Genomic DNA, 172471 nt, shown 5'->3' with positions numbered 1-172471 from the left:
TCCCATCCCGAACAGGACCGTGAAACGACTCTACGCCGATGATAGTGCGGATTCCCGTGTGAAAGTAGGTAATCGTCAGGCTCCCTAAGCCAAGAACCCCCGCCCGAAAGGCGGGGGTTTTTGCATTGGCGCGGCAGAAATGCGCGACGCACCTGGTATCGAGCACACCTCCTGGATGACAGAAGGGCACACCATCCTCCACATACCAACGGCACGCACGCCAGATCAATCAGCCGCCATCCTGCCGTCAATCCTTACCCCGGAACGAAACTACGCGATTTGATACGATCGACGTGTCGTCGGAGATCGCACACGTTGACGTTCATGTTCGAAATAAGGGCTTGATGGAGAGGGCGGAATGAATATCGGCGACGCGTCGCGCGAATCCGGAGTCAGCGCAAAGATGATCCGGTACTACGAACAGGTCGGCCTGCTTGCGCCAAGCAAGCGAACTGATGCCGGCTACCGGATCTACGGCGCAGACGAGATCCATATCCTGCGCTTCATCCGTCAGGCGCGACGCCTTGGCTTTCTCGTCGAGGACATCCGCAAGCTGCTGATGCTCTGGCAAGACCGTTCCCGCGCGAGCGCCGAAGTAAAGTCGATTGCCCTCGAGCATGTGGCCGAACTCGACAAGCGCATCGCCGAGCTGAGCGACATGCGCGATACACTGGCCGATCTTGCCGCGCACTGTCACGGTGACGGGCGGCCCGAATGCCCGATTTTGGCGCGTTTGTCCGACCCCGTCGGTGAACCAAATTAGTGCAATCGCTCGACGTCCAAATCACGCCTTGACTCGATTTTCATAAAAATCAACGGGTTATGTGATGTCGGTAGCCAGCCATTCCGATTGGGAATGGTTTCCATGCAAGTATTTCACTAGCATCTTGGTGCGGCATCGCTATAATTCGGGATAACCCTATACGGGAAATCCCTGAACACCGATTCACTAGGGGTCCCCCTTCCTTGGAGAATGTCATGATCGCCTACATCGTCGAAAAGCTGAGCAACTGGTTCGAATCCGCAGAACGTGAACGCCGTGAGGCCTACCTTGCCACGTCGTCGGACATCGTCCAGCTCGAGAGCCGCATCCGCTCGCTCGAAACCAACGGCTACTCGCTGTAATCGGAGTCACCGTCAGGTGCCATGTGGCACCAAGCGATAAGCAAGCCCCGTATTTGACGGGGCTTTGTTTTTTTGTGCGCCGGATCTGGCGCAATCGTCAGTGCAGCGCTATGGTATGCACCTGCTTTTCATCCTGAAGGACACGATCATGCGTTTGCGTCTCGATGTGCGTCGAAGTGCCCGCGCGCGTCTCGTTCTGGGCGCGGCGGTGCTGGTCCACGGGCTCGCGGCTGTTGCCGCGACGTCGTCCAAGCCGCTGATTCTCGATACGCAACGCGGTATCCAGGACGGCAAGGGCGGGTTGGTGCTGCAAACGGCACCGTTGTCTTCCGAGCCGATCGTCGAGCCGGCAGGGATGCGGGCTCCGGCCGGGCAGGCGCCGAACACGTCGGTTCCGCTGTTCGTCGCGCCGTATATCAATGTCCCCGCGTGGGGTGGGCAGCCGGCCAACCAGCCGAGGCTCGCGCCGAGACCTCAGCCGTAACGGCCGGTTGCCCGATCAGTTTCCGCGGTGCTCGATCTGGCAGCGGGCGCCGCTATCCTGTCCGAGCATCTCGACCAGGTAGGGCAGTGCCTCGTTCATGCTCTGGGCGAGCGTATACGGCGGATTCAGAATGAACATCCCGCTGCCGTAGAGACCCAGCCCGTCAGTCGGCGGATTCGATACCGTCAGTGTCAGGTGCAGCCAGTTGTTCGGTTGCAGGCGCTTCAGCTGCTCGGGGAAACGCTGCGATTCCGTCCGGGTCACCTGCGGGTACCAGACTGCATAGCAGCCCGTCGCGAAACGCTTCAGACACTCCGTCACGCATGCCACCGTGCGCGCGTAATCCTTCTTGTCCTCGTAGGACGGGTCGATCAGCACGAGTGCGCGTCGCGGCGGCGGCGGCAGCAACGCCTTGATGCCTTCGAAGCCGTCGCCGGCGAAAATCATCGCGCGTCGGCCCGCATCGCGGAAATTGTGGCGCAGCACGTCGATTTCTGTCGTGTGCATTTCGAACAGGCGCATGCGGTCCTGCTCGCGCATCGATCGCCATGCGATGTACGGGGAACCCGGGTAGAAGCGCAGTTCGCCGTCGTCGTTCAGCGCGCGTACTTCATCCACATAGTCGCCCAGCACCTCCGGCAGGTTCTTTTCGTTCCACAGCCGGCCGATGCCGGTGTCGAATTCCGACGTCTTCGCCGCGTAGCCGTCGCGCAGCGAGTACACCCCGGCGCCTGCATGCGTGTCGATGTACCAGTAAGACTTGTCCTTCTTGTTCAGGTAGCGCAGCAGCTGGACGACGACGGCGTGCTTGAGCACGTCCGCGTGGTTGCCTGCGTGAAAACCGTGACGATAACTGAGCATGGCGGGCTGCCTGAAACGAAAGGTGAATCGGTGAAAGCGATCGATCGTGCGCGGCCGTCAGGCCGGGCGCCGATGCGGGCCGCTATTGTACGCGAGTGGCCGCGCATCGCCTTACTCGTACGCATCGCCGACCACCTCCTCGATGCGTTGTTTCACATCCGGCGTCAGCTTCGCGGCAACGTCGAGCGCGCGCATGTTGTCACTGATCTGCTCGACCCGCGACGCGCCTGTGATGACCGAACTCACGCGCGGATTGGCGAGTACCCACGCGATCGCGAGTTGGGCAGTGCTGCAGCCGAGCTCGGCTGCAATTGTGCCGAGCCGTTCGACGATGTCGTTGGCGGCCGGATTGGTCAGGCGGTCGCGCATCCAGTCGTAACCCTGTAACTGTGCGCGGCTGCCGGGCGGCACGCCGTTACGGTACTTGCCGGTGAGCAGGCCCGATGCCAGCGGGCTCCAGGTCGTGAGGCCGAGACCGTAGTCTTCGTAGAGCCGCGCATATTCCTGTTCGACCCGCGTGCGGTGGAACAGGTTGTACTGCGGCTGCTCGACGACCGGCTTGTGCAGGTGATGCCGCTCGGCGATCTCGCATGCAGCACGGATCTCGTCGGCACTCCATTCCGACGTGCCCCAGTACAGCGCCTTGCCGCGCACGATCATGTCGCTCATCGCCCAGACGGTTTCCTCGATCGGCGTGTTCGGGTCGGGGCGATGGCAATAGACGAGGTCGACATAGTCGAGTTGCAGCCGGCGCAGCGAGCCGTCGATGGCGTTCAGCAGGTATTTCCGGTTCAGCGTGTGATACTGGTTCGGCGCTTCGGCGAGCCCCCAGAAGAATTTCGTGGACACGATGTAGCTGATGCGCGGCCAGTCGAGCGTCTTGAGCGCGTGGCCCATGATTTCCTCGGACTTGCCGCCGGCGTAGACCTCGGCGTTGTCGAAGAAATTGACGCCAGCGTCGCGCGCCGCAGCCAGGCATTCACGCGCGACCCGCTGGTCGACCTGGTTGCCGTACGTCACCCACGAACCGAGCGAAAGCTCGCTGATCTGCAGGCCGGAGCGGCCTAGCCGTCGATAGTGCATGCGGAACCTCCTGCGTGATGGAACCGACCTTAAGCTTAGACGTTCTGCGCGCGAACGGCGGGGCCGATCGTGCACAATGACGGCTGGCCCGCCAGCACGATCGCGCGACGGTAGCGGATGCGGCGGGCGCGTGTTTTATCGATCCGACAACGGGAGGAGACGGACATGGCAGCAGATCTGAGCGGCAAGACCGCAGTCGTCACGGGCGCCGCGAGCGGCATCGGCAAGGAAATCGCACTCGAGCTCGCGAAGGCGGGGGCGGCCGTCGCGATCGCCGACCTGAACCAGGACGGCGCGAACGCGGTCGCCGACGAGATCGTCAAGGCGGGCGGCAAGGCAATCGGCGTCGCGATGGACGTGACGAACGAGGAAGCCGTGAACAGCGGGATCGACAAGGTGGCCGAAACGTTCGGCTCGGTCGACATCCTCGTGTCGAACGCGGGCATCCAGATCGTCAACCCGATCGAGAACTATTCGTTCGCCGACTGGAAGAAGATGCAGGCGATCCACGTCGACGGCGCGTTCCTGACGACCAAAGCCGCGCTGAAGCACATGTACAAGGACGATCGCGGCGGTGTCGTGATCTACATGGGTTCGGTGCACTCGCACGAAGCGTCGCCGCTGAAGTCGGCGTACGTGACGGCCAAGCACGGCCTGCTCGGCCTGGCCCGCGTGCTGGCGAAGGAAGGCGCGAAGCACAACGTGCGTTCGCACGTCGTGTGTCCGGGCTTCGTGCGCACGCCGCTGGTCGACAAGCAGATTCCGGAGCAGGCGAAGGAGCTCGGGATCAGCGAAGAGGAAGTGGTGAAGAAGGTGATGCTCGGCAATACGGTCGACGGCGTGTTCACGACCGTTCAGGACGTCGCGCAGACGGTGCTGTTCCTGTCGGCCTTCCCGAGCGCCGCGCTCACGGGCCAGTCGATCGTCGTCAGCCACGGCTGGTTCATGCAGTGATGCGGGGGCGGGCAGGGTCGCTGCCCGCCGGTCAAAGGCATAAAAAAACGCGCTCCACGGAGCGCGTTTTTCATTTTGGCAGGGCGGGGCCGATGACGGCTGCCGCCTGCTCAAGCCGTGTTACTTCAGGACCGCTGCGACCGCATTGGCGACCGCGTCGAGGTTGCGCGTATTCAGTGCGGCGACGCAGATCCGGCCCGTGCCGACTGCGTAGATGCCGAACTCGTCGCGCAGGCGATCGACTTGCGCCGAGGTCAGGCCCGAATACGAGAACATCCCGCGCTGCTCGTTGATGAAGCTGAAATCGCGATCGACGCCGCTTGCCTTCAGGCGCTCGACGAGACCATTGCGCATTGCGCGGATGCGATCGCGCATTTCACCGAGTTCCTGTACCCACGAAGCGTGCAGTTCCGGCGATGCGAGCACCGCTGCGACCACGGCGCCGCCATGGGTCGGCGGGTTCGAGTAGTTCGTGCGGATCACGCGCTTCAGTTGCGACAGCACGCGCGTCGCTTCTTCCTTGCTCGACGTGATGATCGACAGTGCGCCGACGCGCTCGCCGTACAGCGAGAACGACTTCGAGAACGACGACGACACGAATGCGTTCAGGTCAGCCGCGGCAAACAGGCGCACGGCAGCGGCATCGGCCTCGATGCTTTCGCCGAAACCCTGGTAGGCCATGTCGAGGAACGGCACGAGGTTGCGTGCCTTCACGACGTCGACGACCTGTTGCCATTGCGCTTCGGTCAGGTCCACGCCGGTCGGGTTATGGCAGCACGCGTGCAGCACGACGACCGTACCTGCTGCGTAGCCGTTCAGTGCCGACAGCATGCCTTCGAAGTTCACACCGTTGGTGGCAGCGTCGTAATACGGGTACGCAACGACTTCGAAGCCGGCTGCTTCGAACAGCGCGCGGTGGTTTTCCCAGCTCGGATCGCTGATCGCGACCTTCGCGTTCGGGTTCACGGTGCGCAGGAAATCGGCGCCGATCTTCAGTGCGCCGGTGCCGCCCAGTGCCTGGGCCGTGACCACGCGACCGGCCGCGATCAGCGGCGAGTCGTTGCCGAGCAACAGCTTCTGCACGGCCGCATCGTAGGCGGCGATGCCGTCGATCGGCAGGTAGCCGCGCGGCAGGCCGGCCTCGACACGCACCTTCTCTGCTTCACGAACCGCGCGCAGCAGCGGAATCTTGCCTTCTTCGTTCGTATACACACCGACGCCGAGGTTGACCTTGGTCGGACGCGCATCGGCGTTGAAGGCTTCGTTCAGGCCCAGGATCGGGTCGCGGGGAGCAAGCTGGACAGCAGAGAAGAGCGACATGATGATTCGGCAGTAGTGAAAAGAGGGTCAGGCTTTCAACGGGCGGGGCGGGCGCGGTGGATGGACCGCGCGCAGGCAGGCACGACGCCGGAAAGCGCAGCAGCCTGACATTGTAGCGAATTCACGCAGGCGGAGGCGGCGTTTCGGCGGCGAAATTCGGCCGGAGATCGCGATTTCGGACGGCCGTCGCGCGTCAGGAGTCGACAGCAGTTCGCGAGGCCGCGAAGCGCTAGAATGCTTTCTTTGCCCTCGCTCCGGCCGCATTCCATGTCCGAACATAAAGCCGAAACCGGCGACGCGCTCGACGAATCGAAATTCGTGACCTTCGAAGGGTCGCCGTTCCAGCTGTATCAGCCGTATCCGCCCGCAGGCGACCAGCCGACTGCGATCCAGACGCTCGTCGAAGGGGTCGAGGACGGTCTCTCGTTCCAGACGCTGCTCGGCGTGACAGGCTCGGGCAAGACCTTCACGATGGCGAACACGATCGCGCGGCTCGGTCGCCCGGCGATCGTGTTCGCGCCGAACAAGACGCTCGCCGCGCAGCTCTACTCGGAATTTCGCGAGTTTTTCCCGCGGAACGCGGTCGAGTACTTCGTCTCGTACTACGACTATTACCAGCCTGAAGCGTACGTGCCGCAGCGCGACCTGTTCATCGAGAAGGACTCGTCGATCAACGAGCACATCGAGCAGATGCGGCTGTCGGCGACGAAGAGCCTGATGGAGCGCCGCGACGTGGTGATCGTCGCGACGGTGTCGGCGATCTACGGTATCGGCAACCCGTCCGAATACCACCAGATGATCCTGACGCTGCGCGCCGGCGACAAGCTCGGCCAGCGCGACGTGATCGCGCGGCTGATCGCGATGCAATACACACGCAACGAGCAGGATTTCCAGCGCGGCACGTTCCGCGTGCGCGGCGACACGATCGACATCTTCCCGGCCGAACACGCGGAACTGGCCGTGCGCGTCGAACTGTTCGACGACGAGGTGGAGACGCTGCAACTGTTCGACCCGCTGACGGGGCGCGTGCGGCAGAAGATCCCGCGCTTCACCGTGTATCCGTCGTCGCACTACGTGACGCCGCGCGACACCGTGATGCGCGCGGTCGAGACGATCAAGGACGAACTGCGCGAGCGGCTCGAGTTCTTTCACCGAGACGGCAAGCTCGTCGAGGCGCAGCGCCTCGAGCAGCGCACGCGCTTCGATCTCGAGATGCTGCAGGAGCTCGGCTTCTGCAAGGGCATCGAGAACTACTCGCGACATTTCTCGGGCGCGGCGCCCGGCGATCCCCCGCCGACCCTCGTCGACTACCTGCCGCCCGATGCACTGATGCTGCTCGACGAGTCGCACGTGCTGATCGGCCAGCTGAACGGCATGTACAACGGCGACCGCGCACGCAAGGAAAACCTCGTCAACTACGGGTTCCGGCTGCCGTCGGCGCTGGACAACCGGCCGCTGAAGTTCCCCGAGTTCGAACGCAAGATGCGCCAGGTCGTGTTCGTGTCGGCCACGCCGGCCGACTACGAGAAGCGCGTGACCGGGCAGATCGCCGAACAGGTCGTGCGGCCGACGGGCCTCGTCGATCCGGAAATCGAAGTGCGGCCGGCGAGCTCGCAGGTCGACGACGTGCTGGCCGAGATCAACGCGCGGGTGAAGGCCGAGGAGCGCGTGCTGATCACCGTGCTGACCAAGCGCATGGCCGAGCAGCTCACCGAGTTTCTCGCCGATCACGGGGTCAAGGTGCGTTACCTGCACAGCGACATCGACACGGTCGAGCGCGTCGAGATCATCCGCGACCTGCGGCTCGGCACGTTCGACGTGCTGGTCGGGATCAACCTGCTGCGGGAAGGGCTCGACATTCCCGAGGTGTCGCTCGTCGCGATCCTCGACGCGGACAAGGAAGGCTTCCTGCGCGCGGAGCGCTCGCTGATCCAGACGATCGGCCGCGCGGCGCGGAACGTGAACGGCAAGGCGATCCTCTACGCGGACAACATGACCGAGTCGATGAAGCGCGCGATCGGCGAGACCGAGCGGCGCCGGGCGAAGCAGATCGCCCACAACGAAAAGATGGGCATCACGCCGCGCGGTGTCGTGAAGCGCATCAAGGACATCATCGACGGCGTCTACAACGCGGACGAGGCACGCGCCGAGCTGAAGGAAGCGCAGCAGCGCGCGAAATTCGAGGACATGTCGGAAAAGCAGCTTGCCAAGGAAATCAAGCGCCTCGAAAAGCAGATGGCCGACTACGCGAAGAATCTCGAGTTCGAGAAGGCCGCCGCGACCCGCGACCAGCTTGCGCTGCTGCGTGAGCGCGTGTTCGGCGCGAACGTCGGCGATCACGTCAACGGCGGCCGGTAAATCTTTCCAAGCGTCACCGAAACCCTGCGGTAACGAACCTGTAAGCCTTGTCGGATCAGGGGTTTACACGGCTCTTCGTTTGTTCCGAAACAGGTTCGGTGCTAAACTTCGTGATTATTGAGAATTGTTCGCATTAACGTTCTTCGTCGCGTTAGTGTTTTCAGTGGGCCGGCCGGTGGTCGGTCCGCATGGTTCCAGATCAAATAACAAGGAGTGTCCATGTTGGGTTCTTCATTCATCCGCACGACGGTGGCGGTAGCGGCGGCGCTTGCCGCGATGTCGGCTTCGGCTGCCGAATATCCGATCGGCAAGCAGCAGATCCAGGGCGGCATGGAAATCGGCGCGGTGTACCTGCAGCCGATCACGATGGACCCGGAAGGGATGATGCGCAAGGCGTCGGATTCCGACATCCACCTCGAGGCCGACATCCATGCGGTCAAGAACAACCCGACGGGTTTCGCGGAAGGCGACTGGATGCCGTACCTGCAGGTCACGTACAAGCTGACGAAGCAGGGCGACACGAAGTGGAAGGCTGAAGGCGACCTGATGGGCATGGTCGCGAGCGACGGCCCGCACTACGGCGACAACGTGAAGCTGAACGGCCCGGGCAAGTACCACCTGACGATGGTCGTCAAGCCGCCGATGCAGACGGGCCACATGGCGTTCGGCCGTCACATCGACAAGGAAACGGGCGTGGGCGCATGGTTCAAGCCTATTACCCTCGAGTACGACTTCCCGTTCGCCGGTATCGGCAAGAAGGGCGGTTACTGATCGGTGGCATCACGAACGGCGCGCTTCGGCGCGCCGTCGGCGTAGAGAACCCAGAATGAAAATTCCCCAGAAAATCGTTGCCGCAGCCGCTGCGCTGTGGCTTGCCGGCGCAGCGTATGCTGCCGATCTGCCGACGTTCAAGCTCGAGATGGCGGACGGCAAGCTGAATCCCGCCCGCATCGAAGTGCCGGCCGGCCAGCGTTTCAAGATCGAGATCAAGAACACCGGCAAGGGCGCCGCCGAATTCGAGAGCGTGCAACTGCGCAAGGAGAAGGTACTTGCGCCGGGCGCCGATTCGTTCGTGGTCGTCGCACCGTTGTCACCGGGTGAATACAAGTTTTTCGACGATTTCCACCAGCAGGCGCAGGGCGTGATCGTCGCGAAGTAATGCGTTTTATCTGCGCGCGGGCGCGCCTGCCCGGTGTACCGCGCGTCAGGAGGTATCGATGGGTCAGATCTTGTTCATCGTCTGGCGGGAGAGCGTCGAAGCGCTGCTCGTCGTCGGCATTCTCTATGCATGGCTGAAAAACGGCGACGACGACGCGCGCCGCGGCCTGCCTTTTCTCTGGACCGGCGTCGGTGTCGGCTTGCTGATGGCCGTCGGCCTGGGTGCCGCACTGGTCGGTTTCACCGAAGTGCTGTCGGGCGACGCGCAGGACTATTTCCAGACCGCCATGGTGCTGATCGCATGCGTGCTGATCGTGCAGATGGTGCTGTGGATGCGCCGGCACGGCCGCACGCTGAAGCGCGACATGGAGCAATCGCTGCAGCAGAGCACGCGCGATTCGAACTGGTGGGGTGTCGCGGTGCTGGTCGCGCTCGCGATCGCGCGCGAAGGCAGCGAGACGGTGATCTTCCTGTACGGTCTCGGTTTCGGCCAGTCGGGGCACGTCGACGGCAGCCAGATGCTCGCGGTCGTGATCGGCCTCGGCCTCGCGTTCCTCACGTTCTATCTGCTGCAACTCGGCGGCAAGTACTTCTCGTGGCGGCATTTCTTCCGCGTCACGGAAGTGATGCTGCTGTTCCTCGGCGCAGGTTTGTTCCAGACGGGCGTCGACAAGCTGATCGACAAGGAAATCCTGCCGCTCGGCATTTCGCAGGTGTGGGACACGTCCGCGATCCTCGATGATTCGGGCACGTTCGGCTCGCTCGTCGCCACGCTGACCGGCTATCGTGCCCACCCGGCGCTGACCAACCTGGTCGCGTATGCGGTGTACTGGGCGGTGGTCTGGCTGCTGATGAAGCGCGCAAGCCGTCGTCCGGCGGTCGCGGCAGGTCGCGCGGCATGAGCGTGGTCGCCGCAGCCAAGCAGGGCTGGCTCGCGCAGGCCGGCCAATGGATGCAGCGCCACGGTGCGCTGATCCGCGGCATCCAGTGGGCCGTCGTCGCCGTCTATGCGTTCCTGATCATCGTGCCGGCGGTGTTGCCGCTGCCGGACGACACCGCACACCTGTGGAACAACCTCACGCTGATCGCGCAATTCACGTTCTGGGGCATCTGGTGGCCGTTCGTGCTGCTGTCGATGGTGATGCTCGGCCGTGTCTGGTGCGGCGTGCTGTGTCCCGAAGGTGCGCTCACCGAATTCGCGAGCAAGTTCGGCCGTGGCGGCCCGATTCCGCGCTGGATGCGGTGGGGCGGCTGGCCGTTCGTCGCGTTCGGACTCACGACGATCTACGGGCAGATGGTGAGCGTGTACCAGTACCCGCTCGCGGTGCTGTTCGTGCTCGGCGGCTCGACCGTCGGTGCGATCGTGATCGGCGTGCTGTACGGCCGCGAAAAGCGCGTGTGGTGCAAGTACCTGTGCCCGGTCAACGGCGTGTTCGGGCTGCTCGCGCGGCTCGCGCCGATGCGCTACAAGGTCGACGAGGATGCATGGCGCCGGTCGTACAAGAACGGCGAGCATGGGCATCGCGTGATCCCGATCAACTGCGCGCCGCTCGTGCCGTTGCGCAACATGAAGGGCGCGGCGGACTGCCACATGTGCGGCCGCTGCAGCGGGCACCGGGATGCGATCTCGCTGTCGTTGCGCTCGCCGTCCGACGAGGTCGTGAACCTCGGCGCGCAGCAGGCGAACCCGTGGGACACCGCGCTGATCCTGTACGGCCTGCTCGGCGTCGCGATCGGTGCGTTCCACTGGACCGTCAGCCCGTGGTTCGTGCAGATCAAGCAATGGCTCGCCGGCTGGCTGATCGACCATGACATCACGTGGCCGCTCGAGACCAATGCGCCGTGGTTCCTGCTCACGCACTATCCGGATCGCAACGACGTGTTCTCGTGGCTCGACGGCGGGCTGGTCATCAGCTATATCGTCGGCACGGGGCTCGTGTACGGTACTGCGCTGCTGGTGTTGCTGGCCGGCGCGACGCTGATGCTCGGCCGCTTCGATCGCGTGCGGCTGCATCATCTTGCGCAGGCGTTGATTCCGATTGCAGGCGCGGGTGTGTTCCTTGGCCTGTCGGCCACGACCCTGTCGTTGCTGCGTGCCGAGCATGTACCGCTCGGCTGGGCGGCCGATGTGCGCATCGCGATCCTGGTCGGCGCCAACGCATGGAGTGCGTGGCTCGCGTGGAAAGTGACGGGCCGCTATGCGGGCTGGCCGCGCCGGCTTGCGGCATTCGTGTGGTTCGCCGTCGCGCTTGCCGTCATCGACAGTGCATGGTGGTTGATGTTCTGGGGTTTCTGAAGCGGATCGCGCGCCGCTTCGGCGATCGCGCAGCGACGCGGTAACGAACCTGGGCGGCACGCTTCACGCGTTGGGCGCCCAAACAAAAAAGCGACACGTCGAAGGACGTGTCGCTTTTTTTTCTTCCTTGTGCGAGAACCAAAAAAAGTGGCTTGGCTTGCTGCAACGGCTGCTTGAGTGTGTTTGCACGAAGGGGTCTAGATCTCGCGTGCAAGCCGTTACGCTGGCTACTGCCCAACACCTCTCAGGGAGGTGGTCCCCACAATACGCTGTCTTACTTCGTCAGGATCAGTTTGCCGAGCCGTGTGGCGCGCAACTGATAGGTCTCTCCGTTATGCGCGATGCTGACGTGGCTTTGGCCTTGCAGCAGCGCATCGCTGCTGACGACCCGCGTGCCTGCTTCGCGGTTGCCGGCGGGTTTCGCCGGCGTGGTGACCGCTGCCGTCTTCTGACGGCTGCTGCCTGCGGTGCCGGTCGTGCGGCGCAAGGTCAGCGTGGTCGGGGTCTGGCGCAGGGTGTCGGTCATTCGCTTGATCGGTGACTGTCGATACGATGGAATGAATTCTAAATGATAACTATTCCCATTTACAAAAACTCTTTATCGATCGAAACGGCGAGCCCGATAGCTTGAGTCAAAGGGGCGGCCTGCAGGCCGCCACCGCGTTCAGTGCAGTGGATCGGGGTCCTTGCGGCCCTGCGCGTACTCGCGGATCAGGCGGACCGTGTCGATATCCGACGTGCGGTACGCTTCCTTGACGATCCCGTGCGTTTGACGCGCGTCTTCGCTGTCGTCCGTGACGACCAGTGTCGTGCGGTATTCGAAACGCAGGAACAGCTCGTGGTCGTCGCGTTCCTCGATCGTCATCGTCAGCGAGCCGCCGATCTCGCCGTCGGCGGCGAGGATGTCGTAGCGAACCTGCTGGTTCGGCGTGAACGTGACGTGGTCGCGCACGGTCGCATGACCGTAGTGCAGTTCGCGTTCGAGCGTCGTGTCCGTCCGTTCGTGGACGACACAGCTGTCGAGACCGAGCACGAACAGTTGCGGCTGTTCGGCGCGCAACACGAGACCTTCCCAGAGCTGGTCGCGGGTGAGGGTCGGCACGGCCGGATCGTCGGAATTGATCTGGATCAGATGTTCGAAGTTCAAGGGGACGGGTTCCTTCTGGTGGCGGGCGGCCACGTGGTTCAAGAAGTCATTGTGACGCAAAACGCGCGGTTTCGCGGCACCTGGGCGCCCGTCGGTGCGTCATGCTTCGATGCGCCCCATGCGACCGGTCTGGTAGTCGACGACCGCCTGCCGGATCTCTTCCTCGGTGTTCATCACGAACGGGCCGTAGCGGACGATCGGCTCGTTGAGCGGCACGCCGCCGATCAGCAGCAGGTCGAGCGGCGTGTCGCCGGCGGCGAACGTGACGGTGTCGCCGTCATCGCAGTACACGACCATGTGTCGTGCGTCGACCGCCTGCCTGGCGGGCCCGTAGCGGCCCGTTCCGTCGATCGGATAGGCGAACACACGATAGCCTGCCGGGACGGTCTGCGTGACCGTTGCGCCCGGTTGCAGCGTGAAATGCTGGTAGAGGATCGGTGTGCGTGTCTCGATCGCGGCGCGGACGCCAAACGCTTCGCCGGCGATCACGCGCACCCGTGCGCGGCCGTCAGGTGAGGTGGCGGTCGGGATGCGGTCGGCGGGGATCTCCTGGTAGCGCGGCGCGATCAGCTTGTCGCGACGCGGCAGGTTGACCCACAGCTGGAAACCGTGGGAGCGACCGCCCGCTTGCGCGAATTCCGGATCCGGCATTTCGCTGTGCACGACGCCGGCGCCCGCCGTCATCCATTGCACGTCGCCCGGGCCGAGCGTGCCGGCATGGCCGGACGAGTCGCGATGGCGGAAGCGCCCGTCGAGTGCATAGGTCACGGTCTCGAAGCCGCGATGCGGATGGTCGGGGGCGCCCTTGGCTTCGCCGGGCGCGTAGTCGACGGGGCCCATTTCGTCGAGCAGCAGGAACGGATCGAAATCCATCAGCAGCCGGGTCGGGAACGGGCGGTGAACCACGAAGCCGCCGCCTTCGGTCGTGCGAAGTGCGGGGTAGGTGCGGTCAAGCGAGCGAGCGGTCGTCATGCGGATACCCTCGAAATGATCGGAATAGCGTTATTTTTGAAACATAGCGCTATTATATTGGGCGTTTTACCGTTCGATTCGCGACGGTTCGCAATGGATTGTTCTGAAAATGGAACGATGAGATGAATATCGATGCACATAACCTGAACGACCTCATGTACTTTTCGCAGGTCGTCGAACATGGCGGTTTCTCGGCCGCGGAGCGCGTGCTGGGCATCTCGAAATCGCGCCTGTCGCGGCGCCTGACCGAACTCGAGGCGGCGCTCGGCGTGCGCCTGCTGCAGCGCTCCACCCGCAAGCTCGCGCTGACCGAGGCGGGGGAGCTGTTCTACCAGCATTGCCAGGCGATGCTGGCCGAAGCGCAGGCGGCGATGAACGCGGTGCAGCAGTTGCGCTCATCGCCGCGCGGATCGGTGCGCGTCAGCGTGCCCGTGACGCTGTCGCAGACGATGCTGTCGCGCATCCTGCCCGAATTCCTGCGTCGGTATCCCGAGGTGAAGGTGCACGTCCGCGTGACGAATCGCGTGATCGACCTGTTCGAGGATTCGATCGACGTCGCGCTGCGCGTGCGCTCGGAGCCGCCGCAGAACGCGAACATCGTCGTGCGGCCATTGTGGCGCACCGAGCAGATGCTGGTCGGCGCGCCGAGCCTGCTGAGCCAGAATGCGCCGCCGCTGGTACCGGACGACCTGAGCGGCTTCGAGACACTCGATACGCCGAGCGTCGACGGGCGGCACGTGTTCAACCTGATCGCGCCGGACGGAACGCGTCACGTGCACGAGCACGACCCGCGGCTCGTGACGGCCGACCTGATGACGATCCGTGAAGCCGTGCTCGATGGCCTCGGCATCGCGGCATTGCCGGAGATGATGTACGGCAACGCGCTGCGCGCGGGGCAATTGTCGCCGGTGATGCCGGGCTGGACGCTGCCGGTGCCGCAACTGTACGCGGTGTTCGTGTCGCGGCAGGGGATGCCGCCCGCGGTGCGTGCGTTCGTCGACTATCTGGTCGAGAAGCTCGATCACGGCGCCTACCAGGATCCGGGGTGCCCGGAACGCGCGAAGAAGGAAGCGGCGGCCGATGTTTCGGCGACCTGAACACGACGCGCACGGCGACGCAAATTTGTTTTGTCATTGAAGCGTCGCCTGCAATCGCAAGTTTCAATCGCGGGAACCTTGAATGCGCGTGCGCGCGGGCCTATATTGAAATCCCATTTCGTGAAGGAAGTTCTGAGCGAAATCAGGTGGCCGCATATATTGTGAGCCAGATAGGGCAGAACGCGCAGTCCGTGCAGACCACGGCAGAGTCGCATTTGCGTTGCTCGAGGCGCAACCGATACCGCCAAAGAGCCCGCCGCCCGAAGGCGCCCGCGTGCGCATGAAAAAAGGCCTTCATCTGGCGATGAAGGCCTTTTACTTTGTGCGCGGCCGGCGAGGCGTGGCCGGCGATGCGTTACCGCAAGACGTGCGTGCGTTACTTCGCTTTCGCGCCCGGCTCCGTCACGAAGCCGAGCTTCGTCAAGCCGCCTGCCTGCGCATCCGACATCACTTCCGCGACGTGTTCGTACGCGACCTTGCGATCCGCACGAAGGTGCAACTCCGGTTGCGGCGTGCGTTTTGCCGCTTCCGCGATGCGTTCCTGCAATTGTGCGCGCGTGACCGTGTGGTCGTCCCACAGGATCGTGCCGTCACCCTGGATCGCGACGTCGACCGTCTGCGGCTTTTCGTCGACGGGCTGGCTGCTGGCGTGCGGCAGGTCGATCTTCACCGCATGCTGCATCGCCGGGATCGTCACGAGGAAAATGATCAGGAGTACGAGCATGACGTCGACGAGCGGCGTCATGTTGATCTCGCTCATCACTGCATCGTCGTCATCGTCGCTGAAACCGGTGTTCATTGCCATGGTTCACCCCGCCTCAGCTGGCGCGCGTCGCGAGACGCAGGCCGTCGCGCGTCGACGACGAGGCGAGGCTCGCGCCCGTCACGAAGTACGCATGCAGACCGTGCGCGAAGCGGCGCAGCTTGCTGACGACACCCTTGTTCGCGCGGGTCAGCGCGTTGTAGCCGAGCACCGCCGGAATCGCGACGAACAGGCCGAAGGCCGTCATGATCAGCGATTCGCCGACCGGGCCCGCGACCTGGTCGATCGACGTCTGGCCGGATGCGCCGATCGCGAGCAGTGCGTGGTAGATCCCCCAGACCGTACCGAACAGGCCGACGAACGGCGCCGTGCTGCCGATCGACGCGAGGATCGCGAGACCGCTCTGCATGCGCGAGATGCCTTCGTCCATCGTGTCCTTCAGGCAGCGCGTGACCCAGTCCGACACGTCCATGCGGTCGTGCAGGTGCGGTTGCGTCTGGTGGTGGTGATCGGCGGCTTCCTTGCCCGACAGTGCGAGCGCGAGGAACGGGTTGTCGTTCGGCGTCGATGCGGCGAGGCCGAGCTTCTTGATGCCGTCGTCGAAGTTGTCCGAATGCCAGAATGCCTGTTCGGCGTTCTTCGTCAGGCGGTTCAGGCGGATCACGTTCCAGCCCTTGATGACGATCACGATCCACGACAGGATCGACATCACGAGCAGCGTGATCGCGATGGCGCGCGTGACGAAATCACCTTGCGCCCAGACGTGCGCGATACCGTAGCTTTGCATTTTCTTGTTTCCTTTGAATCTACCGAATATGACGGGTTAATCGTCAAGCGTGAAGTTGAAGGGCAGCGTATGGGCGGCGCGGATCGCCTGGCCGTTCTCGATATACGGCGGGCACGTGCTGGCGCGCGTCGCCTCGAGCGCGGCTTCGTCGAGGCGCGGGTAGCCGCTGCTCTTCTGCAGCTGGACGCTTTCGATCTTGCCCGTCACGCCGATGATGAAGTGAACATAGGCCGTGCCCGTTTCGCCGCGACGGCGCGACATCGACGGATAGGTCGGCTTGACGAAATTGCAGGTGAGTGCCGACACGTTCTTCGGTGCGCTGACCTGCATCGTCTCGCGCGCGGGGCCGGGTGCTGCAGCCGGGGCAGCAGGCGCCGGCGCGGCGGGAGCCGGTGTCGGATCGGCCACTGCCGGCGCGGGCGTGGGCGACGGTGCCTGCGAGACGGGCTGAGGCGTCGGGACCGCCTTCTGCACCGGCTTCGGCTCGACCTTCGGCTTCACGCGCGGCGTGGGCTTGGGCGGCGTAGGCTGCTGCGCGGCCGACTGGACCGCGACCGGCTGGGCAGGAGGGGCAGGCGGAATGAGCTGCGCGGTGATCGACTGAACCTCGATCTCCTTCGGCGGCGGCGGCGCGTTGCGATGGAGCCAGGCGGCCGTCAGCATGATCGCATGTGCGGCAAGCACACCGACCGCGACGACGATCACTCGGGGATTCATACGTGGTGCAGCCGGCACGGCGCCGGCAGGAGCGAGATGCGAAGCCTGCATGTTAGCTTGAAAGAACGATGTCGCACCCGGGGCGCGGCGGGTGAATCGGCATCACTTGCGGAAGATCAGCAGCGAGATGCAAACGGTGGTCACAAATCCGATCAGCAATTCCATGACAGGCTCCTTGGCAGGTAAGCCGCTGGCTCGCGCAGACGGTGGCTTGCTGACGGTCAAAACAAAAAATGCGGCCTGGGCCGCATGCGCACACTCGGCGCCGGTCAGGCGGCCTTGCGTTCGTAGAACGTGACCGGGATCGGGTGAGCATGATGCTCGACACCGCACCGGCTCGCGCAGACGCCTTGTTCGGCCATGAGGTCGCGTACGGACTCCTCGCACTTGCCGCAGCACGTGGCCACGCCAAGCTCGAACTGGAGTTCATCGAAAGAGTTCACGCCCTCTGCGAGGGACGCGCGAATCTTGCGATCGGAAACGGACTTGCACACGCAGACGATCATGATGAGTTGCGATAGCTAACGGTAATGCGAATTATTATCATTAAATTTGTGGACGTTGACAAGCCTGGGGCAGGCTTTTTTTAAGGGCATCGGACCCTTGAAACGTCGGAAGGGGGGAGCGGCACGCGGAAGAGGGCGTGCCGGCCGGTATCAGGCGGTCGCGCAGGCGCGCGCGTTCGGCGAGGAAATGGTGACGGATTCGACCGGTGCGGCGAGGCCGAGCAGCGTCGAGGCCAGCACCTGCAACTGGCGGCCGTCGCTGGTCGAGCAGAAGCGGGGCGCTGCCGCGCGCGTGCCGGCCGGTGCGCGCAGGTTGCGTTCGTCGAGCACCCGCACGAGCTGGCGCGCGATCGCGTCGCTGGTGTCGACGAGCGTCAGGCGGTCGCCCACAAGGTCACGAATCGTTTCGGTGAAGAACGGGTAATGCGTGCAGCCGAGTACCAGCGTATCGGCGCCGTCGTCGAGCATCGGTTGCAGGTAGCTGTCGAGTAATGCGCGCAACGCGGGCGAATTCGTATCGCCGCGCTCGATGGCTTCGACGAGCCCGTGGCCGGGCTGGCAGATGAAGCGACGGCCGGCGCCGTAGCGGTCGAGCAGCGCCTGGAAGCGCGGGCTGTTCAGCGTCGACTGCGTGGCGAGGACACCCGCGACGCCGCTCGCGGACACGGCGGCGGCCGGCTTGATGCCCGGCTCGACGCCGACGAGCGGCATCGACAGATGTTCGCGGACCGTGGCGATCGCACGTGCGGTCGCCGTGTTGCACGCAATGACGAGCGCTTTCGCCCCTTCGCGTGCCAGCCACTCGCCGATTGCCAGCGTGCGTTCCGTAATGAACGCCTCGTCGCGCGGACCATACGGCGCATGGTGCGAATCGGCGACGTAGATGAACGATTCGTCGGGCAGCTGCGCGCGCACGGCGCGCAGCACCGACAGGCCGCCCAGCCCTGAATCGAAGATGCCGATGGGGGCGACGGTCGTGGCCGTCGCAGGAATAACGGAAGGTGTCGACATGAACGGGCTGGGGGCGGTAACGGGAAGCGTGGAGCGAGTTTACTCCGGCGACCCCATCATCGTTTGCTGGTAGTTCTGCAGGCCGACCTTGCCGATCAGGTCGATCTGCGTTTCCAGCCAGTCGATGTGCTCTTCGGTGTCGTCGAGGATCTTTTCGAAGATCTCGCGCGACACGTAGTCACGCACCGATTCGCAGTAGGCGATCGCTTCCTTGCAGGTGGACTGCGAGATCTGTTCGAGCTTCAGGTCGCACTTCAGGATCTCTTCGGTTTCCTCGCCGACGAGCAGCTTGTGCAGATCCTGCAGGTTCGGCAGGCCGTCGAGCATGAAGACGCGCTCGATCAGCCAGTCGGCGTGCTTCATTTCGCCGATCGACTCGTCGTACTCGTGCTTGCCGAGCTTCTCGAGGCCCCAGTGCTTGTACATGCGCGCATGCAGGAAGTACTGGTTGATCGCCGTGAGTTCATTCTTCAACTGGGCGTTCAGATATTCGATGACTTTCTTGTCGCCTTGCATGGCTTGTTCCTTGTTCAGTGGGGCTTCAGAAACCGAACGATAATCGCTCGAACGAGAAAAGCCAAGCCTCGAAGCCTTGCCGGGCCTGCCTTTTGCGTGTAATGAGAATCAGCCTCGAATATCCGGCCACGCACAATAATGAGAATGAGAAGTAAAAAGGCCGGACTCGCGTCCGGCCTTTCGTTCGATCGCGCTTAAGCGGTTGCGACCGGGATCTTGCCGATCTTCGCTTGCCACTCCTTCGGACCGGTCTGGTGCACCGACGTGCCCGACGAATCGACGGCAACCGTCACCGGCATGTCCTGTACGTCGAACTCGTAGATCGCTTCCATGCCGAGGTCTTCGAACGCGAGCACCTTCGCACCGCGGATCGCCTTCGACACGAGGTAAGCCGCGCCGCCGACGGCCATCAGGTAGGCCGCCTTGTGCTTCTTGATCGCGTCGATCGCGACCGGGCCGCGCTCGGCCTTGCCGACCATCGAGATCAGGCCGGTTTGCGCGAGCATCGTCTCGGTGAACTTGTCCATGCGCGTGGCCGTCGTCGGGCCTGCCGGGCCGACCACTTCGTCGCGGACCGGATCGACCGGGCCGACGTAGTAGATCACGCGGTTCGTGAAGTCGACCGGCAGCTTCTCGCCCTTCGCGAGCATGTCGGCGATGCGCTTGTGCGCCGCGTCGCGGCCGGTGAGCATCTTGCCCGACAGCAGCAGCGTCTGGCCCGGCGTCCAGCTCGCGACTTCTTCCGGCGTCAGCGTGTTCAGGTCGACGCGCTTGCTGGTTTCCGTGTTCGGTTCCCAGTTGACCTTCGGCCACGCGTCGAGCGACGGTGCTTCAAGCTTGGCCGGGCCCGAGCCGTCGAGCACGAAGTGCGCGTGGCGCGTCGCCGCGCAGTTCGGGATCAGCGCGACCGGCTTCGATGCCGCGTGCGTCGGTGCGGCCATGATCTTCACGTCGAGCACCGTTGCCAGGCCGCCGAGGCCCTGGGCGCCGATGCCGAGCGCGTTGACCTTCTCGTGCAGCTCGACGCGCAGTTCCTCGACCCAGTCCTTCGGGCCGCGCGCGATGATTTCCTGGATGTCGATCGGCTCCATCAGCGATTCCTTCGCCATCAGCATCGCCTTTTCGGCGGTGCCGCCGATGCCGATCCCCAGCATGCCGGGCGGGCACCAGCCCGCGCCCATCGTCGGGACCGTCTTCAGCACCCAGTCGACGATCGAGTCGGACGGGTTAAGCATCACGAACTTCGACTTGTTCTCCGAGCCGCCGCCCTTCGCCGCGACCTGCACGTCGACCTTGTCGCCCGGCACGATCTCGTAGTGGATCACGGCCGGCGTGTTGTCCTTCGTGTTCTTGCGGGCGCCTTCCGGCGGATTGACGATCGACGCGCGCAGCACGTTGTCCGGATGCGTGTAACCGCGACGCACGCCTTCGTTGATCATGTCGGTGAGGCCCATCGTCGCGCCGTCCCAGCGCACGTCCATGCCGACCTTCACGAAGATCGTGACGATGCCGGTGTCCTGGCAGATCGGGCGGCGGCCTTCCGCGCACATGCGGCTGTTCGTGAGGATCTGCGCGATCGCATCCTTCGCGGCCGGGCTTTCTTCCAGCTCGTACGCGCGGCCGAGGGCCTGGATGTAGTCGAGCGGATGGTAGTAGCTGATGTACTGCAGCGAATCCGCGATGCTCTGGATCAGGTCTTCCTGTTTGATGACGGTCATGGCTGAGACTCTGTGGGGACAGTGGGGAATGCGTTTATGCGTTGACGGCTGCGTCGGCCGGCTTGCGGGGCTCGTTCGCCGCGGGCGCGTGCGCGCCGTGGGCGTGCGGCTCGTGGAAATGGGCCGGGTGCGTGTGCGTCGTCAGGCGGTCGACCCACGCCATCACGAGCGCCGACACCAGGAACGACACGTGGATGATCACCTGCCACATGATCGCGTGCATCGTGTGCTGGTCGGGGTTGATGAACGTCTTCAGCAGGTGGATCGACGAAATGCTGATCAGCGCCATCGACAGCTTGACCTTCAGCACGCCCGCGTTCACGTGGTCGAGCCACTCGGGCTCGTCGGGGTGCCCCTCGATACCGAGGCGCGACACGAACGTCTCGTAACCGCCGACGATCACCATGATCAGCAGGTTCGAGATCATCACCACGTCGATCAGGCCGAGCACCGCGAGCATCACGCTGATTTCGTCGAGGCTCGTCGCATGCGATAGCAGGTGCCAGACTTCCTTCAGGAACAGGAACACGTAGACGGCTTGCGCAACGATCAGGCCGAGGTAGAGCGGAACCTGGAGCCAGCGGCTCATGAAAATCAGCGCGGGAAGCGGGCGAAGCGGGCGACGCGCGGGGCGGCCGGGCGAATGCGGGGCGGACATGGTGGACAGTCGGGCGCGGTGCGCAGGTATCGGGGGTAATCTTGAAAAGGCGCGCTATTGTAACGCGTCGGCCGGCGCGACTGCAGTGACGCGCCGGCGCTGCCGGGGACGGATCAGGAGGCGGCGGCCGGCACGCGTTTCACGCGCAGGCTGGCGAGCACGATGCCGGTGACGACGCACGCGAGCGCGATGCCGTGGGCGAGCGTCGGGCGCTCGCCGAGGAACGCGATGCCATACGCGGCGGCCGCGACCGGCAGCACCGCGCTGAACACGCCGGCGAGGCTGCCCGGCACGTGCCGGATGCCTTTCATCCACAGCCAGAACGAGAAGATGCTGGCCGACAGGCCATACCAGACGACGAGCGCCCAGGTGCCGGCCGGCACGCTCGCGTAATCGAAATGCCACATCGCCGTCGCACCCAGCGGCAACATCAGGCACAGGCCGAACAGGTGCGTATACGCGCAGATGTCGATCGGCGCGAGCGTCTGCGTGAGGCGGCGCGACAGGATCACGTAGATCGATTCGCAGCACACCGCGCCGAGGATCAGCAGGTTGCCGGTCAGCGACGACGTGCCGTGCCCGGCCGCGCTGCCGTTCGCGAGGTTGATCGTCACGACGCCGGCGATCGCGAGTGCGATCGATACCAGCGCCCGACCGTTCGGTTTTTCACGCAGGATCAGCCACGCGAACAACGCGACGATCGCCGGGATCGTGCTGGTGATCACGCCGGCCGCGACCGCGCTCGTGCGCTGCACGCCGTTCAGCATCAGCAGCGTGAACATGAAGGTGCCGAAGAACGCCTGCAGGAACAGGTTCAGCCATTCGCCGCGCTTGACCGTGCGCATTTTCACCGGACTGAACAGCGGCCACAGCACGGCGATCGCGATCACGAAGCGCAGCGTGGCGAGGATGGCGACGGGAACGAAGACGACGATCGATTTACCGATACCGACATTGCTGCCGACGAACAGCATCGACAGCACGAGAAAGAAAGCGTAGCGATTCAAGCTGGAATCCGGAAGGCGAGTTCAGTTAGGATTGTAGGGTCGCGCTCGTTACAGCGTAAAGCTGCACGCGGGCGCCGCCCGAAGGGCGAAACGGCCGTGCCGCGTAAGTGACGGGTAAGTTCGAGCGCTTATCGTGGAAACTGTCGGGTCGCCCGGTCGCCATCGTGCGACGTGGTGCGGCGCAGCATCGCGCGGCGGCCTTCGGGCCGTGCGCGGGTGGTGGGTAGGAGACAGTGGCGCGTTTGCGCCGGCCAAGACGCGCGGCGCGCACGATCGCGCCGCCATGCAGAGGATTCATGTTCACCAAGGGGTAGTCGATGTCTGCGATTGAATCGGTTCTTCACGAAACCCGTCAGTTTGCGCCGCCCGCGGCGCTCGAACAGGCGGCGACCATTTCCGGCATGCCGGCCTATCGTGCGCTCGCCGCCGAAGCCGAAAACGATTACGAAGGATTCTGGGCGCGGCTCGCGCGCGAGGGTCTGGCGTGGCACAAGCCGTTCACGAAAGTGCTCGACGAGTCCAACGCGCCGTTCTACAAGTGGTTCGACGACGGCGAGCTGAACGCGTCGTACAACTGCCTCGACCGCCACGTCGAAGCCGGTAACGGCGAGCGCGTCGCGGTGATCTTCGAAGCCGACGACGGCACCGTCACGCGCGTCACCTATGCGGATCTCCTCGCGCGCGTATCGCGGTTCGCGAATGCGCTGAAGAAGCGCGGGATCGGCAAGGGCGACCGCGTCGTCATCTATATCCCGATGTCGATCGAAGGCATCGTCGCGATGCAGGCGTGCGCGCGCATCGGCGCGACGCACTCGGTCGTGTTCGGCGGCTTCTCCGCGAAGTCGCTGAACGAGCGGCTCGTCGACGTCGGCGCGACGGCGCTCGTCACGGCCGACGAGCAGGCGCGCGGCGGCAAGACGCTGCCGCTGAAGAGCATCGCGGACGAAGCGATCGCGCTGGGCGGCTGCGAGGCCGTGAAGAGCGTGATCGTCTATCGCCGCACCGGCGGCAAGATCGACTGGCACGCCGGGCGCGACCTGTGGATGCACGAACTGACGGCCGGCGAATCCGACCAGTGCGAGCCGGAATGGGTCGGCGCCGAGCACCCGCTGTTCATCCTGTATACGTCGGGTTCGACCGGCAAGCCGAAGGGTGTGCAGCACAGCACGGGCGGCTACCTGCTGTGGGCCGCGCAGACGATGAAGTGGACCTTCGACTGGAAGCCCACCGACGTGTTCTGGTGCACGGCCGACATCGGCTGGGTCACCGGCCACACGTACATCACGTACGGCCCGCTCGCCTGCGGCGGCACGCAGGTCGTGTTCGAAGGCGTGCCGACCTATCCGGACGCCGGGCGTTTCTGGAAGATGATCGGCGACCACAAGGTCACCGTGTTCTACACCGCGCCGACCGCGATCCGCTCGCTGATCAAGGCGGCCGAGGCCGACGACAAGGTGCATCCGAAGAGCTACGACCTGTCGAGCCTGCGCATCATCGGCACCGTCGGCGAGCCGATCAATCCGGAAGCATGGATGTGGTATCACAAGCACGTCGGCCAGGAGCGTTGCCCGATCGTCGACACGTGGTGGCAGACCGAGACGGGCGGCCACATGATCACGCCGCTGCCGGGCGCGACGCCGACCGTGCCCGGTTCGTGCACGCTGCCGCTGCCGGGCATCATGGCCGCGGTGGTCGACGAAACCGGCCAGGACGTGCCGAACGGGCAGGGCGGCATCCTCGTCGTCAAGCGCCCGTGGCCCGCGATGATCCGCACGATCTGGGGCGACCCGGAGCGTTTCAAGAAGAGCTACTACCCCGAGGAACTCGGCGGGCGCCTGTATCTGGCCGGCGACGGCACCGTGCGCGACAAGGACACCGGCTACTTCACGATCATGGGCCGGATCGACGACGTGCTGAACGTGTCGGGCCACCGCCTCGGCACGATGGAAATCGAATCGGCGCTGGTCTCGCACGAACTCGTGGCCGAGGCAGCCGTGGTCGGCCGTCCGGACGATACGACGGGCGAGGCGGTGGTCGCGTTCGTGGTGCTGAAGCGTTCGCGTCCGGAAGGCGAGGAAGCGGCAGCGCTGGCGAAGACGCTGCGTGACTGGGTCGGCAAGCAGATCGGGCCGATCGCGAAGCCGAAGGACATCCGCTTCGGCGACAACCTGCCGAAGACGCGCTCGGGCAAGATCATGCGGCGCCTGCTGCGTTCGCTCGCGAAGGGCGAGGCGATCACGCAGGACACGTCCACGCTCGAGAATCCGGCCATCCTCGAGCAGCTCGCCGAAGTGCGCTGATCGGTACCGGTTGCGCATCGCGCGCACGAGCCCCTGCGCGGCAATCCCGATTGCCCGCGCATGGGCTTTTTGTTACATAACGGCATGACCGTTCCAACCCGTCCCGCGCCTGCCGCGCCGCCCCCCGTTCCCGAGCCGCTCGCGCGCGCCCACGCACGCTACTGGCGCTTCAACGTCGCGCTGATCGCGGTGCTGATGGTGATCGGCTTTGCCGTATCGTTCATCGTGCCGTTCTTCGGGCCCGCGCTCGCCGGGATCCGTTTCGCCGGGTTCAGCCTGCCGTTCTACGTCGGCGCGCAGGGCGCGATTCTCGTGTACCTCGTGCTGATCGTCGTCTACATCGGGCTGATGCAACGCGCGGACCGCACGCTGCGCCGTGCGTACGACGATCATGCGGCACACGCCGGCCACGCGAACGGTGGACGCTGATCCATGCTGACGCATCGACTGATCCGCGCCTACGCGCTCTACACGCTGGGGTTTCTCGGGTTCGTGCTGCTGATGTGGCGGATCGAGCGGGCCACCGGCTCCGGCGTCTGGATCGGCTACGTGTTCCTGTTCGTGCCGATTGCCGTATATGCGGTGATCGGGCTGCTGTCGCGCACGTCCGATCTCGTCGAATACTACGTGGCCGGGCGGCGCGTGCCGTCTGCCTTCAACGGGATGGCGACCGCGGCCGACTGGCTGTCGGCCGCATCGTTCATCGGCCTGGCCGGATCGCTCTACGCGACCGGCTACGATGCGCTCGCCTACGTGATGGGCTGGACGGGCGGGTTCTGCCTCGTCGCGTTCCTGCTCGCGCCGTATGTGCGCAAGCTCGCGCGCTACACGATTCCCGATTTCCTCGGTACGCGCTTTTCGAGCACGGCCGTGCGCGCGCTGGCGGCCGGTGCGGCGATCCTGTGTTCGTTCGTGTATCTGGTCGCGCAGATCCAGGGGATCGGCCTGATCGCGACGCGCTTCATCGGCGTCGATTTCGCGATCGGGATTTTTTGCGGGCTCGCGGGCATCCTCGTGTGCTCGTTTCTCGGCGGGATGCGCGCGGTCACGTGGACGCAGGTCGCGCAGTACATCATCCTGATCAGCGCGATCCTGATTCCGGTGTCGCTGATCGCGATGAAGAACGGGCTCGGCCCCGTGCCGCAGTTCAATTACGGCAAACTGATGGAGCGCGTCGCGGCGCGCGAGGCGCAGGTGCGCGATGCGTTCGACGAGCAGCGGGTGCGCGACGCGTACCGCCGGCAAGCCGCGGATATCCAGACGCGCCTCGACCGGCTGCCGGCATCCTATGCGGACGCGCGGCGGCATCTCGCCGACCAACTGGCCGACCTTCGGCGTCACAACGGGCCGCTGCGCGAGATCAGCCTGCGCGAGCGGGAACTGGCCGACTTCCCGCGCGATCCGGCGGCGGCGCGCGTCGCGTGGACGCAGGCGCGCGACGACCTGCTGGCCCGTGCCGAGCCGCCCGTGCCGATGCACGAGCCGTTTCCCGCCGCGAGCGAAGACGAACGCAAGCCGCGCGAGCGGAATTTCCTTGCACTGCTGCTGTGCCTGTCGCTCGGCACCGCGAGCCTGCCGCATATCCTGACGCGCTACAACACGACCACGTCGGTCGCGTCCGCACGGCGCTCGGTCGGGTGGACGTTGTTCTTCATCGCGCTGTTCTACCTGAGCGTGCCGGTGCTCGCGGTCCTGATCAAGTACGAGATCCTTGCGAACCTCGTCGGGCGGCCGTTCGCCGAATTGCCGGCGTGGGTCACGCAATGGCATCACTTCGAGCCCGACCTGATCAGTGTCGTCGAAGTGATTCGCGACGGCATCGTGCACTGGTCGGAAATCCAGATGCAGCCGGACATGGTCGTGCTGGCCGCGCCGGAGATCGCCGGGCTGCCGTATGTCGTGTCGGGGCTGATCGCGGCCGGTGCGCTGGCCGCGGCGTTGTCGACCGCGGACGGGCTGCTGCTGACGATCGCGAACGCGCTGTCGCACGACGTCTATTACTGCATGGTCGCGCCCGACGCGTCGAGCCAGCGGCGCGTGACGATCTCGAAGGTGCTGCTGCTCGGCGTCGCGCTGTTCGCGTCGTATGTCGCGTCGCTCAATACCGGGAAGATCCTGTTTCTCGTCGGTGCCGCGTTTTCGCTGGCGGCCTCGAGCTTTTTTCCGGTGCTCGTGCTCGGCGTGTTCTGGAAGCGCACGACGACGCGTGGCGCGATCGCCGGGATGGTGACCGGGCTCGCCGTGTGCGTGTATTACATCGTGTCGACCTATCCGTACTTCACGCAACTGACGGGGTTCGCGGGGAGCACGTGGTTCGGGATCGAGCCGATCAGCTCGGGGGTGTTCGGGGTGCCGGCGGGTTTTGCCGTGGCGATCGTGGTGAGTTTGTGCGATCGAAAGCCGGATGAATATACGCGGGCGCTGGTGGATTACATCCGGCATCCGTGACGCAAGTGTCGTTCGGCATTGCTCAAATGCCGGGCCGCGTCCGTATTGGCGCCGTGACTCGCGGATCAGAGCGCTGAAATGCCGAGCTCGGCTCCCTTGGTCGTCTGCACCCGGCTGAAATCACAGCTTCCATCCGTCACGCCTTTCGCGTTCGGGATGGCGACGCAGATATAGGCACGGATGCCATGCGGCAAGGCCACATGGCGGAACTCGCCAACCTTGATCGTCGCGACCCGATCGACGGCAAATCGATCGTTGATCGGTGTCGCGCCGGACGGGATCGACATGGTCACTTCCGACGTGGCGTTCCCGGTTTGCGATGTCAGCGTCTGGCTGCTGCCGATTTCTCCGTTGACCGAGAAGCGTATCGCTGCCTGTCCTTCCGACACGCGCTGGACCGTGACGGCGAGCGTCGGCTTGGCAATCCCCGCCGCGCATTTGCCGGCGGCGCATTCGCGAACGGAAAGAAGCGTGCGAAATGGGGAGGCGGGCTGACCGATGACCGACAGGTCGGTCGACGAGCCGCCGTCTCGCAGGGATTTCTCGAGCGGCGGGGGAGCGGTCACCGCGATGGTGGTGCTGATCGACGCGGGCGAAAATGCCGTCGCGCAAGCTGACAGCATCGTCGCAGCAATAGCCATCGTGGCGAACCGTGGACTCAATCGCATGGAGCTGACTCGCGGTGATGAAACCCTGGATATCGTCAGGAGAATACACATCTTTAGCGTGGGGTGTTCGGGAGTTGCGGTGCGCCGCACGCTCAGATCAAGCAGGGAAGCGGGCCGGCTGCGCACGGCCCGAGCCGCTTCCTGGTGATCAGTTTGAACCGAATTTGTCGATCGGCAGATTAACTGCGCTCAGCTTCCAGGACCAGAGGCCGTCACGCTTGAGGATGAATGTCACCTCGTCGTCCGTTCCTTTTCGCGCAGTTGCGGTGACGGTCGACCAGTTCTTGTAGCCGGCCGAATAGTCGGCTTTCGGCTTGCTGCTCGTTGTTTGCGGCGCGGTGCCGCCGTCGGACCTCGGTTGGGCCGTTTCCGATGGTTCGGGAGAGGAGGCCTGCACGCTGGAGCGTGCAGGCTTGGCTGCGCCCTGGGCCATCATGGTCATGACGCCCGCCGGCGTAACCATCGTGTCGATGGCCTGATTCACGAAACCCATCGCCATCACCATTCCCAGATCGGCGAATGGATTGCCGTTCATCTCGGGGGAATTCGCCATTTTCGCCTGCATCATGGTTATGAGTTGCGCACGCAGGCTTTCTCGCATCGATGGAAAATCGACATAGGAAGAAAACGAGTCGGCATCGTTGTCGGCCAGGGCCGATCGCATCTGATACAGGGTGATATACGGGCTCGCGTAACTGGACGCCACGCCCGCGGCTATTGCGATTCCGGCGATTACCAGCAGTTTCTTATTTTTCATGGTCTCTACACGCGTTCATATTGTTTATCGGGACGTTATTTTAACGGTCACATACCAGGAACTTGAGTGGCCGACAATCCGCGATGCGAATTTACGATCGTTATTCAATTTCGAATGGCGGACTGAATGGGCGTCGTCTGGTCGAAAAAAGGCAATGCGGCGACGAGAAGCGCGTTGAATTGCCTGGCCGTCGCCCGCGCTTGATGCCTGATGACGAAATCGAGGTGAAGCGCCTGATGGCGAGCGTGTCTGCGTAGCGCGCATCGGGGGCGCGGCCAATGGTCGCCGCACTGACGATCGGCGGGCGCTTCAGCGTGCAGAAATGGAAAACGGGCCGAGCGGCCCGTTTTTGCGGATGTCCGGGGGGATGCGCCCACACGAGCGCGGGCCGCGGATTCGCTTGCAGGCGAATCCCTTCGAATCCCCCGTGCCAGCCGACCTGTCGGCTGGCTTCTCTCCGGAAACGAAAATGCCCGCTGGCGCGGGCATTTTTGAATTCTGGCGGAGAGAGGGGGATTCGAACCCCCGATAGGCGATTAACCTATACACGCTTTCCAGGCGTGCGACTTAAACCACTCATCCATCTCTCCGGAAGACCGAGAGTATAGCAAACTCTGGGGGCAGTCCGCCACTCCGTCCGACGATCCATGCAAATCGGACGGGGCGCGAGGTCGGCGGCCCGCCAGACAACGGTCGAGCGGGCGGTCGCGCCATCATGCGATCATGCTCCGTCCGCCTGCATTTTCCAGCCCTTCGTTCAACAGGAGCGCTCCGCCATGTCGCTGTCCGCCTTGCTCGCTTTTGCCCTGATCCTGTCCGTTGGCGTCGCGACGCCCGGACCGACGGTGTTGCTCGCGATGAGCAACGGTTCGCGGTACGGGTTGCGTCACGCGATGGTCGGCATGCTGGGCGCTGTCACGGCCGATGTCGTGCTCGTTGCGCTGGTCGGGTGCGGTCTCGGGATGCTGCTCGACGCGTCGGAAACGGCCTTCGTCACGCTGAAGCTGGCCGGTGCGGCGTGGCTCGCCTATGTCGGCGTGCGGATGCTGCTGTCATCCGGCGGTTCCGCCGCTGTACAGGCGCTCGATCGCGCGACGCCCGATCGCCGGACCGCGTTCCTGAAGAGCTTTTTCGTCGCGATGAGCAACCCAAAATACTACCTGTTCATGTCCGCGCTGCTGCCGCAGTTCGTCGACCGGTCGCACGCGATCGCGCCGCAGTACGCGATCCTCGCGGCGACGATCGTCGCGATCGACGTTATCGGGATGACCGGCTACGCACTGCTCGGCGCGCATTCGGTGCGCGTGTGGAAGGCCGCGGGGGCGAAGTGGCTGAACCGCGTCAGCGGGTCGCTGCTGCTGATGCTCGCGGGCTACGTCGCGCTGTATCGCAAGGCCGCGAACTGACGCGGCGATGCTTCGGGAACATATCTCTCGCCAACTGGCCCGGCGATGAAGCCGATCGAGCGCTTCACGCTCGAAACGCACGACGGCTTGTATGAAACGTGGCCGTCGCGCACGCATGTGCTCGTGAACGGCGAACGTTGCGGCCTCACCGTTTCCGGCTATGTGCTGCTTCGCCAGTTCGAGACGCCGGACGCCTATCTGCTCGTCACCGACTACGACTGCCTGTTCGAGGAGGCCGTCACGTTCACGCTCGTGTCGAAGGATCCGTTGAAGGAACTCGCGCGGCGCACGGTCGGCGCAATGTACGCGTCGTGCCATCTGGACGGCATGACGTGGGCCGACGACCGGCATTTCAGCGCGACGTTCGCGGACATCGAAGGGCGGTGGGATTTCACGATTCGTGACCGATCGGTGCCGTTCTTCCTGCCCCGGCTCGGGATGAATCGCGTGCAGGATCGGTAGCGCGCGATCGGCGCTCGCGCGCGTCTCGTCCACGTAGGCGCGTCGTCTGAAACCTGCCGGAACAGGCGGTTTCATTTCTCTTTCACATTGATCTGACGTGTAAGTTTCGACGCGCTCGAATCTTGCGTGGCCGGCATGCATGACGGCAGAAGCAGCGACGATCGGGCTTCGCGTCTACCCGTCACATTACAAAATGAATGGAAATTGAAAGAATTCCTTCCCTTGACGCAAGGCGCTCGAGCCATTTATTGTCCGTCTGCCGCACGTGAGAGAGCACGGCGGCAATCGCGGATGCGCGCCTTGCGCGCATGACAACACGCAGCAGAAAGCAGAAAAGGAAACGTGGTAGCCACATGAAGCCGCTCTTCGACGACAAGAACTCCGATGCGGTCAGCGATCGTCCTTCCACCCCGTCTTCGTCACCCGTCGCAGCGCCCGTCGCCGTGCCTGCCGCCGCCGTTGCCGTGCCGGCTGCACGCCCGGCGGAGAACGTCCGCCTGATCACCGTCGACGAGATCGACCAGCTCGGCGCGACGCAGGGCACGCGGATCGCGGCCTTCTCCCAGCAGATTCTCGCCAGCGTCCGCGCGTCGGATGCCGACCAGTTCGGCGACAAGCTCAACGAACTGATCGCGACCGCGAAGGGGCTCGACCCGCGCGGCGCCGACAAGGGCGGGCTGCTCACGCAGGTCACGCGGCTGTTCCGCTCGACCAAGGAGAAGCTGCTGTCGCAATACGAGTCGGTGAGCAAGCGGATGGACACGCTCGTCGTCGAGCTCGAGAACCATGCGCAGCGCCAGAAGGCCGGCATCGACGAGCTCGAGCGGATGTACAACGACAACTACGCGCTGCACCAGGAGCTCGCGCAGTCGAAGGCGCACGGCGAAACGGCGCTCGCGGCGTTGCGTGCGCATCTCGCGGCCGGCCAGCAGCCGGTGGACGACGCGTTCGCCGCACAGCGCCTGCTCGACGTGAAGCGCAAGGTCGACGCGCTCGAAAGCAAGCTCGACGACCTCGACCGCGCGATGCTGATGTCGAAGCAGCTCGCACCGCAGATCCGGATGGAGCAGGACCAGAAACGCACGCTGACGTCGAAGTTCATGACGATCAAGACCGTGCTGATCCCCGCGTGGACCAACGCGTTCGCGCTTTACCTCGAGCAGCTCAGCACGAAGCGCGCGGCGGCGCTCGCCAATGCGACGTACGACGCGGCCGACGAGGCGATCCGCGCGCAGGCCGACCTGAACCGCCAGAACGCGCAGGAAGTCGCGAAGCTGAGCCAGCGCCCCGTGATCTCGACCGACACGTTCGAATACGCGCAGCAGCAGTTGTTCGGCGCGTTCGACGACATCACGCAGATCATCGCCGACGGCCGTCGCCAGCGTGAGCAGGACGCACCGCGCCTGCGCCAGCTCGAACAGGACCTGATCACCCGATTCGCTCCGAAGCACAACTGATAGAACCGAGAGAACACCGCATGATTACGCTTGAGAAACGCGCGGCGAAGGTCGCGATCGTCCTCGAAAAACGCCAGATCCTGAAGCCGCCCGTCGTGCGCGTCGGGGCGGCGCTCGACATCTCCGGCTCCGCGAAGCCGCTGTACCAGTCGGGCGTGATCCAGGACACGCACGACCGGATCCTCGGCATCGCATTGAAGTTCGACGACAACGGCGAAGTCGATACGTGGACCTTCACCGAAGGCTACGACCGCCTGCCGACCGCGACGCCGGACAACTACGGCTCGTATATCTCCGACCACGTGCTCAACGCGCGGATCGACAAGTGGGGCGGCACGCAGTACGCGCCGGTGATGAACGACATCGTCGACTTCTTCTTCCGTGCGCCGGAGCCGTCGCCGAAGCGCGAAGAGAAGCGCGGCTTCCTGAGCCGGCTGTTCGGCGCAGCGGACGAGACGCCCGCGCCGGCCGCCACCGCGCCGGTGAACGGCCACCTGCCCGCATGGGTGCTGTTCGTCACCGACGGCCAGAACCCGAAGAACGACCGCAAGCGCGTGCGCCAGCTGCTCGCCGAGTCGCAGCACTACCCGCTGTACTGGTCGCTCGTCGGCGTCGGCGATCCGAGCGAATTCGGCTTCCTCGCGGAAGTCGCGGACGAGATGCCGAACGTCGGCTTCCTGCATCTCGAATCGCTCGACGTCAGCGACGAACAGATCTACGACCAGCTGATCACGCAGGAATTCTGCGACTGGGTGCGCGCGAAGTAAGCGCAGCCCGCCCGCCTTTTATCCCGAACTCGATTACCCCATCATGTTGAAAGACTTCAAGATCCCGTTGTCGCTCACGGTGCTCGCGCTGATCGCGGCCTATCTCCTCGGCGGCGTGAAGGACATGCTGATCGTCGCGGTCCTGTCGGTGCTCGAAATCTCGTTGTCGCTCGACAACGCGGTCGTCAACGCCTCGGTGCTCAAGAACTGGTCGGAGAAGTGGCGCAACCGCTTCATGGTGTTCGGCCTGCCGGTCGCGGTGTTCGGCATGCGGCTCGTATTCCCGCTGCTGATCGTCGCGGTGATCGGCCACATCGGCATGTGGGACGCGCTGAAGCTCGCGATCGAGTCGCCGGAGCAGTACGCATCGATCCTCACGTCCGCGCATCACCAGGTCTCCGCATTCGGCGGCGCGTTCCTGCTGATGGTGTTCTTCAAGTTCATGCTCGACACCGAGAAGGACGAACACTGGATCGGCTTCCTGGAAGGCCCGATGAGTCACCTCGGCCGCATCACGGCGCTGGAAGTGGCGCTGACGCTCGCCATCATCATCGTCGCGTCGCTCTACGTGCCGGCAGCCGAGCAGGTGGCCTTCCTGCTCGCGGGGGCGTTCGGCGTGATCAGCTTCGTGATCGCGCACGGCATTGGCGACCTGATCGGCGGCGAGGAGACGGGCACGCGCGTGGTGCGCGAAGGCGTCGCGGGTTTCATGTATCTCGAAGTGCTCGATTCGTCGTTCAGCTTCGACGGCGTGATCGGCGCATTCGCGCTGTCGAACAACATCTTCCTGATCGCGCTCGGCCTTGGCGTCGGTGCGGCCTATATCCGGGAAATGACGCTCGTGCTGCTGAAGAAGGGCACGCTCGCGCAATACCGTTACCTCGAACACGGCGCCTTCTGGGCAATTGGTGCGCTCGCAACGATCATGTTCCTCGGCGTGAAGTTCGAGGTGCCCGAGGTCATCACCGGCCTGGTCGGCGCGGCAATGATCGCCGCGGCCGTGTGGTCGTCGATCGTCGTGCAACGCAAGGAAGACCGGACTGCCGTGGCGGGCGAGTGACGCCGCGTCACGTGCGGGTCTAACACCATCAACGAGGGGCCGCGCAGGGCGGCCCGGCATTGCCGCCGGCACAACGGCGGTTCCAGTAGAAGAGGTTCAGATGATCAATTTGTCGAAAGGCGGTCGCGTCAACCTGTCGAAGGAAGCGCCCGGCACGCAGAAGTTCCGCATCGGTCTCGGTTGGGACGCGAACGCGACGGACACGGGTACGGATTTCGATCTCGACGTGTCGGTGTTCCTGTGCAAGTACGACGCGCAGAGCAATCCGAAGCTGATTTCGGATCAGCACTTCGTGTTCTACAACAGCGAAGTGCGCACGATGGAGCGCAAGGACACCTTCATCCAGCCGGGCGACGATTTCCCGAAGCGCGGGATGCCCGCGTCGAAGTGCCTGGGCGTCGTGCATAGCGGCGACAACCGCACGGGCAGCGGCGACGGCGACGACGAGGTGATCTTCATCGACATGACGAAGCTCGCGGCCGACGTCGAGGAAATCTCGGTGGTCGTGACGATCGACCAGGCCGAAGCGCGTCGCCAGAATTTCGGCCAGGTGCGCAACAGCTACATCCAGATCGCCGACGAAGTGTCGGGCGCGGTGATCGCGAAGTACGCGCTCGAGGAAGACTTCTCGATGGAGACGTCGGTGCAGGTCGGCAGCTTCTATCGCCGTGACGGCCACTTCATGTTCAAGGCGGTCGGCGCCGGCTACAACCGCGGCCTGGGCGACTTCGTGCGCGCGTACGGCGGCGCGGTCTGACTGGCGGCAGCCCGGCCGGCGGGATACCGCCGAGCCGGGCAGGAAGCAGCGATGACGAATCCGTCCGACGAGCCGAAGCGGCTCGAGTTCGATACGACGCCCGAGCGCACGCCCGGGCGTCTTGCGTTCGACGCGCCGCCCGCGGCCGCGGCGCCGGTTGCGCGCGGGCCCGAGCGGCCGGCGCCGCAGGCGCTCGACTTCGGCCCGGCACCCGCGCCCGCGTCCGGCGAGGCCATGCGCACGGCGCCGGCCGGGGCGGTCGGCCGCGCGGTGTTCGGCGAATCGAACCATCCGCAACTCGAAGCGTGCTTCCGCGCCGCGCAGGCCAGCTTCCCGAATCTCTATCCCGACTACGCGCCGCGCATCGAGCGGCACATCCGGCAACTGGTGCCGCTCAAGCTCGCGACGATCGCGACGATCGGTGACGGCGCGCTGGAGACGGCGGGCAACCTCGTCGAAGCCGTGGCGGCCACGACGCGCGAATTCAACGAACTCGGCGCGGCCGACATGATGGCCGGCATGCTCGCGCAGGCGACGCGCAAGGCCGGCATGTTCGAACGCTGGTTCGGCTCGGCGACGGGGCATGTCGATTACCGCGCGGCGATCGGGGCGCTCAAGCAGTCGCTCGGCTTCTTCCCGCGCCGCACCGAAGCACTCGCCGCGAAGGTCCGCCATGCGGAAGAAGACCTCGTGGTCGTGCTCGCGGCGCTGAGCGCGGTGTCGGACGTCGTGCGCGCGCCGGACGATGCCGGTGTCGAGCGCACGCTGTTCGACCGCCGCAACATCGTCGGGCAGGCGGTGCAGCAGATCCGCATGCAACCTGCGCAATTGCGCGGGCTCGACGAGCGCGTGACCGATCTGCTGTCGCGCGCCGATCATCTGATGAACGTCGTGCTGCCGGCGGCGCTGGCGGCGCGGCCGCAGCGCTAAGGGCGCGGCACGAAGGGAACGAAGCGCATGAACCCGCGCGCTGGCAGTGCCGCATCACGCCATTTCACGTGCACCGGCGCGAGTCTGCTATCTTCCCGGGCATCTCATCGCTTTCCCGCCGATTCTCCATGACTGACCGCATCGTTGCCGCATTCGATTTCGACGGCACCATCACGACGACCGACAGCTTTCGCCATTTCGTCCGCTATGCGGTCGGCACGCCGCGCTTCGCCTGGGCCGGATTGCGTGCGTTGCCGTGGATCATTGCGATGAAGGCCGGGCTGTTGTCGCGTGGCGATGCGAAAGCGAAATTCGCGTCGTTCGCGTTCGGGCCGGTGCGCGAGGAGGCGCTCGATGCGCAGGCGCGCACGTTCGTCGATACCTATTTGCCGAGCCTCGTGCGCCCGGAAATGCTCGAACGCATCCGCGAGCATCGGGCACGCGGGCACGAAGTCGTGCTGGTGAGCGCGTCGCCGTCGCTGTATCTGGAGAAGTGGGCGAAGACGGCCGGCTTCGATGCGGTGCTCGCGACGCGGCTGGCGTTCGAGCGTGGCGCCTTCGCCGGTCGGCTCGACGGCGAAAACTGTTGGGGGCCGCAGAAGGTCGTGCGGCTGCGCGGGTGGTGGGGCGACCGGCCGCCGAAACAGTTGTTCGCGTACGGCGACAGCCGTGGCGACAAGGAAATGGCCGAACTCGCGAACTGGTCGTGGATCCGCGGGCAAGGGCCGATGCCGCCGATCGGCGGTTGAGGCGGTGCGTTACGCGTCGGCCTGAGCGTGGCGCGTCGCGCGCGCCGGACGATAACCGCCCCAGCGATTCGCCCGCGCGAACGTGCCGACGTCGTTGAAGCGCACGCCGACTTCACGCAGCGCCGCATGCGCGGTGCGTGCGGTCAGCTGGCGGATGTAGAACGGGTCGCGCACCACGAAGTGATGGATCGCGTGCGTGCTGCCGAAGTTGAAGCAGAACAGCTGGAACGGCAGCATCCACCACGGGTTGAGCACCTGCGTCTGCTGGATCACGTTGCGCGAGTCGATGTCGCCGAAGTAATGCATGTTCGAGCTGACGAAGTTGATGCAGAAGCTGCGCACGAAGTTCGGGCCGAGCCACACCACGGCCAGGAAATCGACGACGCTCATCGTGCGCTCGACGACAGCCGGCACCGCCACCGCGTAGCCGAACGCATGCAGCGCGAACAGGCCGACGTGATAGACGATGAACGCGTGCCACAGCACGTAATACACGTGACCGACCGGCATGTAGGACGACACCTGCTCGACGCGCAACTGCAGGCGCTCGGACGGATCCTGCACCGGCTGCGCGGCCACATACTGCTTCACCTTGCGGCGCATCGCGGTGGGCCGCAGCACGACGGCGAGCATGCCGTCCGCGATCATCAGCAGCCGCTTCACTCCCCAGCGTTCGCCATTGGTGATGCCGAATTCCTCGAGATCCGATTCGCCGCCCGACACCTTGTGGTGATGCAGGTGCATGCGCCGCCGCGTCCACGGGTTGATCGTGCCGGGCCGCGTGAGCCAGCACAGCGCCATCATCAGGTGATAGGCCCACGGCGTCTTCTTGAAGTACATCAGGTGGATCAGGTCGTGCTCGAGCTCGTGGATCAGCGACGTGACGAACGCGGCGAGCGGCAGCGCGACGTACCACGCGATCGATCCGCGCGCATACAGCCACGCGATCGCGAGCATCGCGCTCACCGAGACGGCCATCACGGTCGCGCCGACGAGGTTCTGGTTGTCGAGCAGGGGAAAGCGCGCGCGGATCGCGTCGCTCGCGGCGTTGACCTCGCGGCGGACGTACGCGACCTTGTCCGCGTCGTGGCGAAAGGCGGTTCGTGCGGGTTGGCTCATCGACCGGGATTCCTGCGGAAAGAGTGGGGCGCAATGCCGATGTGACAAGCATAGGCGCGCACCGGACCGCGCGCGAGGGCCGCGGGTGCCAATGGTGGTGTCATTTCGGGCCACGATGGCCGGCCGGCGCGGCTAGAGTCACGCCCCGGTGTCATTGCGGGCCAGCGACGCTACAATCCGCCGAAACCGCTCCGGAGTCCGCCGCATGGTCCTGTCCGTCCCGGATGCCGCGCGCCAGCTGAACAAGGCGACGGTGTCGTCCGCGTATGCGCTGTTCATGCTGATGCTGGCCGAGGAGCGCGGCATCGACGGCGCTCGCGTGCTGGCCGGCTCGGGCGTCGAGCGCGACCGGCTCGCGCAGCCCGATGCGCGCATCACGCCGCTGCAGCAGGCGGCGATCGTGTTCAACCTGCTCGACGCGACGGACGACCCGTCGATCGCGATCGAGATCGGCCTGCGCAGCAGCCTGACGAAAGCGGGGCTGATCGGCTTCGGACTGATGAGCTGCGCGACGCTCGGCGAGGCGATCTCGCTCGGCATCCGCTACCTGCCGACGCGCGTGCCGTTCTTCTCGGTGCGGCTCGCGCAACTCGACGGAATCGTCGACATCGACGTGCTCGAGGCGTTTCCGCTTGGCCGGCTGCGCCAGTTCGCGGTCGAGAACTTCCTGGTCGAGACGGCGATCCTGTTCAACTCGCTGCTGCATCCGGTGCCGGGGCGCACGCTGCAGTCGCGTGCCGAACTCCATTTCGAATGGCCGGAGCCGCCGTGGTTCGAGCGTTATCGCGCGCGGCTGCCGCGCTGTCATTTCGACGCGAGCGCGAACCGCATCCGCTGCGACGCCGCGTTGCTCGACGAGCCGATCGGCACTGCGAACGCGCACACCGCGCAGATGATCGTGCAGCAGTGCGAGGCCGAGCTCGCGCGGCTTGGCTATGCGGAAAGCATCGTCGAGCGCGTGCGCAACCTGTTGATTTGCGGCGAGGGCGGCTATCCGTCGGTCGATGATGTCGCGCGCGAGCTGCATGTATCGGCGCGCACGCTCAAGCGCAAGCTCGCCGAGTATGGCGCGACCTATTCGACGCTGCTCGACGAGATCCGGTTGCGCGACGCGCTGCGGTTGCTCGAAGGCACGCGGCTGCCGGTCGACGAGATCGCCGCGCGCGTCGGCTACACGGATCGCGCCAATTTCACGCGGGCGTTCAAGCGCTGGACGGGCGTCGCACCGAGCGAGCGGCGCTGAACGCGGTTACGCGCCGGCCTGCGTGGCGGGCCTGCCGCGTCATGCGCCGCGTGTCCCTGTTTCAGACGATCTCGACCCAGTTCGCGCCGCGTCCGCCCGGCACGCGCGTGTGCGGCGACAGTGCGCCGTCGTCCGGCGCGATCGCATACACCGATACATATTCCGACTGTTCGCCGCAGGCGATGAGCCAGCGTCCCGACGGGTCGATTGCGAACCCGCGCGGCTGCGTTTCGGTGGCGGTCGCGTGCGCGGGTTCGAACGTGCCGTCTTCGCTGCGGCGATAGCAGAGCAGGCGGCTCGACGTGCGTTCGCTCACATAGGCGAAACGCTCGTCGGGCGTCAGGTGCAGGTCGGCGGCCCAGACGGACGGTTCGGTGGGGGCGGGCGGCCGCGCATGGCCTTGCGCGAGATCGGCGATGGCCGGATGGCGCGCACTCACATGCGCATCGCCGAGCCGGCCGGTTTCAGGGTCGCGCGCGAACGTCGCGAGCGTGGCCTGGAATTCGCTGACGACGACGAGCGTGCGGCCGTCATCCGCGAATTGCAGGTGACGCGGGCCGAACCCGGCCGGCACGCGCGTTTCGCCGTGTTCGCGTGCACGCAGGCCGGCCGCGTCCTCGACGAGCGCGAAGCTGAACACGCGATCCGAGCCGAGCGAGCTGACGTACGCGAAACGGTTGTCCGGCGACACGATCACCGCGTGCGCGTTCGCGATCCCACCCGTGACCTGTAGCGGCGTGCCGTCGCCGTCGCGCACGCGCGCGGCGTCGTAGAGGCTCAGCGAATTCCCGCCGTACGACGCGCCGAGCAGCCAGCGGCCGCTGCGGTCGAGCGACAGGTACGCTTGGCTGGCATCGATCGCAGTGGTGCCGATGCGCACGAGCGCGCCGGTGGCCGGCACGACGCGGAACGCGACGATCGTCGGTTGTTCGCCGCGCGTCGCGACGTAGAGCCGCGCGCGGTCGGCCGGCACGGCGATCGGCATCGCGACGTCGGCCGCGGGATAACGGGTGAGCGGCGCAAGCGTGCCGTCGGCCGCGAGCGAGAAGGTGGCGAGGTCGCCGTCGACGGCATTCGAGACGACGACGGTCAGGCGGTCAGTGTTCGGCATGGCGGAGCATCGAGGCGTTCGTGAAGGACGCGTCGGCCGGCAGGCCGCGCGGCGGATCGCTGCGCCGGTGGGTGCGCGCGAACAGCGCGGCGACCGCGGCGACGAGCGAAGCGATCGCGAGCGCATACAGCCCGCCCGTGATCGAACCCGTATGTTGCTTCAGATAGCCGAAGGCCGTCGGTGCGACGAAGCCACCGAGGTTGCCGACCGAGTTGATCAGCGCGATCACGGCCGCGGCCACCCGCGTGTCGAGATAGCCCTGCGGGATCGGCCAGAACAGCGACGACGCGGCCTTGAAGCCGAGCGCGGCGAAGCAGATCGACGCGAACGACCATACCGGATCGTGCGACGTCGACGCGAACAGCCCGCATGCGGCGAGCACCAGCGCGACCGCGAGCCAGCGCTGCGGATGCTTCCATTTCGACGACAGCACCGCGAAGCCGTACATCGCGCCGATCGCGATCATCCACGGAATCGTGTTGTACAGGCCGACCTGGAAATCGCTGAGTCCGCCCATCTTGCGGATGATCGTCGGCAGCCAGAACGTGGCCGCGTAGATCGTCAGCTGGATCGAGAAATACAGGAAGCAGAACAGCATGATCTGCGGGTCGCGCAGCAGCGCGGTGGCGCGCACCGGCACGTTCGAGCGGACGTCGCGCGTCGCGCGCTCTTCATCGAGCGCGTTCTGCAGCGCCGTGCGTTCTTCGGCCGTGAGCCACGTCGCGTCGCGGATGTGCGATTTCAGCAGCAGCCAGCTCGCGCCGCACAGCGCGACCGAGAACAGCCCTTCGATCAGGAACATCCATTGCCAGCCTTCGAGGCCGAAGCCGCGGATCGACAGCAGCGCGCCGGTGACGGGCCCGGACAGCACGGACGCGAACGCGGAACCGCCGAGGAAGATCGCCATCGCCTTGCCGCGCTCCTGCGGCGGCAGCCATTGCGACAGGTACAGCACGACGCCGGGGAAGAAGCCGGCCTCGGCCGCGCCGAGCAGGAAGCGCAGCGCGTAGAACGACGTGTCGTTCCACACGAACGCCATCGCGGCCGCGACGATGCCCCACGTCGCCATGATCCGGGCCAGCCAGATGCGTGCGCCGTAGCGCTGCATCAGCAGGTTCGACGGCACCTCGAACAGCGCGTAGCCGACGAAGAACAACCCGGCGCCGAGGCCGTACGCGGCCGCGCCGATGCCGATCGACGCCTCGAGGTGGCGATCGACGAAGCCGACGTTCACGCGGTCGATGTAGTTCGCGATGAACATGATCAGCACGAGCGGCAGCACGTGCCACTTCACTTTCGAGACGGCGGACGCGAGCGGGTCGCGTCCGGGCAGGGCGGGCGAGGGCGGGTTCAAGCGTGTCTCCGGTCGGGCGGCGGCGGACGGGGCGGTGGCCCGCGTCGGCATCCGGGTGGCGGTTTGTGTAGTATGTCGTCGTATGACATGGTACGCCTGTGCGCCGATGAAGACGTCGCGGGTTTACCCGAAAATTACTCAGATATCGGGGAATTTCATGACGCGTGTTGGCTATCTACTCATGTCTGATGACGTATGACATGAAGCGAACAGGTGCCGATTGCTGCGTCTTCCGTCGCGGCCCGCACTGCGCGCGCGGGGGCATCGGTCGGGCAGCCCGTCCGGGAGCTGCCGGCGCCGCGACTACGCCATCGACACGACGCTGTTGAGCAGCGTCTTCACGAGCACGGCCTGCCGCGTCGCACCCGTCTTCGCGAAGATGCCGCGCAGGTGCGCACGCGCGGTGTTCTTCGTGATGCCGGTCGCGGCGGCTGCTTCGTCGAGCGTCAGCCCGTCGACGAGCAGCAGTGCGATTTCGGTTTCCATCGGCGTGAGCCGGAACAACCGGTGCAGCATGTCGCGCGACGTCTGCGGCGACGACGCCGGATCGCGGACGAACACGGCGACGGCCGGCCGGTGCCGGCGGTCCTCGGCGCCGCGGTAGGGCGCGAGCGGGCGCAGCAGCACGCTCAGCGGCATCGCGCCGCCGGGGCGCGACAGCGTGGTGGCTTCGATGCGCGCGAGCGCGCCCGCGCGAAAATGCTCGAGCGCGGCCTGCAGCGCTTTCTGCAGCCGGCGCTCGTCGAGCGGGCACGATGCGTGGAGCCGCTCCTGGCGCACGCACAGCCCGTCCTGCTGTTCGATCAGCCGCTCGGCGATGCGGTTGCGCTTGATCACGCGGCCGTCCTCGTCGACGATCGCGGTGCCGACGTCGAGCCGGTCGACGGTGCCCGCATACAGCGCGCGCTCGGCATCGAGCACGTCGAACGCCGCGTGCAGCTCGACCGCTCGCTGCAGGTGCGGCAGCAGCGTCGCGACCTGCGCGCGCTCGGCCGCGTCGAAATCGTGGCCGCCATGCGCGCGGCTCACGAAGAACGCGCATTCGACGCCACGTTCGCCGCGCAGGTTCGCGCCGAGGATGTAGCGCAGGTCGAGCGGCTGCAGGTACTGCCGGTAGAAATCGTGCGCGCGCCACGCGTTTTCGCCGAACAGCCGGTCGGCCGTGAAGACCTGGCCGGGCGGCTGGTCGAGAAACGGGCACAGCGCGTAGAACTGCTCGCTGTACGACGGTTCGCCGGGCAGCAGCGGGCCGTGTGCCGACGCGTTGATGATGAGCCCGTGCCGTGCGCCGCCCGGGTTGCGCAGCACCAGCGTCGTGAAGCGCGCGTCGAGCCGCGCGCGAGCCGCTTCGAGGAAGCCGGCCCACGGGGTGGGTTCAGACGGGCCCTGATACACGAGCCCGAGCCACGCGCTGAGTTCGCGCGCCGTCCACGCCGCGTCGTCGAAACCGTCTTGCGCGGCCGGGTCGCCGGGCGCCAGCGCGATGGGCATGCTCGTGTTCTCCTGGTCGGGATGAAGGATTCCCGGACCAGCATACCGGCCGCCCGGCGGCCCGCGTCATCCGAACGGAGTAGGTGACGCGGGCAGTGGGTCAGCCGGGCTGCCCGCTTGCGGCGCTTATGCCGCGCGCTCGCGCAGCAGGTACGCGACGATGCGATCGGCCGCTTCTTCCGGCGACTCGGCGACCGTGTCGACGCGCAGTTCGGGCTGGGCGGGCGGTTCGTATGGCGAATCGATGCCCGTGAAGTGCTTCAGCTCGCCGCGCCGCGCCTTCTTGTACAGCCCCTTCGGATCGCGCTCCTCGGCCACCGCGAGCGGCGTGTCGACGAATACCTCGACGAACTCGTCGGGGCCGGCCATCGCGCGCGCCATGTCGCGCTCCGCGCGGAACGGCGAGATGAACGACACGAGCGTGATGAGCCCCGCGTCGAGCATCAGCCGCGCGACTTCGGCGACGCGCCGGATGTTCTCCACGCGATCGGCCTCGGTGAAGCCGAGATCGCGATTGAGCCCGTGCCGCACGTTGTCGCCGTCGAGCAGGTACGTGTGCTTGCCGAGTGCATGCAGCCGCTTCTCGACGAGATTCGCGATCGTCGACTTGCCGGCGCCCGACAGGCCCGTCAGCCACACGATGCGCGGCGTCTGCGCTTTCTGCGCGGCACGCGCGGCGCGGTCGACGTCGACGGCCTGCCAGTGCACGTTGTGCGCGCGGCGCAACGCGAAGTGCAGCATCCCGGCGCCGACCGTGTCGTGGGTGACGCGGTCGATCACGATGAAGCCGCCCGTGTGGCGGTTGCGGTCGTATGGGTCGAACGCGACCGGCCGGTCGAAGCTCAGGTTGCACACGCCGATCTCGTTGAGCGCAAGCGTGCGCGCCGCGAGATGCTCGCGCGTGTTCACGTCGATCTTGTACTTCGGCGTCGCGCAGGTCGCGCCGACTGTCTGCGTGCCGAGCTTCACGAGATACGGGCGGCCGGGCAGAAGCGGCGCGTCGTGCATCCACACGAGCGTCGCCTCGAACTGGTCGGCCACCTCGGGCGGCGCATCGGCGCGCGCGATCATGTCGCCGCGGCTGATGTCGATCTCGTCGGCGAGCGTGAGCGTCACCGCGTCGCCAGCGCGCGCGATGTCGCTTTCGCCGCGTTGCGTGATCACCGACGCGACGCGGCTTTCCTTGCCGGACGGCAGCACGCGCACGCGCTCGCCGATGCGGATCTCGCCCGATGCGATGCTGCCCGCGTAACCGCGGAAGTTCAGGTGCGGGCGGTTGACCCACTGCACCGGCAGGCGGAACGGCTCGTCGCGCGTCATGCGCACGGCGAGCGGCAGCGTGTCGAGATGCCGCATCAGCGTCGGGCCCGCGTACCACGGCATCCGTGCGCTCGGCGCGATCACGTTGTCGCCGCGCAGCGCCGACATCGGGATGCTGACGATCTCCGCCAGCCCGAGCTCGGCGGCGAACGCGCGATAGTCGGCGTCGATGCGCTCGAACACGGCGCGGTCGTAGTCGACGAGATCCATCTTGTTGATCGCGAGCACCACGCGCTTGATGCCGATCAGCGCGACGAGGTGGCTATGGCGGCGCGTCTGCGTGAGCACGCCCTTGCGCGCATCGATCAGGATCACGGCGAGATCGGCGGTCGACGCGCCGGTGATCATGTTGCGCGTGTACTGCTCGTGGCCGGGCGTGTCGGCGACGATGAACTTGCGTCGCGCGGTCGCGAAGAAGCGGTACGCGACGTCGATCGTGATCCCTTGCTCGCGCTCGGCCGACAGGCCGTCGACGAGCAGCGCGAAATCGAGTTCGCCGCCTTGCGTGCCGACCTTTTTCGAATCGGCCTCGAGCTGCGTGAGCTGGTCGTCGAACAGCAGGTTCGATTCGTAGAGCAGGCGGCCGATCAGCGTGCTCTTGCCGTCGTCGACGCTGCCGCACGTGATGAAGCGCAGCAGGTCCTGGGTTTGCGTATGCGCTTCGCCGGAAGCGCGTGCATCGGGTGCGTGGCGCGCGAGCGTGTCGGGCGCGGTGAGAACGTGTGCCATCAGAAATAGCCCTCCTGTTTCTTCTTTTCCATCGAACCGGCCGAATCGCTGTCGATCAGTCGTCCTTGCCGTTCGGACGTGCGCGTCTCGCGCATCTCCCGCAGGATGTCGTCGAGCGACGTCGCATCGCTGTCGATCGCGCCCGTCAGCGGATAGCAGCCGAGCGTGCGAAAGCGCACCTTGCGCATCTGCGGCACTTCGCCTTCGCGCAGCGGCAGGCGTTCGTCGTCGACCATGATCAGCGCGCCGTCGCGTTCGACCACGGGCCGCTCCTTCGCGAAGTAGAGCGGCACGATCGGGATGTCGTGAAGCTGGATGTACTGCCAGATGTCGAGCTCGGTCCAGTTCGAGATCGGGAACACGCGCAGGCTTTCGCCCTTGCGCTTGCGCGCGTTGTACAGCGACCAGAGCTCGGGGCGCTGGCGTTTCGGGTCCCAGCGGTGCTGTTCCGAGCGCAGCGACACGATGCGCTCCTTCGCGCGCGATTTCTCCTCGTCGCGGCGGGCGCCACCGAACGCGGCGTCGAAGCCGTAGTGATCGAGCGCCTGCTTGAGCCCCTGCGTCTTCCACACGTCGGTGTGCACGGCCGAGCCGTGCGTGAACGGATCGATGCCGTTCGCGACGCCGTCTGGGTTGATGTGCACGCGCAGGTCGAGGCCGAGGCGCGCGGCCGTCTCGTCGCGAAACGCGATCATCTCGCGGAATTTCCAGGTCGTATCGACGTGCAGCAGCGGAAAGGGCGGCTTCGCCGGGTAGAACGCCTTCATCGCGAGATGCAGCATGACCGAGCTGTCCTTGCCGATCGAATACAGCATCACCGGGTTCTCGCTCTCGGCGACCACCTCGCGCATGATGTGGATGCTTTCGGCCTCCAGCCGCTCCAAGTGGGTCAACATCGTTCGTCTCCTTGTTTCATGCCGGCGCCGCGCGACATGTGCGGCGTTTCGTGCATGACACCGACGGTATCGAGCGAGCGGCATGCCGCTCTTCGTCCGGGTGGACTAAATCGCGGCACGGCGGTGGCGCGGATCTTTCCTTAGTCCACCCGGACGAAGTGGCGCGCGACGGCGACGCTTAAGGTGAGCGCTCGACCATCGGCGGAGACGACACATGACGGACGACACACGTGCCACGCAATTGCTTTCGGGCCAGACCTGGGCCGATTTCTGCGACACCCTGAAACGCAGCGGAGAACAGATCCTGCGCGCCGAGGCGCCGGACGATCCGCTGACGCGCGCGGAGGGATTCCGCTACCTGAGCCGGCTGATGCGCATCGCGCTCGAGATGCACGTCGAGTTCGCGGACGGTGCATGGCCCGGCTTCTTCTCGCCGTCGCACGAGACCGCGAAGATCGGCGCCGACAATCCCGACAACCTGTACCAGTACGCACGGCTCGACGGCCGCTGCGCATACCGCGTGACGGGGCGGCGCGGCACGGTGGCCTACCTGAGCTTCGGCACGCAGAAGGGCGGCTACGAGACCGACGGCAAGATGCTGCAGACGGGCTTTCTCGACGCGAAACAGCTCGAGATCGCGCCGGACGGCAGCTTCGAGATCGTGCTGAGCGAAACGCCGCGCGCGGGTAACTGGGTACGCATGGAGCCGGGCACCAACGCGTTGCTGGTGCGCCAGACCTTCCTCGACCGGCGCGCGGAAACGCCGGCACAACTGAGGATCGAGCGCATCGGCGCCGACGATCGCCCGGCGCCGCTCGACCCGCTCGTGCTGCAGGGCGGCCTCACGCGCGCCGCGCAGTTCGTCGAGCAGACGTCGAAGCTGTTCGCGGACTGGGCCGCGAGCTACCGGCCGCACGTGAATGCGCTGCCGCCTGCCGACCAGGCGCTGTGCCAGTCGGTCGGCGGCGATCCGAACATCTACTACTACCACTCGTGCTGGTCGCTGGCTGATGATGAAGCACTCGTGATCGACGTTGATACGGTGCCCGACTGCGATTTCTGGAACGTGCAGCTCAACAACTACTGGATGGAATCGCTCGATTACCGGCACTTCGATATCTGCGTGAACAAGCACAGTGCGCGGCTGAATGCGGCCGGCGGCGTGACGGTGGTCGTCGCGGCCGCGCGGCCGGGCGATGCGAACTGGCTCGATACGGCCGGGCATCGCACCGGCACGATCTGCTGGCGCTGGGTCGGCGCCGCGCAGCCGGTGCATCCGCGCACGCGGGTGGTGAAGCTCGCGACGCTGAAGGAGGCCGCATGAACGCGCCGCTGGATCGAACCCGCACGCTGCTTGCGCCCGACGGATTGATCGCCGAAGCCGTGTCGCGCACGGGGGGGCTCACCGCGTTCGGTGACGGGCCGTATCGCGAAGCCCTCGACGTGATGTGCGCGTCGCTGATCGACGAAGCGGAGCTGTCCGCACGCGGCGCGGCGATGATGCGCGAGAAGCTCGTCGGCCAGCTCGCGAACCGGCTCGTCATCGAGGACTACTTCCGGCGTCATCCGGAAATCGCGGAGATCGCGATCGACGATCCGCTCGTGATCGTCGGCCTGCCGCGCACCGGAACGACGCTGTTGCAGCGCCTGCTGGCCGTCGACCCGCGCTTCCATGCGGCAGCGTGGTGGGAAACCCGCTACCCGGCGCCGCTCGCAGGCGAGACGCTCGCCGAGCCGACGGTGCGCATTGCGCATGCGCAGGCCGAGGTCGCGACGATGATCGATTGCATTCCGCAGATCCTGACGATCCACCCGCTCGATGCGATGCTCGCCGACGAGGAGTTCATGCTGATGGAGCATGCGTTCGTGTGCGCGATGGATTCGTATGCGAACGTGCCGCGCTACACCGCGTGGCTCGCGCGGCAGGATCTCACGCCGGTCTATACGTACCTGAAGCGGATGCTGCAGTTCCTGCAATGGCAGAAGTCGCAGCGCGGCGTCGCGCCGGCCGCGCGCTGGCTGCTGAAGACGCCGCAGCACCTGCATGCGCTCGACGTGCTGTGCCACGTGTTTCCGCGCGCGCAGGTCGTGCTCACGCACCGCGATCCGGCGCAGACGATTCCATCGATGGCGAGCATGGCGCACACGTTGTGGCAGATGTATGCGGACGATCCCGATCCGCTCGCCGTCGGCGCGCAGTGGAACGCGGGGATGGCGCGCGCGATCGGCGCGGCGATGGCCGCGCGCGATGCGCTGCCGGCCGACCGCTTCCTCGACGTGCGCTTCGAGGACACCGTGTCGAATCCGCTCGGTGTGGCCGAAGCCGTGTACGCGTTCGCCGGGATGCCGCTCGATGCGCGGCAGCGTGCGGCGATGACGGACTGGCTGGCGCGCAACGGCCGCGACAAGCGTGCCCCGCACGACTATTCGATCGCGCGCTTCGGCTTTACCGATGCGCAGCTCGCGCGCGACTTCGCCGCGTATCGCGCGCGGCACCTGCGGGCGGCCGGCTGACGCCCGTTGCTCGAGAGATCCACGACAACCAGGAGACAACCATGTTGCTGAAGGACAAGATCGTCGTGATTTCCGGAATCGGGCCGGGGCTCGGTGTGAAGCTCGCCGTCGAGGCCGCACGCGAGGGCGCGCGCGGCGTGGTCGTCGCCGCGCGCACGATCGAAAAGCTCGACGCTGCCGAAGCGCGAATCCACGCACTCGGCGTCGATTGCGACGTACTGAAGGTGCAGACCGACATCACCGACCGTGCACAATGCCGGCAGCTCGCGACGCAGGCCGTCGAGCGCTTCGGCCGGATCGACGCGCTCGTGAACAGCGCATTCGTGCACGGCACGTTTCCGGAACCGGTGGAGGCAGCCGACCTCGACGGCTGGCGTGCGGTGTTCGACACCAACGTGTTCGGCACGATGGCGCTCACGCAGGAAGTCGTGCCGCACATGAAGCGGCGGCAGCGCGGCGCGATCGTGATGATCAACACGCAGGCGACCCGCAAGCCGTTTGCAGGGGAAGGCGGCTACGCTGTATCGAAGGGGGCGCTCGCGGTTGCGGCAAAATACCTGGCGCGCGAACTCGGCGTGCACGGCATTCGCGCGAACAGCATCCACATGGGGTGGATGTGGGGCGTGCCGACCCAGACGTATTTCCGGCAGGCGGCTGCCGAGTACGGGATGACGGAAGAGCAGGTCATCGCGCCGATCGCGTCGAGCATCGCGCTCGCGAAGCTGCCGACCGACGACGACTGTGCGCGCGCGGCGCTGTTCCTCGCGTCGGACTATGCGAATGCGGTGACGGGCGCGACGCTCGACGCGAATGGCGGCGATTTCATGCCCTGACGATGGAGCAAAGGATCATGCAGGACAACCACGACACACGACACTTCTTTGCATTCAACGGCGACGCGGACGGGCTGTGCGCGCTTCAGCAACTGCGGCTCGCGGAGGGCGTGCACGGCACGCTCGTGACCGGCGTGAAACGCGACATCAAGCTGCTCGAGCGGATCGACGCGCGGGCGGGCGACATCGTCACCGTGCTCGACGTGTCGCACGACCAGAATCGCGACGCGTGTGCGCGGCTGCTGCGCGACGGCGCGACGGTCCGCTATTTCGATCATCACTTCGCGGGCGAATTGCCCGACGATCCGGGCTTCGACGCGCATATCGACACGGCGGCCGACGTCTGCACGAGCGCGATCGTGAACCGCTATCTCGACGGCCGGCACGTGCGCTGGGCGATCGTCGCGGCGTTCGGCGACGAATTGCCGGCGCTCGGGAACGCGCTGGCGAGTGAGCACGGGATTGGCGACGCCGAGCGCGAGACGCTCGCCGAACTCGGGCTCTACCTGAACTACAACGCATACGGCGAGTGTGTCGGCGATCTGCATTTCGACCCGGCCGCGCTCGCCGATGCGATGCTGCCGTGCGTCGACCCGCTCGATTTCGTGCGCGAGACGGCCGTATTCGCCGCGCTGCGCGACGGCTACCGCGACGACATGGCGCGCGCATGCGCACTCGCGCCGCTGCGCGAGGTGCCCGGTGCGACGCTGGTCCGGATGCCTGATCATCCGTGGGCGCGGCGCGCGACCGGCATGCTCGCGAACGAACGGATGCGCAACGCGCCGCATGCGGCGCTCGCGGTGCTGTCGCCACGTGCGGACGGCGGGCTCGTCGTCAGCGTGCGCGTGCCCGATGGCCGACCGCTCGGCGCCGACGAGTTCTGTCGCGGCTTTCCGACCGGCGGCGGGCGCAAGCGCGCGGGCGGCATCAACCATCTGCCGGAAACGGAATTCGACGCATTCGCCGAGCGATTCGAGGCCGCGTTCCGGCTCGATTGATTCAAACGGCGATCCGAACTGCGTGCGCCGTGCAACCCTCGCACGGCGCGCGCATCGCGATGGATCAACCGGTCGCGCCCGCCAGCACGGCCGGCACGTTGTGACCGTAGCAGCGCTCCTCCACGCGCTCGGCGATGCGCCAACCCTGCGCGGTGCGCACGAACCGGTCGACGTACCACAGCCCGAGAAACATCACCTGCGTGCCGCCGTTAGGCAGCGCGACTTCCATCGGATTGAAGCAGATCGTGCGGCTGCGCGCGGCGTCACCGTCGAGCCGGATCGACAGGTTGCCGACCATGTGCTGGTACTGCGGAAACTGCGGCAGCACGGTGCGCAGCCACGCCTTCACCTCCGGATAGCGGCCGGCGATGCCGCCCATCGCGCGATAGTCGATCGCGGCATCGGGTGTGAACACCGCGTCGAGCGCGTCGAAGTCGCGCGTGTCGATCGCAGTCGAATACGCGACGATCAACTCGCGGATGTCGTGATGGTCGGACAGCGTTTGCAGGTCGGGCATCGGCGGTTCCCGGTCACGCGCCGTGGCGCCGGCGAGCCGCGTGGAGCGTCTCGGCGCGCTGCTTCACGTCGCGCGCGCACTGGTCGAAACCCTGTTTCACCCAAGCGCCGTGGTGCTGCATGATCGTGTCCGCGTTGACGCCGAGGAACTGGTCGGTCGTGAAATAGCGGCAGCGCTCCGTGCCGATCGCGTCGATGTACTGGTCGCGGCGCGCGGCGTCCTTGTTTTCGTCGGTCGGGCGCTGCTCCCACGACAGCAGGCGTTCGGGTTCGTACGCGACGAGGATCTCGTTGACGGGAATCACGGTCTGCGTGCCCGGGATGCGCACCTGCATGTGCACGAAATCGCCGATCCTGCCGGTCGTTTCGAAGCCGACGCAGAACGTGTTCCATTCGCCGTAGCGCGGGAAGTCGGTCAGCACTTCCCAGACGACGGAGGCCGGTGCGTCGATGTCGACGGTGATCGAGGTGACGAGATTCGAGGGTTTGGTCATGGCGATGTATCGGATCGGATGAAACCGCGCCTACCCCGGGTGGCAGGACGCTTCGCGGCGGTCGGAAGGAGCCGCGCCGGTATCGGTCGGCGCGCGTGACGGGTGGGGCTCGGGACGTGCTGGGCGTTTTCGCCGGCACGTGCCGCGCAGCGCACCCGACATCGAGCGTAGGCCGGCGCACGCGGCGAAGAATCGTCGGAATGGACTAAGGCGTTTCACCGGGGCGGCGGGGTGGTGCGATTGTCGCGACGGTCGGCGGCAGGGGCGCGCCGGCGCATCATGCGCGCAGACCGTCGACACCACGCAGCGCAGCCGCGACAATACGCGTCTCTTTCCGCTTTCGTCATCGAGGTGCCTGTGTCCGCCAAGCCGTCCGTTGCTCCCGCGATCGTCTGGTTCCGCGACGATCTCCGCGTGACCGACCAGCCCGCGCTCACACGCGCGGCGGAATCGGGCCGGCCGCTCATCTGCGTATTCGTCGACGACACGGGCGACGGCGCCGGGCGGGCGCTCGGCGGCGCGGCGCGCTGGTGGCTGCACGGGTCGCTGGCCGGGCTCGACGCGGCGCTCGCGCGTCATGGCGGGCGCCTGCTGCTGTTGCGCGGCGACGCGCCGCGCGAGATCGACCGCATCGTGCACGACACGGGCGCGCAAGCCGTGTACTGGAACCGCCGCTACGCGCAACCGCAGCGCGACGCCGACGCGGCGCTGAAGGCGTCGCTCAAGGCGCGCGGTGTCACGGTCGAGAGCAGCAACGGCAGCCTGCTGAACGAGCCGTGGGAGGTACTCACGGGCGGCGGCACCCCGTATCAGGTGTTCACTGCGTACTGGCGTGCGGCGCGACGGGATCGCACGGTCGCCGCGCCGCTGCCGGAACCCGAGCGGATCGCGTTTCATCCGTGGTCGACAGCCGTGCGCGACCGCGCGCTGGCGCTCGACGCGCTTGCGTTGCGGCCGCATTCGCCGGATTGGGCCGGCGGCCTGCGCGATGCGTGGCCCATGCCCGACGAAGCCGGCGCGCACGCGCAGCTCGACGCGTTCCTGACGACTTCGCTCGCCGGCTATGCGGACGCGCGCGATCTGCCCGACCGGCCCGCGACGAGCCGCCTTTCGCCGTTCCTGCGCTTTGGCAACGTGTCGCCGCGACAGGTGTGGCACGCGGTGCAGGGGGCCGCGAGCGCAGGCGGCGCGGCGCTTGCCGCGGACGCCGACAAATTCCTGAGCGAACTCGGCTGGCGCGAATTCAGCTACACGCTGCTGTACCACTTCCCGGCGCTCGCGACCGACAACTTCCGCGCGCAGTTCGACGCGATGCCGTGGCGTGACGATCCCGCCGCGCTGCGCGCATGGCAGCGCGGGCTGACGGGCTATCCGCTCGTCGATGCGGGCCTGCGCGAACTGTGGACGACCGGCTGGATGCACAACCGCGTGCGGATGGTCGTCGCGTCGTTCCTGATCAAGCATCTGCTGATCGACTGGCGTGCGGGCGAAGCGTGGTTCTGGGACACGCTGGTCGACGCCGATCCCGCGAACAACGCGGCGAGCTGGCAGTGGGTGGCCGGGTGCGGTGCCGACGCCGCGCCGTATTTCCGCATCTTCAATCCGGTCGCGCAGGGGCAGAAGTTCGATCCGGACGGCGCGTACGTGCGGCGCTGGGTGCCTGAGCTTGCCGGTCTCGACAACGCCTCGATCCACGCGCCGTGGGAAGCGTCGCCGCTGGAGCTCGACGCGGCCGGTGTGCGGCTCGGTGTCGACTATCCGGCGCCGCTCGTCGAGCATGCGGCCGCGCGTGCCCGCGCGCTCGATGCGCTGGCGGCATTGCCGAAGCGCCGCTGACCGCACGCTCCGGATGGCCGCCTCAATTGCAGAACGCGACGTGTTCGAGCAGCGCATACGCGACGCCCGAACTGAAATAGGCCGCGCCGCACCACGCGACGAACGCGAGCGTGCCGGCGGCCAGCGCCGCGCGGATCATGCCCATGCCGCGTTGCCCGATGCCGGGCGTGCGACGCGCGCGTCGTTGATCGGCAGGTGCAGCAACGCCGCGAGTACGCCGAGCGCGATCGAGCCCACCCACAGCGGCAGGTACGAATGCGTCGCGTCGTACACCACCGCGCCGAGCCAGACGCCGAAGAAGCTGCCGAGCTGGTGTCCGAAGAACACGAAGCCGAACAGCGTCGCGATGTAGCGCACGCCGAACATCTGCGAGATCACACCGTTCGTCAGCGGCACGGTGCCGAGCCACGTGAATCCCATTACGGCCGCGAACACGTAGACGCTCGCGGGCGACAGCGGCGCCGCGACGAACACGGCCATCGTGAGGGCACGCACGAGGTACAGCACCGACAGCACGTACTTGCGCCGCAGCAGCCCGCCGAGATGGCCGCACGCATAGGTGCCGGCCACGTTGGTCAGCGCGATCAGCGCAAGCGCGACGCTCGCGTGGCGTGCCGGCAGCCCGTGGTCGAGCAGGTACGCGGGAAGATGCGTCGCGACGAACGCGAGCTGGAAGCCGCATGCGAAGAAACCCGCGTTCAGCAGCCAGAAGCCGCGATGCGCGAACGCCTCGCGCACGGCTTCGCCGATCGACTGGTCGGGGCCGGCGGCGGCAGCCTGCGCGGGGCGGTCGCGTAGCAGCAGCGCGAGCGGTGCAAGCAGCGCCGCGACGAGCGCCAGTGCGATGAACGCGTGCCGCCAGCCGATGCCGCCGATCAGCGTCTGCGCGACGGGCACCATGCAGAACTGGCCGAGCCCGCCGATCGCGCCCGCAACGCCGAGCGCCCAGCCGCGCCGGTCCGGCGGAAACAGGCGGCTCAGCGCGCCATAGATCGACGCGAACGCCGAGCCCGACAGCGCGATGCCGATCACGAGCCCGGCGCCGACCGTGAACATGCCGGTTGACGCCGCATGCGCCATCGTGACGAGCCCGGCCGCATACAGCAGCATCCCGGCGATGATCACGCGCAGCGACCCGAAGCGATCGGCGACCATCCCCGTGAACGGCTGCGCGACGCCCCAGATCAGGTTCTGCAGCGCGAGGGCGAGCCCGAACGCTTCGCGCGACCAGCCGTGGTCGAGCGACACCGGCGCGAGGAACAGGCCCTGCACGTGGCGGATGCCGAGCGCGGCGCCCATGATCAGGCCGCCGGCCAGGACGGGCAGCCAGCGGCGGCGGACTTCCTGCTCGATCGGGGTCATGCGTGTCTCCGGATGAAGGCGCGCGGCAAGACGGCCGCGCTCGATCCGATTAGACGATCGGGCCCGTCGTCGCTCAAGCGATCATTCGGTCAGGTTGGCATGCTTGGCAGGAATGCGATGAGGGGCGCGCGGAGTGGAGCGGGGCGCAGGCGCTCGGGAGCGGTCGGGTTTGTTCGCAGAGGCCGGGTCAGCTCACACCGACGCCGTGCCGTGCGCACGCATCGCGGTATCGCATTCGGCCGCTTCGGCGAGCATCCAGTCGCGCACGTCGGCGACTTCGCGGCGCGGGGCCGGATCGTGCTGGAACAGCCAGTAGCCGTAAGCATCCGACAGCGCCTGCGTGTGCGGCCCGAGCACCGCGAGCCGCCCGTCCGCGAGCATCGGCGCGACGAGCGCGAGCCGGCCGAGCGCGACGCCCTGGCCCGCGATCGCCGCCTGGATCACCTGGTCGTACTGGTTGAAGCGCAGCACGCCTTTCGGGCGCGCGTCGCCGAGCCCGGCCGCGTGCAGGTGCGTGCGCCACTGCAATTGCGGCTGCGGCGGCCCGTCGAATTCGAGCAGCACGTGGTCGGCGATCGCCGCCGCGTTCGTGACCGGCCGCGCGGCGAGCGCCGGATGGGCGACCGGCACGACGATCTCGTCGAACAGGCGCAGCGCGCCGGCCGGCGCGCGGTCGCGCGGACAATAGCGGATGCCGAGGTCGATGCCTTCGGCGCGCAAATCGAGTACCTTGTCGTTCGCGGCCACGCGCAGGTCGATCTCCGGCAGGCGCGCCTGCAGCCGCCCGAGCCGCGGCAGCAGCCACAGCGCGGTGACGCCGATGCTGGCGGTGATCGTGACGGGCTGGCGCTCGCGCGTGGCCGCGAGCGACGCGACGGTGTCCTGCAGCCCGTGCAGCGCCGCATCCGCGACGCGAAACAGCCGCTCGCCTTCCGGCGTGAACGCGATCTTCCGGTAGCCGCGCTGCAGCAATGCGACGCCGAGGTGCGCTTCGAGTGCGTGTACCTGGCGGCTGACCGCCGATTGCGTGACGCACAGGTCCTGCGCGGCGAGCGTGATGCTCATGCGGCGGCCGACGGCGACGAAACCGCGGACGAGGTCGAGCGACGGGAGGCGGACGAGCGGCGTTGACATGCGCGTGACTCATGCGAACGGAGCAGCAAGATTGGTTGAGAACGCGGGGCGCGTCAAGTTCAATGGAGGCTGGTGCGGGCGGTGAAGGAGGGGGCGGGCGACGCCCCGGCCGGCTGCGAAGCATGGGCGTGGGCAGGCACTGACGCGCTCACCCGGACGGACCGCGAAGCATGGGACCGGAGACACGATGACGATTTCGAACGAAGGCAGCGAAATGACGCAGGGCACCCGCGCGGCGGACGCATTGCCGCCCGAGCCGGTGACGCTGCGCGCGGCCGACGGTTATGCATTGCGCGGCCATGTATGGCGCCATCGCGGCGGCAGTGTCGTGCGGCCGGTGACGGTCATCAATTGCGCGACGTCGGTGCGTTGCGACTACTACTTCCGTTTCGCGGCCTGGCTGTTCGCCCAGGGGCGCGACGTGCTCGTCTACGACTATCGCGGCATCGGCGGGTCGCGCCCGGCGCAGCTCGCGAAGCTGCGCGCGAACTGGCTCGACTGGGGGCGGCTCGATTGCGAAGGCGCGCTGCACTACGCACGCGACGCGTTTCCGGGCCAGCCGATCGACGTCGTCGCGCACAGCATCGGCGGGTTCGCGCTTGGGCTCGCCGCATCGAACGTTCATGTGCGGCATGCGGTGACGGTCGGCGCGCAGTATGCGTACTGGCGCGATTACCGGCCGGCCGAACGGCGGCGCATGTGGTGGAAGTGGCACGTCGCGATGCCGGTGCTCGCGGCCGTGTTCGGCTACGTGCCCGCGAAGCGGCTCGGCTGGATGGAGGACACGCCGCGCGGCGTCGCGTTGTCGTGGGTGCGTTCGCAGGCACGCTTCGAGGACGGCTATACGAGCGGCCCGCTCGCCGAACCCGCCGCGAGCCGCGCCGCGTTGCCCGCCCGCTTCGCGGGGCTGTCGGCGCCGATGCTCGCGATTGGCCTCGACGACGACGGGTTCGGCACGGTCGCGGCGATCGAGCGGCTGGTCGGCTACTACACGGGCAGCGACGTCACGCATCTGCGGATCGCGCCGGCCGACATCGGTGTCGACGCGATCGGCCATTTCGCGTTTTTCCACAGCCGCTTCACCGAAACGCTGTGGCCGCTCGCGCTCTACTGGCTGCAGCACGGCGCGCTGCCGGCCGATGCGCCGGGCAACGTGCATGCGATTCACCCGGCATCGCGCGGGCGTGGGCCCGGCAGCGGCGTGCCGGGCGTGGCCGCGAACGGGTGATTGGGCGGCCTCGTCATGCATCGCGCATGCCGAGAGAGGACGAGCGCCGGCGCTCGGCATCGACGCCGACGGGCCGCAACGGTTTGCCATACCGCTTGATCGATTAACATCGGACGTTTCCTTCCACAGGCCGCCGCACGTCGATGCTCGTCCCGCCCGATTCCGTTTCTCCGTCAGAATGCCCCCGCGCCTGGCGCATGCAGCGGCTCGACGCGCCGCCCGCCGCGACCCGCGCCGGCGTGCAGATCGCGCGCGTCGATTTCGACTGGCGCGTGCCGCTTGTGTCGCCCGCGTATGCGGCACTGAGCGACGGCGAGCGCGCGCGAGCCGCCCGCTTCATGCGGCATGAGGATGCGGTGCGCAGCGCCGCGACGCGCGCCGCGCTGCGCGACGTGCTGGGCACGGCCCTCGGCATCGCGCCGCACGCGGTGGCCATCGTCGTCGACGCATCGGGGCGGCCGTCGCTGGACGGCGCGCATCGCGCATCGCTCGACTTCAACGTGTCGCATGCGGGCGACCATGCGTTGATTGCGTGGGCTCCTGCGGGGCGCGTCGGCGTCGATATCGAGTCCTGCAATCGCACGGCCGACTGGCGGGCGCTGACGCGCGAGGTGTGCGCGCCCGCCGAAGCCGCCTATCTCGACAGCCTGCCGCCGGCCGAACGGGCCGGCGCATTCATGCGCGTCTGGAGTGCGAAGGAGGCGCTGCTCAAGGCGCTCGGCACGGGCATCGTCGGCGGGCTGGGCGCGTTCGCGGTCATGCCGCCGCGCGATGTCGCGACCCCCGCGACGACGATCGTCGAGCCGGCCGCGCCCGCCGCCGGCGTCGCGGCGTTCGATGCGGCGTGGCTCGACGCGGCGCCCGGCTATGCGGCATGCGTCGCGTGGACGCGTGCGTGAGCCGCGCTCAGCGCGCGGCGCTCATTCGAGCGGCGCGTCGTTCGGCGCCGCATAGCGCGCCTTGATCACGTCGCTCATCGCGAAGTCGAACGACAGCCCCTTCGGCGGCACCGGCTTCATGAACCACTTGTCGTAAAGCGCGTCGATCTCGCCGCGCTTCATCAATTGCACGAGCACGCCGTCGACGAGCGCCTTGAACTGCGGATCGTCCTTGCGCAGCATGAACCCGTAGGCTTCCGACGATTGCGGCGTGCCGACGATCTGCCAGTCGGCCGGCTTCGCGGCGAGCTGGCGCACGCCCGCGAGCAGCACGTCGTCCATCATGTACGCGGCCGCGCGGCCCGATTCGAGCGTGAGGCGCCCTTCGCCGTAATCCTTCGCGCTGATGATCCGCATGTTCATCTTCCTGTCCTCGTTCATCTTGCGCAGCAGGCGCTCGGACGTCGTGCCCTGGTTCGTCACGACCGTCTTGCCGGCGAGGTCGGGGAAGTCGCGGATGCCCGAACTCGTGCGCGTGAGCAGGCGCGTCGTCGCGACGAAGAAGGTGGTCGAGAACGCGACCTGCGCGTGACGCGCGGCGAGGTTCGTCGTCACGCCGCATTCGAGATCGACGGTGCCGTTCTGCACGAGCGGAATGCGGTTCTGCGACGTGACGGGGATGAAGCGCACCTGCAGGTCGGGCTTGCCGGTGCGCGCCTTCACCGCGGCGATCACGCGGTCGCACAGGTCCTGCGAGAAGCCGATGACCTTGCCGTTCGCGTCGACGTAGGAAAACGGCACCGACGTTTCGCGGTGGCCGATCGAGATCAGGTTGCTCTGCCGGATCTTCTCGAGCGTGCCCGACAGCGGCTGCGCGGCGAGCGACGCGCCGCACGCCAGTGCGCACGCGGCGAACAGCAGGGGGCGGCCGATCCGGGCGGCGAGTCGTGACGGGAAGGGCATGGCGGTCTCCGTGGCGAATGGTGATCCGTATGTTGCTAAATAAAAAATAATTGCAACAATTGTTAAGCGTCGGATCCCACGGGCCGGTGCGGCGGGCCGCGCCGGGCATCAGGGAAACTCCCGAGTCGAAATCGGTGAAAAACGGGTTGTCTAGACAAGTTGGCGTGGCTACACTTCAATCCATTCCGAACTTGTCTAGACAGGATTGCTCACATGATTACGTTGACCCCCGGCCATCTGACCCTCCCGCAACTGCGCCAGATCGCACGCGAATCCGTCCAGCTGACGCTCGACCCGGCCAGCTTCGCGAAGATCGACGCCGGCGCGAAGGCCGTCGCCGACATCGCCGCGAAGGGCGAGCCGGCCTACGGCATCAACACGGGCTTCGGCCGCCTGGCCAGCACGCACATCCCGCACGACCAGCTCGAACTGCTGCAGAAGAACCTCGTGCTGTCGCACGCGGTCGGCGTGGGCGAGCCGATGGCACGCTCGTCGGTGCGCCTGCTGATGGCGCTGAAGCTGTCGAGCCTCGGCCGCGGCCACTCGGGCATCCGTCGCGAAGTGATGGACGCGCTGATCAAGCTGTTCAACGCGGACGTGCTGCCGCTGATCCCGGTGAAGGGCTCGGTCGGCGCATCGGGCGACCTCGCGCCGCTCGCGCACATGTCGGCCGTGCTGCTGGGCGTCGGCGAAGTGTTCATCCGCGGCGAGCGTGCAAGCGCGCTCGACGGTCTGCGCGTCGCGGGCCTCGCACCGCTGACGCTGCAGGCGAAGGAAGGCCTGGCGCTGCTGAACGGCACGCAGGCATCGACCGCGCTGGCGCTCGACAACATGTTCGCGATCGAAGACCTGTACCGCACCGCGCTCGTCGCGGGTGCGCTATCGGTCGACGCGGCTGCCGGCTCGGTGAAGCCGTTCGACGCACGCATTCATGAGCTGCGCGGCCACCAAGGCCAGATCGATGCGGCCGCATCGTATCGCGACCTGCTCGAAGGCTCGCCGATCAACCAGTCGCACCGCGACTGCGACAAGGTGCAGGACCCGTACAGCCTGCGCTGCCAGCCGCAGGTGATGGGCGCGTGCCTGGACCAGATGCGCCATGCGGCCGACGTGCTGCTGGTCGAAGCGAACGCCGTGTCGGACAACCCGCTGATCTTCCCGGATACCGGCGAAGTGCTGTCGGGCGGCAACTTCCACGCGGAACCCGTCGCATTCGCGGCCGACAACCTCGCGCTCGCCGCAGCGGAAATCGGCGCGCTGGCCGAACGCCGCATCGCGCTGCTGATCGACGCGACGCTGTCGGGCCTGCCCCCGTTCCTCGTGCGGGACGGCGGCGTGAACTCGGGCTTCATGATCGCGCACGTGACGGCGGCCGCCCTCGCGTCGGAAAACAAGACGCTTGCGCACCCGGCGTCGGTCGACTCGCTGCCGACCTCGGCGAACCAGGAAGACCACGTGTCGATGGCGACGTTCGCCGCGCGCAAGCTCGCCGACATCGCGGACAACACGAAGCACATCCTCGCAATCGAACTGCTGGCCGCCGCGCAAGGCGTCGACCTTCGCGCGCCGTACCACACGAGCCCGAAGCTGGCGCCGGTGATGGAAACGATCCGCAGCAAGGTCGCGCACTACGAGCTCGACCACTACTTCGCACCGGACATCGCCGTGATCGCCAAGCTGGTCGGCGAGCGCGCGTTCGCGAAGGTCGCGCCGTTCTCGTTCGCGTCGGAACAGTAAGCCGATGAGCGCGCCGGTCTACCAGGAGATCAAGGATTTCATCCTGGCCCGCATCCACGCAGGCGAGTGGGAGGAGGGCGATCAGGTGCCGTCCGAGAACGAGCTGGCGCGCGAATTCAAGGTGGCGCGCATGACCGTCAACCGCGCGCTGCGCGAGTTGACGGCCGAGCAGGTGCTCACGCGCATGAAGGGGGCGGGCACCTACGTCGCGCGGCCGAAGTACGAGTCGACGCTGGTGGCGATCCGCAGCATCTCGGAGGAAGTCGGTGCGCGCGGGCACGCGTATCACGCGAGCGTGCTCGGCCTCGACACGATCCGCGCCGACGACGCGCTCGCCGACGAGATGCAGGTCGCCGTGCGCACGAAGCTGTTTCATTCGCAGGTGCTGCACTTCGAGAATGACGAGCCCGTGCAGCTCGAAGAACGATGGGTGAATCCGGCGGTCGCGCCGGATTACGCCGAGCAGGATTTCACGAACACGACGCCGAACCTGTACCTGATGCGCGCGGCTCCGCTGCAGCGCGTCGAGTACCGGATCGAAGCGGCGGCCCCGGCGCCGGAGCGGCGCGAGCAGCTGCGGATGGACGACGTCGAGCCGTGTCTGGTTTTACATCGACGCACCTGGTCGCAGGGCGTCGTCGCCTCGGTGGCGAATCTGTGGCATCCCGGCAGCCGTTATCGCTTCACCGGGCATTTCTGATTCCTATTTGATAGTCATTTTCCTTCGGGAGCAGTCGTCATGAACCATCCGAAACACATCGATCCCCGTCTCGATCCGACGCGCACGATCCGCGCGCCGCGCGGCAGCGAGAAAGTCTGCAAGACCTGGCTGGCCGAAGCGGCCTACCGGATGATCCAGAACAACCTCGACCCGGAAGTCGCCGAGCACCCGCACGCGCTCGTCGTGTACGGCGGCATCGGCCGTGCGGCACGCAACTGGGAATGCTACGACCAGATCCTCGCATCGCTGAAGGATCTCGAAGAGAACGAGACGCTGCTGATCCAGTCGGGCAAGCCGGTCGGTGTGTTCCGCACGCACAAGGATGCGCCGCGCGTGCTGCTCGCGAACTCGAACCTCGTGCCGCACTGGGCGAACTGGGATCACTTCCACGAGCTCGACCGCAAGGGCCTGATGATGTACGGCCAGATGACGGCCGGCAGCTGGATCTACATCGGCAGCCAGGGCATCGTTCAGGGCACCTATGAAACGTTCTTCTCGGTCGCGAACCAGCACTTCAACGGAGATCCGTCGGGCCGCTGGATCCTGACGGGCGGCCTGGGCGGCATGGGCGGCGCGCAGCCGCTGGCCGCGACGATGGCCGGCTTCTCGATGATCGCGGTCGAATGCGACGAGACCCGCATCGACTTCCGCCTGAAGACGCGCTACGTCGACAAGAAGGCGACGACGCTCGACGAGGCGCTCGGCATGATCGAGGAAGCGAAGCGCACCGGCAAGCCGGTGTCGATCGGCCTGCTCGGCAACGCGGCCGACGTGTTCGCCGAACTCGTCACGCGCGGCATCACGCCGGATTGCGTGACCGACCAGACGAGCGCGCACGACCCGATCAACGGCTACCTGCCGCAAGGCTGGACCGTCGCGCAATGGCGCGAGGCGCAGAAGGTCGATCCGCAGAGCATCGTGAAGGTCGCGAAGCAGTCGATGGCCGTCCAGGTGCGCGCGATGCTCGCGCTGCAGGAACGCGGCGCGGCGACGCTGGACTACGGCAACAACATCCGCCAGATGGCGCTGGAAATGGGCGTCGAGAACGCGTTCGACTTCCCGGGCTTCGTGCCGGCCTACATCCGCCCGCTGTTCTGCGAAGGCAAGGGCCCGTTCCGCTGGGTCGCGCTGTCCGGCGATCCGGAAGACATCTACAAGACCGACCAGAAGGTGAAGGAGCTGATCCCCGACGATCCGCACCTGCACAACTGGCTCGACATGGCGCGTGAGCGCATTGCGTTCCAGGGCCTGCCGGCACGGATCTGCTGGGTCGGCGTGAAGGACCGCTATCGCCTCGGCCAGGCGTTCAACGAGATGGTCAAGAACGGCGAGCTGAAGGCGCCGATCGTGATCGGCCGCGACCACCTCGATACGGGTTCGGTCGCCAGCCCGAACCGCGAGACGGAATCGATGAAGGACGGTTCGGACGCCGTGAGCGACTGGCCGCTGCTGAACGCCCTGCTGAACACCGCAGGCGGCGCATCGTGGGTGTCGCTGCACCATGGCGGCGGCGTGGGCATGGGCTTCTCGCAGCACTCGGGCGTCGTGATCGTCGCCGACGGTACCGCCGAAGCGCACGAGCGTCTCGGCCGCGTGCTGCTGAACGACCCGGCGACGGGCGTGATGCGCCATGCGGATGCCGGCTACGAACTCGCGCAGCAGACGGCCCGCGAAGCCGGCCTGAAGCTGCCGATGCTCGGCCGCTGAGCATGACGGCGCTCCACCCGGCGCCGGTGAACGCGACGATGATCCGCGCCGCGGATCTCGTCGCGTCGCCCTGGAAGAACGGCGGTGGCGTGACGCGCGAGATCGGCGCGTTTCCGCCGGGCGCCGCGCTCGACGCGTTCGCGTGGCGCGTGAGCGTCGCCGACGTCGGCACGGCCGGGCCGTTCTCGCGTTTCGACGGGATCGACCGCACGCTGGTGCTGCTGTCCGGCGCGGGCATGACGCTCGCCGAGGCAGGCGGCGCCCGCCACGTGCTCGACGCACCGCTGGCCCGCGCGGATTTCGCGGGGGAAGCGGCGATCGACGCGACGCTGCACGACGGCGCGACGCGCGACTTCAACCTGATGACGCGCCGTTCGGCCGCGCGCGGCGTGCTCGACGTATGGCGCGCAGGCGCGCACCGCATCGAGCATGCCGATACCGTGCTGCTGTATTGCGCGGCCGGCGACGCCGCGGTCGAAATCGACGGCACACGCTACACCCTGGAAGAAATGGACACGCTGCGGCTCGACGGGCCGCGGCGTGCGTTTGACGTCGTCGTGAGCGGTAGCGGCGCGTTGCTCGCCGTGTCGCTCGCCATCGGCGAACGAGACTGAACGCATGAAACCGACTGTCTGGCATCACCTGAGGCTGTGTCCGCACGGCCATCCTGACGAGACGATCGACGACGCGGCGATCGCCGTCGACGAAACCGGCACGATCGTCTGGCTCGGCGCGATGTCCGCGCTGCCGCACGGTTACGCCCACTGGCGGCGCGAGGATCTGCACGGCGCGTGGGTGACGCCGGGCCTCGTCGACTGCCATACGCACCTCGTGTACGGCGGCACGCGTGCCGACGAATTCGCGCAGCGCCTCGCGGGCGTGAGCTACGAGGAAATCGCGCGGCAGGGCGGCGGGATCGTGTCGACGGTGCGCGCGACGCGCGCGGCCGACGAGACGACGCTGTTCGTGCAGGCCGCGGCCCGCCTGCAGCCGCTGCTCGCCGAAGGCGTGACCGCGATCGAGATCAAGTCGGGCTACGGGCTCGACCTCGCGAGCGAACGCAAGATGCTGCGCGTTGCACGCCAGCTCGGCGAACGCTTTCCGGTCACCGTCTACACGACCTTCCTCGGCGCGCACGCGCTGCCGCCCGAATATGCGGGCCGTGCGGATGCGTACATCGACGAAGTGTGCGACCGGATGCTGCCGGCGCTGGCCGACGAAGGGCTCGTCGACGCGGTCGACGTGTTCTGCGAACGCATCGGCTTTTCGCTCGCGCAGACCGAGCGCGTGTTCGAGGCCGCGACGCGGCGCGGGCTGCCCGTGAAGCTGCATGCGGAGCAACTGTCGAATGCCGGCGGCACGGCGCTTGCCGCGCGTTATCGCGCGCTGTCCGCCGATCACCTCGAATTTCTCGACGAAGCCGGCATCGAGGCGATGAAGGCAGCCGGCACGGTTGCCGTGCTGCTACCCGGTGCGTACTACTTCATCCGCGAGACGCAACTGCCGCCGATCGAGCTGCTGCGCAAGCACGGCGTGCCGATCGCGCTCGCGACCGATCACAACCCCGGCACGTCGCCGCTCGAATCGCTGCTGCTGACGTTGAACCTGGGCTGCACGCTGTTCCGCATGACGGTGCCCGAAGTGCTGCAGGGCGTCACGCGCCATGCGGCGGCGGCGCTCGGCCGCGCGGATCGCCACGGCGCGCTCGAGGTTGGTCGCCAGGCCGACTTCGCCGCGTGGTCGGTCGGCTCGCTGGCGGAACTCGCCTACTGGATCGGCCGGCCGCTGTGCGAGCAGGTCGTACGCGGCGGCACGACCGTGTTTCGCCGGATGAATGGATAGCCTCATGACCGACACCACGTTGTTCGCAGACCATGCGTACCTGCCCGATGGCTGGCGCCGTAACGTCCTGCTGCGCTGGGACGCGGCCGGCACGCTGACCGGCGTGACGCCCGACACCGACGCACCCGCGGGCGTCGCACGCGCGGCCGGGCCGGTGCTGCCCGGCATGCCGAACCTGCACTCGCACGCGTTCCAGCGCGCGATGGCGGGGCTCACCGAATATCGCGCGAATCCGTCCGACAGCTTCTGGAGCTGGCGCGACCTGATGTACCGCTTCGCGCTGAAGATCACGCCCGACGCGCTCGCCGCGATCGCGCGCTGGCTGTATGTCGAGATGCTCAAGTGCGGCTACACGTCGGTGTGCGAATTCCACTACGTGCATCACACGCAGGACGGCTCACGCTATCCGCAGATCGCCGAGCTCGGCACGCGCGTGATCGACGCCGCGCGTGCCGCCGGCATCGGCATCACGATGCTGCCGGTGTCGTACCAGTTCGCGGGTTTCGGCGACAAGCCGCCGCGTGACGACCAGCGCCGCTTCATCAACACGCCCGACGGCCTGCTCGAGCTGCTCGACGCGATGCGCCGCGTCGCGCCTGAGCACGGCGGGCTGCGCTACGGCGTTGCACCGCACTCGCTGCGGGCGGTATCCGAAAACGGTTTGCGCGTGCTGCTCGCAGGGCTGCCCGGCGATGCGCCCGTGCATATCCACATCGCCGAGCAGACGGCCGAAGTCGACGACTGCGTGCGTGCGTACGGCGCGCGCCCCGTGCAATGGCTGCTCGATCGCTTCGACGTCGATGCACGCTGGTGTCTCGTGCACGCGACGCACGTCGACGCGGCCGAAACGGCGGCGCTCGCAAAGCGTCGCGCGGTTGCCGGCCTGTGCCTGACGACCGAAGCGAACCTCGGCGACGGCGTGTTCCCGGCCGTCGACTATCTCGCGCAGGGCGGCGTGATCGGCGTCGGCTCGGACAGCCACGCGTCGGTCGACTGGCGCTCCGAGCTGCGCCTGCTCGAATACGGCCAACGGCTCGTGCACCGTGCACGCAACGTGCTGGCGAGCGACACGCAGGCGCATGTCGCCGATCGCCTGTTCGACGCGTCGCTCGCGGGGGGCGCGCAGGCCAGCGGGCGGCGCGTCGGTGCGCTGCGCGAAGGGTGCCGCGCCGACTGGCTTGTGCTCGATCCCGATCATCCGGCAATCGCCGAACACGACAGCACATCGTGGTTGTCGGGTATCGTGTTCGCGGAGCACGGCGACACGCCGGTGCTCGACGTCTACACGGGCGGCGAGCGCGTCGTGAGCGGCCGCCGTCATCGCGACGAAGCCGTCGCGTATGCCGACTACCGCGCCGCGCTGGCGCAACTGCTGCGCTGATGCGCGCAACCGGCGCACGCCGCAAGCGTGCGCTGGCAGACCTCCAACGGTGATGCGACATGACTGAACAACCGGCTGTATTCACGCTGAAGCAGGGCACGCTGCCGCTGCTGATCTCGATTCCGCACGCAGGCACGCACATTCCCGACGACATCGCCGCGACGATGACGGCCGACGCGCGCTTCGTCGACGATTGCGACTGGCATCTCGAACGGCTGTATGGATTCGCGGCCGACCTCGGCGCATCGATCCTCGTACCGTCGCATGCGCGTTACGTCGTCGACCTGAACCGGCCGCCCGACAACGAGAACCTGTACCCGGGGCAGGACACGACGGGGCTCGTGCCGGTCGATACGTTCGACAAGGCGCCGCTGTATCCGGCGAACGCGCTGCCGGGCAACGACGAGATCATGCGTCGCCGCGACCGCTACTGGCTGCCGTATCACGAGGCGCTGCAAGGCGAGGTCGCGCGCCTGAAGCGCGAGCACGGCCGCGTGCTCGTGTGGGAAGCGCATTCGATCCGCTCGCACGTGCCGCGTTTCTTCGACGGCCGCCTGCCGGACTTCAATTTCGGCACGTCGAGCGGCGCGAGTGCCGCGCCGGGCCTGGCCGAGGCGCTGGCCGCGCGCGTGCTCGAACATGGCGGCTATACGGCCGTCGCGAACGGGCGCTTCAAGGGCGGCTACATCACGCGTCACTACGGCGTGCCCGCTACCGGCGTCGAGGCCGTGCAGCTCGAGCTCTCGCAGATCACCTACATGGAAGAGACGCGTCCTTACGCGTATGACGAGGCGCGTGCGGCGCGGATCGTGCCGCTATTGCAGACGCTCGTCGAAACCGCGCTCGCGCATCGTTGAACGCGGGCCGCACCGATGCGGCAGCGCGGCGGAGCAGGCACGTCACGGCCCGCCGGCACGCAGCAGGCCGCACCGATGCAGTGCACAACACGGCATCGATCCACGGGATCGATGCCGTTTTTTTTCGTAGGGCTTTCGTCTGTTCGATGTCGTCATCGGCACCTGAAAATTTGACGCAATTTTTAGGTGATATAAGCTGAATGTCAGGAAGTCGTCACGCGCGCACCGGCGGCGCGGCCATCGATCGTGGCCGCACCGCGCCGGCATGCGCGGCGAGACACCTTGCCGACGTGTCGCCGCGCGGCATTGCCGCATGCGCTTGATCGCGACACGTGTCCTGCCTTCATCAGTCAGTCGAGTACGATCGTGAAAGCCGCCAGCCCTTCGATACGCCGGACGCGAAGTCCGTCGGCGGGCGCGCCGCCTCAGGCCGGGCCGTCCCGGCATGCTGATCGCGGCACGCGTGCCGCCTTTTTACGCGAGCCTCGTTTCTTCGCCGTTTCCCATCGCGGCCTGCGCCGCTTCAATCTCGTGTCCGCGCACGTGTTCAGCGCGGTGCAGTGCGACGGCAGCGCGTCGTTGTTGCCCTAGCGTCGTTTTCCGCTTCCGTTCCGGGTCGCCCCGCCTGTTGCCGCATCGTCCGCGCGGCAGGAGCGCGCATGGGCATGCGCCGCGTCCTGGTGCGCACGTGCGGCGCCGGCGTGAACCTTCAACATCCCGCGTGCAGACGCATCGCGCGCGATTACCGGAGAGCCGCCCATGCGTGCGCGCCCGATCGTAGCCGTCACCGCCGACCGCATCCTGCGCGGTGCGCATCCGAACCATACGGCGGGGGAGAAGTACCTGGCCGCGCTCGTCGACGGCGCCGGTGCGCTTGCGTTCGTGCTGCCCGCGCTCGGCGCGCGCCAGCCGGCCGATGCGACCGTCGCGGCAGTCGACGGGTTGCTGTTCACCGGCAGCTATTCGAACGTCGAGCCGCATCATTACGGCGGCGCCGCGAGCGCGCCCGACACGCTGCATGACCCCGCGCGCGATGCGACCGCGCTGCCGCTGATCCGCGCGGCGATCGACGCGGGCGTGCCCGTGCTGGCGATCTGTCGCGGCATGCAGGAGCTGAACGTCGCTTACGGCGGCACGCTGCATCAGCGGCTGCACGCGACGACCGGCTTCGACGATCACCGAGAGCGGCCCGCCGATCCGCTCGAACGGCAGTACGGTCCCGCGCACGTCGTGCAGTTCGCGCCGGGCGGCTTGCTGCAGCGGGTCACGCGTGGCGCGCAGGAAGCGACGGTCAATTCGCTGCACGACCAGGGCATCGCGCAGCTCGGCGCCGGGCTCGTCGTCGAAGCCAGTGCGCCCGACGGCCTGGTCGAGGCCGTCAGCGTGCGCGACGCGCGCGCGTTCGCGCTCGGCGTGCAGTGGCATCCCGAATGGCGCTACGCGGAACAGCCGCTGTCGCGCGATATCTTCGCGGCGTTCGGCGCGGCGTGCCGCGCGCGCATGACGCATCGCATTCAGGCGGCCGGCGGCGCGATGCCGTCGCCAGCCGCATCCGACGTCGACTGATAGAGGCCGATCATGCAACCCGAACTGAGCGAATTCCTGCGACAGCACCGCATCACCGAGGTCGAGGCGATCATTCCCGACATGGCCGGCATCGCGCGCGGCAAGATCATTCCGCGCAACAAGTTCGAATCCGGCGAATCGATGCGCCTCCCGCAGGCCGTGATGGTGCAGACCGTCACCGGCGACTATCCGGAGGACGGCACGCTGACCGGCGTGACCGACCCCGACATGGTGTGCGTGCCCGATCCGTCGACGATCTGCCTGATTCCGTGGGCCGTCGACCCGACCGCGCAGGTGATCCACGACTGCGTGCATTTCGACGGCTCGCCGGTCGAGATCTCGCCGCGCTACGTGTTGCGACGCGTGCTCGACCTGTACAAGGCGAAGGGCTGGCAGCCGGTCGTGGCACCCGAGCTCGAGTTCTATCTCGTCGACATGAACGCCGATCCCGACTTGCCGCTGCGTCCGCCCGTCGGCCGCACCGGGCGCGCGGAGACCGGCCGGCAGTCGTATTCGATCGAAGCCGTGAACGAGTTCGATTCGCTGTTCGAGGATATCTACGAATACTGCGAGATGCAGGGGCTCGATATCGAGACGCTGATCCACGAGGTCGGCGCCGCGCAGATGGAGATCAACTTCGTGCATGGCGATGCGCTGTCGCTGGCCGACCAGGTGTTCCTGTTCAAGCGCACCGTGCGCGAGGCGGCGCTGCGCCACAACATGTACGCGACCTTCATGGCGAAGCCGATGCAGGACGAGCCGGGCTCGGCGATGCACATCCACCAGAGCCTGGCCGACGCGCGCACGGGGCGCAACCTGTTCTCCAACGAGGACGGTACGGTGTCGCCGATGTTCCACAGCTATCTCGCGGGGCTGCAGAAGTACACGCCGGCGCTGATGCCGATCTTCGCGCCGTACATCAACTCGTATCGCCGCCTGTCGCGCTTCATGGCCGCGCCGATCAACGTGCAGTGGGGCTACGACAACCGCACGGTCGGTTTCCGCATTCCGCAGTCAGGCGCGTCGGCGCGCCGTATCGAGAACCGGATCCCGGGCGTCGACTGCAATCCGTACCTCGCGTTCGCCGCGACGCTCGCGGCCGGCTATCTCGGCTTGATCCAGCAGCTCGCACCGACCGAGCCGATCGCGTCGGACGGCTACAACCTGCCATACCAGCTGCCGCGCAATCTCGAGGAGGGCATCTCGCTGATGGCGGCCTGCACGCCGCTGGCCGGCATTCTCGGCGACAAGTTCGTGAAGGCCTATCTGGCGCTGAAGGACACCGAATACGAAGCGTTCTTCCGCGTGATCAGCTCGTGGGAGCGCAGGCATTTGCTGCTGCACGTCTGAGCGTGCGGCACGGTTATCCGGAGGAAACATGACCGATAGAAATGACGCTGTATCGCCGCAATCGACCGCGGATTATCGCGCGCTCGACGCCGCGCACCACATCCACCCGTTCTCGGACATGGGCGCGCTGAACCGTGCGGGCAGCCGCGTGATCGTGAAGGCCGACGGCGTCTACCTGTGGGATTCGGACGGCAACAAGGTGATCGACGGGATGGCCGGCCTCTGGTGCGTAAACGTCGGCTACGGCCGCAAGGAACTCGCCGACGCCGCGTATCGCCAGATCCAGGAACTGCCGTTCTACAACACGTTCTTCAAGACCACGCACCCGCCGGTGATCGAACTCTCTGCGATGCTCGCGGAAGTCACGCCGAAGGGCTTCAATCACTTCTTCTATTGCAACAGCGGCTCGGAAGGCAACGACACCGTGCTGCGCCTCGTGCACCAGTACTGGCGCGTGCAGGGCCAGCCGCAGAAGAAGTACGTGATCTCGCGCAAGAACGGCTATCACGGCTCGACGATCGCGGGCGGCACGCTCGGCGGGATGGGCTACATGCACGAGCAGATGCCGTCGAAGGTCGAGCACATCGTGCACATCGACCAGCCGTATTTCTTCGTCGAAGCGGCGGCCGGCGAAACGCCGGAAGCGTTCGGCCTGGCGCGCGCACGGCAGCTCGAAGCGAAGATCCTCGAACTCGGCGCGGAGAACGTTGCCGCGTTCATCGGCGAGCCATTCCAGGGCGCGGGCGGCGTGATCTTCCCGCCGTCGACGTACTGGCCGGAAATCCAGCGGATCTGCCGCAAGTACGACATCCTGCGGGTAGCCGACGAAGTGATCGGCGGCTTCGGCCGCACCGGCGAATGGTTCGCCCACCAGCACTTCGGTTTCGAACCCGATCTCATCACGATGGCCAAGGGCCTCACGTCGGGCTATGTGCCGATGGGGGCGGTCGGCATTCACGAGCGCGTGGCGCGGCCGATCATCGACAACGGCGAATTCAACCACGGCCTCACGTACTCGGGCCACCCGGTCGCGGCGGCCGTCGCGGTCGCGAACCTGAAGCTGCTGCGCGACGAAGGGATCGTCGAGCGCGTGAAGAACGATATCGGGCCGTATTTCCAGCGCCGGCTGCGCGATGCGCTGGGCGACCATCCGATCGTCGGGGAGATTGCGGGAGCGGGGCTGGTCGCGGGCGTTCAGCTGGCGCGCGACCGGGAGCGGCGCGAGCGGTTCGGTGCGAACGTCGATATCGGCACGATCTGCCGCGACTTCTGCTTCAACGGCAACCTGATCATGCGCGCGACCGGCGACCGCATGCTGCTGTCGCCGCCGCTCGTGATTCGCGAGGCGGAGGTCGACGAGATCGTCGACAAGGCGAAGCGCGCGTTCGATGCGACGGCGGAGCGGGTGGGGCGCGCGGAGTAAGCCGGTGTTGCGCGGCGCGCGCCGCGCAACAAACTCGCGGCCAAAACGAAAAGGCCCTGCGTCGTGAGACGCAGGGCCTTGAATTCTTTGGTGGGCGGTACTGGGATCGAACCAGTGACCCCTGCCGTGTGAAGGCAGTGCTCTACCGCTGAGCTAACCGCCCAAAGAAGCTGAAATTATGTCAGGGCTTTGAGGGTCTGTAAAGTACTTTCTGCAAATATCTTTCAGATACCCGCGCATACCTGCCAGCCGGCCGTTCACTCAACCCGCGAGCGCGGGCAGTGCGTCGATCGATTCGCGCACGTAACCCGCGAAGCGCAGCGCAACCGGTTCAGCGGTGCCGCTGCGCTTCAGCGCGAGCGTGCGCGATTCGAGCGACGCATCCTTCAGCGGCCGGAACGCGAGCCGCTCGCTCTTCACCTGCTGCAGCACGCGCGGCACGAGCGCGATACCCATCCCGAACTCGATCATCGACAGGATCGTCTGCCACAGCCGTGCCTCATGGCGGATCAGCGGGCTGAAGCCGGCATTCACGCACTGCGCGATGATCAGGTCGTGATAGTGCGGCGCCGCTTCGCGCGGGAACAGGATGAACGGTTCCGCGGCCAGCGCGGCGAGCGCGACCTGCCTGCGCTGCGCGAGCGGATGCGCGGCCGGCAGGCAGCACACGAACGGTTCCGCATAGACGGGCGTCGATTCGACCTCGGGCGGGAAGTGGCCCCAGTGCGCGTAGCCGAGATCGATCTGGCCGCGCTGGATCGCCTGCACCTGCGCCTGCGTGTTCATTTCGCTCAGCACGACTTCGACGCCCGGATAGTCGGCTTCGAAGCGCCGCACCGCATCGGGCAGCCCGCGATACAGCATCGAATGGACGAAGCCGATCCGCAGCCGGCCCGCGAGCCCCGACGCGGAGCGCACCGTCAGGCGTTCGGCCTCGGCCGCCTGCAGCAGCAGCCGGCGTGCTTCGCCGAGCAGCACCTCGCCCGCGTTGGTCAGCGCGACGGTCTTGTTGGTGCGCGAGAACAACTGCACGCCGAGCGCGTCCTCGAACTTGCGGATGTCGAAGCTCAGCGCCGGCTGCGAGATGAACAGGCGTTTCGCCGCGCGCCCGAAATGCAGCTCCTCGGCGACCGCCACGAAGTAGCGCAACTGCCTCAGTTCCATCGTGTCTCCTCGCGGCGTCGGCATCGATAAGCGATATCTATCGTACCGGATAAATCCTGTATTGGACGCTTATCGATCGCACGCCTACGCTCTGCGGAAGGCTTTGCACGGGACTGGCCGGGCGCCGCGGCGCCCCGTCCAGCCGACGTGCAGGCAATCCAGGAGACGCACGCATGAACGACACAGCTCGCACGCCGGACACCGGCGCAGCCAATATCCCCGACAGCCGGGGCATCAATTTCTTCACCGTCGATCCCGATCTCGGCGCGTTGCTGAAGCTGCATCTCGGCGATGCCCGCTATGCCGAGCTCGAGCCGCAACTGCGCGCGCTCGGCGCACGCGTGTCGGGCGAACTCGACGAATGGGCGTCGCGTGCAGACAAGCACCCGCCCGTGCTCGAGCATCGCAACCGGCGCGGCGAGGCCGTGCAGCGGATCGACAAGGATCCCGCGTATGTCGCGCTCGAACGCGTCGCATATGCCGAGCTCGGGCTCGCGTCGCTGAGCCACGGGGCCGAATCGGTGCCGCCGCTCGTCAAGTACGCGCTGACGTTCCTGTTCGTGCAGGCGGAATTCGGGCTGTGCTGCCCGGTCAGCATGACCGATTCGCTGACGCGCACGCTGCGCCGTTTCGGCGATCCGGCGCTCATCGCGCGTTACCTGCCGATGCTTGCGTCACGCGATTTCGACACGCTGTACCAGGGCGCGATGTTCATGACCGAACAGGCGGCGGGTTCCGACGTCGGCCGGATCGCGACGCGGGCGACGCGCGAGACCGGCGCGCACGGCGAGACCCTCTGGCGCCTGACCGGCGACAAGTGGTTCTGCTCGAACGCGGATGCCGAGCTCGCGATGGTGCTTGCGCGGCCCGACGGCGCGCCGGACGGCATCAAGGGCCTTGCGCTGTTCCTGCTGCCGAAGACGCTGCCGGACGGCACGCGCAACCGCTACCGGATCGTGCGCCTGAAGGACAAGCTCGGCAGCCGTTCGATGGCGAGCGGCGAGATCGCGCTCGAAGGCGCGCAGGCGTACCTGATCGGCGAGATCGGCCGCGGCTTTCACCAGATGGCCGACATGATCAACATGTCGCGGCTGTCGAACGGCGTGCGCGCGGCGGGGCTGATGCGGCGCGCGCTGAACGAGGCGCTGCACGTTGCCGCGCACCGCGAGGCCTTCGGCCGCAAGCTGATCGAGATGCCGCTGATGCAGCGCCAGTTGCTGAAGATGCTGCTGCCGGCCGAGGCCGCGCGCGCGATGTTCATGCAGATCGCGCTGCTGCTGCCGCAGGCCGATGCGGGCGACGAGCAGGCCGCGCGCTGCGTGCGGATCCTGACGCCGCTGATCAAGTTCCGCGCGTGCCGCGATGCGCGGCGCGTGACGGGCGATGCGATGGAAGTGCGCGGCGGCACCGGCTACATCGAGGAGTGGAGCGACGCGCGCATCGTGCGCGATGCGCATCTCGGCTCGATCTGGGAGGGCACGAGCAACATCGTCGCGCTCGACGTCGCGCGGGCCGCGCAGCGCGAGCACGCGCTCGATGCGCTGCGCGCGTTCCTCGGCGACCGCCTCGGCGCGACGCCGCTGCCCGATGCGAGCCGCGCGGCGCTGCGGCGCGTTCTCGCGCGTGCCTGCGACGCGCTCGCGCGGGTCGCTGACGAAGGTGACGACGCGCGCGTGCGGCAGGCCGCGTCCGCGCTGTACTACGCGAGCGCGGCCGTGCTGATGGCGTGCGAGGGCGTGCGGCTCGCGCCGGATTTCCGGCGGCTCGCGCTCGCGCATCTGGTCGTGCGCCACAAGCTGCTGCCGGTCGATCCGCTCGCGCCGGCGTCACGCGACGACGAATCGCCCGCGTACGACGCACTGCTGCGCGGCACGCCGATCGCGCTCGATACCGCGCTCGACCTGCTGCCGGAGGTCGAAAGATGAGCACGACGCGTGGTGCACTGGACGGCCTGAAGGTCGTCGACCTGAGCCGCGTGCTCGGCGGCCCGTACTGCACGCAGGCGCTTGCCGACCACGGCGCGACGGTGGTCAAGATCGAGCCGCCGGACGGCGACGAGACGCGCGGCTGGGGGCCGCCGTTCCTCGGCGATACCGCGTGGTATTTCATGGGCGTGAACCGCAACAAGGAAGGGCTCGCGCTCGATCTGTCGCGCGACGAGGGGCGCGCGATCCTGTGGCGGCTGCTTGAAGAGGCCGACGTGCTTGTCGAGAACTTCAAGCCCGGCACGCTCGCGCGCTGGGGGATGGACTACGCGCGCGACCTGCAGCCGCGCTTCCCGCGCCTGATCCACTGCGCGGTGACGGGCTTCGGCGAAGGCGGCCCGCTCGGCGGGCTGCCCGGCTACGACGCGGTGATCCAGGCGATGGCGGGGCTGATGAGCGTCAACGGCGAGCGCGACGGCGACGCCACGCGCATCGGTCTGCCGATCGTCGACATGGTCACGGGCCTCAACGCACTGGCCGGCATCCTGCTGGCGCTCGCCGAGCGCGAGAAGAGCGGGCAAGGGCAGTCGATCGACATCGCGCTGTACGACTGCGGCGTGTCGCTGCTGCATCCGCACCTGCCGAACTTCTTCGGTTCCGGGCGCGTGCCGGCGCGCAGCGGCAACGCGCATCCGAACATCGCGCCGTACGACAGCTATCGCACCGCGACCGTGCCGATCTTCCTCGCGATCGGCAACGATCGGCAATTCGCGCGGCTCGTCGCGCATCTCGGCGTGCCGGCGCTCGCGGGCGATCCGCGTTTCGTCGACAACCGCAGCCGCTGCGCGCACCGGCCCGAGCTGAAGGCCGAACTGGAAGCACGGCTTGCCGCGCATGCCTGCGAGCCGCTCGTGCGCGACCTGATGGCGGCCGGCGTGCCGTGCGGGCCGGTGCGCACGGTGGCCGACGTCGCGCACGATCCGCATGCGCTGCACCGGAACCTGTTCGTCGAGATCGGCGCGTATCGCGGCACGGCGTCGCCGGTGAAGCTGTCGCGCACGCCGGCCACCTATCGTTCGCCGCCGCCCGCACTCGGCGGCGATACGCGCGCGGTGCTCGAGCGCCTTGGCGTCGATCCCGCGCTCCAGCAGCAACTGCTCGACGCCGGCGTGCTGAAGATCGCACCCGACCGGACGTGACCGACCGATGCGCGCGCCGGTGAGCATGGCCGGCCGACGAAACGGAACGTCAAGCAACGCAACGTCAAGCAACGCCGCCGGCCGGCGGCGCAATGCCGGCCACCCGGGAAAGGCGCGCGACAGTCGCGCCCCCGACACACCAACATGGAGACATCGATGAGCCGTCAGCCATCCCCGACCGCCGCGCCGCAACTGCGGCCCGGCCGCGCCGCCTTCGCGGCATTCGTCGGCACCACGATCGAGTGGTACGACTTCTACATCTACGGCACGGCCGCTGCGCTCGTGTTCGGCAAGGTGTTCTTTGCGAGCACGATGGATCCCGGCGTCGCGACGCTGCTGGCGTTCGTCACGTTCTGGGCCGGTTTCGCCGCGCGGCCGCTCGGCGGCATCGTGTTCGGGCATCTCGGCGACCGCGTCGGCCGCAAGACCGCGCTCGTGATCACGCTGGTGATGATGGGGCTGGCGACGACCGGCATCGGCCTGTTGCCCGGCTATGCGCAGATCGGCGTCTGGGCGCCGGCCGGCCTCGTCGTGCTGCGCGTGCTGCAGGGCATCGCGGTCGGCGGCGAGTGGGGCGGCGCGGTGCTGATCGCGAGCGAGAACGCGCCGAAGCATCGCAGCATCCTGTATGCGGCGTTCGCGCAGCAGGGCTCGCCCACCGGCAACCTGCTGGCCACGGCCGCGTTCTTCACGCTGAGCGCGCTGCCCACCCCGTCGTTCCTGATGTGGGGCTGGCGCATTCCGTTCCTGCTGTCGGCCGTGCTCGTGATCATCGGCATGGTGATCCGGCTGAAGCTCGAGGAGTCGGCCGACATGCAGCGCGTGCTCGCGCGCAAGCGCACCGTGAAGCTGCCGCTGCGCGACGTCGTGCGCGATCACTGGGTCGTCGTGCTGCTCGCGGCCGGCACGCTGCCGGTGATCAACGTCACGTACTTCCGCAGCACGTTCGCGCTGTCGTGGGCGACCAAGGAACTCGGTTACGCGCAGGGCACGTTCCTCGGCATCCTGTCGATCTCGCTCGTCGTGCAGTTCCTGATGCAGCCGGTCGGCGCGTGGTTCGTGTCGAAGGTCGACATGCGCCGCGCGATGTGCTGGATCCTGATTCCGGAAATCGTGCTGATGCCCGTGATGTTCCATGCGCTCGCAACGCGCTCGTACTGGGTGGCCGTCGCGGGCATGTGCATCTCGACGATTCCGTCGGCGATGTTTTATGGCGCGGTCGGCGGCGTGCTCGCGCGCGTGTTTCCGGCGAACATCCGCTATACGGGCCTGTCGCTCGCGTACCAGTTGAGCGCGCTCGTCGTCGGCGGCGGCACGCCGGTGCTCGCGCAGGCGATCCTCAATGCGACCGGCAGCATCGTCGGCGTCGCGGTGGCATCGGGGCTTTACGCGCTCGTGTCGCTCGTGTGCATGCTGGCGTTGCTGAATCGCACCGGGTATCGCGCGGACGAACTGTCGACGGCCGAACGCAGCGACGCGGCCGAATGGGGCACGGAAGGTGCCGCCGCCGACACCCCGGCCGGTGCGGTTCCGCCGCCGGACGATCGCGGCACGCTGAAGCCGGTGGGTTGAATCGGGCGGTGCGATCGGGCGGCCCGGCGGTTTCGAATGCACCGGCCGTGTCGCATCGCATCGGTTCGGATGCGCCAAAAGCAAACGGCACCGTGCGATGACACGGTGCCGTTTGTCGTTCCCGGCGAGGCGACCAGCGCGGCCGGCCGTCGCGAATGATGGCGGTCAGCCTTCGGTCGGCGGCACGTAGCCGGACGCCTGGTCCGCGCCGTCGCCGAAGAAGTACTTCTCGGTCTGCTTCATCAGGTACTGGCGCGCACGCGGGTCGGCCATGTTCAGGCGGTTTTCGTTGATCAGCATCGTCTGCTGCTTCAGCCAGCCTTGCCACGCTTCCTTTGAGACGCTCTCGTAAATGCGCTTGCCGAGTTCGCCCGGCAGCGGCGGGAAATCGAGGCCTTCGGCTTCCTTGCCGAGCTTCGCGCATTGGATCATTCGAGCCATCGTGTACTTCTCCTGTAATCGGACTGGGGGAGGGCAGTCGTGCCTGCGCTCAGAGCTGTTTCATCAGCACGAGCGACTTGCGCTGCCAGTTATAGAGTTTGCGGCGGTCTTCCGGCAGGTCGTCGACGCTGACCTTGACGAAGCCGCGCTTGAGGAACCAGTGCTCGGTGCGCGTCGTGAGCACGAAGATATGCGTGAGGCCGCGCGCGCGGGCGCGCTGCTCGATGCGCTTGAGCAGGCGTTCGCCGTCGCCCGAGCCCTGCGCTTCCGGCGCGACCGTCAGGCACGCCATCTCGCCGATCTTCTCCTGCTGGTACGGATACAGCGCCGCGCAGCCGAACAGCACGCCATCGTGCTCGATCACCGAGAAGTGGTCGATATCGCGTTCGATCTGGTGGCGGCCGCGCCGCACCAGCGTGCCGTCCGACTCGAGCGGCTCGATCAGCGACAGGATGCCGCCGACGTCGTCCGGCGTCGCTTCGCGCAGGCTCTCGAGGTTCTCGTACGAGATCATCGTGCCGACGCCGTCGTGCAGGAACAGTTCGAGCAGCATGCTGCCGTCGAGCGATTGCGGGATCAGGTGCGCCCGGGTCACACCGCCGCGGCACGCGCGGATCGAATGCTTCAGGAAGAATGCGTCGTCGCCCTGGACGTTGCCGGAATCGAGCAGCTCGGCCGCCGCGTCGAGCGACATTTCACGCACCAGCTCGCCTTCGTCGTCGACGATGCCGGGCGCTTCGGTCAGGAAGATGATCTTGTCGGCGCGCAGCGCGATCGCGGCGGCCGACGCGACATCTTCCATCGACAGGTTGAACGCTTCGCCGGTCGGCGAGAAGCCGAGCGGCGACAGCAGCACGAGCTTGCGGCTCGCGAGCGAATGACGGATCGATTCGGCGTCGATCTTGCGCACGATGCCCGTGTGCGCGAAATCGACCCCGTCGAGAATCCCCACCGGCCGCGCGGTCACGAAGTTGCCCGACACGACGCTGATGTGCGCGTGCGCCATCGGCGAGTTCGGCAGCCCCTGGCTGATCGCGGCCTCGATGTCGAGACGCACTTCCCCGGCCGCTTCCTTCGCGGATTCGAGCGCGCGCGCATCGGTGATGCGCAGCCCGTGCGAAAACTCGGATTCGACACCGTGCAGGCTCAGCTGCTCCTCGACCTGCGGGCGCGAGCCGTGCACCAGCACGATCTGGATACCCATCGCCTGCAGCAGCGCGATGTCGGACACGAGCGCGTTCAGCAGCCCCTGCTGCACCACCTCGCCGCCGAACCCCACGACGAACGTGCTGTTGCGGAACTTGTGGATATAGGGCGCGACGGAGCGCATCCAGTCGACGAACTGCGCGTGACTGGCGGCCGAGTCGTCGGCAACCGGCGGCGTCATGGCGCCGGTCTGGGCGGGAGGGAGGTCGGTTTGGGAATTCATGGGCGGGATTATAATGCGCCCCCATGTCGAATGTACCTAAAAGTCCCGCGCCGACGCGGGCCAAAGCGCCGTCGGCCCGGCACCCGGATGGTGCGGCCGATGCACGCCAGCAGCAGGGCCAGCCGCCGCGCCGGCCGCAGGAACAGCAGGCGGGCAAACCGGCACACGCGCCGCGCGGGCCGCGTGGCGACGCATCGCGCGACGCGCGCCAGCCGGCCGCGAAGGATGCGTCCGCTGTGACGGGCGAGCGCACGCCGCGCCGCGAGCGTCCGCCGCGCGCGGTCGTCGCGCCGAATCCCGTTCCGCCGATCACCTACCCCGAAAGCCTGCCCGTGTCGGGCAAGCGCGACGAAATCGCGCGCGCGATCGCCGGTCATCAGGTTGTCATCGTCTGCGGCGAAACCGGCTCGGGCAAGACCACGCAGCTGCCGAAGATCTGTCTCGATCTCGGCCGCGGCCTCGGCGCCGGCGGCACGGGCCTGATCGGCCATACGCAGCCGCGCCGCCTCGCCGCGTCGTCCACCGGCCGCCGGATCGCCGAGGAACTCGGCACGCCGTTCGGCGAAGTGGTCGGCTACAAGGTGCGCTTTACCGACAATCTCGCGCCGGGCGCGTCCGTGAAGCTGATGACGGACGGGATCCTGCTCGCCGAGACGCAGACCGATCCGTTGCTGAAGGCGTACGACACGCTGATCATCGACGAGGCGCACGAGCGCAGCCTGAACATCGACTTCCTGCTCGGCTACCTGAAGGAAATGCTGCCGAGGCGGCCGGACCTGAAGCTGATCGTCACGTCCGCGACGATCGATGCCGATCGCTTCGCGCGCCATTTCGGCACCGACGCGCATCCCGCGCCCGTGATCGAGGTGAGCGGGCGGCTGTATCCGGTCGAGATGCGCTACCGGCCGGTGGCCGAGGATCGCCCGGCCGTGAAGCACGCCGAAGGCACGGGCGGCCGCGATCGCGTGAAGACCGCGCGCGAAGCCGAGCGCGACCTGATGGACGCGATCGTCGACGCGGTCGACGAGCTGTGCCGCGAAGGCCCCGGCGACGTGCTGGTGTTCCTGCCCGGCGAGCGCGAGATCCGCGAAGCGGCCGAGGCGCTGCGCAAGCACCATCCGCCGCACACCGAGATCCTGCCGCTGTTCGCGCGGCTCTCGGCGGCCGACCAGGACAAGGTGTTCAAGGCGTCGAACGCGCGCCGGATCGTGCTCGCGACCAACGTGGCCGAAACCTCGCTGACGGTGCCGGGCATCCGCTACGTCGTCGACACCGGCCTTGCGCGCGTGAAGCGCTATTCGTACCGGAACAAGGTCGAGCAGTTGCAGGTCGAGTCGATCTCGCAAGCGGCCGCGAACCAGCGCGCGGGCCGTTGCGGCCGCGTGGCCGACGGTGTCTGCATCCGCTTGTACGAGGAAAGCGATTACCAGGCGCGCGCGCGCTTCACCGACCCGGAAATCCTGCGCTCGTCGCTCGCGTCGGTGATCCTGCGGATGAAGTCGCTGCATCTCACCGCGATCGAATCGTTCCCGTTCCTCGAGCCGCCGCCCGGCCGCGCGATCGCGGACGGTTACCAGTTGCTCAACGAACTCGGCGCGGTCGACGACGACAACGCGCTGACGCCGCTCGGCCGCGAACTCGCGCGGCTGCCGCTCGACCCGCGCGTCGGCCGGATGATTCTTGCCGCGCGCGACCAGCAGTCGCTGCGTGAAGTGCTGATCATCGCGAGCGCGCTGTCCGTGCAGGACCCGCGCGACCGCCCGATCGAGGCGCAGGAGCAGGCCGACCAGGCGCACCGCCGGTTCGCCGACGAGCGTTCCGAGTTCCTGCAGTGGCTGAAGATCTGGGCGTGGTTCGAAGAGGCCGTCGCGCACAAGAAGTCGAACCGCCAACTGATCGACGCGTGCCGGCAGAATTTCCTGTCGCACCTGCGGCTGCGCGAGTGGCGCGACGTCCATTCGCAGCTGCTGACCGTCGTGCGCGAGCACGGCTGGCGGCTGAACGAAGTCGAGGCCACGTATGAACAGGTCCATCTGGCCCTGTTGACGGGCCTGCTCGGCAACCTCGGCCTGAAGGCCGACGACGATCCGCACTATCTCGGCGCGCGCGGGATCAAGTTCTACCTGTGGCCGGGCTCCGCGCTCGCGAAGAAGGCCGGCCGCTGGGTGATGGCGGCCGAGCTCGTCGAGACGAGCCGGCTGTACGCGCGCTGCCTCGCGAAGATCGAGCCCGAATGGGTCGAGAAGATCGGCGCGCACCTGCTGAAGAAATCGCTGTCGGAGCCGCACTGGGAAAAGCGTCCGGCGCAGGTCAGTGCGTACGAGCGCGCGACGCTGTACGGGCTGCCGATCTACCACCGCCGGCGCGTCGCGTTCGGCAAGCAGGATCCGGCACGCGCACGCGAGTTGTTCATCCGCGGCGCGCTGGTCGAGGGCGAATTCGACACGAAGCTCGCGTTCTTCGCGCACAACCGCAAGCTGCTCGCCGACATCGAGCAGCTCGAGCACAAGTCGCGACGGCAGGACGTGCTGGTCGACGACGAGCTGATCTACGCGTACTACGACCAGGCGATTCCGGAAGGGATTCACACGGGCGCCGCATTCGAGCGCTGGTATCGCGACGAGGTGAAGAAGAGCGGCCAGCCCGAGGACAAGCTGCGGCTGCTGTACCTGTCGCGCGACGACCTGATGCGCCACGAGGCGGCCGGCGTGACGACCGAGCTGTTCCCGAAGCGCGCGACGATGGCCGGCGTCGAGATGGCCCTCACGTATCACTTCGAGCCCGGCACGCCGCGCGACGGCGTGACGCTCGCGGTGCCGCTGTATGCGCTGAACCAGGTCGACGCGCGCCGCTGCGAGTGGCTCGTGCCCGGGATGCTGAAGGAAAAGGTGCAGTTGCTGCTGAAGTCGCTGCCGCAGAAGCTGCGCCGGCATTGCGTGCCGCTGCCCGAGTACGCGGCCGGTTTCGTCGAACGGATGGGCCGCGAGCGCTTCGGCGCGGGTGGGCTCGTCGAGGCGCTGATCGCCGACGTGCGGGGTGAAACTCAAATCGCGATGAAGACGGCCGACTTCAAGCTGGAAACGCTGCCCGCGCACCTGTTCATGAACTTCAAGGTGATCGACGAGCACGGCCGCCAGCTCGCGATGGGGCGCAATCTCGCGCAGCTTCGCCAGGAGCTGGGCGCGCAGGCGCAGCAGCAGTTCCAGAAGATCGCGGCGGCGTCGACGATCGCCGCGGGCGGCGATGCCGACGGCGGCGAGCCGATCGGCCAGGCGCCGGCCACGGCAGCGACGACGGGTGCCGCCGGCCGCCACGCGAAGGCCGGCAAGGGCGCGGCGCCGCAGACGGCCGCCCCGGCGGAAGCCGGTGCGACCGCGCTGTACGAGAACCTGACGACGTGGAATTTCGGCAAGCTGCCCGAGCTGCTGGAGATTCGCCGGCGAGGCCAGACGCTGTACGGCTACCCGGCACTCGTCGATCGCGGCACGCATTGCGACGTCGAGGTGTTCGATTCGCCGGAGGAGGCCGCGCGCATCCACCGGGCCGGCCTGCGGCGGCTGTTCGCGCTGCAACTGAAGGAGCCGATCAAGTTCCTCGAGAAGAACCTGCCGGGCCTGCGCGAGATGGCGATGCAGTACATGTCGCTCGGCACGCAGGACGAGCTGCGCGACCAGTTGATCGACACGGCGCTCGACCGCGCGTGCCTGCAGGATCCGCTGCCCGACGACGACGCGAGCTTCCACGCACGCCGCGACGAGGGGCGGAGCCGCCTGAACCTGCTCGCGCAGGAAATCGCGCGGCTGGTCGGGCAGATCCTGGCCGAATACGCGGGGCTCGTGAAGAAGCTCGCCCAGGCGAAGCCGTTCGCGCAGGCGCATGCGGACCTGCAGCAGCAGCTCGGCGCGCTGGTCGGCAAGCGTTTCGTGATCGATACGCCGTACGCGCAACTGGCGCACTTCCCGCGCTACCTGAAGGGCATCGCGCTGCGGATCGACAAGCTGAAAGCCGATCCGGCGCGCGACGCGAAGCAGTCGGCCGACCTGCTGCCGCTCGCCCAGCAGTACCAGCGCGCGGTGTCGCAGCGCGGCGGCGTCGCCGATGCGCGGCTCGCGGAATTCCGCTGGCTGCTCGAGGAACTGCGGATTTCGCTGTTCGCGCAGGAACTGCGCACGCCGATGCCTGTCTCTGTCAAGCGTCTGCACAAGGTCTGGGAGTCGATGCAGCGCTAGCGCAACATCGGTTTCCCGGGCCTGCACCGGCGGCCGGCCCCGGCCGGCCGCGCGGCGCCTGCCGCGCGGGCCGACCGGGCCGACCGGGCCGCCGCCGCGTGCGTCGAAGTGGCGCAATGCCGGCTTCGGTCAACCGGCCGGCCCGGTTGAACGTTTTACAATGACGGTTGTTCCACGACGTGAGTCTTCATGCGCACTTTCCTTTCCCTCGGCCGCACGCTCGCGCTGGCCGCCGCCGTGCTGGCGCCCGCCGCCCACGCGAATAACGTGATCATCCTCAATTCGGCCGAAGCGACGCTGTCCCTGATTGACCAGCAGACCCGCCAGGTCGTCGCCACGATGCCGACCGGCAAGGAACCGCACCACCTGATGGCGACGCCCGACAATTCGTCGCTGATCGTTGCAAATTCGGTCTCGAACAGCCTGATGTTTCTCGATCCGAAGACGGGCAAGCTGCAGCGCACCGTCGAAGGGATCGACGATCCTTACCAGCTCGGCTTCTCGCCCGACCGCAAGTGGTTCGCGGCCGCCGGCCTGCGCCTCGACCGCGTCGACATCTACGGCTACGACGGTCGCGACCTGAAGCTCGTGAAGCGCGTGCCGCTCGAGGTGATGCCGAGCCACCTCGCGTTCACGAAGGACAGCAAGACGCTGCTCGTGTCGCTGCAGGTTTCCGGCGAGATCGCGGCGATCGACCTGCCGACGCAGACGGTCAAGTGGAAGATGAAGGTCGGCAAGGTGCCGGCCGGCCTGTGGCTCACGCCGGACGACAAGTACCTGCTCGTCGGGATGACCGGCGCGGATTACGTCGCGGTGGTCGACTGGCGCATCCAGAAGGTCGTCAAGCAGATCTACACCGGCAAGGGCGCACACAACTTCCGCTCGCTCGCCGACGGCACGCACGTCGCGGTCACGAACCGGGTCGCGAACACGATCAGCATCATCGACGAGAACACGCTCACCAACGTCGGCGACATCACCGGCCTGCTGCCGGGCCCGGACGACATGGAGCTGTCCGCCGACAAGAAGACGCTGTGGGTGACGTTCCGCTTCGCGAAGAAGGTCGGGATCATCGACCTGGCGTCGCGCAAGCTGGTGCAGACGATCGCCGTCGGCCGCTCGCCGCACGGCATCTATTTCTACGATCGCGCGCCGTGGCGCGCCGCGAACGGCGCGTGACGGGCAGGGGAGAACGATGCTGCACCTGATCGATGCATTCGTCTCGGACATCCAGACCTGGCTGTACGTCGACGTCGTGCAGCCGCTCCTCTTCAAGTTCAACCTGATGGACTATGACGAGGACACCTACGACGCGCTGTACTGGGTGATCGTCGGGGCGCTGCAGATGGTGCTGATGTTCGTGCTGCTGCGCCCGCTCGAGGCGCTGCTGCCCGTCGAGCGCTGGACGAACCGCCGGGCCGTGCGGGTCGACGTGATCTACACGGCGATCGCGAAGCTCGGCATCTACTCGCTGTTCTTCTTCTTCGCGCTGCAGCCGCTGTTCGACAACTTCCAGGCGTGGCTGCGCCTGCACGGCGTGGCGAACCTGAACCTCGACTACCTGTGGCCGGGCGTGACCTCGAAGCCGATCGTCACGTTCGCGATCTATCTCGTCGTGCTCGATTTCGCCGGCTACTGGTATCACCGCTGGCAGCACAAGTTCGGCATCTGGTGGGAGCTGCACGCCGTGCATCACAGCCAGCGCCAGATGTCGCTGTGGTGCGACGACCGCAACCACGTGCTCGACGACGTGATCCAGTCGTGCTTCTTCGCGGCGATCGCGCTCGTGATCGGCGTGACGCCGTCGCAGTTCGTCGTGCTGACCGCGTTCACGAACTTCATGCAGAGCATTCAGCACACGAATGCGCGGCTGTCGTTCGGCTGGCTCGGCGAGCGCCTGTTCGTGAGCCCGATCTTCCATCGCCGCCACCACGCGGTCGGCTACGGCCACGAAGGCACGAAGTACGGCTGCAACTTCGGCGTGCTGTTCCCGTGGTGGGACATGATGTTCGGCACCGCGTCGTGGAACCGCACGGTCGAGCCGACCGGCATCCGCGACCAGGTCGAGGGCGTGTCCTACGGCGAAGGCTTCTGGGCGCAGCACGGCCTCGCGTTCGTGCGGATCTTCCGGCGCCTGTTCCCCGCCAAGCGCGGCGCGGCATCGGCCTGACCCGGCCATTCCCACGTTGAGCAGCTCTCCCACGCGGCCCGCATGTGCTTTGGCGCATGCGGGCCGCGTGGTTTATCCTTTCCCCGTTTTTCTCCGTCGATACAGGCTCGCATGAACGACTTGCTGCGTTCCTTCGTCCGCGCATTGGCGAGCGCACTGCATCCGCGCATGCTGTGGCTCACCCTGATGCCGTTTCTCGTCTCGGCCGTCCTGTGGGGCGTCGCGCTGTGGTTCTCGTGGCAGTCGCTGCTGGACCTCGCACGCGGCGCGCTCGACGGCTTCGTGCTGACGGCCATGCTGTACCGTGCGTTCGACGCGATCGGCATGTCGCAGCTGCATGCGGTCGTCGCGCCGTTCGTGGTCGTGTCGCTCGCGATTCCGCTGATCGTGCTGACCGTGCTGCTGCTGATCGCGACGATTTCGATGCCGGTCGTGATCAAGCACCTCGCGAACCGGCAGTTCGCGGCGCTCGAGGCGAAGCGGGGCGGCACCTTCTTCGGCAGCGTGTTCAATTCGCTGGGGGCGGCACTGGCCGGCGTCGTCGTGCTGGTCGTCACGATCCCGCTGTGGCTGATTCCGCCGTTCTTCGCGCTGCTGCCGCCGGTGATCTGGGGCTGGCTCACCTACCGCGTGATGACCTACGACGCGCTCGCGCTGCACGCGAGCCGCGACGAGCGCCGGGCGCTCGTGCGGCGGCACCGCTGGCCGCTGATCGGCATCGGCGTCGCGACCGGGCTGCTCGGCACCGTGCCGACCTTCGTGTGGGTATCGTCGGTCTGGATGATGGTGCTGTTCCCGTTCGTCGCGGCGGCCATGATCTGGGTTTACGCTTTCATCCTCGTCTTCTCGGCGCTGTGGTTCGGGCACTATTGCCTGCGCGCGCTGGAGGACTTGCGTGCGAGTTCGCGCGCCACCGCAATCGACATGGGGCAGGCATGAGCATCGGCATCATCATCATCGGCGACGAAATCCTTTCGGGCCGCCGGCAGGACAAGCATCTGGCGAAGGTCATCGAGCTGCTCGGCGCGCGCGGCCTCACGCTCGACTGGGCCGAATACGTCGGCGACGATCCGGCGCGCATCACGGCGACCCTCGCCCGCGCGATCGCATCGGGCGACATCGTGTTCTCGACGGGCGGCATCGGCGCGACGCCGGACGACCACACGCGCCAGTGCGCGGCCGCCGCGCTCGGCGTGCCGCTCGAGTTGCATCCGGAAGCGAAGGTGCTGATTTCCGAGCGGATCCGCGAAACGCATACCGATCCGGCCACGCCGGTCGATTTCGAGTCGCCGGAGAACCAGCACCGCTTCAACATGGGCGTGTTCCCGGTGGGCGCGACGATCATCCCGAACGGCTACAACCGGATTCCCGGCTTCTCGGTCGGCGACCTGCACTTCGTGCCGGGCTTCCCGGTGATGGCGTGGCCGATGATCGAATGGGTGCTCGACACGAAGTACGCGCACCTGCATCACGCGACGCCGCACGCGGAGCGCTCGCTGTACGTGTTCGAACTGCCGGAATCGACACTCACGCCGCTGATGGAGCGCATCGAGCGCGATTTCCAGGGCGTGCGCGTGTTCAGCCTGCCGAGCGTCGGCGATGCGGAGCGTGGCGGGATCTACGCGCGCCGTCACATCGACCTCGGCGTGAAGGGCGAGCCGGAAGCGGTCGCGGCTGCGTACGTGAAGCTGCGTGAGGGCGTGCACCTGCTCGGCGGCGACGTCGTCGAACCCGACACGCCGCGCGCCTGAGCGGCCTCTCGACCCGGCACATAAAAACCACGGGCCGCGCAACGCGGCCCGTCATCGGCATGTCATCGCCCGGCTCGACGATGGGGTCGTCGCAACCGGCGGGAGCGGCGTGCCGTCAGGCGCCGATCCACGGCAGTTTGCGGAAGCACCAGCCTTCGACCGTCTTGCGGTGGCCCTCGGCGTCCTTCGCGCCCTCGAAGCCTTCGAGCAGGTCGAAGGCCTTCGTGAAGCCGGCCTGCGTGGAGGCGATCGCGGCGAGCTTCGAGCGCGCGGCGCTGCGGCACAGGAACAGGATGGGCGTATCGGCCGGGAGGGCCGCCTTCAGCTCGTTGATGAATTCGGCGTTCGGCACGCCGCCCGGGTAGCGCGTCCATTCGAGGTGCAGGTACTGGCCGTCGCCGACGAGCGGGCGGCCGATCCAGTCGAGTTCGGCGCGGGTGCGCACGTCGACGAGGCGCGCCGACGGATCGAGCTGCAGCAGTTCGAAGGCCTCGGCCGGCAGCAGCGCCCCGGCGTAGTTGAGCGCGGCTTGTGCGCGGCGTTCGTCGGCCTTCGCGTAAAGCTGGTCGAGCGTACTCATGGCAGGGAGTCTCCTATCGGTCAAACGAACATTCTAGCGCGGCGTCGCGGCACGGATGTCCGCGTAGGGGACAGTGCGCACCCCCACACGCGCTCACCAAAAGAGTGCAAAATGACGCGCATGCACCAAGATGATTTGGCGAGTAGGGCGCACTGCGATGATTGCACCATGTCGGTGCTTCCGGTTTGGGGGCGGTGCGCGGCGGAGCCCCGGAATTGCGCAGCACAGCCCCGTCGCGACGAGCGCCGGCGCGATTCGCGCCCCTCTCGCGCATAGGTGGCACGGAAGCTGCTTTATAGAATTCGGTCGAATCGGGGCGCGCTGCGCCAAAGCAAGACCCCGGTCAGCTCGATAAACGAGGCGGTTCCCAGTCCGCCGGAATTGTTCAATCAGGAGAAGAGGTTATGAGTAAAACCGTCGCCGACGTCATGCAGCTCGTGAAGGACGAGGACGTCAAGTTTGTCGATTTCCGCTTCACGGATACGCGCGGCAAGGAACAGCACGTGTCGGTGCCGGTTTCGGCGTTTGACGAAGACAAGTTCGAAAGCGGCCATGCATTCGACGGCTCGTCGATCGCGGGCTGGAAGGGCATCGAGGCGTCGGACATGCTGCTCATGCCGGACCCGACCGCTGCCTTCATCGACCCGTTCTATGAAGAGTCGACCCTGGTGCTGACCTGCGACGTGGTCGAGCCGGCCGACGGCAAGGGCTACGAGCGCGATCCGCGTTCGCTCGCGAAGCGCGCGGAAGCGTACCTGAAGAGCACGGGCATCGGCGACACGGCCTACTTCGGTCCGGAACCGGAATTCTTCATTTTCGACTCGGTCCAGTGGAACACGGACATGTCGGGCTGCTTCGTGAAGATCAACTCGGAAGAAGCACCGTGGTCGGCCGGCAAGGAGTTCGAAGGCGGCAACACGGGCCACCGTCCGGGCACGAAGGGCGGCTACTTCCCGGTCGCGCCGGTCGACACGTTCCAGGACATGCGTTCGGAAATGTGCCTGCTGCTCGAACAGCTCGGCATCCCGGTCGAAGTGCATCACCACGAAGTGGCGGGCCAGGGCCAGAACGAAATCGGCACGAAGTTCTCGACGCTGGTTCAGCGCGCCGACTGGACGCAATGGTCGAAGTACATCATCCATAACGTCGCGCACTCGTACGGCAAGACGGCAACCTTCATGCCGAAGCCGGTCGTCGGCGACAACGGTTCGGGCATGCACGTTCACCAGTCGATCTGGAAGGACGGCCAGAACCTGTTCGCGGGCAACGGCTACGCCGGCCTGTCGGAACTGGCGCTGTTCTACATCGGCGGCATCATCAAGCACGCCCGTGCACTGAACGCGATCACGAACCCGACGACGAACTCGTACAAGCGTCTGGTCCCGCACTTCGAAGCACCGGTCAAGCTCGCCTACTCGGCACGCAACCGTTCGGCATCGATCCGCATTCCGCACGTGTCGAACCCGAAGGGCCGCCGTATCGAAACGCGCTTCCCGGATCCGATGGCGAACCCGTACCTGCTGTTCTCGGCACTGATGATGGCCGGCCTCGACGGGATCCAGAACAAGATCCATCCGGGCGAAGCCGCGGACAAGAACCTGTACGACCTGCCGCCAGAAGAGGATGCAAAGATCCCGACCGTCTGCGCGGGCCTCGACCAGGCAATCGAAGCGCTCGACAAGGATCGCGAGTTCCTGACCCGTGGCGGCGTGTTCACGGACGGCATGCTCGACGCGTACCTCGCGCTGAAGGAGCAGGAGCTGGCGAAGTTCCGCATGACGACGCACCCGATCGAGTTCGAGATGTACTACTCGCTCTAATCGGCGATGGCGCTTCGATTCAGCGCCGTCATGCCGGTTCGTTCCCGTCGCGCGGCCTGCGGCGGGAACGGCGGAGTCTGAAAGGGGCGGCGTCGAGCCGTCCCTTTTTTGTTCCGGTGATTTTTCCTTTTCTGGCCCGTTGAGGCGCGACAAGCACGCAGATGGTTCTGAAGAATCTGATCAAGGCGAAAACGGGGCAGCCCGAGCGACTGACGGACGACGAGCGGCTCGCACGCTCGGGCCTGCTGGCGGGGCTGGAAGCGCTGCCGACGGTCGTGATCGTGCTCGACCGCAAGACGCTGCGGATCACGTTCGCGAATCCGTCTGCGGAGGCGATGCTCGACATCTCGCGCCGGCAGCTCGCGCAGCGGCCGTGGGGCGAGATTTTTCCGAATGCGAACGAGCTTGCATCGACGATCACCGCGATCGGCGAGGAACGCTTTCACGCGACGCACCTCGATACCGTGCTCGACCGGCCCGGCCGCGAACCGCTGCATGTGCATGCGATCGTCGGCTTTCTCGAGACCGCGCCCGATTTCGTGCTCGTCGAGCTGTTCGAGAACGAGCGGCAGTCGCGCACCGATCGCGAGGAACGCATCCACGACCTGACCGCGGTCAACAAGCAACTGATCCGCAACCTCGCGCACGAGATCAAGAACCCGCTCGGCGGCATTCGCGGCGCAGCCCAGCTGCTCGAATTCGAGCTCGGCGAGCGCGAGCGCGGCGAGTTGCGCGAATACACGCAGGTGATCATCAAGGAGTCCGACCGCCTGCAGACGCTCGTCGACCGGTTGCTGGAGCCGCATCGGCACCCGCACATCGTCGGCGACGTGAACATTCATGAAGTATGCGAACGCGTGCGCGCGGTGATGCTCGCGGAATTCCCGCGCGGGCTCACGATCGAGCGCGACTACGACGTGAGCGTGCCGGACCTGCGCGGCGACAAGGAGCAACTGATCCAGGCGCTGCTCAACATCGTGCGCAACGCCGCGCAGGCGCTGCGCGAACGCATCGCGCAGGGCGACGCGAAGATCGAGCTGCGCACGCGCATCGCGCGCAAGGTGACGATCGCGAAGCGCCTGTACCGGCTGGCACTGGACTTGCACGTGATCGACAACGGGCCCGGCATTCCGGAGGAAATCCGCGACCGGATCTTCTACCCGCTCGTGTCCGGGCGCGACGACGGCAGCGGCCTCGGCCTCACGCTCGCGCAGACGTTCGTGCAGCAGCATGACGGGATGATCGAGGTCGAAAGCCGGCCCGGACGTACCGAATTTCAGATCCTGCTGCCGCTCGACCATTGAGCGGCGGCATGGCGATTCACCGGATTTACCCATATCTGACCGACCTATGAAGCCGATCTGGATAGTAGACGACGACCAATCGATCCGCTGGGTGCTCGAAAAGGCGCTCGCCCGGGACAGCTTCGCGACGAAGAGCTTCGCGAACGTGCGAGACGCGCTGGCCGCGCTCGACCACGAGACCCCGCAGGTGCTCGTATCCGACATCCGGATGCCGGGCGGCTCGGGCCTCGAGTTGCTGCAGGCGATGCACGAGCGCCTGCCGGGCCTGCCCGTCATCATCATGACGGCGTTCTCCGATCTCGACAGCGCCGTCGCGGCGTTCCAGGGCGGCGCGTTCGAATATCTCGCGAAGCCGTTCGACGTCGACAAGGCGGTCGAGCTGATCCGTCGCGCGGTGGAGGAAAGCCTGCGCGGCGGCGCGCCGCAGGACGAGCGCGTGGCCGAGGCGCCCGAGATGCTCGGCCAGGCGCCCGCGATGCAGGACATGTTCCGCGCGATCGGCCGCCTGTCGCACTCGGCCGCGACCGTGCTGATCACCGGCGAATCGGGCACCGGCAAGGAGCTCGTCGCGCGTGCGCTGCACCGCCACAGCCCGCGTGCGAACGGGCCGTTCATCGCGCTGAACACCGCGGCGATTCCGAAAGACCTGCTCGAATCCGAGCTGTTCGGCCACGAGCGCGGCGCGTTCACCGGCGCGCAGACGACGCGGCAGGGCCGCTTCGAGCAGGCCGAGAACGGCACGCTGTTCCTCGACGAAATCGGCGATATGCCGTTCGACCTGCAGACGCGCCTGTTGCGCGTGCTGTCGGACGGGCAGTTCTATCGGGTCGGCGGCCACAACCCGCTGCGCGCGAACGTGCGCGTGATCGCCGCCACGCACCAGAATCTCGAATCGCGCGTGCGGCAGGGGCTGTTCCGCGAGGACCTTTACCACCGGCTCAACGTGATCCGGCTGCGCCTGCCGCCGCTGCGCGAGCGCAGCGAGGATATCGCGCTGCTCACGCGCCACTTCCTGCAGAAGAGTGCGCGCGATCTCGGCGTCGAGCCGAAGCGCGTGTCCGACGAAGCGCTGGCTTACCTGACGTCGCTGGCGTTTCCCGGCAACGTGCGCCAGCTCGAGAACCTCGCGAACTGGCTGACCGTGATGGCGCCCGCGCAGACGGTCGAGATCAAGGACCTGCCGCCCGACCTCGTGCCGGCCGGTGCGCCGGTCGCTGCGGCGGGCGACGGTGCGGATGCGCACGGCAACGGTGGCGAGGCTGCGCTCGCGCAACCGGCGATCGGTGCGCTGCCGGCGGTGTCCGCGCCCGTCGCGGCCGCGCCGAACGGGGGCGCGCCGGCTGGCTATCCGGTCTGGGAGCATGGCTTGCGTACCGAAGTCGCACGGCTGTTGCGCGAGAACTCGGCCGACGTGATGGACGAACTCGCACGCCGCTTCGAGGCGGCCGTGATCCGCGAGGCGCTCGACTTCACGCGCGGCCGCAAGGTCGAGGCCGCAGAGCGGCTCGGCATCGGCCGCAACACGATCACGCGCAAGATCCAGGAACTCCATCTGGAGCCCTGAGCACGATTCGCGGCATGCGCGGGCATCGCGCATGCCGCGATCGGACATAATCGCGGTTTGCATGCCGTTTGCCATTCCGCCCATTCTCAATGTCCGATTCCTTCCGCTGGCCCGCCGGGGCCGACCCGTTCCGTTTCCTCGAAGCGCTCGACAGCAAGCGCGCCCGCACGTGGGTCGACGAGCAGAATGCGCGCACGCGCGCCGCGCTGCGTGACGACGACGCGTATCGCGCGCTGACCGCGCGCCTCGCCAAAGCGTACCTGCCGCGCGAGCGCCCGGTGATTCCGACCCGCTGGCGCGACTGGGCCTACGACCTGTGGCAGGACGACCTTCATCCGAAGGGGCTGTGGCGCCGCACGCGCTGGGACGACTGGCGCGCGGGAAAACCGGTGTGGGAAACGCTGCTCGACGTCGACGCGCTCGGTGTGGAGGAGGGCGAGTCGTGGGTGTTCGAGCAGGACGCGATCCTGTACCCGGACGGCGATCGTGCGCTGCTGTCGCTATCGCCGGGCGGTGCCGACGCGGTCGTCGTGCGCGAATTCGATCTCGTCGAACGCCGTTTCGTCGACGGCGGTTTCACGATCGACGAGCCGGGGCATCACACGGTCGGCTGGATCGATCGCGATACCGTCTACGTGAGCTGGGATCGCGGCGAAGCGCATGCGACCGCGGCCGGCTATCCGTATGAAGCGCGGCGCTGGGTGCGTGGCACGGCGCTGGCCGATGCGCCCGTCGTCTTCCGCGGCGAACCCGACGACATCAGCGTGGGGGCGGGATTCGATCCGATCGACAACCGTCACGTCGCGTGGCGCAGCGTCGATTTCTTCGACGCACATGCGTACCGCTTGACGGAGGCGGGCGAGTGGGTGCGCTACGACGTGCCGACCCATGTCGAGGTCGGGTTCTGGGAAGGCTGGCTCATGCTGGAGCCGCGCCTCGACTGGGAGTGTGACGGCGTACGCCATGCGGGCGGTTCGCTGCTCGCGATCCGCGAGCAGGCGTTCCTCGCCGGGTCGCGCGAATTCACGACGCTGTTCGCGCCGCAACCGTCGACGTCCGCGTGCACGTGGACGCACACGCGCACGACGCTGATCGCCTGCTGGCTCGACGACGTGCACAACCGCACGATGCTGTGGCAGCCGAGCCAGGCCGACGACGGTACGTGGACGTGGGATGCGCGGCCGTTCGAGTGGCCGGGGCCGGGCGATGCGCAGATCGACGTCGAGCCCGTCGAGTCGACGCTGAACGACGAGATTTACGTGGATGTCGACACCTGTCTCGATCCGCCCGAATGCTGGCTGGCCGATCTTGCGGATCGCGCGGACGATGCGCCGTCGCGCCGCGTGCTGCTCGACCGGCCGCCGGTGCAGTTCGATGCGGCCGGGCTTGTCGTGCGCCGCGCGAGCGCACGCTCGCAAGACGGCACGATCGTGCCGTACACGCTGATCGGGCCGCGCGATGCACTCGACGTGGCCGACGGCGCCACGCGTGTCGCGCGGCCGTGCCTGCTGTCGGGCTATGGCGGCTTCGCGATTCCGAACCTGCCGGGCTACAGCGATGCGTTCGGTATCGGGTGGCTCGAGCGCGGCGGCGTGATGGCGTTCGCGCACATCCGCGGCGGCGGCGAGTTCGGGCCTCGCTGGCACGTCGATGCGCAGCGCGAACACCGCCAGCGTTCGTTCGACGATTTCATCGCGGTGGCCGAGGATCTGGCCGCGACCGGCGTGACGACCGCCGCGCAGCTCGGCATCGAAGGCGGCAGCAACGGCGGGTTGCTGGTCGCCGCGTGCATGGTGCAGCGGCCGGAGTTGTTCGGCGCGGTGCTCTGCCGTGTGCCGCTGCTCGACATGCGGCGCTATCCGAAGCTGCACGCAGGTGCCGCATGGCTCGACGAATACGGCGACCCGGACGATCCGCACGAAGGTGCGGCGCTGGCCGCGTACTCGCCGTATCACCGCGTGCGCGAAAGCGTCGCGTATCCGCCGCTGCTGCTGACGACGTCGACGCGCGACGACCGCGTGCATCCCGCGCATGCGCGCAAGATGGCTGCGCGCATGCACGCGCTCGGTCATGAACGGGTGTGGTACTGGGAGAACACCGACGGCGGCCACGGCAGCGCCGACGATCTGGAACGCGCGGAGGCCGATGCGGCCGAATTCGGGTTCCTGTGGGCCCATCTCGGGCCGGCGCCCGCGCGGCGCTGAACGCGCGCGGGCTGCGCGGGAGATCAGCCGACGACCGCGACGACGGGCGTGTGGTCGGACGGCTGCTCCCACGTGCGCGGCGTGCGATCGACTTCGCACGACGTGCAGGTTTCGGCCAGCGCCGGCGACAGCAGCACGTGGTCGATGCGCAGCCCCGCGTTGCGGCGGAACGCCATCATCCGGTAGTCCCACCACGTGAAGGTTTTCTCCGGCTGTTCGAAGCGGCGGAACGCATCGACGAAGCCGAGCTCGATCAGTTGCGCGAAGTGGGCGCGCTCCTGCGGCGACACGAGGTTCTGGCCTTCCCATTTCGCCGGGTCGTGCACGTCGCGGTCTTCCGGCGCAATGTTGTAGTCGCCGAGCAGCGCGAGCTTCGGGTAGCGCTGCAGTTCGGTGCGCAGCCATGCCTGCAGCGCGTCGAGCCATTGCATCTTGTAGACGAACTTGTCGGAGTCGGGCGCCTGGCCGTTCGGGAAATACGCGGACACGATGCGGATGCCGTCGACCGTCGCGGCGACCACGCGCTGCTGCGGATCGTCAAAGCCCGGGATGTTGCGCACGATGTCCGATTCGTCGACGACGAGCGTGTCGCGCACGAGGATCGCGACGCCGTTGTAGGTCTTCTGGCCGGTGAACCAGCTGCGGTAGCCGACCGCCTCGAGATCGGCGCGCGGGAATTTCTCGTCCGGCAGCTTCAGTTCCTGCAGGCACAGCACGTCGGTTCCGCTTTGCGCGAGCCAGTCGAGCACGTGCTGCTTGCGGACGTTGAGCGAGTTGACGTTCCAGGTGGCGATTTTCATGAACGGGAGTGTGCGTGCGGGGTGAATTCGAAGGCCGCCATCTTACCGCGAGCACGCGGCGCGAACGCGCGCTTCGTGCGGGGCGGGGAAGGCGCCGCGCGCGGCCGTTTCGATGAACCGGGAAGAAATTGTGACAAAAGTATTGACGTGAGTACTTCCTCACCCTATAATTTATTTCTCTGACGCGGGGTGGAGCAGTCTGGCAGCTCGTCGGGCTCATAACCCGAAGGTCGTAGGTTCAAATCCTACCCCCGCAACCAAGCACACCAGACGATGTGCAGCGCAAGTGACCGATGCGCGCTTCGTCGACAGGAACCCGGCCCCCGTGCCGGGTTTTTTGTTTTCCGCGCGGCAGCGATCAGCGCGCCGCCCACTCGACCGCCGCCTTCGCATGGAGCGCGGTCGTATCGAACACCGGCAGCGGCGAATCGTTCGCGCCGATCAGCAGCGTGATTTCCGTGCAGCCGAGGATCACGGCCTGCGCACCGCGCCGGGCCAGTTCCTCGATGATCGCCACGTACGTCGCACGCGATTCCGGCGAGACGATGCCGTGGCACAGCTCGTCGTAGATGATCCGGTGCACGTCGCCGCGCCCGCGTTCGTCCGGCACGAGCACCTCCATCCCGAACTTCCCGCGCAGCCGCTCCGCGTAGAACGGCAGCTCCATCGTGTAGCGCGTGCCGAGCAGCGCGACGCGCTCGACGCCGGCATCGCGCAGTGCAGTGCCGGTCGGATCGGCGATATGCAGGAACGGCAACTTCACCGCGGCTTCGATCGCATCGCAGACGCGATGCATCGTATTGGTGGTCAGCACGACCAGATCGGCGCCGGCCGCCTCGAGCCGTCGTGCGGCGTCGGCCATCCGTTCGCCGAGCGCGGCCCAGTCGTGCGTGCGCTGCAGCGCTTCGATCTCCGCGAAATCGACCGTGACCAGCACGCTCTTCGCGTTGTGATGGCCGCCGTGCAGCGCCTTCGAATGGCGATTGATCATCCGGTAGTACTCGGCCGACGATTCCCAGCTCATCCCGCCGATCAGTCCGATCGTCTTCATCCGTCACCTTGGCGTTTCGTGTCTTGTGGCAGACGAGTATAGGCGCGGCTGTCCGTGCCCGGCCGGTACGATCCGCGCAAAGCGGGCCGGTACGGCGCCGCCGGGCGCGGCCGCACGCGACAGTTGAAACCGGCACTGTGTTTTTGTACAGTATCGGCACCGTGAACCCGACCATCATTCCGCCTGCCGATCCGCCCGCGCCGCCGCCGGGCGATGCGCAGCCGCGCATGCGCAAGATCATTCACTGCGACTGCGACTGCTTCTACGCGTCGGTCGAGATGCGCGACGACCCGTCGCTGCGCAACCGGCCGCTCGCGGTCGGCGGCCGGCCCGACCAGCGTGGCGTGATCGCGACCTGCAACTACGAGGCGCGGCGCTATGGCGTGCATTCGGCGATGTCGTCGGCGCTGGCGATGCGCAAGTGCCCGGACCTGCTGATCCTGCCCACTGCAATGGACAAGTACCGCGCGGCATCGCGGCAGATCATGGCGATCTATCGCGACTACACGCCCGACGTCGAGCCGCTGTCGCTCGACGAGGCGTACCTCGACGTCAGCGGGTCGGAGCGCTGCCAGGGGAGTGCCACGCTGATTGCGCGGGAGATCCGCCAGCGCGTGTTCGACACGGTCGGCGTGACCGTGTCGGCCGGCGTCGCGCCGAACAAGTTCATCGCGAAGATCGCGTCCGACTGGAACAAGCCCGACGGGCTGTTCGTCGTGCGGCCGCACGAGATCGACGCGTTCGTCGCGGCGCTGCCGGTGCGCAAGCTGCACGGCGTCGGCAAGGTGACGGCCACGCGGCTCGACCGGCTCGGCATCCAGACCTGCGCGCAGTTGCGCGACTGGCCGCTGATCGACCTGCACCGCGAATTCGGCGCGTTCGGGCGGCGCTTGTACGAACTGTCGCGCGGGATCGACGAGCGGCGCGTGCAGGCCGACCAGGAGCGCAAGTCGGTCAGCGTCGAGACGACCTACGTGACCGACCTGACGACGCTCGAGCAGTGCGCGGAGGAAATCCGCCGCCTCGTCGTGCAACTCGACGCGCGGATCGAACGGGCGGGCGCCGCGCGCTCGATCCGCAAGCTGTACGTGAAGATCCGCTTCGCTGATTTCCAGCGCACGACGGTCGAGTGCGTGGCCGATGCGACGAATGCGGACACGGCCGTCACGCTGCTCGCGAAGGGGCTGCAACGGCGGGCGCAGGCGGTGCGGCTGCTCGGCGTCGGCGTGCGCATCGACGAAGATACCGCCGAGCGCCACGGACAGTTCTCGCTGTTCGACGACGAGTCGCCCGCGCCATGAAAAAAGGCACCGCCGAAGCGGTGCCTTTGCCCACATGCAGCAGAACGCGCTGGCGGGCCGCTCAGTGCGCGGGTGCCGCCATCCCGTTGTGGCGCAGCAGCGCATCGATCTGCGGCTCGCGGCCGCGGAACGCCTTGAACGAATCCATCGCCGGGCGACTGCCGCCGACCTCGAGGATTTCGCGGCGATAGCGCGTGCCGGTCGCCGCATCGAGCACGCTGCCGCTTGCGGCGGCCGCTTCCTCGAACGCCGCGTACGCATCGGCCGACAGCACCTCGGCCCACTTGTAGCTGTAGTAGCCGGCCGCGTAGCCGCCCGCGAAGATATGGCTGAACGTGTTCGGCCAGCGCGAGAACGCGGCTTGCGGGATCACGTGATAGCGCTCGTTGATCTCGCGCGCGAATGCGGTCACGCCGGTGGCGCCCGCCGGGTCGAAGTCGACGTGCAGCAGCATGTCGAACATCGAGAACACGATCTGGCGCAGCGTGCCGAGCCCGCTCTGGAAGTTCTTCGCCGCGATCATCTTGTCGAACAGCTCGCGCGGCAGCGTGGCGCCCGTGTCGACGTGCGACGACATCGACGACAGCACGTCCCATTCCCAGCAGAAGTTTTCCATGAACTGCGACGGCAGCTCGACGGCATCCCATTCGACACCGTTGATGCCCGACACGCCGAGTTCGTCGACGCGCGTGAGCATGTGGTGCAGCCCGTGGCCGAATTCATGGAACAGCGTGATGACTTCGTCGTGCGTGAAGCACGCGGGCTTGCCGCCGACCGGCGCCGAGAAGTTGCAGGTGAGATAGGCGACCGGCGTCTGCACGCTGCTGCCGCGCTTCGCACGCGAACGCGCGTCGTCCATCCATGCGCCGCCGCGCTTGCCTTCGCGCGCGTACAGGTCGAGATAGAACTGTGCGACGAGCGAGCCGTCGCGGTTCTCGACGCGGAAGAAACGCACGTCCTTGTGCCACACCGGCGCGTCGTCCGGCTTGATCTGCACGCCGAACAGCGTCTCGGTGACGGTGAACAGGCCCTTCAGCGCGGCCGGTTCCGGGAAGTACTGCTTGACCTCGTTTTCCGAGAACGCGTAGCGTTGCTGGCGCAGTTTTTCGGCCGCGAACGCGACGTCCCACGGCGCGAGTTCGGCGAGGCCGAGTTCCTTCGCGGCGAACGTGCGCAGTTCGTCCCAGTCCTTCTCCGCGTGCGGGCGCGCGCGCGTGGCGAGATCCTCGAGGAACGCGATCACCTGCTGCGGCGATTCGGCCATCTTCGGAGCGAGCGACACTTCGGCGAAGTTGCGGAAGCCGAGCATCAGCGCCTCTTCGCGGCGCAGCTTCAGCGCATCGGCGACGATCGCCGTGTTGTCCCATTCGGCCTTGCCGTCACCGTACTGCGGCCCGAGTTCCGACGCGCGCGTTGCATAGGCGCGGTAGAGCGTCTCGCGCAGTGCGCGGTTGTCCGCGTATTGCAGCACCGGGAAGTACGACGGGAAGTGCAGCGTGAATTTCCAGCCTTCCTTGGCATCCTTTTGCGCGGCTTCGCGGGCGGCCTCGATCGCGTCGCCGGGCAGGCCGGCGAGGTCGGCCTCCTCCTGCACGAAATACGCGTACGCGTTGGTCGCGTCGAGCACGTGATCGGAGAAGGCCTTCGACAGCGCGGCCTGCTGCTCCTGCAGTTCGGCGAAGCGCGGCTTCTGGTCCTCGGGCAGCTCGGCGCCCGACAGGCGGAAATCGCGCAGCGCGTTGTCGAGGATCTTCTTGCGTTCGGTGGACAGCGTCGCGTATTCGGCGCTTGCGGCGATCGCCTTGTACTTCTCGTACAGCGCGAGGTTCTGGCCGACGCTCGACCAGAATTCGGTCACGCGCGGCAGGTTCTCGCCATAGGCGGCCCGCAGTTCGGGCGTATCGGCCACCGCGTTCAGGTGGCCGACGATGCCCCACGCGCGACCGAGCGGCTCCGTCGCGTGCTCGACCGTCTCGACGACGGCTGCCCAGGTTGCCGGCGTCGCGGCCGCGCTGGCCGTCTCGACCGCGCGATTGGCGTCATCGAGCAGCGTGTCGAGCGCGGGCGTCACGTGTTCCGGGCGGATCTCGCCGAAGCGGGGCAGGCCCGAGAAATCGAGCAGCGGGTTGGTGTTGGCGCTGGCGGACATAAGACTCCCTGTCTGTTGCCGGATGAACCGGAGTGAAAAAGGGTAGGGCGCGCAAGGCAATGCGGCACCCGATATCGACATTATTGGGGCGCATCGTGCGCTTTCCAATCGTTAGTTTCTAACGATGCGATTGACGCGGGGTCGAATGCAGGGTGGAGGCGTTTGACGGCGCGGCGGACGCGGTGCGGCCGGCGAGGCGCCGGCGCGCGGAACCGCACGCCGGCTGAACGGGGCAGGGGCTCAGGCGGCCGCGTCGGCGGCGCGCTCGGCGGCTTCGATCGTGTTGATCAGCAGCATCGTGATGGTCATCGGGCCGACGCCGCCCGGCACCGGCGTGATGTGGCCGGCCACTTCCTTCACGCCCGCGAAGTCGACGTCGCCGCACAGCTTGCCCGCGTCGTCGCGGTTCATGCCGACGTCGATCACCGTCGCGCCGGGCTTCACCATGTCGGCGGTCAGGATGTTGCGCTTGCCGACCGCGGCGACCACGATGTCGGCCTGCCGCGTGTGCGCGGCGAGGTCGCGCGTCTTGCTGTGGCAGATCGTCACGGTCGCGCCGGCGTCGAGCAGCATCATCGCCATCGGCTTGCCGACGATGTTCGAGCGGCCGATCACGACCGCGTTCGCGCCCTGCAGCGGGATGTCGTGCGCTTCGAACATCTTCATCACGCCGTACGGCGTGCACGGGCGGAACAGCGGCTTGCCGGTCATCAGCGCGCCGGCGTTCGCGACGTGGAAGCCGTCGACGTCCTTTTCCGGTGCGATCGCCTCGATCACCTTGTGGCTGTCGATGTGCTTGGGCAGCGGCAGCTGGACGAGGATGCCGTGGATCTTCGGATCGCGGTTCAGCGCGTCGATGTGCGCGAGCAGGTCGGCTTCCGACAGCGTGTCCGGGTACGCGTCCTTCAGCGAGAAGAAACCGTTGTCCTCGCACGCCTTGATCTTGTTGCGCACGTAGACTTCGCTGGCCGGGTTGGTGCCGACGAGGATCACCGCGAGACCGGGCTGGTGGCCGCGTGCGGTCAGGGCGGCGGCGCGTTCGGCGGCCTGTGCGCGCAGGGTCTTCGAAAGGGCGTTGCCGTCGATGAGGAGGGCTGTCATGGTGGTGGTCCTGCCGGGAAGTTGGAATGCGGGCGTGCGGCGCCCGAGGGGCACCGCAGCAAAGCACGGAATTATACCGTCCGCCTGCCGCCGTCCGACATCGAATGCACGGGAAGCGTCATGGCTGCGGCGCTTGCGCGCCGGGAAGAACGCCGCCGCGCGAGTAGGCCGCATCGCGCGACGGCGGTGGCGCGGCCCGCCGGGCAGGGCTGCCCGGGCCGCGCGGCAACCCCGTTCAGGCCTGCTTCTTCGACAGCGCGAGGCGCAGCAGGTCGGCCACCGTGTTGACGTTGAGCTTTTCCATGATGTTCGCGCGGTGCGCTTCGACCGTCTTGATGCTGATGCCGAGATCGTCGGCGATCTGCTTGTTCAGGCGGCCCGCGATGATCCGTTCGAGCACCTGCTGCTCGCGCGCGGTCAGCTTCGACAGGCGTTCGCTCGCGGCGCGCTGTTCCTGGACGCTCTTGCTTTCGCTTCGGGCCTTGTCGAGCATCCGCTCGACGAGCTTGCGCAGCTCGGCTTCGTCGAACGGTTTCTCGATAAAGTCCATCGCACCCTTTTTCATCGTCGAGACGGCCATCGGCACGTCGCCGTGACCCGTGACGAAGATGATCGGCAGCGCGGCATTGTCGGCAATCAGGCGCTCCTGCAGTTCGAGGCCGCTCATGCCCGACATCCGGACGTCGAGGATCAGGCACGCGATCTGGCCGGCCTGCTGCGCAGGCTGGTAGGCATCGAGGAACTGCTCGGCGCTCGAGAAGCATTGCACGCGATAGCCGTTCGCCTCCAGCAGCCAGCGCAGCGAGTCCCGTACGGCCTCGTCGTCGTCGACGACAAAGACGGTTTCCTGAGTGGTGGTGACAGGGCTATTCATAGTTCTCCCGTAACGGTATGTGATGCCGATGCCTCGCGCCCCCCTTGGCCGAGATCAGCGGGTTCCCCAATGGGCAGGCTGCAGTGGAACGTCGCGCCGGAAATGCGGCCATCCGGCTCGACGTTGTTGACCACCCACAGACGCCCCCGATGCGATTCGATGATCGAACGGCAGATATTCAGCCCCATGCCCATGCCATCGGACTTGGTGCTGTAAAACGGTTCAAACAGGCGCTCGGCGGTCGCTTCGTCGACGCCCGGGCCCTGGTCGATCACGCGGATGTCGACGAAGCCCGCCTCGATGTCGGCGACGACGCGGATCACGCCGTCCGCCGACGCCGGCTTCACGTCGGCCATCGCCTCGGCCGCGTTCTTCATCAGGTTCACGAGCACCTGCTCGATCAGCACGGGGTCGACATAAATAATAGGCATTCTTGCGAGGATTTCCGTGACGATCCGGATCCTGCGCTTCCTGGCCTCGATTTCGGCGAGCCCGACCGCATCGGCGACGATGTCCGCGACCCGAGCCGGCTGGCGCTTCGGCTCGCTGCGCTTCACGAATTCGCGGATCCGCTTGACGATCATCCCCGCGCGCAGCGCCTGCTGCGCGGTCTTTTCCAGCGCGGGCTGCAGCGTCTCCGGCGTGCCGCGGCCGCTCTTCACGAGCGCGAGCGTGCCCGAGCAATAGTTGTTGATCGCGGCGAGCGGCTGGTTCAATTCGTGAGCAATCGACGACGCCATTTCACCCATCGTCATCAATCGGCTCGTGAACTGCAGCTTCTCTTCCTGCTGGTGCGCGAGTTCCTGCGCCTTCTTGCGGGTCGTGATGTCGGTCGCGATCTGCATCTGCGCGAGGTGGCCGTCCACCCACTGGATGTACTGGCGGCGCACCTCGAACCACTTCTGGATGCTCTCGACGTACACCTCCTGCGCGTCCGCCGTGCTGCTCGTCAGCGCGGCGGCCGGCAGGCCCGCGAACGCGTCGACCATGTCGATCGAGTCGGACGAGGCCTGCGCGCGGTCGAAGCCGCCGCCCGACAGCTCGAGATGGCCGTCCGGGCGAATGCCGAACAGGTGGCGGTAGTAGCGGTTCGCGAACAGCAGCTCGGCTTCGTCGGCGGCCAGCACCGACACCGCGGCGTCGAGGCTTTCGAGCACCGTCGTGAAGCGCTCGTGCGCGGCCGCGAGTTCCTCGCGCGCGCGCTTCGGCTCGGTGATGTCGGTCATCGACGACATCCAGCCGGTCTGGCGGCCCGAGCTGTCGATCAGCGGCGACACGTACAGGCGCGCATGGAACAGCGTGCCGTTCTTGCGCCGCACGCGCAGCTCGAAGCCCGAGCTCGGCGCCTTGCCGCGCAGCGTCATGTCGAGCTGGCGCTGCATTTCCGGGTACGCGTCGCGCGGCCAGTACGGGAACGGCGCGACCTTGCCGACGAGGTCGGTTTCGTCCCAGCCCGTCATCCGGCAGAACGCGGGGTTCACGTGCGTGATGCGGCCGTGCATGTCGAGCACGCGCATGCCGATCAGCACCGAGTTTTCCATCGCGCGGCGGAAGAACGCTTCCGCGTACAGCGCCTGCTGCGCCTCGAAGCGCTGGCGCGTGTGCTTCCACAGGCTCCAGAGGCTCCACAGCACGAAGCACGACAGGCCTGCGACGAGCCACACGAGCGTGTTGTTGGTCAGGTTCGTGAGCTGCGGGAATGCGTACACGCGCACGGTCAGCCCCTGGCCGGGCGGGTCGAGCGGCAGGTCGTAGTGCGAGTCGCGCGGCAGGCGTGGGCGCGTCGACGTGGACGACAGCTCGCGGTTGTTCGCGTCGGTGATCGAGATCTTGTACTTCGACGACAACTCCTGCGGGATGTCGTGCTTCAGGATGCCTTCGACCGAGAACACCGCGGCGATCGAGCCGAGGTACTCGCGGTCGCCGCGCATCACGGGGGTCTGCAGCGTGATGAAGCCGTTGCCGAAGTCGTCGTAGATCAGCGGCGAATAGGCCTGGCGGCGCGTGCTGCGCGCTTCGTCGTACGCGCCGCGCACGGCGTCCTGCATCTGCGCGTCGCCGGGCTTCGCGAGCCGCTGGCCGAGCAGCGGCGGATGCACGGTCGGCCAGCGCTGCACGCCGGGCGACGTGTACCAGTTCAGATAGAGGATTTCCGGATGCGTTTGCATCACGTCCGCGACCGCCATCTGGAACGCGTTCTGATCGAGGCGGCCGGAGGCGAGATCGCGCGACAGTGCCTGGAGCTGTTCCTGCGCGCCCGTCATCGACAGGCGGATTTGCTGCTGCGCCCACGCGACGTTACGGAAGAGGGTGTCTTCCTGCTGCTGCTGTTCGCGGCGGTTGAGGCTCCACAGGATGAGGCTCATCACCACCAGGAACACCAGGATCGACAGCAGGGGCGTCAGCAAATAGGAATTGGACCACCACGGTCCGTGGTGCCAACGGGACGGCTGCGACTCCGCCGGCGGGCCCGACGGTCGCGCCGAGCGTGCGAAAAGCCGATCGGTCAACATGGCAGGATTGTAGCGCAGCGCAATACATGGAAAACCTATACCGGATATGTTGAACGGAAACGGATTTGTTCAGCCGCGGCGCGCCCGAGAGCCCCGAAATATGGGTGCAGCGCAGCAATATTTCGCATTGCGAGAAAAGATCTCACAATTCGAAAATTTTGTTGCGCAGGCCCGCGCACGCTCATTACAATCCGTCGGAGCTTGCCCGCAGCCGGTCGCGTCGCGTCGTCTGCATGAGAGCGATCCTCACATTCCAGGACCCAGGAGACGAGAATGTCCGCTGTACCGAACGAAGTGATGAAATATGTCGCCGCCGAACATGACGACGACCCGCAGGAAACCGTCGAATGGCTCGAGTCGCTCGACGGCGTAATCTCCTCCGTGGGCACTGGCCGCGCGCACTACCTGATCGAAAAGCAGATCGAATTCGCCCGCATGCACGGCGAACACCTGCCGTTTTCCGCGAATACCCCGTACATCAACACGATCCCGGTCTCCGCGCAGGCGAAGATCCCGGGCGACCAGGACATCGAGCACCGCATCCGTTCGTACACGCGCTGGAACGCGCTGGCGATGGTGCTGCGCGCAGGCAAGGACACGAACGTCGGCGGCCACATCGCATCGTTCGCATCGGCCGCGACGCTCTATGACGTCGGCTACAACCACTTCTGGCACGCAGCGTCCGAGCAGCACGGCGGCGATCTCGTGTTCGTGCAGGGCCACTCGTCGCCGGGCGTCTACTCACGCGCGTTCCTGCTCGGCCGCCTGAAGGAAGAGCAGCTCGACAACTTCCGCCAGGAAGTCGACGGCAACGGCATTTCGTCGTACCCGCACCCGTGGCTGATGCCGGACTTCTGGCAGTTCCCGACCGTGTCGATGGGCCTCGGCCCGATCATGGCGATCTACCAGGCCCGCTTCATGAAGTACCTGGAAGCGCGCGGCATCACGAAGACGGAAGGCCGCAAGGTGTGGGCATTCCTCGGCGACGGCGAGACGGACGAACCGGAATCGCTCGGCGCGATCGGGATGGCGAGCCGCGAGAAGCTCGACAACCTCGTGTTCGTGATCAACTGCAACCTGCAGCGTCTCGACGGCCCGGTGCGCGGCAACGGCAAGATCATCCAGGAACTCGAATCGGAATTCCGCGGTGCCGGCTGGAACGTGATCAAGGTCATCTGGGGCAGCCGCTGGGATGCGCTGTTCGCACGCGACAAGTCCGGCGCGCTGATGCGCCGCATGATGGAAGTCGTCGACGGCGAGTACCAGACGTACAAGTCGGAATCCGGCGCGTTCGTCCGCGAGCACTTCTTCAACACGCCTGAACTGAAGGCGCTCGTCGCCGACTGGTCGGACGACGACATCTGGGCGCTGAACCGCGGCGGCCACGATCCGCACAAGATCTACGCGGCTTTCCACGAAGCCACGCACACGAAGGGCGCGCCGACCGTCATCCTCGCGAAGACCATCAAGGGCTACGGGATGGGCGAGTCGGGCCAGGCAATGAACATCACGCACCAGCAGAAGAAGCTGCCGGTCGAGCAACTGAAGAAGTTCCGTGACCAGTTCCGCCTGCCGATCACCGACGAGCAGATCGCCGACGTGCCGTACCTGAAGTTCGAGGAAGGCTCGAAGGAACTCGAATACATGCGCAAGCAGCGCATGGACCTCGGCGGCTACCTGCCGCATCGCCGCGAGAAGGCGACGTCGCTGCCGGTGCCGGCGCTCGACGCGTTCGAGCCGCTGCTGAAGGGCACGGGCGAAGGCCGCGAGATCTCGACGACCATGGCGTTCGTGCGGATCCTGAACATCCTGCTGAAGGACAAGGCGCTCGGCAAGCGCGTCGTGCCGATCGTCCCGGACGAATCGCGTACGTTCGGCATGGAAGGCCTGTTCCGCCAGATCGGCATCTGGAACCAGCAGGGCCAGAAGTACGTGCCGGAAGATTCCGACCAGCTGATGTTCTACAAGGAATCGGAAACCGGCCAGATTCTGCAGGAAGGCATCAACGAAGCGGGCGGCATGTGCGACTGGATCGCGGCGGCGACGTCGTACTCGACGCACGGCGAGATCATGGTGCCGTTCTACATCTTCTACTCGATGTTCGGCTTCCAGCGGATCGGCGACCTGGCATGGGCCGCGGGCGACATGCGTTCGCGCGGCTTCCTGCTCGGCGGTACCGCGGGCCGCACGACGCTGAACGGCGAAGGCCTGCAGCACGAAGACGGTCACTCGCTCCTGTGGGCGGCATCGGTGCCGAACTGCGTGAGCTACGACCCGACCTTCGGCTATGAGCTCGCCGTGATCGTCCAGGACGGCCTGCGCCGCATGGTGGCGGACCAGGAAGACGTGTACTACTACATCACGGTGATGAACGAGAACTACGAGCACCCGGCGATTCCGCAGGGCGAGCACGTGGCGGCCGACATCATCAAGGGCATGTACGCGTTCAAGAAGGCCGACGCCGACGCGAAGGCGCCGCGCGTCCAGCTGCTCGGCGCGGGCACGATCTTCAACGAAGTGATCGCTGCCGCCGACCTGCTGAAGAACGACTGGGGCGTCGCCGCCGACCTGTGGAGCGTGCCGAGCTTCACGGAGCTGGCGCGTGAAGGCCACCAGGTCGAACGCTGGAACCTGCTCCATCCGACCGAAGAGCGTCGTCTGTCGCACGTGCAGAAGTGCCTGAAGGACACGCAGGGCCCGGTCATCGCATCGACCGACTACGTCCGCGCGCTGGTCGACCAGATCCGCGGCCAGATCGATCGCCGCTTCGTCGTGCTGGGCACGGACGGCTTCGGCCGCTCGGATACCCGCGAGAAGCTGCGTCACTTCTTCGAAGTCGACCGTCACTGGGTCACCGTCGCCGCGCTCAACGCGCTGGCCGACGAGGGCACGATCGAGCGCAAAGTGGTCGCCGATGCGATCGCCAAGTACAACCTCGATCCGTCGAAGCCCAACCCGATGACCGTTTAACACACACGCCGTGTGATGCCGCGCGCCGCCTCCGTGAGGGGCGCGCGCGGCCATGGAGACAGAAACAGATGAGTCAAGCGATCGAAGTGAAGGTGCCGGATATCGGCGATTACAAGGATGTGCCGGTGATCGAGATCGGCGTGAAGGTCGGCGATACCGTCGAACCGGAGCAGTCGCTCGTCACGCTCGAGTCGGACAAGGCGACGATGGACGTGCCGAGCCCGGTCGGCGGCGTCGTGAAGGAAATCAAGGTCAAGGTGGGCGATTCCGTGTCGGAAGGCTCGCTGATCATCCTGCTCGAAGGCGGCGCCGCGGCGCAGGCGAACGGCGCGGCCGCGCCCGCGGCTGCTCCGGCTCCGGCGGCAGCGCCGGCTGCTGCAGCACCGGCGGCCGCACCGGCAGCTGCCGGCGGCACGCTCGAAGTGAAGGTCCCCGACATCGGTGACTACAAGGATGTGCCGGTGATCGAGATCGGCGTGAAGGTCGGCGACACGGTCGAGAAGGAGCAGTCGCTCGTCACGCTCGAATCGGACAAGGCGACGATGGACGTGCCGAGCCCGGCCGCCGGCGTCGTGAAGGAAATCAAGGTGAAGGTGGGCGATTCGGTGTCGGAAGGCACGCTGATTGTGCTGCTCGAAGCCGCAGGCGCCGCTGCTGCCGCACCGCAGGCGAGCGCACCGGCGCCGGCCGCTGCCGCTCCGGCGCCGGCACCTGCCGCCGCACCCGCGAAGGCCGCCCCGGCACCGGCTGCTGCAGCGCCGGCACCGGCCGCTGCACCGTCGGGCGAATACCGCGCGAGCCACGCGTCGCCGTCGGTGCGCAAGTTCGCACGTGAGCTCGGCGTCGAAGTCGCACGCGTGCAGGGTTCGGGTCCGAAGGGCCGCATTACGAAGGAAGACGTCACGAGCTTCGTGAAGGGCGTGATGACCGGCCAGCGCGCAGCACCGAGCGCGGCAGCCGCGCCGGCAGGCGGCGGCGAGCTGAACCTGCTGCCGTGGCCGAAGGTCGACTTCTCGAAGTTCGGCCCGTTCGAAGCGAAGCCGCTGTCGCGCATCAAGAAGATCTCGGGCGCGAACCTGCATCGCAACTGGGTGATGATCCCGCACGTCACGAACAACGACGAAGCGGACATCACCGAGCTCGAAGCGCTGCGCGTGCAACTGAACAAGGAACACGAGAAGGCAGGCGTGAAGTTCACGATGCTCGCGTTCGTGATCAAGGCGGTCGTCGCTGCGCTGAAGAAATTCCCGACGTTCAACGCGAGCCTCGACGGCGACAACCTGGTGTTCAAGCAGTACTACCACATCGGTTTTGCCGCGGACACGCCGAACGGTCTCGTCGTGCCGGTGATCCGCGATGCGGACAAGAAGGGTCTCGTCGACATCGCGAAGGAAATGGCCGAGCTGTCGAAGGCCGCACGCGACGGCAAGCTGAAGCCGGACCAGATGCAGGGCGGTTGCTTCTCGATCTCGTCGCTCGGCGGGATCGGCGGCACGAACTTCACGCCGATCATCAACGCGCCGGAAGTGGCGATCCTCGGGTTGTCGCGCGGGCAGATGAAGCCGGTGTGGGACGGCAAGCAATTCGTGCCGCGGCTCACGCTGCCGCTGTCGCTGTCGTATGACCATCGTGTGATCGATGGCGCCGAAGCCGCGCGGTTCAATGCGTATCTCGGTGCGTTGCTCGCCGATTTCCGTCGCATCATTCTTTGATGAGCGGGGGGGCTCGCGGGGGCGTGGGGTTTTTGTTCGTTATCCACGCCCGGTCGTTGAACCTGTTTTGCTAACGGTCTATTAGCGTCGCCCCTGCGCGGGGCGGCGGTCACTTTTCTTTGTCTTCCAAAGAAAAGTAACCAAAAGAAAGGCGCGTCCTTGGGCGGACGGCAAAGGTGGTCCTGCCCAGGTTCGCGTTTTCTTGTCAGGCCGTAGTCTTGGGTTCTTGCGCGGGTTTCTCCCCCTCTGTCTGCAGCTAATCAAGAAGGGGACAGTAATGAGTCTCATCGAAGTCAAGGTTCCGGATATCGGCGATTTCAGCGGCGTCGATGTCATCGAAGTCAACGTCAAACCCGGCGACGTGATCGAAAAAGAGCAAACGCTCATCACGCTCGAATCCGATAAAGCCTCCATGGAAGTGCCCAGCGACGTCGCCGGCACCGTCAAGGAAATCAAGGTCAAAGCCGGCGAGAAAGTCTCGCAAGGCACCGTCATCGCCATCGTCGAAGCATCGGCTGGCGCCGCTGCACCCGCGAAAGCGCCCGAAGCGGCCAAGCCCGCAGCAGCTGCGCCGGCATCGGCCGCCGCCGCTCCGGCACCCGCGCCGCAAGCCGGCAGCTACGCAGGTGCCGCCGACATCGAGTGCGACATGCTCGTGCTCGGCGCCGGCCCCGGCGGCTACTCGGCCGCGTTCCGCGCCGCCGACCTCGGCATGAAGACGGTGCTCGTCGAACGCTATTCGACACTCGGCGGCGTGTGCCTGAACGTCGGCTGCATCCCGTCGAAAGCACTGCTGCATACGTCGCTCGTCGTCGAAGAAGCCGCGGCGCTCGCGTCGCACGGCATCACGTTCGGCAAGCCGGAAGTCGATCTCGACAAGCTGCGCGACTTCAAGGGCGGCGTCGTCAAGAAGCTGACGACGGGCCTCGCCGGCATGGCCAAGGCACGCAAGGTCGAAGTGGTCACGGGCGTCGGCGCATTCGTCGATCCGTTCCACATGGAAGTGCAGGGCGAAAACGGCAAGAAGGTCGTGAAGTTCAAGCAGGCGATCATCGCCGCGGGCTCGCAGGCCGTGAAGCTGCCGTTCATGCCGGAAGACCCGCGCGTCGTCGATTCGACCGGCGCACTCGAACTGCGCCAGCTGCCCAAGCGCATGCTCGTGATCGGCGGCGGCATCATCGGCCTCGAAATGGCCACGGTGTACTCGACGCTCGGCGCCGAGATCGACGTCGTCGAAATGATGGACGGCCTGATGATGGGCGCGGACCGAGATCTGGTGAAGGTCTGGGAAAAGTACAACGCGAAGCGCTTCGGCAACGTGATGCTGAAGACCAAGACGGTCGGCGCGGAAGCGAAGGAAGACGGCATCTACGTGAAGTTCGAGGGCGAGAAGGCGCCGGCGGAGCCGCAGCGCTACGATCTCGTGCTCGTCGCGGTGGGCCGTAGCCCGAACGGCAAGAAGATCGGCGCCGACAAGGCTGGCGTCGCCGTCACGGATCGCGGCTTCATCGACGTCGACAAGCAGATGCGCACGAACGTGACGCACATCTTCGCGATCGGCGATATCGTCGGCCAGCCGATGCTCGCGCACAAGGCCGTGCACGAAGGCCACGTCGCAGCGGAAGCCGCGCACGGCGAGAAGTCGTACTTCGACGCACTGCAGATCCCGTCGGTGGCGTACACCGATCCGGAAGTGGCCTGGGCCGGCAAGACGGAAGACCAGTGCAAGGCCGAAGGCATCAAGTACGGCAAGGCCGTGTTCCCGTGGGCCGCTTCGGGCCGCGCGATCGCGAACGGCCGCGACGAAGGCTTCACGAAGCTGATCTTCGACGAGGAAACCCATCGCGTGATCGGCGGCGGCATCGTCGGTCTGAACGCAGGTGACCTGATCAGCGAAGTGTGCCTCGCCGTCGAGATGGGCGCGGACGCCGAAGACATCGGCAAGACGATCCATCCGCACCCGACGCTCGGCGAATCGGTCGGCATGGCCGCCGAGCTGTACGAAGGCGTCTGTACCGACCTGCCGCCGCAACGCAAGAAGTAACGCGATCGGCTCTTCGGTCGGCAATTTGCCGGCCACGAAAAAACGCCGCCGCCCGGGCCATCCGGGCGGCGGCGTTTTCTTTTATTCGCGGCCGATGCTCAAACGACCGTTCGAGCATGGTCGGCAGCCTGCCGGTTCCGGCATGTTCCGGCGCCAGAAACGAAAAAGCCGCGCTGGGCGCGGCTCTTTCAGGAGCAGGGGACGCTTACGCGGCCGGCTTGCTCGTACGACGTGCAGCAGCGGCGGTAGCAGCCTTCGTTGCGACGGCAGCAGCAGCGTTGAAGTTCGTTTCAGCGATTTCGACGGCTTGCTTCGTGGCCTTCTGAACCGTTTCGTACGTGGTGTTCGCAGCGTTCAGTGCCGACTTCAGTGCAGCGACAGCCGTTTCCGAACCGGCCGGGGCGTTCTTCGCGACGTTGTCGACGAGTGCCTGGACCTTCTTGTTCTGCTCTTCGAACTGCGCTTCGGCGACCTTCGCGAACTCGGCTTGCGTCGACGATGCGATTTCATACAGGTGACGGCCGTACGACAGGACCTTTTCCGCGACCGGCTGCGACAGGCTGGCTTGCAGCGCGATCAGTTCCTGTGCGTCCTTCACCGACAGCAGACGCTGTGCGTTTTCCTGGCCTTCGGCCAGCGTCGACTTCACGACCTGCAGGTTGAGTTCGATCAGCTTTTCGACGCCTTCGAATGCCTTGGTCGTCAGACCGAACAGGCTTTCGAGGTTGGCTTTCTGGGCGGCGGCGATTTGCTCGGGGGTCAGCAAGGACATGTCAAGCTCCTGAAAAGCGATCGCGTCGATCGCAGGGGAAAGGGCACTACGCTGGGGAACCTCGGATGCGCGCGCTTTGTGCAACGCAGCAATGAGGCTTATTTTAGGGCAGAGAAATCCAATGTCAAGTATTTTTTGTGCGTTGCACAATCGCGACAAATTATCGATAAAACAACGAGTTATCGTGCCTGTTCGGAATCGGTTTCATGCCGCGATCCCAGATGGTGCGCACGGCTGAGGGGCAGGCGCGGCGCACCATGATCATGCACAGGTAAACCTGACAGGCCTGTGGAACGTTATCCTTTTGTTCCTGTCGAAATCGCGCCGTTTCGATGCGCGTCCCGTGGCGACGTGCCGCCGCCACGGCCGAGACCGGCGCCCTTGGCACCCCGAGCGCCGGATACGTAGTTTCCCCGCTTTAAATCGCCTCCGAAGTGACGTTATCTCAATTAACCGTGTGTAATCGGGAGACGGGTACTGTCGGGCAGCGCGTCCCATCGATTTTTTCGATGGGAGCGGGAGGGTTCATTGGTCAGAGGTTGGCCGACCCTTACATTCCGGTTTAACGACGATCGGTAAGTGCCTAATATTGCTCTTTTTTTCAGCTTTAACTACACTTGCGGAAACCTCCCGCCCGCTTTGTCCAGACCCCAATGAAAGCCGAATCGTTTTCACCGCGCAGATTGTTGCAGAGCATGACGCTCGGCACGGCTGTGTCGGTCGCAGTCGCCTTGCTGGCGACCACCGCGTCCGTCGCGCCGGCTGACGCCTTTGCCGCCACTGCGAAGACTCAACAAGCCGCCAAGAAAAAGGCTGTCGCTCCTGCTTCGTCCGCGAAGAAGAAGTCGGCCAAGGCCAGCTCCGACAAATCCGCGAAGGTGGCGGCCGCCGACGCGCCGCGCGCGAAGGCGTCGCGCAAGCGCGTGACGCTCGCGTCGAACGTGCATGGCGGCCATCACGGCGCAGTCCGCAAGGTCGCGTTCCAGCCGCGCCGGCCGACCGTCGGCCAGGCGTTCGGCCTGCACGACACGCCGGACGCGCTCGCGCTGCGTTCGAGCGTCGCGTACGTCGTCGACCAGAATTCGGGCGAGCCGCTGTTCGACAAGAATTCGCACGCCGTCGTGCCGATCGCGTCGATCTCGAAGCTGATGACGGCCATGGTCGTGCTCGACTCGAAGACGCCGATGACCGACCAGCTCGAAGTCACGGACGAAGACCGCGACTACGAGAAGGGCACGGGCTCGCGCCTGTCGGTCGGATCGGTGCTGTCGCGTGAAGACATGCTGCACATCGCGCTGATGGCGTCGGAAAACCGCGCGGCCGCCGCGCTGTCGCGTTATTACCCGGGTGGTCGTCCGGCGTTCATCGCCGCGATGAACGCGAAGGCGAAGTCGCTCGGCATGACCGACACGCACTTCGAGAATTCGACGGGTCTGTCGAGCTCGAACGTGTCGAGCGCACGCGACCTCGTGAAGATGGTCAATGCGGCGTACCAGTACCCGATGATTCGTCAGTTCTCGACCGATCGCACCTACGAGGTGTACACGGGCAAGCGCAACCTGGTCTACAACAGCACGAACGCGCTGATCCGCGGCAATGGCTCGTGGGACATCGGTCTGCAGAAGACGGGTTTCATCAACGAAGCGGGCGAGTGCCTCGTGATGCAGGCGACGATCCACGGCAAGCCGATGGTGATGGTGCTGCTCGATTCGTTCGGCAAGTATTCGCGCTTCGCCGATGCGGCGCGCCTGCGCAACTGGCTCGATGCCGGCGGCGGCGAGCGCTTGACGGCGGCCAACACGCCGAGCGGCGGGACCTGATCGCACGATGGCGCGGCGGTTCGCGGCCGCGCCGATGGCTGAAAAAAAGCCCCGCAATCGCGGGGCTTTTTCATTGGGCGAGCGGGAGCGGCTTATGCCTGCCGCTGCAGCCCGTCCGCATCCTTCGCGGGCGCCGGCCGGTAGCCGAGCGATTCCGAAATGGTGAGGGCCGTGCGGCTCAACTGGCCGAGCCACGCATCCTGGAGGCGATCGGCCGGCGCCGACAGCGACAGGCCCGCGACGAGCTTGCCCGAATCGTCGTAGATGCCGGCCGCGATACAGCGCACACCGAGCTCCAGTTCCTCGTTGTCGCGCGCGCACGATTGCTGGCGCACGATCGTCAGTTCGCGCTCGAGCTTCGCGATGTCGGTGATGCTGTTCTGCGTATGGCCGGACAGCCCCGTACGCGTCGCATACGCGCGCACGCGTGACGTTTCGTCGGCCGCGAGGAACAGCTTGCCGACCGACGTGAGGTGCAGCGGCGCGCGGCCACCGATTGCGCGGACCACCTGCATCCCCGAGCGTTCCGAATACGCACGCTCGATGTAGACGATCTCGTCGCCCTGGCGCACCGACAGGTTCACGGTCTGCCCGGTGAGGCGGTGCAGTTCGCGCATCGGCATCAGCGCCGCGTCGCGTACCGACAGGCGCGCCTTCACGAGGTTGCCGAGCTCCAGCAGCCGCATGCCGAGGCGGTACGTGCCGGGATCGGAGCGGTCGACGAGACGGCAGGTCACCATGTCGTTGAGGATGCGGTGCGCGGTCGACGGGTGCAGCTCCGTCCGCTGCGCAAGCTCCTTCAGGCTGACAGGGTCACTGTGCGCGGCGAGCGCGTCCAGCAACCGCATCATGCGTTCGATCACCTGGATCGACGTTTTTGAATCCGGGGTGGGTTGGCTCATGTCGGGGGGAGAAATCGGTTGACGCGTCAAGCGGTGTTGGGACGATTGTATCTCGTATTGTGAAAAAAGCGAACGCCGTTCGAGGAAATCCTCGCTTCGCGCCGTGCGGGCTTGCATGAGCGGCCGGCGTTGGTCTTGCCGGCCAAACGGCGGATAATGAGAGCCGTTTTCTCGAAGGAGCACGTATGCGAGTCGGTTTGTTCGTGACCTGCCTGGTCGATCTGATGCGCCCCGAAATCGGTTTTTCGGCGCTCAAGCTGATTCGCGACGCCGGCTACGAGGTGATCGCGCCGCCCGCGCAGACTTGCTGCGGCCAGCCCGCCTACAACTCGGGCGACCGTGCGCTCGCGCGCGATCTCGCGGAAAAGACGCTGCGCGAGTTCGAGCAGTTCGATTACGTCGTCGCGCCGTCAGGTTCGTGCGGCGGGATGATTCGCGCGCACTACGGCGACCTGTTTCGCGACGACCCCGAACTGATGGGGCGCTACACGCGGTTTCAGCAGAAAGTCTACGAACTGACCGATTTCCTGGCGAACGTCGCGAAGGTGTCGCTCGCGCCGGGCGAATTCACGGGGCCCGTCACCTACCACGATTCGTGCTCGGGCCTGCGCGAGCTCGGCGTGAAGGCGCAGCCGCGCGCGCTGCTCGCGCAGCGCGGCATCGCCGTCACCGAAATGAAGGACTGCGAGCACTGCTGCGGCTTCGGCGGCACGTTCGCGGTCAAGTACGGCGACATTTCGGCCGCCATCGCGGACGAGAAATGCGCGAACGTGCGCGCGTCCGGCACGGGCGCCGTCGTGCTCGGCGATCTCGGCTGCATGCTGAACATCGAAGGGCGGTTGCGCCGCACCGGCGACCGCGACACGCGCGTGCTGCACGTCGCGCAGGTGCTGGCGGGCGACGTCTGACGCCCGGTTCCGCTCACATTTCCCCGATACCGCGATGCAAGTCCAATCGATGCATTTCAAGGCGCGCGCCGGCCAGAAGCTGGCCGACCAGCGCCTGCAGCAGAACCTGAAGAAGCTGTCGACGAAGTTCGTGTCCGCACGCGCCGACGCGATGACCGCGATCGACTTCCCGGCCACGCGCGCCGCGCTGAAAGCCCGCCGCAACCGCGCGCTGGAGAACCTCGACGTGTGGCTCGAGGCGTTCGAGCGCGAGGCGACGCGGCGCGGCACGACGGTGCTGTTCGCCGAAACGACCGAGGATGCCGCGCGGCTCGTGGCCGACATCGCGCGCCGCCACGACGTGAAGAAGGTCATCAAGACCAAGTCGATGGTGTCGGAGGAAATGCGCCTGAACGCGGTGCTCGCGGAAATGGGCGTGCAGTCGATCGAGACGGATCTCGGCGAATACATCCTGCAGATCAACGACAACGAGCCGCCGAGCCACATCATCGCGCCCGTCGTGCACAAGGACAAGGACGAGATCGCCGACCTGTTCGCGCGCACGCACCATCGCGAGCGGCTCACCGAGATTCCGGACATGACGCGCGAGGCGCGCGAGGTGCTGCGCCCGCATTTCATGTCGGCCGACATGGGCGTGACGGGCGGTAACTTCGTGATCGCCGAGACCGGATCGGTCGCGATCGTGACGAACGAAGGGAACGAGGGGATGTGCACGGTGATGCCCCGCGTGCACGTGGCGGTAACGGGTATCGAGAAGGTGCTGCCGACGCTCGAGGATCTCGCGACCGCGATGCGCCTGCTGCCGCGCTCCGCGACCGGACAGAAGACGTCGAACTATTTCTCGCTGCTGACCGGGCCGCGCGGGCCGGGCGACGAGGATGGCCCCGAGCACAACTATGTCGTGCTCGTCGACGGCGGCCGCACGGGGCTGATCGGCGGCGAATTCCAGGAGATGCTGCGCTGCATCCGTTGCGGTGCCTGCATGAACCATTGCCCGGTGTACCAGAAGGTCGGCGGCCACGCGTACGGCTGGGTGTACCCGGGGCCGATGGGATCCGTACTGACGCCGAGCTACGTCGGGCTCGACCGCTCACTCGACCTGCCGCAGGCCGCAACACTTTGCGGGGAATGCGACAGCGTGTGCCCGGCCGGGATCCCGTTGTCGCACCTGTTGCGCACGCTGCGCGAGAAGCAGGTCGAGCGACACCTGCGGCCGTGGCGCGAGCGGGCGGCGCTCGCCGCATGGGGTTTCTTCGCGCGCCGGCCGATGCTGTACGCGCTCACGACCAAGCTCGCGGTGCGCATCCTCGAGCGGCTGGGCGGCAGCGGCGGCACGCTGCGGCGCCTGCCGATGATGGGCGGCTGGATGGATACGCGCGATATGCCGACGCCGACCGGACGCACGTTCCGCGAGCTGTACGCGGCGTCGCAAAGCCACCTCGGCTGACGACTGTTCATTCGGCGACAACAGTGCGTTCGCTATTTGCATATTTATCTCGATAGATGCGGTCTATAGAATCCTGTCTGTAGTCCCCGGAATTGGGTTTCGGGGTACGAGGTCAAGGAGGTCCGCATCATGAAAAAGACAATATCGATGTACTGGCCGCTGGCAATCGTCGTTCCGCTGGCCGCGGCTGCCTATCTGCATGCGATGGCCGACGCGCCGTCGCGCGGCCCGCTTGCCGTTCACCAGGCATCCGCCGAGCTGGCGCGTGCGGTGTCGTTCGGGCTGGTCGACGATACGGCGAAGCCGCTGCCGGCGGCGTCCGGCGACGTCGTGCTCGCCGTACCGAAGGCGCTGTAAGGCAGGGCGCCGTCGCTTTGCGCGGCGGCGCGATTTCGGCCGCCTTTGTATAATGGCGTGTTGTTCTCCCACGCGGCTCGCCGCGGCTTTCCAATAGTGCGATGACCCGCGTTTCGATCTGTTTCGTCTGTCTCGGCAACATCTGCCGTTCGCCCACCGCGGAAGGCGTGATGCGTCATCAGGTCGACGCGGCCGCGCTGGCGGACCGGATCGCGATCGATTCGGCCGGCACCGGCGACTGGCATGTCGGCGAGCCGCCCGATACGCGTGCGCAGGCGGCCGCTCGCAGCCGCGGCTACGACCTGTCGGCGCTGCGCGCACGACAGATGAGCGCGGCCGATTTCGAGCGCTTCGACCTGTTGCTCGCGATGGACGAGGCGAATCTCGCGGAGCTGCGCCGCCGCTGCCCGCCGCAGCATCGCGACAAGGTGCGCCTGCTGATGGAATTCGCGCCGGATTCGGCCGAAACCGAGGTGGCCGACCCCTATTTCGGCGGTACGCAGGGCTTCGAGCAAGTGCTCGATCAGGTCGAACGCGCGTGCGCGGGCCTGCTGGAGGCGCTCCGGGCCCGTACGGAGCGCTGATCGCGCGGTATTCAGCGATCTGCGAATACCCTTTCAAAGACATGGATACTTGACTAAAAACGTCAAATATTTATACTTGACCAAAATCGTCAAGATTGCAGTCCCCTAGACACCATGAGACTCACCACCAAAGGCCGTTTCGCCGTCACGGCGATGATTGACTTGGCACTGCGCCAGGAGCAGGGCCCGGTGACGCTTGCAGGCATCAGCCAGCGCCAGCGGATTTCGCTCTCGTATCTCGAACAGCTGTTCGGCAAGCTGCGCAGGCATGAAATCGTCGAATCCGTGCGCGGCCCGGGCGGCGGCTACAACCTCGCGCGTCGCGCGCAGGACGTCACCGTTGCCGACATCATCATCGCGGTCGATGAACCGCTCGACGCCACGCAGTGCGGCGGCAAAGGCACGTGCGACGGCTCGAAACAGCCCGACGGCCATTGCATGACGCACGAGCTGTGGTCGACGCTGAACCAGAAGATGGTCGAATACCTCGATTCGGTGTCGCTGCAGGATCTCGTCGATCAGCAGCGCGCTCGCGAGGGCGCACCCGCGGTGCTGCGCGACCGGCGCACGCCGGAGCCCGTTGCGGCACCGGCCGAGCCGGTTCGCACGATGCCGCTCGGCCCCAATTCGGTGTTCAACATCGCGAGTTCGTGAGCGCGAAGGCGCCGCCACACCCCATAACGCACATAGTCCCTGCACAGAATTCCCGGAGCGACAGATGACCCAAGACACTCTCCACCTGCCCATCTATATGGATTACAGCGCGACGACGCCGGTCGACCCGCGCGTGGTCGACAAGATGGTGCCGTACCTGCGCGAGCAGTTCGGCAACCCGGCGTCGCGCAGCCACGCGTATGGCTGGGACGCGGAGCGTGCGGTCGAGGAAGCGCGCGAGAACGTGGCCGCGCTCGTGAACGCGGATCCGCGCGAGATCATCTGGACGTCCGGCGCAACGGAATCGGACAACCTCGCGATCAAGGGTGCCGCGAACTTCTACAAGGGCAAGGGCAAGCACATCATCACGGTGAAGACCGAGCACAAGGCCGTGCTCGACACCTGCCGCGAGCTCGAGCGCGACGGGTTCGAAGTCACCTACCTCGACGTGAAGGATGACGGCCTGATCGACCTCGACGTGTTCAAGGCCGCACTGCGCCCGGACACGATCCTCGTGTCGGTGATGCACGTGAACAACGAGATCGGCGTGATTCAGGACATCGAGACGATCGGTGAAATCTGCCGCGAGAAGGGCATCGTGTTCCACGTCGACGCCGCACAGTCGACCGGCAAGGTCGCGATCGACCTCGCGAAGCTGAAGGTCGACCTGATGTCGTTCTCGGCGCACAAGACCTACGGCCCGAAGGGCATCGGCGCGCTGTACGTGCGTCGTAAGCCGCGTGTGCGCATCGAAGCGCAGATGCACGGCGGCGGCCACGAGCGCGGCATGCGTTCGGGCACGCTGGCGACGCACCAGATCGTCGGCATGGGCGAAGCGTTCCGTATCGCGCGTGAAGAAATGGCGACGGAAAACGAGCGCATCCGCATGCTGCGCGACAAGCTGCTGCGCGGCCTGTCGCAAATCGAGGAAACGTACGTGAACGGCGACATGGAGCGCCGTGTCCCGCACAACCTCAACATCAGTTTCAACTTCGTCGAAGGCGAGTCGCTGATCATGGCGATCAAGGACGTCGCGGTGTCGTCGGGTTCCGCTTGCACGTCGGCGTCGCTGGAGCCGTCGTACGTGCTGCGTGCGCTCGGCCGCAACGACGAGCTGGCCCACAGCTCGATCCGCTTCACGGTCGGCCGCTTCACGACGGAGCAGGAAGTCGACTTCGTGATCAACCTGCTGAACAGCAAGATCGCGAAACTGCGCGAACTCTCGCCGCTCTGGGAAATGCACCAGGAAGGCATCGATCTGTCGACGATCGAATGGGCCGCACACTGAGCGCCGGATTGAACATACCCGCGGGCGGATTCGCGCACGCAGACGTAACGAGTCAAGGAGTCTGAGTCATGTCTTACAGCAACAAGGTTCTGGATCACTACGAAAACCCACGCAACGTCGGTTCGTTCGCGAAGGACGACGACGCAGTCGGCACGGGCATGGTCGGCGCGCCGGCCTGCGGCGACGTGATGAAGCTGCAGATCCGCGTCGGCGCGGACGGCGTGATCGAAGACGCGAAGTTCAAGACCTACGGTTGCGGTTCGGCGATCGCATCGAGCTCGCTCGTCACCGAATGGGTGAAGGGCAAGACGCTCGACGAAGCACTGTCGATCAAGAACACGCAGATCGCAGAAGAACTCGCGCTGCCGCCGGTGAAGATTCACTGCTCGATCCTCGCGGAAGACGCGATCAAGGCAGCCGTGGCCGACTACAAGAAGCGTCACGACACCACGGAAGGCGATCAGGCAGCAGCCTGAGCGGCATCGAGCGGCTTCAGGAGGAACGCGGCGGGCCCCGGTGGCGCGCCGCGGCAAGGACATCATGGCAATTACACTGACCGAAAAAGCAGCACAGCACGTGCAGAAATACCTCGTCCGTCGCGGCAAGGGTATGGGCCTGCGGCTTGGCGTTCGTACGACCGGGTGCTCGGGGCTCGCGTACAAGCTCGAGTATGTCGACGAGCTGGCTCCCGAGGATCAGGTGTTCGAGAGCCATGGCGTGAAGGTGATCGTCGATCCGAAGAGCCTGGCCTACATCGACGGCACCGAGCTCGACTTCGCACGCGAAGGCCTGAACGAAGGGTTCAAGTTCAATAACCCGAACGTGAAGGACGAATGCGGCTGCGGCGAATCGTTCCGCGTGTGACCACGCGGATCTCCGCGCGATGCGGGCAAGAGGCGGCACGGGCCGCCTTTTTAATGGGCGGCGTTTGCCGCGCGACGAAACGGAATTGAACGCGACGATGGTCTCGCTGAAAGACAGCCATTTCGACCTGTTTCACCTGCCGGCGCAATTCGCGCTCGACGAGACGGCGCTCGACGCCGCGTATCGGACGGTGCAGACGCAGGTGCACCCGGATCGCTTCGCGGCGGCCGGTGACGCGCAGAAGCGCATCGCGATGCAATGGGCAACCCGCGCGAACGAGGCGTACCGCACGCTGCGCGATCCGCTGAAGCGCGCGTCGTATCTGTTGTCGCTGCGCGGTGTCGACATCGGCGCGGAAAACAACACCGCGATGGAGCCTGCGTTCCTGATGCAGCAGATGGAGTGGCGCGAGGGCATCGAGGATGCCGCGGCCGCCCGCAACGTCGACGCGCTCGATGCGCTGCTCGCCGAGTTGCGCGAAGAGCGGCGCGTGCGGGTGGAGCGCCTCGGCACGTTGCTCGACAGCGGCGCCGATCAGGCGGCCGCCGAGGCGGTGCGCCAGCTGATGTTCATCGAACGGGTCGCGTCGGAAGTGGGCGCGCAGATCGAGCGCCTCGAAACTTAACCGCGTGCCTTGCGGCACGCGCAGCAAACGGGCCGAGCGCCCGAACGAACCAAGATGGCTTTACTGCAAATTTCCGAACCGGGCATGGCGCCGGCGCCGCATCAGCGGCGACTCGCCGTCGGGATCGATCTCGGTACGACGAATTCGCTCGTCGCGGCCGTGCGCAACAGCGTACCTGAAGTCCTGCCGGACGAAACGGGCCGCGTGCTGCTGCCGTCGGTGGTCCGCTACCTCGAGAAGGGTGGCCGCCGCATCGGCCACGAGGCGAAGGAGCAGGCCGCCACCGATCCGCGCAACACGATCGTGTCGGTCAAGCGCTTCATGGGCCGCGGCAAGGCCGAGGTCGAAGGCGCGGCGAACGCGCCGTACGAATTCGTCGATGCGCCGGGCATGGTGCAGATCCGCACGATCGACGGCGTGAAGAGCCCGGTCGAAGTGTCGGCCGAGATTCTCGCGACGCTGCGCTATCGCGCGGAAGATTCGCTTGGCGACGACCTGGTGGGCGCGGTGATCACGGTGCCCGCGTATTTCGACGAAGCGCAACGCCAGGCGACCAAGGATGCAGCGCGCCTCGCGGGCCTCAACGTGCTGCGCCTGCTGAACGAACCGACCGCCGCGGCGATCGCCTACGGTCTCGACAACGGGGCCGAAGGCCTCTATGCGGTGTATGACCTCGGTGGCGGCACGTTCGACCTGTCGATCCTGAAGCTGACGAAGGGCGTGTTCGAAGTGCTGGCCGCGGGCGGCGATTCCGCGCTCGGCGGCGACGATTTCGACCATGCGCTGTTCGATCACGTGCTCGCGCAGGCCGGCATCGACGCGAAGACGCTCGCGCCCGAGGACGTGCGCCTGCTGCTCGACCGTGTGCGCGTGCTGAAGGAAGCGCTGTCGTCCGCACCGGAGGCGTCGCTCGACGTCACGCTGTCGGGTGGCGCGCACCTCGCGCAGACGATCTCGCACGACACGTTCGCGTCGCTCGTCGAGCCGCTCGTGCAGCGCACGCTCGCGCCGACCCGCAAGGCGCTGCGCGATGCGCAGGTCACGCCGGCCGACATCAAGGGTGTCGTGCTCGTCGGCGGCGCGACGCGCATGCCGGTGATCCGCGACGCGGTCGCGAAGTATTTCGGCCAGCCACCGCTCGTGAACCTCGATCCGGATCAGGTCGTCGCGCTCGGCGCGGCGATCCAGGCCGACCTGCTTGCAGGCAATCGCGGCACCGGCGACGACTGGCTGCTGCTCGACGTGATTCCGCTGTCGCTCGGCGTCGAGACGATGGGCGGCCTCGTCGAGAAGATCATTCCGCGCAACTCGACGATTCCGATCGCGCGCGCGCAGGAATTCACGACCTTCAAGGACGGCCAGACCGCGATGGCGATCCACGTCGTGCAGGGCGAGCGCGAGCTCGTCGCCGACTGCCGGTCGCTCGCGCGCTTCGAGCTGCGCGGCATTCCGCCGATGACGGCCGGCGCCGCGCGCATTCGCGTGACCTACCAGGTCGACGCGGACGGCCTGCTGTCGGTGTTTGCCCGCGAGCAGCTGTCGGGCGTCGAGGCGTCGGTCGTCGTGAAGCCGTCGTACGGTCTTGCCGACGACGACATCGCGAAGATGCTCGAGGACAGCTTCAAGACCGCCGAGATCGACATGCGCGCCCGCGCGCTGCGCGAAGCGCAGGTCGAGGCCGAGCGGATGCTCGAGGCGACGCAGGCCGCGCTGGCGGCCGACGGCGAACTGCTCGACGCGAGCGAGCGCGCGCAAGTCGACACGCTGGCCGCGGCGCTGCGTGCGGTCGCGCAAGGCGACGATACGGACGCGATCGAAGCGGCGACCAAGGCGCTGGCCGACGGCACCGACGAATTCGCGGCGCGCCGGATGGACAAGAGCATCAAGCGCGCGCTGTCGGGCCGCCGGCTCGACGAGATCTGAACGCAAGAACTGCGCATCGGCCGGCAACGGCCCGCGCGACAATGAACCGTGCGGCGCCTGGCGCCGCACCCTGACTGACGGAACGGACATGCCTCAACTGGTAGTGCTGCCTCACGTCGAACTGTGCCCGGATGGCGCGGTGATCGACGCGACGCCCGGCAAGAGTATCTGCGACAACCTGCTCGAACACGGGATCGAGATCGAGCATGCATGCGAGAAGTCGTGCGCGTGCACGACGTGCCACGTGGTGATCCGCGAAGGCTTCAACGATCTGACGCCGTCCGAGGAGGACGAGGACGATCTGCTGGACAAGGCGTGGGGCCTCGAGCCGACGTCGCGCCTGTCGTGCCAGGCGATCGTGAAGGAAGATTCGGACCTGGTGGTCGAGATTCCGAAGTACTCGATCAACCACGCGAAGGAAAACCACTGACCGGAACCGGAGGCAGGCGATGAAATGGACCGATTCGCGTGAAATAGCCATTGCGCTGGCGGACAAGCACCCGGACATCGACCCGCAGCGGATCAACTTCGTCGACTTGCGCCAATGGGTGCTCGAGCTCGACGGCTTCAACGACGATCCGGCGCATTCCGGCGAGAAGATCCTCGAAGCGATCCAGGCCCACTGGATCGACGAATCGGACTTCGACGACGAAGACTGAACCTGGCGGGCGCTCTGACGGCGCAGACGGCCGGCAACAAAAAAACGGCTCGTGAGCAATCGCTCGCGAGCCGTTTTCGTTTTCAGGCCGCCTGCCCACGGACGACATGCGGGCAGGGCGAGCCGATGCGGTCAGCCAATTACGCGCCGACCAGCGTGCCGTTCTCGATCCGTACGCGCTGGCCCTGGCCGAACGGCGGCGGATTGTGGTACGTGAACGTGCGCGTCGCGCCGTTCTCCATCTGCACTTGCACCTGATAGTCGGTTTCCGCGCGCACCTGCTTTTCGACCTGGTTGCCGGCGAGGCCGCCACCCAGCGCGCCGATGATCGTCATCGCGGTGCGGCCGTTGCCGTGACCGAACTGGTTGCCGAGCAGGCCGCCGGCTGCAGCGCCGCCCACGGCGCCGATCCCCGAGCTCTGGCCCGGCGTGCGCGTCTGCGAGATCGCGACGACCGTGCCGCAGCTCTGGCAGTAGCTCTGGGCCGGCGCCGACGGCTGCTGCGCGTATTGCGGCGGCTGCGGTGCCGTCGTATGACGGCGATGCGGTGCGGCCGGGCGCGGCGCGGGCTTCGGTTCAGCCTGCGCGACGGCGGCCTTCTGCTCGGCAGCCTTTTGCTGCGCGGCGGCCTGTTCGGCCGCCTGCTGCTGGGCTTGCGCGGCCAGCGCGGCGCTGGCGGCCGCGGCCGTATCGACGGCCGGCTGCGATGCGATCAGCGCGGCCTGGGTCTGACCGTTCTGTGCATTGTTGCTGTTGGCCTTCGGGAAGATGCCCGTGATCGCTGCCGTCGCCGCGAGGCTGGCGACGATGACGGCGCCCGCGGCGGTGGCGATGAGCGGGTGGAGGCGTTGCTTTTGCGGCGTGGTCTGATTCTGGTTGTCCATTTTGTTCTCCAATGTCGATCCGGATCGGCGTGCTGCGCCGGAGCAGGATCCCACGCTCGGGAGCGAGCAGACTCGGCGTTCCGGCGCCTCGTTCTGGTCCCGTGGTCATGCGTGGTGACGCAACAGGAGTGTCGTCCACGGCCCAGCGGCGTGCCGTATCAAGGTGTAACGAATTGCAGCGGGGCGCCGGAAGCCATGACAGGGAAAACCCGGAGCAGGCCGTCGCGACGAGGGGATAAAACGGGGGAGGATCGAAAGCCGGCGGACGCCGGCTGGCGGGATTTACGCGTCGTTACAAAGCTGACGCGTGCGCGCCGCGGGGCGCGGCGCACACGCGGGCGCGGCGATCAGTCTTCGCGGCGCAGGTGCGGGAACAGCAGCACGTCGCGGATCGTCGGGCTGTCGGTCAGCAGCATCACGAGACGGTCGATGCCAATCCCGCAGCCGCCGGTCGGAGGCATCCCGTATTCGAGCGCGCGGATGTAGTCGGCGTCGAAGAACATCGCTTCCTCGTCGCCCGCATCCTTCTGCTCGACCTGCTTCTTGAAGCGCGCGGCCTGGTCTTCCGGATCGTTCAGCTCCGAGAAGCCGTTCGCGATTTCGCGGCCGGTCATGAACAGCTCGAAACGCTCGGTGATGCCCGGCACGGTATCCGATGCGCGTGCGAGCGGCGACACCTCGACCGGGTAGTCGATGATGAAGGTCGGCTCCCACAGCTGCGCTTCGGCCGTTTCCTCGAACAGCGCGAGCTGCAGCGCGCCGATGCCGGCGTTCAGGAACGCCGGCTGCGACACGTCGACGCCGAAGCGCTTCAGTTCGGTGCGCAGGAACGCGTCGTCCGACAGCTGGCCGTCGGTGTAGTCCGGTGCGTACTTCTGGATCGCCTGCGTGATCGTCAGGCGGTGGAACGGCTTCGCCAGGTCGAGCTCGCGGCCCTGGTACTGGATCGTCGCGGTGCCGAGCGCATCGATCGCCGCCTGGCGGATCAGCTGCTCGGTGAAGTCCATCAGCCAGCGGTAGTCGGTGTACGCGGCGTAGAACTCCATCATCGTGAATTCCGGGTTGTGACGCGGCGACACGCCTTCGTTCCGGAAGTTACGGTTGATTTCGAACACGCGCTCGAAGCCGCCGACGATCAGGCGCTTCAGGTACAGCTCCGGCGCGATACGCAGGAACATTTGCATGTCGAGCGCGTTGTGATGCGTGACGAACGGCTTCGCGGCCGCGCCGCCCGGGATCGGGTGCAGCATCGGCGTCTCGACTTCCATGAAGTCGGCGTTGTCCATGAACTTGCGGATCGACGCGATCGTCTTGGTGCGGGCGCGGAACGTGTCGCGCGTTTCCGGCGTGACGATCAGGTCGACGTAGCGCTGGCGGTAGCGCATTTCCTGGTCCGACAGGCCGTGGAACTTGTCCGGCAGCGGGCGCAGCGCCTTCGACAGCAGGCGCAGCTCCTTGCACTGGACCGACAGCTCGCCCTTGTTGGTGCGGAACAGCACGCCGCGCGCGGCGACGATGTCGCCGCGGTCCCACTTCTTGAATGCGTCGTAGGTGTCGGCGCCGACGTCGTTCGGCGTCACGAAGAACTGGATCTGGCCCGATCCGTCCTGCACCGTCGCGAAGCTCGCCTTGCCCATCACGCGCTTGAGCATCAGGCGGCCGGCCACCGAGACCTCGACCGGGTTCGCTTCGAGCGCGGCCTTGTCCGAATCGGCGAATTTCGTCTGCAGATCGGCTGCGTGATGTTCCGGGCGGAAATCGTTCGGGTAGGCGACGCCTTGTTCGCGCAGGGCGCGCAGCTTTTCGCGGCGCTCGGCGATGAGCTGGTTTTCGTCCGCGACGACGGCGGGCTGCGTTTGGGTCGGTTCGGTCATGATGGTCGGAATTCGGAGTGGGTGCGGCAACGCAAACGGGAAGGGCAAGGGGGCGCGACCCGGCAGGGTCGCGCCGCGGCGCTTACACGCCCTGTTTGAGGCTCGCGCTGATGAAGTCGTCGAGGTCGCCGTCGAGGACGGCGCGCGTGTTGCTCATTTCGACGTTCGTGCGCAGGTCCTTCACGCGGCTCTGGTCGAGCACGTACGAACGGATCTGGTGGCCCCAGCCCACATCGGTCTTGCTCGATTCGAGCTTGTCCTGTTCGGCCTGGCGCTTGCGCATTTCAACTTCGTACAGGCGCGATTTCAGCATCGCCATCGCTTCGGCGCGGTTGCGGTGCTGCGAGCGGTCGTTCTGGCACTGCACGACGATACCGGTCGGCATGTGCGTGATCCGCACCGCGGAGTCGGTCTTGTTGATGTGCTGACCGCCCGCGCCCGATGCGCGGTACGTGTCGATGCGCAGGTCGGCCGGGTTGATCTCGACTTCGATCGAATCGTCGATTTCCGGGTAGACGAACACCGACGAGAACGACGTGTGGCGCCCGCCCGACGAGTCGAACGGCGACTTGCGCACGAGGCGGTGAATGCCCGTTTCGGTGCGCAGGAAGCCGTACGCGTATTCGCCCGAGACCTTGACCGTCGCGTTCTTGATGCCGGCGACGTCGCCGTCGGACTCTTCGAGCACTTCGGCCTTGAAGCCCTTGCGTTCGCAGTAGCGCAGGTACTGGCGCAGCAGCATCGATGCCCAGTCGCACGCCTCGGTGCCGCCGGCGCCGGCCTGAATGTCGATGAAGCAGTTGTTCGGGTCGGCCGGGTTCGAGAACATCCGGCGGAACTCGATGTCGCCCACGCGTGCCTCGAGCTTCGCGGCGTCTTCTTCCGACGCGACGAGCGTGTCCTCGTCACCTTCCTCGCGGGCCAGCTCGAACAGGTCGAGCGCGTCGCGCAGGTCGCTATCGAGCGCGGTGAGCGTCATGACGACGCCCTCGAGCAGCTTCTTCTCGCGACCGAGCGCCTGGGCGTTCTTCGAATCGTTCCAGACGTTCGGGTCTTCGAGTTCCTTGTTGACTTCGGTCAGACGCGCAGCTTTGGCGTCGTAGTCAAAGATACCCCCGGAGCTCGCCCGCGCGGTTGCGCAGGTCGAGCAGGGAGCTTTCGATCGCGTTGAGACGTTCCGCTTCCATGATCGTTCGCTATTCTTGCTTCGTAAAAAAGCGGAATTATAGCCGATCGGCGGGGTTGCCCGGTGACGCAAACGGTGCTCGCACGCGCGCCGCGGCCCCGTCCGGCGCGGCGTGCATGCATCGGCGGGCATGGCGGGCCGGGCGGCCCGCGCTCAGCCGGCCGCGTGTTCGACGATCAGCTGGACGCGCGTGACGCCGTTCCACGTGTCGGCGACGAGGCGGTAGGCGACCAGCGCGCGCTCCGGCAGCGGCTCCGTGTGGTTGAACCAGATCGCGTTGAAGCGCTGCCGGCCGCGTGCCAGTTGCAGCTTCAGATGCTTTTCCTTCACGAGCGACTGCGATACCACGTCGAATTCGCCCGAGAAAAGCGGGGCCGGAAAACCTTGCCCCCAGACGGCCTCGTCGAGCAGCCCGACGAACTGCGGCGTGAAGTACGCATCCTCGAGTTCGCCGTCGGTCTCGATCACGCGGGCCAGCGCGTCGTCGGACAGCCATTCGCGCGCGACGGCCTCGAACGCGGCCGCGAAGCGCGGCACGTTCTCGGTGTCGAGCGTGAGGCCGGCCGCCATTGCGTGGCCGCCGAACGCGACGATCAGGTCCGGTTCGCGTTTCGACACGAGGTCGAGCGCGTCGCGCAGGTGGAAGCCGGGAATCGAGCGGCCCGAGCCCTTGACCCGCTTGCCTTCGTCGTCCGCGTGCGCAAACGTGAACGATGGGCGGTGGAATTTTTCCTTGAGCCGGCCGGCGACGATGCCGATCACGCCCTGGTGCCACTCGGGGTTGAAGAGGGTGATCGTGCACGCGTCGGCCGGATCGACGTCGGCGAGATCGGCGAGCGCCTGCTGCTGCATGCCGGCCTCGATCTCGCGGCGTTCGCGGTTCATCACGTCGAGCTGCTGCGCGAGATCCCACGCGCGGCCGATGTCGTCGGTGATCAGGCATTCGATGCCGAGCGACATGTCGGACAGCCGTCCGGCGGCGTTCAGGCGCGGGCCGAGGCCGAAGCCGAGGTCGAAGCCCGAGGCCGTACGCGCTTCGCGCGCGGCGGCGCGGAACAGCGCGGCGACGCCCGGCTGCATGCGGCCGTTGCGGATGCGTTGCAGCCCCTGTGCGACCAGCACGCGATTGTTGCCGTCGAGTCGCACGACGTCGGCGACGGTGCCGAGCGCGACGAGGTCGAGCAGGCCGTCGAGGCGCGGCTCGGCTTCCTTGCTCGCGAACGCGCCGCGGCGGCGCAGCTCGGCGCGCAACGCGAGCAGCACGTAGAACATCACGCCGACGCCGGCGAGGTGCTTGCTCGGGAACGCGCAGCCGGGCTGGTTCGGGTTGACGATCGCGCGCGCGGCGGGCAGCGCGTCGCCGGGCAGGTGGTGGTCGGTCACGAGCACGTCGATGCCGCGCGCGTTCGCGGCCTCGACGCCCGTGACGCTCGCGATGCCGTTGTCGACGGTGATCAGCAGGTCGGGCTTGCGCGCGGCGGCGAGTTCGACGATCTCCGGCGTGAGGCCGTAGCCGTATTCGAATCGGTTCGGCACCAGGTAGTCGATCTGCGCGCCGAACATCCGCAGGCCGCGCACCGCGACCGCGCACGCGGTTGCGCCGTCACAGTCGTAGTCGGCGACGACGAGCAGGCGCCGCTTGTCGGCGATCGCGTCGGCGAGCAGCGAGGCAGCGTCGGCGCAGCCTTTCAGCTCGGTGGGCGGAACGAGTCGCGCCAGCGCGGTCTCGATGTCGGCGGGGGACTGCACGCCGCGCGACGCGTACAGGCGTGCAAGGACGGGATGCAGGCCATGGCGCGCGAGCACTTCGGCGTCGGCGGGCGCGACGGGACGGGTAACGATCCGGGTCATACGGGGTCTGCTTTGTTATTCGAACAGGGAGGTCAGCGCGCGGCGGCGCCAGAACTTGCGCAGGTCGCCACGCGTCGCGTGCAGCGTCACGGAACTCGTGTCGCCGCACAGCGTGAAATCGACGCTCGCGAGCTCGCCGTTCTGCAGCGCGGCAAGGGCCGGCGCGAACCAGTCGCGCTCGAGCGCGGCGAGTCCGTCGTGCCAGCGCGCCCAGTCCTGCTCGATGAACGGGGTGGTCAGTGCAGGCAGTTCGACGAGCGTCGCGCCATCGGCGGCGGGCAGCGTGCCGAACGCGGCCGGCGGCGCGCCGGCGTCGGCTTGCGCGGCGCGCGCGAGGCCGAGCGCCGCGGGCGACGCGGACAGCACGCGCGCGAACGGCTTGCCGACCGGCTTCAGCGTGCCCTGCGCATGGAACCAGATCGAATTGACGGCCGGCAGGCCACGCGCCTCGCGGGTCTCGTTGACCGGATGCTGGAACCAGGCCATCTGCACCTCGTTCTGCAGCTTCATCCACATCCGCGAGCGTTCGCCCGTATGGGCCTCGTGCGGCAGCCAGATCTCGATGTTGCGGCCGCTCGCGCGCAGCGGCGCGGCGCCGGCGAGGCGGGCGAGCTGCTCGCTCGACAGGTACCAGCGTGACGGGTTCGGCGCCTCGAGCCGGACGCCGAGCTCCTCGATCAGCGGCCGCGCGACTGCGAGCAGCGCGGCGGCGTCGCCTTCGTCGAGCGCGAGGGCCGCCGGATCGACGAGCACCAGGTGATCGTGCGCGATTTCGACGTGGACGGGCTCGACGCAGGCCCACGCGTGCGCGCCGGGGTCGCCGCCGTCCGCCAGCAGCATGTAGGGCGCGAGCGGCGCCTCGTCCGCGGCGTTGCCCTGGGTGGCGCCGAACTGGCGGGCCAGCCAGCGTTCGTGCGGCAGCGTGCGCTGGAAGTCCTCGCCGGCCACGCGCTCGACGAGGCTGGCGCGGGCGAGCAACTTTTCGAGCGCGGGGCTGTCCAGCGTGTGCAGGGACGAGGCCGCATCGGCCGCCGACGGCAGCGCGAACGGAACGAGAAAATGGAGGCGTCGGTCGTGCATGATGGTGCGCATTGTATGGCAAACTGCGCGCGTGATCGGGCCGGCTGACGGCCCGTTCGCGTCCGGCGGCCGTTTTTCGACCGTGCCCGGGCCGGTGGCCGCCACCGGGCGGCGGTCCGGCCGCGGGGCGCCTCCCCGCCGTAACCAGCAGAAAGGATTCGCTTGAAACTTCCGTACGAATGGCAGATCGGCTGGCGCTACACGCGCGCCGGCAAACGCACGACCGGTAACGGCTTCATTTCCTTCATCGCGCTCGTGTCGATGCTCGGGATCGCGCTCGGCGTCGCGGCGCTGATCGTCGTGCTGTCGGTGATGAACGGCTTCCAGAAGGAAGTGCGCGACCGGATGCTGTCGGTGCTCGCGCACGTCGAGGTGTTCTCGCCGACGGGCTCGATGCCCGACTGGCAGCTGACCGCGCAGGAAGCGCGCCGCAATCCGTCGGTGATCGGCGCGGCGCCGTACGTCGACGCGCAGGCGCTGCTCACCCGCCAGGACGCGGTGAGCGGCGTGATGCTGCGCGGCGTCGAGCCGACGCTCGAGCCACAGGTGTCGGACATCGGCAAGGACATGAAGGCGGGCCAGCTCGGCGCGCTGGTGCCGGGCCAGTTCGGCATCGTGCTCGGCGATGCGCTCGCGGGCAACCTCGGCGTGACGGTCGGCGACAAGGTCACGCTGGTCGCGCCGGAAGGATCGATCACGCCGGCCGGCATGATGCCGCGGCTCAAGCAGTTCACGGTCGTCGGCGTGTTCGAGTCGGGGCACTACGAATACGACAGCACGCTCGCGATGATCAACATTCGCGACGCCGAGGCGCTGTTCCGGATGGCCGCGCCGACCGGCGTGCGGCTGCGGCTGAAGGACATGCAGAAGGCGCCGGACGTGGCGGTCGAGCTGTCGCATACGCTGTCGGGCAGCCTGTACATTCGCGACTGGACCCAGCAGAACAAGACGTGGTTCTCGGCCGTGCAGATCGAGAAGCGGATGATGTTCATCATCCTCACGCTGATCATCGCGGTGGCCGCGTTCAACCTCGTGTCGTCGCTCGTGATGACGGTGACCAACAAGCAGGCCGACATCGCGATCCTGCGCACGCTCGGCGCGCAGCCGGGGTCGATCATGAAGATCTTCGTCGTCCAGGGCGTGACGATCGGCTTCGTCGGCACGGCGTCGGGCGTCGCGCTCGGCTGCCTGATCGCGTGGAGCATCCCGTGGCTGATCCCGATGATCGAGCACCTGTTCGGCGTGCAGTTCCTGCCGCCGTCCGTGTACTTCATCAGCGAGCTGCCGTCCGAACTCGTCGCGAGCGACGTGATCCGGATCGGGCTGATCGCGTTCGCGCTGTCGGCGGTCGCGACGCTCTATCCGAGCTGGCGCGGGGCGAAGGTGAAGCCGGCGGAGGCGCTCCGCTATGAATGATCGCGCGACCGCATTCGCGGATGCAAAACAACACAACAGACAGGATTCGGCCGGTATGCAGGAATACGTGCTTCAGGCGCGCGGGATCACGAAGGCGTTCGTGCAGGGCGGCTTCAACGTGCAGGTGCTCAACAATACCGAGCTGACGGTGCGGCGCGGCGAGAAGCTCGCCGTCGTCGGCGCGTCGGGTTCCGGCAAGAGCACGCTGCTGCACGTGCTGGGCGGGCTCGACGAGCCGAGCGCGGGCGAGGTGTCGCTGCTCGGCAAGCCGTTCACGCAACTCGCCGAGCGCGAGCGCAACGAACTGCGCAACCGTGCGCTCGGCTTCGTCTACCAGTTCCATCACCTGCTGCCCGAGTTCACCGCGCTCGACAACGTCGCGATGCCGCTGCGCATTCGCCGGATGACGACCGAGGACGCGCGCGAGCAGGCACAGGCGATGCTCGAACGTGTCGGTCTCGGCCCGCGTGCGAAGCACCGGCCGGGCGAGCTGTCGGGCGGCGAGCGGCAGCGCGTCGCGATCGCGCGCGCGCTGGTCACGAAGCCCGCGTGCGTGCTCGCCGACGAGCCGACCGGCAACCTCGACGGCACGACGGCCGATACGGTGTTCAACCTGATGCTCGAGCTGTCCGAGACGCTCGAGACGAGCTTCGTGATCGTCACGCACGATCCCGATCTCGCCGCGCGCTGCGACCGCATCATGCGGTTGCGCGACGGCGTGCTGCACGAGGAGCCGGCACTGCCGGTGTAAGAAGCGAACGCGCTTGGCCTGCTGCCGGGGTGGTCCCGGTGCGGCGCCGGCGCGCAGGACTGCCGCCATGTGGATCGACACGCACTGCCATCTCGATGCCGCCGAGTTCGACGCCGACCGCGACGCGGTCGCGCACGCGGCGCGCGCGGCCGGCGTGTCGCGCATCGTGATCCCGAGCGTCGGGCGCGACAATTTCACGACGGTGCGCGAACTCGCGCAACGCACGCCGGGCGCGGTCTACGCGCTCGGCATCCATCCGATGTATACGCCACGCGCACGCGACGAGGATCTCGACCTGCTGCGCATGGAGATCGAGGCGAGCCTCGACGATCCGCGCTTCGTCGCGATCGGCGAGATCGGGCTCGACTATTTCGTGCCGGGGCTCGACGAAGACCGGCAGCAGTTCTTCTACCAGGGGCAACTCAAGCTCGCGCGCGAATTCGACCTGCCCGTGCTGTGCCACGTGCGCAAGTCGCAGGATCGCGTGCTCGCCGGGCTGCGCCGTTTCGGCGTGCGGCGCGGTATCGCGCATGCGTTCAACGGCAGTTTCCAGCAGGCCGAGGCGTATCTCGCGCACGGGCTGCACCTCGGTTTCGGCGGCAACGTGACCTTTACGCGCGCACTGCAGATCCGCCGGCTCGCGGCGCAGTTGCCGCTCGAGGCGATCGTCGTCGAGACGGACGCCCCCGACATCGCGCCCGAATGGGCGTACAAATCCCGCAACACGCCCGACCAGGTGCCGCGCATCGGCGACGTGCTCGCCGAACTGCGCGGGATCGACGCCGGCGCGGTGTCCCTATGCACTTCGGCTAACGCGCTCGCCGCGCTGCCGCGACTCGCACTTTCATCCGCATAATCGTTGCCCTGAGGTGCCGCATTCTCGATGGCGGTGCCGGGTCGACGAGGAGGGGCGATGCGCGTGTGGTGGATCGCGTTCGCGCTCGGCGTGGCCGTACTGCAGCGGCAGGCGGCGCTGCCGGGTGCGCTCGCATGGACGATCGGTGGGGCCGTGCTCGCGGGCTGCGCGGTGCTGAGCGTGTGGTGCATGCGTCGCCAGCGTACGCGCACGACCGCCATGTTCGGATGGATGCTGTGTGCGCTCGCGGCCTGCGATGCAGGGTTCGGCTATGCGGCCGCGCGGGCCGAATGGCGGCTGCGCGACAGTCTGCCCGTCGAGTGGGAAGGGCGCGACATCGTCGTCACCGGCGTGATCCGAGGGCTGCCCGTGGTCGACGAGACAGGTGCGCGGCTGCTGTTCGCGGTCGAGTCGAACGATGCGGGGCTGGCTCGTTTTCCGCCGTTGATCCGGCTGTCGTGGCGCGCGTATGGCGCATCGGCGGCACGCGATCCACTTCCCGACCTGCGCGCCGCACAGCGCTGGCGTTTCGTCGTACGCCTGAAGCGCCCGCATGCCGAGGCCAATCCCGGTGTGCGCGACAGCGAGGCGGCGTGGCTGGCCGCAGGCATTCGCGCGATCGGTTATGTCAGCGCGCCCCGGCGGGCGGAATTGCTCGATGCGCGCGCAGCGGGATGGCGTGCGTCGATCGATCGGCTGCGCGATGCGCTGCGCGCGCGTATCGACGAGTCGCTCGGCAGCGACGCGGGCCATCGCGGCATCGTCGCCGCGCTCGCGATCGGCGACCAGTCGGGCATCGGCGACGACGACTGGCACGTGCTGCGCAGCACGGGTACGAGCCACCTCGTTGCGATTTCGGGCCTGCATGTCGGACTCGTCGGCGCGATCGCGGGCGGGCTCGTGTCGATGGTCTGGCGCCGCCTGCGCTGGCGCACACGGGCCGCAACGCTCGTGTTTCCGGCGCCGTACGCGGCCGCGCTCGCCGCGCTGGCAGCTGCGGCCGGCTATGCGGCGCTTGCGGGCTTCAACGTGCCGGCGCAGCGCGCGTGGTGGATGATCGCGGCCGGCGGCATTGCGTACCTGGCCGGGCGCAGCGTGCCGACTTCCGCGGTGCTGTGCGCGGCGCTCGGCGGCGTGCTGCTTGCCGACCCGTGGGCCGTGCTGTCGGCCGGATTCTGGCTGTCGTTCGGGGCGGTCGCCGTGATCCTGCTGGCCGTCGCCGGCTGGCGTGGCGTGCGTGAGGTTGATATGGAAAACGAGGAGGGCGACGGCACGGCCGGCTTGTCGAGCCGGTTGCGCGCGTGGGGTGCCCGCGCCGGGCGCCGGATCGCCGAGGCCACGCGCGTGCAGTACGCGGTGACGATCGGTCTCGCACCGCTCACGGCCGCCTGGTTCGCGCAGATATCCCTGTCGGGTCCGCTTGGCAATGCGTTCGCGATTCCGTGGGTCAGTTCGGTCGTGACGCCGGTCGTGCTGGCGGGAATCGCGCTACCCGCGCCGCTCGATGCGTACGCGTTCCGGCTTGCGCACGCGGCGCTCGAACCGATGATGACGCTGCTCGGATACCTCGCCGGCTGGCCGGCCGGCGTGTTCTGGCTGCGCATGCCCGACTGGCCGGTGCTGGTGCTGGCCTGCGTGGGCGTCGCATGGGCGCTGATGCCGCGCGGCTGGCCGTTGCGCTGGGCGGCCCCGCTCACGTGGCTGCCGCTCGTCGCGCCGGCATCTGATGCGCCGCCGCCGGGCGGCTTCCGACTGACCGTGCTCGACGTCGGGCAGGGCGCGTCGGTGCTGGTGGAGACCGCGCGACGCACCTTGCTGTTCGATGCGGGGCCGGGCGCCGAGTCGACCCACGCCGGCGCGCGGATCGTCGCGCCGGCGTTGCGTGCACGCGGCATCGCGGTGATCGATTCGCTCGTGCTCAGTCACGCGGATGCCGATCACGCGGGCGGTGCACCGGCCGTCTATGCGGCAGCCGACGTGCGCCAGCTGCTGGCCGGCATCGTGCCGAACAGCCGGCTGTGGCGCGATGCGGCCGCCGCCGGCGTCGCCGACCGGCTGCCGTGCGCGGCCGGGCAGCGCTGGACCTGGGACGGCGTCGCGTTCACGATGCTGTGGCCGCAAGGCGGCCCGGGCGCGGGCTCGTCGAACGGACGGTCGTGCGTGCTGCGCATCGACGCGGGCGAGACGTCCGCGCTGCTGACGGGTGATGTGGATGCGCGCGGCGAACGCCGGCTCGTGGACGCTGCGCCCGACGCGCTGGCCGCACAGATCCTGGTCGTTCCGCACCACGGCAGCCGCACGTCGTCGGTCGAGCCTTTCCTCGATTCGGTCGGGCCGCGCGTCGCGGTATTTCCTGTAGGCTATCGCAATCGTTTCGGTCATCCGCACCGGACGGTGCTCGCCCGTTACGAGGCGCGCGGGATCCCGCTGCCGCGCACCGATCGCGACGGCGCCGTGCGGTTCGACGTCGCGCCGGCCGACGGCGGGTTTGCCTTCGAGCGTCATCGCGACGTTTGGCGACGGTACTGGATGGATCGGTGAGTGCGGCGAAAGCCGGTGTATCAATAAAGATGGCCCGGATCCGCGCTCAATGCCGAAGCGTGGGCCCGGCAGAACGCGAAGCAAGGGGCGAGAGCAAGCGCTAAAGCACTCACTCTCGTCGACCGCGAAGCATGGGACCGGAGTAAGCGCTGAAGCGCCAACTCCGGTCGACAAAGGAGACATCGGCGTTTGAAGGACATCCTCCACTTCTCGCATGCGAACGGCTTTCCGGCATCGACGTACCGCACGATCTTCGCCGAACTGGCCGACGACTACGAGCTGCGCTACATCGAACGGATCGGCCACGACCGCCGCTACCCGGTGACGCGCGACTGGCCGCATCTCGTCGAGCAACTGCTCGACGACATCGGCAGCCGCTACGAGCGTCCCGTCTGGCTTGTCGGCCATTCGCTCGGCGGCTACCTGTCGCTGATGGCCGCGCTGAAGAAGCCGCAGTGGGTGCGCGGCGTCGTGATGATCGATTCGCCGATCATCGCGGGCTGGCGCGCCGGCGCATTGCGCGCGAGCCAGTGGGCGGGGCTCGACGAGCGGCTGTCGCCGGCCGCCGCGACGCGCAACCGGCGTACGCACTGGGTAAGCCGTGACGAAGTCTGGCGGCACTTCCGCGAAAAGCCGGCGTTCGCCCGCTGGGACGAACGGATGCTGGCCGACTACATCGACTACGGGATTCCGCAGGTCGGCGCCGACGGCGAGCGCTCGCTCGCGTTCGACCGGCAGGTCGAATACCTGATCTACCGGACGCTGCCGCACACGCTCGGCCCGCGGCTCGCGCATGGCGCGCCGGTGCCGCTCGGTTTTCTCGCCGGCACGCGTTCGCGCGAGGTGCGTCAGGTCGGGCTCGATGCGACACGCCGCGCGGCGCGTGGCCGCGTCGAATGGCTGGAAGGCAGCCACCTGTTTCCGATGGAGCGGCCGCTCGAGACCGCCCGCGCATTGCAGCGGATGCTGAATTCGCTGAAGGCGGCGGAGGGCGATGTGTCGCAGGGCATCACCCCGCTCGCGAAGCGCGCCTGACGCAGGCTCTGGCGGCCGGGGCGCCGCCTCCGGCACGCGCGGTTGCACCCGCCGGCGGGCGGCTTCGCCCCGGCGCGCACGGCTGGTGCGGGGCGACGCGAAAGGGCGCGATCATCACGCCAATTGCTGAGAGAAGGGCGGGCTTTACGGTATAATCCGTTTTTCCCGCGAGCATCCAGCGATGACCAAATATGTTTTCGTCACCGGCGGCGTAGTTTCTTCCCTTGGCAAGGGTATTGCCGCCGCTTCCCTCGCCGCGATCCTTGAATCGCGCGGTCTGAAAGTCACCCTCCTCAAACTCGATCCGTACATCAACGTCGACCCCGGCACGATGAGCCCGTTCCAGCACGGCGAAGTGTTCGTGACGGAAGACGGCGCGGAGACCGACCTCGACCTCGGCCACTACGAGCGCTTCATCAGCACGAAGATGCGCAAGGCCAACAACTTCACGACCGGCCAGATCTACGAATCGGTGATCCGCAAGGAACGCCGCGGCGACTATCTCGGCAAGACCGTGCAGGTCATCCCGCATATCACGAACGAAATCCAGGCGTTCATCGAGCGCGGGGCCGCGTCGGCCACCTGCGGTGAGCCGGATGTCGCGATCGTCGAGATCGGCGGCACGGTCGGCGACATCGAATCGCTGCCGTTCCTCGAAGCCGCGCGCCAGATGAGCCTGCGCCTCGGCCGCAACAGCGCGTGCTTCGTGCACCTGACGCTGGTGCCGTACGTCGCGACCGCCGGCGAACTGAAGACGAAACCGACCCAGCACAGCGTACAGAAGCTGCGCGAGATCGGCATCCTGCCGCACGTGCTGCTGTGCCGTGCGGACCGCCGCATTCCGGACGACGAATCGAAGAAGATCTCGATGTTCTCGAACGTGCCGGAAGACGCCGTGATCTCGGTGTGGGACGCCGACAGCATCTACAAGATTCCGCAGATGCTGCACGACCAGGGCCTCGACCGCATCATCTGCGAGGAACTGAAGCTGTCGCCGAAGGACGCGGATCTGACCATGTGGTCGGAGCTGGTCGAAAAGCTCGAGAACCCGAAGCACGAAGTGACGATCGGCATGGTCGGCAAGTATGTCGACCTGACCGAGTCGTACAAGTCACTGATCGAGGCGCTGCGCCACGCATCGCTGCACACGTCGACCAAGGTCAACATCGAATACATCGACTCGGAAGAGATCGAGACGAACGGTGTCGACAGCCTGAAGCATCTCGACGCCGTGCTGGTGCCGGGCGGTTTCGGCCGTCGCGGCACGGAAGGCAAGATCGCGGCGATCCGCTATGCGCGTGAAGCCAAGGTGCCGTATCTCGGCATCTGCCTCGGCATGCAGCTCGCGGTGATCGAGTTCGCGCGCGACGTCGTCGGCCTGAAGCAGGCGAACAGCACGGAATTCGAGCCGGACACGCCGGAACGCGTGGTCGCGCTGATCACCGAGTGGTACGACCGCGACGGCAAGGTCGAGACGCGTACCGAGGAATCCGATCTCGGCGGCACGATGCGCCTGGGTTCGCAGCGCTGCCCGATCAAGCCGGGCACGATGGCGGAAGAGATCTATGGCAAGGACGTGAACGAGCGCCATCGCCACCGTTATGAAGTCAATAACCGCTTCGTGCCCCAGCTCGAAGCCGGCGGCCTTATCATCAGCGCCCGTACCCCGAGCGAGGATCTGCCGGAAATGATGGAACTGCCGCGTTCGATGCACCCGTGGTTCGTCGGCGTCCAGTTCCACCCGGAATTCACGTCCACGCCGCGTGACGGTCACCCCCTCTTCAAGTCGTTCGTCGAAGCTGCGCTTGCCAACAAGCAAGCGCGCGGAGTGTAAGCATGAAGCTGTGCGATTTCGAGGTCGGTCTCGACAAGCCTTTCTTCCTGATCGCGGGTACCTGCGTCGTCGAATCGGAGCAAATGACGATCGACACGGCCGGCCGCCTGAAGGAGATCTGCGCGAAGCTGAACATTCCGTTCATCTACAAGTCGTCCTACGACAAGGCGAACCGCAGCTCGGGCAAGTCGTTCCGTGGCCTCGGAATGGACGAGGGCCTGCGGATCCTGTCCGAGGTGAAGCGTCAGCTCGGCCTGCCGGTGCTGACCGACGTGCATTCGATCGAAGAGATCGAGCAGGTCGCGTCGGTCGTCGACGTGCTGCAGACGCCGGCGTTCCTGTGCCGCCAGACCGATTTCATCCATGCGTGCGCGCGCTCGGGCAAGCCCGTCAACATCAAGAAGGGCCAGTTCCTTGCGCCGCACGACATGAAGAACGTGATCGACAAGGCGCGCGAAGCGGCCCGTGAAGCGGGGCTGTCGGAAGACCGCTTCATGGCATGCGAGCGCGGTGTCTCGTTCGGCTACAACAATCTGGTGTCGGACATGCGTTCGCTCGCGATCATGCGCGAGACGAGCGCCCCGGTCGTGTTCGACGCGACCCACTCGGTGCAGCTGCCGGGCGGGCAGGGCACGAGCTCGGGCGGCCAGCGCGAATTCGTGCCGGTGCTCGCGCGTGCGGCGGTCGCGACGGGCGTCGCGGGCCTGTTCATGGAGACGCACCCGAATCCGGCAGAAGCCAAGTCGGACGGCCCGAACGCCGTGCCGCTGAACCGGATGAGTGCGCTGCTGGAGACCCTCGTCACGCTCGACCAGGCGGTGAAGCGCAATCCGTTCCTGGAAAACGATTTCAATTAAAGATCGAATGAACCTTGCGACGGCTTCGCGCGTCAGTAGCGAAAGCGGTTCGGGCGCGCGCGCCGTCGCAGTTTGAAGAATCCATCGTCATTCTCAGAGGAAACCCATGAGTGCAATCGTAGATATCATCGGCCGCGAGATTCTGGATTCGCGCGGCAACCCCACCGTCGAATGCGACGTGCTGCTCGAATCGGGCACGATGGGCCGCGCGGCGGTGCCGTCGGGCGCGTCCACCGGCTCGCGTGAAGCGATCGAACTGCGCGACGGCGAAGCCGGCCGCTACAACGGCAAGGGCGTGCTGAAGGCAGTCGAGCATATCAACACCGAAATCTCCGAAGCCATCATGGGCCTCGACGCGTCGGAACAGGCGTTCCTCGACAAGACGCTGCTCGAGCTGGACGGCACCGACAACAAGTCGCGCCTCGGCGCGAACGCGATGCTGGCCGTGTCGATGGCCGTCGCGAAGGCAGCCGCCGAAGAGGCCGGCCTGCCGCTGTACCGCTACTTCGGCGGTTCGGGTGCGATGCAACTGCCGGTGCCGATGATGAACATCGTCAACGGCGGCGCGCACGCGAACAACAGCCTCGACATCCAGGAATTCATGATCGTCCCGGTGAGCCAGCCGACGTTCCGTGAAGCCCTGCGTTGCGGCGCGGAAGTGTTCCACGCACTGAAGAAGATCCTGAGCGACCGCGGCATGAGCACGGCAGTCGGCGACGAAGGCGGCTTCGCGCCGAACTTCGGCAGCAACGACGAGTGCCTGTCGACGATCCTGCAGGCGATCGAGAAGGCCGGCTACCGTGCCGGTGAAGACGTGCTGCTCGCGCTCGACTGCGCGGCATCCGAGTTCTACCACGACGGCAAGTACCAGCTCGCGGGCGAAGGCCTGCAACTGTCGTCGGCCGAATTCACCGACTACCTCGCGACGCTCGCCGACAAGTTCCCGATCGTATCGATCGAGGACGGCATGCACGAAAGCGACTGGGAAGGCTGGAAGCTGCTGACCGATCGCCTCGGCAAGAAGGTGCAGCTGGTCGGCGACGACCTGTTCGTCACGAACACGCGCATCCTGAAGGAAGGCATCGAGAAGGGCATCGCGAACTCGATCCTCATCAAGATCAACCAGATCGGTACGCTGACCGAAACGTTCGCGGCAATCGAAATGGCGAAGCGCGCCGGCTACACGGCCGTGATCTCGCACCGCTCGGGCGAAACGGAAGATTCGACGATCGCGGACATCGCGGTCGGCCTGAACGCCGGTCAGATCAAGACGGGTTCGCTGTCGCGCAGCGACCGTATCTCGAAGTACAACCAGCTGCTGCGCATCGAGGAAGATCTCGGCGACATCGCAAGCTACCCGGGTAAATCGGCTTTCTATAACCTGCGCTAACGCGCTACTATCGGGTTCGTCATATCGACGCCGCTCTGTGCATGTGCGCGGAGCGGCGCTTCTTATATCTGCGGTTCTTACATGCGGCTTGTCACTGTCGTCCTGATTGCCTTGCTGGCGCTCATTCAGTACCCCCTATGGTGGGGACACGGCGGCTGGCTGCGGGTGCATGAATTGCGTCAGCAGCTCGACGACCAGCTCCAGAAGAACGCGGACGAGAAGCTGCGCAACGAGCGCACCGCAGGCGAAGTACAGGATCTGCAGGGCGGCACCGCGGCCATCGAGGAGCGCGCGCGCTACGAGATGGGCATGGTGAAGGACGGTGAGGTATTCGTGCAGTTCGTGTCGCCGAATGCGCCTGCCGCACCGCTGAACAACACGCCGTCGAATACGTCGACGCGCGGCGCCGTATCCGCGGCGCCAGTGCGTGTCGTGCCGAATCCGCAGTCGATCGCGAAGCCGTCGCGGCATCATGGCGGCGACAAGGGCAAGGCCGCGCATCACTGATGCACGATTGCTCGAACCCATTGAAAAAGCGCGGGAAATGCCGCGCTTTTTTATTTCCTGCCGGTAGTCAATCGGCTGAGCGCTGCACGCTCACCACCACCATCCCGGGTAGCCGTAGCTGATGCCCGAGCCCCAGCGATTGCCCCATCCACCGTAATACCCGCCGTAGACCGTCACCGGCGGCGGCGAGTAATAGGCCCATGCGCGCGCGGCGGCCTCGGCGGCGATCGCGCTGTTCTGTTCGCGCAGCACCTGCTGGTCGATCTCGTCGTAGCGCTTGCGTTCGGCGCTCGAGAGCGCGGGCGGCTGGCCGCCCGATGCACCGGGTTCGGGCAGGCGGCTCAGGATCGTGGAAGTCGGCGGCGGCATTGCACAGCCGGCCAGTGCGAGCGTGCCGGCGGCAACGCTCGTCAGGACGATGGTGCGGAACGGACGATGAAGCGGGCTCATGTGTTTCTCCTGCAGCGCGCCGACGACGGGAAGCGGCTTGCGCCGAAGTGCGTGACTTCGGCGCCGGAGCCTTGCGTGCGACGCTCGTGCGTCATTATGCGCCCGCGCCGGACGGCGGGCATCGGGCCACTGATCAGTGACGCTGCTCGGTCGCGGGCGCGATACCCGTCTCGACGCCGGGTGCCGCGAACAGCTGCGCGACGTCGACCGGATCGAATTCATAGCGCTGGTTGCAGAACTCGCAATGAATCTCGACATGGCCGCGCTCGACGATCACGCTGTCGACTTCCTCACGGCCGAGCATGCGCAGCATCGCGCCGACCTTCTCGCGCGAGCACGAGCACTGGAAACGCGTGCCGGCCGGTTCGAAGTGCTGCACGTTTTCCTGCCAGAACAGCCGGCGGAACACGACTTCCGGTTCGACCTCGAGCAGTTCCTGGGCGGACAGCGTGCCGCCGAGCGTGCAGACGCGCTCCCACGTATCGGTATCGGTTTCGGCGTTACGCGGCACGATGCCGCCGTCGCCCGGCAGCTTCTGCAGCAGCATGCCGACCGCACGGTCGCGATCGGCCGCGAGCCACATCCGCGTGTCGAGCTGCTCCGAGTGATGCATGTAATGCTCGAGCACCTGCGAGACGGATTCAAGCGGGCCGTCGACGCCGTTCAGCGGCACGATACCCTGGTACGGCTGCTGGCCCGGCAGCTTGTCGGCCGGGTCGAGCGTGATCACGCAGCGGCCGTGGCCGCTCGCGTTGACGAGCGACGCGAAGCGCGTGTCGTCGCCGATCGTCTGGGCGGAGTCGCCGGCGAACTTCGCGGTGGCCCGCATCGACAGATCCGAACCGCACTGGACGACCAGCATCTGGACCGGCCCGTCGCCGAAGATCTGCATGATCAGGGTGCCGTTGAATTTCAGGTTCGCGGACAGCAGCGCGCACGCGGCCATCATCTCGCCGAGGATCGTGCGCACCGGGGCAGGGTAGTCGCGGCGGGCGAGCACTTCCTGCCACGTATTGCGCAGCGAAACGATCTCGCCGCGCACGGGCGCCGCATTGAACATGAATTTCTGTAACTGGTCGCTCACTCTTCTTCCTTGAAATCCGTGCGAATCACCCGATCCGCACGAGTTGCTCCTTGAAATGCGCACGCCGCTCGACGTACGTCTTCGCGTTCGTGCGCAGCCGCGCAATGTCTTCCGCCGACAGTTCGCGCACGACTTTCGCCGGTGCGCCGAGAATCAGCGAGTTGTCCGGGAACGTCTTGCCTTCCGTCACGACCGCGCCGGCACCAACCAGACAGTTGCGGCCGATTACCGCTCCATTCAAGACCACCGCCTGGATACCGACCAGTGAACCCTCGCCGATCGCGCAGCCGTGCAGCATGGCCTGGTGCCCGATCGTCACGTTTTCGGCAATCGTCAGCGGAAAGCCGGGGTCCGTGTGCAGGACCGCGCCTTCCTGGACGTTGCTGCCAGCGCCGACGGTGATCGTCTCGTTGTCGCCGCGAATCGTCGCGCCGAACCAGACGCTCGCGTTCTCCTCGAGCACGACCTTGCCGATGATGGCCGCCGTATCGGCGACGAATACGCTTTCGTGGATCGTCGGGGCCGTATCGCCCAGCTTGTAGATCGTCACGGAGTCTCCTTGTCTCTTCGATGATGGGCGCCGGTAGAATGGCGCGTCTGGTTTGCCCGGCGCATGCGCATTGCGCCTCGGAACAATCGCCTATTGTAAACCGTCGCGTGCGTGTGCTCCCGCGATGCGCACGCAGGGTGTCCCCGTTTATGAGCATGGAGTCTTCTTCTTTCGGCAATGCGTCTGCCTGCGTGCGCCGCGCCGCGCTTGCCGCGCTGCGTGACGCCGAACCCGCGGCCAAGGCCGCCCAGGTGCGTGCGCTCCACGATGCGCTGCGGGCCGGGCAGGCGGCGATCGCGCCGTCGCTCGAATTGCCCGAGCCGGCCGATCTGCCGGGCCGGCCGGCGCGCCCGCCGCTCGTCGAGCCGCGCCAGCTCGAGCGACGCAGCATGCGTTCGCCCGAAGGGCGCGCCGTGCTGCTGCACGCGCTTGCCCATATCGAGTTCAATGCGATCAACCTGGCGCTCGATGCGGTCTGGCGCTTCGCGGGCCTGCCGGCCCCGTTCTATGCGGACTGGCTGAAGGTGGCGGCCGAGGAGGCCTATCACTTCACGCTGCTGTCCGAGCGCCTGGCGGCGTTCGGGCATGCGTACGGCGATTTTCCCGCGCACAACGGCCTGTGGGAGATGTGCGAGCGGACCAAGGGCGACGTGCTGGCGCGCATGGCGCTCGTGCCGCGCACGCTCGAGGCCCGCGGGCTCGACGCATCGCCGCCGATCCGCGCGCGGCTCCTGCAGGCGGGCGACGATGCGTCGGCTGCGATCCTCGATGTGATCCTGCGCGACGAAATCGGCCATGTCGCGATCGGCAACCGCTGGTTCCGGCATCTGTGCGACGAAGCCGTCCGTGATCCCGTGCCCACCTACCGGCAGCTCGCCGAGCAATACCATGCGCCGCGGCTGCGGGGCCCGTTCAATTTCGATGCGCGCCGCGATGCCGGATTCGAGCAGGCCGAACTCGACGAACTGGCTGCGCAGGACGTGGCGGAGGGCGGCGCACCGCGCTAGCGGGCTCGCGTTCGGCCGCGCTTCGACGAGCCGCCTGCAGTCCCGGGTGCCAGGACATGGCGCTTCCCCGCGGCCCCTGGCGTACGCGCACCGCTAGAGCGGCACCTCGATTGCCGGACGCCGGAAAGAGGGCGTCGCCGCTATAATCGAACGATCATTCTTTTTTCTGGCGGCTGCAATGAGTGCCTCGAGTTCTGTTTCCGATTTCGTCACGGTGCGCGGCGTCCAGCTGCATGTCCGGCGCTGGGGCCGGCCCGATGCGCCGACGCTGTTCATGCTGCATGGCTGGATGGACGTCTCGGCATCGTTCCAGTTCGTCGTCGACGCGCTCGCGGGCGACTGGCAGGTGATCGCGCCCGATGCGCGCGGTTTCGGGCTGTCCGACTGGCCGGTCGCGCGCCAGGGCGGCGGGCACTACTGGTTCCACGAGTACCTGAGCGACCTCGATGCACTCGTCGACCACTATGCGCCGACCGGCGAAGTCAACCTGGTCGGGCACAGCATGGGCGCGAACGTCGTGTGCCTGTATGCCGGCGCGCGGCCGGAGCGCGTGCGGCGCGTGGTCGATCTCGAGGGTTTCGGGCTGGCGCCCGCGCGGGCCGAGCAGGCGCCGCGCCGGTTGCGCGGCTGGCTGGACGAGTTGCGTGAGCCGCCCGTGCTGCGCCCTTATGCGTCGCTCGACGACGTGGCGGCGCGCCTGATCAAGACCAATCCGCGGCTCGACCCGCGCCGTGCGGCGTTCCTCGCCGCACACTGGTCGAAGCGTGGCGACGACGGCCAGTACCACCTGCTGGCCGACCCCGCGCACAAGATGCCGGGCCCGCAGCTGTACCGGCTCGACGAAGTGATGGCCACCTGGGCGCACGTGCGCGCGAAGGTGCTGCACGTCGAAGCCGTCAATTCGCCGACGCTCGCCCACATCGCGGGCGACATCCCGCTGCCGGAGTTCAAGGCGCGCTTCAACGCGTTCCCCGACTGGCGCGAGAAGCTCGTGGAGGATGCCGGCCACATGGTGCATCACGACCAGCCCGAGCAGATCGCGGCGCTGATCGAGGCGTTCTGCGCGTAAGCGCGCGGCGGCAGCGGCGGGGCACGCGGGCGGCGTCTTGCCGCGTTGCAGTAGAATGAAGCCTTACCTGCCATGCCGACAATGAACGCCGATCTCCACTGCCATTCGAATGTTTCCGACGGGTTGCTGCCGCCTGCCGACGTCGCGCGCCGCGCTCATGCCGGCGGCGTGACCCTGTGGGCGCTGACCGACCACGACGAGATCGGCGGCCAGGCAGCGGCGCGCAGCGAAGCGGAAGCGCTCGGCATGCGCTACCTGAGCGGCGTCGAGATTTCGGTCACGTGGGCGTCGCGCACCGTGCACATCGTCGGCCTGAATGTCGATCCCGCGAACCAGGTGCTGGTCGACGGCCTGTACCGCACGCGGCACGGCCGCGCGGCGCGCGCGGTGGCGATCGGCGAGCAGCTCGCCACGCTCGGCATTCCCGGTGCGTACGAAGGTGCGTTGAAGTACGTGTCGAATCCCGACCTGATCTCGCGCACGCACTTCGCCCGCTTCCTCGTTGAAAACGGTCATGCCACGTCGACATCCGATGTGTTCGATCGGCTGCTCGGCGACGACAAGCCCGGGTTCGTCCCGCACCGCTGGGCGACGCTGCCCGACGCCGTCGCGTGGATTCGGGCGGCGGGTGGCGAAGCCATCGTCGCGCATCCGGGCCGCTATCGCTACACGCCCGTCGAATTCGACGCGTTCTTCGGCGAGTTCATCGATCTGGGCGGCCGCGCGATCGAGGTCGTCACGGGCAGCCACACCCCCGACCAGTACCGCGAATACGCGGACGTCGCACGCCGCTTCGGCTTCGAAGCGTCGCGCGGCTCGGATTTCCATGCGCCAGGCGAGGGCCGTGTCGAGCTCGGCAGCCTGCCGCCGTTGCCGCCCGACCTGACCCCGGTCTGGGAACGCTGGCTCTGACACCGGGCGGCGGCCTGCCACCTGCGTTGCTGTTGGCCGCGCGCATCCGACTTTTCCCCCTTTACGACCCCCATGTCCCAGTTCTTCAGGATTCACCCGGATAATCCGCAGCCGCGCCTGATCAAGCAGGCCGTGGAAATCGTCAGCAAGGGCGGCGTGATCGCGATGCCGACCGATTCGAGCTATGCGCTCGCGTGCCATCTCGACGACAAGGACGCGGTCGAGCGCGTGCGCCGGATTCGCGGCCTCGACGAGAAGCAGCACCTGTCGCTGCTCGTGCGCGACCTGTCGGAGCTCGCCAACTTCGCGATGGTCGACAACCGCCAGTACCGGCAGATCAAGTCGGTGACGCCGGGCCCGTACGTCTTCATCCTGCAGGCGACGAAGGAAGTGCCGCGCCGGCTGTCGCACCCGTCGCGCAAGACGATCGGGCTGCGCGTGCCCGATCACGCGATCACGCTCGCGTTGCTCGAATCGCTCGGCCAGCCGCTGCTCGGCACGACGCTGATCCTGCCGCCGGACGACGAGCCGCTCAACGATCCCGAAGAAATCCGCGAGCGGCTCGAGAAGCAGGTCGACCTCGTGATCGACGGTGGCGCGTGCCCGCGCGAGCCGTCGACGGTGATCGACCTGACCGGCGACGAGCCCGAGCTCGTGCGCGCGGGGCGCGGCGCGCTCGAACCGTTCGGACTCTCGGCCGCGTAAGCGCGCCGTTCCATTTTTTGCGCGAGTGCGCTTGTTACAATAACGCGATATGGATGCTTCCCTGATACAGACCATCGCCGTCTACGCGCTGCCCGTGATCTTCGCGATCACGCTGCACGAGGCCGCGCATGGCTACGCCGCCCGCCTGCTCGGCGACAACACCGCCTACATGATGGGGCGCGTGTCGTTCAACCCGATGCGTCACATCGATCCGCTCGGCACGATCGCGATCCCGCTCGCGATGTATTTCCTGACGGGCGGCGCGTTCCTGTTCGGCTATGCGAAGCCGGTGCCGGTGTCGTTCGGCAACCTGCGCGATCCGCGCTGGGGCAGCCTGTGGGTATCGCTCGCGGGCCCCGCCTGCAACTTCGTGCAGGCGCTGATCTGGGGCGTGCTGACCCTCGTGCTGCCCGCCGTCGGCATCGACGAGCCGTTCTTCACGCGGATGGCGTTTGCCGGCGTCAGCGCGAACCTCGTGCTCGGCGTGCTGAACCTGTTTCCGCTGCCGCCGCTCGACGGCGGCCGCATCCTGGCGGCGCTGCTGCCGACGAAACAATCGATCGCGCTGTCGCGCATCGAGCCGTACGGTTTCATCATCGTCCTCGCGCTGGTCGCGACGGGCGTGCTGACGAATTTCTGGCTGCGCCCGCTCGTCAACGTCGGCTACGCCGTCCTGAGCGCCATCCTGTCCCCATTCGCCTCGCTTCTCTAACGACAATCATGTTCCCTGAACGTATTTTCTCCGGCATGCGACCCACCGGGTCGCTGCACCTCGGTCACTACCACGGCGTGCTGAAAAACTGGGTGAAGCTGCAGTCCGAGTACCCGTGCTTCTTCTGCGTCGTCGACTGGCATGCGCTGACGACGCACTACGAGACTCCCGAGGTCATCGAGAAGAACGTGTGGGACGTGCTGATCGACTGGCTCGCATCCGGCATCGATCCGGCGCAGGCCACGCTGTTCATCCAGAGCAAGGTGCCGGAGCACGCCGAACTCGCGCTGCTGCTCGGCATGAGCACGCCGCTCGGCTGGCTCGAGCGCGTGCCGACCTACAAGGAGCAGATGGAGAAGCTGAAGGACAAGGATCTGTCGACCTACGGCTTCCTCGGTTATCCGGTGCTGATGGCGGCCGACATCCTGCTGTATCGCGGCTCGCTCGTGCCGGTCGGTGAAGACCAGGTGCCGCACGTCGAGATGACGCGCGAGATCGCGCGCCGCTTCAACTACCTGTACGGCCGCGAGCCGGGTTTCGAGGAGAAGGCGCTCGATGCCGCGAAGAAGCTCGGCGGCAAGCGCGCGAAGCTCTATCACGAGCTGCGCAACGCGTATCAGCAGGAGGGCGACGACGAGGCGCTCGAACAGGCGCGCGCGATGCTGCAGGAATCGCAGAGCCTGTCGATGAGCGACCGCGAGCGCCTGTTCGGCTATCTCGAAGGCGCGCGCAAGATCATCCTGGTCGAGCCGCAGGCGCTGCTCACCGAAGCATCGCGGATGCCGGGCCTCGACGGGCAGAAGATGTCCAAGTCGTACGGCAACACGATCGGCCTGCGTGAAGACGCCGAGACGATCACGAAGAAGGTCCGCACGATGCCGACCGACCCCGCGCGCGTGCGCCGCACCGATCCGGGCGATCCCGACAAGTGCCCGGTGTGGCAGCTGCACCAGGTCTATACCGACGAAGCGACGCACGACTGGGTGCAGAAGGGCTGCCGCTCGGCGGGCATCGGCTGCCTCGACTGCAAGCAGCCGGTCGTCGAAGGCATCCTGCGCGAACAGCAGCCGATGCTCGAGCGCGCGCAGAAGTACATGGACGACCCGTCGCTGCTGCGCGCGATCGTCGCGGACGGTTGCGACAAGGCGCGCAAGTACGCGACGGAAACGATGCGCGACGTGCGTGACGCGATGGGCCTGTCGTACAACTGATCGACTGCATGAGCGCATCCGTCATCGCCGCCGCGGGCGGCCACGTCGCCCAGGCCGAGCCGTCGCGCTGGGTCGCGCAATGGTCGCGGCTCGTGTCGCCGGGCGGCGCTGTGCTGGATGTGGCCGCGGGCGGCGGCCGCCATGCGTGCTGGTTCGCGTCGCACGGCCATCCGGTCGTCGCACTCGACCGCGACCCGGCCGCACTGGCCGCATTGCGTTCGAATCCGGGCGTCGATGCCCGTGACGCCGATCTCGAAGGCGCGCCGTGGCCGTTGCCGGCCGACGAGCAGTTTGCGGCGGTGGTGGTCACGAATTATCTGCACCGTCCGCTCTGGCCCCATCTGCTCGATGCGGTGGCGCCGGGCGGCGTGCTGATCTACGAAACCTTCGCGCAAGGAAACGAAACGGTCGGGAAACCGTCCAACCCCGCGTTCCTGCTCGCCCCGGGCGAGCTGCTGGACGCCGTGCGCGGCCGCCTGCGGGTGGTCGCGTACGAGGACGGGTTCGTCGCCGCGCCGCGCGAGGCATTCGTCCAGCGTCTCTGCGCAGTGCGCGAGGGCGCGACCCCGAAGGCGGGGGCGGGAATTCCACGTTACGAACTGCCCGGCTAATCCGCTACAATCTCAATGTTTACCGGTACATAATCTCATTCGCGTTTCATGGCTAACGGCACCCAAGACGGCATTCAAATCCGCGGCAGCATCCCCGCGATCGTCACCCCGATGCTCGAAGACGGCAGTCTCGACCTGCCGGCGTTTCGCAAACTGATCGACTGGCACATCGCGGAAGGCACCGATGCGCTGGTCGTGGTCGGTACGAGCGGCGAGTCGGCAACGCTCAACGTCGAAGAGCACATCCTGATGATCCGCACGGCGGTCGAGCATGCGGCGAAACGCATCCCGATCATCGCGGGCGCGGGCGGCAACTCGACCGCCGAGGCGATCGAGCTGACGAAGCACGCGAAGGCTGTCGGCGCGGACGCGACGCTGCAGGTCGTGCCGTACTACAACAAGCCGACGCAGGAAGGCATGTACCGGCACTTCAAGACGATCGCCGAAGCGGTCGACCTGCCGGTGATCCTGTACAACGTGCCGGGCCGCACGGTCGCCGACATGGCGAACGAGACGACGCTGCGCCTCGCGGAAGTCCCGGGCATCATCGGCGTGAAGGAAGCGACCGGCAACATCGATCGCGCCGCGCACCTGATCAAGGCCGCCCCGAAGCATTTCGCGATCTACAGCGGCGATGATCCGACCGCGATCGCGCTGATGCTGCTCGGCGGCCACGGCAACATCTCGGTCACGGCGAACGTCGCACCGCGCGCGATGAGCGACCTGTGCCGCGCGGCGCTGGCCGGTGACGTACAGACGGCTCGCGCGCTGCACATGAAGCTGCTGTCGCTGCACAAGAACCTGTTCATCGAGGCGAACCCGATTCCGGTGAAGTGGGCGCTGCAGGCGATGGGCAAGATGCAGGGCGGCATCCGCTTGCCGCTCACGGCGCTCGACGAGCGCTGCCACGAAGCCGTGCGTTCGGCCCTCGTCGAGGCCGGCGTCCTCGCCTGATGCCGAGGCGGCCGCGTCCTGCGGCCGCCGGCTCGAACCCTGATCAACCCGCACCGGCCGGCTCCGTCCGGCGCCGCTCCTGACGAGCGTTCTAGCAAGACGAAGGATTTCATGAAACGTTTCGCCTTTTCCTCTCGCGCCATCCAGATGTCGGTGGTGGCGCTGGCGCTGGGCGCGCTCGCCGGCTGCGATACGCTGAACGACTACCTGGCCCCTGACCGGGTCAACTACAAGAACACCGGTTCGGCGCCGCCGCTCGCGGTGCCGAGCGACCTGAAGCCGGTGCCGACGACGCAGCAGTTCGTCGCGCCGCCGAGCAACGCCGGCCTCGGCACGCTGCCGCCGCGGGTCACGACGCAGGCGGGCAACGCGACCGACGGCATCCCGAGCGCGCAGGATCCGCTCGGCATGCACATCGAGCGCGACGGCGACCGCCGCTGGCTCGTCGTCGATGGCCGTACGCCCGAGCAGCTGTGGCCGATCCTGAAGGAGTTCTGGCAGGAGAACGGCTTCTCGCTGAAGACCGATGCGCCGTCGACGGGCATCATGGCCACCGACTGGGCTGAAAACCGCGCGAACATCCCCGACGACTGGTTCCGCCGTACGATCGGCAAGGTCATCGATTTCGCGTACTCGTCCGGCACGCGCGACCGCTTCCGTACGCTCGTGAACCGCACGTCGGACGGCAACACCGATATCTCGATCACGCACAGTGCGATGGAAGAAATGATGGTCGGCCCGCAGGGCGGCACGTCGTCGCGCTGGGAAGAGCGTCCGCGCAACCCGGTGCTCGAAGCCGTATTCCTGTCGAAGCTGATGCAGAAGTTCGGCCTGACCGATGCGCAGGCGAAGCAGCTGCTGACCGATGCCCGCCCTGCGACGGCGCCGGCGCAAGTCAGCGACACGAGCAGCGGCGGGGCGACGCTGCAACTGGCCGAGTCGTTCGACCGCGCATGGCTACGCGTGGGCCTGGCGCTCGACCGCACCAACTTCGCGGTCGACAATCGTGATCGCGAGAAGGGCGTGTACACCGTGCGCTATGCGAACACGATGGAAGAGCTCAAGCGCGACGGCCTGTTCGGCAAGCTGTTCTATGGCGGTCCGTCGGCCGCGAAGCCGGGCAAGGAGTACCTCGTCAACGTGCGTGCACAGGGCAACGGCAGCACGCAGGTTGCGGTGGTCGGCGCGAACGGCCAGGTCGACAACTCGTCGGACGCACAGCGGATCATTTCGCTGCTCCACGCGCAGCTGAACTAAGCGCGTGCGATTCTCCAGCCTCGGAAGCGGCAGCGAAGGCAACGCGCTGGTCGTCGAGGCCTCGAGCGGCACGACGACCACCCGCGTGCTGCTCGACTGCGGCTTTTCCGCCAAGGAGGTCGAGCGCCGGCTCGGCCGACTGAATCTCTGCATCGGCGATCTCGATGCGATCCTCATTACCCACGAACACAGCGACCACGTTGGCAGCGCTTTGACGCTCGCCCGCCGCGGATCGCTGCCGCTCTACATGAGCTGGGGCACCGCGCGCGCGGTTGGCGCGGACGAGGCCGATGTCGATCTCCACGTGCTGTGGGGCGACGAGACGGCCGCGATCCGCGATCTGGCCGTGATGCCCTATACCGTCCCTCACGACGCGCGTGAGCCGCTCCAGTTCGTCTTTATGGACGGCGCCAGCCGGCTCGGCGTGCTGACCGACGTCGGAATGGCCACGCCGCACATCACGGCCGTCCTGAGCGGCTGTGACGCGCTGGTGCTCGAATCCAACCACGATACCGCGATGCTGGCCTCAAGCCGCTATCCGCAGTCGCTGAAGGCACGTATCGGCGGCAACCACGGCCACCTGAGCAATGACGCCGCAGCGGATATTCTCGCGTCGCTGGAGCGCAGCCGCCTCAAGCACCTGGTCGCGGCGCACCTGAGCCAGCAGAACAACCTGCCGGAACTGGTCCGCCACGCGTTTGGCGGTGTACTGGGGACGAGCGGGGATGACGTCGTCGTGGCCACGCAGGACGCGGGCTTCGACTGGCTGGCGCTCGGATGAGCGGGGCGGCGCTGCTGCGGCGGCCCGTGCGACTGCCGTGCGATAGACACTGAAGCGACAGACGTAAAAAAACCGGCCCTCGGGCCGGTTTTTTTTCAGCTGACGCTGAGGCTTACTGGCTTGCGCCCGAAGCCGGAGCAGCCGTCGCTGCCGAAGCAGCCGACGCCACTGCAGCAGCAGCGTCGCTCGCAGCAGCCGTTGCCGACGAAGCAGCAGCCGAAGCGTCGCTCGCAGCACCAGCAACTGCCGAAGCAGCCGACGAAGCAGCAGCAGCCGCGTCGCTTGCAGCCGACGAAGCAGCTTGATCAGCGCTCTTGTTGCAAGCAGCCAGTGCAACAGCAGCCAACAGGGAAGCTACGAGGAGGGATTTCTTCATGATCACGTCCTTTTATGGTTAAAGGTAAGCAACAGCGCGAAACAATACCGGTAATGTGCTCCAACACCGACCTGGGCCGCTGGTGGAGATGCACTTCTTAGAGCGTGAATCTTCCCTACGGCTTGGGCGGAAATTATATGCACTTTCCTATCGACCGTCGACAAATGCGGGGTCAATACGTTGTCTTTCCCATACAGAATTTGATCCGTACGGGCATACGGGGCGACTCACACTAAATCCGGTTTCCGACCCGTATCCAGCCCGCACGATACCACTCGTGCAACAAGGCTGTCATCGAGGGAACCCGGGATAGTGTTACAAACCGTTTCGCCTCCATCTGGCGTTGATTGGCCAGTTCGGGCAGCCATTCGCCGGCTTGCTCGAGCGGTCCTTCTTCACCATTAATGAAGTACGAGCGCGCGTTATACATCAATGCGGCCCTTCTGTCGAGACACACGCCACGGCGTGACGCTTGCGTGACGAACGCGGCCTCGGACAGCGGGCGCGCGGGCGGGTCGAAAACGACGTTCGGCTTGGGCTCGCTCAGGTAGCAGCCGAGGAATTCGGCGACGTCCCGCTTGCGCCAGCGGATCGCGTCCACGATCTCGGCCACGCGCTCGACCATCGCCGGAGGCAGCTGGGCGGGCGTGTCGACGGCCGGCTGCTTCGGATCGCGGTAAAGATCGTCGCCGCCACCGTCGCGCAGGCCGCCACGCTCCGCGAGATAGTACAGGAACTGGGCGCCCAGCTCGCCAGCGGACGGGGCCCGGAAGCCGATCGAGCAGGTCATGCATTCGCCTTCGGCGACGCCATCGTGCGCGATGTGCGGCGGCAGGTAGAGCATGTCGCCGGGTTCCAGCACCCATTCGTCGCTCGGCTCGAAATTTTCGAGGATCTTCAGCGGCACGTCCGGTTGCAGCGACAGATCCTTCTGCGCACCGACACGCCAGCGGCGCCGGCCTTCGACCTGCAGCAGGAATACGTCATACGAATCGAAGTGGGGACCGACGCCGCCGCCATCCGTCGCATAGGAGATCATCAGGTCGTCCAGGCGCGCGTCGGGGATGAAGCGGAAGCGGTCGAGCAGTGCGCGCGCGGCATCGACGTGCAGGTCGAGACCCTGCACGAGCAGGGTCCAGGCCTTGCGCGTGACGGCCGGCAGCGAGCCGGGCTCGAACGGGCCGTGCTCAAGTTGCCACTTGTTACGAAAATGGGTGATCAGTCGCGATTCCGCGTCATAGTCTGCTGCGAGCTCGAACAGCGCGTCGCGCGAGACCGGCGACGCGACGCCGGGGATCGCCTGGCGGATCAGGAGCGGCTTCTTCTGCCAGTAGCCGCGCATGAATTGCGCCGGCGTAAGACCGCCGAGCAGCGGTGTGGGAAGATCGGAAGGCGGCGCGCCGAGCGGGGCGGCAGCGGCATCCCGCGGTTCGGCTTGAGACCGGTTGCGCATCGTATAATGAGACTTGTATTTGGGAGAATTGGATGAAAATCGCAAAAAACACCGTCGTGTCGGTCACTTACAAGCTGTCGGACGCACAGGGCAATCTGATCGAGGAAAGCGACGAGCCGATGGTCTATCTGCACGGCGGCTATGATGGCACGTTCCCCAAGATCGAGGAACAGCTCGACGGCCATGAGCCGGGCTACGAGGCGCAGGTTCAGCTCGAGCCGCAGGACGCGTTCGGCGACTACGATCCCGAACTCGTGAAGATCGAGCCGCGCGATCGTTTTCCCGAGCCGCTCGAAGTGGGCATGCAGTTCGAAGGCACGCCGGAAGACGGCGACGAGGAAGTCGATTCGCTGATCTACACGGTCACCGACGTCGCCGAAGACAAGGTCGTGCTCGACGGCAATCACCCGCTGGCAGGCATGGCGCTGCGTTTTGCGCTCACCGTGAAGGACGTTCGCGAAGCCACCGAAGACGAAATCGAGCATGAGCACGCACATGGTGCGGAAGGGCTCGAGATCGTCGACGAGGACGAAGACGACGACGGCGAAGCGCCGTCAGGGCGTACCCTGCACTGAGCTCGCAGGCAGGCCGGGTGCCGGCCCCGACGCGCCGCCCGGTGCGGCGCCGTCACCCTGTAATGGCGGCGCGACCGACGACGAGTCGGGCAGCGCCGGCAACGCGGGGATTTCCGGCATCTGCGGCAGCGGCACGTCGTCACGCGGCACGAGCGGCAGCGCGGGCGGCACGGGCAGGTTCTTCGGCACCTCCTGCAGGCTCACGTTGAAGATCGTCTGCCGTGCCGGCGACACGCTCACCTTGACCCACTGATTCGTGGGATGGCGCGGTCCGATCGCGACGCGCGTCACATTACCCACCAGTTCACCGTCATCTGCACGCAGCGGGCGGTCGATCAGAAAACCGTTTGCAAGCGGCTCGCCGCTCGCATGCATCACGAGTATCGGGCCGCGGAACGTCGCCGCCGCCTTCACCAGCGTTCGTTTCAGCTCACGGAAGCCGTCGCGCACGCGCGGCCGGTTGAAACGCAGCCATGCGAAGCGTTCCGCGCGCTCGTAGCGTTCAAATTGCGGATCGCCTTCGAACATCACCACCATCGCGCGTGCCTCGCGCCGCTTCGCGTATTCGGCCGCGTGGTCGATCCAGAAACCGTTCGCGATGATGCGGTCCTCGAATTCGCCGTTGCGGCCGCCGGCCGTCAGGTAGTGGTTGTTCGGCGCCGGCGCGTTGAGCGCGACGTAGACGATGTCGTCGCGCATCCAGCGGGCGTTTTCCCGATACGGCCGGAACCGGGCGACTTCGCTTTCCCGCGTGATCTGCAGTGCGCCGGGGTCGGGCAATGCGGAATCGGCGAGCAGCGTCTGCCGCAGGAAGTCGAGCCGCTCGACCGGATCGTAGCCGCCGCCGGCCGCGGTGTTGCACGTCGCCCAGTCGTCGTGGCCGGGAATGAACACGAGCGGCACGCGCGCCGCATCCAGGATCGCCCCCCGCTGCGAATACAGGGCATCGCGGCACGCTTCCTTCGAACCCTTGAGATCGCCCGCATAGACGACGAACGCGAGGTTGCGCTCGCGCGCGATCGCATCGAGCAGCCGCTGGGCGGCCGGTTCGTCCGCAGGAGCGTTCATCACGCCCGACACGACCGCGAACGAGTAGGGCGTGGTGCCGCGCTTCGGCGGCGCGGCCAGCGCGGTGGCCTGCGCGAGCGCGAGCCCGGCCGCGACGAGCGCGGCGGCCGTGCGAGCCGGCAGGCCGCGCGTGATGCGCTTACGCGTGTCCGTCGACATCGTGCGACCGGACCAGCGTGCGCAGTTCGTACAGCAGGTCGAGCGCCTCGCGCGGCTTGAGATCGTCGGGATCGATGTCGCGCAGTTTTTCGAGCGCCGGATGCGGTGTGTCGGGCAGCGCCGGCGCGTCCGCGCATTCGAGATCGTCGGCGGGTGCCGGCGGCGCGCTGAACAGGTCGAGCTGCGGCGTGTGCTGCGACGCCGACTGCTGTTCGAGATACGCGAGGTGCTTGCGCGCGGCGCGGATCACGGGCGCCGGAACGCCTGCGAGCTGCGCGACCTGCAGGCCGTAGCTCTGGTTGGCCGGGCCTTCGTTGACCGCGTGCAGGAACACGATGCCGTGGCCGTGCTCGACGGCCGACAGGTGGACGTTGGCCGCTTGCGGGAATTCGGCCGGCAGTTGCGTCAGCTCGAAGTAGTGCGTCGCGAACAGCGTGTAGCACGCGTTGTGCGCCAGCAGGTGGCGCGCGATCGCCCACGCGAGCGCGAGGCCGTCGAACGTCGACGTGCCGCGGCCGATCTCGTCCATCAGCACGAGGCTTTGCGGCGTCGCGTCGTTGAGAATCGCAGCGGCTTCGGTCATCTCGACCATGAACGTCGAGCGGCCGCCCGCGAGATCGTCCGCCGCGCCGATCCGCGTGAAGATCCGGTCGATCGGGCCGAAGCATGCCGACTTGGCCGGTACGTAGCTGCCGACGTACGCCATCAGCGCGATCAACGCGGTCTGCCGCATGAACGTCGACTTACCGCCCATGTTCGGGCCGGTGATCAGCAGCAGCTTGCGCTCGGTGCCGAAGCGGCAATCGTTCGCGATGAACTGTTCGACCTGCGCTTCGACGACCGGGTGGCGGCCCTGTTCGATTTCGATGCCGATTTCGTCGGTGAAGGTCGGTGCGACCCAGTCGAGCGCGCGGGCGCGTTCGGCGAATGCGGCGAGCAGGTCGAGCTCGGCGAGCGCCGATGCGACGCGCTGGCACTCCGGGATGAACGGCAGCAGCGCCTGCAGCACCGCGTCGTACAGCGCGCGCTCGCGGGCCAGTGCGCGTTCCTGCGCGGACAACGCCTTGTCCTCGAAGGTCTTCAGCTCGGGCGTGATGTAGCGCTCGGCGTTCTTCAGCGTCTGGCGCCGGCGGTAGTCGTCGGGCACCTTGTCGGTCTGGCCGCGCGTGACCTCGATGTAGAAGCCGTGCACCTTGTTGTATTCGACGCGCAGGTTCGCGATGCCGGTGCGCGTGCGCTCGCGCGCTTCGAGATCGATCAGGAACTGTCCGCAGTTCTCCGAGATGTCGCGGAGTTCATCGAGCTCGGCGTCGTAGCCGCGCGCGATGACACCACCGTCGCGCACCATCGCGGCAGGCTCGGGCGCAATCGCGCTCGTCAGCAGGTCGAGACATTCGGCGGGCGGTGCGAGTGCTGCGTCGACGCGGGTGAGTGCGTCCGCGTTCGCGACGATCGCGCTGATGCGCTCGCGCAGTGCCGGCAGCGCGGCGAACGTGTCGCGCAGGCTCGACAGGTCGCGCGGGCGGGCGGACAGCAGCGCGAGACGCCCGGTGATCCGTTCGACGTCGGCGATCTGGCGCAGCGCGCTGCGCAGCGCATCGAGGCTGGCGTTGGCCGGTGCATCGAGCAGTGCGCCGATCGCCTGCTGGCGCGATTGCGCGGCGACCGACGCGCGCGGCGGGTGATGCAGCCAGTGACGCAGCAGGCGGCTGCCCATCGTCGTGCAGCAGGTGTCGAGCAGCGAATACAGCGTCGGCGACTCGGTGCCGCGCAACGTTTCGGTCAGTTCGAGGTTGCGGCGCGTGGACGGATCGAGACCGATGTACTCCGTTTCGTTCTCGACCTTCAGGCTGCGCACGTGCCGCAGTTGCTGGCCCTGCGTGGCGGCCGCATAGAGCAGCAGCGCGCCGGCCGCGCCGCACGCGCTCGTGAGGGAATGCGCACCGAAGCCATCGAGGCTCGCGACATCGAGCTGGTCGCACAGCCGCTGCGTGCCCGACGCGATGTCGAAGTGCCAGGCCGGCACGCGCTTGCTTGCGCCGGCGCCGGCCGGCACGACATCGGTCGCGCCGTCCGGTGTCAGGATCTCGGCCGGCCGGATGCGCTCGAGCGCGGCCGCGAGCTGGTCGGGTTCGATTTCGGCGAGCCGCAGCGCGCCGCTGGCGAGGTTCAGCCACGCAAGGCCGATGTTCACCGCGACGCCGCGCTTGTTGTGGCCCGTGCACATCGCGAGCAGGTAGACGTCGTTCTTGTCGGACAGCAGCGCGGCATCGGTCAGCGTGCCGGGCGTGACGACGCGCACGACCTTGCGCTCGACCGGGCCCTTCGACGTGGCGGGATCGCCGATTTGCTCGCAGATCGCGACCGATTCGCCCATCTTCACGAGCTTCGCAAGATACTGCTCGACCGCGTGATGCGGCACGCCGGCCATCTTGATCGGCGTGCCGGCCGATGCGCCGCGTTGCGTGAGGGTCAGGTCGAGCAGGCGTGCGGCTTTCTCCGCGTCTTCGAAGAACAGCTCGTAGAAGTCGCCCATCCGGTAGAAGACAAGCGTGTCGGGATGGTCGGCCTTGATGCGCAGGTACTGCTGCATCATCGGGGTATGGCCGGCGAAGGCTTCGGGCGACAGCGTGGTCATAAGTCAGGCGTGAAGTTGTTGCTTTGGTTGCCCGAGTTTACCAGTGGCTTCGGCATGCACGCGCGAAGTTCGCCATTCGGCCAGGTTGCCGGAGATTGCGCGACCGGCGGCGGTCGTTCTCACGCCGCCGTCCGACCGCGCTCATGGTCGGCCATGCGAAAGTCGGCGCCGCTCAGGTCGAGAACCTTCGCGCGCCGACTCGTTTCATACATCAGGCCGTTTGCCCCGACGTCATGCTGAGCGCCACCGCCTGCGCGACTTCGATCCCGTCGATCGCTGCCGAATAGATGCCGCCTGCGTACCCCGCACCTTCGCCCGCCGGATACAGCCCCTCGACGTTCATGCTCTGGTAATCGTCCTTGCGTCGAATCCGGATCGGCGACGAAGTGCGCGTCTCGACACCGGTGAGGACCGCATCGTGCATCGCGAAGCCGGCGATCTTCTTGTCGATCTCGGGGAGCGCTTCGCGGATCGCTTCGATCACGTAGTCCGGCAGCGCGGTGCTGAGATCGGTCGGGTTCACGCCCGGCTTGTACGACGGCTCCACGGAGCCGAGCGACGTCGACGGCCGGCCGGCGATGAAATCGCCGACCAGCTGGCCCGGCGCACGGTAATCGCCGCCGCCGAGTTCGAACGCGCGCTCTTCCCATTTGCGCTGGAACGCAATGCCCGCCAGCGGGCCGCCGGGATAGTCGTCCGGCGTGATGCCGACGACGATGCCCGCATTCGCGTTGCGCTCGGCGCGCGAATACTGGCTCATGCCGTTGGTGACCACGCGGCCCGGCTCGGAGGTCGCCGCGACCACCGTGCCGCCTGGGCACATGCAGAAGCTGTAGACGGCGCGGCCATTGCTGCAGTGATGCACCACCTTGTAGTCGGCCGCGCCGAGCTGCTTGTGGCCCGCGAACTTGCCGAAGCGGCTGCGATCGATCAGCCCCTGCGGATGCTCGATGCGAAAACCCAGCGAGAACGGCTTGGCTTCGATAAAGACGCCGCGATCGTGCAGCATCTGGAAGGTGTCGCGCGCGCTGTGGCCCACGGCCAGCACCACGTGGTCGCACCGCAGCGTTTCGCCGTTCGAGAGCTTCAGCGAGCGCACCTTGCCCTGATCGATCTCGATATCGTCGACCCGCGTTTCGAAACGCACTTCACCACCGAGTTCGTGGATGGACGCGCGCATCTTTTCCACCATGCTGACGAGGCGGAACGTGCCGATGTGCGGCCGGCTCAGATACAGGATGTCGTCCGGCGCACCGGCCTTGACGAATTCGTCCAGCACCTTGCGGCCATAGTGGTTCGGATCCTTGATCTGGCTGTACAGCTTGCCGTCGGAAAACGTCCCGGCGCCGCCTTCGCCGAACTGCACGTTGGATTCGGGGTTGAGCACGCTCTTGCGCCACAGGCCGAAGGTGTCCTTGGTGCGCTCGCGCACGGCCTTGCCGCGTTCGAGGATGATGGGGCGAAAACCCATCTGCGCGAGGATCAGCCCCGCGAACAGGCCGCACGGCCCCATGCCGATCACGACCGGGCGCAGGAAATTGCCGTGCTCGGGCGCCTTCGTGACGAAGTGGTACGCCATGTCGGGCGTCACGCCGCAATGCGGCTTGCCGGCGAGGCGCTTGATCGCGGCTGCCTCATCCGCGACTTCGACATCGACGATATACGTGAGCTTGATGTCCGCGCGCTTGCGCGCATCGTGCGCACGGCGGAACACGGTGTAACGGAGGAGCCCGTCCGCGGCCACGCCAAGCTCCGCGAGGCGCGCGCGAATCGCGGCCTCGAGCGCGCTCTCGGGGTGGTCGAGGGGGAGTTTAATTTCGCTTAGCCGTAACATGGGGACTCGGATGCGATTGCCACGGCGTCGTGGCGGTGTTGATACGGTCGGGGGCCGGCTGGCCGGCGGGGTTGTCCGCCGTGCGGGCATGCCGGACGCAAACCCATCATTGTCATTGCGGGAAGGACCGTGCAAGCGGGAAGTCCGCTGACCGGCCCGTACAACTCGGGCAACTTCAGGATAGGCGCCCGAAGCGACCCTTGTGCGGGAAGTTTGTCCCGCCTCCCGGTAACCGGGAGGCGAACGGCGCGCCGTCATGACGATGCCCGCGCGCGGTATGCGCGCAAGCCGCGCCATGCAGGCGCGGCCGGGGCTTATTCCGCCGCCGGATGCACGTGGGTGTAACCTTTCAGGATCGGGATCATCTGCGCGTAGATCTTCGGGTTCGCGGCGACGATTTCATGGCGATGCAGGAAGTCGGCGTCGCCCGTGTAGTTGCCGACGAGGCCGCCGGCCTCGGTAATCAGCAGGCTGCCCGCTGCCATGTCCCACACGTTGATGCCCTGTTCGAAGAACGCGTCGAGGCGGCCGGCCGCGACGTTCGCGAGATCGAGTGCGGCCGCGCCCGGACGGCGCAGGCCCGTGCAGGCCTGCGTCATTTCGGTGAAGAGGCGCGCGTAGGCATCGAGGCCGTCCTTTTCGCGGAACGGGAAGCCCGTGCCGACGAGTGCGTCCGACAGGCGGTCGCGGCGGCCGACGCGGATGCGGCGGTCGTTCAGGTACGCGCCGCGTCCACGGGTGGCCGTGAACAGGTCGTTCTTGTTCGGATCGTAGACGACAGCCTGCGTGACGACGCCCTTGTGCTCGAGCGCGATCGATACGCAGTAGTACGGGAAGCCGTGGATGAAGTTGGTCGTGCCGTCGAGCGGATCGATGATCCACTTGAATTCGGATTCGTTCTCCGATTCGCCCGATTCTTCCGCGAGGATCGCGTGGTCGGGGTAGGCGGTCTTCAGCGTCTCGATGATCGCGTCTTCGGCGGCCTTGTCCACTTCGGTGACGAAGTCGTTCTGCTGTTTCTTGCGGATCTCGATCAGGTCGAGATCGAGGGACGCGCGATTGATGATCTGTCCGGCGCGGCGCGCAGCCTTGACAGCAATGTTGAGCATGGGATGCATGAGCCTGGATCCTGTAGCTGGCGGCACGGGCCGCCACGAAGTGGAACAACCGCCCGGCACGGCGCAAGCGTGGCAGGCGAGATGAGACGCGAATTGACAAAGAGCGGGGTACGACCCGCGTCGCACGGAGTGCGGCGCGTAAAGGCATGATTTTACCCGATTTTTGGCGGTTTCAGGCGACCGGTGTACGGGGAAACCCCCACTATCCGTCCGGACGAGTGGGTTTGCCGCGGCGATGGCGATACCATACTGCCATTCTGATGAACCGAGTCGTATCGTAGTGGAAACCCCGCAGATCACCGCCGCGCCGTCCGAGCCGGGCGCGGCCTCGTCCCAGTCGCCGTCCGGCGGCTTCACGTCCACCCGTTTCGTGCTCGTCGAGCCGAGCCATCCCGGCAATGTCGGGGCGGCCGCCCGCGCGCTGAAGACGATGGGCTTCTCGCGTCTCGTGCTGGTCGCGCCCCGCGTGCCGCACGTGCAGAGCGATCCCGAGGCGATCGCGATGGCCAGCGGTGCGGACGACGTCCTCGCGTCCGCGCATGTCGTGCCGACGCTCGGCGACGCGCTGTCCGGCGTTTACTGGTCGATCGCGCTGACTGCACGCACGCGCGAATACGGGCCGCCGCGCCTGGCGCCGCGTGCCGCCGCCACGCAGGCGTGCGCGCAGGTCGGCACGGGCGACATCGCGCTCGTGTTCGGCAACGAGCGCACGGGCCTCGCGAACGAGCATGTCGAGCAGTGCAGCGCGCTGGCGCACATTCCGGCGAACCCGGCCTACAGTTCGCTGAATCTCGCACAGGCCGTGCAGGTGCTTGCGTACGAGTTGCGTGTCGCGTTTCTCGAGCAGGCGAGCGAGCCGTCGGCGCAACCGTCGACCGAAGCCGGCACGCTTGCGCAGAGCGACGAGATCGAGCGGATGTACGTGCACCTCGAGAACGCACTGATCGCGCTCGATTTCCTCGATCCACGCAACCCGAAGAAGCTGATGCCACGGCTGCGGCGCCTGTTCGCGCGCACGGGCCTCGAGCGCGAGGAGGTCAACATCCTGCGCGGTGTCGCGAAGCACATCCTGCTGAAATCGGGCAAACCCGACGGCGACGCGTAAGCGGTCGGCGCACGGGGCGGCGGATGTCCCGGCGCGCGGGGAACCACCCCGGCGGCAGGTGCCGGTCCGGCCGCCGAAAGCGCCGGGGCCGATCACTTCATTTGGCCGACCACCCCGCAAACCCAGTAACAGCAAGCGTTCCGCCCGAATACCCGCGCCGGCGGCGGGGTGAACTGGCGAGCGCGTGCGGCCGTTCGTGACTCGCCCTACAATCGCCGAACGTCATAAGTAAATTACCGGGCGCGATAACGGCCGGTCATTGCCGGCGATGCGCGCCGGCCTTTTCCCAGACCACATCATGTTCACGAGACTGCGCGAAGACGTTGCAACGATTCGCGAGCGGGATCCCGCCGCTCGCAGTGCATGGGAAGTGCTGACCTGTTATCCGGGGCTGCATGCGCTCGTGCTGCATCGTTTCGCGCACGCATGCTGGCGCGCGAAGCGCTACTGGCTCGCGCGTTTCGCGTCGCAGGCCGGCCGGTTCCTGACGGGGATCGAGATTCACCCCGGCGCGACGATCGGCCGGCGCGTGTTCATCGATCACGGGATGGGTGTCGTGATCGGCGAGACGGCGATCGTCGGCGACGACTGCACGATCTATCAGGGCGTGACGCTGGGCGGCACGTCGCTCACGCGCGGCGCCAAGCGCCACCCGACGCTCGAGGCCGGCGTGATCGTCGGCGCGGGCGCGAAGGTGCTCGGCGGCTTCACGGTCGGAGCGGGCGCGAAGATCGGTTCGAACGCGGTCGTCGTGAAGCCGGTGCCGGCAGGCGGCACCGCGGTCGGCAATCCGGCGCGCGTCGTGATGCCGGCGCAGCCGAAGCCGCAGCCCGAGCGTGCGGCGTTTTGCGCATACGGGATCACGCCCAATGCCGATGATCCGATGTCGCTCGCGGTCCACGGGCTGATCGATCACGCGGCGAAGGAAAGCCGCCGCGTCGACGAGATCGTCGCGGCGCTCGAGCGGCTCGGCACGCATCTGGAAACATTGCAGGGCGCCGACGCGGCGCGCCTCGATCTGCGCCGGCTGTCGGCCGTGCTGGAAGGGAAGTCGGTCGAGCGTCAGGCGTAATTCAATGGATGCCCGCTGCTGCCGGTTGGTGCGACGGCAGCGGCGGTGTCAGTCGAGCGGCATCGCGTGGATGCCTTCCGCGTCGACGCGCAGGTAGCCGCCGCGCGGCTTGCCGTGGTCGAGATCCCAGTCGGGCAGCACCCAACGGATGCCACCCGGTTCCATGTGCCGGGCGGGGCGGTGCGTATGGCCGTGAATGATCACGCTCGCGCGGCTTTTCCGGAACAGCGCGGCCACGCCTTCACGCGTGACATCGTAGATCGCCGAAACAGGGCGCATCCGGCCCGCTTCGCTGTTCGAGCGCATGCGCTGCGCGAGCGCGCGGCGCCAACGGAACGGCCAGGCGAGAAACAGCCATTGCGCGGCGCGGTTGCGCGCGAAGCGGCGGAATACCTGGTAGCCGCGGTCGGCCGTGCACTGCGCGTCGCCATGCGCGAGCACGATGCGCTGGCCGAACGCCATGATCAGCGAAGGATCGGGCAGCAGCATCGCGCCGGCTGCCTTCATGAAGCGCCGGCCGAGCAGGAAATCGCGGTTGCCGTGCATCACGTAGAGCGCAATGCCGCGCTCCGAGAACGTGTGCATCAGCGCGGCCATGCGGGCCGCGAACGGATCGTCGTCGAGGATGTCGTCGCCGATCCAGTATTCGAACAGGTCGCCGAGGATGAACACCGAGTCGGCGCTGTCAGCGGTGTATTTCACGAAATGCTCGAACGCGGCGACCGTCTTCGGAATCGCTTCGCTCAGGTGCAGATCGGAGAGAAACAGGAACGGGCGTGCGGCTTGCGCGTATTCGCGCTCGCCCGGCACGCCCGCGGAGACGCTTCGCGGCGGACTCTCCTGCAACATCGAAGTGCCTCCGTAACTGCGCGTCAGACCACGACGGCCTTTTCGATCACGACGTCGTCAGTCGGCACGTCCTGGTGGAAACCGGCGTTGCCCGTCTTGACGCCCTTGATCTTGTCGACCACGTCCTGGCCTTCGACGACCTTGCCGAACACCGCGTAGCCCCAGCCTTGCGGCGTCGGCGACGAGTGGTTCAGGAAGTCGTTGTCGTTCACGTTGATGAAGAACTGGGCGGTCGCCGAGTGCGGATCGTTGGTGCGCGCCATCGCGACCGTGTAGTTGTCGTTCTTCAGGCCGTTGTTCGCCTCGTTGTCGATCGGCGCATCGGTCGGCTTCTGCTTCAGGCCCGGCTCGAAGCCGCCGCCCTGGATCATGAAGCCGTTGATCACGCGATGGAACACGGTGCCGTCGTAGTGGCCCTTCTTCACGTAGTTCAGGAAGTTCTCGACCGTCTTCGGTGCCTTCGCGGCGTCGAGCTCGAGCTTGATCACGCCGTGGTTCGTATGCAGTTCAACCATGATGAATTCCTTCGGTGAGGCGGTTTAAATGGCACGCGGCCGGTCGTGCGACGCGGCCGCGTGTGGCGCCGGACGTGCCGGCAGGTTCTTACTTCGAGACGATGCTGGCCGATTCGATCACGATCGGTTGCGCGGGCACGTCCTGCATCGGGCCGCGCGAGGTCGTCGCGACGCCTTCGATCTTCTTCACGACGTCGAGACCCGACACGACCTTGCCGAACACCGCATAGCCGTTGCCGTCCGGGTTCGGGTAGTCGAGGCCGCTGTTGTCGACCGTGTTGATGAAGAACTGCGCGGTGGCCGAGTTCGGATCGCTCGTGCGAGCCATCGCGATCGTGCCCGTCAGGTTCTTCAGACCATTGCGGCTCTCCAGCGGGATCGGCGCGCGGGTCGGCTTCTCCTCGAAGTTGGTCTTGTAGCCGCCGCCCTGGATCATGAAGCCCTTGATCACGCGATGGAAGATCGTGCCGTTGTACTGGCCGGCCTTCACGTAATCGAGGAAGTTGGTGACGGACTTCGGCGCCTTCTCCGGGTAGAGCTCGACGCGGATGTCGCCCTGCGAGGTCTTCAGCTGCACGACGGGGTGCGCGGTAGCCGATTGCGCGAACGCAGGTGCGGTCGCGGTCGCGAGAAGGGCGGCGCCGCCAAGCGCCAGCAACAGACGTTTCATTGCGATCCTCAGGTTGGGAGGGAAAGAAGGCCGCGCCGCTTATTGCGACGGCGCGACGTACGGCGCCGCCAGTGCGCCCGACGGACCGCTGAACTGGAACGTCGGCGACATCGGCAGCGTGGTGGTGCTCACGTTCGCGGCTGCGCGGTCGGAGTAGTCGCGCGTGGCCGGTGCGGCTGCGCGGGCATTCGGCGCGGCCTTCGGCGGCGACACGATCTTCTGGAGATCGGCGAGGCGCTGCGCGGTCGCGCCGCTCGTGCGGCCGAGCGACTGCGCGCGCTTGTACGACTCGGCCGCGAGGCGCAGGTAGAGATCGCCGAGGTTCTCGTACGCGAGCGAGTAGCTGGGGTTCGATTGCGTCGCCGTGACGAGCGCGGTGCGCGCTTCGTCGTAGCGGCCATGCTTCGCGTAAAGCGCCGCAAGGTTGTTGTACGGCTCGGGCAGTTCGGGGTACGCCTGCGTGATCGCGACGAACTGCTGGATCGCATCGTCATCGCGGTTCAGGCGGGCCAGCACGGTGCCGCGCTTGAACTGCGCCTGCACGTCGCGCGGGTTCGACGCGATGCGCGCGTCGAGCTGCGCGAGCGCCTGCTTCCACTGCTTGCCGGCGATCGACGCGTCGATTTCGGGCGTGCCGTCGGCGGTGGCCGGGGCCTTCTGCGCATGCGCCGCGGGAGCCGCGAAAAGCGTCAGCGCGACGCCCATGACGGTGGTCGCAACGAGGGTCGCAGCGCTCTGCGCGCGGCCGCGATGAGGTTTCATAGGCGTAAATCGGAATGTTATACTCCGAGCCATTCTAACAAAACGTCTGCGCGTTCCGGCGAGCGTCAGACAGTCTTTCTTTGCCTCTCGTGGCCGTCACCGCTGTGCTTGCAGCCTGACCGCCCCATGTGATATCGAGGACGCTCGGCCTGGTGCCGCAGCAGATGGTCCGTCCGTTTCGCATGCTGGGCGAGCTTCGCCAGGGCGGTTTCCTTCGGCTCACGGTTCATCTCTATGGAATCACTGCGCATCTACAACACGCTCGCGCGTGACAAGCAAGTCTTCGTGCCGCGCCAGGCTGGCGAAGTGCGGATGTACGTATGCGGAATCACCGTATACGACTATTGTCACGTGGGCCACGCGCGCATGCTGGTCGTGTTCGACCTCGTCCAGCGCTGGTTGCGTGCGATCGGTTACCGGGTCACGTATGTGCGCAACATTACCGACATCGACGACAAGATCATCCGCCGCGCGGTCGAGAACGGCGAGACGATCAAGTCGCTGACCGACCGGTTCATCGGCGCGATGCACGACGATGAAAGCGCGCTCGGCATCCAGCGGCCCGACATCGAGCCGCGCGCGACCGAGTTCATCCCGCAGATGCTCGGCATGATCGAGACGCTCGAGACGAACGGCTACGCGTACCAGGCGACCGACGGCGACGTCAATTACTCGGTGCGCAAGTTCGCGAACTACGGGAAGCTGTCGGGCAAGTCGCTCGACGACCTGCGCGCGGGCGAGCGCGTCGCCGCAAACGACGCGAAGGAGGATCCGCTCGATTTCGTGCTGTGGAAACGCGCGAAGCCGGAGGATCCGGAAGGCACGTCGTGGGCGTCGAAGTACGGGATGGGGCGCCCGGGCTGGCACATCGAGTGCTCGGCGATGGGCTGCACGCTGCTCGGCGAGCATTTCGACATCCACGGTGGCGGGCAGGATCTGCAATTCCCGCACCACGAGAACGAGATCGCGCAGAGCGAAGGCGCGACCGGCCAGACGTTCGTCAATTACTGGATGCACAACGGCTTCGTGCAGGTCGACAACGAGAAGATGTCGAAATCGCTCGGCAACTTCTTCACGATCCGCGAAGTGCTCGAACGCTACGATGCGGAAGTCATGCGCTTTTTCATCGTGCGCACGCACTACCGTTCGCCGCTCAATTACAGCGACGTGCATCTCGACGATGCGCGCGCGTCGCTCACGCGTCTCTATACCGCGCTGAAAGATGTTGAAGCCGACACGCTCGCGCTCGACTGGAACGAGCCGCACGCGCAGCGTTTCGCCGCCGCGATGAACGACGACTTCAACACGCCGGTCGCGGTGGCGACGCTGTTCGAGCTGGCGGGCGAGGTGAATCGCACGGGCGACGCATCGCTCGCGCGGCAACTGAAACAGCTGGCGGGCCTGCTCGGCCTGCTGGGCCGCGAACCGCGCGCGTTCTTGCAGCAGGCGTCCGGCGCCGCGCAGGCGGGCGGGCTCGCCGCCGACGAGATCGAAGCGAAGATCGCCGCGCGCGTCGCGGCGAAGCAAGCGAAGGACTATGCCGAAGCGGACCGGATCCGGGCGGAACTGCTCGAGACCGGTATCGCACTTGAAGACAAACCGGGCGGATCGACCGAATGGCGTCGCGTATGAGCGCGGTGCGTTCCACTGACCGATCCGTCAGGTAGGAGGCAAGATGGCAACGGCCAGAAAAGCGCCGGTCAGGCGCGCGACCACGGTCGCCGCGCGTCCGGCAGCCAAGCGCGTGCCGCCGGCGAAGACGGACGCGACGCGCGCCGTGCCGAACGGCGCGCTCAACGGTCATGCGCAGCCGGCGGCGGTGCCGCCGCCCGCCGACGCGGCCCGCAAGGCCCGTGCGTCCGAAGCGGACGGCGAGGAGGTGATCGTGCGTCCTGCATACTGGGACAAGGCATGCGCCGACCTCGTCAAGCGCGACCGGATCCTGAAGAAACTGATTCCGAAGTTCGGTCCCGCGCATCTCGTGAAGCGCGGCGACCCGTTCGTCACGCTCGCGCGCTCGGTCGTCGGCCAGCAGATTTCGGTGCCGTCCGCGCAGTCGCTGTGGGCGCGCATCGGCGATGCCTGTCCGAAGCTCGCGCCGCAGCCGGTGATCCGGCTCGGCGCGGACAAGCTGATCGCGTGCGGGCTGTCGAAGCGCAAGACGGAATACATCCTCGATCTCGCGCAGCATTTCGTGTCGGGCGCGCTGCACGTCGACAAATGGACGTCGATGGACGACGAGGACGTGATCGCGGAACTCACGCAGATCCGCGGCATCAGCCGCTGGACGGCCGAGATGTTCCTGATCTTCAACCTGTCGCGGCCGGACGTCCTGCCGCTCGACGACCCGGGCCTGATCCGGGCGATCAGCGTCAATTACTTCAGCGGGGAACCCGTCACGCGCAGCGAGGCGCGCGAGGTTGCCGCCAACTGGGAACCGTGGCGCACCGTCGCGACCTGGTATATGTGGCGCAGCCTCGATGCGCCCGACGCCGACGCCTGAGCGGCGGCTATCGAGTTTTAAACATCAATAGTTGAGAGCCGGTTTTGAGCGTCGCCCGCGCGGGTAGAATACGCGCTGCCGCAAGACCCAAGGATTCGAACACATGAAGACCACGTTTCTGGATTTCGAACAGCCGATCGCCGAACTCGAGGCCAAGATCGAAGAGCTGCGATTCGTGCAGGACGACTCGGCTGTCGACATTTCGGAAGAAATCGAGCGGTTGTCGAAGAAAAGCCAGCAACTGACGAAAGACCTCTACGCGAACCTGTCGCCGTGGCAGGTCTCGCAGATCGCGCGGCATCCGCAGCGTCCGTACACGCTCGATTACGTTGCTGAACTGTTTACCGATTTTCACGAGCTGCACGGCGACCGCGCATTCGCGGACGACGTGTCGATCGTCGGCGGGCTCGCGCGCTTCGGCGGCCATCCGTGCATGGTGATCGGTCACCAGAAGGGCCGTGACACGAAGGAGCGCGCCGCGCGCAACTTCGGGATGCCGCGTCCGGAAGGCTATCGCAAGGCCGAGCGCCTGATGCGTCTCGCCGAGAAGTTCGGTCTGCCGATCTTCACGTTCGTCGACACGCCGGGCGCATACCCGGGCATCGGCGCGGAAGAGCGCGGCCAGTCGGAGGCGATCGGCCGCAACCTTTACGTGATGGCCGAACTGAAGACGCCGATCATCACGACGGTGATCGGCGAGGGCGGTTCGGGCGGCGCGCTCGCGATCGCGGTGGCCGACACGGTGATGATGCTGCAATTCTCGACCTACTCGGTGATCTCGCCGGAAGGCTGCGCGTCGATCCTGTGGAAGAGCGCCGCGAAGGCGCCGGAAGCCGCCGAAGCGCTGGGCCTGACCGCGCACCGCCTGAAGGCGCTCGGCCTGATCGACAAGATCATCAACGAGCCGCTCGGCGGCGCGCATCGCGATCCGAAGGGCATGGCCGCGCTGCTGCGCCGTGCGCTGGCCGATTCGCTGCGCCAGTTCCAGGGGATGAGCATCGATGCGCTGCGCGAGCGTCGCTTCGAGCGCCTGATGGCCTACGGCAAGTTCAAGGAAACCACGCCGGGCGCATGACCGGCTGCGTCCTCCCATCGCGCGCCGCTGCGCGCGCGTTCCTCTCGTGATTCCGCCCACCGAATTCTCCGCCGACCGCGTCGTTCTCGACGCGGTCGGCGTTGCGCTTTCCGGCATGCCGGCGGATGCACGCATCGCGATCGCGTACAGCGGCGGCCTCGACTCGACGGTGCTGCTCGACGCGGCCGTGCGCGTCGCGGGCGCGTCGCGCTGTGTCGCGCTGCACGTGCATCACGGGCTCAGTGCGAATGCCGACGCGTGGGTGGCGCATGCCGAGGCCAGCGCCGCAGGGCTCGGTGTCGCGTTCGAATCGATGCGCGTCGACGTGCCGCGCGACAGCGGCCTCGGTGTCGAGGCAACGGCGCGCGAGCGGCGCTATGCGGCGCTCGACGAGCTATGCGAGCGCCACGGCGCGGCCGCGCTGTGGCTCGCGCAGCATGCGGACGACCAGGCCGAGACGGTGTTGCTGCAGTTGTTGCGCGGCGCGGGGATCGCGGGGCTGGCCGCCATGGCGCCGCGTTACCGCCCTGACGGCGTGAGCGTCGAGCGCGTGCGCCCGCTGCTGCGACTGTTGCGTGCGCAACTCGAGCGCTATGCGACGCAGCGCGACCTGGTGTGGATCGACGACGAATCGAACAACGACACGCGATACGCGCGCAATGCGTTGCGCATCGACGTGCTGCCGGCGCTGGCCGTGCATTTCCCGGGCTTTCGCGACGCGCTCGGCCGCGCGGCCCAGCATGCGGCGGCCGCGCAGCGACTGCTCGACGATCTGGCCGAGCTCGACTTCGCTGTTGCCGCGCGCGATGACGGGCAGGCACTGTCGCGCGACGCGTTGGTCGCGTTCGACGATACGCGCGGCGCGAACCTGCTGCGCTTCTGGATGCGTCGGCTCGGCCTGCCGAGTGCGTCGGCTGCCCGGCTCGCCAACATGATGCGGCAGTTGCGTGCCACGCATGTCGCCCATGCGCTGCGTGTCGATCACGCGGGGCAATGCCTGCGCCTGTATCGCGATGTCGTCTACTGGGAAGCGGGCGACAGCAGCGAACCGGCCGATGACGGCACCGGGAGCCCGCACCCGGAAGCAATGCTCGCGTGGGACGGGCAGGAAGTCTGGCACCTGCCGGGATGGCGCGGCACGTTCGTGTTCGCGCCCGCCGAGGCGGGAAGCGCCGACGCGGTGCCGGAGGCGCTGCTGCGCGGCGCGCGGCTGGCGGCGCGTGCCCGCGCGGGCGGCGAGCGGATGCGCACGTCGCCGGGCGGCCCGGGCCGTACGCTGAAGAACCTGTTCCAGGAGCGTGGCGTGCCGGCCTGGCAGCGCGACGTGCCGCTGCTGTTCGCTGGCGACTTGCTGATCTACGTGCCGCGCCTCGGCGTGAATCGCGATGCCGGCTTGTCCGGCGGCGGGGCGCCCGGTGATGGCGCGTGGCGCCGGATCGAGTGGCGTCCCGACATGCTGATCGCATAGCGGCGGCGGCCCCTGACGGCGCGATGGCACGCGCATTTTCACCATTTGGTAAACAGCGCCGGAACGGCCCCGGACGCCGCGCGCGGCTTGTCAAGCGGGCCTCTATCGGGTACGCTCGGTCGTTTGCTCGGCTCGATTTTTGAGCGATTTGTGCAGGTTTTCCGCGTGACGTACCCGGTTTGCGCGGCCTGATCGGCCTTCCGGGCAAAATCCGTCACGCTTGCGTGTTGCGTCCCAGCCGTCCCCCTCGTCGTCCGTCCACAGCCACAAGCCGCGTGACCGAACGGCTACGCGG

Annotated in this window: 153 protein-coding genes, 3 tRNA genes and 2 pseudogenes; 97 read left to right on the top strand and 61 right to left on the bottom strand. The window is 66.8% G+C overall.

From position 1 onward, the window contains the following. The first annotated feature begins 358 nt into the window (after positions 1 to 358). From cueR to CFB41_RS11755, 3 genes are all read left to right on the top strand, one after another. A complete protein-coding gene (cueR, locus tag CFB41_RS11765) occupies positions 359 to 763 on the top strand; it encodes a Cu(I)-responsive transcriptional regulator (RefSeq protein WP_041493104.1) in 405 nt (134 codons plus the stop codon). A 215-nt stretch (positions 764 to 978) separates the two neighbouring features. Beyond that, a complete protein-coding gene (locus CFB41_RS11760) occupies positions 979 to 1125 on the top strand; it encodes a DUF3563 family protein (protein WP_006478295.1) in 147 nt (48 codons plus the stop codon). A gap of 148 nt (positions 1126 to 1273) precedes the next feature. Next, a complete protein-coding gene (locus CFB41_RS11755) occupies positions 1274 to 1609 on the top strand; it encodes a hypothetical protein (protein WP_039339200.1) in 336 nt (111 codons plus the stop codon). A 15-nt stretch (positions 1610 to 1624) separates the two neighbouring features. Here CFB41_RS11755 and CFB41_RS11750 read toward each other — a convergent pair whose 3' ends face one another. Next, positions 1625 to 2470 (bottom strand): 23S rRNA (adenine(2030)-N(6))-methyltransferase RlmJ, encoded by an 846-nt coding sequence (locus CFB41_RS11750; RefSeq protein WP_089456535.1) that lies wholly within the window; start codon positions 2468 to 2470, stop codon positions 1625 to 1627. Positions 2471 to 2581: 111 nt separating this feature from the next. Next, entirely contained in the window at positions 2582 to 3553 is a 972-nt protein-coding gene (locus CFB41_RS11745) for an aldo/keto reductase (RefSeq protein ID WP_089456534.1), read from the bottom strand. 165 nt (positions 3554 to 3718) lie between these two features. Here CFB41_RS11745 and CFB41_RS11740 point away from each other — a divergent pair, with 165 nt between their 5' ends. After that, positions 3719 to 4507 carry a 3-hydroxybutyrate dehydrogenase gene (locus tag CFB41_RS11740; RefSeq protein ID WP_089440632.1) on the top strand — a complete coding sequence of 263 codons (789 nt, stop codon included), beginning with the start codon at positions 3719 to 3721 and terminating at the stop codon, positions 4505 to 4507. 120 nt (positions 4508 to 4627) lie between these two features. Here the strand turns inward: CFB41_RS11740 and CFB41_RS11735 are convergent, their stop codons facing one another. Beyond that, entirely contained in the window at positions 4628 to 5827 is a 1200-nt protein-coding gene (locus CFB41_RS11735) for an amino acid aminotransferase (protein WP_089456533.1), read from the bottom strand. 267 nt (positions 5828 to 6094) lie between these two features. Between CFB41_RS11735 and uvrB the strand changes: the two genes are divergently transcribed. The 5 genes from uvrB to CFB41_RS11710 all read left to right on the top strand — a co-directional run bounded on the left by uvrB (position 6095) and on the right by CFB41_RS11710 (position 11639). After that, the gene (uvrB, locus tag CFB41_RS11730) at positions 6095 to 8185 is read left to right on the top strand and encodes an excinuclease ABC subunit UvrB (RefSeq protein WP_089440630.1); all 2091 of its coding nucleotides are present in this window, start codon (positions 6095 to 6097) and stop codon (positions 8183 to 8185) included. Between the two features lie 219 nt (positions 8186 to 8404). Next, the gene (locus tag CFB41_RS11725) at positions 8405 to 8956 is read left to right on the top strand and encodes an iron transporter (RefSeq protein WP_021163417.1); all 552 of its coding nucleotides are present in this window, start codon (positions 8405 to 8407) and stop codon (positions 8954 to 8956) included. Positions 8957 to 9011: 55 nt separating this feature from the next. Continuing rightward, positions 9012 to 9344, top strand: coding sequence for a cupredoxin domain-containing protein (locus CFB41_RS11720; RefSeq protein WP_047898577.1), 333 nt, complete (start codon positions 9012 to 9014; stop codon positions 9342 to 9344). Positions 9345 to 9402: 58 nt separating this feature from the next. After that, complete coding sequence (locus tag CFB41_RS11715; protein ID WP_089440629.1) at positions 9403 to 10245, top strand: FTR1 family protein; 843 nt, start codon at positions 9403 to 9405, stop codon at positions 10243 to 10245. Continuing rightward, complete coding sequence (locus CFB41_RS11710; RefSeq protein ID WP_089456532.1) at positions 10242 to 11639, top strand: 4Fe-4S binding protein; 1398 nt, start codon at positions 10242 to 10244, stop codon at positions 11637 to 11639. The genes CFB41_RS11715 and CFB41_RS11710 overlap by 4 nt, the downstream gene beginning before the upstream one ends. Positions 11640 to 11913: 274 nt before the next feature. Here the strand turns inward: CFB41_RS11710 and hemP are convergent, their stop codons facing one another. The 3 genes from hemP to CFB41_RS11695 form a co-directional block, all read right to left on the bottom strand. Beyond that, positions 11914 to 12165: a hemin uptake protein HemP gene (gene hemP, locus CFB41_RS11705; protein ID WP_089440628.1), complete on the bottom strand. Its 252-nt coding sequence runs from the start codon at positions 12163 to 12165 to the stop codon at positions 11914 to 11916. A 138-nt stretch (positions 12166 to 12303) separates the two neighbouring features. Next, positions 12304 to 12786, bottom strand: a complete 483-nt coding sequence (locus tag CFB41_RS11700; protein ID WP_039370078.1) for an SRPBCC family protein — start codon at positions 12784 to 12786, stop codon at positions 12304 to 12306. Positions 12787 to 12885: 99 nt separating this feature from the next. Continuing rightward, on the bottom strand, positions 12886 to 13758 hold the full coding sequence (locus CFB41_RS11695) for a pirin family protein (protein ID WP_089456531.1): 873 nt from the start codon (positions 13756 to 13758) through the stop codon (positions 12886 to 12888). Between the two features lie 122 nt (positions 13759 to 13880). On the opposite strand from CFB41_RS11695, the gene CFB41_RS11690 reads away from it, so the two are divergent. After that, the gene (locus tag CFB41_RS11690; protein WP_069248441.1) at positions 13881 to 14855 is read left to right on the top strand and encodes a LysR family transcriptional regulator; all 975 of its coding nucleotides are present in this window, start codon (positions 13881 to 13883) and stop codon (positions 14853 to 14855) included. Between the two features lie 376 nt (positions 14856 to 15231). Here the strand turns inward: CFB41_RS11690 and CFB41_RS11685 are convergent, their stop codons facing one another. The 9 genes from CFB41_RS11685 to CFB41_RS11645 form a co-directional block, all read right to left on the bottom strand. Then, positions 15232 to 15660: a biopolymer transporter ExbD gene (locus CFB41_RS11685; protein WP_039370086.1), complete on the bottom strand. Its 429-nt coding sequence runs from the start codon at positions 15658 to 15660 to the stop codon at positions 15232 to 15234. 13 nt (positions 15661 to 15673) lie between these two features. Beyond that, positions 15674 to 16405 carry a MotA/TolQ/ExbB proton channel family protein gene (locus CFB41_RS11680; protein ID WP_089456530.1) on the bottom strand — a complete coding sequence of 244 codons (732 nt, stop codon included), beginning with the start codon at positions 16403 to 16405 and terminating at the stop codon, positions 15674 to 15676. A 36-nt stretch (positions 16406 to 16441) separates the two neighbouring features. Next, positions 16442 to 17173 (bottom strand): energy transducer TonB, encoded by a 732-nt coding sequence (locus CFB41_RS11675; protein ID WP_089456529.1) that lies wholly within the window; start codon positions 17171 to 17173, stop codon positions 16442 to 16444. A gap of 218 nt (positions 17174 to 17391) precedes the next feature. Further along, on the bottom strand, positions 17392 to 17628 hold the full coding sequence (locus CFB41_RS11670) for a bacterioferritin-associated ferredoxin (protein ID WP_039370093.1): 237 nt from the start codon (positions 17626 to 17628) through the stop codon (positions 17392 to 17394). Positions 17629 to 17778: 150 nt separating this feature from the next. After that, positions 17779 to 18639: a glutamate racemase gene (gene murI, locus CFB41_RS11665; protein WP_089456528.1), complete on the bottom strand. Its 861-nt coding sequence runs from the start codon at positions 18637 to 18639 to the stop codon at positions 17779 to 17781. Between the two features lie 39 nt (positions 18640 to 18678). Continuing rightward, on the bottom strand, positions 18679 to 19155 hold the full coding sequence (bfr, locus tag CFB41_RS11660) for a bacterioferritin (protein ID WP_011352652.1): 477 nt from the start codon (positions 19153 to 19155) through the stop codon (positions 18679 to 18681). Between the two features lie 194 nt (positions 19156 to 19349). Continuing rightward, a complete protein-coding gene (locus CFB41_RS11655) occupies positions 19350 to 20873 on the bottom strand; it encodes a fumarate hydratase (RefSeq protein WP_089440623.1) in 1524 nt (507 codons plus the stop codon). 34 nt (positions 20874 to 20907) lie between these two features. Then, entirely contained in the window at positions 20908 to 21531 is a 624-nt protein-coding gene (locus CFB41_RS11650) for a TIGR00645 family protein (RefSeq protein ID WP_039370107.1), read from the bottom strand. Positions 21532 to 21644: 113 nt separating this feature from the next. Next, positions 21645 to 22538, bottom strand: a complete 894-nt coding sequence (locus CFB41_RS11645; protein ID WP_071333524.1) for a DMT family transporter — start codon at positions 22536 to 22538, stop codon at positions 21645 to 21647. Between the two features lie 317 nt (positions 22539 to 22855). On the opposite strand from CFB41_RS11645, the gene acs reads away from it, so the two are divergent. The 3 genes from acs to CFB41_RS11625 all read left to right on the top strand — a co-directional run bounded on the left by acs (position 22856) and on the right by CFB41_RS11625 (position 27286). Continuing rightward, on the top strand, positions 22856 to 24838 hold the full coding sequence (gene acs / locus CFB41_RS11635) for an acetate--CoA ligase (RefSeq protein WP_089440622.1): 1983 nt from the start codon (positions 22856 to 22858) through the stop codon (positions 24836 to 24838). An 84-nt stretch (positions 24839 to 24922) separates the two neighbouring features. Next, positions 24923 to 25267 carry a DUF4212 domain-containing protein gene (locus tag CFB41_RS11630; protein ID WP_089456527.1) on the top strand — a complete coding sequence of 115 codons (345 nt, stop codon included), beginning with the start codon at positions 24923 to 24925 and terminating at the stop codon, positions 25265 to 25267. A 3-nt stretch (positions 25268 to 25270) separates the two neighbouring features. Then, complete coding sequence (locus tag CFB41_RS11625) at positions 25271 to 27286, top strand: sodium:solute symporter family protein (RefSeq protein WP_089456526.1); 2016 nt, start codon at positions 25271 to 25273, stop codon at positions 27284 to 27286. A 65-nt stretch (positions 27287 to 27351) separates the two neighbouring features. Here CFB41_RS11625 and CFB41_RS11620 read toward each other — a convergent pair whose 3' ends face one another. Further along, positions 27352 to 27927 carry a hypothetical protein gene (locus tag CFB41_RS11620; RefSeq protein WP_256940964.1) on the bottom strand — a complete coding sequence of 192 codons (576 nt, stop codon included), beginning with the start codon at positions 27925 to 27927 and terminating at the stop codon, positions 27352 to 27354. 175 nt (positions 27928 to 28102) lie between these two features. After that, a complete protein-coding gene (locus CFB41_RS11615; protein WP_089456524.1) occupies positions 28103 to 28711 on the bottom strand; it encodes a DUF2939 domain-containing protein in 609 nt (202 codons plus the stop codon). A gap of 83 nt (positions 28712 to 28794) precedes the next feature. Between CFB41_RS11615 and CFB41_RS38090 the strand changes: the two genes are divergently transcribed. Beyond that, the gene (locus CFB41_RS38090) at positions 28795 to 28968 is read left to right on the top strand and encodes a hypothetical protein (protein WP_179250006.1); all 174 of its coding nucleotides are present in this window, start codon (positions 28795 to 28797) and stop codon (positions 28966 to 28968) included. Between the two features lie 242 nt (positions 28969 to 29210). Here the strand turns inward: CFB41_RS38090 and CFB41_RS11610 are convergent. Continuing rightward, a tRNA-Ser gene (locus tag CFB41_RS11610) sits at positions 29211 to 29301 on the bottom strand. 186 nt (positions 29302 to 29487) lie between these two features. Here CFB41_RS11610 and CFB41_RS11605 point away from each other — a divergent pair. The 8 genes from CFB41_RS11605 to CFB41_RS11570 all read left to right on the top strand — a co-directional run bounded on the left by CFB41_RS11605 (position 29488) and on the right by CFB41_RS11570 (position 36299). Continuing rightward, a complete protein-coding gene (locus CFB41_RS11605; RefSeq protein ID WP_089456523.1) occupies positions 29488 to 30117 on the top strand; it encodes a LysE family translocator in 630 nt (209 codons plus the stop codon). 45 nt (positions 30118 to 30162) lie between these two features. After that, positions 30163 to 30579, top strand: coding sequence for a hypothetical protein (locus CFB41_RS11600; protein WP_089456522.1), 417 nt, complete (start codon positions 30163 to 30165; stop codon positions 30577 to 30579). A gap of 353 nt (positions 30580 to 30932) precedes the next feature. Continuing rightward, the gene (locus CFB41_RS11595) at positions 30933 to 32036 is read left to right on the top strand and encodes a toxic anion resistance protein (RefSeq protein ID WP_089456521.1); all 1104 of its coding nucleotides are present in this window, start codon (positions 30933 to 30935) and stop codon (positions 32034 to 32036) included. 20 nt (positions 32037 to 32056) lie between these two features. Beyond that, positions 32057 to 32803, top strand: coding sequence for a VWA domain-containing protein (locus tag CFB41_RS11590; RefSeq protein WP_089440600.1), 747 nt, complete (start codon positions 32057 to 32059; stop codon positions 32801 to 32803). A gap of 43 nt (positions 32804 to 32846) precedes the next feature. Further along, positions 32847 to 33863: a DUF475 domain-containing protein gene (locus CFB41_RS11585; protein ID WP_089456520.1), complete on the top strand. Its 1017-nt coding sequence runs from the start codon at positions 32847 to 32849 to the stop codon at positions 33861 to 33863. Positions 33864 to 33963: 100 nt separating this feature from the next. After that, on the top strand, positions 33964 to 34620 hold the full coding sequence (locus CFB41_RS11580; protein ID WP_039369378.1) for a TerD family protein: 657 nt from the start codon (positions 33964 to 33966) through the stop codon (positions 34618 to 34620). A 51-nt stretch (positions 34621 to 34671) separates the two neighbouring features. Next, a complete protein-coding gene (locus CFB41_RS11575; protein ID WP_089456519.1) occupies positions 34672 to 35550 on the top strand; it encodes a hypothetical protein in 879 nt (292 codons plus the stop codon). Between the two features lie 128 nt (positions 35551 to 35678). Further along, on the top strand, positions 35679 to 36299 hold the full coding sequence (locus CFB41_RS11570; RefSeq protein ID WP_089456518.1) for an HAD family hydrolase: 621 nt from the start codon (positions 35679 to 35681) through the stop codon (positions 36297 to 36299). Positions 36300 to 36308: 9 nt separating this feature from the next. On the opposite strand, the gene CFB41_RS11565 is transcribed toward CFB41_RS11570, so the two are convergent. Then, entirely contained in the window at positions 36309 to 37418 is a 1110-nt protein-coding gene (locus CFB41_RS11565) for a fatty acid desaturase (RefSeq protein WP_089456517.1), read from the bottom strand. Between the two features lie 205 nt (positions 37419 to 37623). Between CFB41_RS11565 and CFB41_RS11560 the strand changes: the two genes are divergently transcribed. Continuing rightward, complete coding sequence (locus CFB41_RS11560) at positions 37624 to 38661, top strand: AraC family transcriptional regulator (RefSeq protein WP_089440595.1); 1038 nt, start codon at positions 37624 to 37626, stop codon at positions 38659 to 38661. A gap of 61 nt (positions 38662 to 38722) precedes the next feature. On the opposite strand, the gene CFB41_RS11555 is transcribed toward CFB41_RS11560, so the two are convergent. From CFB41_RS11555 to cysD, 5 genes are all read right to left on the bottom strand, one after another. Beyond that, on the bottom strand, positions 38723 to 39772 hold the full coding sequence (locus tag CFB41_RS11555) for a beta-propeller fold lactonase family protein (protein ID WP_089456516.1): 1050 nt from the start codon (positions 39770 to 39772) through the stop codon (positions 38723 to 38725). Beyond that, complete coding sequence (locus tag CFB41_RS11550; RefSeq protein WP_089456515.1) at positions 39759 to 41126, bottom strand: MFS transporter; 1368 nt, start codon at positions 41124 to 41126, stop codon at positions 39759 to 39761. The genes CFB41_RS11555 and CFB41_RS11550 overlap by 14 nt, the downstream gene beginning before the upstream one ends. A 303-nt stretch (positions 41127 to 41429) precedes the next feature. Beyond that, positions 41430 to 42617: a helix-turn-helix transcriptional regulator gene (locus CFB41_RS11540; RefSeq protein ID WP_089456513.1), complete on the bottom strand. Its 1188-nt coding sequence runs from the start codon at positions 42615 to 42617 to the stop codon at positions 41430 to 41432. 126 nt (positions 42618 to 42743) lie between these two features. After that, the gene (gene cysN / locus CFB41_RS11535) at positions 42744 to 44666 is read right to left on the bottom strand and encodes a sulfate adenylyltransferase subunit CysN (RefSeq protein ID WP_089456512.1); all 1923 of its coding nucleotides are present in this window, start codon (positions 44664 to 44666) and stop codon (positions 42744 to 42746) included. Continuing rightward, positions 44666 to 45646, bottom strand: a complete 981-nt coding sequence (gene cysD / locus CFB41_RS11530) for a sulfate adenylyltransferase subunit CysD (protein WP_306427067.1) — start codon at positions 45644 to 45646, stop codon at positions 44666 to 44668. Before cysD ends, cysN begins: the two co-directional genes overlap by 1 nt. A gap of 130 nt (positions 45647 to 45776) precedes the next feature. On the opposite strand from cysD, the gene CFB41_RS11525 reads away from it, so the two are divergent. The 4 genes from CFB41_RS11525 to CFB41_RS11510 are packed head-to-tail and all read left to right on the top strand — an operon-like array spanning position 45777 to position 49907. Further along, the gene (locus CFB41_RS11525; protein ID WP_089456510.1) at positions 45777 to 46886 is read left to right on the top strand and encodes a DUF1214 domain-containing protein; all 1110 of its coding nucleotides are present in this window, start codon (positions 45777 to 45779) and stop codon (positions 46884 to 46886) included. Beyond that, complete coding sequence (locus CFB41_RS11520) at positions 46883 to 48076, top strand: sulfotransferase (RefSeq protein WP_089456509.1); 1194 nt, start codon at positions 46883 to 46885, stop codon at positions 48074 to 48076. Before CFB41_RS11525 ends, CFB41_RS11520 begins: the two co-directional genes overlap by 4 nt. Before the next feature lie 41 nt (positions 48077 to 48117). Then, positions 48118 to 48909 (top strand): SDR family oxidoreductase, encoded by a 792-nt coding sequence (locus CFB41_RS11515; RefSeq protein ID WP_089456508.1) that lies wholly within the window; start codon positions 48118 to 48120, stop codon positions 48907 to 48909. Positions 48910 to 48926: 17 nt separating this feature from the next. Beyond that, a complete protein-coding gene (locus CFB41_RS11510; protein ID WP_089456630.1) occupies positions 48927 to 49907 on the top strand; it encodes an acetyltransferase in 981 nt (326 codons plus the stop codon). Between the two features lie 64 nt (positions 49908 to 49971). Here CFB41_RS11510 and CFB41_RS11505 read toward each other — a convergent pair whose 3' ends face one another. Both CFB41_RS11505 and CFB41_RS11500 read right to left on the bottom strand, forming a co-directional pair. Beyond that, a complete protein-coding gene (locus CFB41_RS11505; protein WP_089456507.1) occupies positions 49972 to 50424 on the bottom strand; it encodes a nuclear transport factor 2 family protein in 453 nt (150 codons plus the stop codon). Positions 50425 to 50437: 13 nt separating this feature from the next. Further along, complete coding sequence (locus CFB41_RS11500) at positions 50438 to 50917, bottom strand: SRPBCC domain-containing protein (protein WP_089456506.1); 480 nt, start codon at positions 50915 to 50917, stop codon at positions 50438 to 50440. Positions 50918 to 51274: 357 nt separating this feature from the next. Here CFB41_RS11500 and CFB41_RS11495 point away from each other — a divergent pair, with 357 nt between their 5' ends. Continuing rightward, positions 51275 to 52753 carry a deoxyribodipyrimidine photo-lyase gene (locus CFB41_RS11495; protein WP_089456505.1) on the top strand — a complete coding sequence of 493 codons (1479 nt, stop codon included), beginning with the start codon at positions 51275 to 51277 and terminating at the stop codon, positions 52751 to 52753. Positions 52754 to 52775: 22 nt separating this feature from the next. On the opposite strand, the gene CFB41_RS38570 is transcribed toward CFB41_RS11495, so the two are convergent. The 3 genes from CFB41_RS38570 to CFB41_RS11485 form a co-directional block, all read right to left on the bottom strand. Beyond that, entirely contained in the window at positions 52776 to 52898 is a 123-nt protein-coding gene (locus CFB41_RS38570) for a hypothetical protein (RefSeq protein WP_041492896.1), read from the bottom strand. Then, positions 52889 to 54115 (bottom strand): MFS transporter, encoded by a 1227-nt coding sequence (locus tag CFB41_RS11490; protein ID WP_089456504.1) that lies wholly within the window; start codon positions 54113 to 54115, stop codon positions 52889 to 52891. The genes CFB41_RS38570 and CFB41_RS11490 overlap by 10 nt, the downstream gene beginning before the upstream one ends. Positions 54116 to 54307: 192 nt before the next feature. After that, positions 54308 to 55249 carry a LysR substrate-binding domain-containing protein gene (locus CFB41_RS11485; protein WP_089456503.1) on the bottom strand — a complete coding sequence of 314 codons (942 nt, stop codon included), beginning with the start codon at positions 55247 to 55249 and terminating at the stop codon, positions 54308 to 54310. Between the two features lie 187 nt (positions 55250 to 55436). Between CFB41_RS11485 and CFB41_RS11480 the strand changes: the two genes are divergently transcribed. Continuing rightward, on the top strand, positions 55437 to 56477 hold the full coding sequence (locus CFB41_RS11480) for an alpha/beta fold hydrolase (protein ID WP_089456502.1): 1041 nt from the start codon (positions 55437 to 55439) through the stop codon (positions 56475 to 56477). Between the two features lie 143 nt (positions 56478 to 56620). Next, positions 56621 to 57376, top strand: a complete 756-nt coding sequence (locus CFB41_RS11475; RefSeq protein ID WP_089456501.1) for a 4'-phosphopantetheinyl transferase superfamily protein — start codon at positions 56621 to 56623, stop codon at positions 57374 to 57376. Positions 57377 to 57397: 21 nt separating this feature from the next. Here CFB41_RS11475 and CFB41_RS11470 read toward each other — a convergent pair whose 3' ends face one another. Beyond that, a complete protein-coding gene (locus CFB41_RS11470; protein WP_089456500.1) occupies positions 57398 to 58318 on the bottom strand; it encodes a glutamate/aspartate ABC transporter substrate-binding protein in 921 nt (306 codons plus the stop codon). Between the two features lie 213 nt (positions 58319 to 58531). On the opposite strand from CFB41_RS11470, the gene hutH reads away from it, so the two are divergent. From hutH to CFB41_RS11415, 10 genes are all read left to right on the top strand, one after another. Beyond that, on the top strand, positions 58532 to 60055 hold the full coding sequence (hutH, locus tag CFB41_RS11465) for a histidine ammonia-lyase (RefSeq protein WP_089456499.1): 1524 nt from the start codon (positions 58532 to 58534) through the stop codon (positions 60053 to 60055). A 4-nt stretch (positions 60056 to 60059) separates the two neighbouring features. Next, on the top strand, positions 60060 to 60755 hold the full coding sequence (gene hutC / locus CFB41_RS11460; protein WP_069248398.1) for a histidine utilization repressor: 696 nt from the start codon (positions 60060 to 60062) through the stop codon (positions 60753 to 60755). 39 nt (positions 60756 to 60794) lie between these two features. Continuing rightward, positions 60795 to 62483 (top strand): urocanate hydratase, encoded by a 1689-nt coding sequence (hutU, locus tag CFB41_RS11455; protein ID WP_089425798.1) that lies wholly within the window; start codon positions 60795 to 60797, stop codon positions 62481 to 62483. Positions 62484 to 62485: 2 nt separating this feature from the next. Then, the gene (locus CFB41_RS11450) at positions 62486 to 63097 is read left to right on the top strand and encodes a HutD family protein (RefSeq protein ID WP_089456498.1); all 612 of its coding nucleotides are present in this window, start codon (positions 62486 to 62488) and stop codon (positions 63095 to 63097) included. A 4-nt stretch (positions 63098 to 63101) separates the two neighbouring features. Next, the gene (gene hutI / locus CFB41_RS11445) at positions 63102 to 64325 is read left to right on the top strand and encodes an imidazolonepropionase (protein WP_089456497.1); all 1224 of its coding nucleotides are present in this window, start codon (positions 63102 to 63104) and stop codon (positions 64323 to 64325) included. A 4-nt stretch (positions 64326 to 64329) separates the two neighbouring features. Next, a complete protein-coding gene (locus CFB41_RS11440; protein ID WP_089456496.1) occupies positions 64330 to 65706 on the top strand; it encodes a formimidoylglutamate deiminase in 1377 nt (458 codons plus the stop codon). 59 nt (positions 65707 to 65765) lie between these two features. Continuing rightward, the gene (gene hutG, locus CFB41_RS11435) at positions 65766 to 66563 is read left to right on the top strand and encodes an N-formylglutamate deformylase (RefSeq protein WP_069248393.1); all 798 of its coding nucleotides are present in this window, start codon (positions 65766 to 65768) and stop codon (positions 66561 to 66563) included. 759 nt (positions 66564 to 67322) lie between these two features. Then, on the top strand, positions 67323 to 68129 hold the full coding sequence (locus tag CFB41_RS11425) for a gamma-glutamyl-gamma-aminobutyrate hydrolase family protein (RefSeq protein ID WP_089456495.1): 807 nt from the start codon (positions 67323 to 67325) through the stop codon (positions 68127 to 68129). A 12-nt stretch (positions 68130 to 68141) separates the two neighbouring features. Continuing rightward, on the top strand, positions 68142 to 69479 hold the full coding sequence (locus CFB41_RS11420) for a glutamine synthetase family protein (protein ID WP_089456494.1): 1338 nt from the start codon (positions 68142 to 68144) through the stop codon (positions 69477 to 69479). Between the two features lie 28 nt (positions 69480 to 69507). After that, positions 69508 to 70902: an aspartate aminotransferase family protein gene (locus CFB41_RS11415; RefSeq protein ID WP_089456493.1), complete on the top strand. Its 1395-nt coding sequence runs from the start codon at positions 69508 to 69510 to the stop codon at positions 70900 to 70902. An 88-nt stretch (positions 70903 to 70990) separates the two neighbouring features. Here the strand turns inward: CFB41_RS11415 and CFB41_RS11410 are convergent. Beyond that, positions 70991 to 71065, bottom strand: a tRNA-Val gene (locus tag CFB41_RS11410). 98 nt (positions 71066 to 71163) lie between these two features. Beyond that, the gene (locus CFB41_RS11405; protein WP_089456492.1) at positions 71164 to 72066 is read right to left on the bottom strand and encodes a LysR family transcriptional regulator; all 903 of its coding nucleotides are present in this window, start codon (positions 72064 to 72066) and stop codon (positions 71164 to 71166) included. Positions 72067 to 72239: 173 nt separating this feature from the next. Between CFB41_RS11405 and CFB41_RS11400 the strand changes: the two genes are divergently transcribed. From CFB41_RS11400 to CFB41_RS11390, 3 genes are all read left to right on the top strand, one after another. Further along, positions 72240 to 73991, top strand: a complete 1752-nt coding sequence (locus CFB41_RS11400; protein WP_089456491.1) for an acyl-CoA dehydrogenase family protein — start codon at positions 72240 to 72242, stop codon at positions 73989 to 73991. Then, complete coding sequence (locus CFB41_RS11395; RefSeq protein WP_089456490.1) at positions 73988 to 75190, top strand: CaiB/BaiF CoA-transferase family protein; 1203 nt, start codon at positions 73988 to 73990, stop codon at positions 75188 to 75190. The genes CFB41_RS11400 and CFB41_RS11395 overlap by 4 nt, the downstream gene beginning before the upstream one ends. Positions 75191 to 75346: 156 nt before the next feature. Beyond that, positions 75347 to 76762: an MFS transporter gene (locus CFB41_RS11390; RefSeq protein ID WP_089456489.1), complete on the top strand. Its 1416-nt coding sequence runs from the start codon at positions 75347 to 75349 to the stop codon at positions 76760 to 76762. A gap of 165 nt (positions 76763 to 76927) precedes the next feature. Here the strand turns inward: CFB41_RS11390 and CFB41_RS11385 are convergent, their stop codons facing one another. Together CFB41_RS11385 and argA are read right to left on the bottom strand one after the other, a co-directional pair. Then, positions 76928 to 77203, bottom strand: a complete 276-nt coding sequence (locus tag CFB41_RS11385; protein ID WP_006478357.1) for an oxidative damage protection protein — start codon at positions 77201 to 77203, stop codon at positions 76928 to 76930. Between the two features lie 49 nt (positions 77204 to 77252). Further along, positions 77253 to 78632, bottom strand: coding sequence for an amino-acid N-acetyltransferase (gene argA / locus CFB41_RS11380; protein WP_089456488.1), 1380 nt, complete (start codon positions 78630 to 78632; stop codon positions 77253 to 77255). A 23-nt stretch (positions 78633 to 78655) separates the two neighbouring features. Here argA and hrpA point away from each other — a divergent pair, with 23 nt between their 5' ends. The 5 genes from hrpA to CFB41_RS11355 all read left to right on the top strand — a co-directional run bounded on the left by hrpA (position 78656) and on the right by CFB41_RS11355 (position 86782). Then, the gene (hrpA, locus tag CFB41_RS11375; protein ID WP_089456487.1) at positions 78656 to 82861 is read left to right on the top strand and encodes an ATP-dependent RNA helicase HrpA; all 4206 of its coding nucleotides are present in this window, start codon (positions 78656 to 78658) and stop codon (positions 82859 to 82861) included. 189 nt (positions 82862 to 83050) lie between these two features. Then, positions 83051 to 84040, top strand: coding sequence for a beta-propeller fold lactonase family protein (locus tag CFB41_RS11370; protein ID WP_089456486.1), 990 nt, complete (start codon positions 83051 to 83053; stop codon positions 84038 to 84040). 16 nt (positions 84041 to 84056) lie between these two features. Then, the gene (locus CFB41_RS11365; RefSeq protein WP_047852133.1) at positions 84057 to 85031 is read left to right on the top strand and encodes a sterol desaturase family protein; all 975 of its coding nucleotides are present in this window, start codon (positions 84057 to 84059) and stop codon (positions 85029 to 85031) included. A gap of 111 nt (positions 85032 to 85142) precedes the next feature. Next, on the top strand, positions 85143 to 85970 hold the full coding sequence (locus CFB41_RS11360) for an EI24 domain-containing protein (protein ID WP_089456485.1): 828 nt from the start codon (positions 85143 to 85145) through the stop codon (positions 85968 to 85970). Next, complete coding sequence (locus CFB41_RS11355) at positions 85967 to 86782, top strand: molybdopterin-binding protein (RefSeq protein WP_089456484.1); 816 nt, start codon at positions 85967 to 85969, stop codon at positions 86780 to 86782. Before CFB41_RS11360 ends, CFB41_RS11355 begins: the two co-directional genes overlap by 4 nt. A 115-nt stretch (positions 86783 to 86897) precedes the next feature. Here the strand turns inward: CFB41_RS11355 and CFB41_RS11350 are convergent, their stop codons facing one another. Beyond that, on the bottom strand, positions 86898 to 87362 hold the full coding sequence (locus CFB41_RS11350) for a rhodanese-like domain-containing protein (RefSeq protein WP_089440560.1): 465 nt from the start codon (positions 87360 to 87362) through the stop codon (positions 86898 to 86900). Between the two features lie 404 nt (positions 87363 to 87766). On the opposite strand from CFB41_RS11350, the gene glnA reads away from it, so the two are divergent. The 4 genes from glnA (at position 87767) to CFB41_RS11330 (ending at position 94254) form a co-directional block, all read left to right on the top strand. Beyond that, positions 87767 to 89182 carry a type I glutamate--ammonia ligase gene (glnA, locus tag CFB41_RS11345; RefSeq protein WP_039364811.1) on the top strand — a complete coding sequence of 472 codons (1416 nt, stop codon included), beginning with the start codon at positions 87767 to 87769 and terminating at the stop codon, positions 89180 to 89182. Positions 89183 to 89343: 161 nt separating this feature from the next. Then, positions 89344 to 90486 (top strand): nitrogen regulation protein NR(II), encoded by a 1143-nt coding sequence (glnL, locus tag CFB41_RS11340; protein ID WP_179250004.1) that lies wholly within the window; start codon positions 89344 to 89346, stop codon positions 90484 to 90486. A 46-nt stretch (positions 90487 to 90532) separates the two neighbouring features. Further along, positions 90533 to 92050: a nitrogen regulation protein NR(I) gene (gene ntrC, locus CFB41_RS11335; RefSeq protein ID WP_089456483.1), complete on the top strand. Its 1518-nt coding sequence runs from the start codon at positions 90533 to 90535 to the stop codon at positions 92048 to 92050. 89 nt (positions 92051 to 92139) lie between these two features. Next, the gene (locus tag CFB41_RS11330; protein ID WP_089456482.1) at positions 92140 to 94254 is read left to right on the top strand and encodes a prolyl oligopeptidase family protein; all 2115 of its coding nucleotides are present in this window, start codon (positions 92140 to 92142) and stop codon (positions 94252 to 94254) included. A gap of 23 nt (positions 94255 to 94277) precedes the next feature. Here the strand turns inward: CFB41_RS11330 and xth are convergent, their stop codons facing one another. Next, positions 94278 to 95054 carry an exodeoxyribonuclease III gene (xth, locus tag CFB41_RS11325; RefSeq protein WP_089456481.1) on the bottom strand — a complete coding sequence of 259 codons (777 nt, stop codon included), beginning with the start codon at positions 95052 to 95054 and terminating at the stop codon, positions 94278 to 94280. Between the two features lie 183 nt (positions 95055 to 95237). Here xth and CFB41_RS11320 point away from each other — a divergent pair. Next, a tRNA-Met gene (locus tag CFB41_RS11320) sits at positions 95238 to 95314 on the top strand. Between the two features lie 98 nt (positions 95315 to 95412). Here the strand turns inward: CFB41_RS11320 and CFB41_RS11315 are convergent. After that, positions 95413 to 96105 carry an aspartate/glutamate racemase family protein gene (locus CFB41_RS11315; RefSeq protein ID WP_089456480.1) on the bottom strand — a complete coding sequence of 231 codons (693 nt, stop codon included), beginning with the start codon at positions 96103 to 96105 and terminating at the stop codon, positions 95413 to 95415. 137 nt (positions 96106 to 96242) lie between these two features. On the opposite strand from CFB41_RS11315, the gene dinB reads away from it, so the two are divergent. Then, positions 96243 to 97406, top strand: coding sequence for a DNA polymerase IV (dinB, locus tag CFB41_RS11310; RefSeq protein WP_089456479.1), 1164 nt, complete (start codon positions 96243 to 96245; stop codon positions 97404 to 97406). Positions 97407 to 97467: 61 nt separating this feature from the next. On the opposite strand, the gene CFB41_RS11305 is transcribed toward dinB, so the two are convergent. The 4 genes from CFB41_RS11305 to fixL form a co-directional block, all read right to left on the bottom strand. After that, positions 97468 to 99555, bottom strand: coding sequence for a M3 family metallopeptidase (locus tag CFB41_RS11305; RefSeq protein WP_089456478.1), 2088 nt, complete (start codon positions 99553 to 99555; stop codon positions 97468 to 97470). Between the two features lie 240 nt (positions 99556 to 99795). After that, positions 99796 to 100656: a bifunctional methylenetetrahydrofolate dehydrogenase/methenyltetrahydrofolate cyclohydrolase FolD gene (gene folD / locus CFB41_RS11300; RefSeq protein WP_089456477.1), complete on the bottom strand. Its 861-nt coding sequence runs from the start codon at positions 100654 to 100656 to the stop codon at positions 99796 to 99798. Positions 100657 to 100891: 235 nt separating this feature from the next. Further along, the gene (gene fixJ / locus CFB41_RS11295; RefSeq protein WP_006493245.1) at positions 100892 to 101530 is read right to left on the bottom strand and encodes an oxygen response regulator transcription factor FixJ; all 639 of its coding nucleotides are present in this window, start codon (positions 101528 to 101530) and stop codon (positions 100892 to 100894) included. After that, positions 101527 to 104043 (bottom strand): oxygen sensor histidine kinase FixL, encoded by a 2517-nt coding sequence (gene fixL, locus CFB41_RS11290; protein ID WP_089440514.1) that lies wholly within the window; start codon positions 104041 to 104043, stop codon positions 101527 to 101529. The genes fixJ and fixL overlap by 4 nt, the downstream gene beginning before the upstream one ends. Here fixL and CFB41_RS38925 point away from each other — a divergent pair. The 4 genes and pseudogenes from CFB41_RS38925 to lpdA form a co-directional block, all read left to right on the top strand. Continuing rightward, positions 103963 to 104180: pseudogene (locus CFB41_RS38925) on the top strand (hypothetical protein); the annotation flags it as partial. The gene fixL and the pseudogene CFB41_RS38925 sit on opposite strands and share 81 nt — an antisense overlap. A 136-nt stretch (positions 104181 to 104316) precedes the next feature. Beyond that, positions 104317 to 107013, top strand: coding sequence for a pyruvate dehydrogenase (acetyl-transferring), homodimeric type (aceE, locus tag CFB41_RS11280; RefSeq protein WP_089456476.1), 2697 nt, complete (start codon positions 104317 to 104319; stop codon positions 107011 to 107013). Between the two features lie 68 nt (positions 107014 to 107081). Further along, positions 107082 to 108725 (top strand): dihydrolipoyllysine-residue acetyltransferase, encoded by a 1644-nt coding sequence (gene aceF, locus CFB41_RS11275; RefSeq protein WP_089456475.1) that lies wholly within the window; start codon positions 107082 to 107084, stop codon positions 108723 to 108725. 277 nt (positions 108726 to 109002) lie between these two features. Next, positions 109003 to 110769 carry a dihydrolipoyl dehydrogenase gene (lpdA, locus tag CFB41_RS11270; protein ID WP_089456474.1) on the top strand — a complete coding sequence of 589 codons (1767 nt, stop codon included), beginning with the start codon at positions 109003 to 109005 and terminating at the stop codon, positions 110767 to 110769. Between the two features lie 205 nt (positions 110770 to 110974). On the opposite strand, the gene CFB41_RS11265 is transcribed toward lpdA, so the two are convergent. Further along, complete coding sequence (locus tag CFB41_RS11265) at positions 110975 to 111541, bottom strand: phasin family protein (protein ID WP_039364780.1); 567 nt, start codon at positions 111539 to 111541, stop codon at positions 110975 to 110977. A gap of 653 nt (positions 111542 to 112194) precedes the next feature. Here CFB41_RS11265 and pbpG point away from each other — a divergent pair. After that, the gene (pbpG, locus tag CFB41_RS11260) at positions 112195 to 113361 is read left to right on the top strand and encodes a D-alanyl-D-alanine endopeptidase (protein WP_089440510.1); all 1167 of its coding nucleotides are present in this window, start codon (positions 112195 to 112197) and stop codon (positions 113359 to 113361) included. A 92-nt stretch (positions 113362 to 113453) separates the two neighbouring features. Here the strand turns inward: pbpG and CFB41_RS11255 are convergent, their stop codons facing one another. Continuing rightward, the gene (locus CFB41_RS11255; protein WP_034183553.1) at positions 113454 to 114263 is read right to left on the bottom strand and encodes an IclR family transcriptional regulator; all 810 of its coding nucleotides are present in this window, start codon (positions 114261 to 114263) and stop codon (positions 113454 to 113456) included. Positions 114264 to 114448: 185 nt separating this feature from the next. Here CFB41_RS11255 and CFB41_RS11250 point away from each other — a divergent pair, with 185 nt between their 5' ends. The 12 genes from CFB41_RS11250 to iscX all read left to right on the top strand — a co-directional run bounded on the left by CFB41_RS11250 (position 114449) and on the right by iscX (position 123572). Beyond that, complete coding sequence (locus tag CFB41_RS11250) at positions 114449 to 115171, top strand: (Fe-S)-binding protein (RefSeq protein ID WP_089456473.1); 723 nt, start codon at positions 114449 to 114451, stop codon at positions 115169 to 115171. 34 nt (positions 115172 to 115205) lie between these two features. Next, entirely contained in the window at positions 115206 to 116618 is a 1413-nt protein-coding gene (locus CFB41_RS11245; protein ID WP_089440509.1) for a lactate utilization protein B, read from the top strand. A gap of 129 nt (positions 116619 to 116747) precedes the next feature. Beyond that, on the top strand, positions 116748 to 116975 hold the full coding sequence (locus CFB41_RS11240; RefSeq protein ID WP_089440508.1) for a hypothetical protein: 228 nt from the start codon (positions 116748 to 116750) through the stop codon (positions 116973 to 116975). Positions 116976 to 117076: 101 nt separating this feature from the next. Then, the gene (locus CFB41_RS11235; RefSeq protein WP_089456472.1) at positions 117077 to 117559 is read left to right on the top strand and encodes a low molecular weight protein-tyrosine-phosphatase; all 483 of its coding nucleotides are present in this window, start codon (positions 117077 to 117079) and stop codon (positions 117557 to 117559) included. Positions 117560 to 117673: 114 nt separating this feature from the next. Then, positions 117674 to 118213: a Fe-S cluster assembly transcriptional regulator IscR gene (iscR, locus tag CFB41_RS11230; protein WP_009691731.1), complete on the top strand. Its 540-nt coding sequence runs from the start codon at positions 117674 to 117676 to the stop codon at positions 118211 to 118213. A gap of 64 nt (positions 118214 to 118277) precedes the next feature. Next, complete coding sequence (locus tag CFB41_RS11225) at positions 118278 to 119501, top strand: IscS subfamily cysteine desulfurase (RefSeq protein WP_046546057.1); 1224 nt, start codon at positions 118278 to 118280, stop codon at positions 119499 to 119501. 68 nt (positions 119502 to 119569) lie between these two features. Then, a complete protein-coding gene (iscU, locus tag CFB41_RS11220; RefSeq protein WP_006754131.1) occupies positions 119570 to 119977 on the top strand; it encodes a Fe-S cluster assembly scaffold IscU in 408 nt (135 codons plus the stop codon). Between the two features lie 64 nt (positions 119978 to 120041). Beyond that, on the top strand, positions 120042 to 120365 hold the full coding sequence (gene iscA, locus CFB41_RS11215) for an iron-sulfur cluster assembly protein IscA (protein ID WP_012492710.1): 324 nt from the start codon (positions 120042 to 120044) through the stop codon (positions 120363 to 120365). Positions 120366 to 120462: 97 nt separating this feature from the next. Beyond that, on the top strand, positions 120463 to 120990 hold the full coding sequence (gene hscB, locus CFB41_RS11210) for a Fe-S protein assembly co-chaperone HscB (protein WP_042973645.1): 528 nt from the start codon (positions 120463 to 120465) through the stop codon (positions 120988 to 120990). 54 nt (positions 120991 to 121044) lie between these two features. After that, on the top strand, positions 121045 to 122913 hold the full coding sequence (gene hscA, locus CFB41_RS11205; protein WP_089456471.1) for a Fe-S protein assembly chaperone HscA: 1869 nt from the start codon (positions 121045 to 121047) through the stop codon (positions 122911 to 122913). 88 nt (positions 122914 to 123001) lie between these two features. Beyond that, positions 123002 to 123343, top strand: a complete 342-nt coding sequence (gene fdx, locus CFB41_RS11200) for an ISC system 2Fe-2S type ferredoxin (RefSeq protein ID WP_011352558.1) — start codon at positions 123002 to 123004, stop codon at positions 123341 to 123343. A gap of 19 nt (positions 123344 to 123362) precedes the next feature. Beyond that, complete coding sequence (gene iscX, locus CFB41_RS11195) at positions 123363 to 123572, top strand: Fe-S cluster assembly protein IscX (RefSeq protein ID WP_069621826.1); 210 nt, start codon at positions 123363 to 123365, stop codon at positions 123570 to 123572. 139 nt (positions 123573 to 123711) lie between these two features. Here the strand turns inward: iscX and CFB41_RS11190 are convergent, their stop codons facing one another. The 5 genes from CFB41_RS11190 to CFB41_RS11170 form a co-directional block, all read right to left on the bottom strand. Beyond that, positions 123712 to 124455, bottom strand: coding sequence for a glycine zipper 2TM domain-containing protein (locus tag CFB41_RS11190; protein WP_089440505.1), 744 nt, complete (start codon positions 124453 to 124455; stop codon positions 123712 to 123714). A 347-nt stretch (positions 124456 to 124802) separates the two neighbouring features. Further along, positions 124803 to 126329 carry a lysine--tRNA ligase gene (gene lysS / locus CFB41_RS11185; protein WP_089440504.1) on the bottom strand — a complete coding sequence of 509 codons (1527 nt, stop codon included), beginning with the start codon at positions 126327 to 126329 and terminating at the stop codon, positions 124803 to 124805. 82 nt (positions 126330 to 126411) lie between these two features. Beyond that, positions 126412 to 127516 (bottom strand): peptide chain release factor 2 gene (prfB, locus tag CFB41_RS11180; protein WP_105749870.1). Its coding sequence is split into 2 segments (ribosomal slippage): positions 126412 to 127434 and positions 127436 to 127516, totalling 1104 coding nucleotides; the frame shifts between segments, so codons are not numbered across the junction. 152 nt (positions 127517 to 127668) lie between these two features. Then, positions 127669 to 129366, bottom strand: coding sequence for a single-stranded-DNA-specific exonuclease RecJ (recJ, locus tag CFB41_RS11175; protein ID WP_089425753.1), 1698 nt, complete (start codon positions 129364 to 129366; stop codon positions 127669 to 127671). A gap of 15 nt (positions 129367 to 129381) precedes the next feature. Then, complete coding sequence (locus CFB41_RS11170) at positions 129382 to 130446, bottom strand: regulator (RefSeq protein WP_089456628.1); 1065 nt, start codon at positions 130444 to 130446, stop codon at positions 129382 to 129384. 162 nt (positions 130447 to 130608) lie between these two features. On the opposite strand from CFB41_RS11170, the gene CFB41_RS11165 reads away from it, so the two are divergent. From CFB41_RS11165 to ftsB, 9 genes are all read left to right on the top strand, one after another. Further along, positions 130609 to 131862 (top strand): lipoprotein-releasing ABC transporter permease subunit, encoded by a 1254-nt coding sequence (locus tag CFB41_RS11165; protein WP_043190315.1) that lies wholly within the window; start codon positions 130609 to 130611, stop codon positions 131860 to 131862. Further along, on the top strand, positions 131855 to 132613 hold the full coding sequence (gene lolD / locus CFB41_RS11160; RefSeq protein WP_372684011.1) for a lipoprotein-releasing ABC transporter ATP-binding protein LolD: 759 nt from the start codon (positions 131855 to 131857) through the stop codon (positions 132611 to 132613). Before CFB41_RS11165 ends, lolD begins: the two co-directional genes overlap by 8 nt. Before the next feature lie 67 nt (positions 132614 to 132680). Next, complete coding sequence (locus CFB41_RS11155; RefSeq protein ID WP_089445935.1) at positions 132681 to 133469, top strand: TatD family hydrolase; 789 nt, start codon at positions 132681 to 132683, stop codon at positions 133467 to 133469. A 57-nt stretch (positions 133470 to 133526) separates the two neighbouring features. Beyond that, complete coding sequence (locus tag CFB41_RS11150) at positions 133527 to 136010, top strand: DNA internalization-related competence protein ComEC/Rec2 (RefSeq protein WP_089456470.1); 2484 nt, start codon at positions 133527 to 133529, stop codon at positions 136008 to 136010. Between the two features lie 189 nt (positions 136011 to 136199). Next, the gene (locus CFB41_RS11145; protein WP_089456469.1) at positions 136200 to 137045 is read left to right on the top strand and encodes an alpha/beta fold hydrolase; all 846 of its coding nucleotides are present in this window, start codon (positions 136200 to 136202) and stop codon (positions 137043 to 137045) included. A 181-nt stretch (positions 137046 to 137226) separates the two neighbouring features. Beyond that, positions 137227 to 138879, top strand: coding sequence for a CTP synthase (locus CFB41_RS11140; RefSeq protein WP_089431257.1), 1653 nt, complete (start codon positions 137227 to 137229; stop codon positions 138877 to 138879). 2 nt (positions 138880 to 138881) lie between these two features. Beyond that, on the top strand, positions 138882 to 139736 hold the full coding sequence (gene kdsA / locus CFB41_RS11135) for a 3-deoxy-8-phosphooctulonate synthase (RefSeq protein ID WP_046546045.1): 855 nt from the start codon (positions 138882 to 138884) through the stop codon (positions 139734 to 139736). 106 nt (positions 139737 to 139842) lie between these two features. Next, positions 139843 to 141126, top strand: a complete 1284-nt coding sequence (eno, locus tag CFB41_RS11130) for a phosphopyruvate hydratase (protein ID WP_011352544.1) — start codon at positions 139843 to 139845, stop codon at positions 141124 to 141126. A gap of 81 nt (positions 141127 to 141207) precedes the next feature. Next, positions 141208 to 141633 (top strand): cell division protein FtsB, encoded by a 426-nt coding sequence (gene ftsB / locus CFB41_RS11125; protein WP_089440499.1) that lies wholly within the window; start codon positions 141208 to 141210, stop codon positions 141631 to 141633. 90 nt (positions 141634 to 141723) lie between these two features. Here the strand turns inward: ftsB and CFB41_RS11120 are convergent, their stop codons facing one another. The 3 genes from CFB41_RS11120 to CFB41_RS11110 all read right to left on the bottom strand — a co-directional run bounded on the left by CFB41_RS11120 (position 141724) and on the right by CFB41_RS11110 (position 143717). Beyond that, the gene (locus CFB41_RS11120) at positions 141724 to 142083 is read right to left on the bottom strand and encodes a hypothetical protein (RefSeq protein WP_089456468.1); all 360 of its coding nucleotides are present in this window, start codon (positions 142081 to 142083) and stop codon (positions 141724 to 141726) included. Between the two features lie 133 nt (positions 142084 to 142216). Next, positions 142217 to 143167, bottom strand: a complete 951-nt coding sequence (hslO, locus tag CFB41_RS11115; RefSeq protein WP_089440497.1) for an Hsp33 family molecular chaperone HslO — start codon at positions 143165 to 143167, stop codon at positions 142217 to 142219. 25 nt (positions 143168 to 143192) lie between these two features. Then, entirely contained in the window at positions 143193 to 143717 is a 525-nt protein-coding gene (locus tag CFB41_RS11110) for a gamma carbonic anhydrase family protein (protein ID WP_089456467.1), read from the bottom strand. A 149-nt stretch (positions 143718 to 143866) separates the two neighbouring features. On the opposite strand from CFB41_RS11110, the gene CFB41_RS11105 reads away from it, so the two are divergent. The 10 genes from CFB41_RS11105 (at position 143867) to CFB41_RS11060 (ending at position 152936) form a co-directional block, all read left to right on the top strand. Then, positions 143867 to 144724, top strand: coding sequence for a ferritin-like domain-containing protein (locus CFB41_RS11105; protein WP_089456466.1), 858 nt, complete (start codon positions 143867 to 143869; stop codon positions 144722 to 144724). A 178-nt stretch (positions 144725 to 144902) separates the two neighbouring features. After that, positions 144903 to 145793: an alpha/beta fold hydrolase gene (locus tag CFB41_RS11100; RefSeq protein ID WP_089456465.1), complete on the top strand. Its 891-nt coding sequence runs from the start codon at positions 144903 to 144905 to the stop codon at positions 145791 to 145793. Positions 145794 to 145874: 81 nt separating this feature from the next. Then, the gene (locus CFB41_RS11095) at positions 145875 to 146705 is read left to right on the top strand and encodes a 3',5'-nucleoside bisphosphate phosphatase (RefSeq protein ID WP_071334957.1); all 831 of its coding nucleotides are present in this window, start codon (positions 145875 to 145877) and stop codon (positions 146703 to 146705) included. Positions 146706 to 146777: 72 nt separating this feature from the next. After that, positions 146778 to 147410: an L-threonylcarbamoyladenylate synthase gene (locus CFB41_RS11090; RefSeq protein WP_039364722.1), complete on the top strand. Its 633-nt coding sequence runs from the start codon at positions 146778 to 146780 to the stop codon at positions 147408 to 147410. A gap of 49 nt (positions 147411 to 147459) precedes the next feature. Beyond that, positions 147460 to 148122 (top strand): site-2 protease family protein, encoded by a 663-nt coding sequence (locus CFB41_RS11085; protein ID WP_089440493.1) that lies wholly within the window; start codon positions 147460 to 147462, stop codon positions 148120 to 148122. 8 nt (positions 148123 to 148130) lie between these two features. Beyond that, positions 148131 to 149333: a tryptophan--tRNA ligase gene (locus tag CFB41_RS11080; protein WP_011352534.1), complete on the top strand. Its 1203-nt coding sequence runs from the start codon at positions 148131 to 148133 to the stop codon at positions 149331 to 149333. 8 nt (positions 149334 to 149341) lie between these two features. Then, on the top strand, positions 149342 to 149944 hold the full coding sequence (locus tag CFB41_RS11075; protein ID WP_089456464.1) for a bifunctional 2-polyprenyl-6-hydroxyphenol methylase/3-demethylubiquinol 3-O-methyltransferase UbiG: 603 nt from the start codon (positions 149342 to 149344) through the stop codon (positions 149942 to 149944). A 48-nt stretch (positions 149945 to 149992) separates the two neighbouring features. Next, positions 149993 to 150898 carry a 4-hydroxy-tetrahydrodipicolinate synthase gene (gene dapA / locus CFB41_RS11070; protein ID WP_011352532.1) on the top strand — a complete coding sequence of 302 codons (906 nt, stop codon included), beginning with the start codon at positions 149993 to 149995 and terminating at the stop codon, positions 150896 to 150898. A 111-nt stretch (positions 150899 to 151009) separates the two neighbouring features. Then, positions 151010 to 152155 carry an outer membrane protein assembly factor BamC gene (gene bamC, locus CFB41_RS11065; protein ID WP_089456463.1) on the top strand — a complete coding sequence of 382 codons (1146 nt, stop codon included), beginning with the start codon at positions 151010 to 151012 and terminating at the stop codon, positions 152153 to 152155. Positions 152156 to 152159: 4 nt separating this feature from the next. After that, entirely contained in the window at positions 152160 to 152936 is a 777-nt protein-coding gene (locus CFB41_RS11060; RefSeq protein WP_089456462.1) for an MBL fold metallo-hydrolase, read from the top strand. Positions 152937 to 153241: 305 nt separating this feature from the next. Here the strand turns inward: CFB41_RS11060 and CFB41_RS38885 are convergent. After that, a pseudogene (locus CFB41_RS38885) lies at positions 153242 to 153488 on the bottom strand (hypothetical protein). A gap of 56 nt (positions 153489 to 153544) precedes the next feature. Beyond that, positions 153545 to 154765, bottom strand: a complete 1221-nt coding sequence (locus CFB41_RS11045) for a cupin domain-containing protein (protein ID WP_089440489.1) — start codon at positions 154763 to 154765, stop codon at positions 153545 to 153547. Between the two features lie 32 nt (positions 154766 to 154797). Between CFB41_RS11045 and CFB41_RS11040 the strand changes: the two genes are divergently transcribed. Further along, positions 154798 to 155340, top strand: a complete 543-nt coding sequence (locus tag CFB41_RS11040) for a peptidylprolyl isomerase (protein ID WP_089456461.1) — start codon at positions 154798 to 154800, stop codon at positions 155338 to 155340. Here CFB41_RS11040 and CFB41_RS11035 read toward each other — a convergent pair. The 4 genes from CFB41_RS11035 to CFB41_RS11020 form a co-directional block, all read right to left on the bottom strand. Beyond that, positions 155320 to 156567, bottom strand: a complete 1248-nt coding sequence (locus CFB41_RS11035) for a hypothetical protein (protein ID WP_179250000.1) — start codon at positions 156565 to 156567, stop codon at positions 155320 to 155322. The genes CFB41_RS11040 and CFB41_RS11035 overlap by 21 nt on opposite strands. Next, positions 156548 to 159205 (bottom strand): DNA mismatch repair protein MutS, encoded by a 2658-nt coding sequence (gene mutS, locus CFB41_RS11030; RefSeq protein WP_089456460.1) that lies wholly within the window; start codon positions 159203 to 159205, stop codon positions 156548 to 156550. The genes CFB41_RS11035 and mutS overlap by 20 nt, the downstream gene beginning before the upstream one ends. A gap of 211 nt (positions 159206 to 159416) precedes the next feature. Further along, positions 159417 to 161039, bottom strand: coding sequence for an NAD(P)/FAD-dependent oxidoreductase (locus CFB41_RS11025; protein WP_089456459.1), 1623 nt, complete (start codon positions 161037 to 161039; stop codon positions 159417 to 159419). 314 nt (positions 161040 to 161353) lie between these two features. Further along, positions 161354 to 162157, bottom strand: coding sequence for an inositol monophosphatase family protein (locus CFB41_RS11020; RefSeq protein WP_039364710.1), 804 nt, complete (start codon positions 162155 to 162157; stop codon positions 161354 to 161356). Between the two features lie 280 nt (positions 162158 to 162437). Between CFB41_RS11020 and CFB41_RS11015 the strand changes: the two genes are divergently transcribed. Together CFB41_RS11015 and cysE are read left to right on the top strand one after the other, a co-directional pair. Further along, positions 162438 to 163262 carry an RNA methyltransferase gene (locus CFB41_RS11015; protein ID WP_089456458.1) on the top strand — a complete coding sequence of 275 codons (825 nt, stop codon included), beginning with the start codon at positions 162438 to 162440 and terminating at the stop codon, positions 163260 to 163262. Between the two features lie 268 nt (positions 163263 to 163530). Continuing rightward, positions 163531 to 164334, top strand: a complete 804-nt coding sequence (cysE, locus tag CFB41_RS11010; RefSeq protein ID WP_089456457.1) for a serine O-acetyltransferase — start codon at positions 163531 to 163533, stop codon at positions 164332 to 164334. A gap of 48 nt (positions 164335 to 164382) precedes the next feature. On the opposite strand, the gene CFB41_RS11005 is transcribed toward cysE, so the two are convergent. The 4 genes from CFB41_RS11005 to CFB41_RS10990 all read right to left on the bottom strand — a co-directional run bounded on the left by CFB41_RS11005 (position 164383) and on the right by CFB41_RS10990 (position 167130). Continuing rightward, positions 164383 to 165183 carry a UDP-2,3-diacylglucosamine diphosphatase gene (locus CFB41_RS11005; protein ID WP_089456456.1) on the bottom strand — a complete coding sequence of 267 codons (801 nt, stop codon included), beginning with the start codon at positions 165181 to 165183 and terminating at the stop codon, positions 164383 to 164385. 23 nt (positions 165184 to 165206) lie between these two features. After that, complete coding sequence (locus CFB41_RS11000; RefSeq protein ID WP_006478428.1) at positions 165207 to 165698, bottom strand: peptidylprolyl isomerase; 492 nt, start codon at positions 165696 to 165698, stop codon at positions 165207 to 165209. Positions 165699 to 165786: 88 nt separating this feature from the next. Beyond that, positions 165787 to 166368 carry a peptidylprolyl isomerase gene (locus CFB41_RS10995; RefSeq protein ID WP_089456455.1) on the bottom strand — a complete coding sequence of 194 codons (582 nt, stop codon included), beginning with the start codon at positions 166366 to 166368 and terminating at the stop codon, positions 165787 to 165789. Between the two features lie 39 nt (positions 166369 to 166407). Next, a complete protein-coding gene (locus CFB41_RS10990) occupies positions 166408 to 167130 on the bottom strand; it encodes a tetratricopeptide repeat protein (protein ID WP_179243638.1) in 723 nt (240 codons plus the stop codon). Positions 167131 to 167364: 234 nt separating this feature from the next. Between CFB41_RS10990 and cysS the strand changes: the two genes are divergently transcribed. The 4 genes from cysS (at position 167365) to tilS (ending at position 172176) form a co-directional block, all read left to right on the top strand. Next, the gene (gene cysS / locus CFB41_RS10985) at positions 167365 to 168762 is read left to right on the top strand and encodes a cysteine--tRNA ligase (protein ID WP_069248324.1); all 1398 of its coding nucleotides are present in this window, start codon (positions 167365 to 167367) and stop codon (positions 168760 to 168762) included. Positions 168763 to 168805: 43 nt separating this feature from the next. Continuing rightward, a complete protein-coding gene (locus CFB41_RS10980) occupies positions 168806 to 169633 on the top strand; it encodes a DNA-3-methyladenine glycosylase (RefSeq protein ID WP_089456454.1) in 828 nt (275 codons plus the stop codon). A gap of 103 nt (positions 169634 to 169736) precedes the next feature. Next, positions 169737 to 170708, top strand: a complete 972-nt coding sequence (locus CFB41_RS10975) for an acetyl-CoA carboxylase carboxyltransferase subunit alpha (RefSeq protein ID WP_039364696.1) — start codon at positions 169737 to 169739, stop codon at positions 170706 to 170708. 46 nt (positions 170709 to 170754) lie between these two features. Beyond that, positions 170755 to 172176: a tRNA lysidine(34) synthetase TilS gene (tilS, locus tag CFB41_RS10970; protein WP_089456453.1), complete on the top strand. Its 1422-nt coding sequence runs from the start codon at positions 170755 to 170757 to the stop codon at positions 172174 to 172176. The last annotated feature ends 295 nt before the right edge of the window (positions 172177 to 172471 follow it).

Origin of the sequence: Burkholderia sp. AU33803 (assembly GCF_002223095.1) — a bacterium.
Classification (GTDB): domain Bacteria; phylum Pseudomonadota; class Gammaproteobacteria; order Burkholderiales; family Burkholderiaceae; genus Burkholderia.
This window is presented reverse-complemented; position numbering and strand designations above follow the sequence as displayed.

Bases quoted from the DNA above. Each gene is read 5' to 3' on its own strand.
- uvrB (WP_089440630.1), top strand. From the start codon at position 6,095: ATGTCCGAACATAAAGCCGAAACCGGCGACGCGCTCGACGAATCGAAA.
- iscU (WP_006754131.1), top strand. From the start codon at position 119,570: ATGTCTTACAGCAACAAGGTTCTGGATCACTACGAAAACCCACGCAAC.
- hscA (WP_089456471.1), top strand. From the start codon at position 121,045: ATGGCTTTACTGCAAATTTCCGAACCGGGCATGGCGCCGGCGCCGCAT.
- CFB41_RS11525 (WP_089456510.1), top strand. From the start codon at position 45,777: ATGACGGACGACACACGTGCCACGCAATTGCTTTCGGGCCAGACCTGG.
- CFB41_RS11685 (WP_039370086.1), bottom strand. From the start codon at position 15,660: ATGGCAATGAACACCGGTTTCAGCGACGATGACGACGATGCAGTGATG.
- aceF (WP_089456475.1), top strand. From the start codon at position 107,082: ATGAGTCAAGCGATCGAAGTGAAGGTGCCGGATATCGGCGATTACAAG.
- CFB41_RS11150 (WP_089456470.1), top strand. From the start codon at position 133,527: ATGCGCGTGTGGTGGATCGCGTTCGCGCTCGGCGTGGCCGTACTGCAG.
- CFB41_RS11620 (WP_256940964.1), bottom strand. From the start codon at position 27,927: ATGGCTATTGCTGCGACGATGCTGTCAGCTTGCGCGACGGCATTTTCG.
- CFB41_RS11385 (WP_006478357.1), bottom strand. From the start codon at position 77,203: ATGGCTCGAATGATCCAATGCGCGAAGCTCGGCAAGGAAGCCGAAGGC.
- iscR (WP_009691731.1), top strand. From the start codon at position 117,674: ATGAGACTCACCACCAAAGGCCGTTTCGCCGTCACGGCGATGATTGAC.
- CFB41_RS11095 (WP_071334957.1), top strand. From the start codon at position 145,875: ATGAACGCCGATCTCCACTGCCATTCGAATGTTTCCGACGGGTTGCTG.
- CFB41_RS10990 (WP_179243638.1), bottom strand. From the start codon at position 167,130: ATGAAACCTCATCGCGGCCGCGCGCAGAGCGCTGCGACCCTCGTTGCG.
- CFB41_RS11315 (WP_089456480.1), bottom strand. From the start codon at position 96,105: ATGAAGACGATCGGACTGATCGGCGGGATGAGCTGGGAATCGTCGGCC.
- dapA (WP_011352532.1), top strand. From the start codon at position 149,993: ATGGCTAACGGCACCCAAGACGGCATTCAAATCCGCGGCAGCATCCCC.
- bamC (WP_089456463.1), top strand. From the start codon at position 151,010: ATGAAACGTTTCGCCTTTTCCTCTCGCGCCATCCAGATGTCGGTGGTG.
- CFB41_RS11020 (WP_039364710.1), bottom strand. From the start codon at position 162,157: ATGCATCCCATGCTCAACATTGCTGTCAAGGCTGCGCGCCGCGCCGGA.
- CFB41_RS11590 (WP_089440600.1), top strand. From the start codon at position 32,057: ATGATTACGCTTGAGAAACGCGCGGCGAAGGTCGCGATCGTCCTCGAA.
- CFB41_RS11045 (WP_089440489.1), bottom strand. From the start codon at position 154,765: ATGCGCAACCGGTCTCAAGCCGAACCGCGGGATGCCGCTGCCGCCCCG.
- CFB41_RS11025 (WP_089456459.1), bottom strand. From the start codon at position 161,039: ATGTTACGGCTAAGCGAAATTAAACTCCCCCTCGACCACCCCGAGAGC.
- CFB41_RS11005 (WP_089456456.1), bottom strand. From the start codon at position 165,183: ATGTTGCAGGAGAGTCCGCCGCGAAGCGTCTCCGCGGGCGTGCCGGGC.
- CFB41_RS11490 (WP_089456504.1), bottom strand. From the start codon at position 54,115: ATGACCCCGATCGAGCAGGAAGTCCGCCGCCGCTGGCTGCCCGTCCTG.
- CFB41_RS11330 (WP_089456482.1), top strand. From the start codon at position 92,140: ATGTCCGATTCCTTCCGCTGGCCCGCCGGGGCCGACCCGTTCCGTTTC.
- CFB41_RS11655 (WP_089440623.1), bottom strand. From the start codon at position 20,873: ATGACCGTCATCAAACAGGAAGACCTGATCCAGAGCATCGCGGATTCG.
- CFB41_RS11690 (WP_069248441.1), top strand. From the start codon at position 13,881: ATGAATATCGATGCACATAACCTGAACGACCTCATGTACTTTTCGCAG.
- CFB41_RS11440 (WP_089456496.1), top strand. From the start codon at position 64,330: ATGACCGACACCACGTTGTTCGCAGACCATGCGTACCTGCCCGATGGC.
- CFB41_RS10975 (WP_039364696.1), top strand. From the start codon at position 169,737: ATGAAGACCACGTTTCTGGATTTCGAACAGCCGATCGCCGAACTCGAG.
- CFB41_RS11510 (WP_089456630.1), top strand. From the start codon at position 48,927: ATGCAGGACAACCACGACACACGACACTTCTTTGCATTCAACGGCGAC.
- lysS (WP_089440504.1), bottom strand. From the start codon at position 126,329: ATGACCGAACCGACCCAAACGCAGCCCGCCGTCGTCGCGGACGAAAAC.
- folD (WP_089456477.1), bottom strand. From the start codon at position 100,656: ATGACAGCCCTCCTCATCGACGGCAACGCCCTTTCGAAGACCCTGCGC.
- recJ (WP_089425753.1), bottom strand. From the start codon at position 129,366: ATGACCCGGATCGTTACCCGTCCCGTCGCGCCCGCCGACGCCGAAGTG.
- ftsB (WP_089440499.1), top strand. From the start codon at position 141,208: ATGCGGCTTGTCACTGTCGTCCTGATTGCCTTGCTGGCGCTCATTCAG.
- CFB41_RS11425 (WP_089456495.1), top strand. From the start codon at position 67,323: ATGCGTGCGCGCCCGATCGTAGCCGTCACCGCCGACCGCATCCTGCGC.
- hutC (WP_069248398.1), top strand. From the start codon at position 60,060: ATGAGCGCGCCGGTCTACCAGGAGATCAAGGATTTCATCCTGGCCCGC.
- CFB41_RS11040 (WP_089456461.1), top strand. From the start codon at position 154,798: ATGAAAATCGCAAAAAACACCGTCGTGTCGGTCACTTACAAGCTGTCG.
- CFB41_RS11540 (WP_089456513.1), bottom strand. From the start codon at position 42,617: ATGCCCATCGCGCTGGCGCCCGGCGACCCGGCCGCGCAAGACGGTTTC.
- CFB41_RS11170 (WP_089456628.1), bottom strand. From the start codon at position 130,446: ATGCACGACCGACGCCTCCATTTTCTCGTTCCGTTCGCGCTGCCGTCG.
- CFB41_RS11600 (WP_089456522.1), top strand. From the start codon at position 30,163: ATGAAGCCGATCGAGCGCTTCACGCTCGAAACGCACGACGGCTTGTAT.
- CFB41_RS11715 (WP_089440629.1), top strand. From the start codon at position 9,403: ATGGGTCAGATCTTGTTCATCGTCTGGCGGGAGAGCGTCGAAGCGCTG.
- CFB41_RS10980 (WP_089456454.1), top strand. From the start codon at position 168,806: ATGGCAACGGCCAGAAAAGCGCCGGTCAGGCGCGCGACCACGGTCGCC.
- CFB41_RS11360 (WP_089456485.1), top strand. From the start codon at position 85,143: ATGAACGACTTGCTGCGTTCCTTCGTCCGCGCATTGGCGAGCGCACTG.
- hscB (WP_042973645.1), top strand. From the start codon at position 120,463: ATGGTCTCGCTGAAAGACAGCCATTTCGACCTGTTTCACCTGCCGGCG.
- CFB41_RS11515 (WP_089456508.1), top strand. From the start codon at position 48,118: ATGTTGCTGAAGGACAAGATCGTCGTGATTTCCGGAATCGGGCCGGGG.
- cysS (WP_069248324.1), top strand. From the start codon at position 167,365: ATGGAATCACTGCGCATCTACAACACGCTCGCGCGTGACAAGCAAGTC.
- xth (WP_089456481.1), bottom strand. From the start codon at position 95,054: ATGAAAATCGCCACCTGGAACGTCAACTCGCTCAACGTCCGCAAGCAG.
- CFB41_RS11450 (WP_089456498.1), top strand. From the start codon at position 62,486: ATGACGGCGCTCCACCCGGCGCCGGTGAACGCGACGATGATCCGCGCC.
- CFB41_RS11520 (WP_089456509.1), top strand. From the start codon at position 46,883: ATGAACGCGCCGCTGGATCGAACCCGCACGCTGCTTGCGCCCGACGGA.
- CFB41_RS11240 (WP_089440508.1), top strand. From the start codon at position 116,748: ATGAAAAAGACAATATCGATGTACTGGCCGCTGGCAATCGTCGTTCCG.
- CFB41_RS11755 (WP_039339200.1), top strand. From the start codon at position 1,274: ATGCGTTTGCGTCTCGATGTGCGTCGAAGTGCCCGCGCGCGTCTCGTT.
- CFB41_RS11760 (WP_006478295.1), top strand. From the start codon at position 979: ATGATCGCCTACATCGTCGAAAAGCTGAGCAACTGGTTCGAATCCGCA.
- CFB41_RS38570 (WP_041492896.1), bottom strand. From the start codon at position 52,898: ATGGGCATGATCCGCGCGGCGCTGGCCGCCGGCACGCTCGCGTTCGTC.
- fdx (WP_011352558.1), top strand. From the start codon at position 123,002: ATGCCTCAACTGGTAGTGCTGCCTCACGTCGAACTGTGCCCGGATGGC.
- CFB41_RS11395 (WP_089456490.1), top strand. From the start codon at position 73,988: ATGAGCACGACGCGTGGTGCACTGGACGGCCTGAAGGTCGTCGACCTG.
- CFB41_RS11100 (WP_089456465.1), top strand. From the start codon at position 144,903: ATGAGTGCCTCGAGTTCTGTTTCCGATTTCGTCACGGTGCGCGGCGTC.
- CFB41_RS11075 (WP_089456464.1), top strand. From the start codon at position 149,342: ATGAGCGCATCCGTCATCGCCGCCGCGGGCGGCCACGTCGCCCAGGCC.
- eno (WP_011352544.1), top strand. From the start codon at position 139,843: ATGAGTGCAATCGTAGATATCATCGGCCGCGAGATTCTGGATTCGCGC.
- CFB41_RS11710 (WP_089456532.1), top strand. From the start codon at position 10,242: ATGAGCGTGGTCGCCGCAGCCAAGCAGGGCTGGCTCGCGCAGGCCGGC.
- CFB41_RS11105 (WP_089456466.1), top strand. From the start codon at position 143,867: ATGAGCATGGAGTCTTCTTCTTTCGGCAATGCGTCTGCCTGCGTGCGC.
- CFB41_RS11245 (WP_089440509.1), top strand. From the start codon at position 115,206: ATGCAAGTCCAATCGATGCATTTCAAGGCGCGCGCCGGCCAGAAGCTG.
- mutS (WP_089456460.1), bottom strand. From the start codon at position 159,205: ATGACCACGCTGTCGCCCGAAGCCTTCGCCGGCCATACCCCGATGATG.
- CFB41_RS11415 (WP_089456493.1), top strand. From the start codon at position 69,508: ATGACCGATAGAAATGACGCTGTATCGCCGCAATCGACCGCGGATTAT.
- fixJ (WP_006493245.1), bottom strand. From the start codon at position 101,530: ATGAATAGCCCTGTCACCACCACTCAGGAAACCGTCTTTGTCGTCGAC.
- CFB41_RS11265 (WP_039364780.1), bottom strand. From the start codon at position 111,541: ATGTCCTTGCTGACCCCCGAGCAAATCGCCGCCGCCCAGAAAGCCAAC.
- cysN (WP_089456512.1), bottom strand. From the start codon at position 44,666: ATGGCACACGTTCTCACCGCGCCCGACACGCTCGCGCGCCACGCACCC.
- CFB41_RS11080 (WP_011352534.1), top strand. From the start codon at position 148,131: ATGTTCCCTGAACGTATTTTCTCCGGCATGCGACCCACCGGGTCGCTG.
- CFB41_RS11480 (WP_089456502.1), top strand. From the start codon at position 55,437: ATGACGATTTCGAACGAAGGCAGCGAAATGACGCAGGGCACCCGCGCG.
- CFB41_RS11000 (WP_006478428.1), bottom strand. From the start codon at position 165,698: ATGGTTGAACTGCATACGAACCACGGCGTGATCAAGCTCGAGCTCGAC.
- CFB41_RS11305 (WP_089456478.1), bottom strand. From the start codon at position 99,555: ATGTCCGCCAGCGCCAACACCAACCCGCTGCTCGATTTCTCGGGCCTG.
- iscA (WP_012492710.1), top strand. From the start codon at position 120,042: ATGGCAATTACACTGACCGAAAAAGCAGCACAGCACGTGCAGAAATAC.
- CFB41_RS11350 (WP_089440560.1), bottom strand. From the start codon at position 87,362: ATGAGTACGCTCGACCAGCTTTACGCGAAGGCCGACGAACGCCGCGCA.
- CFB41_RS11470 (WP_089456500.1), bottom strand. From the start codon at position 58,318: ATGCCCTTCCCGTCACGACTCGCCGCCCGGATCGGCCGCCCCCTGCTG.
- hemP (WP_089440628.1), bottom strand. From the start codon at position 12,165: ATGACCGACACCCTGCGCCAGACCCCGACCACGCTGACCTTGCGCCGC.
- CFB41_RS11745 (WP_089456534.1), bottom strand. From the start codon at position 3,553: ATGCACTATCGACGGCTAGGCCGCTCCGGCCTGCAGATCAGCGAGCTT.
- CFB41_RS11555 (WP_089456516.1), bottom strand. From the start codon at position 39,772: ATGCCGAACACTGACCGCCTGACCGTCGTCGTCTCGAATGCCGTCGAC.
- CFB41_RS11365 (WP_047852133.1), top strand. From the start codon at position 84,057: ATGCTGCACCTGATCGATGCATTCGTCTCGGACATCCAGACCTGGCTG.
- CFB41_RS11630 (WP_089456527.1), top strand. From the start codon at position 24,923: ATGACCGTTCCAACCCGTCCCGCGCCTGCCGCGCCGCCCCCCGTTCCC.
- CFB41_RS11670 (WP_039370093.1), bottom strand. From the start codon at position 17,628: ATGATCGTCTGCGTGTGCAAGTCCGTTTCCGATCGCAAGATTCGCGCG.
- CFB41_RS11675 (WP_089456529.1), bottom strand. From the start codon at position 17,173: ATGCAGGCTTCGCATCTCGCTCCTGCCGGCGCCGTGCCGGCTGCACCA.
- CFB41_RS11390 (WP_089456489.1), top strand. From the start codon at position 75,347: ATGAGCCGTCAGCCATCCCCGACCGCCGCGCCGCAACTGCGGCCCGGC.
- iscX (WP_069621826.1), top strand. From the start codon at position 123,363: ATGAAATGGACCGATTCGCGTGAAATAGCCATTGCGCTGGCGGACAAG.
- ntrC (WP_089456483.1), top strand. From the start codon at position 90,533: ATGAAGCCGATCTGGATAGTAGACGACGACCAATCGATCCGCTGGGTG.
- CFB41_RS11740 (WP_089440632.1), top strand. From the start codon at position 3,719: ATGGCAGCAGATCTGAGCGGCAAGACCGCAGTCGTCACGGGCGCCGCG.
- CFB41_RS38090 (WP_179250006.1), top strand. From the start codon at position 28,795: ATGCGAATTTACGATCGTTATTCAATTTCGAATGGCGGACTGAATGGG.
- CFB41_RS11140 (WP_089431257.1), top strand. From the start codon at position 137,227: ATGACCAAATATGTTTTCGTCACCGGCGGCGTAGTTTCTTCCCTTGGC.
- lpdA (WP_089456474.1), top strand. From the start codon at position 109,003: ATGAGTCTCATCGAAGTCAAGGTTCCGGATATCGGCGATTTCAGCGGC.
- murI (WP_089456528.1), bottom strand. From the start codon at position 18,639: ATGTCGACACCTTCCGTTATTCCTGCGACGGCCACGACCGTCGCCCCC.
- CFB41_RS11255 (WP_034183553.1), bottom strand. From the start codon at position 114,263: ATGAGCCAACCCACCCCGGATTCAAAAACGTCGATCCAGGTGATCGAA.
- CFB41_RS11475 (WP_089456501.1), top strand. From the start codon at position 56,621: ATGCTCGTCCCGCCCGATTCCGTTTCTCCGTCAGAATGCCCCCGCGCC.
- CFB41_RS11720 (WP_047898577.1), top strand. From the start codon at position 9,012: ATGAAAATTCCCCAGAAAATCGTTGCCGCAGCCGCTGCGCTGTGGCTT.
- CFB41_RS11190 (WP_089440505.1), bottom strand. From the start codon at position 124,455: ATGGACAACCAGAATCAGACCACGCCGCAAAAGCAACGCCTCCACCCG.
- CFB41_RS11500 (WP_089456506.1), bottom strand. From the start codon at position 50,917: ATGACCAAACCCTCGAATCTCGTCACCTCGATCACCGTCGACATCGAC.
- cueR (WP_041493104.1), top strand. From the start codon at position 359: ATGAATATCGGCGACGCGTCGCGCGAATCCGGAGTCAGCGCAAAGATG.
- CFB41_RS11595 (WP_089456521.1), top strand. From the start codon at position 30,933: ATGAAGCCGCTCTTCGACGACAAGAACTCCGATGCGGTCAGCGATCGT.
- CFB41_RS11420 (WP_089456494.1), top strand. From the start codon at position 68,142: ATGCAACCCGAACTGAGCGAATTCCTGCGACAGCACCGCATCACCGAG.
- hutI (WP_089456497.1), top strand. From the start codon at position 63,102: ATGAAACCGACTGTCTGGCATCACCTGAGGCTGTGTCCGCACGGCCAT.
- CFB41_RS11035 (WP_179250000.1), bottom strand. From the start codon at position 156,567: ATGTCGACGGACACGCGTAAGCGCATCACGCGCGGCCTGCCGGCTCGC.
- glnL (WP_179250004.1), top strand. From the start codon at position 89,344: ATGGTTCTGAAGAATCTGATCAAGGCGAAAACGGGGCAGCCCGAGCGA.
- kdsA (WP_046546045.1), top strand. From the start codon at position 138,882: ATGAAGCTGTGCGATTTCGAGGTCGGTCTCGACAAGCCTTTCTTCCTG.
- CFB41_RS11725 (WP_021163417.1), top strand. From the start codon at position 8,405: ATGTTGGGTTCTTCATTCATCCGCACGACGGTGGCGGTAGCGGCGGCG.
- CFB41_RS11750 (WP_089456535.1), bottom strand. From the start codon at position 2,470: ATGCTCAGTTATCGTCACGGTTTTCACGCAGGCAACCACGCGGACGTG.
- hutH (WP_089456499.1), top strand. From the start codon at position 58,532: ATGATTACGTTGACCCCCGGCCATCTGACCCTCCCGCAACTGCGCCAG.
- CFB41_RS11560 (WP_089440595.1), top strand. From the start codon at position 37,624: ATGGTCCTGTCCGTCCCGGATGCCGCGCGCCAGCTGAACAAGGCGACG.
- CFB41_RS11680 (WP_089456530.1), bottom strand. From the start codon at position 16,405: ATGCAAAGCTACGGTATCGCGCACGTCTGGGCGCAAGGTGATTTCGTC.
- CFB41_RS11695 (WP_089456531.1), bottom strand. From the start codon at position 13,758: ATGACGACCGCTCGCTCGCTTGACCGCACCTACCCCGCACTTCGCACG.
- CFB41_RS11155 (WP_089445935.1), top strand. From the start codon at position 132,681: ATGTGGATCGACACGCACTGCCATCTCGATGCCGCCGAGTTCGACGCC.
- CFB41_RS11735 (WP_089456533.1), bottom strand. From the start codon at position 5,827: ATGTCGCTCTTCTCTGCTGTCCAGCTTGCTCCCCGCGACCCGATCCTG.
- hutG (WP_069248393.1), top strand. From the start codon at position 65,766: ATGACTGAACAACCGGCTGTATTCACGCTGAAGCAGGGCACGCTGCCG.
- lolD (WP_372684011.1), top strand. From the start codon at position 131,855: ATGAATGATCGCGCGACCGCATTCGCGGATGCAAAACAACACAACAGA.
- CFB41_RS11225 (WP_046546057.1), top strand. From the start codon at position 118,278: ATGACCCAAGACACTCTCCACCTGCCCATCTATATGGATTACAGCGCG.
- CFB41_RS11615 (WP_089456524.1), bottom strand. From the start codon at position 28,711: ATGAAAAATAAGAAACTGCTGGTAATCGCCGGAATCGCAATAGCCGCG.
- CFB41_RS10995 (WP_089456455.1), bottom strand. From the start codon at position 166,368: ATGAAACGTCTGTTGCTGGCGCTTGGCGGCGCCGCCCTTCTCGCGACC.
- fixL (WP_089440514.1), bottom strand. From the start codon at position 104,043: ATGTTGACCGATCGGCTTTTCGCACGCTCGGCGCGACCGTCGGGCCCG.
- CFB41_RS11250 (WP_089456473.1), top strand. From the start codon at position 114,449: ATGCGAGTCGGTTTGTTCGTGACCTGCCTGGTCGATCTGATGCGCCCC.
- acs (WP_089440622.1), top strand. From the start codon at position 22,856: ATGTCTGCGATTGAATCGGTTCTTCACGAAACCCGTCAGTTTGCGCCG.
- CFB41_RS11570 (WP_089456518.1), top strand. From the start codon at position 35,679: ATGACTGACCGCATCGTTGCCGCATTCGATTTCGACGGCACCATCACG.
- bfr (WP_011352652.1), bottom strand. From the start codon at position 19,155: ATGCAAGGCGACAAGAAAGTCATCGAATATCTGAACGCCCAGTTGAAG.
- cysD (WP_306427067.1), bottom strand. From the start codon at position 45,646: ATGCCGCTCGCTCGATACCGTCGGTGTCATGCACGAAACGCCGCACAT.
- aceE (WP_089456476.1), top strand. From the start codon at position 104,317: ATGTCCGCTGTACCGAACGAAGTGATGAAATATGTCGCCGCCGAACAT.
- CFB41_RS11400 (WP_089456491.1), top strand. From the start codon at position 72,240: ATGAACGACACAGCTCGCACGCCGGACACCGGCGCAGCCAATATCCCC.
- cysE (WP_089456457.1), top strand. From the start codon at position 163,531: ATGCGCGCCGGCCTTTTCCCAGACCACATCATGTTCACGAGACTGCGC.
- CFB41_RS11405 (WP_089456492.1), bottom strand. From the start codon at position 72,066: ATGGAACTGAGGCAGTTGCGCTACTTCGTGGCGGTCGCCGAGGAGCTG.
- CFB41_RS11605 (WP_089456523.1), top strand. From the start codon at position 29,488: ATGTCGCTGTCCGCCTTGCTCGCTTTTGCCCTGATCCTGTCCGTTGGC.
- CFB41_RS11235 (WP_089456472.1), top strand. From the start codon at position 117,077: ATGACCCGCGTTTCGATCTGTTTCGTCTGTCTCGGCAACATCTGCCGT.
- hrpA (WP_089456487.1), top strand. From the start codon at position 78,656: ATGTCGAATGTACCTAAAAGTCCCGCGCCGACGCGGGCCAAAGCGCCG.
- CFB41_RS11580 (WP_039369378.1), top strand. From the start codon at position 33,964: ATGATCAATTTGTCGAAAGGCGGTCGCGTCAACCTGTCGAAGGAAGCG.
- CFB41_RS11505 (WP_089456507.1), bottom strand. From the start codon at position 50,424: ATGCCCGACCTGCAAACGCTGTCCGACCATCACGACATCCGCGAGTTG.
- argA (WP_089456488.1), bottom strand. From the start codon at position 78,632: ATGAATTCCCAAACCGACCTCCCTCCCGCCCAGACCGGCGCCATGACG.
- CFB41_RS11355 (WP_089456484.1), top strand. From the start codon at position 85,967: ATGAGCATCGGCATCATCATCATCGGCGACGAAATCCTTTCGGGCCGC.
- CFB41_RS11370 (WP_089456486.1), top strand. From the start codon at position 83,051: ATGCGCACTTTCCTTTCCCTCGGCCGCACGCTCGCGCTGGCCGCCGCC.
- CFB41_RS11090 (WP_039364722.1), top strand. From the start codon at position 146,778: ATGTCCCAGTTCTTCAGGATTCACCCGGATAATCCGCAGCCGCGCCTG.
- CFB41_RS11585 (WP_089456520.1), top strand. From the start codon at position 32,847: ATGTTGAAAGACTTCAAGATCCCGTTGTCGCTCACGGTGCTCGCGCTG.
- pbpG (WP_089440510.1), top strand. From the start codon at position 112,195: ATGAAAGCCGAATCGTTTTCACCGCGCAGATTGTTGCAGAGCATGACG.
- hutU (WP_089425798.1), top strand. From the start codon at position 60,795: ATGAACCATCCGAAACACATCGATCCCCGTCTCGATCCGACGCGCACG.
- CFB41_RS11650 (WP_039370107.1), bottom strand. From the start codon at position 21,531: ATGTCCGCCCCGCATTCGCCCGGCCGCCCCGCGCGTCGCCCGCTTCGC.
- CFB41_RS11485 (WP_089456503.1), bottom strand. From the start codon at position 55,249: ATGTCAACGCCGCTCGTCCGCCTCCCGTCGCTCGACCTCGTCCGCGGT.
- CFB41_RS11085 (WP_089440493.1), top strand. From the start codon at position 147,460: ATGGATGCTTCCCTGATACAGACCATCGCCGTCTACGCGCTGCCCGTG.
- CFB41_RS11625 (WP_089456526.1), top strand. From the start codon at position 25,271: ATGCTGACGCATCGACTGATCCGCGCCTACGCGCTCTACACGCTGGGG.
- CFB41_RS11120 (WP_089456468.1), bottom strand. From the start codon at position 142,083: ATGAGCCCGCTTCATCGTCCGTTCCGCACCATCGTCCTGACGAGCGTT.
- CFB41_RS11565 (WP_089456517.1), bottom strand. From the start codon at position 37,418: ATGAGCCAACCCGCACGAACCGCCTTTCGCCACGACGCGGACAAGGTC.
- CFB41_RS11575 (WP_089456519.1), top strand. From the start codon at position 34,672: ATGACGAATCCGTCCGACGAGCCGAAGCGGCTCGAGTTCGATACGACG.
- glnA (WP_039364811.1), top strand. From the start codon at position 87,767: ATGAGTAAAACCGTCGCCGACGTCATGCAGCTCGTGAAGGACGAGGAC.